Consider the following 230,686-nt stretch of genomic DNA (forward strand, 5'->3'; position numbering starts at 1 on the left):
CAAGCTTGCCTCATATCTTTCGAAATACATGACGAAGGATTTAGCAGAGCATGCGTTAAACGAGAAGCGCTATTGGACGAGCCGGGGAATAGTGGTTCCTGACGTGATGCCGATTGATCATTTGCTTTCTGATAACGCAGGCGAGGCTATCAAAGTTGCGTTTGATGCTGCGTTGAAGGTCGGTTGCGTGCTGGATCGGTGCCAAGTGTTCTGGAGTCAGGGATTGGGATGCTTTTGGTTGTCAACGCGTGAAAACTGAGATTGAGCATGTTTCTTTCGACACAAGAATTAGTAGAACTTACGGGTAGGAAGGTGAAGGCAAAGCAGATCGAGGTATTGCGCCGTATGGGGTTGCCGTTTTTTGTGAACGCACTTGGTCGTCCAGTTGTGGCGCGGGCGGTGGTTGAGGGGAGCCTGCAGTCTTCGAGCGAGCGGGCGGTGCGTGCTTCGTGGCAGCCTCGCGTGGTGACGGGTTGATATGGGGCGGCGTCCTTGGAAGAACGTCAATCTTCCACCGGGTATGCGGGCGAGGAGGCAGCGGAGCGGTGTCATTTACTACTATGCGGATGTAGGTGGTACACCTCGGCGCGAAGTTCCCCTTGGGTCAGATTTCGTTGAGGCCGTTCGGAAGTGGGGCGATTTGGAAGCGCAGGCGCGCAATCGACATGTGGAGCTGGTTACGTTTCGTTACGCTGCAGAACGCTATGTTCGGGAGGTGTTGCCGGCAAAGGCTCGGCGTACGCAGCGGGATAATTTGATAGAGCTTGAGAGTCTTTATAAGTTTTTTGATGATCCGCCGGCACGACTGAGCGAGATCAAGCCGGTGCATGTCAAGCAGTATCTGGCGTGGCGCGGGGAGGTAGCTAGGCAGTGGTACGTGGAGCGAGGTAGAGCGGTCCCGCTGCGGCCGGGACATGTCCGGGCGAACCGGGAGATTGCGCTGTTCTCACATGTCTTTAACTTTGCGCGCGAACACGGGATTACCGATGCGGTTAATCCTTGCGTCGGGGTTAGGCGTAACAAGGAGACGGGCCGCTCAGTTTATGTCGAGGACGAGCTATTTAGGCGAGTGTGGGATGCGGCAGATCAGCCGACGCGTGATGCGATGGACTTGGCTTATTTGACGGGGCAGCGGCCGGCGGACACGTTGAAGTTTGCGGAGAGCCACATTCGGGCCGGAGAGCTTTGGGTGGAGCAGGGAAAGCGTGGCAAGAGGTTGCGCATTTCGATAACCGGCGAGCTGGCGCTAGTTGTCAATCGGATTCGGGAGCGTAAGGAGGCTTGCGGGTCGCGCTCGGATGCGCTCGTGGTCAATGAGGATGGCGAGCGGTTGATGCGGGACGCGCTTCGTTTCCGCTTCGATCGGGCGCGGTTGGCTGCGGGCGTGGGGAAGGATTTGTTTCAGTTTCGCGATCTGCGCGCGAAGGCCGGGACGGATAAGACGGAAGCGACAGGCGATATCCGGGCCGCGCAGAAGCAGTTGGGTCATCGGTCGCTGAAGATGACGGAGCATTACGTTCGTGAGCGTAAAGGCGACAAGGTTGAGCCGACACGTTGAAGGAGCTTTTTTGTTACGGGGAGGGGGCGATGAGAGTTGTGACGATTGGCGTTGGATCGCGGGACGAGTTTGATGCGAGGTTTGTGGCGGCGATGTCGGGGGAGTATCAGGGGGAGTTCATAACGTTTGCATCTGTTCGCGAACTGCTCGAGGTGCTAACGGTAGAACGTTGGGACGTGTTGACGTTACTTGTTGGCCGGGGCGAGATGAAGGCGTGGGATGTCGCGGAAATGCTGGGCCGACCGCTCGACGCTGTCTGTAAAGATATTGAGGTACTGGTTGGGCGAGGGGTGGTCGATGTCAGTCCGGAAGGAGCTCTGTGTTTCCCGTATGACCGAATTGAGCTGCAGGCTGGGTGGGGGAGCTCGGGGTGAATTGGCGAGTGCGGGCAGTTTTTGCGGAGCAAGCCCGTTTTTGCGGAGCATGAAAAAGGGCTTAGCCGAAGCTAAGCCCTTGAATTTCTTGGTAGGCCGTACTGGATTCGAACCAGTGACCAACGGATTAAAAGTCCGCTGCTCTACCAGCTGAGCTAACGACCCGAAAGACGCAAGATTATAGACGCATCACTTGATCTGCGCAAGCTTGCTTTGCGCCGACTGGGCCACGTCCGATCCTGCGTACTGCGAAACGATCTCCTGCAGCGTCTTGCGGGCCGCCGCCTTCTGGCCCTGCTCGAGCTGATTGTTGGCGATCGCGAGCAATGCCTCGGGTGCACGCGGATGCTGCGGGTAGTTCTTCACGACGCTCTGCCAGATCGCCGTCGAACCCTTGTAGTCTCGCAGCGCGTACAGTGCGTTGCCGAGCCAGTACTGCGCCGTCGGCTGATACGGGCTTTGCGGGTACTTGTTGATGAACTCGCGAAACGACGCTGCGGCGCCTTTGAAGTCGCCGCTGCGAAACTGCTGCGACGCCTGATTGAACGCTTCCGTTTCCCCTGGCTGCACCGTGCCCTGCACGCCGTCGATCGTCGCCTGCTGCGGCTCGAGTTTCTTGAGCCGGCCGTCGAGATCGGCGTAGTAGTCCTTCTGCTGCTTTTGCAGAGTGGTCACCTGGTTCGTCAGATCCTCGTTCTGACCGCGCAGCGTCGCAACCTGCTGATTGAGCTGGTCGAGCCGGTTGGATTGATCGAGGATGGTCTGCTTGGCAGCCGAAAGCTGACTCGCGAGATTGTCCGTCTTCGCTCGCAAGTCGAGGATCGCCTGGCGCGCCTGATCGTCATCGAACAGGCCCGCGTGCGCCGGCCCGGCAACGAGTGCCGAAGCGGCCACGCATGCAGCTGCGGCACCGCGCAGCCAGGAAAAACGGGGGTTCATATATGTCGCCTGTTACTGTTTACTGATAGACGAGGTCGGCGCGGCGGTCTTGTGCCCAACCGGCTTCATCCGTACCGCTGGCCTTTTCCTTGCCGAGGCTCACGGCTTCCATTTGGCTGGCATTGACGCCGTCGGTCTTCAGCACATTGAGCACCGCTTGCGCACGCTTCTGGCCCAGCGCGAGGTTGTACTCGCTCGTGCCGCGCGGGTCCGTATTGCCCTGAATCAGGATGTGACGGTCCGGATGCGAGCGCAGGTAGTTCGCATGCGCTTGCAGCGTCGCCATGTCTTGTTCCTTCACGTCGTACTTGTCGAAGTCGAAGTACACGCTGCGCTTGGCGAGCGGGCTGTTCGGGTTGTTCAACTCATCGACGGTGACCGGCGCGACAGCGTTCGGGTTCGGCTGCGTGCCGACGTTGCCCTTGCTTGCGTTCTCGTTGAGCTTCACGCCTTGGTGGCAAGCCGCCAAAACGCCCACGAGCAGAGCCGCGAACACCATACGAAGTTTGGACGTCATTTCTTACTCTCCTTGTGTGTCATTGCATAAATCACTGCATGAATGGACCCCAGGACGGCTCACGCACGCTGCCGCCCGGAACGGACAGGATTTGCCGCGTCCGACCGTCGGTCGAAACAGCGGCCAACACGCCACGGCCGTTCACCTGAGTGGCGTAAAGGATGTACTGACCATTCGCCGCGAAGCTCGGCGATTCGTCATGTCCCGTGTCGGTGAGCGCCGTTGCCACGCCGCTCGCCAAATCCATGACGTACAGCTTGAACTCACCGCCCACTCGCGAGATGTAGGCGAGCTGCTTGCCGTCCGGGCTGATACGCGGACTCGTGTTGTAGCTCCCCGTGAAAGTCACGCGCTGCGCTGAGCCGGCGCTTTCCCCTTGCGCCGGCATTTTATAGATTTGCGGCTGACCGCCGCGGTCGCTCGTGAAGTAAATCCATTGGCCATCGGGCGAATAGCAGGGCTCGGTATCGATCGTCGGGCCTTGTGTGAGGCGCCGCAAGCCGCTGCCGTCGGCGTTGACGGCCCAGATCTGAGTGTTGCCCGTACGCGACAGTGCGACGGCCAGCGTACGCCCGTCGGGCGACCACGCGGGGGCGCTGTTGTTGCCTTTCTGATCTGAAATGATGACGCGGTGACCCGTCGGCAGGTCATGCACGTAGACGATCGGCTTCCTCTTCTCGAACGAGACGTAGGCGACCTTCGTGCCGTCCGGGGACCAGGCCGGCGAGATGATCGGCTCGGGGCTCGACAACGCCACGTGCACGTCCTGGCCGTCGGAATCGGAGACTTGCAGCAGATAGCGGTTGCCGCTCTTCATCACGTACGAAAGGCGCGTCGCGAACACGCCGCGCGTGCCGAGCAGTTTCTCGTAGATGTAGTCGGCCACCTTGTGCGCCGTCATGCGGAGCCCGCTGGCCGGCGTCGTGAGCTCGAGGCCGCCGAGGTTTTGCTGCTTGACGGTGTCGTAGAGCCGGAACCGGATCTGGTATTGCCCGTTGGCGAGCGGCGTCACGCTGCCGTCGACGAACGCGTCGGCACCCTTCGCCTTCCAGGCGCCGAGATCGACGGAATCGGTTTCGGCGACGGGCGTGCTGCCGGCGTCGACATTCGTGAACTTGCCGCTGCGCTTGAGATCGTCACGGACGATCTGGCTGATCTGCTGCGGCGAGCTCGCTTCGTGGGCGAAGTTCGCGGTTGCAATCGGAAATTGCGTGGAACCCACGCCTGTCACGAGAACGTTCAGCTGCGCATGGGCGGCGCTGCCCGCCGCGATCAGGCAAGATGCCAACAATGTCCTCAAGCCTCGCTTCGTCATCAAACTCATGCCGGATTTCCCAAAAGACCAAGAATTGTCACAACTGAAAAGAGACTAGCAAATGCACGTTTCGTTCCTCCGTTGGAGGAAGGCGCTTCGATGCGTCGCCGTCCGGCTATTCATGTCCCCGAGTCCGCACGGCCACTCAGCCGGCCGGCCGCATCGTGATCGTGAAGCTAGCCGGCGTCCGCCCGTTATCGTCGAGCGGCATCGGATCGGACTTCTGGACTGCGCGCAGCGCTGCCTCGTCCCACTGCGGATTGCCGCTGCCGCGCTGAACGCTTGCGGACAGCAGCGTACCCGTCGGCGAGCAACGCACCGCAATCACCGTCTCGAGGCCTTGCGTATCGCCGGCCCAGACGATGTTCGGCCGCACGCGGCGGCGGACTTTGTCCGCATACCCCGGCGACGTGGCCGTCCCGCCCGAGCCCGTGCCGTTGCCGCTCTTCGCGAGGCCGTTGCCGGTCTCGCTCTCGCCGGCCAGCCCCTGCAGCTGCGCAAGCCGGGTCCGCCGTTCCTGATCGAGCTGCTTTTGCTTCGCCAACTGCTCGGCTTTCGCCTTGGCGGCCTTCTCGGCCTCCGCCTTCTTCTGCTCGGCGAGCTGCTGTTGCTTGAGTTGCGCTTGCTTCTGCTGCTCGAGCTTTTGCTCTTCGAGCTTCTTCTGCTGCTCGGCAAGCTGCTGCTGTTTCAGTTTTTCGGCCTGTTGCTGCTGCTTGAGCTTGTCTGCGGCGGCTTTCTGAGCGGCGAGCTCGGCTTGCTGCTGGGCCAGCTGACGTTGGCGCTTGGCCTCCGCTTCCTGTGCGGCGAGCTGCTGCTGGCGCTGCTGCTCGGCGAGCTGAGCGGCGCGCGCCGCCTCCTGCTCCTTACGCTTCTTCTCTTGCAATGCGATGTCGGCCTGCTCCTGATCGACGGGCGGCGCCGGTGCGACGCGCGCAGGCGGTGGAGGAGCGGGGCGCGGAGCGGGCTGTTGCGGCGTTTCGGTCCAGAGCTCCGCCTCGGCCCCGGCCGGCGTGCTGTTTTGCCAGTGAATGCCGTGGTAGAGAAAGAGCCCGAGCAGCACGTGCATCAGCAGCGCGAGCGCGAACGCGCGCCACGTCCCGCGCTCGCGGGGCGGCTGCAACGGATAGTTGGACTTCCTGCGGTTCATTGCGATTTGACGAGCAGCCCCACACGTTTGACGCCGCGCGCCTTCAAATCGGACATCACATTCATCACCGTCTCGTATTGCACGGTTTTATCGGCCGCTATCACGACCGGCTGATCGGGATGCGAGGCCTCCCGGTCGGTCACGAAGCTGTCGAGGTCCAGGCGGGTCATTTCCTCCTGCTGAGTCGCGCCGTCATCATCCTTGTAGCGTACGCTCATCCTGCCGTCCGCGCGGATATTGACGATGACGGGCGGCGTCTGCTGTTGCGGCGCTGCGCCGCCGACGGTCGGCAGGTTCACGATCGACGGTGCGACGAGCGGTGCCGTGACCATGAAGATCACGAGCAGCACCAGCATGACGTCGATATACGGCACGACGTTGATGTCGGCCATCGCGCGGCGGGAACGCCCGCCGCGCATGCTGGATCGATTGATGGAGCCGGCCATCGCGTACCCCTTAATGCGCCTGGCGCTGCAAGATGTTCGAGAACTCTTCGATGAACGTTTCGAAGCGGATCGCGAGGCGATCGATGTCGTGCGCGTAACGGTTATAGGCCACGACAGCCGGAATCGCGGCAAAAAGGCCGATCGCCGTTGCCGTCAGCGCTTCGGCGATCCCGGGCGCCACGTTCGCGAGCGTCGCCTGCTGGACATTGGCGAGACCCCGAAACGCATTCATGATCCCCCAGACGGTGCCGAAAAGACCGATGTAGGGGCTCACCGAGCCCACCGAAGCGAGAAACGCAAGGTTGGCCTCGAGCACGTCCATCTCGCGCTGAAACGCCGCGCGCATCGCCCGGCGCGCGCCATCGAGAATCGCGCCCGCATCGGCGATCCGCTTTTCCTTGGCTTTCAGAAACTCGCGCATGCCCGATTCGAAGATCCGCTCGAGCGCGCCGATCGTGTGCCGATTGTTCGCCGCGCTTTGATAGAGCGCGTGCAAATCCCCGCCCGACCAGAAGTCGCGCTCGAACCGCTCCGTCTGTCCTCGTGCGCGCCGGATCGCGAACCACTTGCGGAAGATGAAAGTCCACGACATCAGCGACAGCAGCAGCAGGAGCCCCATGACCGCCTGTGCAAGCACGCTGGCATTCAGAACGAGTGAAACGATCGATAAATCTTGTGCGTTGTTCATAAATGTTTTGCTGGTGCGTCCTCGCGGACGCGTTTCGCTGCAAGGGCTATGAGAGTCGTAGTCGGGGAGTTGAAAGGATCGGCGCGCGGGCGCCGAACCGTCTTTTGTCCTGACGTGGGCAATACAAGTTCATTCATCGACGTAGGCTCAACGGAATTTATGCATTTGCCGTTGACAAGTCCGTATCGGTAGCGGCCGGGCCGCGGCGCAGCGCGTCCAGCACGGCGGGGGGAAAAGCGGCCGGCTTGAACGCCGCGCGCGCGACGCAGGCCACGCGGATCGACCCCGTTGCCAGCAGGTCGACGCCGCGCCACGCTTCCTGCATGAAATCCACGCTCGCGCGGCCGATTCGCTCGATCCGGCTTACGATCGTCAGCAGGTCGTCGTGCCGCGCCGGCGCCATGTATTCGACAGCCGTGCGCCGAACCACGAAGATGAGGCCCGCGTCTTCGTCGAGACGGCGTATGTCGATGCCACAAGCCCGCAGCCATTCGGTGCGGGCGCGTTCGAAGTATTTCAAGTAATTCGCGTAGAAGACGATGCCGCCCGCATCGGTATCTTCGTAGTAAACGCGAACCGGCCAGCTGAAGCCGAGTTCCGCCTTCGGGCGGCTGGTAGGCATGTTCATGCGTGCATTTTACCGGAACCTGCGCGGCATTCCGAAAAAACGACTTGCGGAAAATGCACGACCCGGCTTCAGCCCCGATGGATCGAGAGTGCCGCAAAGGACTGGGCGACCGGCATCAGCTCGATCGTATTGACGTTGACGTGCGCGGGGCGCGTGGCGATCCAGTAGATCGAGTCGGCGATGTCCTCGGGCGTCAGCGGCTGCATGTCTCGATAGACGCCGGCAGCCTTTTCGTCATCACCCTTGAAGCGCACGTTCGAGAACTCGGTGCCGCCGCACAAGCCGGGCTCGACGTCGGTGACGCGCAGCGCCGTGCCGGCGAGGTCGGCTCGCAAGTTGAGGCTGAACTGGCGCACGAACGCCTTGGTCGCGCCGTAGACGTTGCCGCCCGCGTACGGGTAGGTGCCGGCCACCGAGCCGAGGTTGAAGATGTGGCCTCGCTTTCGCTCGATCATGCCCGGCAGCAGCGTGCGCGTGACGGTGACGAGGCCCGCGCAGTTCGTCTCGATCATCTGGTACCAGTCGTCGAGATTCGCGCGTTGCGCCGGCTCGAGCCCCAGTGCGAGACCCGCGTTGTTGACGAGCACGTCGATGCCGGCGAACTCGGGCGGCAGGCGGCCCGGTATCGCTTCGACCGCGGCGCGATCGCGCACGTCGAGCTCGAACGGCAAAAGGTTCGGACCGAGTTCGCCCGCGAGCGCTTCGAGGCGCTCGAGCCGACGGGCCGTGGCGATCACGCGGTGGCCGCCCTTGACGAACGCGCGGGCGATGGCCGCGCCGAACCCGGCTGATGCCCCCGTAACGAATACGATCATTGCTGCTCCTTTGGGTGGAACGCCCGGCATGCAGGGGCGGTGTTGCAATCCGCAGTGACACGCCGACTCGCGGTTGGAAAACTGCCGATGATAACCGTGCCTGGGTTTTCGCGAGGCGAGCGGCTCGAAACGCCGTCGGCCGGCTGTGCGAATCCCGCGCCGCGCGGGCCGCGCGCGGCTGAATTGCCTATTGACTGCGGTTCCAATAAACTAACGTGCTCAACCCTTGCGTGACTGGCGATAACACCCTTCGGGGTCAAGGTGGAGCGACCCACCGTGAAGCGCAAGGTGCCGTTTTGCCGTTCGCCTGGGCAGCCGAGTGTCGCGCGCGATCGTTCGCGCCGCCGGCGGTTGCCTCGCCCGGGTAACGGACCTTCCGCCATGCCAGGACTGGCACCGCCGTCGCGGCAGCGCAATGGGCGCAGCCGTGCATGCGCCCGGAGCAGGCCTCGAAAGCCTGGCCCCGGCCGACAGCGAACGACGGCGCCGCAATTTCCGCGCGCGATCCGGCCAACCTGTAAACCCTTAACGGAATCCGTATGTTTGACAGAGCCCAAAGCACCATCGCCGCCATCGATCCCGAAGTCTGGCAAGCGATCGAACAGGAAAACCGGCGTCAGGAAGACCACATCGAACTGATCGCCTCGGAAAACTACACGAGCCCGGCCGTCATGGCGGCGCAGGGTTCGCAGCTGACGAACAAGTACGCCGAAGGCTATCCCGGCAAGCGCTATTACGGCGGCTGCGAATATGTGGACGTGGTGGAACAGCTCGCCATCGACCGCGTGAAGGCGATCTTCGGGGCAGAGGCGGCGAACGTGCAGCCGAACTCAGGATCGCAGGCCAATCAGGGCGTGTTCTTTGCGATGCTCAAGCCTGGCGACACGATCATGGGCATGAGCCTCGCGCACGGCGGGCACCTGACGCACGGCTCGCCCGTCAACATGTCGGGCAAGTGGTTCAACGTCGTCAGCTACGGTCTCAACGAGGCAGAGGACATCGACTACGAAGCCGCCGCGAAGCTTGCCGAAGAGCAAAAGCCGAAGCTCATCATCGCGGGCGCCTCGGCGTTTTCGCTGCGCATCGACTTCGAGCGTCTCGCCGCGATCGCGAAATCCGTCGGCGCCTATTTGATGGTCGACATGGCCCACTATGCCGGGCTCATCGCGGCGGGCGTCTATCCGAATCCCGTCCCGCACGCGGACTTCGTCACCACGACGACGCACAAGAGCCTGCGCGGCCCGCGCGGCGGCGTGATCCTGATGAAGGGCGAGTACGAAAAGGCGATCAACTCGGCGATTTTCCCGGGCATTCAGGGTGGTCCCCTCATGCATGTGATCGCGGCAAAGGCTGTTGCCTTCAAGGAGGCGATGTCGCCCGAGTTCAAGGCCTACCAGCAGCAGGTGGTCGAGAATGCGCGCGTGCTCGCGGAAACGCTCGTGAAGCGCGGCTTGCGGATCGTTTCGGGACGCACGGAAAGCCATGTGATGCTCGTCGATCTGCGCGCGAAGCGAATCACGGGCAAGGCGGCCGAGGCGGCGCTCGGCGCGGCTCACATCACGGTCAACAAGAACGCGATTCCGAACGATCCGGAAAAGCCGTTCGTGACGAGCGGCATTCGCCTCGGCTCGCCGGCGATGACGACGCGCGGATTCGGTACGAACGAGGCCGCCGAGGTGGGCAACCTGATCGCCGATGTGCTCGAAAGCCCGGAAGACGCAGCGACGATCGAGCGCGTGCGCGCTCAAGTCGCCGAGTTGACCAGGCGTTTTCCCGTCTATCGCTGAGCCGCGATGCGCTGCCCTTTCTGCCGGCACGAAGACACGCACGTCGTCGATTCGCGCGTGGCCGAGGACGGCGCGGCCATTCGCCGCCGGCGGCGTTGCCCGGCGTGCGACAAGCGCTTTACGACGTACGAGCGCGTCGAGCTCATGTTGCCGGCGGTCGTGAAAAAGGACGGCAGCCGCACTGAGTTCGACCGCCGCAAGATCGCCGCAAGCATGCAGCTGGCGCTCAGAAAGCGCCCGGTGGCTGCCGAGGCGATCGATGCGGCGGTGGCCCGCGTTGAATATCAATTGCTCGGAAGCGGAGAGCGCGAAGTGCGCAGCGAGCGGCTCGGCGAGCTCGTGATGGAGGAATTGCGCCAGCTCGACACGATCGCTTATGTCCGCTTCGCTTCTGTCTACCGGCGCTTCGAAGACGTGTCCGAATTCGAGGACGTCATCGAGGAATTTCGCCGCGCCGCCCCTGCCAAGCCTCCGCGCAAGCGCTGAGTTTCCGCATCCTCTCATTACGTCCCCTCCGTACCGATAGCAGTCGACCGTCGATCTGACGCGGCATTGTCGCGATCGTCTCGCGTGTCCGCCAGTCGGCCGAACGGCCAATGGCGGACGCTTCTTGCGCCCGTTAGATTGCTCGCATCGAATCACGGGGGATCGTTATGCGGTCGAAATCGAGGCACCGAATTGCGCAAGGCCGATACGCCAGGCGATGCGCCGGCTTCACGCTATTTGAATTGGCCGTCGCGGGTGGGATCGTTGCGGTTCTGACGACGATGGCGACGCCGTCGTTCGTTGCCTGGCGCGTGCGAGACCGTGTCGATGCGGGAGTGCAAGCGCTGCTGTCGAGCCTCGCTTATGCGAGGAGCGAATCCGTTCGTCGCGGCCTGCCGGTGGCCGTCTGCCTCGTCGACTCCCGAAGCCGATGCATCGCCGCGCCCGGCGTTCATGAAGCAGTGGCGGTCGATTGGTCGGCAGGGTGGGCGGTCGTCGCCGATGGCCCTGCCGGTCCGATTCCCGCGCGCAGACAGTTGCCGGCCGATGGCATCGTCATCCGAGGCGGCGCGACGGACATACGGTTCACGCCGCCGGCTGGCCAGGTCATCGGTGGCTTTCGCAGTTTCGAGATCGCGCCTGCGAGCGTCGCCCCGGTTGCGGGCGGGCGCGATCGGCGCCGGTGCGTTGTCATTGCGGCCGGTGGGCGGGCCCGCGTGGCCGACGGTGCTTGCAAGGAGAACGCATGAGCCATCGCGCGTTGCCAGCCCGCCGATTCAGCGAGTGGGCTCCGGTCCGCCGCGGCGATTTCTTCCTGGCGCATCGGCACGGGCGCGCTTCCCGGTGCGCACCGGAAGAAGGCGGATCGTTGCTCGAAGTGCTCGTTGCGCTCGCGCTTGCCGCGATTACCATCGCGGCCGCGGTGGCGAGCCAATTGCGCGTCGGTCAAGCGGAGCGGGCGGCAGCCCGGCGCGAAGAGGCGACGATGATTGCTGCGTCGATCGCTGCGGCGATGCGCGATCCGCCGTCCGGCTCGCATGCATTGCCGCATTGGCAGGCGGTGGCCGCGTCCGCTTTGCCGCAAGCGCAGGTTTCGATCGTCGATCACGCGCCCGGCATAGCGCTCGCGGTCGTGGAATGGGCGGAACCGCTCGATTCGCCTTCGAGCCGGGCGCCATCGGCTCGAATCGATTGCGCGAACGGAAGCGGACGTGGGCGACCGAGCGCGGCTTGTTCTGCCATTCCGTTCGTCAGGTAGACCTGACATGCGCAGATTGCGAACGTGCAGCGCTTCGCCTACGCGCCGTTGCGGCCATACGCTTCTCGAACTGTTGATCGCGACGGCGCTCGGGACACTCCTCGTCGGCGTCGCGGCGTTGCTTTATCGGACGCAACGCGAAGCCTCGATGCTCGCGGAGGACATGGCCTCGATGCGCGACGCGGGAATGACCGCCCTGGTCCTGCTGGGCCAACAGATCGAAATGGCCGGCTTTGCGCCCCTCGCTTCGAGCGACGGTGGCACCGCCGATCACGGTCATTCTCGCGGTCCGCTGCTCGGCGTTTTTGGCTGCGATTCCGGCGTTCCATCGGCCGACGCAGGTCCGATCGGTTGCGACCGGCTTCGGGGCGTATCGGACTCGATCGTCGTCAGGTATATCGACGATGGTGTCTCGACCTGGAAAACCGCGACATCGCGGGCAACCGACTGTCTGGGGCACGGTATCGGTGCGGCCCGCGCGCAGGCTTTCGTCGTCAATACGTTCTACGCGAGCCGGGACGATCGCGGGGAGCCGCAGCTTTACTGTCGCGGCAACGGAGGCGGGCGACCGTCGGCCGTCGTCACTCCTCGCGCTCACACCAGCAAACAGCCGGTCGTGGCCGGCATCGAACGCTTGAGCATGCGCTACTGGTTGCGCGGCGCGAGTGCGTCGGTGAGGGCCTGGTCGATCGCCGCGCATCAATGGCCCGACGTCGTTGCCGTCGACCTATGCGTGGTAGTCCGAGGCGCGCGAACGGTGGCGCGGCGTGACTACATCGACTGCGAAGGCCTTTCGGTGCCGACTCGCGACCGGCGCGCACGGGCGGTGTTCTCACGACGCGTCGCCGTCCGCAACAACGAACGTTGACGGAGGACCGCCATGATCGAGAGGACATCCAAGGCTGGATGCTTGCGGAAAGATCGCCGCTCGCCACGGCGTCCCCGCGCAAGGCGGCGCGAATATCGTGGTGCGGCGCTGCCCGCCGTGCTGTTGCTGGCTTCCGCGATGCTCGCGTTGTCGGTTGCGTCGTTCAACGCCTCGATAGCCGCCGTGCGGCGCGCCGCCAACTTCGAGGATCACCTGCGCGCGGCCAATGCCGCGGACGCCGCGCTCTCGCTATGCTTGCGAGCGCTCGACGCAGGCTTGGCTCCGGTGTTGCCGCACGTCGCGGGCGAACCCTTGAGGTGGCGGCAGAGCGGCGTATTCGAGAGCTCCGCCGCATTCGCGCCGGTGTCGCAATGGCCGGGTTCCGCGCGGCCGCCGCAATGCGTGATCGAAAGCGGGCAGGTGCCGCGACGGCCGCAGGCGCGGGCGCACTGGGTGACGGCCAGAGGATTCGGCGCCGACCCGATCGCCGAGGCGTGGTTGCAGCTCATCGTCGTGCGCGAGCGCGGTACCGAGGAGCGGCGCTGGCGGCGAATCGTCGAGAGGCCCTGATCGTGTGCGCACGTGCAGAGCTTGCTGCGGACCCAGCCGTCGCGAGGCGGCGCACGTCAGCGTTTTCGTTGCTGGAACTCGTCGTCGCGCTCGCAATCGTGGCGCTGATGGCGGCCTATGCCGTGCCCACTTACGTCCGCCATACCGCTCGCGGGCACCGGATAGCCGTCGTGACGTCGATCTACCAGGCCGCGCAGTTTCTCGAAGCGAATGGCGGGCGCCGCGCCGGGAAAAGAGAGGAATCGCTGCCGGCTGGTCTTGATCAATCACCCTCGCAGGGGCGCGTCGTCTATCGCTTGCACGTGCTGCCCGGCGGCGGCCTCTTGAGCGGCGGCTATGTCATCGAGGCGGAGCCCGTCCCATCCGGACCCATGGGCGACGACGCGTGCGGTGTTTTCGTGCTCGACTCGACGGGCAGGCGGTCGAACCGCACGACGGCGATGCAGGCGCCGCGCGATGCCGATTGTTGGTCGGCGAGGTAGCACGGCTGCCAACCTTGGAGCCCGTTGCTGAACGAAGCCAAGACCGTGAGCTCGAGACGACGAGCTCGGATCGATGAGCCGCTGTCGGTCAACTGCTGGCTTGTTCGCCTTCGGCTTCAGCTTTGTCGGCCCTTTGCCGGATGGTCCGGCTGAGCATCCGATACCCGGTCCATGCCGCCGCGCCGAGCGCTCCCCACTTGAGCAACGGCTTCGTGCCCGCGGAGAGTTTCGACCGAAGCGGCTTGGCTACGAGCATCGAGACGAGCGTTCCAACGAGCGGATGGCTCACCAGGTCACTGAGCGTGGCACTGAAACCTTTGCCCGGCGCATTCGTTTTGGTGCTCGTGAAACGCGGCAACAGCAGCTTAAGCCAGCCGAAGCGCTCGAACTTCGCGTGCAACTCGGCGCGAGCGCGGACGAATTCGCTGCGTTCCACCTCGGAGCGCAAGAGCAGCAACTCCTTGCGCACGGTCCGCAATTGCGGCGTGCTCGAATCCCGAACCGGCGAGTGCCGGCGGTGTTCCGCATTGGGCGAGGTGATTTGGCTCATGGCGTGCGCGTGGTGGTTTCGGCAAGGGCAGCGGGTTCGCCCGCGTCAGGGCTCGCGAAACATATCGCGGTCCTTCTCGAATTCGTTCAGCGTGGTCTGGAACACGATCGTCGCGCCGTGCAGTCCACTGCGCACCTTGAGCGCGCAGATGAGCGCGCCGATCCCGTACACGACCGTGATGGCGCCCAGCACCTGCAAGCGATAGGTATCCCAGAACGCGACCGCGATCAGCGCGGTCAGACTGATCAACGCCATCATGGCGAAAATGGCTGCGGCCAGTCCGAGAAAGAGGACGGCGATGAGCTTGTCGCGCTCCTCGGCGAGCTCGATCCCGATCAGCTCCAGTCTCGTGTGCATCAGCGAGACGATGGAACTCAGCATGCGGCGCAATGGCCCATGCTCATGAGAAGCATGCGTCGATGGATTGTCGTTTGGCATGGGGGTAGGGGATCAGCGCTTGACGGTCAGCGAGTGCCGATGCCCGCCCGGCCGGCCCGGCGGCCGTCCGCGGGACGATCGGGCGCGCGCGACGCGGGAACGAAGCCGGGCGAGCCCCGCCTCGCAGCTTTCGCAAGCACGAGCAAGCACGATTTACTTGCGATTGATCAAAAGCCCGACGAACACGCCGATACCCGCGGCGATGCCGACCGCTGCCCAGGGGTGTTCGTGGACGTAGTCGTCTGTCGCGCGGACCGCCTTTTTCCCTTTCTCGACCACGACGACCTGCACGTCGGCGGCTTTCTCCCTGGCCTGTTTGAGCCGGCTCAGCGCCGTTTCGCGCAACTCGGACGCCCGTTCGCCGGTGGCGCTCGCGGCCTGCTTCAAGAGATCCTCGGCATCGGCGAGGACGTTTCTGATATCGGACATTAATCTCTCCTTGTTGACTTCTGACATTAGAGCCCCCTAGTTTTCGTCCACGCGAGCATGCTACCAAAGATAGGACAGCCGGCGAGCATCCGCCATAGCCGACATTGATGGCGGATGCAGAAACCGTTCCTGAGCTTGCCGGCGCGGCGCATGTCGGCCATGCCCCGTCAGGCGCCGCAAACCTCGGAGGGCGGCGAACGCTCGCTTGCCTCGGGCGAAATTACAATGTCCGTACAAACCCCACGGGGGGCGGGGCTCAGAAGAACGCTTGAATGCCTGTTTGCGCCCGCCCGAGAATCAGCGCGTGAATGTCGTGGGTACCTTCGTAGGTATTGACGACTTCGAGGTTGACGAGATGCCTGGCGACGCCGAATTCATCGGAAATGCCGTTGCCGCCGAGCATGTCGCGGGCGAGACGCGCGATATCGAGCGCCTTGCCGCAGGAGTTGCGCTTCATGATCGACGTGATGTCGGTCGCGGCGGTGCCTTCGTCCTTCATGCGCCCGAGCCGCAGCACGCCTTGCAGGCCGAGCGTGATTTCGGTCTGCATGTCGGCCAGCTTTTTCTGGATCAACTGGTTCGCGGCGAGCGGGCGGCCGAATTGCTTGCGGTCGAGCACGTATTGACGCGCCGTATGCCAGCACGATTCCGCCGCGCCGAGCGCACCCCAGGCGATTCCGTAGCGCGCCGAATTCAGGCAGGTGAACGGGCCCCTCAGTCCGCTCACGTTCGGCAGCATGTTCTCTTGCGGAACGAAGACGTCGTCGAGGACGATCTCGCCCGTGATCGAAGCCCGCAGGCCGATCTTGCCGTGGATAGCCGGCGCGCTGAGGCCTTTCCATCCCTTTTCGAGAATGAAGCCGCGAATCGTGTCTTCGCCGTTCTCTTCCGCCTTCGCCCATACGACGAAGACGTCGGCGATGGGCGAGTTCGTGATCCACATCTTCGCGCCCGAAAGCGCATAGCCCCCTTCGACCTTGCGCGCGCGTGTCACCATGCTGCCCGGATCGGAGCCGTGATTCGGTTCCGTGAGGCCGAAGCAGCCGATCCATTCACCTGTCGCGAGCTTGGGCAGGTACTTGCGCTTTTGGGCCTCTGAGCCGAACTCGACGATCGGCACCATGACGAGCGACGACTGCACCGACATCATCGATCGATAGCCGGAATCGACTCGCTCGACTTCGCGCGCGATCAGGCCATAGCTGACATAGTTCAGGCCCGCTCCGCCATATTCCGCCGGGATCGTCGGACCAAGCAGTCCGAGCTCGCCCATCTCCCGGAAAATCGCCGGGTCGGTGCGCTCGTGGCGGAATGCTTCGGTCACGCGCGGCTGCAGTTTGTCGTTGGCATAAGCATGCGCGGCATCGCGCACCATGCGTTCCTCTTCGGTCAGCTGCTCGTTGAGGAGCAGCGGATCGTCCCAATGAAACCGGGCGACGTCGGCCATCGTTTCCTCCTGATTCGCGTGCGCGCCTGGCGATGCGACGCTGTATCGCGCTCGTATGGATGGGCAATGTTCGAGTGTAGCAGTCGCGGCTCGCCCGGTCGGCGCGCGCTTGAACGAATGCACCGCTGCGGCACGCCCGGTGCCGGCTAGTCGACGCGGTCGCGGGGCATGGCCGGGCCGTGCGGCTCGAACAGCGGTCCTTGCACGAAACGCGCGCCGAACTGCTGCAGCGAGTCGAACTGCGCCTCGGTCGCCACACGGTCGAAGATCAGCGGAATGTGAAGGCGGTTCGCATAGGCGATGAGCGGCTTGGCCATCGAATCCCTCAACACGGCGGCGCCGTCGATCTTCAGGAAATCGAGCCGCGCCATGTCCGACACCGTCATGATGTGACCCGCGTTCGGCAAGTTGCCCGCCACCTTGAAGCCATGGCGCTGATAGCTCTTCGCCAGATAGCCGGCGAACGTCCGGTGCGCGACGGCGGCGCTCGGCAACTCGATCACGATGCGCGATGGATTGAGGCCGAGCGAAATCAGCACCGACGAAAAATGCTGGCCATGGTCATACTTCACGCTCTTCAGCAGACGCTCGTGCACGCGCAGGAACAACAGGCCGTGTTGCTGCGCGCCGAAGAAGTTGATCGCGTGCAACGTACGTGCGAGACGGTCCAGCGCAACGAGTTCCTGGCTGTCCGCGATCGATTCGAACCGATCGAACGGCATGCCGCCCGGGGAGAGCGTGAGCGCCTGGAACCCGAGCTCATCGCCGAAGCGGTCGGCGCTTTCGGGCGCGGACCATAGCGTCTGAATCCCACTCATGCTGACATCGAAGATCGGCTGATAGCCGCTTTCAATCCGCATGCCGTGGAAGTGCGCGTGCGCGAGGGCCGATGGAGCGCCCGCATCGAGTGCCAGGTGCTCGTGCAGGAAAGGGTGGGCGGTGGCGTGCTCGAGCAGCGAAGGAATCGTCGGCGGGATCATGGAGGGGTCGGATGGCTGCATAGGGTGATGGTAGCAGCCTGGGCGTTGTCGGCTTCGACCCGATACTTATATCGATATTGGCTGCCGCGCCCTATCAGGGTTTACGTTGGGGCTGCCTTGCCGACCGCCGGGAGCGCCCCGGCGCGGCCTCGCAGCTTCATCGAGTCTTCATTATGGCTTCATTGAGGCTTCCCGCCATCGGTCGCCGCGCCGTGACGTCCCGCGCCGTCGGCGAAGCGCGCGGCGCCCGCAAGCCCTTCCTCGATGAGCGCCCGGTAACCGCCCGCGCCTTCGCGGCGCAGCGCTTCGGCGAGGTCGTCGAGCGCGCTGTTTTCCCATGCCGAGTGGCGATCGGCCAGGAGCGCTTGCTGGGGAAACGCGGCAAGCTGCGCCGCCAGTGATTGCGCCGCCTGGCGCGAGGCGCCGCGCGGCACCACACGGTTGGCGAGGCCGATGGCGAGCGCTTCGTTGGCATCGACGGCGCGCCCCGTCAAGATCAGATCGAGCGCGCGCGACAAGCCGATAAGCCGCGGCAGACGAATCGTGCCGCCGTCGATGAGCGGCACGCCGAAGCGGCGGCAAAAGACGCCAAGGACGGCGTCTTCCTCGACGACGCGCAAATCGCAGAGCGCCGCGAGCTCGAGCCCGCCCGCCACCGCAAAACCCGCGATCGCGGCAATCGCGGGCTTCGTGAACATCATCCGAGTCGGGCCCATCGGCCCGGGGCCGCCGCCGTCGGCTCGCACGGCATTGCGGCGCGCTTCGTCATGCATCGCGCCCAAGTCGGCACCCGCGCAAAAAGTACCGCCCGCGCCGAAAAGAACGGCCACGCGCCAAGCCGGCTCGCTCTCGAAGCGTTCGAAGGCGGCGGCGAGCGCCGCGGCCGTCGGCCCGTCGACGGCATTGCGGCAATGTCGTCGATCGAGCACGATTGTTGCAATAGGGCCGTCAGGCTCGATGCGGACGTGCTCGCCGAATGATTCGACATTCTGGAATTGCTCGGCATTCACGGGAGTCTCCTTGATTTGCCCCGGCGCACTCGCTCGTCGTCGAGGACAAGCATGTCACGATCGTGTCATGATGGCTCGGCACGCTGTCGCGCTTCGCTTGCGCCTCGAGCCCGGTGGGTCGCCGGTCGCGCGGCGCTTGGTGCGCGGCTCTTACGATAAAAAACTCGCCATGACCACGTCTACGTTTCCCTCTGCGGTCGCTCAGGCGTCCGCGGCCGGCGTCGAGCCGGTATGGATCGTTCCCCTGCGCGAACATCGCGACTACGATTACGTCCGTCTGAAACGCGTGTTCGGCGACGAAGACGACACGCGCCATTGCGTCGTTCTCGTCGATGCTGCGAAGCTGCTGCAATGCGCCGATCGCGACGATACGGACTATGTGCTGCCGCCCGTCGGCGATTGGCACGCCGGGAAGAAGCGGGGCATCCGCGAATTCCTCGATCCGCAGAACGAGCGGATACCGACGATGCCATACGTCACGATCGTTTCTCGTCGCGCCCCCGGTCTGCTCGGCTGGCTGCGAATCGAGCACGAGGGCGTCGTGACGTTCCGCAATGGTCAGCACCGTGCGCGCTATCTGGCCTATGCGGGCGCCGAGGCCTTCCCGGTCGAAGTTCACGAGCGCGAGGCGGCGCTGCTGAAGGCGATGTGCGGAGCGTCGCCCGAGCAGGCCGGGCTCGGCGATGCGTCCTGAGCCGCCGTCCCGCCTCAGCCGAATCCGACGAGCAATGTACCGGCCGCGACGAGCGCGCCGGACCAGAGCCAGTCGAAATTGATCCAGCCGCGCCGGAGGATGCCGAGCCCGACGTACTCATAGGCAGCGTACGCGATGGCCGCGCTCGTCGCCGACGCGACGGCCGTGTGGATCAGCGTCACCGCGAGCAGCGGTCCCATCGCGCCGAGCGGACCGACGGTTCCGCCCAGCACGGCCGATCCGCTCGCGATGCAAAGCGGCATCAGCGCCGGAATCAGCATGAGGCCGGCGCCGTGCAGCGTGGCGGTCGCCGCGGACCAAAGGGCAAGGCCGATGAAGCCCGCCGTCATGCCGACCCGCACGCGATGGCGGTGGCCGCAGACGTAGTGATAGACGCCCCAGGCGATCAGCAGCGCGCCGAGCGCCATGGAGAGATGGGCCACCTTCGATAGGGTTTCGAAGGCGAGCGCGGACGAAGTCACGACGAATACCGATGCCGCGTGCCCGAGCGCGAGCGGCGGCAGGGCGGCGAAGAGCGCCGCGCGGCTGCCGCGCTGGAGGCCCAGCGCGGTCGCGAAAAGCCAACCCATCGCCGGATTGACGCCATGAAAAATGCCGCTGCCGACGACGGTGGCCCAGCTCGTCGCGACGGGAGCGATCTCGGGCGGCAGGCTCATGGCATGACTCGCTGCGCGCGATGCCGGATTCGCCGGTGCTTCACGGATAGCAATACGAATCGGACGACGCGTCGCCGCCTTCCAGGCGGATCTGATGCGGACGATGCGTGCGGGGCCAGGCAAGATAGAAATCGTTGTCGAACTCCAGTCCGCCGCCGGGCGCCGCATCGAGTTTCACCATCCATCCTTCGATGCCGTCGGGATAAAACTGCTCGTCGATCGCGCCGTAGAGCGAATTCGTGAAGTAGACGCGATGGCCGTCGCGGCTGACTTCCACCATTTGCGGACCGCCGTTGAGCGGCCGGCCGTCGGCGCGCGGATGCGTCGCGCGCGCGGCGATGCCGCCGATGCGCACGCTGCCGACCAGCTCGGGCCGCTGCGGGTCCGAGACGTCGTAGCGGCGCATGTCGCCCGTGCCCCAGCATGCGACGTAAAGATGGCGATCGTCGAGCGAGAGGGCGATATCGGTGACGAGCGGCGGTACCGCGCCGAAGCCCTTCAACATCGGCGGCAACAGCGCGGGATCGGCGGGCTCGGCCGGGATCTCGATGATCTTGCGCGCGGCCCACTTGCCGCCGTCGCGGTACCAGGTCCAGATCGACGCCGACAAATCCTTGAGACTGATGACGGAGTTGACGAAGCCATAGGCCTTGGTCGGATCGTGCGCGGGCCGCAGCTCGAAGACGAGCTGGTTTTCCGCGCCGAAATCGAGCACTTGCCGGTGCTTGCGCGTGTTCAAATCCCAGAAATGGAGCCGGTGCCCGTACTTGCCGCCGAGCAGCACTTCGAGTACGAGACCGTTCTCGAACGTCGCGGGCAGCCCCCACTCGCTCGAGACGAGCGTATCGAAGCCGAGGTGCCACCAGGCGTCGTACGCGAGCTCCTGCGGTCCGCGCTCGATTTCCCAGCGGCCGCGAATGTCGAAGCTTTCGTGATCCATCAGCAACACGCCGCCGGGCGCTTCCCCCTCGGCATTCGCGAGCGCCGTGACATAGATGCCCTGCGGCCCGCAGTGGACGGTGTGCGGACGGGTGTAGCCGCTCTTTCTGGCCAGCTCCGCCGGCTCGATGACACGGACGATGGTGGGGTTGCGCGGGTCCGGCTTGGTATCGAGGATATGGATGCGCGATGAGCGCAGGCCCGGCACGACCAGATAGCGACGCTCGGTATGCGGATGCGGGGCGTTCGGGCAAAGGCACGAGCTGCAGGCGTTCCAGCCGAAATGGTGAAGCTCGTCGCCGACATTCGGCATCGGCACACGGCTCACGATGCTGCCGTAATACTGGGAGCCGGGATCGACGTCGACCACGGCCAGCTCGTCGGGCTGCTTGCGCGTCGGGTCGAAGCTGGCGACGTAGGCGATCTTTTCCTTGGGGGCATCCGCAGCGAGGCGAGCGGACGGATAGAACGTGGGATCGGGTGTCCAGGACGACATGAGTCTCTTCCTTGAGAAGCCGTCTGAGGCGTTAATCGTAGGTCCCTCGGAGGCGGTAACGCAAGGAAGAGAACGGAATTAGGTCATAACGTCTAGCGGTTATGCATACCTAATGGATGAGCGATGCATGAGCGATGCATGAGCGATGCATGAGTGGTGCATGAGTGGTGCATCGGGTACGGTCGCCACGTTCGATGCATCGCGCGGCGACCGTCGGCACTTGGACGATTCTCAGCGAAGATCGGTGATCGTCGTGTTGTAGGTCGTGCCGGCAATGACGGTATTCGACAGCGTCATCGCATTGACGTTGAACGCATAGATCGGTCCTGGCGAAGTCGACGTCGGCGTGCCCGATGCGACAGGCGTACCGAAATCGCAATCGCTGATCGTGACGCCCGAGATCGGCTGGACCGTGGGTGTCGGCGGCGCGCCGTTGTAGTCGAATGCGACCGGACCCTGCGCGACGATCGCCTGAAAACAGGATGCCGTCACGCCGTTCAACGTCACATTGCTCGCCTTGAGGTCCGTGATCGTGACGTTCTGCACGAGGGGCGGGCGCGTGCGCACGGCATCGTTCGCGGGCTGATAGTCGCAATCGAACGTGACGATGCCTCCTTGGGAGGCCGAGGGGTTGCCCGCCGCCGCCGTCAGCACGCCGAGCGGCACCGTCGAGTTGACCGGGCTGCCGGCGAGCATCGCGCTGCCATAGCCGCCGCCCTTCAGGTTGACACCGTTCGGCAGCGTGACCCCCTTCACGTGGAAATCCTTCACATAGCCGCCGCGATTCATGTTCGTTTTCACGCGGATTGCGATGTTGAGCGGATTCGTCTGCCAGTTCTGGTTCAGCATCTGGAGATTCGTCGCATAGATCTGCTCCACGCCACCGCCCATTTCGCTGCCGAGCGTGATGCCGCCGTGGCCGCTGTTCATCGTGCAGTTGCGGATCAGGTGGCGCCGCGCCGGGCCGTACTCCGTGTCGCGATCCTTGCCCGACTTGATGGCGATGCAATCGTCGCCCGTATTGAACGTGCAGTCTTCGACGAGGACGTTCGTGCATGCGTCGGGATCGAAGCCGTCGTTGTTCGGACCGATGCTGTTCGTCGTCACGCCACGGAACACGACGTTCTTGCTCGCCGTCGGATGGTGTTGCCAGAACGGCGTGTTCTGCGTCTGGTAGTCGGCCATCAGCACGTTGTGGCAATTGATGAACTCGACCATGCAGGGGCGCAGATAGTGGCCGAGGCCGAAGATGCGCCGCTCGACGGGCACGCCTGCCTCGGAAAGCGCCGGCAGGTAGTTCTGGTCTTGCTGCCACGGCGTCGTCGGCGAAGTCAGCAATGCGTAGAGGGCGTCGGAGATGCCGGGCGCGACGATGCGCAAATCGACGTTGTTCGGGTTTGCAAAGGCCTGGCTCGGCACCGACGCGCTGGCCCCATATGCGCCCGACGATCCCTTGTAGGTCCACCAGCAAACGCTGTTGTTGCCGCTGCCCGCGAACGGCGTCATGGCCTGGCCGTTCAGAATCGACGTCGGTCCTTCGCCCGTCAGCGCGATGTTGATCGCGTCACGCGCGTAGACGGGCGAGCCAAAGTTGAGGCAGTCGTTCGCCTGCCATCGGCTGTAGTAGAGATTGCCGTTGGCGCCGCACGGGACGGGGCCGTCCTTCGCATAGTCCGCCGGATTGGGGCTGAAATAGATCGTGCAGTTGGCGCTCAGATGGAACCGGACGTTGCTTTGCAGGACGATCGGTCCCGCGCAGTACCAGGTGCCGGCCGGCACGACGACGCGGCCGCCGCCTTCGCGGTGGCAGGCCTCGATCGCGGCGAGAAACGCGGGCCGCGAATCGAACGAATTCGGTGCGTTCGTCAGCTCGGAGCCCGGGCTGACGGGCGATTTCGCCGTATTGGTGTAAGGCGACGTTGCCGCGACTGTCGTGCACGGGCGGGCGCCGTACGCGGTGACGTCGTAGTCGCGCCCATGGAACAGTGAGTGCGCGACATGGGCGACGGAAGCGGCGATCTGGGCCGCGGCGCCGCGTTCGCCCCAGATGAGGTCCATCGCGTGCGCCGCCGCGGGGCTCTGGGCGGCGAATGCCCGCGTCGCGCCGATCGGACCGGTAAGCATGGCGCCGCCCACCAGCGTGCTCGTCATGCCGATGAATTGGCGGCGCGTTATGGCGCCGGGCTTGAGGGAAGGGGCAGCCGAACGACGGCTGCCGGTTTTTTGGGCCATTTGATGCTCCTCCGATGGTCGGCGCAGCAAGGAGACGTCCTTGATTCGCCGTGGGTTCTTATGCGTCGTCGTACCACTGCACAAAGAGTCTAGCGTGTGGCCCATCGGCGGAAATTAGGCGTTTACCCGTGCCGGACGGGTATCTCGATGTTTTCTTATAAGACGTCGTATGACAGAAGTTTACGGCGGGGGAACCGACGTCAAAGGGCCGGGGCTGCCGAGTCCCCGCGCGAGGCGCGCAGGTAGAGGCTCGTCGAGAGCACCGCCGCCGCGCCCGCGGCCAGCGCCGCGACGAAGAAGACCGACGCGTAGCCGAACTCGCCGGCAATGTAGCCTGCCAGCGGGCCCATCACCCCGAGCGAAAGATCGAAGAACACGGAATAGGCCGCGAGCGCCGCGCCGCGGCTCGCCGCGGGCACGAGGTCCACGGCTTCGACGCCGAGCGAGGGGAAGACGAGCGCGAAGCCGAAGCCGGTGAGTCCGGCGCCCACGAGCGCCGCATGAGGCGCCGGCGCGAGCCAAAGCAGCACTAGGCCCACGCACTCGACCACAAGCGACGCGACCGCCACGCGAAAGCCGCCATAGGTTTTGATCGAATTGGCGAAGAGCAGCCGCGAGCCGATGAAGAGCGTCCCGAAGAGCGTCAGCGCGAGCGCCGCGTGTGGCCAGCCGCGCGCCGCAAAGTAGAGGGCGATGAAGGTGGCGATGACGCCGAAGCCTGCCGCGCCGAGCGCGAGCCCGATGCCGTGCGGCAAGACGCGCACGAAGACGCTCGCGTAGCTCATGCGCTCTCCATGCACGAGCGGCACCGGCGCGACCTTGCGCGCGAGCGCGTAGCCGATGCCCGCGAGCGCGATGGTCACGGTCCCGAGCGTCCATGGCCCGAACGCATGGGCGAGCGTCGCGCCAGCCGGCGCGCCGATCGCGACCCCGGCATAGGTGGCAATGCCGTTCCATGAGATCACGCGCGCGTTGTGCTCGTGACCGACGCGCCCGATGCCCCAAAGAATCGCGCCGGTGCCGACGAAGCTCTCGCCGAAGCCGAGCACGAGGCGCGAGGACGCAAGAATCGCGAGACTCACGTGCGGCCATCGCGCCGATGCGATCGAGGCGAGCAGCAGCACGCCGCTCGCGCCGCAGGCCGCAAGGCCCGTGAGAACGGTCCGCTTCGCACCGCGTGTATCGGCGCTGCGGCCTGCTTGCGCGCGAGAGAGGAGGGTCGCGGCGTACTGCAGGCTGATCGCCGCCCCCGCGAGGACCGAACCGAACCCAAGCTCGCCGTTGACGAAGCCGGGCAGCACCGGCATTGGAATGCCGATGATCAGGTAGCAGACGAATGTCGAGAAGACGACGGCAACGATGCGGCCGGTCGTGCCGGCGCCGGAAGGAACAGAATCAGGGGCGGAGGGGGCGGACATCGCGTATCGGAAGCAAAGCGGCGCCGGGGCGGCGCGGCAAAGGGGCCATTTTCTCATGGAACCGGTTTTTGCTGCACTGCGGCGAGCGCGAATCCGGTTTTTCACCGTTCGGGCATGGCAAGCGCGGCGCGATGGACGGCGAATGCGGAGGCCGATTCGGCGATTCGGGTGCGCGACGTGCGGGCAAGCCTTGTACGGATGCGCTATGGTGACGGCTCACTCGTCTTGCCAGGAACCTTCGCAATGAGCCGCCTTTTCGAGTCGCTGGCGATCGGCCAGCTCGAGCTGTCGAATCGCATCGTCATCGCCCCGATGTGCCAATACTCCGCCGAGGCCGGCTCGGCGAGCGACTGGCACATGATTCATCTCGGGCATCTCGCGCTCTCGGGTGCGGGACTACTCATCATCGAGGCGACCGCCGTATCGCCCGAAGGCAGAATCACGCCGTCTGACCTCGGTCTTTATTCGGACGACAACGAAGCCGCGCTCGCCCGCGTGCTGAAGGCGGTGCGCGCGCATTCGCCGATCAAGGTCGCCATCCAGCTCGCGCACGCGGGCCGCAAGGCGTCGAGCCGGGCTCCGTGGGAGGGCGGCGCGCAGATTCCGTCGCAAGCGCCCGACGGCTGGAAGACCGTGGCGCCTTCGCCCGTGCCCCATGCGAAGGAAGAAGAGCCGCCGATCGCGCTCGATCGCGCGGGACTCGACAAGGTGCGCGACGATTTCGTCGCCGCGGCGGCGCGAGCGGCCCGCCTCGGAATCGACGGCATCGAGATCCATGCCGCGCATGGCTATCTGCTTCACCAATTCCTGTCGCCGATCGCCAATCACCGCACCGACGAGTACGGCGGCAGCCTCGAGAACCGCATGCGTTTCCCGATCGAAGTGTTCGAAGCCGTGCGCGCCGCCTTCCCTGCCGATAAGCCGGTCTGGGCGCGCATCTCCGCGACGGACTGGGTGCCGGGCGGCTGGGACATCGATGGCACTATCGCGTTGTCGAACGCGTTGAAGGCGCGCGGGTGCGCGGCGATTCATGTGACGACGGGCGGCGTATCGCCCGAGCAGGCCATCAAGCTCGGCCCTGGCTATCAGGTCCCGTACGCGCAGCGTGTCAAGGCGGAAGTGGGGCTGCCGACGATCGCCGTCGGCCTCATCACGGAGCCCGAGCAGGCCGAGGCGATCATCGCGAACCATGAGGCGGATGCCGTGTCGCTCGCTCGCGCGATGCTCTACGATCCGCGCTGGCCATGGCATGCCGCGGCCAAGCTCGGCGCGCGGGTACATGCGCCGAAGCAATACTGGCGTTCGCAGCCGCGCGAGTTCAAGGATCTGTTCGTCGGAGCCAGCACCGGTCAGCGCTAGAATCGCAGACCGACACGACCCTCCGACGACGACCCGATGAAGCGACCGAAACGAGAACTTCCACGCCGTACTCCGCGCCTCGTTGCCCGTTTCGTCGCGATCTCCTGGCGCGACCTCGCAGTCTCGTTCGGGCCGATCCTCGCCATTTCGGCGGCCGCCATCTGGATTGCGATTCGTCTTATCCAGCCCGCGCCGCCGAGCACGCTGACGATCACCTCGGGGCCGCCGGGCAGCTCGTTCTGGAATGCCGCGCAGCGGTATAAGCAGATCCTCGCGCGCAACGGCATCACGCTCGTCGTGCTGCCTTCCGAAGGCTCGTTGCAGAATCTGCGGCGGCTCGCCGATCCTTCGAGTCATGTCGATGTCGGCTTCGTCCAAAGCGGTCTGCTCTCCGCCGTATCCGCGAGCGGGGCCTCGCCGGGCCAGGCCGCGTCGAGCACGGCGGCTTCCGGGACAACGGCGACGGCGGCGGCGCCGGGCGGCGGCTCGACGGCTTCGGACGACGCGGCAACCCCCTCGTCGGCCGCAGGCGCATCGTCGTCCGTGGCCGCCGCGGCGTCGTCATCGGGTAAAGCTTCATCGGCGCCGGCGCTGGCCGCGTCGGCCCACCCCGCGGTACCGGCCACGCCGGTCGCCGCGTCCGGTCCGCCCGCGCCGCCCGAGGGACTCGTTTCGCTCGGCAGCGTTGCTTACGTGCCGCTCGTCGTCTTCTACAACGGCCCGCGACGCATCTTCCTCTCGGAGTTTGCCGGCAAGCGGCTGGCGATCGGCCCCGAGGGCAGTGGCGCTCGCGCGCTCGCGCTCGTGCTTCTGAAGGCGAACGGCATCACGCCCGGCGGGGCGACGACGCTCATGCCGATGACGGGCGAGGAAGCGGCGCGCGCACTGACGGCCGGCACCATCGACGCGGCCTTCTTCGCGGGCGATTCGGTGCAGCTTCCCGTGATGGCACGGCTCACGCGCACGCCGCACGTCCGCTTCTTTTCGTTCGTGCAGGCCGAAGCCTACGCGCGCCGCTTCCCCTATCTGAACAACATCGCATTGCCGATGGGCGCATTCGACCTCGGCAAGAACCTGCCGCCCGCGACCGTGCACACGCTCTCGCCGACGGTGGACTTGATTGCGCGAGACTCGCTGCATCCGGCGCTCTCGGATCTGCTCGTCGAGGCGGCACGTGAGGTGAATGGCGGTGCCACGCTGTTGCAGCGGGCCGGCGAATTCCCCGCGCCGCTCGTGCACGACTTTCCGCTCTCCGACGATGCGGCGCGTTACTACAAATCGGGCAAGAGCTTCCTTTACCGCGTACTGCCGTTCTGGCTCGCAAGCCTCGCCGATCGTCTCATCGTGCTCGTCGTGCCGATCGTCGTCGTCCTGATTCCGGGCCTGAGGCTCGTGCCTTCGCTCTACGCGTGGCGAGTCAAGTCGCGGCTCTATCGCTGGTACGGCGCGCTGATCGCGCTGGAGCGAGCGGCGTTCAACGAGACGACGGAAAGCGAGCGCGCGGAGCTCGTCGAAAGGCTCGATCGGATCGAGGAGTCCGTCAACAGGCTCAAGATCCCGCTCGCCTATGCCGATCAGTTCTACGTTCTGCGCGAGCATATCGGCTTCGTGCGCGCGCGCCTTGCGAAAAGAAGCATGAGCGCCGCCTAGGGCCGGGCCAGCAGATGGAGGCGCAAACATCGAAGGCACACCGCCCGCGACGGCTACGGGCTACGACTACGGTTCTGTAACGAACGTAAGCGAGGGCGACGCCTAGGTCCGCGCCGCGGCGCCGACGCGTAAGATGGTGGCGACGGCGAGCCGCGGCACCGGCGCGGCGCCGTCGCGACGGGCATCAGGAGAGCCAAATGAGCCAAACCATCGATGCGGCCGCGCCGCTATGGTTCTACGATTTCGTCTCGCCGTTTTCGTACCTGCTGCTCGAGCAACACGACAAGTGGCCCCGCATGCCGTTCCGGCTCGTGCCCGTGTCGCTTTACGCGCTCTACCGGCACTGGGGGCAACGCCCGGCGAACGAAGTTGCGCCGAAGCGCGTATTCGTCTACCGGCACGCGCTCTTTCGCGCCGAGCAGCTCGGCATCCCGTTCAAGATGCCGCCCGTGCATCCGTTCGATTCGACGAAGCCGCTCCTGTTGGCCGCCGCGCTCGAGGCCGATGTCCCGACCGTCTGCGCGATGTTCCGCTTCATCTGGCGCGATGGGCGCGATCCGTCGACGCCCGACGGTTTCGCCGATCTGTGCAGGCAGCTGGGGGTGCCGCAGGGCGAGCGGCTGATCGAGCAGGAAGAGACGAAGGCCCGCCTGCGACGCAATTTCGAGGACGCGGTCGCGCTCGGCGTCTTCGGCGTGCCGATGTTTCGCCTCAACGGGCAGATCTTTTGGGGTGAGGACGCCTTGCCGATGATGCTCTATTGCGCGCGTTCGCCGAGCTGGCTCGAATCGCCCGAAGTCCGGCGCGTCAGCGCGCTGCCGAGCGGGCTCGAGTCGCAGTGTTGATGGCCGGATTCACGGTGAGCGAAGAGCTGAGTCGGTGAGCGTGCGAGGGGATGCGGGCGTTTGCGGTCGGTTCAGCGCTGATTCGCGCGCCGTCGCTCGGCAATGCGGTATTCGGTCGGCGAGATGGACAGGCGCTTGCGGAAGATCTTCGCGAGACCGTCGCCGCTGCTGACGCCGCAGCGGCGCGCGATCTTGTCGACGGGCAGATCGGTCGCGACGAGCAGCAGGCAGCTCGCATCGAGCCGCGCCCTCAGCAGATATTCGGAGGGCGTGAGTCCCATTTGCGACTTGAAGCGGCGCAAGAAGCTGCGCTCGCTCATCGCGGCGACCTGCGCCGCCTTCGCGACCGAAATCGGTCGCCCGTAGTTCTCCCGCATCCAGCGCGCGGCTGCGTTGATCTTCTCGCGCGCGCCGCCTTCGTCGAGTTCGCCGAGCACGGCGCCAAGGCGCCGCCAGGCGCCCGGCATCGAGCGCTCGGAGATTTCGCGCGCTGCATTGGCGCCGCGGTCGCGCTTGACGATCGACAGCGCCGCCGCGATCGGGCCGAGCGGATCGTCGAGCGCGACGGCCTGCTCGACGAGTGGTGCGGTACGCGCGGCCACGCCGAGCGCGATCGGCACGTTCGGTTGAGCGCCCGCCTCGGTGCCTTGCGTCGCGTTGGCGGCCGCGAGGATGCCGAACCCTTCGCCGATCGGCTTGACCACGCGCGTATGCTGAAGCGCTTCGCGCAGATGGTGCATGAACGATTCGTCTTCCTTCGCGCGCGCGGCACCGGGACCGCCGGCGATGAACAGGACATCGAATCCGCCCGACGCGTACGTGTCGAGCCGGTCGGACCACACGCGCATCGCGCCGCTGCTCGCGACGCTGCCGCCCGCGTCCGATACGACGATGAGCTCGTAGGGCTCGTGCGGCTCCGTGGATTCGAAATGTTCGAGGGATTCCGGCAACGGCGGGGGCTCGGAAGGCGACGAATGAGCAGTGGCCGTCGGGGCGTCCGACTCCTTCAGCGCCGTCTCGTGCTCGAGCTCGATCTCGTCGGCGAGCCGGAAGACCTCCGCCACCGAACTCACTTCGACGAGAGAGAACGCGTCAAAGATCAGGATAGCGATCCGTTTGGCCATGTGAGCAAAGTCGCGCGAAGGGAGCGTTCGGTGAACGGGCGTCGCTTCGTGGCATTCGCCTCGCAGCGTGGTTCGTGATGCATCGGCGCCTCGGCGCCTCGGCGCGCGAGGCGACGCCATTCGCTCAAGCAGGGTAGCGAAGGCAGGAGCCGGCCGTCGCATCATAGGCGTCGCGCCGGCAACCGCTGCGACCATCGTCGGAAAAGCGCGAGATGTTGGCAGATCATTTCGATACTTCGCGCACGCTTCGTCCGTTCGCGCCGGCCCGCGTGCCCATCGATTTGAGTAACGGCTCTGACGGTCGTTTCGTCAGGTCAAATGAGCATTGCGGGCCTCTCGTCGCCGACGTTGAATCGCGTGTCAGCGAGCGGTTCCCCGATGCTCTGTGCCCTGCGGGACAGGGCACCCAGTGCTCAACGGCCGAGGTAGCCCGCGGGCGCGGTGACGTGCGACTTCATCGCGGATGCGTTCGTCGAGACGACGTAGATCGGCGACTCCGAGAGCCTGAGCGAGACGCGGCCGTCGTGGTAGGGCATCGTCGCTGCGTTGCCCATCGTATCGAGCACGGTCACGTTGCCCGACGCGCCATCGTTGTCGACCTTCAGCGAGTAAGGCACGCTATACGTTTCGCTGAACCCGGATGACGTATTCCAGTCGGCGTTGTTGTGCGTCCAGAGTGCCGTCACGACTTTGCCGCCGTTCAAGCGCTGAAACGCGTAGCCATAGACGCCCGTCGGCACGTCGTCGAGATAGCCGAGCGTGGTCGTGCCGTCGACGATGCGCGTCATCGCGGCAACGGCCATCGCGGCCGGCTTCGGGCTGATATGGCTCGCGCCGTAGCCGCCCTTGGTTTCGGCGAGGTTGAAGAAGAGCCCATAACCGGGCGGGGGATCGGGCGGATCGGACGAATAGAAGATGAACGTCGTATCCGCGCCCTCGCCGAGCATGATGAGATGCGTGCGCGCCACGACGGCACCGTGCGCGAAGAGCACGTCTTGCGTCGGATAGTCGGGGCCGTACGACGTCCCCACGTCGTAGCTGACGCCTGTTTCCGTGGCGAAGAGCTTTGCGCCGGGCTTCAGATACTGGGCCATCGTGCGCCGCAGCTCGCGCATCGCGGCGGGCAGCGCATCGGCCGCTTTGGCGGGATCGGAGTCGGTCGTGAGACGCTCGGGCGGATGAGAGGGCGAGCAGCCAATATCGTAGTAGCCGTGGATGGCGACGCCGTCCAGATAGCGCGCGAGCCCGAGCGGGGCGAGCCGTTTCAGCCAGCGCGTGTTCTCGCGTACGGAGGCATTCGTCGGACCCATGACGACGGCATGCGGATCGGTCGCGTGTATCGCTTCGTAGGTGGCACGATAGAGCGCGACGAAGTGAGCGTCCGAATCGCGCCAGGGCAGTCCGCTGTCCGGGTCGGGCTCCCACGTCACCTGGTAGTAGTTGTTCGCCTGGCGCGGAAAGTACTCGTTACGGATCAGCGACGAATCCGTGCCGACGCGCCGCATGTAGCTGCCGTATGCCGTTTCCGAAGCGGGAAGGTAGCTATGCGTGGCTTTGCCCGTCGCACTCGCCCAGCCCGGTATGCCGTCGAGCTGGATGAGGCGCATGATGTCGCCCTTCCTGAAGTAAGGGGCGAGCGTGTCGACGCCGGGCTTGAAGGTATCGGCCCGCTCGGGCTCCTTCATGTACCAGTTGCGGTTGTCGTTGGCCCATGAGAGGCCGAGATCGGTGTAGAGCGGCCGATAGCCGTCGCCGTCGCAGCAGGCCTGACCCGGCGCGAGATAGTTGGTGCCCTGGCCGCCGAAGCGATGCTGATCTTCGCGAGCATAGACGACGGGCGGAAGCACTGACGAAACGTCGGGCAGCACGCCGAACGTCGCGATGCCGGCGGGACGCGTGCCGCGCTCGGGCAACGCATCGCCCGTGCGCGCGAGCTTCGCCGAAAGCGCGAAGTAGCCGGCCAGTGTCGAGCGGCACTGCAACGTCGTCGTCCGCGCTCCACTGGCCACCTTCGTTCGCCCGCTTGCGCGCACGGCGTTGCGATCGTCGCGCAGTTGCCAGACGATCGTATCGTCCGCGCTCGTGCGCGTCGTGAATGCGATCGTGAAGGGACTGTCGAGCTCGAACATGCGCGTGCCGTCGCTGCCTGGCGTGTCGGCTTCGATCGGGGCGCCCTTTGCGGAAGGAGCAGGTGCGGCCGAGGGCGATGCGGCCTGCGGCTCGCATGCGATCGAGCCCGTTGCGATTCGCATCGGTGCCGACGATGCGGCCTTCGTTGGAGGTGTGGAAGGGGAACCGGCCGTGCCGCTCGCGTCGTCGCCCGCCTGAGTCCGATTGCAGGCGGCGACCATGAGCCATACGAGGCAGGCCAATAGCGGCCGCATGCTCCGTGCGGGTATCGAGGAAACGGAACGCCGGCTCGAGAAAACGAAAGTCCGGGCAGGGATGCCGCGGAAATACTTGAACGCAGCGATCATATGCGGGAACGCCTTCAAGAAGCCGACTTTGGACTACATCACATCGTTCTTGCGGCGACTGTGGGTTCCCGAACATTGACCGACGGGCGGCTCGCGATGAGCCGCCCGTCGTGGTACTGCCGCTTGCTCGCTTATTGCGTCACGTAGCCGGCCGGCGCGGTGACGTGCGACTTCATCGCGGATGCGTTCGTCGAGACGACGTAGATCGGCGATTCGGAGAGCGTCAGCGCGATATGGCCGTTGGTGTACGGCACCGTCGCCGCGTTGCCCATGGCGTCGAGCACGGTGACGTTGCCGGACGTGCCGTCGTCATCGACCTTGAGCGAGTAAGGCACGCTGTACGTCTCGCTGAACCCGGACGACGTGTTCCAGGCGGCGTTGTTGTGCGTCCAGAGCGCCGTCACGATCTTGCCGCCGTTCAAGCGCTGAAACGCGTAGCCGTAGACGCCCGTCGGCACGTCGTTGAGATATCCCATCGTCGTCGTGCCGTCGATGAGGCGCGTCATCGCGGCAACGGCCATCGCGGCCGGCTTCGGGCTGATGTTGCTCGAACCGAAGCTGCCCTGCGCGTTCGACAGATCGAAGAAGATGCCGTACCCGGGGGTGTCGGCGGACGAATCGGACGAATAGAACACGTAGCTCATGTCGGCGCCTTCCCCGAGCAGGATCAGCTGCGAGCGCGCCACGACGGCGCCGTGCGCAAACAGCACGTTCTGCGACGGATAGTTCGGACCATACGACGCGCCCGTGTCGTAGCTGATGCCCGTTTCGGTGGAGAACAGCTTCGCACCGGGCTTCAGGTACTTGGCCATCGCGGCGCGCAGCTCACGCATCGAGGCGGGCAGCGCGTTGGCGGCCGTGGCCGGATCAGGATCCGTGGCGAGGCGCTCGGGCGGATGCGAGGGCGAGGTGCCCGCATCGTAGTAGCCGTGAACCGACAGACCGTCGAGGTACTGCGCGATGCCGAGCGGCGCGAGCCGCGCGAGCCACTGCGTGTTCGTGCGCAAGAGCGCATCCGTGACGCCCATCACGACGGCGTGCGGATCGGTCGAATGCAGCCCCGTGTAGGCGGCGCGATACATCGCGACCAAGTTCGCGTCGGAATCGTGCCATTGCGTCGATCCTCCGCCGTCCGGCTCCCACGTGATCTGATAGTAGTTGGCCGACTGGTTCGGGAAGAATGCCGCGCGGATCGCGGCCGAATCGGCCCCGACGCGGCTCGTGTAGTCCTGGAACGCCGCTTCGTTGACGGGCGCATAGCCCTCGGTCTGCGCGCCCGTCGGGCTCGCCCAGCCCGGAATGCCGTCAAGCTGGATCAGACGCATGATGTCGCCCTTGCGGAAGAAGGGCGCCAACGTGTTGGTGCTCGGCACGAACGTGTTCGGCCCGTTCGGCTCCTCCGCGTACCAGTTGCGGTTGTCGTTGACCCACGAGAGGCCGAGATCGGTATAGAGCGGCCGATAGCCGTCCCCGCTGCAGCACGTTTGTCCGGCCACGAGATAGTTGGCGCCCTGGCCGCCGAAGCGATGCTGATCCTCACGGGCGAACGAGACCGCGGGCAGCGTCGCCGATACGTCAGGCAACACGCCGAATGTCGCGATGCCCGTCGGACGCGTGCCCTGCGAGGGCAATTGGCCGCCCTCTTTCGCGAGCGTCGCCGATACGGCGAAGTAACCGGCCAGCGTCGATGAGCAACTGAGCGTGACGGTTTGCGCGCCGCTCTTCACGGGAACGCTTCCGCTTGCGCGCACGACGTTCCAGTCGTCCGTCACCTTCCACGTGAGTGTGTCGTCGCTCGCCGCGCGCGTCGTCAACGCAATCGTGAACGGCTTGCCGAGCGCAAACATGCGCGAGCCGTCGCTGCCCGGCGTGTCGGCTTCGATGAGATTGCCGCCCGACCCGGCGGCGCTTGCCGCCGAGGGCGAGCCGCAGCTCAGCGCTTCGCCGCCCGCGGCGACGATCGCGGTGGGCGAGTTCACGGCACTCGCTTGGCCCGAGGGACTAGCCGCCGCGGCAGCGGCCGTCGGGCCGCTGCCCCCGCCACCGCCGCCGCATGCGGCGAGCGTGAAGGTGAAGGCAGCGAGCGCTGCGAGGCGGGTGGGGATGGGTCGGTTGGTTAGGGGACGGTTGGAAATCCTGGAAGTGCTCTGAGTGTTGAGATAAAAGTCGTTCATTCTGTCGTTGTTGGCTACAAGAAGCACCCTGCGTCGGCCTATGCAAGCGCAAAGGCAAGCGTAGGGCGTCGCACATCGCCGCCACGACGATGCACGGTGCCGCCTGTCGGCGGCTGTCAACGGGAATTGGCGCACGGGCCCGGTTCGGCAAAAAGGGAGGTATCCCCGGCCGGTGGGTTCGGCCGTGCCTGAAACGGATCGCCGATGGGCGACTGAATCGCGCGCCGCGAAGTCTGCGAGCAGGAAAGGCTTGAGAAGCAGCCTCGAGACGAAATGATGTGCAGGTCTTGGGGACCGACGAAATTCCGATTGGGGGGGACGACTCGCAGCCGAGAGACTAACGGCTTTCGGCAATTTTCGGCACTGAAACATCTAGCGCATTTACGCAGATCACGTGGCGGAAATTTGCGGATGAGTTGGCGGAAGCTTACTGGGCAAGGCGTTCGGCGTGACGGAAACGGGCGGGCGCGGCCCTGTCGTCGATGGCGGATGGCTACTGTGCGGCGGCAATTCTTGCTGACGCGCGCACGGATGGCGCTGCGTGAACACACGAGTGAACCCGCGAGCGCAGAGGGCCTGACACCGGGCCGAGAGCGCCGGCTCGCATGTTGCAGCGCAAGGTAGATGGGCTCTGCACGGGGGCAGAAGCCGCCGCGCGCTGGCTATTCATCAGACGATTCGGTGAAGCGATGACAGGATCGATAAAGACAAATAATTGCGCGTACACATAAATGTCAAAAGAATCAAAAATGAATCAGTTTTGAAACATGCCGCCCCGGGGAGTGATGTGGTTAGATAATAGGAAATAGGAAATTAAGGAATAAGTGCCGATGTGCGGCGCAATTCATCGCATCCACGGTGTGTGCGAATGTGGCCTGCGCAACACACTACTTTTCTGCCAACGTCTATCTTCGGTTGCGTGCGGTCGTTCGGGGGGAACCCTAATGTCCCGACCGAAACGCCCCAGGAGTGCGGCAAGTGCAGGCGCCCACGCGTCGTCCGGTTCAGGCCCGGGTCTTGCCGTATTCGGTCATATCGGCTCGCACGAAGCCGAATCTCTTTCGCAAGCCGTCAAGTAACGGGTGGCTAGGCGTTTATTGCCAGGGGAAGACCAAGGCGCCGGCATCGTCTCTGCCGCTGCGCGCTGGCGCTTTTTTACTAAAAGGTATGTGAAAGGTTCGGTAATTAATTGGATGGTCCGATTGGTCCAGGGGAATCGCGCAAGGTGGAAAAAATGGTCGTTGGATTCAGACGACATTCGCCGGAAGAATTCCGCCAACATGTCGCTGAATTGCGTCACGGCATCCGCAACGCGCTATTCGTCTGTTTATGATGCACTGCAAATTGACCAGGGGGATGGCCGATATGCAGGCAATGACTTTTGAGGGAAATGCCATGCCTTACGCGAGTAACGCGAGTATCGAACCTGCCATGTTGGGTTGGTTGCATGTTTCGGAGAAGAGCAACCGGTGCGCAACGCGCCGCATCGCAATCGTCCTGTTCGACGGGTTTTCGCTGCTCGGTGCAGGACTTGTCGCTGAAGTCTTCCATGTGGCCAACGAGCTCGTCGCGACGCGCTCGAGCGACGATTGGGTCTACGACGTTTCCTTCCTTTCAGCCGGCGGCGGGAACGTGACCTGCTCCTCTTCGGTGAGGGTCTGGACCGACGGGCTCGACGCCCGCCATTTCAACGGTTTCGACGCGCTCTTCGTCGCCGGTGGCAAGGGCGCTCAAGCGGCGGCGAGCGACGAGCGATTGATCGGCTGGCTGCGTCGGGTCCATGTGAAGACAGCGAACGTCCGCTCGATCGACGAGGGTCGCGCGCTGCTGGAGGCGGCTGGCATCGCCAATCGCGACAGCGAACATCAGTTCAATAGCTATTTGCGGCAGAACGGGCGTGAGACGCCGCCCGTCGATACGAGCGATCGGCTCGCGCCGATGAAGGGTGCGCTGACGATGGTCAAGCGCGACCTCGGCCTCGACATTGCGCGCAGCGTCGCTGAGCGGCTGATGCCGGGGTCCAGCGCGCGGTTCGTGCCGCTGCTCGGCGATGCGGGTGCCGCGAGTGCCGGCGACAAGATTCGTGCGGCGGCGCGCTGGCTGCAAGACAACTGTGAGCGGCCGATTTCGATCGCGGACGCGGCTCAAGTGGCCGCGATGAGCGAGCGCAACTTCCTGCGCCGCTTCAAGCTCGAGCTCGGGATGACGCCTTCGGACTACCTGCTGCAGGCGCGTCTGGCGATTACCTGCAGCCTGCTCATCGATTCGGAACTGCCGGTGGACAAGATCGCGCGGCGCAGCGGGATGGGCAATGGCGATCGTCTCGCGAAGATTTTCCGCAAGCGGATGATGATTTCGCCGACCGAGTTCCGCATGCAAAGTCGCCGCGAAGCGGGCGGCTGAGAGGAGTGATGGCATGAGGTCTCAGGAACAACGATACGTCAATGGAGCCGCGGCGGCCTCGGCGAGGTCGGACACGGTCGCCGCGCGGGCGCGTGTGGCGACGACGCCGTGCAAGCGGCTCGTCCCCGTCGTGCTGGCCGGCGGCTCCGGAACGCGCTTGTGGCCGATGTCGCGCGAGCACTATCCGAAGCAGCTCATCGACGTGGTGGGCTCCGATACTCTGCTGCAGGCGACGGTGCGCCGTCTCGACGGATTTTCCGACTGCTGGGAGATGGCCGACTCGCCGATCGTCGTCTGCGGCGGCGAGCATTGCTTCATCATCGACGAACAGTTGCGTCAAAGCGGCGTCGTCCCGCGGCTCATCGTCGAGCCGGCGCGCCGCGATACCGCGCCCGCGCTGACGCTTGCGGCGGCGCGCGCATGCGCCGACGAGGGCGACGATGCAATTCTCGTCGTCATGCCCGCCGATCATTCGATCAGCGACATCCCCGCGCTGCAAGCCGCGATCGAGCTTGCCGCGCAATACGCGGAACGCGGCGCGATCGCGACGCTCGGCGTGCCGCCGACGCGGCCCGATACAGGCTTCGGCTACATCCGCGTCGGCGAGGCGCTCGACGACGGCGCGCACGAAATCGACCGCTTCGTGGAGAAGCCGGCCGCGGAGCTCGCCGCGCAGTATCTGGCCGCGGGCACCTACTGGTGGAACAGCGGCATCTTCATCATGCGCGCCTCGGTGTGGCTCGACGCATTGCGGGCATTCAGGCCCGAGATGCACGAGGCCTGTCTTGCCGCGGTCGCTGGCGGCACGACGCGCGGCGAGCGTTTCGATCCCGCGCCCGAGGCATTCGAGCGCGCGCCGGCGGACTCGATCGACTACGCGGTCATGGAGCGGCTCGGCTCGGGCGACTCGACGTTCCGTGGCGTGGTGATACCGCTCGATGCCGGCTGGTCCGATCTCGGCTCGTGGGACGCGGTTTGGGACGCGCTCGACAAGGATCAGGACGGCAACGTCGCACGTGGACGCGTCGTCTTCGAAGGCGCTACCTCAACGTACGCGCATTCGGCGGGCAGGCTCGTCGCGTGCGTGGGGACGTCCAATGTCGTCGTCGTCGAAACACCCGATGCGGTGCTCGTTGCCGATCGCTCCCATGTGCAACGCGTGAAGGGGCTCGTTGCGCGCATCAAGGCCGACCATGCGCCCGAGGCGGACGCTCATCGCAAGGTGCACCGCCCTTGGGGCTTTTACGACTCGATCGACCACGGAGATCGATTCCAGGTGAAGCGCATCGTCGTCTCACCGGGGGCTCGCCTATCGCTGCAGATGCACCACCATCGTGCCGAGCACTGGGTAGTCGTGCGTGGGACGGCGCTCGTGACACGCGGCGACGAGCAGTTCCTGTTGAGCGAAAACGAGTCGACGTACATCCCGCTCGGCGTCCGTCATCGGCTCGAGAACCCGGGGAAGGTGCCGCTCGAAATCATCGAGGTGCAGTCGGGCGCCTATCTCGGTGAAGACGACATTGTCCGTTTCGACGATCAATACGGGCGATGCGCGGCGCAAGCCGTCCAGGAAGGCAACAACGGCAAGCAAGACGGCAACGGCTCGAAGGCGCATTGATGCGTCCCGGGTCCCCGGAGTACCGATATGCGTGACCTACAAGGCTTATGTGCGCGGCTCATCGATGTCGTGCTCATCATCGCGACGGCAGTGCTGGCTTCGGAAATGCGCTTTTCGGGCTGGGCCCATCGCGGCTTTACCGATGCGTTCGCGCTCTTCACCGCCGCGTTCGCGCTCGTGCTGTTCCCCGTGTTCGGGGTCTACGAGTCGTGGCGCGGCCGCTCGAAGCGCGTGCTGGCGGGGCAGGTGGCGCTCGCGTGGCTCGTCGTGCAGGCATGTGCGCTAATGGTGATGTTCTCGCTGCGCCAGATCGATTTCGTCTCCCGGCTCTGGTTTGCGTATTGGACGGCGCTCGCGGGCGGCCTGCTGATCGCCTACCGGCTCGCTTCGCATGCGGTGCTGGCACGCCTGCGCCACGCGGGCATGAACCTGCATCAGGTGGCGCTCGTCGGTTCAGGCCACCATTGCAACGCGATCCTGCGCCGCATTCAAGCGGCGCCGGCGACGGGTTTTCGCGCTTCCGCCATCTACGTGCCGAAGACGGCGAGCGGCGAAGCGCAAGTGCTCGACGCGGCTTCGGCCGATGCATCCGCCGCGCCTTCGCCGCTCGGATTGCCGCTCGCGCTGCGCGCGACCCATGCCTACGCGCGGCTCGACGCCTCGGCGCGCGCCGCAAGAACCGCGGCCGCGTCCGCGGCCGAGTCGAGCGGGTCCGATGCGCGCATGCAGCGCTTCGACGATATCGAGTCGTTCGCGCAGTATGTCCGCACGAGCGATGTGCACGAGCTATGGCTCGCGCTGCCGCTCTCTGAGGAGCGCACGATTCTGTCGATCATTGGGGAGTTTCGCAACGACCTCGTGAACATCCGCTTCATGCCCGACGTGCGCTCGCTCGCGCTGTTCGATACGAGCGGCATCATCGATTTGCTGGGCGTGCCCGCGATCAATCTCATCGCCTCGCCGCTTTCGCCGAGCGCGATGATGAAAAAGGATCTCTTCGACCGTGTCTTCGCAGCCTGCGCTTTGATCGGACTTGCGCCGCTGATGATCGCGATCGCGATCGCCGTCAAGCTTTCGTCGCCGGGCCCGGTCTTCTTCAAGCAAAAGCGCAAAGGGGCCGATGGACGCGTCTTCACGATTTACAAGTTCCGCTCGATGCGGCTGCATGTGGAGGAGCCTGGGGTCGTCAAGCAGGCCGTGCGGCAAGACCCGCGCGTGACGAAGATCGGTGCGTTCCTGCGCCGCACGAGCCTCGACGAGCTGCCGCAGTTCATCAACGTGCTGAAGGGCGACATGTCGGTGGTGGGGCCGCGCCCGCACGCGCTCGAGCACGATGATCTCTATCAAAAGGTCGTCGCCGGCTACATCCACCGCTATCGCATCAAGCCAGGCATCACGGGCTGGGCTCAGATCAACGGGTATCGAGGCGAAACAGACCGTATCGAGAAGATGGAGCGGCGCGTCGCGCACGATCTGTATTACCTCGGTAACTGGTCCTTCGGGCTCGATATGCGGATCATCGCCGCCACCGTCGTCAAGGGACTGATTCATAGCAACGCTTACTGACTTGACTGATGGTAGGCCAAATGGCGCCGCTTTCCCGGTAGGCGCGCGCTGAAGTCAATAACCGGCACGGAGGACAAAAATCATGTGCTATTGGGAGTTGCGCAACCGCGCATTCATGACATTCGTTTTCGTCGCGCTGGCGGGCCTCGTCTCGGCCTGCTCGATCGTGCCCGGCCAGCGCATGGAGCAGCCGCCGACAGTCACGGAGACGGGCGGTCAATACAGCAAGGAACCGGAGCAGAAGGTACAGATTCCCATCACGGACATCAATCTCGCACTGATTCGCCAGATGAACGGGCAAGCAGGCGCGCAGCCGCTTTCGCCGCAGCTGACGAGCCTGTTCGGCAAGCCGAGCGCCTATACGGTCGGCCCTGGCGACGTGCTGCAGATCACTGTCTGGGATCACCCAGAGCTCGCGGCGGCGCTCGGCCAGGGAGCGCAGAACACGCGTGAGTCCGACGCCGCGCCGGGCTTTCTCGTCGACGAGGCAGGCAACATTCAGTTCCCGTATGCGGGGACCGTTCACGTTGCCGGAGAAAGCGTCGAGCAAGTCCAGCGCAAGATCGTTTCGCGGATCAGCAAAGTCTACAAAAGCCCCGAGGTGACGGTGCGCGTTGCTTCATTCCGTTCCTCGCAAGTCTACATCGACGGCGAGGTCGGCAAGCCCGGCTCGCAGCAGATCAACGACATCCCGATGACGCTGACACAGGCGATCGGGCGCGCCGGCGGGTTCACGGCCAACGCGGACCAAAGTCAGGTATCGCTCGTGCGTGACGGAGTGACGTATCCAATCAACTTCAACGCGATCGTGAAAGCGGGGCGCAACCCTAATGACATTGTGCTGAAGCCCGGCGACATGGTGCGGGTTGGTTCGCGTGACGAGAACGGCGTCTACATGATGGGCGAGCTCAACAAGCCCGCGACGGTCATGCCGTTGCGCAACGGCAAGCTGACGCTGGCCCAGGCGATCTCCGAGGCGGGTAGCTTCAACGAAAACACCGCCAAGGCCAAGTCGCTGTTCGTCATTCGCGACGGTGACGGCGTCCAGCCGCAGATCTACCACCTGGACGCGACGTCGCCTGTCTCGATGGTGCTCGCGAATCAGTTTCAGCTGCAAGCGAGAGACGTCGTCTACGTCGATAACGGTGGCCTCGTCAAGTTCAACCGTGTGCTGAACCTGCTGCTGCCGGCGGTCAATGCGGCGCTCACAGGAGCCCTCGTGTCGAAGTACTGACATCGATTGCAAACATTCGTCCCGTCACGCGCGGCGAGGCATGACGGGACATCTCGCAAGAGAGAGCAACTGACATGGCTATGAATTTCGACAACCGCTACACCGACGTTTCGGCCGCCGACGAATTGCGTCTGACCGATTATCTTCAGGCGATATTCAGCAATTGGCGGCTCATCGCAATGGTCACGGCCGTCGTGACGCTGCTTGGCTTGGCCTACGCATTCCTTGCCAAGCCGGTCTACAAGGCCGACGCGGTGATCCAGGTCGAAGACGTGCAGAACGGCGACAACGGCGGCGGTGGCAACAACCAACAGCAGCAGATCGAGCCGCTTTCGCGAATGTTCACGAGAAAGGCGACCACGGCCGCGGAAATCGAGCTGCTGAAATCGCGCCTCGTCACGGAAGCGACGGTGCGCGATCTGCACCTCGATATTTCGGCGGAGCCGCGGGAGGTGCCCGTGATCGGGCCGCTGCTCGCGGCGTTGACGACGGGCAAGTGGGGCTTCAAGGTCCAGCCGTTCATGGATCTCGGCGGTTTCGCGTGGGGCAACGAGAAGATCTCGGTGGCCCGCTTCGATACGCCTAAAACGCTCTATGGCAAGTCGTTCACGCTGACGGCCGGTCCGAACGGCACCTTTACCCTCAACGACCCGGAAGGCATCGCGATCGCGAACGGCCATGTCGGCGAGGATGTGAGCGGTGTCTCGGCGGCAGGCCCGGTAACCGTTCACGTCGATCAACTCACGGGCCGTCCCGGCACGCAGTTCCAACTCACGCGCTCGTCGACGCTCGATACCGTCGAGCGGCTGCAAAAGGCGCTGCGCGTCACGGAAACGGCGCTGCAGTCCGGCATCATCAGCGTCACGCTGCAAGGGCAGAATCCGGTGTTGACGGCCAACGTCGTCAACGGCATCGCGCGGCAGTTCATCAAGCAGGACGCCGATCGCCGCATGGCCGAAGCCGAACGCACCCTCTCGTTCCTCGACGAGCAACTGCCGCAGTTGCGCCACGAGCTTGATACAGCCGAACAGCGCTACAACAACTTCCGTAATCAGCACGGTACCGTCGATCTGAGCGAAGAGAGTCGCCTACTGCTGCAACAGATGGTCGACAACAAGACGAAGCTTGCCGACCTGCAACGTCAGCGCGCCGATCTTTCGCAGCGCTTCACGGCGAATCACCCGGCGGTCCAGGCGCTCGACGCTCAAATTGCGCAATTGCAGGGTTCGCAGGGGCAAATGTCGAAAAGCGTGGAAGCGCTGCCCGACACGGAGCAGACCGCCTTGCGCTTGTTGCGCGACGTACGCGTCGACACGGAGCTCTACACGAATCTGCTGAACAGCGCGCAGCAACTGCGCGTCGTGAAGGCGGGACAGATCGGCAACGTGCGCGTCGTCGACTTCGCCGAGACACCCGACGAGCCCGTCTGGCCGAAACGCTTCATCGTGATCCTCATCGGTTTCGGCGGCGGTCTCTTCGTCGGAATCGTCTGCGCGTTCGTGAAGAAGGCGCTGTACGGTGGCGTGGAGCGCGCCGACGAGATCGAGAGCGCGATCGGGGTGCCGGTGTTCGCGGTCGTGCCGCGCAGCGGGCTGCAGCTTCGCCTACAGCAGAACGTCATGATGCGCCGGCAGGGCTTGCACGTGCTTGCGGCGCAATCGCCGCAGGACATCGCCGTGGAAGGCGTGCGGAGCCTGCGCACGACGCTGCAGCTCTCGCTCGATCAGGCGCCCAACAACATCGTCATGCTGACGGGCTCTCGTCCCGATGCGGGCAAATCGTTCCTGTCGGTCAACCTGGCCGCGCTCGTCGCCTCGGCGGGCAAGCGCGTGCTCGTCGTCGATGGCGACATGCGGCGCGGCGAGGTGCATTCGCACTTCGGCGTGCGGCACCAGCCGGGGCTTTCCGATGTGCTGCGAGGCGCCGATCCGTCGAGCGTGATCCAGCGCGAAGTGCTGCCCGGGCTGGACGTGCTGACGAAGGGCACGCTGCCCACGCATCCGTCCGAGCTTCTGATGAGCGAGCGTTTCCGCGACCTGCTCGAAGCGATTTCGCGGCGCTACGACCTCGTCATCATCGATACCCCGCCGGTGCTCGCGGTGACCGATTCGACCGTCATCGGCAAGTACGCGGGCACGACGCTGCTCGTCGTGCGTTATGGACGCCATCCGATCGCCGAGATCAGCGAGACGGCGAAGCGCCTGGAGACGGGCGGCGTCAATCTGAAAGGTGTCCTGCTGACCGACGTGCCGCCCGCCGTGCCGATGCTCGGCGGTTCGTACAACGGCGGTTATTACGGCTATGAAAGCATCTCGGAGTGATGGGCTTTCGGTGCCCAATCTTTTGGCCGCGCCGGCCGCCCGGTGGGCGGCGCGGCGTCAACAGCAAGGGGGTTGAATATGAAGAAAAAGGTCGCGTTGATCACCGGCATCACGGGACAAGACGGCTCGTACCTCGCCGAGCTTCTGCTCGAGAAGGGGTACGTCGTTCACGGCTTGAAGCGCCGCACGTCGCTCTTCAACACGGACCGTATCGATCACTTGTATCGCGATCCTCATGACGAGGACGGTGCAAGGTTCTTTCTCCATCATGGCGACCTGACCGATTCGGCGAGCCTCTTGCGTGTGATTCAGCACGCCGAACCCGACGAGATCTACAACCTGGCCGCGCAGAGCCACGTCGCCGTGTCGTTCGACGAGCCCGAATATACGGCGAACGCCGACGGTCTCGGCGCGCTGCGTATTCTCGAGGCAATTCGCATTCTCGGCATGGAGAAGAAGACGCGCTTTTATCAGGCCTCGACCTCAGAACTGTATGGCCTGGTGCGCGAAGTGCCGCAACGCGAGACGACGCCGTTCTATCCGCGCAGCCCCTACGCCGTGGCAAAGCTCTTCGCCTACTGGACGACGGTCAACTATCGCGAAGCGTACGGGATCTATGCCTGCAACGGCATTCTCTTCAACCACGAGTCGCCCGTGCGCGGCGAGACGTTCGTCACGCGCAAGATCACGCGTGCGCTCGCGCGTATCGCCGTGGGCCTGCAAAGGGAGCTGTACCTGGGCAATCTCTCGGCGCTGCGCGACTGGGGGCACGCCCGCGATTACGTCGAAATGCAGTGGATGATGCTGCAACAGGACGAGCCGGAAGACTTCGTCATCGCGACGGGCGAGCAGTACAGCGTGCGCGAGTTCGTTCAGCGTGCGGCCGCCGAGCTTGGCGTCACCGTTCGCTTCGAGGGCAAGGGCGTCGACGAGGTCGGCATTGTCGAGCACGTCGCGTCTCGTGACATGCGCATGGCGCCGGGCGACGTCATTGTCCGCGTCGATCCGCGCTACTTCCGTCCTACCGAGGTGGAGACGCTGCTCGGCGATGCGTCGAAGGCGCACGAGAAGCTCGGCTGGAAACCGCGCATTTCCTTCGATGCGCTCGTGAGGGAAATGGTCCGCGCCGATCATCAGCTCGCGCGTCGAGATGCGCTCGTGACGCTCGCGGGCTTCAAGGCGCTCGAACACCACGAATGAGGAACTGCGATGGACAAGGACGCCCGCATCTACGTCGCCGGTCATCGCGGCATGGTCGGCTCGGCGCTCGTGCGCGAGCTCGACGCGAACGGTTACCGTAACCTCGTCGTGCGCACACATGCCGATCTCGACCTGACCGATCAGCACGCGGTCAATCGCTTCCTCGACGACGTTCGGCCCGATGTCGTGCTGCTCGCCGCCGCGCGCGTCGGCGGCATTCTCGCCAATGCCTCACAGCCGGCGCGCTTCATCTACGAAAACCTCGCGATCGAATCGAACGTGATCCACGGGGCTTATCGCGCCAATGTCGATCGGCTCGTGTTTTTCGGCTCGTCGTGCATTTATCCGAAGCTTTGTCCGCAGCCTATTCGCGAGGAGTATTTGCTGAGCTCGGCGCTCGAGCCGACCAACGACGCTTACGCGATCGCGAAGATCGCCGGTCTCAAGATGTGCAGCGCCTACAACAGTCAGTACGGCACGCACTATGTCTCGTTGATGCCCACGAACCTCTACGGTCCCAACGACAACTACGACCCGCAGGGCAGCCACGTCTTGCCGGCGCTGATCCGCAAGGCGCATGAAGCGAAGATGGCCGGAGCGCCGACGCTGACTGTCTGGGGCACGGGCAAGCCGCGGCGCGAGTTTCTGCATGTCGACGATTTGGCGAATGCCACGCGTTTCCTGCTGGAGCGCGACGTGGGAGAGGGTGTCTACAACGTCGGTGTCGGCGAGGACCTCTCCATCCGTGAGCTCGCGCAGTGCATCACGCGCATCGTCGGCTACGAAGGCGAGCTCGTCTTCGATTCGTCGAAGCCCGACGGCACTCCGCAAAAGTTGCTCGACGTATCGCGGCTCGCCGAGATGGGATGGCGCGCCCGCATCGGCCTCGAGGAGGGGATCGCCCGGACCTACGAGGATTTCCTTTCACGTTATGGCGTGCTTGAAGCTGCCTCGCACGGATGATCAAAAATGATGGCAACAGTGACAATCTTTCATAACGTGGTTTGGTCGCGCCACAAGGGGGCAGTTTTCACGGCGCTGCACAACTTGTCGACGGCGGGCTCGATCCGCTACTCGATGGTGCAGATCGCCGATACCGAAACGGACCGGATCGGCTTTTCGGATGTCGATTACTCTTTTCATCGCTATCCGATGCAAAAGCTCTTCGATGGCTGTTACGAAGACGTCCCGTTGTGGAAAATGATGGGCCGCCTCACCTGGGAGGTGATGAAGGCCAAGGCGGACCTCATTGTGCTGCCGGGCTACCATCGGCCCGAATACTGGGCGATGCTCTTCGCGTGCGTGCTCATGCGCAAGCGTCGCGCCGTATTCTGCGATTCCACCGCGCGCGATCGGCCGCGGCGTCTGCTGACCTCGGTGCCTAAGCGCATCTTCTTTGCGTTGTGCGACGGTTACTTCGGCTTCGGTGAGCGCAGCCGCGAATATCTGGTGTCGCTCGGCGCGAAGCGGGACAGAATCTTCGTGCCGTGCCAGGCTGCCGCGCTGCCGCGCTCGTTCTTGACCGAGCGCGCGTTCGAGGAGCGTTTGGCGCGCCGCGAGGGCAACGCACCCGTGTTCCTTTATGTCGGCCGCCTCTCCGCCGAGAAGGGCATCGATACGCTGCTCGAGGCATTCGCGCAGGTCCGTGAGACGGTGCCGAATGCGACGCTGCGCATCGTCGGCACCGGGCCGATGCACGACACGCTGCAGGCGTCGGTCGATGCACTCGGCGTGCGCGAAGCCGTGCATTTCACGGGCAGTCTGCAAGACGAGCCGCTCTCGAACGAGTATTTCGGCGCGGCCTGCTTGGTTTTGCCAAGTTACAGCGAGCCGTGGGGGCTCGTCGTTAACGAGGCGCTGAGCCATGGCTGCCCTGCCGTCGTCAGCGAGCGTTGCGGGTGTGTGCCCGAGCTCGTTGTCGAGGGCGAGACCGGGTTCGCTTTCGATGCGGGGAACGTTCCCGCCTTGCGCGACACCTTGCTCGCGGCGCTGCGCCAGTTCGCCGACAGCGCGCAGACGGCACGGGCGTGCATGCGCACAATCGCGCGCTTCGATCCGCGTGCGGCGGCTTCCCATATCGCGCGTGGCTGCGCGACGATGCTCGTCGGCACGAGCGACGGCGAGGCCGCTTCCAGCGCACAGCGGTTAGAACAATGAGGCTGCTAGTCTATGGCATCAATTACGCGCCCGAGCTGACCGGCACCGGCAAATACACGGCGGAGATGGCGGAGGCGCTGGCGGCGCGCGGCCACGACGTGCGCGTCGTCACCGCGCCGCCGTATTACCCGGAATGGCGCGTGGCCGACGGGTGGTCCGCATGGGCGTACCGGCGGGAGGCGCGGCGTGGCGTGAAGATCTGGCGCGCGCCGCTCTGGGTGCCGGCGCGGCCGAGCGGGGCCAAGCGTCTCGTGCATCTCACCTCGTTCGCGCTCACTTCGGCGATTCCGATGGCGTTGCAGTTGCGCTGGTGGCCCGATGTCGTCATGGTCGTCGCGCCGACGCTGTTGTGCGCGCCCGCGGCGCTCGCCGTCGCGCGCATCACCGGCGCGCGGACTTGGCTGCACATTCAGGACTTCGAGGTAGACGCCGCCTTCGGTCTCGGGCTGCTCGACAATGCGCGCGCGGCGCACTTCGCGCGTGCCGTGGAGCGTTCGCTGCTCAGGCGTTTCAATGTCGTTTCTTCGATCTCCACGAAGATGGTCGAGCGCTTGCGCACGCTCGGCATCGATGCCAACAACGTGCTCTGCGCGCCGAACTGGGTCGATACCGAGACGATTCGCCCGCTCAATCGCCCGAGTGCCTATCGGCGCGAGCTGTCGATTCCCGATGACGCGAAAGTTGTTCTATACGCGGGCAACATGGGTAAGAAGCAGGGCATCGAGTATCTTGCCGAGGCGGCGCAACGGCTTGCCAGTCGTGCCGACATCCGGTTCGTGTTCTGTGGGGAAGGCGCGACGAAGGCTGAACTCGCGCAGCGCTGCGCCAATTTGCCGAACTGCCGGGTCATCGCGCTGCAGCCCGCCGAACGCTTGAACGAGCTCTTGAACCTTGCCGATATTCACGCGCTGCCGCAGCGCGCGGATGCGGCCGATCTCGTGATGCCGTCGAAGCTGACGGGGATGATGGCGAGCGGACGCGCCATCGTCGCGATGGCGCAGGCGGACACGGAGCTTTACGACGTCGTCAGTGGGCGAGGCTTGGTGGTGGCGCCGGACGATGCCGCGGCGTTCGCGTCGGCGATCGCGGCGCTGGCTGACGATGCGCCGCGGCGCACGGTGCTTGGGGCCGCGGCGCGGCAGTATGCGCTCGAGGCGCTTTCGCCGGCATCGGTGTTCGGCACGATCGAGGCGAAGCTCGTCGAGTGCGCGCATGCGGCGAGGGGGCCTGCCGACGCCCATGAAGGCTTCGTGATTCGACATATTCGGCGTTTACGGCCGGGGCGTGGAGAATAGGAGCCGTTAGCAGTACTAGCCGGAAGCTTTCAGTATTTGCGTGGCGATGCGCCAATACGGTGCTTGCGGTTCGATGGTTTGCATCAAGCCGGTGCGCGAGTGGCGTGCACTGGTATTCGCTCGGCGGCTGAGCGGCCTGTGCCATGGGGGTTTTTCGGCATAGGCACGCGACTTGCGTTTGCCCGCCCAACCGCTCGTCAGGGCGGCGACAGGCTCTACCAGGGGCCGCGGCCGGGCTCATCGGCCCGTGGCTGGTCCAGATAAATCCAATGGATAGCGGCCATGACGCAAGCTTTCTTCAGCGAGATGTTCGAGCGCAGTGCCGCCGGCACCGCGGGCGTTTCGCCGGCGACCTTTCTCGAAGTGGGCGATCCGCGCACGCATTACCGTGAGTTCATCGCCTGGATGCGCGCGCAAAGCGAGCAGCAGATCAGCAACAAGCGCGCGGAGGCGGACCTCAACTTCCGCCGGGTCGGCATCACATTCGCCGTCTATGGCGCCAAGGACGAAACCGGCATCGGCACGGAGCGCACGATCCCGTTCGACGTCATCCCGCGCATCTTCCCCGCGCAAGAATGGGCCGCACTGGAGCGCGGCCTGCGTCAACGAGTGAACGCGCTGAACCGTTTCATCCACGACATCTATCACGACAAGACGATCGTGCGCGCCGGCATCATCCCGGCCGAGCAGATCGTCGGCAACGGGCAGTATCGGCCGCAGATGGAAGGCGTGGACGTGACGCGCGGCGTCTACGCGCATGTCGCCGGCATCGACATCGTGCGCGCGGGCGTCGGCGAGTTCTACGTATTGGAGGACAACCTGCGCGTGCCGTCGGGCGTCTCCTATATGCTCGAGAACCGCAAGATGATGATGCGGCTCTTCCCCGATCTCTTCGCGCGCAATCGCGTCGCCCCCGTCGCGCACTATCCCGACCTGCTGCTCGATACGCTGCGCGCCGCGGCGCCCGAGGGCGTCGACGATCCGACGATCGTCGTGCTCACGCCCGGCATGTATAACTCGGCCTATTTCGAGCACGCCTTTCTTGCGCAGCAGATGGGCGTCGAGCTCGTCGAGGGCAAAGATCTCTTCGTCGAGGACGGCTTTGTCTATATGCGCACCACGCAGGGCCCGCAGCGCATCGATGTCGTTTATCGACGCGTAGACGACGATTTTCTCGACCCCGAAGTGTTCCGGACAGATTCGGTGCTCGGCGCGGCGGGACTGCTCGCCGCCTATCGCGCCGGCAACGTGACGCTCGCGAACGCGGTCGGCACGGGTGTCGCCGACGACAAGTCGATCTACCCGTACGTCCCCGACATGGTCCGCTTCTACCTCGGCGAGGAGCCGATCCTCAACAACGTGCCGACATGGATGTGCCGCAAGCCGCAGGATCTGAGCTACGTGCTCGATCATCTGTCCGAGCTCGTGGTGAAGGAAACGCATGGCGCGGGCGGCTACGGGATGCTGATCGGGCCGGCATCGACAAAGGCCGAAATCGAAGCGTTCCGCTCGGTGCTGATCGCCCACCCCGACAAGTACATCGCGCAGCCGACGCTCGCGCTTTCGACCTGCCCGACCTACGTCGAAGCGGGCATCGCCCCGCGCCATATCGATTTGCGCCCGTTCGTGCTGTCGGGCAGCGAGGTGCGCATGGTGCCGGGGGGCTTGACGCGCGTCGCGCTGCGCGAAGGCTCGCTCGTCGTCAATTCGTCGCAAGGAGGCGGTACAAAGGATACCTGGGTGCTCGAGCAATAAAACCTGCGTGGCCGCCGGATTCGCCCCGCATCGGGTTCGGGGCGCCCGCGGAAGCTCATCGATCAACGCCGTTCTGGAGAAATCATGCTCAGCCGCACCGCCGACCATCTCTTCTGGATGGCTCGCTATACCGAGCGCGCCGAGAATACGGCTCGCATGCTCGATGCCAACTATCAGATGTCACTGCTGCCGCAGTCGGAGGAGTACGCGGCGCTCGGCTGGCGCGCCATGCTGTCGATCTCCGAGCTTGCCGGCATCTACTGCGCCGCGCATCCTACACTCGCAAGCCTCGAAGTCATCGAGTTCATGACGAGCGACCGCGACAACCTGTCGTCGATCATCAACTGCCTGCGCGCCGCCCGCGAAAATGCGCGCGCCGTGCGCGGCTCGATCACGACGGAGCTCTGGGAGACGCTCAACACCACCTGGCTCGATGCGCAGCGGATGCTCGCCGACGGCGTGCTCGCGCGCGATCCGTGCGAGTTCCTCGAATGGGTGAAGTTCCGCTCGCATCTCTCGCGCGGCGTACAGCTTGGCACGATGGTGAAAGACGAAGCGTTCTACTTCATGCGCCTCGGCACGTTCCTCGAGCGCGCCGACAATACGGCGCGCATTCTCGACGTCAAGTTCGAAATGATCGAGCAGCACGGCGGCGGCAACGCGCAGCCGCTCGCGCAGTCGCTCGATTATTACCATTGGGCGGCGCTGCTGCGCTCAGTCTCGGGCTTCGAGGTCTACCGTAAGGTCTATCGCGACGTCATCACGCCCGAGCGCATCGCGGACCTCCTGATCCTCTTTGCCGACTGGCCGCGCTCGCTCGCCGCCAGCCTCGAGGAAGTGCGGCAGATTCTCGCGCGCGTACGAAATGTGCGCAGCGCGCAGGCCGAAGCGATGGCGATCAAGCTGCACGAGCATGTGTGCGCCTCTCGCATCGGCGACATTTTGCGCGGCGGCCTTCATGCGTGGCTGACGAACTTTCTCGCGCGCGTGAACGAGCTCGCGAGTTGCGTGAGCGGCGACCTGCTCGTACCGCTCGCGCCCGAGCCCGAGCCCGAGCCCGATGCCGCGCCCGCATCGATGCATCAAGCGTAACCGCCCCGTTAGTGTCCTGAGCGCATTTCCCTTTCCTCACCGCACCGAGGTTCCTTCGTGTCGATCCGCGTCGCGTTAAACCATGTTACGCAGTACCGCTATGACCGGCTCGTGGGCCTCGGCCCGCAAATCGTCCGCCTGCGTCCGGCGCCGCACTGCCGCACGCCGATCCTCTCCTACTCGATGCGCGTCGAGCCGGCCGATCACTTCGTCAACTGGCAGCAAGACGCCTTCGCGAACTATCAGGCGCGGCTGGTCTTTCCCGAACCGACGCGCGAATTCAGTGTGACCGTCGACCTCGTCGCCGAGATGTCGGTCTACAACCCGTTCGACTTCTTTCTGGAGCCCTACGCGGAGCGGTTTCCGTTTGCCTATCCGCCGGAGCTCGAGGGCGAGCTCGCGCCGTATCTCGCGCGCACGGCGGAGGCGACGCCGCGCTTCGCCGCGTTCATCGATAGCATCGAACGCACGCCGCGCAAGACGATCGATTTTCTCGTCGAGCTCAACCAACGCCTCGCGCACGAGGTCGGCTATCTGATCCGCATGGAGCCCGGCGTGCAGACGCCCGAGGAAACACTCGAGAAGGCCTCGGGCTCGTGCCGCGACACGGGCTGGCTTCTCGTTCAGACACTGCGGCAGCTCGGCTTTGCGGCCCGCTTCGTGTCGGGCTATCTGCTGCAGCTTGCGCCCGATGAGAAAGCGATCGACGGTCCGAGCGGCGCCGAAGCGGACTTCACGGACCTGCACGCCTGGTGCGAGGTCTACTTGCCGGGCGCCGGCTGGATCGGGCTCGATCCGACATCGGGGCTGCTGGCCGGCGAGGGGCATATTCCCGTCGCCTGCACGCCGCAGCCCGGCAGCGCCGCGCCGATCTCGGGCGCGCTCGACGAGTGCGAGGTCGAATTCACGCATTCGATGTCGATCGAGCGCATGCTCGAAACGCCGCGCGTCACCAAGCCTTATACCGACGCCCAGTGGGCCGCTGTCGAGCTCATGGGCTGGCAGGTCGATGCCGATCTCTCGGCGATGGATGTCCGGCTCACGATGGGCGGCGAGCCGACCTTCGTGTGCGTGCGCGATCGCGACGCGCCCGAATGGAACACCGACGCCCTCGGTCCGACGAAGCGCGGCTACGCGGTCGCGCTCATGGACAAGCTGCGCGCGCGCTACGGCGCGAACGGCTTCTTGCACGTCGGGCAGGGCAAGTGGTATCCGGGCGAGCAGTTGCCGCGCTGGGCGCTCTCGCTTTTCTGGCGCGCCGACGGCGAGCCGTGCTGGCACGATCCGGCTCGCTTCGCGGACGAGCGCGAGCCGATGGAATACACGTCCGAGCACGCCGAGCGCTTCATCCGCCACCTCGCGGGGAAGCTCGCGCTCGACGAGAAACACATCCAGGCCGGTTACGAGGACGTCTGGTACTACCTCTGGCGCGAACGGCGTCTGCCCGTCAACGTCGATCCGTTCGATTCGCGGCTCGACGACGAGCTCGAAAGAGTGCGGCTGCGCCGCGTCTTCGATGCGGGGTTGCCGGCCGTGACGGGCTATGCGCTGCCGCTGGCGCGCGAGCGTGACACGCCGGGCACGGCGCCGCCCTTCGGCGGCCCGCGATGGGTGACCGGCCCCTGGTTTTTCCGCGACGAGCGGATGTATCTGATTCCCGGCGATTCGCCGATGGGCTACCGCCTGCCGCTCGACTCGCTGCCCTGGGTCTCCGAAGCCGACTATCCGTGGCAGCACGAACATGATCCATTCGCACCGCCGGCTCCGTTGCGCCGCGCCGCGCAGTTGCGCACGCAGTATGCACCGCAGGCAGGGATCGACGATGCGGGTGGCCAAGGCGGGGTAGACGGCAAAGCAGGCGTCGCAGAAAGCGATGCGCAATCGCGCCGCGCGATGAACACCGGCGCGGCGGGCACCGAGAGCCGCGCCGCCGAAGGCCGCATGCCGCTGCGCGGCGAATCGGCTTCATGGATCCGGCGCACGGCGCTCGTTGTCGAAGCGCGCGCGACGGCGCGCGCGGCCGGCCCGCAGGTGGAGGCAGCGGAGGACGGCAAAGGCAGCCGCGCGCTATACGTCTTCATGCCGCCGCTCGCCGTGCTCGACGATTACCTCGATCTGCTCGCCGCCGTGGAGGCGACGGCCGCCGACTTGCGGATGCAAATCGTCGTCGAAGGCTATCCGCCGCCGCGCGACGCACGACTCCAAATGCTGCAGGTTACGCCCGATCCCGGCGTCGTTGAAGTCAACATCCATCCGGCTTCGAGCTGGGGCCAACTCGTCGATCACACGGAGTTTCTGTACGAAGCCGCGCGCGAGTCCTATCTCGGGCCCGAGAAATTCATGCTCGATGGCCGCCACACGGGCACGGGCGGCGGTAACCACATGGTCCTCGGCGCGGCGACGCCGGCCGACAGCCCGTTTTTGCGCCGCCCGGATCTGCTTGCGAGCCTCATTGCCTATTGGCACAACCACCCGTCGCTGTCATACCTGTTTTCAGGGCTTTTCATCGGCCCGACGAGCCAGGCGCCGCGCGTCGACGAGGCGCGCAACGACCAGGTATACGAGCTCGAGGTCGCCTTTCGAGAAATCCAGCGCCAGGTTGACCTGCTTGCATCGAACGGGGGCTTTCCGCGCGAGGAAGCCGGACGGGTGCCGCCATGGCTCATCGACCGGACGCTGCGCAACATTCTGATCGACGTGACGGGCAACACGCACCGCGCGGAGTTCTGCATCGACAAGCTCTACTCGCCCGACGGCCCTGCCGGCCGGCTCGGTCTGCTCGAGTTGCGCGGCTTCGAGATGCCGCCGCACGCGCGCATGAGTCTCGTCCAGCAATTGCTGTTGCGCGCGCTCGTCGCGCGGTTCTGGCGCGCGCCCTACACGACGCGGCTCACGCGCTGGGGCACGGAGCTGCACGATCGATTCATGCTCGGCACGTTCCTGCGAATGGACTTCGACGATGTGCTCGCCGATATGAACGCCGCAGGCTATGCGTTCGATCCCGCCTGGTTCGAGCCGCACTTCGAGTTCCGCTTTCCGCTCGTCGGCGAGCTTCAGGCGGACGGCATCGCGCTGACGTTGCGACATGGGCTCGAGCCGTGGCACGTGATGGGCGAAGAAGGGGCCATCGGCGGCACCGTCCGCTACGTCGATTCGTCGCTCGAGCGCATCGAGGTGCGCGCGCTCGGCTTGAACGACAATCGCCACGTTGTGACGGTCAACGGCGTGCCGCTGCCCATGCAGCCGACCGGCCGAGCGAGCGAGTATGTCGCCGGCGTGCGGTTTCGCGCATGGGAGCAGGCATCTTCGTTGCATCCTACGATCGGTGCGCATGCGCCGCTGACGTTCGACATCGTCGACACCTGGTCTTGCCGCGCCGTGGCCGGATGCCAGTATCATGTCGCCCATCCGGGCGGTCGCAATTACCAGACGTTTCCCGTCAACGCTTACGAAGCGCAGAGCCGGCGGCGCGCACGCTTTTTCACGATCGGCCACACGCCCGGGCCGGTGGTCGTGAGGGTGCGCGAGCGCAGCCTCGAGTTGCCGTTCACGCTCGATCTGCGGCGCGCAAGTGCTGATGACGGAGTGGCGTCCCCATAAAGAACGACCTTGCCTTTTCAATCGACTTTGCCGTTCGATGCCGCAGCCGAGACGAGCGATTCAGCCGAAGTGCTCGCCTCGTTGCGCGACGCGCCCGCGCGCGGGGGCCACTGGGACGAGCTGCGCGACGCGACGGGTTCGATTCGCGAGCCGTGGCGGCGCTTCTTCGGCCTGCTCGGCGAGGAAGGTGCCGCGGGCCTCGAGCAGGCGGCCGCGTCGATCGACGGGCAAATCCGCGATAACGACATTACTTACAACGTCTATGTCGACAACGGCGAGCCGCGTCCCTGGGCGCTCGATATGCTCCCGCTCATCGTCGACGAGGCCGAGTGGGCGACGATCGAGCGGGGCGTGGCGCAGCGCGCGCGGCTTCTCGAAGCGCTCGTGGCGGACGCCTACGGTGGCCAGACGCTGCTCGCGCGCGGCCTGATCCCGCCCGCGCTCGTCTTCGGTCATCCCGGCTATCTGCGGCCACTCAGAGGCTATGTGCCGCCCGGCGGGCGCTATCTGCAGATCGTCGCCGTCGATCTCGCGCGGGCCCCGAACGGCGAATGGACCGTCATCGGACATCGGACGCAGGCGCCATCGGGCCTCGGCTATGCGCTCGAGAACCGGCTCATCGTCGCAGGGCTTTTCGCCGAGCCGTTCCGCTCCTTGAGCGTAAGGCGGCTGGCACCGTCGTACTCGCAGCTGATCGCGACGCTCGCGAAATCGGCGCGGGCCACGATGACGCTCGACGAGCGCCGCGAGCGCGGCGATTCGCCTCATATCGCGCTGCTGAGCCCCGGCCCCTTCAGCGAGACCTATTTCGAGCATGTCTTTCTCGCGCGATACCTCGGGCTTACGCTCGTCGAAGGCACCGACCTCACCGTGCGCGGCGACAAGCTCTATCTGAAGACGCTCGCCGGGCTCGAGCGCGTGCACGGGATGCTGCGCCGGCTCGACGACAGTTTTTGCGATCCGGTCGAGCTGCGGGCCGATTCGACGATCGGCGTGCCGGGCCTGCTGCAGGTCATGCGTGCCGGCAATGTGGTCGTGTCGAACTCGCCGGGCGCGGGTTTTCTCGAATCGGCGGGGCTGCATGGCTTTCTGCCCGGCATCGCCGACGCGCTCTTCGGCGAAACCCTCGTGCTGCCCGGTATCGCGACATGGTGGTGCGGCGAAGAAACCGTGCGCGAGCAAGCCTTCGCGCAACTCTCCGAGGCGTGGCTCGCACCCGCATGGACGGGCATGCCGCATCCCTCGTCGTCCGACATGCCGCCCGGGCTCGCCGCGGGGCCGCAGCGCCTCGACGAATGGCGCGAGCGCATTGAAGAGCGGCCCGACGCGTTCGCGATCCAGGCGCCATTGCCTTATTCATGCGCGCCGCGCTATCAGGACGGCACGCTTACGCGTCGTCCCTGCACGCTGCGCGCCTATGCAATCGCCGGCGAGGACGGCGGCTGGCACGTGTTCCCCGGCGGCTTCACGCGCCTTGCCGACGAGCGGCAGTTGAGCGTCTCGATGCAGTCGGGTGGCAGCAGCGTCGACACATGGGTGCTTTCCAGTCAGCCCGGTTCGTCGTTTTCGCTGTTGCCTTCGCCGATGAGCCCGCGCGATCTCGCGCGCGGCCACCGCCATCGCACCGTCTCGAGCCGCGCCGCGGAGAACCTCTTCTGGGCCGGCCGCTATAGTGAGCGCGCCGAGAACAGCGTGCGCCTCGCGCGGCTCATTCTGGGCTCGCTCGAAAGCCACGACTCCGACGAGATGCTGCCGACGCTCGCCGAGCTCGCACGCCGCTTCGAGCTCATCGCGAGCGGCGACGGCGATGCTTGCAAGACGCGCCATGCATTCGAGCGCGCGCTCGTCGCGAGCTTGCACGAGCATTCGGGCATCGCGAGCGTCGGAAACGTGCTGGCGAGCCAGGCGCGCGCGAGCGGTGAAATTCGTGCGCGTCTGTCGAACGATCACTGGCGGGCGATCCTCGCCGCGCGCAACGATTTCCGCGATGCGCTCGTCGCACTGTCGCTCGTGCCCGCCGCCGTGCAGGGCGCCGTGCACGGCGCGCCGTCGCCGCAGGCCCGAGGCGATTCGCCACGGCATGATCGCTACGATCGTTACGATCGCGTCGCACTAATGAACGCGCTCGAGGTGCTTGCGATGCAGCTCTCGGCGATCAGCGGCGCGCAGGGCGATCGCATGGTACGCGACGAGGCATGGCGGCTGCTATTTGCGGGGCGTCACATCGAGCGCGTCATCGCGATGACGGCGTTTCTGCACGTCGTGACTGATGCGGGAACGCTTGCGACGCCCGCCGGCTTCGATCTGTTGCTGCAACTCTTCGACAGCACGCTCACCTATCGCTCGCTTTATCCGGGGCGGCTCGAGGTGCCCGCGCTCGTCGATCTCATCGTCGTCGATCCGACCAATCCGCGCGGCCTATACGGTGTCTACGAGCGATTGCGCAAAAAGCTCGACGAGATCGCCGCGGCCGCGGGTGCTGCGAATCGGCGGCCCTTCGGAGAGTCGATGCCGCCTGTCGAATCCCTGCCGTCGCTCGAAGCGCTCTGCACGCTCGATGAGGCGGGGCACTACGCTGCGCTGCTCGCGCTATGCGATCAATTGGCCGCACATGTTGCCGCGGCTTCCAACGAGGTCAGCGCGCGCTACTTCATCCATGCCGAAGGCGCGCTTGCTTCACAGGTGTCGTCATGAGCGATCGAGTCACACTTTCTGTTTCGCACGCGACGACCTATCGCTATTCGACGCCCGTCGAAACGGCCCGGCATCTTGCGACGATCAGGCCGCTCGATTGCCCCTGGCAGCGCGTTGTGACGCACGAGGAGACGATCGAGCCGGCTCCCGCCTATAGCACCTCACGCGTCGATGCATTCGGCAATGAACTGCTCTACTTCACATTCGATACACCGCATGAGAGTCTGCGCTTGACGAGCGAGACGACCGTCGTGCTCACGCCGCGCTGGCGTGATCTCGATCCCGATGCAACGCCCGCCTGGGAAGACGTCGTCGACGCGTTGCGGTTTCGCGCGGGTGGCGCTTATGTGCCCGAGACCGAATTTCGCTTCGCGTCGCCCAACATTGCGCTCCAGCCTGAATTGCGCGCCTACGCGCTTCCGAGTTTCGCGAACGGCACGCCGCTCGCCGCGGCGGCAATCGACCTGATGCACAGGATTCATGCCGATTTCGAGTACAAGCCACAGGCCACCACATTCGATACGCCCGCGATGCGTGCATTCGATCTGCGGCATGGCGTCTGTCAAGACTTCGCGCAGGTGATGATCGGTTGCTTGCGTTCGCTCGGATTGAGCGCGCGTTATGTGAGCGGATACCTGCGCACGTTGCCGCCGTCAGACGAGCCGCGACTGGTGGGTGCGGATGCGTCGCATGCGTGGGTGTCGATATTTTGCCCGGGCACGGGCTGGATCGACCTCGATCCGACCAACGACGTGCTCGCCGATCTCAATCATGTGACGCTCGCGCGAGGCCGCGACTATAGCGACGTGTCGTTGCTGCGCGGAATCATCCTGGGCGGAGGCGAGCACAGCGTCGACGTCGCCGTGAGCGTCGCCGCGGGTTGAAACCCAACGAGGGCCACGGCGCGTCGCCTTACCAGGGCGTGTGATAGACCTTCTGTGCCGCGCCCTTCGCGCCGCCGAACGGGTCACTGTAGAGCGACTTCGCGGCCTGTTGCGCCGTATCGGGCGGTGCGGCGCCGGGCGCGCCGTTGCCACCCGCGACAGCCACATTGCCCGCGCCGGCGCCGCCACCGGCGCCCACTCCACCCGCATCGGCCGCCGGGCCTGCCGCGCGTCCAAGCTGTCGCCGTCCGCCCGGCGGCAGCGGGTCGTAACCCTTCGCACCTTGATCGGTGGCGCCGTTCGGCACGCGCTCGGCTTTCATCAGATCTGATTCGCCGGTTTCCCCCGCGTCGTATTGCGAGCGATAGGGGTCGCGATAGGCGCCGGGGCCTCCGAGCAGTGCATCTTCCTTGCTAACACCACGTAAAGGCTCGTTTTCGCCGCGCGCCGCCGCGCGATCGTTCCCCGCGGCCGCATTCGCGCCCGCGCCTTGCTGCTGGGCTTGCTGGGCGGCGACGGGCGCGGCCGCGGCAAGTGCGAGCGCAATGCAGGCGGCGCGCGCGACACGCGTCAGCGCAACGGCTTTGCGAGGCTCATGCCCGCGGGCACGCCTCGTCGGGAATGACCCGATCGGGAATGACCGGATGGGCACTGACTCAATGTCGAATGACGATCGTGCACATAGTAGTAATGACACAGATGGACTCCTTGAGCGGCTCAATGTCGTTCGTTCATCGTCGCGCGCGTCCCACGCCCGGCGCCGCCAAAACACCGCCCGAAGCCGCCATTGGTGCGGACGCCTACAAAGCTCGATAGACGGCCCAGCCAATAATGAGTTTCGTCGGTGATAAGAAAAAACATCGCAAACATACGAGGATATTCGAGGGCAATTGGCGATGGAAAGCCATATCGAGCAGGAAAGCGTAGTTGGCGCGCAAGCGCGAGAAGATGATTTCGAGCGGCGTCAGTGGTCGGGACGAAAGACGGGCCGCGTCGTCGATCTGTCGCGGGCCGGCAAGGGCAATTACGTCGCGAGGCGCGGCGTATTGATCGAGGCGATCTGGTTCCTCGTCGAAGCTTGCATCATCAACAACAAGCTCGTGCCCAGCTCGGCGCTGCGTGTGGCGCTGTTGCGCCTGTTCGGCGCGCGGATCGGCACGGGTTGCCGCTTCGTGCATCCGCTGCGTGTCAAAGCACCTTGGAATCTGGAAGTGGGGGATCACTGCTGGTTCGGAGTCGACGTATGGATATATAACCAAGCGCCCATCCGCATTGGGTCGCATGTATGCATCTCGCAAGGCACGTTCCTTACTGCCGGCTCGCACGACATGAGCACGACGATGGATCTGCGCGTAGCGCCGATCGTCATTGAAGACGGGGTGTGGATCACCTCCAAATGCGTCGTACAAATGGGCGTCACCATCGGCCGTTCGGCCGTCGTCACGCCGCTCTCTGTCGTGCATCGATCGCTCGCGCCGGAAGGCGTTTACGGCGGCAATCCCTGCCGATTCCTGCGCAAGCGCTTCAACTCCTGATGTTTCGCAGCATGCGAAGCGGAAAGCTCTTTGCTCAGATCGTATGCGTAGCTCGCTGCGCGCGGTGCGCGTTGGCAGCAAGCTGCGCCATGTTGGCCGATGCCCACGGCTCACGCGAACGAAGATCACAAGAAACAAGGGGAATACCATGTTTATCGACACACGTACCGTCGATGAGGGGTACCAGGTAGAGACGACGGTTTGTATCATCGGCGCTGGCGTAGCGGGGATCACGCTCGCGCTCGAATTGAACCGCATGGGCATCGACACCTGCCTGCTCGAAAGCGGCGGGTACAAACCCGATGACGAAACCCGAGACCTTTATCGCGGAGAGAATGTCGGGCTGCCATACACGTTCGCCGACGGCAGCCGCAGCCGCTATCTGGGCGGTAGCAGCAACTGCTGGGGCGGCTGGTGCCGTCCGCTCGACCCATGGGACTTCGAGAAGCGCGACTGGGTGCCTCACAGCGGCTGGCCCTTCGGGCTCGACGAGCTCGCGCCATACTATGCGCGCACGCATGCGCTGCTCAAGCTCGGCCCGAATACCTTCGACCCGGCGTTCTGGGAAGGGGCGATCAACCGCCCCGACGTGCGTCGCATCCCCTTCGTGACCGGCAACGTGCGCGATACAGTCGCGCAGTTCAGCCCGCCCGCGCGTTTCGGCAAGCTCTATCGCAAGGATCTCGAGCGATCGCCATTCGTGCGTGTGTTTCTCCATGCGAATGCGGTCAACATCGAGACGAATCTCGATGGCGCACGTGTCGCGCGCATCGATGCGGCGACCCTCACGGGTCGCCGCCTCACTTTCGTCGCCAAGCACTACGTGTTGGCCGCGGGCGGCATCGAAAACGCACGGCTTCTTCTGGCCTCGAATCGCACGCAGCCGGCCGGGCTCGGCAACGGACACGATATCGTCGGCCGCTTTTTCATGGATCACCCGCGCATCATGTCGGCGAGCGTGCGCTTCTCCGACGAGTGGGCGCGCAATAAGCTCTACGACATCAAGTTCCACTATCAGAACGCCGCTGTTTCCGCGCACGGCACGCCGATTTCCTCGCAGTTCGCGCTCACGCCCGAGGTACTGACGCGCGAGCGGCTGCTCAACGCGCGCGTCTGGTTCTTCTCGCTCTTTTACGGCGAGGGCAGCGCTGGTGCCGAGGCGCTGATCCGCTGCAAGCAGGCGCTGCTGAAGAAGGAGCAACCGGGCTGGAGGCTGGCCGACGATCTCGAGACGATGGCCGCGCATCCGATCGATACGGCCGGCTTTCTGCTCACGCGACTATTGCAGCCGCGCTCGCTCATCACCGACGTCAGACTGCAAGCGATCGTCGAGGCGGCACCCAACCCCGACAGCCGCGTGACGCTCGGCACCGACCGCGATGCGCTCGGGATGCCGCGCGTGAGAGTCGCCTGGCTGCTCGACGAACTCGTGCAGCGCACGTTCGACCGCACGTTCGAGCTCGTTGCCGAAGAGCTGCGTGCCGGGGGCGTGGCCGAGGTCAAACTCGACGAGCCGCTCCAGGGGCGCGAATGGCCGTCGGGGCTCGAAGGCACCTGGCATCACATGGGCACGACGCGCATGCACGATTCGCCGCGCGAAGGCGTAGTCGACAGGCACTGCGCCGTGCACGGCGTGACCAACCTCCATATCGCGGGAAGCTCGGTGTTTCCGAGCGTCGGCGCGAACTTTCCGACAATCACGATCACCGCGCTCGCGCTTCGTTTGGCCGAGCGCCTCGCGAGCCTGCTCGGCAAGCCCGATGCCGTCGCGGCGAACGATGCGCGGATCGGCATGGGGGCGGGGGTGTCTTCGTCTGTCGATTCGCTGCCGTTTGCCGCGGCGACGCTTTCGCATGTCGCGAAGGAGTGAGACGTCTCGACGGTCTTTGACGATTTGAGCAAAGGCGTGGAGCCGAGACGCATGTAGTGCCGTGAGGGTATCGATCTCTCGGCACGTGTCCGATCGCGAAAGCTAAGGGTAGTGGGCAGTGACGCCCTACGCCTTGGCCCGCATGCGTACCGCTCTCATTGCACGTGAATCGGCTTCACGCGTGATCGCATCGTCGAAGATGCCCGTCTCTTCAGTTGACGCCAAGGCGTCCATTTTTCGGATCAGCTCGTCGGAGGTTCGCGCGACGCGGTCGCTGAGGTAGCGATCGATGGCAGGATTCCGATGAGACCACTCGTTCGGCTCGAGGATGATGACGGGAATCGCGGCGAATGCCGCTTCAATCATTACCGACGTCGGCAAGCCGATTGCTATATCGACGTCTTTGAGAATTTGTTTGGTCGGCAGGCTATCCGCTATGCAGACCTCCATTGCCGGGTGGATTGGGTGCGCATGTACGCTTGCAATCCATTCCTTCCATGGCTCGATGCGCTCGCGCGGATGAGGCTTGATCAACAGCTTGATTCCCGGGCGAGCGGCTAGCTGACGAACCAAATCATTGGCCGCGGCAATGCCGTGAGTCGATTCACTATCTACCAATGGCGTCGAGAAAAATCCGATCGTGGAGCAAGATTGGATCGCTCGTGCACGCCTTTCGCGGCGAAGATCGGCCGTGATCGCCTGCAAGTGCGGATGGCCGACCACGTCGATTCTCGACGGGGATACCTTGCATGTTCGAACGACGGTCCGCTTGATGTGAAGGTCCACTACGCCGAAACGCTCGGGCACTGCTCGGCGTCGATCCTCGCCAAGAAAGCGATCGCGAATCTTTACCCAGCCGTCTATGATCGCGAGCGTCGGAATGCGGGCGCGCTTTGCCTCGCTCCAAACGATGTGCTCGAATCGCGAGCCGATGCTTGTTCCCGTGACGATCACGTCCGGTCGATGCTTGTCGATAAGCGCGTGAATTTTTATGCGAAATGTCTTTGGATTTGCTTTGAATGGATTGAGCCCGCTTGTCTTCCATAGGTCAAAAGACGGCCCCATCGCAACCAGAAAGCATCGATTCACACTTGTTCCGGCTTTGCCTATGAGTGGCAATAGTGCGTTGCCGCCGCCAAGATCGTTAGCAAAAAAGAGAATTCGCATGGGTTTTCTATTCGATTGCAAAAACGTTCGCTTGGTTACCGGAACTTTATACTTTTTGTCGTGCGAGGAGGCCGGCGACGGACCAACATGCCTCTCGCTGATCGCAAGCGACCTCGAAGCGAACCGCCCCAGAGCGTGCGTCAGTCCTATTTTTTCGCGCGATGGCCGACCGAGACTTCGGACGAACTAATGTAGCGACTCGCGCTGGCAATGCAGCTCAAACGGCGCCTTCAGGCGTCAATCAGTCAGCGAGCCGGGCCTGTCGAGGCTTGCCGCAACCACTACCTATCCCTATTCGATGATCGACGACGACCAGCTGCTGCACTACTACGAACGCGAGCTCGCGCTACTCCGCCGCAGCTTAGAGAGCTTCGCCGAACAGTACCCGAGAGCCGCGGCCCGCCTGTCGATCAGCGGCGGACAGTCGGAGGATCCCCACGTCGAGCGGATGATGCAGTCGTTCGCGTTCCTGGCGGCGCGTATCAGCGCAAGGATCGACGACGACTACCCCGAGCTCGCGGAGCTGCTGTTGAGCATCATTTATCCGCAGTACCTGCGGCCGTTTCCCTCGTGCTCGATTGCGCAGTTCGACATTGCCGGCATGTTCGAGAACCGGGCGCGGCCGGTCACCGTCCCGCGCGGGACCGAACTATTGACGAAGGCGGGCAAATGTTATTTCAGCACGGTCTGTGACGTCGTACTCGCACCGCTAAGTATTGAGAATGCGCGGTACTTGCCGATGCCGAGCGCACCGTCCGGCGTAACGCTGCCTCCGGATACGAGCGGCATGCTGTCGATCGCATTCAGCGCGGCCGTGCGCGCCGGGCAACCCAATATGACGTTGCCGTCCACCGTCCGCATGCTTCTTGCGGGCTCGCGCGAAGTCGTGACGTCCGTCATGGACACCATGTTGCTGCGCACGGCTGCGGCCTATGTGGAGGACAGTGCCGGGCGTTGGAGACGGCTCGAGACCGTGCCTGTCGCGGCTGCGGGGTTTGGCACGCACGAGGGGCTGGTTCCTGCTGATCACGCGAGTACTTCGTTTCAATTGCTGAGCGAGTATTTCGCGTTTCCGGAGCGCTTCGACTTCATTGATATCGACTTCGCGGCGCTGCTTCGCGCCGCCGGCGACGGACGCAACGTCACGCTGCATCTTGCAGTACGGGACGTTCACCCGGACTCTTGGAATGCGCATCGCCTGATGCAGGTGTCCCCGAGCCATTTCAAGCTGTTCTGCACGCCCGTCGTGAATTTGTTCGCCGAGGCGAACGTGCCCCTTACGCGGGAGCGGCAGACAGGCGTATGGCCGATCAATGTCGAGCGCAAGGGTAGTGCGCCAACTGAGGCTTGGTCCGTCGACGCAGTGCGCGTTGCCGATGGAAAGGAGATCCGTCCGTTGACGTCGTTGATCGGCGGCTCGGCTGGGCTGAACGACCCACGGTGGATATTCATTCCGCGTAATGCCGATCGGTGGCTTCGCGGTGCGAGCCCGGCCGCGCTCAGCCTCGCCGGAGCCGATGGCAAGTCGATGGCAACGGACGTCGGCCAATTGACCGTCGATGTGACGTGTTCGAACGGCGATCTGCCGCATTCCCTGCCAGTGGGCGCGCCAGAGGGCGACCTGGCGATGGAGCGCGATGCCGTCGCGGAAAAGATCACGCTGCTGCATACGCCCACGCCCGTGGGCAGCCTGCCTCGGACCGATGGCTCGCTTTGGCGCCTCATTTCAATGCAAGTACCGCAGCCGGTGAGACTCAACCCGAAAGGACTCGACGAACTGAAGGAGATGTTCCGTCAGTTCGCGGGCCTTTCGCGAATGCCTGCCAACCAGATCGATGGCGTCACGCATCTTGCCCGGCGATCCGTGATGCAGTGGTTGGTGATGCAGCCACAGCCGGGGTTCGTTCGCGGGATCGAAATCACGCTGACGATCAGCGACCAAGCGTTCGCAGCGCATAGCATTGCCGTTTTCGCCGGTGTAATGGAGCGGTTCTTCACGCCCTATGCGCCGGAATACAGCTTTGTACAGTTGGTCATGATTTCCGGGAAATACGGGATCGAACTTTGGCGCGGCAAGCCGCTGATGGGAGCGACACCGATTCTTTGAATATTTAACGCTGCGGAGCGAAACGTTTACCTTTGCGGTTTTAAGAATTTTCCGAATTGGGCCGACTGACACTTCTAATAGGTTTCGCTTATGCAATTTCCTCAGTAGAATCCCGCGATCGCACCTGTCAGCACTACGATGGATACACGTCTTTCCGCGCAAGACCTGCGGACTCTTGCCTCCGGGCTTCAGCACAATCGGTTGCTCAAGCTGAAATTTCCGAAAGGCGACGCGCCCTACGACGTTTTGCTCGTCAATCGCTTGGAGGGAAATGAGTACTTATCCCGCGATTTCGAATTTGCCGTCGAGATACTGTCCGATAACGCGCATCTCGACGTTAACGATTTCACGGGAAGATTGATTTATGTCCAATTGCTACGCAATGACGGCAGCGTGCGGTATTTCAGCGGGTACATATTCGCGTTCCGGCATCTCAAAACCGATGGCGGCATTGCGTTCTACGAGGCGCAAGTCGCGCCATGGCTGCGCTACCTGAAATACCGCAAGAACAACCGCGTGTTGCGCGACATGAGTTTGCGCGGTCAAGCGGCCACCTTGTTCCAGGATTACGGCGCGCTGCCCATGTGGGATTGGCGGGTGCGCGAGGCGGATCCGCCCATGACGATGGCGTGCCAGTTCGATGAGGACGATCACAACTACTTGCATCGGCGGTGGGAGCACGCGGGCCTGACGTACTGGTACGAGCATGCGGCCGACTCTCATCAACTCATCGTGGCGGACCCGACGCGAGTCGTGCCCGCGATCGATGGCGAGACGCCCGATATCGAGTTTCAGAACGAGGCCGGATCGCTCGAGGCGGACGGCATTGCGTCGTGGTCGCCGATTCAGCAGGTGACGTCCACGCATACGGCGCTGACGCGGGCCGACTTCAAGAACCCGGGGATCAACCCGGGCACGGTTTCGGGCGTAGCCGATGCGCAGATCGACGGCTGGAACGGCCGGGGGCCGAAGCTCGAGTGGTACGAGTACGCGGGGGCGTACGGCTATTGCGATTCGCGCGACGGCGCGCGGCAGGCTGCGCGCCGGATCGACGCGATTGCCGCTGGCGCCCGGCAGTTCGCCGGGGCCGGCAACTGCCGCTTCATCATGCCGGGCCGCTGGTTTCGGCTGACCGATCACTATGGCTCGTCACTGAACGGCGCGCGGCAAGACAGTGAGTTTCTAATTGTGTCGACTCGCCACGTTGCGACGAACAACTACTTGCAGGGGACGGGCGCCGCGGCGACGTATCGCAACGAATTCACCTGCGTCAGCCGGAGCACGCCGTGGCGGCCGCCTCGCGGTTATAGCAGCGTCGACACGCGGATTCTCGCGCCGCAGACGGCAACTGTCGTGGGGCCGCCCGGCGAGAGCCTCTATACGGATGAGCACGGGCGCTGCCTGGTGCGCTTCCATTGGGATCGGGAAGGGGCGAACACCACGTGGGTGCGCGTGTCGAGTGCGTGGGCCGGCGGTAGCCAAGGGATGGTTGCGCTGCCTCGCATTGGCTCGGAAGTCATCGTGCAATGGCTCGACGGCAATCCCGACCGTCCCGTGATCACGGGACGCGTGATGAACGCGAAGAACCTCGCTGCTTGGCAACTGCCGCAGCAGCGCGCGCTCACGGGTATCCGCAGCCGCGAGCTGAACGGCGATGCGGGTAATGCCGCGTCGGGTCGCAGCAATCACTTGCTCTTCGACGATACGGCGAATGCCATCCAGACGCAGCTACGCAGCGATCATGCGGCCAGTCAGCTCTCGCTGGGCAGCATCACGCGTATCGAGAACTGGTGGGGGCGTCAGGATGCGCGGGGTGAGGGTTTTGAGTTGCGTACCGATGCCGTCGGCGCGATCCGCTCGGGCAAGGGCATGCTCGTGAGCACCGAAGTACGGCCGCACGGGACGGCGCATATCTCGGACGTGAGCGAGCCTGCATCTCGGCTTGCGAAGGCCGGCAGGCTGCAAGGACAGCTCGGCAAGCTTGCGCAACAGCATCAGGCGCAAGACAGTGGGGCCGACCAGACGAGTGTCGCCGATGCGTTGCAGTCGCAGGTCGACGGAATCAAGGGCATTAGCGGCGCGACTGGCGACGGCTCATTTCCCGAGCTCGACGAAGCACATTTGCTCCTCGCGGGCGCTGCGGGGACGGCAGTCACTACGCCGGCGACGGCGCACCTCACCGGTGGACAACACGTCGCCATCACTTCTGGCGAGAACGTCTCGATTGCCACGGGCAAGTCGCTGCTTGCCAGCGTCTCTGAGAAGTTCTCAGTCTTCGCGCATCGAATGGGTATGAAGCTCATCGCCGCGAGCGGCAAGGTCCAGGTACAGGCGCAAAACGATGACCTCGAACTGTTGGCGAAGAAGGTCGTGTCGATCATCAGCACGACGGACTGGATCAACCTCACGGCGAAGCAGGGCATCCGCCTGCACGCGGGTAACAGCGAACTCGTGATCAGCGCGGAAGGCATCAAGGGCTTCACGCCGGGCGAGAACATCGTGCATGCGGGCAATCACGCCACGATGGGGCCCCAGAGCATACCCGCGACTTTTCCGGGCGCGGACCTGTGCTCCTCGCTGTCGAGCGGAGCGGCACAGAGTGGCGCAGCGTCCGTTGCTCTTACGTAACTTCGGCACGGTCGCGTACATATGAGCAAACTCCCACCGATGCAAGTTATACCCGAGCCGTCGCTGCCGCTCACGCACGGCTTTTTGCTGATCGAACCGGCGACGATAAGCTATGAGCCCATCTTGCAGCCACTTGCTATGCATCCGTGCACGCCGCGCGCGCTGACGCATCGCGAAGAGCTGATGCCGCGGCTTGTCGATTTGGCATCGCTCGAGCGTGATCAGCAGGAAAGGGTGAGCGATATCTGGCGCGATGAGGCCGCAGCGCACCGCCCCCCTCTGATCTGCGCGTGGCTCGACAGCGAAGGAGACGTCGACGAACTGGCTCGCCATATCGCACGCTACCTCGTCGGACCAGGTGAAGACGGCAGGCCCGTCTTCTGGCGCTACTACGATCCGCGGGTACTGAGCCTGGCGCTCGCCGTTCTTGATCCAATTCAGCGCACGGCGATGCTTGGTCCAGTGAAGGATTGGCAGTTTGCATGGGCGGGACATCAGTGGCGGGTTAGTGGTCCCGGGACGCTCGCGGACGAAATGGACGGGCATGTGCCGGCGTGGCCGAGGCCGGATCAGTGGCCGCGCATCAACTGCAGTGAGATTGCGGCGAGCGTAGTGGAGCGATTATCGGCGATGTCCGTGGAAGAAGCGGTGCGCCTGCCAGCGGAACTGGATCGCATTTTTTCTGAAGTGGTCCGGCGCGGCTGGCTGCGCAATGCAGACGCACTTATCGACTACGCATGGCATTGCCTGCGATACGGCCAAGCGCTCGAACAGCATCCCGCGGTAGTGGAGGTCTGGCCAGCACTTGTTAGAGGCAAAGTGGCCTGGCGCGACGTCAAGGCGCAGCTCACTCTCGACGATTTCCGAGGAGCGGGAACAACGGCCCGTGTCGCGTAAAACCTGAAGGAATAACAACTGTGTCTGCAAGCTGCTCCCTTTGTGATCGGAAGTCGTTGTTACTGTACCCCGTACGGTATGCAGTTGCATGTCCACGCGGTGCTGCAAAAGCGCCTGCCTTGTCGGGGAACTTCAAGATCGACAGTCGCGCTCCCGGGTCGGTCGCCACTGCCAAATACACATTACGTGCGCTGCGCGCAGGCTACCTGTACACGTACGACGAGAAGCGCGAGCGCTTGCGCGCCTACATGGTGCTTCCCAATGGGCTGATGTGGAGCTTTGTCCCGGGCATGCGGCCGCCTCCGGAAGAATTGGTGGCGCAAGCCGCCAACGGCTGCGTGTTCGCAGGCGATCTGAAGTTCATGTCGCTGGGCCGCTGCATGGACGTCGAACACACGCCGGGCGTCGATGAAGCGACCAACCTGTGGATTGGCTGGTCGAATGTCGCTTGGACGAAGACGCTCGTCGAAAACGCCAGCAGCGCGGAGCGTGGCCCGCAATGGCGCAAACTGCACATGCAATGCATCGACATCAAGGCGATGCTCAAGGGCGGCGCCGAGCATACAGGCGAATTCCAGGCTCATCGGCGCAATGTGGCGCACTTTTCGATGGACGATCGTGGTCTACAGGAGGCGTTCGAATTCAGCAACACGCCGACGCAGGAGGAAAGCCGGCAGCGCAATGTCGCTGATCGTATCGGCCGGGCAATGGCGCAAACGCCGAATGAGAAGGGCTTCATCGTTGCAGTTAACGATCCGGTGGGTCTAACCAACGACCTGGCAGAGCTCACCGTGCCGAGCACGTACAACGGATTCGATGAGCAAACATTTTGGAAGGCGACGAGCCTCCAACTGCTGAAGCGAGCAGAGGCAGGCATTCGCGCGCGTGCGCGCGAAACCACTGGGCTATCGTACGCTCTTTCCAAGACCATCGCGGACGCCAACGTTGCGAACGCCGCTGCGGGTGTCGGCGAGCCTATGCCCGACATGCTGGGCTTTTTCAGGGTCATCGCGGGTGCGTTTAAGAGCGGTAGTCTCGAGCAGGCGGTAAAGGAGGAAGAGAAGAAGATGAACCACATCGCCGCTACGCGAGATGCGGCAGCGGAAAAAGCGTGGCAAGACGCTTCGACGAAGATTGATGCGCAGGGCCGCCGAGTCAGTGTGCTCGACGAGAACGCAATCAAGAACTTCCCAACCGAATATCAGAAAAAGCTCGACGAGTTCCGGCCGACTTGGGAGCCACTCGTGCATGCACACGTGGCTTGGCTGAATTCGGATTTGCTGAAAGACTGGCTGACTGGTGTCACTGACCGCAAAGACATTCGTAGCGGCTACGCATACAGCGAATCGGTGGCGCAGGCGATCGGCGCAGGCGCGGGCACCGACGCTTGCATGAAATTGCTGAACGACTGGCTGGCATTGCCGCGTCTATCGGATACTCGGAACTTGTTTGCGCGCGCATTGCTGTTCAGCCAGGATGACCTGATGAGAGCCGCCGACGCGCAGATACACGGATCGGACGTTCAGTACGAAGCATTCATGAACATCTACAAGGGGGCGATCAAAAGATTCGAGGACTCTCACGGCGATGTCCCGCTGCGCGACCGGTTGATGCTGACCACGGCAAACGTCATTGTATCGACGCTGGCGAAGGCGGCACACGGCGCTGGCTGGAGCCTCTTGATGATCCGTCTGCATTTGCAAGCTGGTGTGACGATCAAGCCGTCGGCGGTTAGCAAGCTCCAGGTCCGTGACTGGATACTGGATGAGACGCGGTCGCGGGGTATCGACCTCGAAGCAACCCGTGGCGAACAGCGGCAAGCGGCGACACAGGTAGCCAAGCAAGCGCTGAAGACGGCGGGTGCGGACGCCGACATGGTGCTACTGCAACTCGATACCGACACGTTGCAGCGGACTGGCAAGATTGAAGAGGGTGCGATCAGGGGCGTCAAAGTGCCTGGGGTCGAGACGATGAAAAAGTGGCTTGGCTCCGCGGCATCGACGGACTTCAACCTCGGCGTCGCGACTGCGGTTATTCAGATGTTCACGCTTACTTTTGCGACGAAGGACTGGCTGGGTAGTGATCAGTTCAGTAACGACGAGAACCGGAAGAAGTTGTTTGCGTGCGTTGCTTCGATCTTCGGAAATGTCGTTGAGACGGCATTTTCCACTGTGGAAGCGGCCAACAAGCATCCGCACCCCCTTTCGTCGTTTATCCTCAGGCAGTGGGCAGGCGCAGAGCGATTTGCGCAGGTAGGAATTTATGGTGGGCGCGCAATTGGTGCCTTTGCAGGGGCAGCGCTCGCATGGACGGATTTGTTCAAGAATGCCCCAGAGGCGAAACAGGCTGGCGACAAGTGGCTAGAGCGGCTCTATTACGTAAGCGGTGCGCTGGGCGCATATGCAGCGATCGTCTCTGTTACTGGCGTAGTCCCGGGATTCTGGCCGGTTTTCGTACTTTCAATTATCGTGAGCACCGGTATTGCCGAGTTGAAAGCATCACAAATGAAAGATTGGATCTCACGCTGCAAATTTAGCACGGCTGAGCATTACACTTCGCTTGATGCCGAACTCAACGCATTCAACTCAGCCGCAGGAGATTTAGCACGTGGATGAACGCTTAATGAAGAACTGTGTCGGCAAGCTAGTGCCTGAGTGGGACATTGCGCATCGCCTGCCGATTGATCGACCGGTAGGACCCGACATCCAGGAGACAGGAGCGACCTTCCGGATGAATTCCGTCTACATGGATGTGATCGAGCCTTCTTTTCTAGAGAAGCAATGGTTTATTGCGGCCGCAGCGATGGCTTTTGCGGCCATAGGCATCGGGCCATACATGTACGACCCGGGCGACGTCATAACGAACTGCATGTCGTTCATTATTGCTGCTGGGTTTGCGGGGTTAACATGGAAATTGGGTCGTGGCCTTTTTTTTGGTTTGCGCCGTCGCCCGATCCGCTTCCATCGCGGCGAGCGCAAACTATATGCGATCCGCAAACGTCGCTTCTTTGCCAAGCCCGGCGAAGGCGATGTCGTGTGGGAGGTGCCCTGGACTGAAGACTCCATCTTCTGCCTGCACCGGGAAATCACCACGTTCGGCAAGGTGTTTCACATCCGGCACTACACGCTCGACGAGCGTCACAACGTCGCACGCGTATTCTCGATCGGTCGCGAATGGATGAGCGAGGCCGAGGTGAAGCTGCTGCTCGCGCAGTGGAATTACTGGTGTCAGTATATGAATAGTGGGCCGGCCGGCTTGCCGGAGCCGATGTTGTTCCATACGGAAAAAGAGACCCCGCGCGAATCATTTCTCTTCTCGTTGTACGGCGTCGGCCTACGGGCGCCGGTCCTCTACCGCATCATCATGATGCCGTTCATCCTCGTGTTCACGGTGATGCGCATCATCGCGAACGCGACTTGCCGCGATCCGATCTGGCCGGACGCAATCAAACGTATTTGCACCATCGCGCGTGACGATCCCTACGCGGAACCGCGCGAAGGCACACCGGTGGGTTGGGGGCAAACAGTTCTCGCTCAGCGTCGTGGCGAATATCCGGATGATCCGAAGGGCAAGGTCGACAACTGGCAAGGGGAGCCAGACGGCGCTGCCAATGCCGACTTATGGCTGCAAGATCGACCGCCGCGAGGTTTCGCTGAAGCGTGAGCGCGGTAGCTTATCGGCTTCTTGTGGAGCTAGCTACTAAATACATGGATGAATCAATGATCCCGCGTCAGGTGGGAAAACCGATCCCGGAGTGGGCTCTGCGACGCCGCCTGCCTATCGATGGCCAGCTGGGCGCTGACCTAGCGACGGTGGTACGAACTTTTCGATGTACACGTTCGGCTTACAGCAAGCCGCGCGCGAAACTCTGGGCCATGGACGATCCGCCGAAGGACCTTGTCGACAAGTGAAGGGGATCGATCGATGAAAGACGAAAACGGCCGCGGCGTAGTCCGTCTCCATGACAAGACAACGCACGGCGGGGAAGTGATCACGGCGTGCCTTGACATCAAGGCAATGGGTATCCCCGTGGCACTGCAGGACGACATGACGTGGTGCCCGAAGTGTCAGGGCAAATTCAGAATCCTGCCGGAGAACAGCACACGGACTCACGATGGACGAGCCGTTGCTTACGATAACGACCCAACCGAATGTGGCGCGCGACTGATTTCATCGTTGCAGTCAGGCGTCTAAGCGAAACCCGTAACGCTCGAAACTGCCGGCTTGCAAGGAATACCAATGAGAACGATGCGCTTCGCCATGGCGCTTTGCGCCAGTCTGCTTACCCCGATCTCTTATGCGAAAGAGCCTGCAATGAGTGATACCAAGACCTACTGTGTCGGACGTTTCCTGGTAGATGTACCCGCAGAGGCAGAAATCAACGGGCAGGCATATGAGTACATGTTTGGACGAATCGACTCCACAGCATCGACCGAGAGTGAAGAATACTTCGTGCAGGAGATGATCCAGCGCGGAGCGGAACTTCGCGCGGGGAAGCACAAAAAGCAATATGCGTTAACGGGCGTAAAAAGTCCTTCTACGAGTATTCGAATCTTCGAGATTTCACGGACGCTACTGACCGGGCCATCAGTGGGTGTCGAGGCGTATAAATGGGATAACGGGTACGTGTTTTCGATGAAGGAAACAGGCTTCGATCTATCCCGATACTCGAGCGTGCTGTCTACTCTTGAAACCGAGCTGCTCCCCAATCTCCGGGCGCGCGCCGCCGATGAGATTCCGTCGCAGCCAGGCTTCTGCCTCAAGAACGGCTTCATGGCGAATGACGGTAAGACCTCTCAGTACGAGGAAGCCGGAATGAGCTTCAGGTTCCCTCGCTGGCCAGGCGTGGTCGTCACAGTCAATGCCAGCACTACAGTGAAAGCGGGCGAGAAGACTTTGCTACAGAGAATTGATAGCACCCCGGTGCCGGCTGTCCTACAGGGCGTAATCGTCCAAATGAAGACGCTCCGAAAAGGGAAACGTGAGGTAAATGGGCGCGAGGGCGAGGAAGTGTTGTGGACGTTTCCGACGGAGGAGGGGTTCCGCACGCATCAGTTCCAGTGGGAAGCGCAAGGCACATTGAATCAGCCGCTGAGGCCGGATCTTACCGTCGAGTTCGAAACCGGACAGCGGGGCGCCAATGGCGCGCCACAACGCCCGCGCCTGTCCGATGAGGAGGCGATTCGCGTCTTCGACGCTATCGTAAATTCCGTCCGGTTACGCCCAGCAGATGGCGGCAATGTCAGCGAGAGTCGGCCGCCGACAAGATCGCCGCTTGGCACGCTTGCGCAAACCGGCACCCCATTGTCCGCAGACGGGTTGGCGAAAATCGTACAACGGGCGACGCCTGTCGCCGAGCTTCCGCAGTAAGGAGTGATATGCCGGTTGCCAAGACAATGATGATGCTGTGCGCCAGCCTAGTAACCTTGACTTGCTGCGCGAATGAGCCGCCGATGAGCAATACGAAAACCTACTGCATTGGCCGATATCTGGTAGACCTTCCGGCCGACGCACAGATCAACGGGCAGGCATACGATTACAAGTACGGTCGGATCGACTCCAGTAAGAGCAGCGAGAGCGAAGGCGTTCGTTAAGGAGATGGTCGAGCGCGAAACGCAACTGAAGGCCGGGAAACATGAAAAGGGGTACGCCTTGATCAGTGTGCGGAGGCCCAGTCAATCGATCGCGATCTTTCAGCTTTCCCGACAACTGCTCATGGGACCCTCTCTTGGTTTTGAAGCACATCGATGGAACAAGGGGCGCGCGTTCATGCTCCAGCAAACAGGTACTATTCCGGCACAATACGAGTCCATATTGACGGACGTGCAAACCAATGTGTTGCCGAACTTGTACGCTCGGGAGCGAGACGATATTCCCTCCGAGCCGGGTTTTTGCCTGAAAGATGGTTTCATTGCAAACGACGGCATGAGCTCGCAATTCGAAGATGCGGTGATCAGTTTCAAATTTGCTCAGTGGCCTGGTGTCCTGGTGTCCATCGAAACGATGACGGTCACCAAACTTGGGCAACCTTCCTTGCTCCAGCGGGTCGATGGCGTCGGCCTGCCAGGCGCTTTGATGAACCTAGTGAGTCAAATTCGGATATTGCGGCGCGGACAACGCACGATTAATGGCCGCGCGGGCGAAGAAATCCTGTCGACCCTTCCCACGGACGGTGGCTATCGCCTGCATCAATTCCACTGGGAGGCCGATGGTACGGAAGTTAGCAACGCGCTCAAGCCCACCATTACGGTCGAGCTGGAAAGCGGAGTGACGCGAGAGAACGGCGTTCCGACGCGCCCGCTGCTTACGAATGAGGAAGCTATTGCGCTGTTTGACGCTGTAGCTAACTCCGTTCGGTTGAGGCCGGTGAGAGGGACTCATTGACGTCCGTCTCTGCCGCCATGCTGTCCACCGCGCAGGTCGTCTCGCACACGAAGCTAGTAGCTTCGACGGTTACTCTCGGCGAAACGAAGGCCACGTTCGAGCGACCGAACCACGAGCCAGCATCGGAAAAAGACAAGTCCAATACGGGGGGACGGCACCGTGCCGCTGCCGTCGGGAGAATTGATTGCCCAAATCTTCATCGCGGCTCAATGCCTTCAGATTGCTCAGTGCAAGGAATGAAATGCACGTTGCCAAGACATTGACGGTGCTTTGCGCCAGTTTCATTACCCTGACTTGCCACGCGAAAGCGCCTCACATGAGCGACATAAGGACCTACTGCATCGGCCGGTATGTGGTTGACGTTCCTGCCGATGCGCAGATCAACGGTGAAGACTACCGGTACATGTTCGGCCGCATCGAATCGCAAGCCACACCATTCGATATAGAGTCGTTTAACAAAATGGTGGACCGGCGTGCGGATGAGCTACGCGCGATCAATGAGGACAAGGGGAGGACGCTGAAAGGGACCATCTCCGCTACACCGACAGCAAGGGCTTTGATTACGTCGGAAAACGTGTTCGGTTCAAAAAACTATGGCTTCGAGGCGTACTGGCTCGCCCAACACACCCTCTTTACGCTGAAAGCCATGGACATGGACGAGGTCGTGTTCGAAACAAGGGTATTGCCGAAGCTCCAAAACCAGCTCTTGCCCCATCTACAAGCGCGCTCGCAGGAAGAAACGCCGACCCAGCCCGGCTTCTGCCTGAAAGACGGTTTCATTGCAAACGATGGCACGACCTCCCAATTCGAGAACGCCGCAATCAGTTTCAAGTTTGCACAATGGCCTGGCGTGCTCGTTTCCGTCCAGACGATGACTGTCACCAAACTTGGGCAACCTTCCTTGTTCCAGCGGGTCGATGGCGTCGGCCTGCCAGACGCTTTCAAGAACCTAGTGAGCCAGATCAGGATATTGAGGCGCGGACAACGCACGATTAATGGCCGCGCGGGCGAAGAGATTTTGTCGACCCTTCCTACGGACGCTGGCTATCGCCTGCATCAGTTCCAATGGGAGGCCGATGGTATGGAAGTTAGCAACGGGCTCAAGCCGACCATTACGGTCGAGCTGGAAAGCGGAATGACGCAAGAGAACGGCGTTCCGACGCGCCCGCTGCTTACGGATGAGCAAGCGATTGCACTCTTCGATGCCGTAGCCAACTCGGTCCGGTTGAGGCCAGTGATTACCGCTGAGACCCCGAAATTCAGGCCTCACCCATAAACCACTAAATCATCGACGGATGCCCGACGGAATAGGGGTTATGCACCGCATCGCCTTCGAGCACGGCGAGCAGCTGCTGCGTGTGCGCATCCACAGTAAACCGCGTCCGATACGTCGCCTCGGCTCTTGCGCGCATCTTCGCGCGCTCGGCTTCATCGAGCGCGAACCATCGCCGCAAATTGCGCGTAGCACCCTCCACGGTATCAGGCGCAACCAACCCAGCGCCATCCGCGGCCACCTCACGCCAGATATTGACCTTATCCGAGATCAACACAGGCAGACCGCAAGCCAGCGCCTCCACGACGGCAATCCCGAAGTTCTCCTGATGCGACGGCAGTGCAAACGCATCGCTTGCACGGAAGGCTCCCCACTTGAGATCGCCTTCGAGCATCCCCGTCCACGTGACCCGTGCATCGACACCTTCGCGCGCCGCGACAGCGCGCAACTCAGCCATGACCTGGTCCTCGCCCGGACCGGCAAAAACGAGATGCGCCTCAGGCACATCGCGCGCGATCGCCGCAAACGCCTGAACCAGCAGATCACAACCCTTTTTCGGATGAATGCGCCCGAGGAACAGCAGGATGCGCTTGCCCACCAACTCAGGGTACGCCGCGCGAAACGCCTCAAGATGCCGCGCCATATCCGCAGGCGGCTTCCCTGTGCCATACGAGACCACCTGCTCGCGTGCGCGATAGAGCCAGAACGACCGCCGCGCGAGAACGCGCTCTTCCTCGGTCGTGAATAGAACGGCCTGCGCGTCGCGCAGCACGCGGTATTCGGCCCACGGCCAATAAAGCCATTTCTTCAGATGCTTGAGCGGATACGTGCGCTTGAACCACGGATCGAGCATGCCGTGCGGAAACACGTAATAACGCACACCGAGCCCGCGCAACGCCTGCCACGCGGAAAAGCTGTGATATTGCCAAAGGCCGTTGACGATGACGGCATCGAAGCGCGGTCCGTGCTCGCGCAACCATGGCACCGCATGCGGCGTGCGCCCATACTTTCCTTGCCCAGGCCCCAGCGCCGCAACGGGCAGCGGAAAATCCGCGCGAAACGCGGCGAGGAATGGCGCATCGGGCGCATCGAGCGAAGCCGTCTCGACGCGGTGTCCAAGCGCCGCGAGCGCTAGCGCGCTTTGCCGTACGCCCTCGGCGGGGCCGCCCGCTCGAGGGTCCAGCGTGGCTGTCAGGTGCAGGATTCTCATTTCAGTACGCGTGGGTAGCCCCGAGCGTGCTGAGCGCCCCGTCGGGGGCAGTAAACGCAGGGAGCGTAGGGGTAGTTTTCAATCAATCGGCTCAACTCGGCTCAACTCGGCTCGATACGCTCGTCGTCACCGGCAACCGCATCCGCGGGCGGACGCGCGGCACCAGGCGCCGGCGCGGGACGCATGCGCGGCGGCGCAACGAGGCGCGGCTCGAGCCGCGGCGCATAGTCGCCGGGCACGGAGGGACCGACTCCACCCGGGCCGTCGTCGCTGCCGCCGCCGATGGGCTGCGGCGGTACCGGCGCAGGGCGCATCCGCGCGCCGAGTCGCCGAAGCTGAACGTGCATGGCGACCATCAGCCCAAGCGACAAGCCGAAGATAAGACCGGAAAAGCGCGGACCGAGCGGATTGCCGCCGATCGATGTGGCCGGCAACGCGGCCGTGAGCAGAATCGCGCGGCCGAGCACGGGCAGATAGGGCGCATTGGGGACGGCCGCGCGCCATCGCCGGTACGTGATCAATGCGCGCATCAGGGCATAAAGAATGGCGAACGGCATCGCGATGCCGAACAACAGCCCGCCCGCGAAGAATTGATACACCCAGAAGTTGTGCCCCGCGGCCCAGTCATGCTGCGCGTAGAAGTCCGTCTTGCTCATCTGGCCTTTGAGGTCCGGCAGGTAGGCGGGCGAATAGCGATATTCGTGACCATAGCCCTCGCCGATCAGCTTCGATAGCGTCGTCGACGTCACCTCGTCGTACTGGTACTTCATCTCGGCGAGACGGGTGATCGTCGTCGGGTCCTTGCCCGTCGTCGTGTCCTTCTCGGCATAGAAAAGGCGCTCGGTCCAGTGCTGGGCGACGTTCGGGAAGAACGACATCGCGCCGATTGCCATGGCCCCGAGCAGGATCGATGCAAAGGTGGCGCGCAACATCGCGCGCACGACATATTGGATCGAGGGCGCGCTCATCCAGATGGCGAGCACGAAGAGCAGCGCCGTGCCGACGAGCAGGCTGCGCGTCACGCTCAAGAGCTCAATGACGACGGTCATCATGAAAATGCCGAGCGTCAACACAGTGAACCGCTTGGCGATGACGAACTCATGCAGCAGCACGCCTTGCAACCCGAGGAACGTGGCGGACACGATCCGATAACGCACATCGGCGAGCGGGCCGCCCGTCGCCAAGCCATAGACGAACGTGAAAGCGAGGCTGATGACGTTGGCCCAGAAGATCGCCTTTTCGAACTGCTCGATGCGCGCTTCGTGCCACGGCCGGCAGGCGACGATGAAGCCGAGCTGGAAAAGCACGAACGGCAGCAACACGCGCAGGTATTGGCCGAAGTCGTTCCCTTTCACCAGTTGCGTGATGATGCTCGCCGGCACGGCAAGCACGAGCGCGAACGAGACGAACGCCCGCAGGCGCGAGTGCTCGGCGAAACGGGGCGCGATGAGCATGAGCATCGCGCCCGCAAAGAGTGTCGGCACGGCGAGCAGGATCTGCGCGAGGTGGCTCGACGTGTCGCTGACCGCTTTGTAGTCCATCGCGAGCGGGCAGATGAAGAGCCAAATCCACAGACTGGCGTACAAGTTGTTGCGCGTTGCACGATTGCCGGCAAGCGTCGGGTGATAAGGCACGGCTGCCATCGGATCGGTTCCCTTTCGTTGCATGGGCGAGACGGTCCGTGGTGGGTTTCCTCGGAGCTGCAAGGACCGGTTTTTCCAGCCGACTATAGCGCCGTACACCACCCGGAAATCGCCTGATGGCGGACGCGCACTATCGTTCGGCGGACCGGGACAGACAGAATGCTGCGCCGCGGCACGCTCGCCCTCTGAGGGTCACGCAAATACCGAGCAAGGTTGTTGCGTTGTCCGCGTTCGCAGCGAAATTGGCGGACGCATGCGGGCGGCTCATCGGAAGATCGCAGCAACGACGAGGCGTGCTTTACGCGTGCCGCCCACGGGCGGTGAGCGGCATCGCAAGGAGCACTGGAGACTCCGTCTCTACTCGCTTGCTCACAGACCCTGGGCATTTGCTCGTAACAAGAAGGGGCCAGATACCATGAATAATCTGTTCGGGGGAGCCAAGGCGATCGTGCGAAATCGGACGATCGAACTGGACTTCCTACGTGGCATCGCAATCATCGCGGTAATGGGATATCACTTCCATTACGTGGATACCGGCATTCGGCTAGTCCCGATCATCGAATATCCGTTTACGCATTTCGGTCGTGAGGGCGTCAACCTGTTCTTCACGTTGAGCGGCTTTCTCGTCGGCGGGCTGCTGCTGCGGCAATATGCCGATACGGGCAGGGTCGACGCGTGGACCTTCATCGTGCGCCGGATCTTCAAGATCTGGCCCGCCTACTACGTTCTGATCGCGTTTCACGTCATCGCGCACCACCATCCGACGAGCACGTTTCTCTGGCAGAACTCCCTGCATTTGCAGAACTATCTCGGCACGTCGATCAAGCAGACCTGGAGCCTTTCGGTCGAAGAGCATTTCTATCTGTTGCTGCCGGCCCTGCTGTTCTTGTTCGCACGCTGGCGTCTGCGCGCCAACGCGATCCTGGGGGTGCTCGGCTTCATCTGCGTCCTGGTGCTCATCGCCCGCTCGATCGAGGTGGCCGGCGGCGGGATCGACCAGGCATTCTTCTATACGCAGTACCGCATCGACAGCCTGCTCGCCGGCGTGATGCTCGCGGCCGTCTATTGGATGAAGCCCGATCTCTATCGGAAGCTCGCGAGCCGCAAGGGCTGGCTGCTCGCGATCGTCACTTTCCTGATGGGATGGCTGGCCTTCGCGACGAAGCACATTCCGCTCGACGAGAGTATCGGCTATACGATTCAGGCGTTCGGCTATGTGGCGCTCATCGTCCTGATGCTCGAGCATTCGGGCACGCTCGCGCGCAACTGGCTTTTCCGCGCGGTGGCGTGGGTCGGCGTCTACTCGTACGGCATCTATCTTTGGCACTCCATCGCCTTCACGCCAGCCGACATCCTGATCGCGAAGGCGACTGCGCTGGGCTTGCCGAAGCTCGTCATCTGGGCCGCCGCGCTGACCCTGCAGACGACGATTGCAATCGGGACGGGTTGGGCGACGACACGTCTCATCGAATTCCCATTCCTGAAGATCCGCAACGCACTGTTCCCGGCGCCTCGCGCACTCGTGGGCAACGATGGCGTGACGACAGCGCCTGTGCCGATCGTGCCGAAACCCGCCGAGGACGAAGCGACTGCTTCGGGGGCTGCCGGCGAGAACGCGCGTCCTCCTATCGTCGGTGGGCAGACGTTGTGAACGCGTTGTGAATGAACAAGAGGTCGAGAAGGAAGAGATAGCCCCTGCGTTCCGCCAGGGGCAAGCGAGCGGCGCGGCCCCAACCTAACTTGTGGCCGCCGCCATGTTCACGTCTTTATTCCATTGCTTCCCGCAGCGTTTGCTTGAACTGCTCGAGCGTATTGCGTTCGAGCAATTGCTCGTGCGACGGGCCACCGAGTGCGGTACTAGCGGCAGTAGCGGCGCTCGACGGATCGTCGGAGCGCTTGTCGTCGAATACGTTCTCGACGGCGCTGACGATCGCCTCGGGTGAGAGATCGTCGATCACGGGGCCCATCTCGCCGCTGCGGCAAAACCAGCCGATGAGCCCGTCTGCCGTTGCAATGACGGGTTTTTTGAATCGATACGCCTGCACGAGCACGCCGCTCATTCCGTAATGACCTTTGTACCCGAGCCAGACCGCATCGCACGCGGAAAAGAGATCGAGCTCCATCTCGTTCGTCACGAAGAGATCGAGCAGTACGGGTGCCGGCTTGAGGCGCTGCGCATGAAACGCGAGGAATTCGCGCGTCGCGGCGTCCTGCTCGCCCGCAACGACGAGCGTGGGGGCTTGCGCGGCGCGCTGTTCGTCGCGACTCATCTGCTCCAGCGCCATGACGAGCTCGCGGATGCCCTTGCGCTCGGTGATCGATCCGTAGACGAGCAGATGCGGGCCGCTCGACAATCTGAGCCGCTCGCGGGCGCGCGCGGGATCGTCCGCGCGTGCGTCGGGAAACGGATCGGCCAGGTACCGGATCGCTGCGCCGCGCGAGCCGAGCGCGCGCGCACTCCATTCCGGCAGCGTCGGGTCGATCGACAGCAGCGCGCGAATGCCCGGCGCGCGCATGGCCCGGCGAAAGAGAAGCGACTTGACGGTATTGGCCACCTTTTGGTCGGGCGCCTTCACGCCGACTTTCCTATGGTGGAACGTGGCGCGCATCGTAATGCCGATCCAAGGTGTTTCGCCGAACGGAGAGCCGAGGAACGGCAGCGCATAAAGAAAGTAGTCGACGTACGGCACGACGACGAGCGCCACCGGTTGAAAGTCGCTCAGAAGCCCGTATGCATAGCGGAAATAACGGTGATAGCGAACATACTGAATGCGCTCCAGCCGCGACAGCGCGTTGCGCCACGGCTCGGGAGGATCGACGAAAGCGATCTCGAGATCGTTGCGGCCAGCCGCCACGATCTTGCGCGCGAGCCGATGATCCTCGTTGCGCGATTCCGTCACGATGAGGCAGCGATAGCCGGCTTCCGTATAGGCTTCGGCGGCCCATTGCGCATAGCGCCACCGGTGTCCGGTGAAGTTGGGCTCGATGATGAGCACGCTTTCCCGCATGTGTTTGGCCTGCGCCGGTGGCTGCAACGTCTGGGGGACTGCCTCGGGAATGGCATGTGCTGCTGGGGGGGAGATTGCATTGGTCATCGCGTATTCGATTGTCGCGCTGGCGCGTCTCGTAGTACCGATGGCGAAACACTAGCACCGGCGCAAAGCTGGGGGACGCCAATTTGCTGGTGCGTTGGCGGAAAAAGACAGGGGATGCGCGAAGGCTGGCGTGGAATGCCTATTTGATGGCGCTTCTTGCTGCCGTCTACACGCTACTTTGTCCTCCACCAATCTTTCAATTAAGTAGGTTTTGCCATCGTGAGGCCACGTGAGTGATTTGTGGGGCAGGGAAGTGAGAGCAGGCAGGGTCGCGGCTTTGTCGGTGCGCGCGAGCCTCGGTGCGAGCGCCGCTACATGGGTGCTGCTTCAGCAGGTGGCGGTGCGCGGGCTCGTCGCAATCAAGTTTCTTGCGATCGGCCGCATCCTGGGGCCGGCCGCGATCGGCAGCGTCAGCGTGGCGCTGCTGGCCGTGGCGATTGCCGAGTCGCTCTCCGACACAGGTTTGGCGCAGGCGGTGATCCAGGGCCGCGAAGCGCCCACGCGTGACGAGCTTTCGGCCGTCTGGACGACGCTCGTCGCGCGCGGCATCTTCGTGGGGCTGTTGCTCGTCGCGCTCGCGCCACTGATGGAGAGTCAGTTTCATATGACGGGCGAGCTGTTGCTGCTGCAACTCGCCGCTTTGCTGCCGCTCATTCGCGGTATCGCGTCGCCGACTTACTTCGTCATTCAGCGGGAACGCCGGTTTCAGCACATCGCGTTCGTCGAGATCGCCGCGGCGATGGCCGACTGCTCGGTCGGCCTTCTGCTCGCGCTCGGGGGCGCCGGCGCCTACTCGGTGCTGATCGGCATGGCGCTCGGCGAGGCGTTGAAGAGCACGCTCACGTGGGCAACGATGACGCCGCGGCCGCCGCTGCGCGTGCGCTGGCACGGCATCGGCCATTACGTCGCGTTCTCGCGCTGGATCTGGGCGAGCAGCGTCGTCAATCTCGTGCTCAACCAGTTCGACAAGATCGTCGTCGGCAAGATGCTCGGGCCGGCGCAACTCGGCGCCTATCAAATGTCTTCGCGACTTGCGCAGATGCTGCTCGCCGATGCGGCAATCGCGATGTCGCAGTACCTCTTCCCGACTTTCTCGGCGCATCACCGCAGCGATGCCAAAAAGGCGGCGCGTATTTTCAAGCTCTATCTCGCGGCCGCCGTCGTCGGTCTTGCCGTCGTCGTGCTCCTGCTTCGCTGGCTCGCCGCGCCGCTCTTCTCGCTCGTGCTCGGCGCACAGTGGATGTCGGCCGTGCCGCTCTTTCGCATATTCGTCATCAACATGTCGCTCGGTGCGCTCATCGCCGTGCTCGTCGCCTATCTGCGCGCCGTCGGCGATGCGAAGGCGGCGACGCACGCGTCTGTGATGCAGGTGATCGTGTTGTTCTCCGTCGTGCCGCCCGCGACGCATTATTGGGGCGTAACTGGTATCGCCTGGGGCATGACGGCAGGACTCGGAACCGCTGTTGCGTGGATGCTTTATCGAACGGTAAAGGCTCGCTGATGTTGCGCATTTTGCATCTTGTCCTGGCGCCGCGGCTGTCGGGCGCCGAGGTGCTCGCCAAGGAACTCGCGGTGCACCAGCGGCGCGAAGGCAACGTCGTGTGCGTGACTTCGCTCCTTCCCGAGCACGGCGACTTCGCGTCGCTGCGGGGGGAACTCGCCCATAACGACGTGGCCTGTCGCTTTCCGCGCAAGCGCCATTCGATCGCGGGCAAGCTCTGGCATCTCTTTCAGGTCGTCCGCTCGATGCGGCCCGACGTCATCTTCGCGCACGCGACGATTCCGGCCTTTTATGTGCGCGCGTTGCCGATCGCGGCGCCGATCGTCTATGTCATGCACTCGGCGACGAACGATTTCGAGCGCCAGCTCTTTCGGCGCGTCGAGCGCATTCTCTCGGCGCGCGCGCGGGCCGTCGTCGGCGTGTCGAGGACGAATGTCGAGGACTACCTCGCCAATGTCGGGCCGCACCCGCTGATGATCGTGATTCCGAACGGCGTCGACACCGCTCGCTTTCTCAACCACGTACCGCCCGAGGACGTGGTGCGTCGGCCGCAGATCGTGCAGATCGGGCGCTACACGGAAGTCAAGAACCAGATACAGACCGTGCACGCCTTCGCGGAGGTCTTGCGTGAGGCGCCCGACGCTCACCTGCTGCTATGCGGCGTCATAGAAGACCCCGACTACTACGCCGCCGTGGTCGAACTCGTCCACAAGCTCGGGCTCGCGGAGTCGGTCGTCGTCGAAGGCCCGCGCACCGACGTCGAGAAAATGCTCGCCGAAGCGAGCGTCTTCGCGATGCCGTCCTATTCGGAAGGTCACAGCATCGCGTTTCTCGAAGCCCTCGCGTCGGGCATTCCCATCGTCGCGAGCGCCATTGGGCCGTTCACGTTCGCTCAGGATTTTCCGGGCGTGCAGCTTCTCGATACGGACGATACGGCCGCTTATGCACGCGCGCTGCTTAGAGCGCTTCGGCAACAGCGCGCGGCGCGCGAGCTCAAAGGCCTCACGCTGCAGGACTCGGCTGAGCAATATCTGGCCGTGGCGCGGCGCGTGGCGCGGCATCGGGATGCGGAACTTCGGGTCTGAATCGGGGCGCGTTTGCGGCTCGCAGGTCGTCCGATCGGTTTCGCGTGATTCGATTCGATCGCGGCGTCAAAGCATCAGATCATGGCGAGCCGCAATCCGACGAGCACGAGCACCGCGGCGAGCAGATTGCGCAGCAGCGCTTCGGGCGAGCGCGAGGACAGGTGACTGCCGACGGCGATGCCGGGCAGTGAGCCGATCAGTAGCGAGAGCAACATTGCACCATCGACCGATCCCAGCAGCCAGTGACCGATGCCCGCGACCAGCGTGAGCGGCACCGCGTGCGCAATGTCTGAGCCGACGATGCGTGACGTCGGCAGCCTCGGGTACAGCAGCAGCAGTACGGTCACGCCGATCGCGCCGGCACCGACCGATGTCAGGGAGACGAGCACGCCGAGCACGGCGCCCGTCACGATCGTCCAGAAGGCCGTGCGAGCGGGCGATTCCTGACGCTGTCCGGCGTTCAGGCGGCTGGCGAGGGCGGTCAGTTGCGGACGCAGCACGAGCGCGAGTGACGTGATCAGCAAGGCCACCCCGAGCACGACTTGGAGAAAGGCGGTCGACGCAGGCGAATGCGTGCTGTAACGATGAAGCAGCCACAACGTCACGGCAGCGGCCGGCACGCTGCCTGCCGCGAGGCGGCCGGTCACGCGCCAGTCCACTGACCCTTTGAAGCCGTGCACGAGCGTACCGGTGGCTTTGGTCACCGCGGCGTAGAGCAGATCGGTGCCGACGGCGGTGGCCGGATGCACGCCGAAGAGCAGCACGAGCAGCGGCGTCATGAGCGAGCCTCCGCCGACGCCCGTCAGCCCGACGAGGAAGCCCACCGCAAGGCCGGACAGCGAATAGAGCGGATCGATATGGGGCAAAACCATGTTTTCGATAAGGAGAGCCGCGCGTTGCGGCGCAGGTGGTGATTGAACGATCGGCCGTCGCGGGCGTCGCGACGCAAAATTTCAGCGTCAAAGACCGCCATTGTCGCAAAACCTGCGAGCGGGCGCTTGTTTTGCTGCGGGGAAAAAAGGTTTTGTCCAGCCGCCGCTGTGGCGAGCGGACCGACTGAAAGGTACTACAAGTTGGCGGATGGGCCAGAGAGGCGCGCGATAATTTCGTGCAGGCGCAAAGGCGACTGTTCGGCGCATATGAATGATGATTGCCGAAGCCTCGCGGGGGGGCGAAGCGGTGGGGAATAGGGGACGAGAAAGACACTATGCGCATACTTCAGCTGATCCTTGCGCCTCGGCTTTCGGGCGCTGAGATGCTGGTCAAAGGCATCGCGATCGATCATCAACAAAGCGGACACACAGTCTGCATCGCTTCGCTGTTGCCTGCGCACGGCGACTTCGCGCTCGCCGCCCGCGAGCTCGCAGCCCATCGCGTCACGTGCGTTTTTCCGTCGCGGCGCTACGAGAAGCTTGGCCGCCTGCTTTTTCTCTATCGTGCCATCCGGCGTTTCAAGCCCGACGTCATCTTCGCGCATGCGACGATACCGGCGCTCTACGTGCGGGCCTTGCCCGTTCGAGTGCCGATCGTCTGGGTCATGCACTCGGGCGTCAACGACTTCCTCGAAAACAATCTGATCCAGCGCGCGGAGCGCCTGCTGTCGTTGCGCGCGAAGGCTGTCATCGGCGTGTCGCAGAAAAACGTCGATGAATATCTGAAGGCGATCGGCCGCCATCCGGCGCTCGTCGTCGTGCCGAACGGCGTCGATGCCGCGCGCTTTCGCAAGGCGCTCAACGACGAACGTATCGCGGCCGGCGACGAGCAGGAGGGCACGAGCGCGCCGGCCCCTTCGAAGCGGGTCGTGCAGGTGGGGCGTTATATTGCGGAGAAGGGGCAGCTCCAGACGGTGCGCGCGTTCAAGCGCATGCTCGACTTCGAGCCCGACGCGTGCCTCCTGCTGTGCGGCGTGATCGAGGATCGCGCCTATCACGATGCTGTCTCCGCGCTCGCCGACGAGCTCGGCATCGCTTCGCGCGTCGAGATCAGAGGGCCGCAGGGAAACGTGGACGAGATCCTCGGCACCTCGAGCGTGTTCGCCATGCCATCTCGTTTCGAGGCGCACAGCATTGGCTTTCTCGAAGCGCTGGCATCGGGGATACCGATCGTCGCGAACGCGATTCCCTCGTTCAACTTCGCGCGCGGCTGGCCCGGCGTGCAGCTCATCGATACATCGGATACCGAGCGTTACGGGCGCGCGCTTGCCGCGGCGCTCGGCGAGCCGCGAACGGAGCGGCCGCTCGAAGGAATGACGCTCGAGGACACCGCCGAGCGTTATCTCGCGATTGCACGCCAAGTGATCGGATAAGCCCGGTCAGGCTCTGCTCCGCTGAGTGGGGCGGGCGAAATGCGCGTCTATTGCAGTCGATCGAGGCGCAGCGTTTCCGTATAGCGGCCCGGCAACTGCGAGTAGCGCTCGAGCGAGCCAATCCGCTTGCCTTGCGGGTCGAGCGGATAGACGGCTAACGCGGGCGCGCCACCCGTGAAGTGGAATTCATCGAGCGGTGCATTCGTGCGCTCGAAGAGCGCGATGAGCGGTGCGCGGCCACCTGTCGCGTCGCGGCGCGTCACGAGGGCGGGCAGCATATCGGCCCACGAGATCTGGGCGATCGTTCCCGCATGAGTGGGGACCGCGAATCGACGACCCGGCACAATCGTCCAGACGTCGATGTTCGCGTGGTCCGCGCTGTCCGGTTGGCGTGCGCTGAATACGACGAGGCCATCAAGTTCGCCCTTGTTCTGGTTTGCCTCATCGAGCGGGCCCACCGCGATCTTCGCGCGCTCGAACGGCAAACCGGCGAAACGCTGCCTATTCGATGGCGCGGCGAATGCCCGGCCCGAACTTGCAATCGACGAAACGGCCAGTGCGCCGTCGCCGTCCTCCACCGCGATGAGCCCGGTGCGCGACGATCCATGGACGCGTGCCGCGAAGAATTGTGTCGCGGGTGCGAGCGGCGCTGCCGCGCGCCATAACGATGGGGCATTGCCCGTGTCGCCTCGGCTCGTCAGCACCCATAAGTCGTCGCCACGGCCGTCTGGCCTGACCTGGGCCGCCATCACGTCGGCACGTCCTTCTCCGTCGAAGTCGCCCGCCACGTATTGCTGCGCGCGTTCGGGCGCGAGTGTGGGCGTGGTCTTGTACCAGAGTCGCGGCGCGCCGAACGCGCCGCCTTCGTTCGGCAATAGCCAGAACGCGGTGCCGCCGTCCTCCGCCGGCGCGATGACCATCAGATCGGCTCGGCCCTTTCCTTCGAAGTCGGCGAGCAGAAACCGCGTTGAGTCGAAGCAAAGCGTATCGCCGCGACAGGTCGGCGCGATGGCCTTGCTGTCGAACGGCACGACGTTGCCGTACCAGCGGGTCGCGTGCGCCTCCGGTGCAAGCGGCGCGACCATGACGTCGAAGCCGGGGCCGTCGCCGCGGCGCTCGACATAGACGGCGCTCGGCTGACCGTCGCCCGTCACATCGCCATACATCGCGGCCGACAAGCGCAAGTCCGTCCAGCGCGAGTGCGGCGTCATCGTCCAGCGATAGTCGGCGGTTCGCGCGTTGCAGGCGGCGAGGGCGGGCACGCCGTCCTTCGCGCCGAGACAGTGGTTGAGCGGCGTGCGCACAATGCCGAAGTCCCAAGGCGTGAAACGTTGTGCGATATCGCTCGCGTCGCACGGTTCCTCGACGAGCGTGGCGCGGCGTTCGGCCACGCAGCGCGACGATGCGACGCTCACGAGCGCCGCATCATGCGAACTGCCTGGATAACTCGGCAGCGGGCGCCAGCTCCATTGCTGCGCCAGGCTGCCATCGCAGGTCGCCAGCCGCGGCGATGCAGGGCCGCCCGTCGCATTCGGACCCGGCTCGGCGAGGCACTCGCTCGTTCGCTCGTTGACGAGGCTGACGGCGGGCATGCCGCCGCCCGCCTTGCCGTCGAAGAAATAACGGCGCGCGACCCAGTTGCCGTTCCATTCGTATTCGCCGAATACCTGCTCCGTGCTGCCGCCATCGCTATCGATCGCGAAGTAGCTCGCCACTTCGTCGCGCTTTCGCTGCGTCTTCACGCCCGGCACGTTCGCCGGCAGCGCGCTCGTCACATAGGTGAGGTGATAGACGATCGGGGCTTTGGTGCCGATCTCTCGCGCGGCTTCACGCGTGATTCGCGCTGCGTAGATGTGGTCCGGGTGTTCGAGGAAGGGCAGGGTATCGGGATTGAGCGTATAGATCTCGCTGGCGCTCGAGAGGATGTCGCCTAGCGTGGCGATGATGTGGGCACGATCGTAATGCCCGGCGATGCGGCTGCCGCTCGCGTGGTTGTCGGCTGTGTTGCTCGTACCACGGGCATTCCCTTCGGTCATCCCACCGGGATTCCTTTCAGTCATCCCACGGGGATTCCCCCCGGTCATCCCACCGGGATTCCTTTCAGTCATCCCACCGGGATTCCCTCCGGTCATCGGGTAAGTGGCGATCGTTTCGCCTTCGTCCCACAGCAAGCCGAGCGGCACGCGCCCGCCGCGCACCTGGCCGCCGGGCAAGCGCACCTCGAGGAGCACGATATGCGGTGCCGCGTTCAGCACCATCCTGTGCACGGGCTCGCCCGCGATCCAAACGGTAGATTCCGTCCATTGGTCGGGCACGCCGGCCATTCGCGCATAGGCCTGGCGGACGCCGCGCTCGCGCGTCAGCACGTAGCCGAAACTCGCATTGTTCGCGCCGCCGATGAGATGAACGGTGACGATGCACCAGCCCGCGCGCAGTCGATCGGTGATGCCGGGATTGACGAAGAGGAGGTCGTCGTCGAGGTGGGCGACGACGGTGACGAGCGTGCCGGCGCCGCAATCCGCCGGCAGCCGGAACGGCGTGGCGGCCTGCGCTGCCGGCGGCGACTGGAAGTACCGCAACGCGATCAGATCGGAAAACCCCAGTGTGCCGATGACGAGCGCAAGCACGGCGAACCAGAGCGAAGCTGGCAGCGGCTTCTTCGATGGCATGAACATTCCCCCCGGAAGGCGGCGAGCTCCCGCCGCCGCCAAGGCAAGGAGCTTACCGTGTCGTGCCGGCGCCGCGTGTGTCCGCCTGTGCGCTAGCCCTCATATGCTGACTACGTGTGCGCATGCGATTGCTCCGCCGCGCGCGGCTGCGTGAGCGCGCTGACGATGAGCAGCACGATGATGTTCAGCGACAACGCGACAAGCCCGATGTTGAGATCCTTGAGCTTGTCGGGCAGGAACGGGAACCACGAGCCGATGCTCGCATGCGTCAGTGTCGTGATGGCGACGATGGCGACGCCCGCGACGATGCCGGCGAATGCGCCTTGTTTCGTGACCCAGCGCCGCGCCGCGAGGCTCGCGATGACGGCCGGGAACAATTGCGTCACGAAGCTGTAGCCCATGAGCAGGAGCGCGACGATCGTTTCGCCGCCATGGAGCGTAAAGCCGACGGCCACGAGCGCGATGATCGGCACGAGAATGCGCGCGACCTGACCGACGCGCGCCTCGGGCGCGGCGCGGTCGATCGCGCCGCGATAGATGTCGTTGGCAATCAGCGTGGCGGCGGCATTGAGGATCATCGAGCCCGGCACGAGGGCGGTCAGCACGCCCGCGGCGCCGATCACGCCGACGAACCAGGGATCGAACGTCTGCAGCGAGATCTTGAAGAGCGACAGGTCGATATCGCTGCCTTTGAGTCCCGGGACTTTAAGAACCGCCGAAAAGCCGACGATGAAGACGAACAGCAGGATCAATTGGTAGATCGGCAGAATGGCGGCGTTGCGCCGGAAGACGCGCTCGTCGCGCGCCGTGAAGCACGAGGCGAACGTATGCGGCCACATGAAGAAGCCGAGCGCCGTCAGCAGCACCGTGGACTGGAACCACGACACGCTCGAGCCTTTCTCGGGGAACGAGAGGAAGCCGGGCTTGGCCGCGTCGATTGCATGGAACATCGATCCGATGCCACCGTAGTAGTGGATCGGCAGATAGATGCCGAGGAAGAGAACGACGCCGAGGATCATCAGATCCTTGATGACCGAATTCCAGGCCGAGCCGCGCACGCCCGATATCGTGACGTAGGCGGTCACGACGATCGCCCCGATCCAGATCGCGGCGGCCGGGGGAATCGCGCCGTAGGAGGTCGTTTCGACGATGATCCCGAGACCCTTGAACTGCAGGACGAGATAGGGGACGAGCGCGACCACGTCGACGACCGCCACGAGCACGCCGAGCGCGTGGCTCGAATACTTGCTCGACAGAAAGTGCGGCTGCGACACGAGCCGGTTCGCCTTGGCATAGCGCCAGATCGGCGGCAGCAGCCAGTACGAGATGATGTAGGCGAGCGTTGCGTAAGGGAGGATATAGAAAACGGCTGCGCCCTTGCCGTAGGCGAAGCCGCTGCCGCCGAGGAACGTAAACGTCGTGTAGATTTCGCCCGCCATCAGCAAAAAGACGAAGGCGGTGCCGAAGCTGCGGCCGCCGACGGACCACTGCTCGAGATTCATGTCGTGCCCGTGCCGGGCGCGCACCCCGAGCACGAGGGCGAGCACCGTAAAGGCGGCGATGATGAGAAGCGCGCTGCTCATGGGCGGACCTCCTCGGCACCTTTGCCCGATACGCGGTTGGCCGGGTCGAGCCAGTAGACGACGCCCATGATGATGGCCGTCAGCACGACCCAGGCGACGATCCAGGCCAGCACGAGCGGCAAGCCAAGCACGAGCGGTTCGACGCGATTGACGAAAGGGACGCCGACGAGCACGCCGATGAACGGCAGCGCGGCGAGCAACCGAAGAAACATGGTGGTTTCACTCCTGGAAGGCCAGTTGGACGACGAAGAGCGCACTTGCGTCACGACTCTATGCCCGATACCTTCGCCGCGTAAAGGATTTCAAAAAGCGGGCCAGGGTGCGCGCAGGCGGTAAATTCGCCGAGAGCCAAGGCGCGGCGGCCGATTGTCTTTCACCAGGCCAGCGGCAAAGTTAGGGAATCTCCTTACCATTGACGTAGCGACGGATTTTTCCGCGTCGTGCGTTTAAACGAGAAGACACCGCCGTCCGGCGCCACCGGCGGCCACCGCGCCGGTGCTTTCACCGGGCCGAAAAAACGCTGAAAGATCGAAGGGAAGGAGCGGAAACAGTGACACGCAAGACCGAGTCCCTGCATGGCGCGGTGGCCGGCGGCACGGCGCCCGGCGCCTGGCCGTGGAGCGGCGCGCGTTGAGCGAGCAGGACCCGGACGCCGAGCTCGTCGCGCGCGTGGGCCGCTCCGATCCCGCGGCCGCGCGGGAGCTGATCGCGCTCAAGCTGCCGCGAGTCATCGCGCTCGCTCAGCGCATGCTCGGCGATCGCATGGAGGCCGAGGACGTGGCGCAGGAGACATTCGTGCGAGCCTGGAAGCAAGCGCCGCATTGGCGCGAGGGCGAAGCGCGCTTCGATACGTGGCTGCATCGCGTCGCGCTTAACCTCTGCTACGACCGATTGCGCGCGCGTCGCGAACTGCCGTCCGCGGACGATGCCGAAAGCGCGACCGGATTCGCCGGTGCGATCGAAGAGGCCAACGAGCCGGCGCTCGAGGCGACGCTCGAGGCGCGCGAGGAGGGGGCGCGCGTGCGTGCGGCGCTGGCGGCGTTGCCCGTGCGGCAGCGCGAGGCACTCGTTCTCGGCTATTACCAGGAGCTTTCGAACATCGAGGCGGCCGGGCTCATGGGCATCACCGTCGAGGCGCTCGAAAGCCTGTTGTCGCGGGCGCGCCGCAACATGCGGGCGCTGCTTTTCGAGGGCGCCCACGGCAACCCGAAGGAAAAGGCAAATCGACGATGACGATGACACCCGAACGTTTTGGCGAGATCGTGCAGGCTTACGGCGGCGATGCGCGTCGATGGCCCGCGCAAGAACGTGCATCGGCCGAAAGCTGGGCCGCTCAGCATCGCGATGCCGCGCGCGCCCTGCTCGACGAGGCCGAGCGGCTCGACGCGTACTTGGCGCGCGACCTGATTGCGGACCCGAGTCGCGCGCTGGAGCGCCGCATTCTCGCGGATGCCGGCGCGCGGCGGCCGGACCGGAAAGTTGGCCGCCGATTGCGCCGTTGGCTCGGGCATTGGTGGCCCGGCGCCGCGCTCGCGGGCGTAGGGCTGGCCGGCGGCGTGATGGGCGCGCTCGCGGTGTCGCTGCTGATGCTGACGGGCAACCCACAGCCCGCCGGCCCGCAAGAGCCCGGCTATCTGACGACGGCGTTCGGTCCCACCGCTGCGGACGGGAGTGCGGAATGACGGCCCGCGGTTGGAAGCTGGCCATCATCGGCTCGCTCGCGCTGAATGTCTTCCTGATGGGCGGGATTGCCGGCGCGGCTTATCAATGGTTCACGACGCGCCATGCCTCCGCGGCAGCCGTGGCTGCGCGAGCCGACCCGCATGCACTGCGTTTTGCGGCGGCGGATCTGTCGCCCGAGCGGCGCAAGCAGTTCGCCGACGCGTTGCGCGAGGCGCGCCGCGCAGGCCGGCCATTCGCAGAGGCGGCGCGCGCGGGTCGACGAGAGGTACTGCACGCGATCGGCGCGCAGCCGTTCGACCGCGCCGCCCTCGATGCGGCGCTCGCGAGGACGCGCGATGCCGATCTTGCCGTGCGTACGCGCGTCGAGACAGGCGTCGCGGACTTTGTCGCGACGCTGACGCCCGACGAGCGTGCGACGTTCGCGCAGAGCCTCAGGTCGCGCGGGCAATGGCGCGAGCCCGAGCGAGCCGCGTCGGGCACGGCTGTATCGCCAGGCGCGGGTGCGGCGGCTTCGGCGAACCGCTAGTCCGCCTGAGCCCGCGGTTCAGTCAAATTGACGTGCTCTGATTGCGATGGGCGAACCGTACGCGTTCCGCGTTCCCCATGAGCGCGAGAAATTGGTCGACGTCCATATGGACGAGGGCTTCGTGGTCGCCGGCTTCGAAGTAGACGTCGGGTTGCCGCGTGAGCGCTTCGTCGAGATAGGTCTGCATGCCATAGGCCGTGCCGACCGGCGGTAACGCGCCCAGATCGCAATCCTTGAACAACTCGCGCGTATCGGTTTCCTTGGCGAGGGTCAAATGGCGCCCCGTCTTGGCCCAAAGCTCGGATAGCCGCACCGAATGCGTCGACGGCAGCACCGCCGCAACGTAGCCGTGCTCGTCTTCGAGAACGACGGTCTTCGCGAGGCGGTCGCCGGGCACGTGCGCGGCCACGGCTGTCTCGACGCTCGAATGGCTGTACGGGTGACGGACAATGTCGTAGCGGGCGCCCGTGGTGCGCAGGCACTCCTCGAGGGTGGTAGACATGGACATGGCGCACCTCCTTCGATAGGACGAGTGAACCCCTCCGCAACACGGAAGCGGCCCGATGAGGGAGCGCGCCGGATTCGCGGAAGGTTCTCATAGCATAGGCGGCTTTGGGGACGGGCGCGGCAAGGCCCCCGATTCCGAAACGGAGTTTCCGGGTTTTTTAAAAAAGTGCGACGGAAAAATCGGACGATCCCCGTTTAATGCAGGTATCCATCGCACGGACGAGGGGAGCATGGCCGACAAACTTCATTTGACCGCCGCCGGCATCGCGCTCAACCGGTTCGGCCTCGGCGCGCGCCCCGACGACGCGGCCCCCGCCGATCCGAGAGCGTGGCTGCTCGAGCAGCTCGATGCCTATGAGCCGTGGCCGGCAGCCTGGGCGGGCGAGCCCGGCGCGAACGTCGCGTTCGAGCGGTATGCCGAGGCGCGCCGCGAGGCCGCGGCGAAAGCGGCGAGCGAAGCGGCCGCGAGCCGGGCGGCGAGCCAGGGAGGCGATGCGATGGCGAATCGCACCTTGAATTCGGCGCCGAATCGCCATCCCGAGCGAGCGCGCGGCCAGCCGGCCAATGCGGCTATCGCCAGCCAGGCCGCCGGTCAGACTCCCAAGCAAGCGGCGAGGCAGGCCGTGCGTAGGGAAGTGCGCGACGCCTATCTGTCGGCGGTGGACGCGCGTGTCAACAGCGCGCTGGCGACCAACACGCCCTTCGTCGAGCGCCTCGTGCACTTCTGGGCCAATCACTTCGCGATCTCGACCGAGAAGCCCGAAGTAGCGGCACTGGCGGGCGCATTCGAAGCGGAGGCGATCCGTCCCTATGTGCTCGGCACGTTCGAGGAACTGGTGGTCGCCGTCGAGCGCCATCCCGCGATGCAGATTTTCCTCGATCAAGTTCGCTCGGTCGGTCCCGACAGCGTCGCGGCGTTACGCGCGAGCGCGCGCGATCCGGCACACCCGCGCGGGTTGAACGAGAACCTCGCGCGCGAAATCATGGAACTGCATACGCTCGGCGTGCGCACGGGCTACACGCAGGCCGACGTCACCGAGTTCGCGCGTGCACTGACGGGTTGGAGCGTCGTCGGTCCGCAAGGGGGCCGCGCGGGCGGCATGACCAAGACGATGGCGGGAATGGGGAAGTCTCCGGCGTCTCGGTCCGCAGCGCCTCAGCCGGTAGCACCTCAGCCGGTAGCACCTCAGCCGGCCGCACCTCAGCCGGCAGCGCCTCAGCCGGTAGCAGGCAATTTCATCTTCCGCCCCGAGCTGCACGAACCCGGCGAGCGCACGATCATGGGGCGCCGCTATGCCGAGGAAGGCGAGGCGCAGGCGGTTGCCGTGCTCCACAATCTTGCCGCCTCACGAGCCACGGCGCGCCATATCGCCTTCAAGCTCGCGCGCCATTTCGTCTCGGACAATCCGAGCCCGTCGACGATCGAGCGGCTCGCGAGCGCATTCGAGACGAGCGGCGGCGATCTGCCGACCGTCTACCGCGCCTTGATCGCATCGCCCGAAGCCTGGGCGTCGCTTCCGGTGAAGTTCAAGACGCCATGGGACTGGACGATCTCCGCGCTGCGTGGCATCGGCGTGCCGCGGCTCGACGATCGGCAACACGCGGCGCCCATGCTGACCCAGCTCGGCCAGCCCGTTTGGCGTCCCGGCTCGCCGGCCGGCTATGACGACGTGGCGGCGAGCTGGGCGGCACCCGATGCGCTGATGCGGCGCGTCGAGCTCGCGCAGCGTCTCGCGGCGCGCGTGGGCGACGGCGTCGATGCGCGCGAGCTCGGTCCGCGGCTCATGGGCGGGCCGCTAGAGCCGGCCACCGCGCTTGAAATCTCGCGCGCGGAAAGCGCCCCGACGGCGCTTGCGCTGCTGCTCGTCTCGCCCGATTTTCAAAGGAGGTAGGCCATGGTTTCGCGTCGCAGGTTTTTGACGGTTTCGGCGGCGGGGGCGGGCGCGATGCTCGTGGCTCCGTATTTCGCGTTCGCGCGCGCCGCGACGACGCGTCGCTTCGTCTTCATCATTCAGCGCGGCGCCGCCGACGGCCTCCATATCGTCGTGCCCTATGCCGAGCCCGCCTATGCCGCCTTGCGGCGCGAACTCACGGTCGACGTCTCGGCGGCCAGGAAGCTCGACGGCACGTTCGCGCTGCACCCGTCGCTGCAACGGACGGCGGAGCTCTATGCGGCCGGGCAGGCGCTCTTCGTCCACGCCGTTGCCACGCCTTATCGCGACCGCTCGCATTTCGACGGCCAGAACGTGCTCGAGACGGGCGGCACCTCGCCGTATCAGTTTCGCGACGGCTGGCTGAACCGACTCGTCGGCATGCTGCCGACGAATCGCGCGCAGGCGATCGCCATTGCGCCGACGGTGCCGACGGCGCTGCGCGGCAAGTCCGAAGTGACTTCCTATGCCCCGTCGGGCTTGCCCGGCCCGTCCGACGATCTCTTGCTGCGCGTCGGCCAGCTCTACGAGCGCGACCCTCAGCTGGGGCCGCTCTGGAACGCCGCGATGGCGACGCGCGAGATGGGCGGGCCGACCGGGGCGAAGCAGGATCCGTTTGGCATCGGCAAGCTGGCCGCCGGCTTTCTCGCGCGCGACGACGGTCCGCGCATCGCGATGATCGAGACGGGCGGATGGGATACGCACAGCGCGCAGAACGGGCGGCTGGCGGCGCAACTGAAGGCGCTCGACACGATGATCGCCTCGCTGCGCGATGGCCTCGGTCCTGTCTGGGCCGACACGACCGTTCTCGTCGCGACGGAGTTCGGCAGAACGGCGGCGGCGAACGGGACGGGTGGAACCGATCACGGCACGGGCTCCGTGGCGATGCTGCTCGGCGGCGCCGTGGCCGGCGGGCGCGTCGTGGCGGACTGGCCTGGCTTGCGCAACGCCGACCTCTACGAGGGACGCGATTTGAAGCCGACGGCTTCGCTCGATGCCGTGATTGCCGGCGCGGCGGCAGAAACGTTCGGGCTCGACGGGCAGCGCACAGCGGCGGCACTGTTCTTGCAGAAAAGCGAACGTAAGCCGTTCGAGGGGCTCGTTAAGGCTTGAGCAGGGGCAGGGGCATCTGACGTAGGTGGCTCGCCGCGCGTCTGGAACGAAGCTTGCACGACGGCTTGAATCGCAGGCTCGTCGAAAGCGAGGTGACATGACGATCGGCTGCCCCGAATGCGGTGCGCTCGAGGACATTCCGCCGCTCACGCGGCGCATGATGGCGCGCTGCCGTGTCTGCCACTTTCCGCTCGAGCGCAGGAGCGGTCGCAGTATCGGCGCGGCGCTGGCGTGCTCGCTGACAACGTTCGTGCTGCTGTTCCCCGCGAACCTGGCGCCGCTCATGAGCGTTCACTTGCTGAACGGCGAGCGCACGTCGGTGCTGGGTTCGGGCATTGTTCAGATGTGGGGAAGCGGCTACCCGATCCTCGCGGCGCTGCTCGGCATGTTCGGCATCGTGCTGCCGTTCTTTCGCTTCGGCGGCCTCACGCTCGCGCTCGGTGCGGTGTTGCTCGGCTGGCGCTTCAAGGGGCTCGGCTCACTCTACCGCTGGACGCTTTCACTCGACCTGTGGGCCATGCCCGACGTCTTCCTCGTCGGCTGCTTCATCGGCTACTCGCGCGTGACGCAGAACCTGACGGGCACCGTTGGCCCCGGCGGATACTGCTTCGTGGTTGCCGCGCTGATGTCGATGCTGACTCGGGCGACGCTCGACAGCCGCACGGTCTGGCGCGCCCTTGAGCCTGAGCACTGGCCTCATAAGGGTGAGCCGGCGCTCTCGTGCACCGCCTGCGACCTCATCTCACCGATGGAGCTCGAAGGGTATCCGTGCCCGCGCTGCGGACTGACGCTGCGCACGCGCAAGAAAGATGCGGTCATCCGCGCCGCCGCGCTCTCGCTTGCCGCGCTTCCTCTCACCGTGCCCGCGAACCTTTACCCGATGACGATCTCGACAGAGATGGGACAGGACATCTCGGCACGCATCATCGACGGCGTCGGCGACTTGTTCAAGGTCGGCCTGTGGCCGCTCGGCGTTCTCATCTTCTGCACGAGCATCGTGATCCCGGTCGCGAAGATCGTCGGCATGGCATGGTTCATCACCTCGGTCCTGCGCCGCTCGCGCCGGCATTTGCGTGTCAAAGCGCATCTTTATCGATGGATCGACGAGCTCGGACGCTGGTCGAACGTCGACGTCTTCACGATCGCCGCGTTCGTGCCGCTGATCAGCTTCGGCAACATGGCCTCCGCGCGGCCGGCGCCGGGCGCGACGGCCTTCGCGCTCGTCGTCTTCTTCACGATGTTGGCTTCGCGAGCCTTCGATCCGCGCCTCATGTGGGATGTGCATACGAGGAAAAGGCGAGCGAACGAGCCGCGCCGCTCGCCGCCCGCGAGCTTGCCCACGCCCCCCGGAACGCTGCCATGACCGAAACGCGCGAAGCCCGATTGCGGCGCACGCAGGCCGAGGTGCGCCGCAGCGCCTGGCCCGGCTGGATCTGGGCCGTCCCGATCGCGGCGTTCGGCGTCGCGGGATGGCTCGGCATCCGCGCGCTCACGCATAGCGGGGAGACTGTCACCGTCACTTTCGACAACGCCTACGGCATGAAGGCCGGCGATACGATGGTGACGCTGCGCGGCGTGAAGGTCGGCGACGTCTCCGACGTCGAGCTCGCGCCCGATGGACAGCATGTCGACGTCAAGCTCGAAATCGATCGCAAGCAGGATCGCTACCTGCGCAGCGGGACTCGATTCTTTTTGAAAGGCGCTGAGCTCGATATCAGCGACCCGTCTTCGCTCAAAGACTTGCTGTCGGGGCCCGAAATCGCCATGGAGCCTGGTCCGGGCAAGCCGGCCCGGCACTTCACGGGCAGCACGAAGCGTCCCGTGCTGACGGCGTCCGGGGGACCGGCGATCGCCTATGACTTGCGGTTCGACGGCGCCGTCGGCAAGCTCGAGGACGGTGCGCCGGTCGAGCTCCGCGGCTTCGAGGTCGGCGCCGTCACGAGCGTGCACCTCGCTTACGATCCGGCGACCGGCACGCTGAGCACGCCCGTGCGGATCGCGATCGAACCCTCGCGGCTCGGCATCGGTGCAGTGGCGCGGCCCGCGAACGGGGACTGGCGCCCCGTCGTCGACGACATGATGAAGCGGCTCGTTGGCGAGGGGCTGCGCGCGAGCCTCGCGCAAGATCCGCCGCTCGTCGGCCCGCGCAAGGTGAAGCTCGAATTCGTGTCGGGCGCGCCGCCGGCGTCTTTGGTAGCCGGTGCCGATGCGCCCGTGATCCCTAGCATCGCCCAGCCCGATATCGATTCGATCACATCGAAGGCGGACCAGGTGATGAACAAGGCCAATCATGTGATGACGAAGATCGACGCGCTGCCGATCACGGAAACGGGCAACGACGTTCGCCGCGTGGCGGCTCGCGTCGGCGCGCTTGCTTCATCGCCGCAAGTGGCCGACAGCATCGCGCATATCGACCGTGCCGTGACCGAGATCGATCGCACGATGCGGGAGGTATCGCCGCAGATCGGCCCCCTCGTTGCTCAACTGCGCGAAACGGCGAGCGCCGCCGACAATGCCGTGTCCGCCGCGAACCGCACGATCGGCGGCGATGCGACGAGCCAGAACGATCTGCCGGCCGCGTTGCGCGAGATGACCGATATGGCGCGCTCCGTCCGCGCGCTGGCCGACTACCTCGATCGCCATCCGGAGGCGCTCGTGCGCGGCAGACAAGGGGGCGGACAATGAGGGGAAGAATTAAGCGAACGCGGGCATGGCGGAAGGCGACGATGCGATTCGCGGCAGTGGCGATGCTGTGGGCGACGATGCTCGCGGCCGGATGCGGCCATAGCCCGCCTACTCACTATTTCGCGCTCGATGCCGTCCCCGCGTCGGCGCCCATTGCGTCCGGACCGCTGCCGCCCGTCCAGCTCACCGCCGTCCACATTCCGGCGATGGTCGATCGCCCCGAAGTCGTGACGCGTGTTGCCCCGAACCGTCTAACCGTCGGCGACAGCGACCGCTGGGGCGCGCCGCTCGGCCAGATGATGCGCGGCGTGCTGGCGCAGGATCTCTATAGCCGCCTGCCGGCCGGAGCGTTCGTGTTTCCGGACGCGCCGGCTCCCGCCGATACGCGCAAGCTCGTGGTGACCGTCCTCGATCTGGACGCCGACGCGAATGGCGCGCTGACGTTGCAGGCGGCGTGGACCTTGATGGCGGGGCGCGGAGCCCAGCCCGTGCTGACGCGGGAGACGACTCTCGCGACGCACGGTTCGGGCAGCGGGGCCGCGGCGCAGGCGGCCGCGCTGAGCCGTGCGATGGGCGAACTCGCGGATCGGATCTCGGAGTCGATCGGCGGCCATTGATGGGACAGCACACTGGCAGGCATGCCAAGTGCTCGCCCTGTTTTTCCAAAGATAAGCATGGAGACCCTATGGAGCCCGCCGGCCGCGCGCTGATTCGGCCAGACCATGCCACCGGACACTTCGTCCGCTTTTACCACTCGGATGGGCAACTGATCGACGAGGTCGTCGAATTTGCAAGCGATGCGCTGCGTCGCCGAGGCGGCGTGATCGTGATCGCCACGCGCGCGCATCTTTCCCTTCTCGTCCCGCGCATCGCTGCATTTCGCGCCACGGACGAAGATACATCGCCCGCGATCGAGGGGCGCTTCGAGGCCGTCGATGCGGAGGCGGCACTCGCCGAATTCATGGTGGACGGCTGGCCGGACGAGGGGCGCTTCTTTGCGACGATCGGTGGTCTGCTGGCAAAAGTGGTGAGCATGACGGCCGCGAGCGCGCCCGTCCACGCATACGGCGAGATGGTCGCCGTGCTTTGCGCGTCGGGGCAATACGAAGCCGCCGTGCGTCTCGAGCAACTCTGGAACGAGCTCGCCAGGCGCTATTCGTTCACGCTTTTTTGCGCGTACCCGGATGACTTGTTCCGGGACGCGGAGCAAAGCGGCATCTTCGATCGCATTTGCCGGGCTCACACGCATGTGCTGCCGAGCGAGGTGCTCGAGCAAGCCACGGAATCCGATGCCTTTCGGCTCATCGCGCAGTGGCAGCAGAAAGCTGCCGCGCTCGAGGCGGAGGTCGAGCGCCGCCGCCGAGCCGAGGCGGTGAAGGACGAATTCCTCGCGATGCTGGGCCACGAGCTGCGCAACCCGCTTTCGCCGATCGTGACGGCGCTGCAGCTCATGCGGATGCATCCGGACCCTCGTACTTCGCATGAACTCGCGATCATTCAGCGCCAGGTCGACTATCTGGTGGGCCTCGTTGACGATCTGCTCGACGTCTCGCGCGTGATACGCGGCAAGATCAAACTCAAGAAGCGGACCGTGCGCGTTGCCGACGTGCTGGCGAATGCGGTTGAGGTTGCGAGTCTGCTGCTCGAGCAGCGCGGACACGAGCTGCTCGTCGACGTCGAGGCCGATTTGAAGTGGAACGTCGACGCGGCGCGGATCGCGCAAGTCGTCTCCAACCTGCTGACGAATGCCGCGCGCTATACGGCCGAGCGAGGAAAGATCACGCTGTCGGCGTCGCGCGAAAGCGACGATACGATCGCCGTTAGCGTGCGCGACAACGGCTCAGGCATCCCTAAGGAGATGCTGCCGCACGTCTTCGAGCTGTTTTTCCAGGGCAAGCGCAGTGTCGATCGCGCCGAGGGCGGCCTGGGTCTCGGCCTCGCGCTCGTCAAAAGCCTGGTGGAATTGCATGGCGGAGCCGTGAGCGCGAGGAGCGACGGCCCCGGTTCGGGCAGCGAGTTCACGATTCGCCTGCCGGGCCAGCCGTCGCGGCGCGATGCGTCGCGCGAGGCGGGCGAGCCTCGTGCGCACGAGGCGGTGGTCGTAAAAAGACGCGCGCCGCGGCCGCGACGCGTGCTGCTCGTCGACGACAACGTCGATGGCGTCGAAGCGCTCGCGCTGCTGATTTCGGAGTGCGGCCACGAAGTGCGGGCCGTCTACGATCCGGCGTCCGCGCTGCAGGTCATCCATCAGTTCGTGCCCGATATCGCCATCGTGGACATCGGGCTCCCCGTCATGGATGGCTATCAATTGATCGGCCGATTGCGCGCCGCGCTCGGTCCTGACCGGTGCCGTTTCGCCGCGCTCACGGGTTACGGTCAGGAAGCGGACCGCAACCGCAGCCGCGAAGTGGGATTCGACAATCATTTCGTGAAGCCGGTCGATCCTTCGAGCCTGTTGCGGTTCATCGACGAATCGCCCGTGCCGGAGGCCTAGTTCGGTCAGGGCTCTTTCGCATCAGCCTCCCGCGGCGAGCCTCGCGTGCATCGCGTCTTCGAACCGGTGCAGCACGTCGGGGGCGGCATCGGTGACGGCCCACCAGACCATGCCATGCTCGCGCCAGCGGACGAGCGCATACCCGTCGCGTACGAGCGCCGGCGCGCCGGCTTCGGCCTCGGCGGCCGCCCCCGATTCCGCATCGGGGAACACATAGGCGTCGACGACATGCTTGCGATAGCGATAGACGAGGACGGCGACGCGGCGATGCCCGACGTAGTCGAGGCGCCCGCCGACCAGCGCGAATCCGCTCGATGCGAGGTCTTCCACGGGCGGGGCATAGTCGAGCCGGCCGTTGAACCACGGCTTCACCGTGTGCTGATCGGTCGAGACGACGTCGATGTCGCGTCCCGACAACTGCGCGCGAACGTGGCTCGAAACAAGTTCGTCGACGAAGGCGCCCGAGGCCGTCTGCCGCGGATGGAACGCGATCGTGACGGCGACGACGGCCGCCGCCGCGAAGAGCGCGAAGCCCATGGCGCCTACGGTGCCCAGCGTGCCGAAGCGGGGCGCGGTGCCGACTCCCGCACGCGCGCCCGCCGCGCTGCCGCCCACGAAGCGTGGCAGGCGCCATCCATCGAGCCATGACCTGTTGCGTGCGGGGCGGCGCGGTTCCGGAGCCGGCCCGGGTTCGGTCTTCGCTTCGGGCTCGGCTTCGGGCGCCGCCTGCGGCAGCGCTGCCACGATGCGCGAACGCAGCGGCTCCGGCGCTCGATGATAGACGGCCTGGCGTACGATGCGGCTGACGCCGAGTACGGCTTCGCTCTCGCGGCGGCATTTCGGGCATTGTTCGAGATGCGCTTCGACGTGCCGGGCTTCGGACGAGGAAAGCTCGCGATCGACGTACGCGTCGATGAGCGGCCGCACTTCTTTGCACTCCATCAGGCGTCTCCCTCGCAAATTGGGCCGGGCTCGGGCGGTTGCCGACTCATCGGCGCTGCCGCTTGCGAGCCGCCGGCGCTGCCCGCCGCGAGCCGCGCTTTCAACAATGTCGCGAGCTTGCGCCGCGCGCGCGTCAGGCGCGACATGACCGTTCCGATCGGAAGATCCGCGATGGCCGCGATGTCGCGATAGCTCATGTCCTCCAGCTCCCGCAGGATGAGGACTTCGCGGAACTCGACCGGCAGTTGGGCGAGCGCCTCGTGCACGAGGCGCGTATTCTCCTCGCGAATCAGCAATGCCTGCGGATCGCTCGGCGCGGTGCTCCAGCCGTCGATTGCCGTATCGTCGGCCTGGTCGATCTCGTCGTCGAACGCGGCCACCTCGTGGGAGGAGCTGCGCCGTTGCCACTCCGTGTACCAGGTGCGGCGCACGATCGCGAGCAGCCACGGCCGCGCGTTCTCGCCGTGGAACGAATCGAAGAAGCGGAACGCGCGCATGAACGCCTCCTGGACGATGTCTTCCGCGTCGCTCGTGTTGCCGGCCAGCCAGCGCGCAAGGTTGTACGCCGCATCGAGATGCGGCAGCGCCATCTGCTGAAAGCGTCGGCTGCGCTCGGCGTCGTCGCGCGAGCGTTGACCCTTGCTGTCGATCTCGGCCACCGTGGCCCCTCCGGGTTTTACGGCTCTATACCGGCCGCGCGCCCAGTTTATTCCCGTGTCACCGCTCGCGGTAGTCGATCGCATGAGCGCTCAACGGACGACGATCCGTCCGACCATCATCGGATGAATCCCGCAGTAGTACTGATAGGTGCCGGGCTTCGCGAGCACGGTCGCGAACGAATCGTTCGTGTCCAGCGCCTGCGAGGGTTTGAACGCCCCGCCGACGCTGACGACGAGATGCGGTTCCTCGTCGCGGTTGACCCAGACGATGCGCGCGCCGGCCGGCACGGTGATCTCCTTCGGCTCGAACGCGAAGTTGCGGATTTCGACGTTGTAGGTGGTCGCCGTGCCGCCCGAGGGCGATGGCGCAGCGGTGTCGCCGGCGCGCGCCGCGGGCGTGAGAAAGACGAGCGGGGCGAGTGCCCCGGCCGCCAGGCAGACGCTTACAACGCGACGCCGCGCAAGTTGTCGGTTCATGCGAGTCATGCCAAGGTCTCCTCGGTCAATGCGAGCGTCCCGCCGGTCTGTACGCGGCGCACCGAGCGCACACCGATATAGTCGGCCAGCTTGCCGGCCGGCAGGTCCTTGAGCGGGCCCGGCCCCGGGCCGACGCCGGGCGCCGGCTGGGGGTAGGCCGTCGAGCGCGCCGTATAAAACGTGACATGGCCTTCCACCTTTTGCTGGATCTGGTGAATGTGCCCGTTCAAGACCGTGACCGAGCCGAAGCGGTTCAGCAGCGCAAGGGCTTCGCCCGAATCGTCGGTGCCCCATCCCCACGACGGGTAAAGCGCCCAAAGCGGCATGTGCGCGAAGACGACGATCGGCGTCTCGGCCGAGCGGCCCGCAAGATCGTTCTTGAGCCACGCGAGCTGATCGGGGCCGAGCCAGCCTAGGCCGCCCGCCTTGAGATTCAGCACGTTGATGAGCGCGATGAAGTGCACGCCGCGATGATCGAAGCTGTACCATCCCCCTGGGCTGGCCTCCTCGTGGCCGAAGCGGCGAAAGAACTCGGCGCCGTTGTCGCCGATGACGTCATGCTCGCCGGGCACATAGCACTGCTGTTGCGTGCGCGAGGCGCGCATGAGTTGCGCGACCGTATCGAACTCGTCGGGCTTCGACAGATGCGTGAGGTCCCCGGTGTGCACGATGAAATCGGGGCGTACGGGTTGCGCGTCGATGCGCTCGAGCGCGGCTTTCAGTGTCGAGGTGACGTCCGGATTCGGCGCCTTCGTGAACCCGATATGGGAATCGCTGATCTGCATGAAGCTGAACGTCGCGTTGCGGCTTGCATCGGCCGTGTCCGCGTCGCCGAGCGTGCGCGCCTGCAGCACGCCGCCTTGCATGAGCCATAGCGTCCCCGCGCCCGCCCATGCCATGCATTTGAGGAAGTCGCGCCGGCCGCTTTCGATACGGCCTTTATCGTTGTCATCCATGTCCTTCTCTCCCGGTAATCGAATGTCGAGATACGTGGCAGGCCTGGCAGGCCCGATCGCATGACGTTTCGGACGTCGATGCAAATCGAGGCGTCCTTGCCACGTATTACCGGGGATGGGGCGGGAATATTCCCGCTTTGAGATTGAGCGGCGTAAGGGGGACTAGACGGAGGTCATCGTTATCGATACTGTCGGCGCCGCACGCCGCATCTCGAAGAGGCGCGCGGCTCCCTGCGATCGCTTAGCGCTGATCGCTTATCGGTTCAGCGAGTGGCGATGTACATCGTCACTTCGAAGCCGAAGCGCAAATCGGTGTAGGCGGGTGGGGTCCACTGCATGATTGTCTCCTCGAAGAAATTCGATACGGTTGCGCCGGGCGAGCTGCGCGGCGTGACAGTCCAAGCAAGCGCTATGCCGAATATCCATCTGAAGCGATGGGGACCCCGGCGACCTCGTAATCGTTCGTAGTCCTGATGGATTGCGAGGTGTCGGCGGGCGAGGGAACTGATGGAACGGCTGACAAGGCCGGCGATGGCGTCGATTCATTGCCACATGTGTTGCATCTGGGCACAGGGACTGTCGCATCCTGAGACAGCGGTGGACACAGTGTACTGTCGAATGCGCGACGCGCTTAGTCGTCGCCGTTCGCCCTCTTCGCAGTGGATGCCACCGGCATTTTGCGGTAGATCGTGGCGCGCGAGACGCCGAGCGCGCGGGCGGCCGCGGACACATTGCCGCCGTGGCGCGCGATAGCCGCTGCGATCGCGGACAGCGTGAGATCGTGAAGTCGCGTGCCTTCTGTGCCCGCGAGCGGCTCGCGAGCCGGCGCGGCGGCGTCGGGCGCAGCGCCTGCGCTCATGTCAGTGTTCGCGTTCATGTTCTGCGAGCCACAGCCGCTGGCCGCGCGCATCTCGAGATCCTCGAAGAAATCGTCGGGAAGGTGTTCGCGCCGTATCTCGCCGTCGTCGTCGACCATCGCGGCGGCCGTGCGTAGCAGATTGCCGAGCTGTCGGAAGTTCCCCGGCCATGCGCATTGCTCGAAGAGCGCCATGACCTCCGGCGCGATGGCGAGTCGCCGGCCGTCCGTCGCGCAAGCCGTCTCGTCGTCGAGCATTTTTTCGATGACGACTGCGAGGTCCGTCCGCTCACGTAGAGGCGGCAGCTTGACGACGAGCCCGTTGAGCCGATAGTACAGGTCTTCCCGAAAGCGGTTTTGCGCGATCATCTCGCGGAGGCTGCGATGCGTCGCACAGACGACTGCGATGTCCACGGGGATCGACTTCGTCGATCCGAGCGGGTTGACGACACGCTCCTGCAGCACGCGCAAGAGCCGCACTTGCAGCGGGTACGGCATGTCGCCGATCTCATCGAGAAAGAGCGTTCCTCCGTTCGCCTGCAGCACCTTGCCGAGCGCGCCTTTGCGCCGCGCGCCGGTGAAGGCGCCTTCCTCGTACCCGAAAAGCTCCGATTCGATCAGCGTCTCGGGAATCGACGCGCAGTTGACGGCCACGAACGGTCCTTCGCGGCGCGGCGAATCGTTATGGATGGCCTGCGCCAACAGCTCCTTGCCGGTGCCCGTCTCCCCAGTGATCAGAACGGGGATATCCTTGCCGATGACCTTGCGCACCTTGGCGATGACGGACGCGACTTGAGCATCGCCTGTATCGAGATGTGCGAGCCGCACCGCGTTCGTCGCGGCACCCGCTTGTGCAGGACGCGACTCGGCACCGCGCTGCGTCCGATCGGCCTCGCGCGGCCAACCGCTGTCCGTCATCGTGGCCCGCCGGTAATCGACATGCGCGCATACGACGGCGCCGTTGTGCAGGTTCAGCGCGACGATCGAATCGCGACTCGTGCGCGACTTGTCGATGAGCTCGCCGCTCGTCAGGCCGAAGAGCGACGCCAGCGTATGCGCGCGTAGCGCCGTGAGCGACAGGCCGAGCTGGAACTGTGCGCTGCGATTGGCCGACAGGAAGCGCCCGTCGAACGTGAAAGCCGCGATCCCTTCCATCAGCGTGCCGAGAAACTCGGGGCGGCTATGAAACGAGATCTGCAGCGCATCGCGGAATTTGCTTGCGAAGAGATGATTCTCGATCATTTGCACCGACATCTTCGCGAGCGCCATCGTGTGCTGATGATAGCTGCGGTAGTCTCCCGTCACGTCGAGCACGCCCGTGAGATCGCCGTACGGATCGAGGATCGGCACGCTCGAGCAGGTGAGAAACCGATTGGCCGCGAGGTAGTGCTGGTCGCCATGCACGACAGTCGCGCTGCGCTCGGCGAGCGCGGTGCCGATCGCATTCGTGCCTTGACGGTCCTCGGCCCAATTCGCGCCGGGCCGCAGCGCGACCTTCTCGGCGCGTCGCAGAAAATCGTCGTCGCCAATCGAATGGAGGATGAGGCCCTGAGCATCCGTCAGCACGATCATGCTTTGCGTATTGACGATCTGCTCGCGCAGCGTCTCCATGACAGGCAGCGCATGCGCCGTCAGCACGCGATTCTGCTCGCGCTTGACCGTGAGATCGGGGGCCGGCAGCACGTCATAGTCGGGCTGTGTCGACGATTTGAGGCCGAAGCTTTCCGAGCGCTCGTGCGCTTTCTGAATGCACGGGGTCAGCCAGCCCTCGGTGGCCGAGAGCGGATTCGCGGCCTGGCCCGGGTCGTTGCGCATTGTCTCCTCCTTTCGGGCGGCGGCACGTGGCCGACGCGCTTCATGACGCCGCTTGCTGCAAGTTCCGCGCCAGAATGAGCTTCCCGACCGAGGCGATGTTCGGCGTCCGCGCATGCGACGAGTGCGATGGCGGCGGCATCGCGCGCATCGGTTTACGATGGGGCCCATCGCCGGACAGCGATATCCGGATTATCCGCAGTTTCCGGCCTTACCCGAGCCGAGCGTTGATGACGGTCAAAACCCGAGTCCTTTTATGCGTACTCCTCATTTCAACGACGAATCCTCGAAGGCCGCCCTCGTCAAGCGTCACTTGATCCGCGACCGGCACCGCATCGCGTTCACCGTTGCCGGCGCGGCCGATGGCATCGCGGTCGCGGTCCTTCATGGCGGGCCCGGTAGCGGAAGCCAGCCGAGCGTGCGGCGGCTTTTCGACCTCGCTCGCTTCAGAGTCGTTCAAATCGACCAGCGCGGAGCGGGCGCGTCACGGCCGCACGGGAGTGTGCGCCACAATCGCACGGACAGGCTGATCGGCGACATGGAGGCGATCCGCCGCGAATTGGGCATCGAGCGATGGGGCGTGCTCGGCGGCTCGTGGGGCGCCTCGCTAGCGCTCGCCTATGCCGGAATGCATTCACGGCATGTGACGGGCGTCGTCGTGCGCGGTGTCTTCCTCGCGTCGCGCGCCGAGGTGCGCAAGCTTTTCGTCACGTCGCGCGAGCGCGCGCCGCGTGAGTGGGCGCGCTTGTCCAAGGCCGCTTCGACGAACCGTCCAGGATCGTTGCTGCTCCGCTGCGAACGAGCGCTGCAAACGCGTGGCGACCCATCGCGACAGCGGGCCGTTGCGCTGGCATGGCAAGCCTACGAAGAAGCCGTCCTCGCATCGGCGAATTCGCGCCGCGTGCTCCGTCGAAGAGCACGCACGCGCGTGGCCGAGCGCCGCTCGATCGGCAAGTATCGAATTCAAGCCCACTACCTGATGCATGATTGCTGGCTCGGCGAACATCGCCTGCTGTCGCTCGCTCGTCGGGCCGCGCAGGCCGGCGTACCCATCGCCGCGATACACGGCTCGCGCGATCCCGTTTGCCCGATCGACAATCTGCGCCGCCTCGCGGGCGCGATTCCGCAGCTGCAAACGACGCGTGTGCGCGCGGGTCATCTCGGCAGCGAGCCCGCGCTCGCTCGCGGTGTCGCGCAGGCGATCGAAACGATGTTCGGCACATCGTCGGGCTCACGATCGCCACATCGGGCAGCGTAAGCCCGCGCTTTCCCTCCTGCCTCATCGCGCGCCTGCTCGCGGCGCGCCTTCCCCTCAGCTCCTCAGTCGCTGAGCCCTGCCTCGTTCGAGTCCCCGCCGACTCGTCATTCGATCGGGGCTATCACGCCGCATCGCTGTCTCGCCGATGAACAGATCCGTCCCAACTGTTCCATGTTGAGACAGCGATGCGTCGCAACGACGCTGTCGATCGACGCATGAAAAAGTGAGCCCATGTGCCGCGAGGCCAACGCGCATCAAGCGTTGCGGGCCAATGGCATATGAGTTGCGTAGAGCGCCGCACCGCGATCCAACCAACGCACAGCAACCGCGGAGCGACAGTGCATTGCCGATGACGTCGTTATGGACGACGCAGCTACGGCAACACGAATCGATACATCCATCAGGAGACAGACATGAGTAGAGGTCCGGCCTCAGCCATTACGGCGATGGCACTTGCGAGCGCACTCGCCGGCGTTCTGAGTCTCGGCGCGCAGCGCGCAGCAGCAGCCGACGAATATCCGCCGGTGACGTACGAGCGTCTCGCACACGCTCAGGACGATCCAGGCTGGCTCACCTATTACCGCGCCTACGACGGCCGCTCGCATTCGCCGGCCAAGCAGATCGATACCTCCAACGTCGCCGGGCTCAAGCAAGTCTGGAGCTACAAGTTCCCGGCGGAACTCCAGCAGGGCTTCGAGGCGACGCCGATCGTGAACGGTCGCTACCTGTTCGTGACGGGGCCGAAGGACAACGTCTACGCGTTCGATGCGATCACCGGCAAGTCGCTGTGGCACTACGATCCGAAGCTCGGTCCCGAGGCCTTCAAGAACGCGTGCTGCGACGTCGTCAATCGTGGCGTCGCGCTCTACGGCAAGAACGTCTATGTCGCGATGCTGAACGGCGACATCGTCGCGCTCGACGCGCAGACCGGAGAAGTGAAATGGAAGAAGCAGATGTTCGACCCTGGCACGGGCTACGCGTTTTCGCTTGCGCCGCTCGCCCTCGACGGCGCCATCGTCGTGGGCAACTCGGGCGGGGAATACGGTGCGCGCGGCTTCATCGTTGCCGTCAGCGCCGATGACGGCTCCGTTCTCTGGAAGCGCAACACGATCCCCGCGCCGCAAGAGAAGGGCGGCGATACCTGGCCGAAGGGGATGTACGAGCACGGCGGAGGCGCGGCCTGGATGACGGGCACCTTCGATCCCGAATCGAAGACGCTCTACTGGGGCGTCGGCAATCCGGGGCCGTGGCTGGCCTCGACGCGCCCCGGCGACAACCTCTATTCGGATTCGATGCTCGCGATGGATGCGAAGACGGGGGACATCAAATGGCACTTCCAGTACACGCGCAACGACACGTGGGATTACGACGGCGTCAATCCGGGCATGTTCGCGAAGATCCAGTATGAGGGCAAGGATTACGACGCGTTGCTGCACTTCGATCGCAATGGGTTCTTCGATGCGATCGATCGCCAGACGGGCAAGCTCATCTATGCGAAGCCGTTCGTGAAAGTCACGTCCGTGACGGGCTATAAGGCCGACGGCACGCCGATCCAGGATTCGGCGATGTACCCGAAAGTCGGCACGACGATCGACACCTGCCCGAGCTTCCTCGGCGGCACGAACTGGTGGTCGAAGTCCTACGATCCCGCCACGCATCTCGCGTTCGTTCCCGCGCTGCATGGCTGCATGCAGCTATCGGGCAAGGACATCGACTACATGGAAGGGCTGCCTTACCTCGGCGAGGGTTTCACTATCCATCCCGAACCGGGGAGCAAAGGCTTTGGCGAGCTCGTGGCGATCGATGCCAACACCGGCAAGAAGGTCTGGAGTCACTGGAGCAAGATGCCCTGGAACGGCGGCATCGTGACGACGGCGGGCGGCCTGCTTTTCTCCGGCGCGCTGGACGGCCACCTCTACGCCTTCGACGAGAAGACCGGCAAGGTGCTCTGGAAGAGCTCCCAACTCGCAAGCGGCATCGTCGCTCAGCCGTCCGTGTTCGAAGCCGGCGGCAAGGAATACGTCGCGGTTCTCGCCGGCTACGGCGGCGCAAACCCGATCTGGGGAGGCCCGATGGCGAAAGTCGCCGACAAGGTTCCGCGCGGCGGCACGCTCTACGTGTTCGCGCTTGGCAAACGCTGATTGTTTTTTTCAAGCTGGAGCGCAACACCATGAAGATTCGATTGAACTCGTTCGCCCTTGCAGGGGTACTGCTCGCAGGCACCATGGGGGCGGCGTCCGGCGCACCGGCCGATGCGACGACGACGGCATCCGCGAACGTGCCGTCCTTCGATAACGCTCAGGTCGCCCATGGCAAGAGCCTCTATTCGAGCGCCTGCGCGAAATGCCACGGCGCGAGCCTGCAGGGCATGGCGGGGCCGGCCCTGAGCGGCCCGGCGTTCGCGCCCGCCGGCCACTCCCACCTGACGATCGGCGGCATCTACAAGTACATGTCGTCGAACATGCCGGCCGATCGCCCCGGCCAGATGAAGGATCAGGAGTACGCCGACATCATGGCCTTCCTGCTGTATTCGAACGGATATCGCGCGAAAGCGACGAAGCTCACCGCCGATATGGCGCGCACGTCGTCGACGCCGCTCGTCGCCGGCCCGGGGCAATGAAGCGGCTGGCCGTTGCCGTCAAGCGAATGAACGCTGCAAGCGCGTAAGCGCCAACAATCTGTGACTCAAAGGAGACACGCGATGGACATGTTCGACCTGAAGAAGCTTGGCCTCGATATCGAGTACCCGTACGCGAAGCAATACGAGAACTACATCGATGGCAAGTGGGTGCCGCCCGTTGGCGGCGAATACTTCGACAACCTCTCGCCGATCAACGGCAAGCCGTTTTGCCGCGTGCCGCGCTCCGGTGCGGCCGATATCGACCTCGCGCTCGACGCCGCGCACAAGGCTCGCCGCAAGTGGGGCAAGACGTCGGCGACCGAGCGCTCCAATCTTCTGCTCGCCGCGGCCGAACGCATGGAGAAGAACCTGAAGCTGCTCGCCGTGGCGGAGACGATCGACAACGGCAAGCCGCTGCGCGAGACGATGGCCGCCGACCTGCCGCTCGCCGTCGACCACTTCCGTTACTTCGCGGGTTGCGTCCGGGCGCAGGAGGGCGGGATCTCCGAGCTCGACGACAACACGGTCGCCTACCATTTCCATGAGCCGATCGGCGTGGTCGGCCAGATCATTCCGTGGAATTTCCCGCTGCTCATGGCGGCCTGGAAGCTGGCGCCGGCGCTCGCGGCCGGCTGCTGCATCGTCATGAAGCCCGCCGAGCAGACGCCGGCCTCCGTGCTCGTGCTGATGCAGCTCATCGGCGACCTGTTCCCGCCGGGCGTGATCAACATCGTCAACGGCTTCGGCAAAGAGGCCGGCGAAGCGCTCGCGACGAGCAAGCGTGTCGCGAAGATCGCGTTCACCGGCTCGACCCCGGTCGGCAAGCATATTTTGCGTGCCGCGGCCGAGAATCTGATTCCGTCGACGGTCGAGCTCGGCGGCAAGAGCCCGAACATCTTTTTCGCCGACGTGCTCGATCGCGACGATGCGTTCCTCGACAAGGCGCTCGAAGGCCTCGCGATGTTCGCGCTGAACCAGGGCGAGGTCTGCACGTGTCCGTCGCGCGTCATGATTCAGGAGTCGATCTACGAGCGTTTCATCGAGAAGGCCATCGCGCGCGTGCAGGCGATCAAAGCCGGCCATCCGCTCGATCCCGGCACGATGATCGGCGCACAGGCATCGCAGCAGCAACTCGACAAGATCCTCTCGTACATCGATATCGGCCGGGGCGAGGGCGCGACTTGCCTGACGGGTGGCGAGCGCAGGAGCCCGGCCGAGGGTCTCGCAAGCGGCTATTACGTCATGCCGACGATGCTGCTTGGAAACAACAAAATGCGCGTGTTCCAGGAGGAGATCTTCGGCCCCGTCGCATCGGTGATGACGTTCAAGGACGAAGCCGAAGCGATCGAGCTCGCGAACGACACCTACTACGGACTCGGCGCCGGCGTGTGGACGCGTGACGGCACGCGCGCGTATCGCATGGGCCGGGAAATAGAAGCCGGTCGCGTATGGACCAACTGCTACCACCTTTATCCGGCGCATGCCGCGTTCGGCGGGTACAAGCAGTCGGGCATCGGACGCGAGACGCACAAGATGGCGCTCTCGAACTACCAGCAGACGAAGTGTCTGCTCGTCAGCTACGACGCGAAGCCGCTCGGCTTCTTCTGATCGGAAGCAGGGTATCGCAGCCGGCGGGAGGGGCGGCGGTCGTCATGCGGATGGCAGCCGATGGGGGCCTGCCGATCGCTGAACGGCGCCGACCAAAAAGAAAACGCCGGGTGTCTCGGAACCCGGCGTGAATTGCACGTACAGAGCGGAGCGGTTGACGCTCCGCGGACCCACAGGTCCCCGAGGGGACTTCCTCGGGGAGCCCCGTAACGATGCTCCCTGAGGCGCGCAAGAGCAACGCGACGCCCGAAGGCGACCGCGCGCGTTGGTGTTGCTTAGAACTTGTGGATGATGCCGGCGCCGACGGCGATTTGATTCTTCGTCGTCGATGCGCCGATGCCGTCGCCGATGTTCGCCGTTGCATTCACGACAGAGATGGTGGTCGCACCGGTCGTCGTGCTGCTCGTCGCGCTAAGCGTTTGACCCGACGCGTGCTGATACGCTTCGAGCACGTAGATGCCGGTGCGCTTCGACAGCGAGTAGAACTGCGACAGGTTGAACTGGTTGTACGTCGCGCTACCCGCGCCGTCAGCCGCGGCCTTACGCGTGTAGCTGTAACCAGCGGCCAGGTCGAGCGTCGGCATGGCCTTCCAGTGCACCACGGCGCCAGCCGTGTTGAAGACGGCTTCGTTCGTAAAGCCCGAACCGGCACCCGGGAGGTACTGGACGTTCGTGTACGAGAACGAAATGTCGAAGTTCGGGGTGAACTGCCAGCCGCCCGTCACGCCGATACGTTGCTGCGCGCGTGCGAACTTGTAGCCGTTGTTGATGCCCGACACGGCCGGTTCGTTGCTCGTGTCCGCGATGCCGGTGCCGCTGCCGTTGGCGGTGGCCGAATTCCAGGCGGCGCTGCTCGTGCGCGTGTTGTTGATATGCTGGTAACCGACGCCGAGGCCGAACGGACCCGCCTTGTATTGCGCGGCCAAGCTCCATACGGAATCGGTCGCTTCGCTGCCGGCGACGCCGCCGAGCGCGTACATACCGCTCACCGTCAAGCCGTAGAGCGTCGGCGAGGTATAGACGACGGCGTTATTGGTGCGGTAGCTCGTGTCGAGCGAGTCGATATCACCCGGGTGTGCGCCGAACGCGCCCGTCAGCCACGTCGTCGGGCTCCACGGCGAGAGCAGGGTGTAATAAGGCGTGTACTGACGGCCGAGCGTCAACGTACCGTAGGCGTCGTTCGTCACACCGACGTAAGCTTGGCGGTTGAACGCGAGGTTGGTGACAGCCTGGGCGCCCGTCGCGCTGTTGAAGCCTTCTTCCAATTGGAAGATCGCCTTAGTACCGCCGCCGAGGTCTTCCGCACCCTTCAGGCCGAAACGGCTGCCCGCCCAGACGCCGTTGAGCATCTTGAACACGTGGGCGCCGCCGGTCTTCGCGCCGGTCGACGACGAATTGTTGATATAGCCAAGGCCTGCATCGACGATACCGTACAGCGTCACGCTGCTCTGGGCGTTAGCGGCGCCAGCGGCGAGCCCGGTGACAGCCATCGCGACCATCGTGGTAAGTACACGCTTCTTCATCAGATCTCCAAGCTTTCGAGACTTTACGTTTTGATTTGCGACCTACAGCGACTTTTGTGACGCTTATAAGTCATCGTACAACAGCGAACCGACAGCATTTTCGGCGGGTCGGATCGTTTGGAGGCATTAGGGAAAATCTCTATGTAATCATTTGTTGGCTGATAGTAGTCGGACAACATATGATGGGCGCCCGGCCGCTGATCGCACGCCACCGGGGGGCGTGCCACTGCGTTCAGCGGCCGATGCAAGCCGGCGTCAGGCGGATGTCAGCGCGTGAGCGGCTCTGGACCTAGAACAGAAAGACAGGAGAAGAAATGCGCAATTGGACCGTGCGAGGCAGCCTGCTGGTGGCCCTGGTGTTGTTTGCGGCAATGATGGTGATCGGCGGCTTCGTCAGTGTGGGGGCGCTCGAACGCGCCAACGCCAGCGCCACGCACGAGCGTGACATGGCGCGGCAGGTCATCCTCGTCAATGACGGCTACAAAGACACGACGCGGACCCGCTCGGCGCTGACGAGGGCTTATGCGGCGCTCAAGGAGAACGGCGACAAGAGCACGCGCGATGAGGCGCTGAAGAGCGCGCAGGTCACCATCGATCGTGCCGCCGAGGAGACCGAGGCCTTTCGCCGGGCGGCGGGCTTCGAGGGGCTCGATGATGCGCTGAAACAACAGTTGCTCGATGCATCGGATCGGCTCGCCGTCCATCTGAAAGCCGCCTTCCAAGCGTTGCAAAACGACGACACCGCCGCCTACGTCGTGATCAACGACCGCGACATCCGCAACGACGGGATCGCTTACTCCCAAGCCGTCGAAAAGTTTCAGAAGCTTTCCCATGCGCTCGCCGACGATTTGGCCGCGCAATCCGAGCGCGAGTATCGCTGGGTCTTCACCATGGTGGTGGTGGGCGTTGCGCTCGCGCTGGCGGTGATCGTCGCGACGCATTTTGCCCTGCGGCGTATCGTCATCGCGCCGCTGCGGCAGGCGGCGGCCGTGCTCGACCGGATCGCCGCGAACGACCTGACCGTCGACGTGCCGCAAGCCGGCGCGAACGAGATCGGGCAGCTTTTCTCGGCGATGCGGCGCATGCGGCAAGGCCTCTGGCAGGCAGTCTCCGGCGTGCGGGAGAATTGCGACGCGATCCATACCGCCGCCCGCGAAATCGCCGCGGGCAACCTCGATCTGTCGAGCCGGACGGAGCAGCAATCGGCATCGCTCGAGGAAACGGCGGCGAGCATGGAAGAGCTCACGTCGACCGTCAAGCGCAATGCCGACAACGCGCGCGAGGCGAGCGGCCTCGCATCGAGCGCGGCCGAAGTCGCGGCGCGCGGCGGCGACGTCGTCGAGCGAGCCGTCAAGACGATGAATGCCGTATCGGCCAGCTCGCAAAAGATCGCGGACATCACCGGCATCATCGACAGCATCGCATTCCAGACCAACATACTCGCGCTGAATGCGGCCGTCGAATCGGCGCGCGCGGGCGAGCTCGGGCGCGGTTTTGCCGTCGTCGCGGGCGAAGTGCGATCGCTCGCGCAGCGCAGCGCCGCGGCCGCCCAAGAGATCAAGACCTTGATCGGCGCATCAGTCGAAGACGTGAAGAACGGCAACGCGCTCGTCGCCGAAGCCGGGCGTACGATGAGCGAAATCGTCGCGGCGGTCGGCGAGGTCGCGACGATCATGGCCGAGATCACATCGGCAACTGCCGAGCAAAGCATCGGCATCGAGCAGGTCGGCCAGGCCGTGAGCCAGATGGATCAGGTCACGCAGCAGAACGCCGCGCTCGTCGAACAATCGGCGGCCGCGGCGAGCGCGCTCGAGCAGCAGGCGAGTGCGACGGCGCAGGCAGTTGCCGCGTTCCGCCTGAGTGCAGCCTGAAGAAAGAAAGGGCGACGAGCCTCGCCCGCTTAATCCGAGCCGTCGGTCCGCCTGCTCGCGTGGCGAAGTCTCTCGCGGCTGTTGGACAGGTGCATCCGCATCGCCGCGCGGGCGCTCTCCGCATCGTGCCGGGCGATCGCATCGAGGATCGCCTCGTGCTCACGGTTCACGATGGACAGATAGACTTCAGGATCTTCGTGCGCGATGCTCGCCGAGTCGACGCGCTCGCGCGGGATCAACGCCGTCCCAAGCTGCGTGAGGATATCGACGAAATAACGGTTGCCCGTGGCGCGTGCGATTGAAATATGAAACTGCAAGTCGGGCTGGACGCTTTCCGGGCCGCCTTTGCGCGAGGCCGTCAGCGCATCGAGCGCCGCGCGAATGCGCGCGATGTCGTCGGGCTGCGCGCGCTGGGCGGCGAGCCCCGCGCATTCGGTTTCGAGGCTGATGCGCAGCTCCAGGATCGCCAGTACGTCGCGCAGCGTCGTGCCCGGCGCGACGTCCAGGCCGAGCCCTTTGCCCGTCGTTTCGAGTACGAAGCTGCCGATGCCATGCCGCGTTTCGATCATCTTGGCCGCTTGCAGCCTCGAGATCGCTTCGCGGATGACGGTACGGCTGACGTTCATCGTTTCCATCAGCTGCGATTCGGTCGGCAGCTTGTCGCCTGGCTTCAGCGCGCTCGATTCGATCTGCTCGGTCAGTCGATTGACGACGAACTCGGCCAGATTGCGGGCGCGACGGGGTGCGGCGGCGGCGGAAGACGGCGCTGACATCGGTGGACCTCTTCGGAACAGCTTATAGGGAAAACGTCGTCCATTATAACGAGGGGGGCGAATGTCGTCTGACAACCGCCCCCCGCGCCTACGCTTTTATTTTGCTATTCGAAATTTACCGACTCAACCCAGTTAGGGTTCTTCCCAGTCGCCACGCGGGTAACGGCCGTCAGCGCTCCCGTCTTGGCGTCGATGCGGTAGACCGTGAGGTGGTCTGACAACTGACCGACGGCGAACAGATAGCGCCCCGAGGGATCGATGCCGAACCCGCGCGGTTGCTTCTCGGTCGGCCACGTGCCGAAGCGCGTGAGCTTGCCGGTCGAGGCATCGACGCGATATCCGCCGAGCGTGCTCGAGGTGCGCTCCGAGATGTACACGAATTTGCCGTCCGGCGTCTGGTGAACATCGGCGCCCCACGGCTTCGCCTGCTTGTCGAAGTCGGACGGCAGAATCGAGATCGTCTGAATGGGCTTCGCCTTGTCCATCGACGGATTGAAGGCGAGCACGTGCAGCTTGCCGTCGAGTTCGTCGATCAAATAGACGAAGCGGCCGTTGTTCGAGAACACGAAGTGGCGCGGGCCCGATTTCGCCGGCAGCGAATAGGCGGGTGCCGCGTCTTCGACGAGCATGCCGCGCTCGGTGTCGAGCTTGAGCCGAAGCCATGCGTCGGCGCCGAGCACGGAAGCGAACGCATACTGATTGTCGGGCGCCGTGCGAATCGAGTGGGCCATCGGTCCGGTCGGCACTGTCTGCTGGGCGGCTTGCGCGATGCCGTTGGCGTCGATGCGGCTCAACGAAAGCATGTTCCCACCGTAAGAGGCCGCGAGCAGGTAGCGGCCCGTCGCGTCCGTCGAGATGTAGGCCATGCTTTCCGGCAGCGATGCGTCGCCGAGCGGCAGCAGGTGGCCGTCGAGCGGATTGATGGCGAGCGTGGCGGCGCGATACGGCTTGGAGCGCAGGCCGACATAAAGGCGATGATGGTTCGGCGAGAGCGCGAGCGGCATGGCGGTGCCGCCGACGTTCAGCGTCTGGATCGGCGAAAGCGCGCCGCTGGCATCGTCGAGGCTGTACGCCGAAATGTCCTGACTATCGGCGTTCGAGACATAGACGTAGGTGCGCGAGGCGTGCGCGGCCGAGAACAACGTCGAGGCGGCGAGGCCGACTAGCGCGGTGCGGAGGATGCGGGTTGCCGCGGAGCGGCGGGTCGGGCGTCGGCCGAGCGGATGGCGGTTCACGAGGTCTCCTTTGTTAGTGGGGTGGGCCGCTTGACTATCAAGTCGTCCTACCTCAGTTGTTTCCGGAAGCTGGCGCTCGTGATAATACATCGTATGACTCGTCGCAAGTTATTCCGTTTCGCTCTCTACGCCGCATGCGGTGCTGTCAGCGAATTTACAGGGAAAAGGCTGTATTTTCTAAATACAATGGATCGCCTGTAAGCACTGCGCGGATAGTGCGCTCTACAGGGTTTACCTTGTACTGACGAATTACAAAAGATAGACTGTTATATCAATTAACAGGGAACAGCCTGTGCTCGGCTGCCGAGGTAATCGCCATGGACTTTCCCATCACCACGCTGGCTCAGCTACGTCCGATTCTTCTAGGGTTCCGCAAGTCAGCGGGATTGACGCAGGCTAAGATGGCCAGCCGCCTTGGCGTGACGCAGCAAACCTACGCGCAACTCGAAGCCAATCCAGCGTCGGCCAGCTTCGAGCGCTTGTTCCGCGTCTTGCGCGTGCTGAACGTCGACCTGGTGCTCAGCCCTAGAGCGGCTCGCTCTGGCGAGCCGACCGCCCATCAACCGCGCACCCCTGAGCCGGGTGGGCTCGAAAACGATCGGGAGAATTGGTAGCAATGGCACGCCGCACGCGCGCAAATCGTCTTGACTTATGGATTAACGGCCTGCCGGTCGGCCACTGGGAAAGCACGTACGGCGGTGAACGGTTCCGATATCGGCCCGACTGGATCGAGAATCCGCAAGGGCGCCCCCTTTCCTTGTCCTTGCCGTTCACGCCCGGCAACCAGCCGTATCACGGGGCGATCGTTCAGAGCTATTTCGACAATCTTCTTCCGGACAGCGAGCAGATCCGTCGCCGTATCGCCACGCGATACAAGGCCGACGGCACGTCGGCATTTCAACTGTTGGCCAAACTGGGCCGCGACTGCGTGGGAGCGATCCAGATGCTGCCTTCCGAGGAGGTGCCGGAAGATGTGCGGACGATCCAAGGGCGTGCGCTGACCGAGAGCGACATCGCGCATCTGTTGCGCGATACCACTGCGGCTCCTATTCCGGGCGCGCACGAGTTCGTCGACGATCTCCGCCTCTCGATCGCCGGCGCGCAGGAGAAAACGGCACTACTTTGGCATCAAGGTCGTTGGCTCCTTCCTGTCGGTAGCACCCCGACGACGCACATTTTGAAACTGCCGCTCGGCCTCGTCGGCAACATGCAGGCCGACATGCGGACGTCGGTCGAGAACGAATGGCTTTGCTCCAAGATCGTTGCCGCGTATGGCTTGCCCATTGCCCGGTGCGAGATTCAACGATTCGAAGACCAGAAAGTGCTCGTCGTCGAACGGTTTGATCGCAGGCTCTCGAACGATAAAACGTGGTTTCTTCGGCTGCCGCAAGAAGACATGTGTCAGGCGACGGGTACGTCCGCGAATCGCAAGTACGAATCGGAAGGCGGCCCCGGCATCGACAAGATAATGGCCGTGCTTTCCGGCTCCGATCGTGCCGACGTGGACACGCGAAATTTCTTTCAGGCCCAACTGGTTTTCTGGCTGCTTGCTGCCATCGACGGGCACGCGAAGAACTTCAGCATTGCCTTGCTTGCCGGCGATCGCTACTACCGGGCGACCCCGCTCTATGACGTGCTGTCGGCCCATCCGATCATCGGCAAAGGGAAGAACCAATTGTCCCCGCAGAGGGCCAGACTGGCAATGGCCGTTCGCAGCAAGAACAGCCACTATGCGATCGAACAGATTCAGCGCCGCCACTGGCTCGCCCAGGGCGAGCGCGTCGGTTTCGCCGCCAAGGAAGTCGAGGACATGATGGCTATGCTGCACGCCCGAACAGAGTCCGTCATCGACGAGGTCGCCGCTCTCTTGCCGCGCGAGTTTCCGATGGACGTCGCCGACACGATTTTCGCCGGCATGCGCCGTCAGTGCCAGATGTTTGTCGCCGCGTGAGTCCCACGGGCTCAAACGTGCATCATGGGGCGACGGAGCATCGGTCCGGTGTCGTTCAACTCGATTGGGACCACGGGGCCGCCGGTACGACGAAGTGGAATACCGCCCCGCGGTGCTCGCCGGCCGTCGCCCACAAACGTCCGTCGTGGGCCTCGATGATCGAACGGCAGATCGATAGCCCCATCCCGAGCCCGCCCGGCTTCGTCGAGTAGAACGGCGCGAAGATGCGGTCCATCAGCGAGGGGGGCAGGCCAGGCCCCGAGTCCTGCACCGAGACCCGCACCCCGCTCGGCTCCGCGTGAGCGGTCGTGATCCGCAACTCTCGCGGCTCCGGCGGCTCGTCCGGCCCTTGCACCTCGCCGGCCATCGCCTGCAGCGCATTGACGATCAGGTTCAGCAGCACCTGCTGGAGTTGTACGCGATCGGCCTGGACGAGCGGCAAGTCCTCGGCGAGCGACATCCGCAAGGTGGCACCGGAGCTCGAAATCTCGCCGCGCGTCAACGCCAGCACCTCCCGGACCGCTTCGTTGATGTCCACCGCAACCTTGGTCATCGGCGCTTTCTTGACGAGATCGCGGATCCGACCGATGACGTCGGCTGCCCGGCTGCCTTGCTTACCGATCCGGTAGAGCGCCTGCCGGACTTCCTCCAGCTCGGGCGGCTCGTGAGCCAGCCAATTGAGCGCCGCTCGCGCATCGGTGACGATCGCCGCGATCGGCTGGTTCACTTCATGGGCAATTGCGGCGCTCAGCTCGCCGAGCGCCGTCACGCGCGTGACATGCGCGAGCTCGGCTCGAGCGTTATGCAGTTCCTGGGCCGCCTTTCGCAAGTCGGTGACGTCCATTACGGCGCCGATGAATTCGAGACCCCCTTCGTCGTCTCGCACCGCATGCGCCACGGCTCGAACGTCCTTCACGCGGCCGTCCGGCATGAGCAGCCGATGGTCGACTTCCCAATCCTTGCTCTCACGCGCGACGCCTTTCAGGAACTGCCGCAGAAAGTTTCGATCGTCGGGATGCGTGCGCTCGAGGGCGAGCTCGACGCTGGGCTTCAGCGTCGGATCGCATTCGAAGATCCTGAACGTTTCCGCGGACCAGACGAGCTCCCCTTTAGTCGCTCGCCAGCCGAAGCTCCCGGTGCGGCTCAGCCGTTGCGCTTCGGCCAGATACATCTCGCTTTGCCGCAGCGCATCTTCCGTCCGTCTTCGCTCGGTGATGTCTTCGCAAGCGACCAGCACGAGAAAGCCGTTCGCCCGCTTCACGGCCTTGGCGTTTTCACGCACCCAGAGCACGGTGCCGTTCTTTCGAATTTTGCGGACTTCCCAACTGTGCGGCCGCCCCGGATTCTCGAGGCAGACAGCCATGTTCCGCAGCACGAAGGGGCGATCTTCGTCGAGGAAGACGCCGAGGACGGGCTTGCCGACGAGTTCGCTCACTTCATAGCCGAGCTGCGCGGCGCCGAACGCATTGACGGAAATGACGACGCCCTTGTCGTCGACCATGAAATACATGACCGGGTTGTGCTCGAACACCTCCCGCCAATGGGCCTCGCTCTCGCGCAACGCATCTTCGGCGCGCTTGCGATCGTCCACTTTTTGTCCCTCCCCCACGGGGCCCGAGGCAAGGCGAGCGCCAGCGCGACGCGCCGCGGCAGGCCTCGCTCTTTTCAAAGCCCTATACGGGCAATCCTAACGCCATACGTCAGTATGATGTGCGCCGGGCCGCTCGGGGATTACGCTTAGGCTTCAAAGACTTCCGACGCGCGAGGCGACCCCCGCCGTCCGTCAACCGAACTCGTTTATGCACTCCGTCCGAACTATCTCGATTGTCGACGACGACGAGGCCTCGCGGTACGCGATCGCGAGCCTCGTGCGCTCGCTCGGCTGGTCGGCGACGGTCTTCGAATCCGCCGAGCAGTACCTGCGGTCGGTGTCCCAACAAGCTGACGCCGCCGAGTCGACATGTCTTATTTCGGACATCAAGATGCCGGGGATGTCGGGGATCGAGATGCACGACCGTTTAACGGCTAGCGGGCAGGCGCCGCCGACGATTTTCGTGACCGCATTCGCCACTGATTCGCTGCGCGAGCAGATCGCGGCGCGCGGCGCATTGGCGCTGCTGGAAAAACCCGTCGACGCCGAAGCGCTCGCGCACTATCTGACCCTTGCCACGGGTGCCGCCACGGGAGATCGCTGAGTGTTGGCGCCGATGCAGCCGCGCGAAGCGGCCTGAGCGGCCGAGAGCGGCAGCTTGCGCCACCGTTTCGCGCGCAAGCTAAGACGTCCGCGTCCGATGGGGTTCGACGCCGAGTGCTTCCGCCTTTCGGACCAAATCGGGCACTGAGCGCGCCGCCATCTTTTTCATGACCTGTCCGCGGTGAATCTTGACGGTGATCTCGCTGAGGTTCATCTGCGCGGCGATTTGCTTGTTCATCAGACCGGCGATGACGAACTCCATGACTTCGCGTTCCCGCGGAGTCAACGACTCGTAGGCAGTGCGCAGCGATGCGACGGACCGCTCGGCCGCTATCCGTTCGCCGTCGCGCGCGAGCGCTTCCGTGACGGCGTCGAGCATGTCCTGATCGCGAAACGGCTTCGGAAAGAAATTGAGGGCGCCAGCGCGCATCGCCTTGACGGACATTTCGATGTCGCCGTAGCCCGTCATGAACAGCACGGGAATGTGCAGTCCGGCGCGGGCCATATCCTGCTGAAACGCAAGCCCGCTCTCGCCGCGAAGCCTGACGTCGAGGATGAGACAGCTCGGCACGTTCGCTTTCGGAAAAGAGAGGAACTCGCGCACCGATCCGAACGCTTCGACCGAAAGGCCCACCGAGCGCAGCAGATTGCTCAACGCCAGTCGCATCGATTCCTCGTCGTCCACGATATAGACGACGGGTGTTTCGGTACCGGTCTTCATCGAAGAAGGGGACTGAGCGGAAACCATGCACGCTCCTCGTAAACCCCCGCAAGGCGTGCAGCGCTTCGCCGCGAGGGGGAAACCCATTATAGGCCTGCTGCGGCGCCGCAAGAATTGGGCGAAGCCCCAGGCGCCGCGCGAAGAGAACCGGGCCTACGCGCTGTGGGGTGACGGACTGGCAATCATACTTGTGTATGACCCGTTCAAACCAGTGTGGGTAAGCGGCGTCTTCTTGCATGTTTGTCGTGGCGCGCGTGCGAGCGTACTTTTCAGTCTATGGCGCGACGGCGCTTTGAAGCCCACTGCGGACGAACGATGTTTCGATTCGGACGTGCGCGGTAGGTATGGTTCCCTCAACGCATTCCCGGTGATCCACTATGTCACTCAGGCCAGATCGATCTCGTGCGCGGCATCGGCTGATCGGACGGCCGTCCTTGCGCGCATCGCTCCCATGGCGGCGGCCTTCGCGGCAGCACGCCATGCGTTTGGCCTCATGGCCCGGTCACTGCATGTTGCGCACGGGACGCGACGCAGCTCGCGTGTTCAAACTCTCCAGCGAGCAGGGCGGTTGAGGTAAGCACGCTCGTTCGCCGGTCTTCAGCACCTCGATACCCCATTCCCTCGCGGCTGTGCGAGCTTGCCCTCGCGCGGCCGCGCGCGCGTCGGCGATCCATACGTTGCGTTCCGTTCGTTGCCAGCACGCAGGCTCTCCCCTGCGGGTCTCTTCGCTCAAACCGAGTGCCGACGATGGCGCTTAACTAGCTTCATTAGCGAGTTGCGCAAAAAAGAAAGGCCGCGCTCAACTGGAGAAAGCGCAGCCAAAAGGGGAATAGCAGGTGAGTGAAGCGGGGAATATGCGTTCAGGCGCTGTCTGGTGTTCTCCCTCGCGTTCGTTTGCTTCGATCGATCACAGCAACGTGATCGCCCTCAAATCCACGGTACGACGATAGACGTTCTTACCGAGCCACGGCACGTATGTGTATTCGTCGTAGGCGTTGCTGCCGATGAAAATCCAATTGCTCAGCCGGAACATCTCGTCTCTCTCCAATGTGTTGTCGCCTAGGTCGCAATTGCCTTCGACGTGGATACAAGATTAGTGGCTGAGCGGCGCCGGCACTATCGTACATGTGGACGCACAGAAGGCTCATAAGCATGACGGAGTCATACGACTGTATGGTGGGCGGTGCGATCGCAGCTCGCTCGTTCCGTGATGCTCAATGCTCGAGCACCCGCTCCACGCGCTTGTCGGGCACGAGCCAGATGGCCGCGGTGAGCGCATAGAGCGAGACGGACGCGGCAGGCAGATAGAAGGCGGATGCAATGCCGAGCAGATACAGGACGACGGAAATCGCCCCTTTCACGTCGCGTCCGACCGCACGCGCGAGGGGCGACTCGGGACCGTGAATCCGCAGCAGTGCGCGAGTCAGCATGAAGTAGGCGATGGCCGACATCACGAGGATGGCCCCGTATAGCGCCGTCGGCCACGGCGCGAGATGGCTGTTGCCGATCCAATGGGTGACCGCGGGCAGCAGCGACAGCCAGAACAGCAAATGGAGGTTGGCCCACATGACGAGGCCGTCGACACGCTGGACGAGATGGAACATGTGGTGGTGATTGTTCCAATAGATGCCGACATAGATGAAGCTGAGCACGTAGGCGAAGAACACCGGGGCGACAGGCTTCAACGCATCGAGATCGAATCCATGGGGCACATGAATCTCGAGCACCATGATCGTGATGATGATCGCGATGACCCCGTCGCTGAATGCTTCAATGCGTCCCTTTCCCATCGTTCGGCTCCTGATCAAACGCTCAATCGCCGCTGGCTGCATCGACGATTGCGATCAGCAATCCGATCAGCAACGCGGCGGCGGATGCAAGGAACCATCGCACCGTCTTCCGGTACTCGGGAACCTCATCGTCCTCGACGCGCAGCGAGCGGAACAACGCGAAGATCTGCAAGCAGACGGCGATGACCAATGGCAGCGCCGCCAATATTGAACGCAGTGTCCAGCGGCCGCTGGTTTCAAAGCCCCAGAATCGCCAGAACGCCAGCGAAAAGCCCAGCAAAACCGTGATGGCGGTGATGATGCCCTGGCGGTATCCGGGTGGCACGATCCTGGGCGCAGGCCGTGTCTTCGGCGTGACGGGCGTTGGTTCAGCGTCGTTGTGCGCGTCGGTCATCGGGCGGTCCCTCCTGCTTCCTTGCTCGGCAGCATGTCGGATAAGAAGCGATTGTATGTTCTCCGCCGTGTCGGGCGATGCAGAATCGAACGGTCATCGAACGGTCTGCTCGTCACGCCGAAGGAATGGCGTTGGCCGAAGGGCGATACCGATCAAACGAAGCCTAACGAAGCCGAGCGGCTAGCGGTAGTAAAACGGTAATACTGCGAGCCTATAAAGGTTCTCCAACTCTCGTCGTGCAAGGAGTTGAGCGCTGCGCGGCTGCGCGGCTTCCACGTACTTGGAGAAGGAGGAACTAACGATGCCCATCGAGCCATTGTTTCTGGTCGGCGCCGACAATAACGCCAAGCCCGAAGATCAAAAGAACTTGAAAGACACCGCGGACAAGTTCTGCGAGTTCGTCAAGGCAACGAAGAGCACCCTGCATATCGCGGCGTATCACTTCAAGTTCTTCGGCGATGTCGCAGAGCAGATTCGAGAAGCGCTGACAGCAGTCGCCGCACACGCCGAAGTCAAGATCGCGTACTTCGACGAGCCCAAGCGCACCAACTCCGCTCATCGTCGACTCTATGGGGGCGACCAGAGCGGTCCGTCCGTCTTCGAGGGCTACGAACGCACGCACGTGCAATTGAAAGCCATTCAGTCCATCGACATCCACGATCTACCGGAAGGCGTCGAGCCGGCGCCCATCGAAGGCGATGGCGCGCTCATGCACAGCAAGTACATGATTCGCGACGACAAGGACGTCTGGATGGGCACGGCCAACTTCACCGAAGACGGTTGGGGCTTGCAAGACAACAATGTCTTGATCTTCACCGGCGCGAGTGAACTGGCGCACTACTACACGACCGATTTCGACGAGCTTTGGCAATACGGCCGCATTGCCGGCACGGGCAAGAACGATCACGGACAGTTGACGATATCGGGCGATAGCCTCGAGGTCGATTTCTCGCCGGGCGACGGCCCTTCGATCGACGAGCGCATTGCCGAATTGATCGGTACGGCGAAACAAAGCGTTTCGGTTGCCTCGATGGACATTTCGTCGGCCCTCGTCCTGCAGGCGCTCGTCGATGCGATCGGCAAGGGCATTGCAGTCAGCGGCGTCTATGACGGGCCGCAGATGGCAGGCGTCGAGAAAGCGTGGGCGCACGGCAATGGCTCGTCGCAAAAGGCCCAATTGTGGCAGCAGGTGAAAGCGAAACTCGTCGCGAAGAACTCACGCAAGTTCAATCCGAGCGCCGCCAATGCTTTTTACAACTTCATGCATAACAAGACCTTGGTCGTCGACAAGAAAGTAATTCACACCGGCAGCTTCAACTTCTCGAGCAACGCGCGCCGTAATGCGGAAAACGTCGTCAATCTGACCGATCCGAAGCTCGGTGCCGAGTTCGATCAGTACATCGCGGGGCTCGTCGAGCGGTATCGTGCTCATTGATGGGGCATCGGGCCCGCCGTCGCCACAGGCCTTGTAGTCCCTCGGCACGGGCGGGCCCGCGGGCCCCGGTAGCTCGCCCGTTTGCTACTTCGCATTGGCCGCACTGGCAGGCGGTGGGCGGGCGATAGGATCGTTCGTCGGCTGTTTCGGTCGGTGGACCGGCATATTGTCGGGATTATGCGCATTCGCACCGCTTGCTGGCGGCTGCGGCGGCTTGACCATCGATGCGCTATCGTCCCCGGGCGCCTGTTCGGCCACGGCGGTCACGACGGCCGCCGCGCACATCCCGGCGAGCACCGCGGCGGGTCCAATGTGTCTGAGGCTGATCGATTTCATCGCGTTGTGCTCCCTGGCGGCAACCCCGCCGTTGCGTTCGCATGCGAGAGATGATTCGATCAAGAGCAAGCAACCCGCGCGCCGGGCTTCAGGGCGCCGGCGCGCACGGTGCTTACATCACTGGCCGCCGCCGTACATATCGAGCAGCATTAGTGTGACGCCGTTCGTCCATCCGAAGCCGTCCTGCAGCGGATATTCGCCTCCGCCACCACCGCCAACGCCTGCGCCTTCCACCACGTATTTCTCGACGAGTTTTTGCTGCGTCGAGTAGACATTTTCGATGTCGGCGAGAAAGCGTGTGCCAATGAGCCGCGCAAGGTCGCTGCGCCCGTATTTCGTCAGGCCCTTGACCGCGATCCAGTGCAGCGGCGCCCAGCCGTTCGGGGCATCCCATTGCTGTCCCGTGTTGTAGAGCGATGTCACAAGACCACCTGGCCGCAACAGCAAGTTCTGGACGCTTTGCGCGGTTTTAGCCGCACGCTCCGGGTAAGCCACCCCCGCCATCAGCGGGTACAGCATGGCTGGTGTCTGGTTGTCGCGCGGTGTGCCGAGCCGCCAGTCGTAGTCCCCGTAATACCCCTTGCTGTTCCAGAGATACCGGTTGATGCCGATCGCGCGCTTCGCCGCGTGCTCGATGAACCGCGCCACACACCCGAAGTCGCGCGCGACCGTGCAGCCGTGCGCGATCGTCGTTTCGAGGTGGAACAACAGGCTGTTCAGATCGACCGGGATGATCGACGTCGTACGCACCGTGTACAGATGCTGGTTGTCGCCGAACCACCGCGAGCTGAAATCCCAGCCGCTCTCGGCCGTCGCGCGCAGATCGCGGTAGACCTCGTTGGCCGGCCGGTCCGTTACCTGCTGCGCCGTCTGGACGTCTTCGAGATACGACTCGTCGCGCGGCGTGTCGAGCTCGTCCCAGTATCGGTTCAGGACCGTTCCGTCCTTCAGCACGACGACGTTGCGCGTCGCGCTGCCGCGCGGCGTGCTGCTCTCGCCCTGCATCCAGTACGCGTATTCCTTACGCAGCGCCGGAAGATACTTCTGGTAGACGCTCTTGCCTTCCTTCTGGGCGGCGAGCTCGACCATGTACGAGAAGAACGGAGGCTGCGAGCGGCTCAGGTAGTAGGTGCGATTGCCGTTCGGAATGTGGCCGAACGTGTTGATCAGGTAGGCGAAGTTGTCGAGCATGTCGTCGACGAGATCCTCGTGCCCTGACTCCTGCAGGCCGAGCATCGTGAAGTAGGTGTCCCAATAGTAGCCTTCGCGGAACCGCCCTCCCGGCACGACGTAGGGCTTCGGCAACGGGATGAGCGAGCTGTAATCGGGCGCGGTCGTCGTCGTGCGCGTGAGGCCGGTCCATAGCCAATCGATGTGCTCGCGCAGCGTCTGGCCCGCGGGCGGCGTGATGCTCTGATCGGGCGGCGGCGTGAAGTATTGGTTCACGAACGCCTGCAGCGAGAAGCCGGGCTGATTCTTTTGCGACTCGTAGAGCTCGACGATCGTCGCGGGATCGGTATTCGGCGTCGAATCGACGAACGTCTTCTGATCGGGGAATATCTGCGCGGTCTGAACGGCGACGAAGAGATCGCCATAGAGAACGTCCGGCGGCGGCGGCAACGTGCCGCCGACCTGCGTGTCGGCGAAGCAGGTCGCGGAGGCGAACGCAAGCGCCGTGACGCAGGCGACGCCGGCCGTCGCTAAGGTGCGGCGCGTCGAGGGATATCGGTGACGTGCCGACGAAAACGGCGAAAACGACGACAAGCGAACGGCGGGGAAGGGCGCTGCGCAATTGACCGGCTGGGGTTCGTGGAATTCGATTGCCGGCACAGCATCGGGACGAGATTGTGATGGGATGCTCATGTTTCCTCCGTTGGAAGACTGAACACTTCACAGGTCTCGTTCGCGCCGGGTCATAGGGCTGCGGTCTCGCTGGGAGCCGGCATTTAGTGGGGCACTATCCGCGTGCGGAAAACTTTCGTCTCCTTACGAGACGAGAGTATGCATTGTTGCGATCAGAAGAGGAATGGATGCCGTCTGATGACGGCGGCGGGCAGCATGCTCGAAGGTTGCTTAGCAGAGTTTGCCCGCGGTCGAAATGCGAAGTGAATCGTGTACCGGCTGCCTACCCGCGGCGCTGGCCGCGCGCTGCGCGCCGGCGCTGCACAACTGGAGGGCCACGATGGAGAAGTTATTCCCGCCTGAGGGATCCGCCGAACGCTACGAGCACAATGGTTACTTGATTGTCGCCGAGGCAACGCAAGTCGAGCGCGGGCAGTGGCTCCCGCGCATTAGTGTGACGCGCGACGGCGAGCCCGTGCCGCTCGAGGCGCCGGAGACAGTGGAACCTTATTGGGCTACCCGCGAAGAAGCGATTCGAGATGGGCTCGAACGTGCGCGGCATCTGCTGGACCTTCGCGATCGCGTGCCGCTCGACGCGCGCAATCCGGCCAGGGGACATTGAGGGCGGCGCCGACGAATACGGCCAAGAGGCTGCGATGGGTCGAGCGGTTGAGCCGTTCGTCGTTGAGGATCGGGAAGCTGTGCGGCGATTACGTGCGTGCGGCTACGGCATCGGGCGATCCCGGCGCCGCGCCGTGCCGAGATCGCTCGTTAGATTTGAGCACTACGACGAAGGATTAATGCATCTGCCTCTTGAAGTCGGAAAGCTCGTCGTGTATCGAGGTCACCGCTTGCCTGACGCTGCCGTCCAGGCTACCAGCCTGCTGGCACGCTTGCTCGGCGCGATCGCCTAGCAGCTCCATATCGTCGACGCATTGGCGAATGCGATCCTCATCCTGAGAGCTCATCGCTCCCTGGGCTGACTGGCATTCCCTGTCCAGTTCGTCCATACAATCCATCAGGTCCTGGGGAACCGACTGATTTGAATGAAGGGTCCGCGACGCCTCGCTGATCGTTTGCTGCAAATGGCTGAAGCGCTTTTGGATTTCATTGGTCTGCAACATGATGAACGCCTCCTTGAACCTATTCAGTCGACGCCATCCGCTGACATCAGACGCGAACCGGCACCGGCCTTGGACAGGCGTCGAAACGGCCGTCAACGGATGGTCTCTTTCAGTCTAGGTGACGTCGGCCGGCAGGGCGGGGCGTAATTGTTTCGTTTGGTATCCGTGGTTGTTGAAACGTCTGCGGGATGGTTGCTGCCATCGATGTCGAAGTTCGCTTGGCGGCGAATCGATACGAAACTTTACAAATTGCCTGCCACGCGGCGCTCGGAGGATTGTCGTAGTGTTATGAGCGTGAGAGTCTTTACCCGTCGATTCCCTTTGCGTGCATTGGCTGTTGCTTCTGTCGCAGGCCTGTTGAGCGCCTGTGCGGCGTATTCCGGTGACTACGCAGGCTATGAACAACCTGGCTACGGGTATGGCTATGGCTATGGGCCGCCTCCGCCTTATTACGAGCCGTACACGTATTTTGGTTTCGGCGGCTTTGGTGGTTCCGGCGATTGGGATCGTGGCGAGGAACGGCATCGCTGGCATGACCACGACCATTGGCGCGACAGGGATGGGGATGGACACCGCCCCGGCGGACAGGGAGGCCGCGGCCCGGTGACTGCCGGCCCGCCAGCCGCAGCGCCCCCGCACATGCCTCCGCGCCCCGCGCCAATCGCGCCTGCGCCAAGCCCTCGGGGCGCACCGCCGGAAGCGCCGAGGGAACGCGGCAGCAATCATTGACCGGACGGTACGCCCGATAGACTGTTACTAGCCGTGCGCAAGTTGCCAGCGACGGAGCAGTCGGTTCAGGGCCCAAACCAGCACAGCAGCGACGATGAAGGATGCAACGATGATGACGAGTAGCCCGATCGTCTCTACATCATCGGCGTTCTTTACGGTATCGATGCCCAGCTTGCGCATGACGAACGCAATGGACGCCGGTAGCGGGGGAAATTCGTAGGGCAGGCCGCTGACGTACCGCGAAAGGACGCCGCCGATCACAATGGTTACCAGCACGTTGGCGCTGTAGCGGACGAGCTTCATTTGGACGTGCGGGCCAGATGCATTGTCGGGGCTTGGAAGGAGCGACCCGCAATGGTGGCACCTGGGCCGCTCCGCCGGCAATAATCCGACCTGTCTGCCTGTCAGCCTTGACAGGCGTCGAACGTGCGACGTTTCTTCGTCTCTTACCCGAAGGACGACCCGCACAAGGCGGCCGACTACCGCGACCCGCCGCCGTGACCGCCTCCGCCCCCGGCTCCGCCGTTGCCGCCTCCGCCCGAACCGCCGCCGCCGTGACCGCCTGCGCCGCCGGAACTGCCTCCGCCGTGACCGCCAGCGCCCGCACCGCCGGCACCGCCAGCGCCGGCACCACCAGCGGCACCGCCAGCGGCACCACCGGCGGCACCACCGGCGGCACCAGCGGCACCGCCAGCGGCACCACCGGCGGCACCACCGGCACCACCAGCGGCACCACCAGCGGCACCACCAGCGGCACCACCAGCGGCACCACCAGCGCCCGCACCGCCGGCGCCCGCACCGCCAGCGCCCGCACCGCCAGCGCCGGCACCACCAGCGGCACCACCAGCGCCCGCACCGCCAGCACCGGCACCGCCAGCACCCGCACCGCCAGCACCCGCACCGCCAGCACCCGCACCGCCGCTTGAGCCGTGGCCGCCTGCACCCGCGCCCGACGAACCGCCGCCTGCTCCAGAACTGCCTGCTCCGGAACTACCTGCGCTCGAACCGCCAGCGCTCGAACCGCCAGCGCTCGAACCGCCAGCGCTCGAACCGCCAGCGCTCGAACCGCCAGCGCTCGAACCGCCAGCGCTCGAACCGCCAGCGCTCGAACCGCCAGCGCTCGAACCGCCCGAGCTAGAACCGCCCGAGCTAGAACCGCCCGAGCTAGAACCGCCCGAGCTAGAACCGCCAGCGCCGGAATTGCCAGCGCCGGAACTGCCAGCGCCGGAACTGCCAGCGCCGGAACTGCCAGCGCCGGAACTGCCAGCGCCGGAACTGCCAGCGCCAGAACTGCCAGCGCCGGAACCGCCTGCGCCGGAACTCCCAGCGCCGTGACCGCCTGTGCCCGCGCTCGGACCAGCGGCGCTCGGACCGGCGGCGCTCGGACCGGCGGCGCTCGGACCGGCCGCACTCGGACCAGCCGCGCTCGGACCAGCTGCGCTCGGACCAGCTGCGCTCGGACCAGCTGCGCTCGGACCAGCTGCGCTCGGACCAGCCGCGCTCGGACCAGCTGCGCTCGGACCAGCTGCGCTCGGACCAGCTGCGCTCGGACCAGCCGCGCTCGGACCAGCGGCACTCGGACCAGCTGCACTCGGACCAGCTGCACTCGGACCACCCGAAGTTGGACCGGCTGCGCCCGAACCTCCCTCGCCTAAAGCAGCTCCGCTATAACCGGCTGAAGGCCGTCCTTCATTCAGCTGCGGTGAAGGAGGACTTTGAGATGGTGCGCTCGGGTGATTGAGCGAAGCGGACACGCGCGGGGCGAGGTTAGGTCTGCCAATTGCATTTCCCTGCGTTGGAGGCGACGGTGATCTCGCCAGATCGTCGGGCGAAGACGCTTGCTGCCTTGGCAGCGCGGGCCGCGTGATCTCGGGCGCATGCCGCACGATCGTTTTCGCGTGCGGCGCCGGATGACGGCGATTCTGTGTGGCTGTGGCGGTAGAGGGTGCTCGCTCAGGCGCTCGCGTAACGGACTGCGGCGCAGCAGAATCCGGAGCAGGTTCAGCGCGATGAACGGGCGGGGCGGAAGACACAGGCGGCGGGGCGACCTCGGCACTTTCAACCGCGGTTCCGCGAGCGGGAGGCGCTGGTGGTTGCGCGATCTGACCGGACCACGTATGTGGCGCTGACGACCTGAGTCCGATGATGCCGAGCGCCTGGTCACTGCCGAACCGATCGCCATACGCGATGACACCCATCACCCCGACAACCAGTGCGCTTGCTGCCGCAACCTGAAGCCCAAGACGTTTGCGCCGCACAGGCGGCCCAGCCTTGACGTCTGCATCCGAGCTATCTGGACTGTAATCGTAGTGCGCAAACTCGTTGTGCCTGAACGGTACAAAACGCTTTGTATCGTTTCGTCTGATCCTTTCATTCGCTACATTCATCTGCCGTCTCCTTGCGGAGTGCTCATTGGAATGAGCCGCGGGACCGCCCTGCGAGCTCGAGCCCCTGGTCCGCCCACGGCAATGGAGAGCGGTTATGAGCCTATGCTAAGCCTCAGCTGGGAAAACGCTCGCCATCTTCGTGGCCGATGTGGACGGGTGGCCTGAGTCGCCGTCCGGCGTGCTTTTGCGGGAGGGTCCACACTTGGCGACGACACGATGCAGGTGACGCATTCGCCATGCCTGCCGGGCCCGTGCAAGCGAATGCTCGAGCTGACAAATTGAGAGTGGTTGGAAGCCCCGACGCCGGAAAAACTTCTGATCGAACCCTTCTTGAATTCCCCGGATCCCGTCCATATAATTAGCACTCGCTGCACGTGAGTGCTAACAAGTTCCGCCCGGTTCGCTGGGCGGGTCTACCTCAGCGTCCTTCAGTCTCAATCAGAGAGGAGTATGTATGAACCTTCGTCCTTTGCACGATCGCGTCATCGTGAAGCGTTTGGATCAGGAAACCAAGACCGCCTCGGGCATCGTGATTCCTGACGCCGCGGCCGAGAAGCCGGATCAAGGCGAAGTGCTCGCGATCGGGCCGGGCAAGCGCAACGACAAAGGCGACCAAATCGCGCTCGACGTCAAGGTTGGCGATCGTGTGCTCTTCGGCAAGTACGCTGGCCAGACCGTGAAGGTCGAGGGCCAGGAACTGCTCGTGATGCGCGAAGAAGACATCATGGCGGTCGTCCAGAAGTAATTCAGGTTCGTATTCCACAAAGATTTCAAGGAGTTAGAAGATGGCAGCTAAAGACGTCGTATTCGGCGACAGCGCTCGTGCCAAGATGGTCGAAGGCGTGAACATTCTGGCCAACGCAGTGAAGGTCACGCTGGGCCCGAAGGGCCGCAATGTCGTCCTCGAGCGCAGCTTCGGCGGCCCGACCGTCACGAAGGATGGCGTGTCGGTCGCGAAGGAAATCGAACTCGAAGACAAGCTCCAGAACATGGGCGCGCAGATGGTGAAGGAAGTCGCGTCCAAGACGAGCGATAACGCCGGTGACGGCACGACGACGGCGACGGTGCTCGCGCAGTCGATCGTCCGCGAAGGCATGAAGTACGTCGCGTCGGGCATGAACCCGATGGACCTGAAGCGCGGTATCGACAAGGCCGTGACGGCCGCTGTCGAAGAGCTCCGCAAGATCAGCAAGCCCTGCACGACGAGCAAGGAAATCGCGCAAGTCGGCGCAATCTCGGCGAACAGCGACGAATCGATTGGTTCGCGCATCGCTGAAGCGATGGACAAGGTCGGCAAGGAAGGCGTGATCACGGTCGAAGACGGCAAGTCGCTCGCGGACGAGCTCGAAGTCGTCGAAGGCATGCAGTTCGATCGCGGCTACCTCTCGCCGTACTTCATCAACAACCCGGACAAGCAAGTCGCCGTTCTCGAGAACCCGTTCGTGCTGCTGCACGACAAGAAGGTCTCGAACATCCGCGATCTGCTGCCGGTGCTCGAGCAAGTCGCGAAGGCCGGCCGCCCGCTCCTCATCATCGCTGAGGACGTCGAAGGCGAAGCGCTCGCAACGCTCGTCGTCAACAACATCCGCGGCATCCTGAAGACCGTTGCGGTCAAGGCGCCTGGCTTCGGCGATCGTCGCAAGGCGATGCTCGAAGACATCGCGATCCTGACGGGCGGCCAAGTGATCGCCGAAGAAACGGGCCTGACGCTCGAAAAGGCGACGCTGCAAGAGCTCGGTCAAGCGAAGCGCATCGAAGTGGCGAAGGAAAACACCACGATCATCGACGGTGCGGGCGACGCGAAGAACATCGAAGCGCGCGTGAAGCAAATTCGCACGCAAATCGAAGAAGCGACGTCGGACTACGACCGCGAAAAGCTCCAAGAGCGTGTCGCGAAGCTGGCTGGCGGCGTGGCCGTCATCAAGGTCGGTGCGGCAACCGAAGTCGAAATGAAGGAAAAGAAGGCACGTGTCGAAGACGCGCTGCACGCTACGCGTGCCGCCGTTGAAGAAGGCATCGTTCCTGGCGGCGGCGTTGCGCTGATCCGCGCTCGCACGGCGATCGACGGCCTGAAGGGCGCGAACGCAGACCAAGACGCCGGCATCAAGATCGTGCTGCGCGCGATGGAAGAGCCGCTGCGTCAGATCGTGACGAACGGCGGCCTGGAGCCGGGTGTCGTCGTGGCGGCCGTTGCCGACGGCAAGGGCAACTACGGCTTCAATGCCGCAACGGAAGAGTACGGCGACCTCGTCGAGGCCGGCGTGGTCGACCCGACGAAGGTCACCCGCACGGCGCTGCAAAACGCGGCTTCGGTGGCGGGTCTGCTGCTCACGACCGACGCCGCTGTCGCCGAGCTGCCGAAGAAGGAAGCCGCTGGTCCCGCTGGTATGCCCGGCGGCATGGGCGGCATGGGCATGGACATGTAATCGGCGTAGCCGACTACCCATGCCGGGGTGCGCCGCAAGGCGCATCCCTCAAAACGACCCCGCAGCGATGCGGGGTTTTTTTTCGCCTCTCGTTAGCCAAAACGTTGGCCGTTCGGTCGATTGAGGCGTTCCCGCCAGCCCGGCAGCATCTCCGTGTCGAAGTTCGATGGAGGATGTCGTGGCTCAATGTCTCGCAGCATTAAGGAATCTCGGCCCGGATGGGACCGGATTTCACATGCATAGCATTGGTTGTCGATTGACAACTCGTGATTTTTTCACTATCCTGGTGCGCACATGACCCGGCCTACCCACCCGAAAAAGGAGGTTGAGGAAGCGCTGAAGCACGCCGAGGCGAATGGCTGGACGGTGAAATTGGGCGGCGGGCATGCGTGGGGAAGGATCTATTGCCCCTATGAGGATGATGAGTGCCGCTGTGGCGACTTTTGCATCACGGGCGTCTGGAGCACGCCCAAGAACCCGGGCAATCACGCTCGGGCGTTGAGGCGGGTCGTCGATAACTGCACATCGGAAAAACAGCCGAAGAGCAACGTTCGGCGAATGCCAGGCAGGAATTAGAGATGGAATACACCTTTACCCTGAAGTACCAGTTGCAGGACGGGCACGGCGACCTCGACGATTTGATGGAGCGTCTCGGAGCGGCTGGATGCGAAGATGCGCTCGTTGGTATGGGGCAATCGGGGCGTGTTGCGCTCGAGTTCGCGCGTGAGGCCGCGTCGGCCGAGGCCGCTTTCGTCAGCGCGCTCGCCGATGTCAGGCGCGCGCTTCCGGGCGCCCGCCTCATCGAGGCCGTGCCCGACTTCGTCGGCTTGACCGACGCTGCCGAGGTGATTGGTGTGACGCGGCAGAACATGCGCAAGCTCATGATTTCCCACGCCAGGAATTTCCCGGCGCCGGTGCACTGCGGCACGACGGCAATATGGCATCTCGCGGACATCCTGAGCTGGCTGCAAACCCGTGGCACTTACGAGCTGAAGGCGGGGCTTGTCGAGGTCGCGGCGACCGCCATGCAGATCAATCTCGCAAAGGCGGTCCGTCAGGCTATTCCCGGCGTGCAGCGGCAGGTGGGTGAACTCGTCGCGTGAAGGCCTGCTCAGGCGGGTGGCGGCTTCGGGTGAGAGGCGTCGCCTGGCGCCGGCGGGCGAGGCTCGTCGCCCTCGTCGTCGCGTGCCCAAAAGAACCGATCGGGCAGGTAGGCGCCCATGCCTGGGCGAAATGCGTGCAGCGCGGTCTGAAAGAGGTATTCCTGCGCCTCGCGGGCCGCTTCGGCCGGTTCCTGGCCGTTCGCAAGCAGGGCGGCAATCGCGGTGCCGAGCGTGTCGGTCATCCCCATCACCCGATAGGACGGGCGGTCCCACAAGTCCTGCCGCAACTGACCGTCTTCGCTGAAGAGCGTATTGACGAGCCGGTGCGTGCCGGCTTGCATCGACAAAATGTACTCCGTGCCCTGTGAGAGCAAATGCGCGATGGCCGCGTCGAGGCTCGGAGATTCTGCATCGCCGTCAGGTTGAGCGAGGGCGGCCAGCGTCGCCTGGTCCGCGACGAGCAAAGTAGTTTGGGGTGCAAGCAACTCGGCGATCGATTCCCGCAGCTCGTCGGCCGCGAGCACATGCTCATCGTCGAGCGTGAAATCGGGCGCCAGGATCAGCGGCACATCGTCATAGTCAGCGACGACTTCCGCGATCGCGCTCACCACCTCGGCCTTGGTCGCGGCACCGACCTTGAAGGCCGCGATGGGCATGTCTTCGAGCAGCATGCGGGCTTGCGTGGCAACGACATCGGGGTCGAGACCCGTCACTTCGTCGCAATTGGCCGAATCACGCACGGTGTAGCCCGTCAGCACGGATACGCCATGGCAGCCCATGCTGGCGAGCGTCAGCAAATCGGCTTGCAGGCCGAAACCGCCGGTTGGGTCGGATAGACCGAAAGTGAGAACGATGGGCGGGGCGGTGCTGGGCATGGAAGGAACGTGGGTGAAGTCGCAAGCTTTGAAAACGGGCGGCGCGTTGATGCCGCAATGGGCTCAATTATGCGGCCGAATCCGCCTCGGTGGCTTGCTGCATTGCGCAAAGAGGCTATCCAGCGCGGCGGCAAAGACGGTACCATCATGGCTCTTCGATCAACGGACCTGTCGACGCGGCAAAAGAATGGAATTCAAAAGCTACATGTGCCTCATTTGCGGCTGGATTTACGATGAGGAAGCGGGATTGCCAGATGAGGGGATCGCTCCCGGTACGAAATGGGAAGACGTGCCGGTGAACTGGACTTGTCCGGAATGCGGGGCACGCAAGGAAGACTTCGAAATGGTCCAGATCTGACCGCACGAGCATAGCGACGGCAAGCGGCAAGCATGCCGTTTCCGTGCCGCGATGCGATTCCCATGACACCTTCCGCCTCGCCCGCCCTCGAAGCCTTGCCGAATCCTCGCGGAGCAGCCGTTCGCGCGGCCGAAAGCGCGCTGGCGGAAGCGCGGACGGCGTTCGAATCGCATGCGGCGGTCGGTGCACCGCTTCTTCGGGCCGCGAGCGCGCTGAAGCAGGCAGGATGGCTGCCGGCGCAGCGCTTTGCGGACACATTGGTTCTCGCGTCACCGTTCGCGGACGGTGAGGTCGCGCAGCGGTTCGGTGCGGCGCTCGGCGATTTCCGCGCTGCGCTGACACGCCGCAATCTGCGCGAGCTCGCCTGCTCGCCGACGCTTTTCGGCCACTACCGCGCACTCAATGCGCATATCGTCAGCCACCAGGCGAATGCGTCCGAAGTTGCCTATGAGGACCTCGCGCTAGCGGGCCGGCCGATCGCTCCCGCAGTGATGCGTTCGCTGCCAGCGCAGCCGCTTGCCCGCTTGCGGGCGGTCTACGAGGACGCTTTGCTCGCCTTGTTGCGCTCGCGCGAATCGACGGCTTCCGCGCTCGACGAGCTCGATCGATGCCTCGCGGAACTTGCCGGCAATGATCCCTACGACGTTTGGCGCCTTGCGGCACATTGCGCACGCGCTTTGCGCCTCGCAGGCCGGGCGACGTCCGGCAACGACGATGCGAAGCGTTTTTATGCGCGCTGCAATCTGCTGCTTGCCGACGAGGCGCGCGGCCTCACGGTGGCGCCGCGCTCGTTCGTGCGCGCGGCGCTTGCGTTGCTTTGGCGCGACTACGCGCTCTATGGGGCGGCGGCCGAAGATGCCGACGATGTCACGCTGCTGAGCGACTATGGGCTCACGGTCGACTGGCATGTCGCCGGCTCGTTGGCGTCCGAAGTGGCCTGGGAGGCCGGCGCGGCCGAGGCGGAGCAGAAAGCGGTCAAGGACGATGCGGCCGTGCGCGAGATCGGTGCATTGTCGATCAACGCAAGCGCATACGAGGATTTCTTGCAGACTGCCGACGGCGCAATGGCCAAGCTCGCGACACGCGCGGGTAAGCCCGATGGCAGCGTCGTGCCCGGCTCGGCGATCGAGGCGACGGAATCGGCCGAAGCGGCTTACCGGCTGGGCGCCGCGGCCTGCGCGTTGGGGCTTGGCCACATTGCGGCGCTGGCCGAGGCATTGGGGCTCGCTTGGCGGCTGACGGCGCACGCGCGCGAAAGCGCCGCACCCGCGAGGGCGCCCGAGCCCGCCGCAATCGACGGCGCCACCGAGGCGTTGCGCGCGATGCTGCTGCGCGTGGCGGCCGGTGTGGCACCTCCGGACGCCAACGCGGCTTTCAAGAGGATCGCCCAGGCGATCGAGCGAACGCAGCCGATGCCGGCCGGGCGCGCCTCCTAGCCGTCGCCGTCTTCCCCCGTCTTCGCTTGGCCAGTCTGATATCGCCGCGCTCCGGCGGGGCCGGACATCGACCGTGATAGAGTGTCTTCAGTGTCTCCGATGAACGGCATGCCGTCCGTCCGCCGCGCGGCGTATTTCGCATATTGGTGCATTGGCGCGCTTCGTGCGTTGTCGCGCCCGCCCCCCTAAGTCAGGGGGGCGATTCCGCACTGTCTTTGCTAAAATTCGTACCATGCCTAAGAGTAACGATCGCATCAACCTGACGAACCAGTTCCTGATCGCCATGCCGAACATGGCTGACCCGACGTTTTCAGGAACGGTGGTCTACCTTTGCGATCACAGCGATCGCGGAGCGCTCGGCCTCGTCATCAACCGGCCGACCGACATCGACCTCGAGTCGCTCTTCAGTCGCATCGATCTCAAGCTCGAAATCGAGCCGCTGCTGCATGTTCCCGTCTATTTCGGCGGCCCCGTTCAGACCGAACGCGGCTTCGTGCTGCACGAGCCGGTCGAGGGCAGTTCGTACACGTCGTCGATGGCGGTCACGGGCGGCCTCGAGATGACGACGTCGAAAGACGTGCTCGAGGCCGTGGCGAGCGGCAAGGGTCCGCAACGTTTCCTGCTCACGCTCGGCCATGCCGGTTGGGGCGCGGGTCAGCTCGAAGAAGAAATCTCGAAGAACGGCTGGCTCACGGTCGAAGCCGATCCGCGCATCGTCTTCGAGGTGCCCGCCGAAGAGCGCTTCGAAGCGGCGCTTGCGCTGCTCGGCGTGTCGCCGTCGATGCTGTCGGGCGACGCGGGACACGCATGAGCAAGCCCGTCGGGCGTGAGGCGACGCTGCTTGCGTTCGATTATGGCGAAAAGCGCATCGGCGTTGCGATCGGCAATGCGCTGACCGGACAGGCTCGCGCACTCGCCGTCGTTCCGAATCCCAATCGTGAAGCGCGCTTCGCGGCCGTCGGCAAGCTGATCGGCGAATGGAAGCCCGACGCGCTCGTCGTGGGCCTGCCGAGCCATCCCGACGGCACGCCGCATGAGATGACGCGGCTCGCGAAACGTTTCGGCAATCAGTTGAACGGCCGTTTCAATCTTCCGGTGAGTTGGGTCGACGAACGATATTCGTCTGTCGAAGCCGAAGCGGGCCTGCGCGCCAGCGGTGGGCGTGCCGAGATGCTCGATGCTGAAGCGGCGCGCATCATCCTTCAACAATATCTGGACGGTCTCTCCCATGAATGGCATTGACGCCGAAGCGTTCTATCGCGCGTTGCTCGCGCAGGTTCGCGACGCCTACGGCAACGCGTTCGGGCAGCCCGACGGTCCCGCGCTCGCCGGCATTCATAGCGGCGGCGCATGGTTGGCTGAGCGGCTTGCGCATGACCTGGGAATCGAGGGCTTCGGCGTCGTGAACGTCGCGCTCCATCGCGACGATTATGCGAAAAAAGGCCTGCACAGCCAGGCCAGTCCGACGTCGTTGCCGTTCGACGTCGACGGCCGCAGGATCGTGCTCGTCGACGATGTGCTCTACACGGGCCGCACCGTGCGAGCGGCGATCAACGAGCTTTACGACTACGGCCGCCCCGCCGCGGTCGAGCTCGCGGTGCTGGCCGAGCGCGGTGGCCGCGAATTGCCGATTGCGGCGCGCTTCGTCGGTGGCCGGGTCGATCTCGCCAGCGATACGACGCTCGTGCTCGTACGCGAAGCCGACACGCGCTTTTCGTTCCGCACGGAGCCGCGCAGCGACTGAGGCTTTGTCGCCACCACTCCTCGATTCGTAGCGGCTGAGCGATCGCATCGTCCGATAGCGGCTAGCGAAACGGCCGGCAAACAGTCAACTCAAGTTCGAAACAGGCAATAGACACAGAGATGAACATCGTCAACGCGGGCCAAGCCGACAACGGTGACCGAGCCGGCACGAACCCATCGCCAGAACGTTTTCGCTACGGTTTCCTCAAGGGCAACCCGCAGCTCACGAAGAACGGCGAATTGAAGCACCTTTTGACGATCGAGGGACTGCCGCGTGCGATCGTCAATCACATTCTCGATACGGCCGAGCAGTTCGTCAGCGTCACCGATCGCGAGGTGAAGAAGGTGCCGCTGCTGCGTGGCAAATCGGTCTTCAATCTGTTCTTCGAGAATTCGACACGCACGCGCACGACGTTTGAAATCGCCGCGAAGCGCTTGTCGGCGGACGTGCTGAACCTCAACATCAACGCCTCGTCGACGAGCAAGGGCGAGTCGCTGCTCGACACGATCAACAATCTTTCCGCGATGCATGCGGACATGTTCGTCGTGCGGCATGCGTCGAGCGGCGCGCCTTATCTGATCGCCGAGCATTGCGCGCCGCACGTGCATGTCATCAACGCGGGCGATGGCCGCCATGCGCACCCGACGCAGGGCCTGCTCGACATGTACACGATTCGCCACTACAAGCGTGACTTCACGAACCTGCGCGTGGCGATCGTCGGCGACATTCTGCATTCGCGCGTGGCGCGCTCCGACATCCACGGATTGACCACGCTCGGCGTGCCCGAGGTGCGGGCGGTCGGGCCGCGCACGCTGTTGCCGGGCGGCCTCGAGCAGATGGGCGTGCGCGTGTTCCACAATCTCGACGAAGGGCTGGCGGATGTCGACGTCATCATCATGCTTCGACTCCAGAACGAACGCATGAGCGGCGCGTTGCTGCCTTCGGCGCAGGAGTACTTCAAGAGCTGGGGCTTGACGCCCGAGCGCCTTGCGCGCGCGAAGCCCGATGCGATCGTGATGCATCCGGGGCCGATGAATCGCGGCGTTGAAATCGATTCGCAGGTGGCCGACGGCCCGCAATCGGTGATCCTCAATCAGGTGACGTTCGGCATCGCCGTGCGCATGGCTGTGATGAGCATCGTGGCCGGCAACAACGATTGACGCCAAAATCGGCAGACCGAGAGAGATAGAAGAAGGGCAGAGCAGCGCATGAAGATTCATATCCAAGGCGGCACCGTGATCGATCCGGCGGCCGGCACCGAGCGACGAGCGGATGTGTTCATCGCGGACGGCAAGATCGTCGGGAACGGTCTCGCGCCGGCCGATTTCGAAGCGACCAAGACGATCGATGCAGATGGGCTTTACGTGGGGCCCGGTCTCGTCGACCTTTCGGCGCGGCTTCGCGAGCCAGGCTACGAACACAAGGCGACGCTCGAATCTGAAACGGCCGCGGCGCTCGCGGGCGGCGTGACGAGCCTCGTTTGCCCGCCCGATACCGATCCGATCCTCGACGAGCCGGGCCTCGTGGAGATGCTCAAGTTTCGCGCGCGCAACCTCGATCGCGCGCACGTGTACCCGCTCGGCGCGCTCACCGTCGGGCTCAAGGGGCAGGTCATCACCGAGATGGTCGCGCTGACCGAGGCCGGCTGCGTGGGGTTTTCTCAAGCGGAGCTGCCGATCGTCGATACGCAGGTGCTCCTGCGCGCGCTTCAGTATGCGAGCACGTACGGCTACACCGCGTGGCTGCGCCCACTCGATGCCTATCTTGCCAAAGGCGGCGTGGCCGCGAGCGGCGCCGTGGCGTCGCGCCTCGGCTTGCCTGGGGTGCCCGTTGCGGCGGAGACCATCGCCCTGCATACGATTTTCGAGCTGATGCGCGTCACCGGGGCGCGCGTTCACCTGCCGCATCTCTCGTCGGCCGCGGGAATTGCTCTCGTGCGCGAAGCCAAGGCCGAGGGCTTGCCCGTGACATGTGATGTGTCGGCAAACCACATTCATCTGATCGATGTGGACATCGGCTACTTCGACGCGCAGTTCCGCCTCGATCCGCCGTTGCGCGCGCAACGCGACCGCGAAGCGATCCGCGCCGGGCTGGCCGACGGCACGATCGACGCGATCTGCTCCGACCACACGCCCGTCGACGACGACGAGAAACTGCTGCCGTTCGCCGAAGCAACACCGGGAGCGACGGGGCTCGAGTTACTGCTATCGTTGACCGTGAAATGGGCCGAGGAAGCCCGCGTGCCGCTTGCCAAGGCGTTGAACCGCGTCACTGTGGCGCCGGCCGACGTGCTCAAGCTGCCGGCCGGGCGAATCGACGTCGGCGCGACGGCCGACATTTGCCTCTTCGATGCGGGCGCCCACTGGCGAGTCGAGCCTCGCTCGCTGAAGAGCCAGGGGCATAACACACCGTTCCTCGGCTACGAACTGCCCGCGCGCGTGCGCGCGACGATCGTTGCGGGACGGGTCGCATTCGAGCGGAATTGAGCTCGTCGCATCGATGGCGACGGGACGAGACGAATAAGAGAAAGAGGGTGGACGCGATGAAGGTAGGGCTCGCCAAGATTCGGCTCGTGGTGCATCTGCTGCATGGCATGTGGGTCGTCGCCACGCGCTTTTCCCGCGCGTCTGAGGCGTACAAGAACGCGCGGATCCGTGCCTGGTCGCTGAAGCTGCTGCGCTTGTCGGGCATGCGGCTCGTCGTGCATGGCGACGAGCGCAGGCTCGATCAGGGAGTGCTCGTCGTCGGCAATCATATTTCGTGGATCGACATCTACGTCATCAATGCGTGGCGGCCGACGCCGTTCGTATCGAAGGCCGAAGTGCGCGATTGGCCGATCGTCGGCTGGCTCGCGTACCGGCTCGGCACCGTGTTTGTTCAACGCGAGAAGCGCAAGGACGCGCTGCGGACGATGCACGAGATGGCCGCGCGACTGCAGGCGGGGGAGGTGATGTGCGTGTTCCCCGAGGGCACGACATCGGACGGCGTGTCGCTGCTGCCGTTTCACGCGAACCTGTTTCAAGCGGCCGTTTCGGCCGGATGTCCGGTGCAGCCGATTTGCTTGCTCTACGAGGATGCGCAAGGACGGCAGACCACGGCGCCCGCCTATATCGGCGAGATGTCGCTCGGCGAATCGCTCGATGCGACGTTGCGCGGTGGGCCGATTACGGCGCATGTTTTCGTGGGCGAACCGATCGTGCCCACGAGCGACCGACGCGCATTCGCCGCTCAAGCAAGAGATGCTGTGGCGTCCGCGCTTACGTGGATGCAGGCAAAGTGGCCGCCGCCCGTGGGCGCCGAGGTGCAGTTCGAGCAGATGCCCGATGACGGGCGGCCTGCGGAAGCCGGCGGGGCGGGCGGCGCATGACGAAGAAGCGCCGTTGGGAGGCGAACGATTGCCTTCCTTCGGGACCTTGCGCTTCCCAAGGCGACAACGTTTGCTAGCGCTCGAAGCGACGCTCTTCGATATGTGTGCCGATGAACTCGACCAGCTTCGCAACGGAACCGGCGATCGTCGAGCGTGAGGTATCGACGACCAAGTCCGGCGAAACGGGTGGCTCGTACGGCGACGACAAGCCCGTGAATTGGCTGAGCTCTCCGCTGCGCGCTTTCGCGTAGAGCCCTTTCGGGTCGCGCGATTCGCAAACGTCGAGACTGCTGTCGACGTGAATTTCGAAGAACTGATTTCCGATGATCTTTCTCGCCAGCGCTCGATGTTCCGCCGCGGGGGAAATCAGCGCGGCAATGACGATGAAGCCCGCTCGCTTGAACATTGCCGCGACTTCCGCGGCGCGCCGGATGTTTTCGCGGCGATCGCTGTCGCTGAAGCCCAATCCTGCGTTGAGACCCGTCCTTAGGACGTCGCCGTCAAGCACCGTTACGAGGTAGCGGTCCGCTTCGAGTTGCTCCTTGAGCGCGTTGGCCAGCGTTGACTTGCCCGCGCCGGAAAGTCCCGTCATCCAGAGCACGCCGCCGTAGCTTTCGGCGGCAAGTTTCGTGCGGCGGGACGGCAACTGCCACGCTCGCGATGCGTCGCGTCTGCCTTGTATCGAGCCGTTTTCCGGGCCCAAGCCGTCGAGGGTTCGCAAGATTGCTCCGCAGTTCGTATTCAAATGCCATTCTAGAAAAGATGACGATTCTCAAGAACCCGTTAATCGTTACCGAATTTTTCACGGATACGTGTGCGGATTCACACAATGACCGTCGATGCGCGTCGACGCTACGTATTTGATTGCGTCCGCTCGCGTTCATCCGCCACTCGACCGCATCCGCCGCAGTCCACCTGCATGAGCGTCCGCTCGGCTGGGTTCGCCGCGAGCCGCACCGCCGACAGGCGATTGCCCCAGACGCACCCCGAATCGAGGCCGATGACGTTGTCGCGCATCATGAGGCCGAGCGCGGCCCAATGGCCGAAGACGACGGTGATATCGGCCGTGCGGCGGTTCGGCGCGTCGAACCAGGGCATATGCCCCGGGGGCGCGGAGGCAGGGCCGCCGTTTGCGGCGAAATCCATCTTTCCGTCAGCGGAGCAGAAACGAATGCGCGTCAGTGCGTTGAATGCCACACGCATGCGCTCCTTTCGTCGCAGATCGGGGCTCCAGGTGCGCGGCTCATTGCCGTAGAGGTCGGCGAGCGTCTCGGCCCAAGCGGGGCCACGCAAGGCGCGCTCCAGCTCCTCGGCCAGTTCGAGCGTCAATGCCGCATCCCATTGCGGCAGCACGCCCGCATGGACGAGAAGCATCCCCCGCTCGAAGTGAGCGAGAGGGCGGTGACGCAACCAGTCGAGCAGATCGGGGGCATCGGGCGCGGCGAGGATATCGCTCAACGTGTCGCCCGATTTGGTGCGCCTCACGCCGGCCGAGACGGCCAGAAGGTGGAGATCGTGATTGCCGAGCACGACGGTGGCACGCGCGCCCAGGCCCGCGACTTCCCGCAGCGTGGCGAGTGAGTCCGGGCCGCGGTTGATCAAGTCGCCGGCGAACCAGAGTGGGGTGTCTGCGCTTGCGGGCAGTTGGCCGAGCAGACGCATGAAGGGCTCGTGGCAGCCTTGGAGGTCGCCGAAGGCGAAAGGCGTTCCGTCGTAGACAGGGTTGTTCATGGGGAGAGGCGGCAGAAGGCTATGTGTAGTTTGTAATGTGTTCGAGCACACCTGCAATGGGCGAGCCTGGCACTTTTTCCGATCGAACTGTACCGCAGCAGACGATTTTTTTCAGATTTGCTCGCTAATTTCAATGCATAGAATGAGGCGGCCCAAGACATGAACGAGCGGTTGCCTATTGGCGAACCGTAGCGTTGAACGAGCAAAGCCAATGCCGATTAAGAATCAGGACTATGCCACGCGGCGAACGATTCGGCGCGCGTTGATCACGGGCGTTCGAGGCTTTACGGGCGAATACGTGCGCGACGAACTGCTGCAAGCTGGCTACGAAGTGCACGGCACGTTGACTCTGTCCGATATCGAGCGAGAGCCACCCGCCGAGCACGAGCACGTGCTCGATATTACGTCGGTGCATGAGTGCCGGCGCATTATCGGCACCGTTAAGCCGACGCATATCGTTCACCTCGCCGCCATCAGCTACGTGGCGCACGATATCGCGCTCGATATGTATCGCGTCAACGTACTTGGCGCACTCAATGTGCTCCAAGCCTGTATCGACGTAGGGTGCCATCCGGGGAAGGTGTTGATCGCGAGCAGCGCGAACGTTTATGGAAACGCCGCGGGCGTGATCGACGAAAATGTGCCGCCGGCGCCGGTCAATCACTATGCCGCGAGTAAGCTTGCGATGGAGCATCTCGCGCGGACCTGGAGCGACAAGCTGCCGATCGTCATTACCAGGCCCTTCAACTATACGGGTCGCGGTCAGTCTGGTCGCTTTCTCGTGCCCAAGATCGTGTCGCATTTCACGCAACGCCGGCCGTTCGTCGAACTCGGCAACCTCGACGTCGCGCGGGATTTTTCCGATGTGCGCATGGTCGCTAAAGCCTATCGAGCGCTGCTCGAGTCGTTTGCCGTCGGCGAGACCGTCAACGTCTGTAGCGAACGGCCACGCACCTTGCGCGAGGTCATCGCTATCGTCCGCGAGGTGACGGGGCACGACCCCGAGATCCGAACCAATCGTGCGTTCGTGCGCGACAACGAAGTAAAAGTGCTCGTGGGATCGGCGGCCAAGCTGCGTCGGTTGGCGCCTGCGGTTACGCCAATTGATTTTGGGGACACGATCCGGTGGATGTGCGGTGCCGGCATCGCCGTCGAGAGTCCGCTGACCCTCGAACCGTCTCCTTGATGCGACACTTTTTTGGCCGGCCGGCTGTATCCAGTTGTTAGAACTGAGGGTTTCCGGGCGCGGGGCCTTTATAATTGCAAAGTTTGACGTCTCGTCCCCATCCTTCGTAAGGAAACTCCATGATCCTGGTTACGGGTGGCGCCGGCTTCATCGGCGCCAATTTCGTGCTTGATTGGCTAACGCAGTCCGATGAGGCTGTGCTGAACGTCGACAAGCTGACCTATGCGGGCAATCTCGGCACGCTGAAGTCGCTGCGGGGCAACCCGAAGCACGTATTCGCCAGGGTCGATATTTGCGATGGCCCCGCCCTTGAGGCGCTCTTCGCCGAGCATAAGCCGCGGGCGGTCGTCCATTTCGCGGCCGAGAGCCACGTCGATCGGTCGATTCATGGGCCGGCGGATTTCGTTCGTACCAACGTGGTGGGCACTTTTACGCTGCTCGAAGCCGCGCGGAGCTATTGGAACGGCCTCTCAGAGGCTGACAAAGCCGCCTTCCGCTTCCTGCACGTGTCGACGGACGAGGTATTCGGCTCTCTGTCCGCGAGCGACCCTCAGTTCTCCGAAACAACGTCGTATGCGCCGAACAGTCCTTATTCGGCGACGAAGGCGGGCTCCGATCATCTCGTTCGTGCGTACCACCACACGTATGGTTTGCCAACGTTGACGACGAACTGCTCGAACAACTATGGTCCCTATCAGTTCCCCGAGAAGCTCATTCCGCTGATGATCGCCAACGCGCTCGGAGGCAAGCCGCTGCCGGTGTACGGCGACGGTCAAAACGTGCGCGACTGGCTTTACGTCGGCGATCATTGCGCGGCGATTCGCGAAGTTCTTGCGCGCGGAAAGCCTGGCGAGACGTATAACATCGGCGGCTGGAACGAGAAGAAGAACCTCGATGTGGTTCACACGCTTTGCGATTTGCTCGATAACGCGCGTCCCAAGGCTGCGGGTTCGTACCGCGACCAGATCACGTATGTGAAGGACAGGCCCGGACACGACCGCCGCTATGCGATCGATGCGCGCAAGCTCGAGCGCGAACTCGGTTGGACGCCGGCCGAGACGTTCGAGACGGGCTTGGCCAAGACCGTGCAGTGGTATCTGGACAACTCCGAGTGGGTCGATGAAGTCGCTTCCGGCGAATACCGGAAGTGGGTGGAGACGAACTACGCGCAACGCGCGTAAAGGCGGTTTCATGACACGCAAGGGCATTATTCTCGCGGGTGGCTCGGGCACGCGCCTTTACCCGATTACGCACGTCGTCTCGAAGCAACTGCTGCCTGTGTACGACAAGCCGATGATCTACTACCCACTATCGACACTGATGGTGGCCGGTATTCGCGATGTACTCATCATCTCGACGCCCCAAGATACGCCTCGGTTCGAAGCAATGCTCGGCGATGGAAGTCAGTGGGGGATGAATATTCAGTACGCAGTGCAGCCGTCGCCCGACGGTCTCGCTCAAGCGTTCATCATCGGTAAGCAGTTCATCGGCAACGATCCGTCGACGCTGATTCTCGGCGATAACATTTTTTACGGACACGATCTGGCGAAGCAGTTGGAGCGCGCGGCCGGCAACGATGCAGGCGCAACCGTGTTTGCGTACCACGTGCTCGACCCTGAGCGCTACGGCGTGGTCGAGTTCGACCGGCAATTCCGTGCTTTATCGATCGAGGAAAAGCCGAAGCAGCCGCGTTCGAACTACGCGGTGACGGGCCTCTATTTCTACGATAACCGCGTCTGCGACATTGCCGCGGAGATCAAGCCGTCCGCACGCGGTGAACTCGAGATCACTGACGTCAACTCCCAATATTTGGCCGATGGCTCACTCAACGTCGAGATCATGGGGCGCGGTTATGCATGGCTCGATACGGGCACGCACGATTCGCTGATTGAGGCTGCTACATTCATCGCGACACTGCAAAAACGGCAGGGGCTCGTTGTGGCCTGCCCGGAAGAGATCGCTTACCGCCGTGGTTGGATCCAGGCGGAGCAGTTGCTTAAGCTTTCGGAGCCGCTCGCGAAGAACGGCTACGGACAGTACCTGAAGAACATTCTTAGGGATCAAGTGGCATGGCCATCCAAGTAACCGCTACGGCATTGCCGGAAGTCAAAATCATCGAGCCGAAGGTCTTCGGCGATGCACGTGGGTTTTTCCTCGAAAGCTTCAATGCTCGCGAGTTTGCCGATAAAGTTCAGGCGAACGTCGAGTTCGTTCAGGACAATCACTCGCGCTCAGGAAAGGGTGTGCTGCGTGGCCTCCATTACCAGATCCAACATCCTCAGGGCAAGCTCGTGCGTGTGGTGGAGGGCGCGGTCTTCGACGTCGCCGTCGACATTCGCCGGAGTTCTCCCAACTTCGGTAAGTGGGAGGGCATTGTGTTGTCGGCTGAGAACCACAAGCAGCTTTGGATACCCCCGGGATTCGCTCACGGGTTTGTCGTCTTGTCGGAAGCGGCGCAGTTTCTTTATAAGACCACGGATTACTGGTATCCCGAGTTTGAACGGAGCATCGCGTGGAACGATCCGACCGTTGGGATTGAATGGCCGATAGACTTCGAGCCTCTGCTCGCCTCGAAGGACGCCGCGGGAAAACGCCTCGCTGACGCTGACGTTTTTGAGTGAGGGGTTGAGATGAATGTAGCGCAGGCGGAACGCACAATTCTAGTGACGGGTACAAACGGGCAAGTCGGATTTGAACTTGCTCGAACGCTGCAGGGCTTGGGGCGAATTGTTGCCTTGGATCGGTCAGGGCTGGATTTGTCGAAACTCGATCAAGTTCGGTCCGTTGTGCGAGAAGTCAGGCCAGCATTAATCGTCAACCCGGCCGCCTATACGGCTGTGGATAAGGCGGAAACAGAGTTCGATCTCGCCATGCGGATCAACGGGGAGGCGCCGGGCGTACTTGCGGAAGAGGCGAAGAGACTCGACGCTGCGTTGATCCATTACTCGACTGACTATGTGTTCGATGGGCAGAAGCCAAGTCCATACCTAGAGGAAGATCCGACGGATCCGCAGAACGCGTATGGCAAGAGCAAACTTGCAGGGGAAACGGCGATAGAAGCTGTCGGGGGCAAGTACTTGGTATTCCGAACAAGTTGGGTATATGGTGCGCGCGGCAAGAACTTCCTGCTCACAATGCTTCGATTGGGCAGGGAACGACCTGAACTGAAGGTAGTAGCCGACCAGTTTGGCGCGCCGACCTGGAGCAACACGATTGCTGCGCTGACGGCACATATTCTTGCGCAGTCCCAGATCGCAAACGACGAAAGGCAATGGTGGGGCGAGCGCTCGGGCGTCTACCACATGACTGCAAGCGATTCGACTTCATGGCATGGCTTTGCGTCTTCTATTTTCGCTTTGGCGAAACTGCAGTCGCGCCCGAATGTCTTGCCGATTCCTGCGTCGGATTATCCAACGCCCGCGAAGCGACCGGTGAACTCTCGTATGTCGAATGATAAGCTGGTCAACGTATTCGGGCTGCGGCCGCCGCGCTGGGACGATGCGCTGAAGCTGTGCCTCGAGCAGTGTTGAGCGGTGGCAATGGCGCATCGAAGACCGGATGCGTCGTAGTTTTTTATAGGCCTGACAGCGCATGTGTAGAGCGCGCTAATCGACTCGCGCGCATCCATCCGGTCGTCGTCGTCGATAACACTGAACAGCGAACGACGCCGGATTTCCTGGGGTTGTCGCCCGACATCATGTACCTGCCCATCGGGGAAAACGTGGGTATAGCAGCGGCGTTGAACCGGGGGATTGAGTATCTGATCAAGCAAGGCATGTCCAATGCGCTGCTATTTGATCAGGACAGTGAACCATCTAAAACGTTGTTGACCGAGCTTCCCGAGCTGATGACCGGGCGGACTGCGGGCGGCGAGCGCGTGGCGGTTATTGGGCCGGCGTATGACGACGTTCGGCTCGGCGGCGTCGCTCCATTCGTGCGGTTCCGTTATTTGAAGCTCGAACGCGTTCCGCCTGAGGGCAAGCAACTCATCGACACCGACTTTCTCATCACCTCCGGTTCGTGTATCAATCTTCAGTGCTGGCGGGAAGTCGGCCCGATGGACGAATCGCTGTTCATCGACTTCGTCGATCTTGAATGGTGCGTCAGGGCTCGCAACAAGGGGTTTCGCGTTCTTGGGGTGCCTTGGCTGACGCTCGCGCACGAGTTGGGCGAGGCCCCCGTCAAGGTGCTTGGGCGCACTTATCCAATGCACAGCGCGATCCGTCATTACTATCTTTTTCGCAACGCGGTGGCACTGATGCTGCGTCGCGAGATCCCCTGCACCTGGAAGTCGACGGAATTAGTCAAGATGCCCGGGCGCCTCCTGATCTACGCACTCCTCCCTGAGAATGGCGGTTCTCACTTGAGGATGGCGATTAAGGGGCTTTACCACGCGATTGTTGGCCGCATGGGGCGCTTATAGCCAGGGGGAAAGGCGACGCGCTATGCCAAGGGCGATTACTCGAGCATCCCGATTCGCGGCGGGAAGCTGAGGGCAAATGACCCCCGTGTGCTGTCGAGCGTGAGGTTCGGGTTATACGCCGGATCGCGCGCTATCAGATCCGGCCACCGGGCTTGCATTCGCTCCACCTCCCCAACGAAGCGCTGATATTTGCCCGGATCCATATCGGACCCACGCGAAGCGGACTCGTGGTGATAGAGTTCCGCGAATGGCGTCCATGCGTTGCGATAGCCAGCCCGCAGAACCTTTATGCAGAAATCGACGTCGTTGAAAGCGACCGCCAGTTCTTCATCGAGTCCGCCTACTTCTTCGTAGATGGTCTTGCGGATAACGAGACAGGCGGCGGTCACGGCCGACAAGTTTTGCGTCGAAATTGCACGCGCGAAGTAACCGGTTTGCCAGCGGTGCGAGCCATGATGAATGTGTCCTGCGACACCACCGAGACCGAGGACGACCCCGCCGTGTTGAAGCTTCTCGTCAGGATACCAAAGGCGCGCCCCGACTGCACCCGTACCCGGTTGAGACGCCAGGCTGACGAGCTCTTCGAGCCAGTCCGGCGTAATGACCTCAATGTCGTTGTTCAGTAGGCAGATGAACTCGCCGGCCGCATGCTCGACGGCTCGGTTGTTGAGCACCGAAAAGTTGAAAGGGGAGTCGTCTCGCAATATCCGAACGCCTTCGTCCGCGACGGCTGAGAAATAATCGAGCGTCGGCTGCTCGGTGCTGCCGTTGTCAACGACGATGATTTCATAGTTCGGGTAGGTACTCTTGCTGCGCACGCTTTCGATGCACTGTCGAAGCAGCTCGACTCTGTCTCTTGTTGGAATGATGATCGATACCTCTGGCGCGGGAGCGGGCACTGCAAAGCGCACACGCAAATGGCCACTATCGTCTTCAGCTGTGGCCCGAACCCCCGTGCGCGAGAGGTGCTCCTGAACCGCCCGCAGCCGCGCCTGCCGTGCATAAGGCTTCTCACTACCACTTTGGGCTGTGCTGCCGGCCATGATGCGCCAGTGATACAACACGTGAGGAATGTGGACGACGCTTTGGTCGCTAGCGATTTCCACACATCGAAAGATCAGGTCGTGGTCCTGACTTCCTTCAAACCCCTTCCGGAACCCACCGACTTGACGCAATAGGGCGGTATCAAAGACGCCCAGATGTGAAAACATGTTCTGCGACAGGGAGAGGAGCGGATTCCAATCGGGCTTGAAATACGGGTCGGTGCGTTGCCCGTCGAGCGTGATTTTGTCCTCGTCGCTATAAAAGAGCCGTCCGCGGGGGTGCCTGTTGATGTAAGCCGCCACCACAAAAAGCGCGTGTTCCGGCAAGACGTCGTCGTGATCCAGCAGCGCAACGTATTCGCCGCGAGCAAGTTCGAGTGCCGTGTTGCTGGCTTCCGAGATGTGCCCGTTCGTCGTTCGCACCACGAATCGGATCCGCGGATCCGCGGCTGCAGCCTCAGCGAGCACTTCGGCGACCCGTGGGTCCGGCGATGCGTCATCGGCAATGCAGAGTTCCCAGTTCGTGTAAAGCTGGGCGCGAACAGATGCGATCATCTCGCGCAACAGCCGCTCGTCGCTGTTGTAAGTCGGTACGACAATCGAGATCAGCGGTTTACGCGCAAAGGCCGCGATTTGCTGGCGAATTTCTGCTCGTTTGCCGTCGTCTAAAGAATCATATTGTTCTATCCAATTCTGGTATTGCTTGACTGACGGCAGTCCGTCTGCACGAAGCAGCCGGCCCTTGATGCCGCTCATACCCTCGCTGCGTACTATTGCGACAAAGTGTCTGACGAGACCGCGCACTCCGCCTCGCGTACGGACTCCACGATCGACGGCGCCTGCAATGCGGGCGGCGAGATGCGATGCTTTCTGGGCGCGGCCCGCAACCGCGCGCAGGGGGGCAGTAACGCGCCAGCATGTCGAGTTGCGCAGAGACTCCAGTTCATGGAGCAAGTGGTCGTTTTGACGCTTCAGCGTTGATGCTTGCTCGACTATTCGGCGGGCGTTGGCAAGTTCATCTTCCAAGGCCGCGATGCGCTCTTGCGCGCGTTCGAGCTCTTCGTTGGGTTCCTGGCTGGGTGCGTCCAAATTGTCAAAGTCTCACGGTGAAGATGATGGCGAGGCTGGTAGTCAGGCCCTTGAGTTGCGGTGTCGTCCAGTCCGACCTAACCGCGATGTCTTTTGAGGTCGCGTCCCGACCCGGTACAATAGCGCGCCGTCCACCCTCCTGCGTGGGGCTGACCATACTGGATGCCGCTTGGCCCAGCCTTGCTCGACCCGATATTTTCCCATATTTTCGAACGTTGCCGAGATCATGCATTCGTTAGGGTTTCTTCATGCAAGTTAGCGTTTACCAACAAGTCAGTGGCAATACGAGGGCTGCAAGGGCAGCGAAGGACATCATCGAAGGTGTCAGCAACTACCCGATCTGGAGCACCTTTGCATGGCAGGACATTCGACAGCGCTACCGGCGCTCTGTCCTGGGCCCCTTCTGGATCACGATTACCATGCTGGTCACCATCGCTGGGATGGGGCCGCTCTACGGTGCTTTGTTCAAGATCGACTTGAACGAGTTCTTGCCCCATCTGGCACTGGGCATCATCGCTTGGGGGTTGGTATCGTCACTCATCCTCGATGGGTGCGCTTGCTTTACATCTGCTGAAGCAATAGTCCGCTCGATTCGTCTGCCGCTTACGTTGCATGTAATGCGCGGCCTGTGGCGTAATGTCGTCATGTTCGGCCATAACATCCTGGCGTACGTACCGATCATGCTGTTTCTGCGGATCGCCCCGCATTGGAGCTGGCTGCTGGCAATCCCTGGACTGCTGCTTGTGGCGCTTGCCGCGTTTCCAATGACGATTATCCTCGGGATTTTTTGCACGCGTTTTCGCGATATGCAACCCATCGTCGGTAGTATTGTCCAGTTGGCCTTCTTTCTGACGCCGATCATCTGGCAACCGGGCGCGCTTGGACGGCGGGCTTATCTGTTGAACCTGAACCCGCTATACCCGTTCGTCGAAATACTGCGCGGACCTATCCACGGAGGGGTGCCGCCGGCAAGCATTTATTTGACTGCCATCGGGATTACTGTCGCTTTGTACCTGATCGCCGCGCCGCTCTTCGTGCGGTTTCGCGCCCGCATCCCGTTCTGGATTTGATAGATGGCTTACTTATCACTGGACAAGTGCACATTGCACTTGCCTGTCTACGGCACAGGCAATAGATCCCTGAAACAAATGGTCCTGTCCGCTGCGACGGGCGGGCGTCTCGCTGCCGGCAGCCGCAATATCACCGTTGTTGAGGCCCTGCGCGATATCACCCTCGACATTCGTCCCGGCGATCGCGTCGGCCTCGTCGGGCATAACGGCGCGGGGAAAACGACATTGTTGCGTTTGCTGGCTGGCATCTATGAGCCGACGTTTGGAACGTTTAAATCCGAGGGCCGCGTTACGAGTCTGCTGGACGTTACGCTCGGTCTCGACTTCGAGGCGACCGGCTATGAAAACATCGTATTGCGGGGGCTGATCCTCGGCGCATCAAAAGCCCAATTGCGCGATCTCACGCCGTCGATCGCGGAGTTTTCGGAGCTTGGGGAATACCTGCACATGCCGGTTCGCACGTATTCGAGCGGCATGGTGCTGCGGCTTGCATTCTCCATTGCGACCAGCATCGAGACCGATATCCTCTTGATGGACGAATGGTTGAGCGTTGGTGACGCTTCGTTCGTCGAGAAGGCGGAGGCGCGGATGCAAGCGTTCGTTGGGCGCGCGAGCATCATGGTCGTAGCATCACACAATCCGAAAGTCATCGACGATCTGTGCAACGTCAAGCTGACGATGGAGCACGGGTCTATTTGTCAATTGGAGCGTTCAGAGAGACCCGCGGGAGCTGTGCAGGAAGGTGACATGATCCGATAGTTTGCTTTCTTGCATCCGCCTCATTCCACACTTTCACAAACCACAGCCTCGAGAACGAAATGACAGCGCAATTGCCGACGACGGGTGAACGCTTTCTACCGGAAGCGATGGCGGGAGAAATTGCGGTCGAACACCTTCACCGCTACCACGTCGCCGCCAAATTGGCTGCGGATCTCGACGTGCTTGATATCGCGTCGGGCGAGGGCTATGGGGCCGCGTTGCTCGCGAGCGTCGCGCGCTCGGTCATAGGTGTCGATATTGACGCAAACGCCGTTGAATTCGCGACTGAAAAGTACGCTGCGAGCGTCAACAATCTTCGTTTCGTCGTGGGCGAGTGCAGCCTGCTGCCTCTTTCAGATGCCAGTGTCGACCTCGTCGTCAGCTTCGAAACGATCGAGCATCATGATCAGCACGACGAGATGTTCGCAGAGATAAAACGAGTGTTGCGCCCTGGTGGTGTACTGGTGATGTCATCGCCAGATCGACATGAATACTCGGACGTACCTGGTTACGCCAACCCCTACCATGTGAAGGAGTTGTATCGGAAAGAGTTCGAAGCCCTCCTATCGCGAGCCTTCCGTTTTCATCGGCTATATGGTCAACGTGCACGCTACGCATCCACGCTATTTCCTATTGTTGGTGCGGAAGCCGGGCCGGTAATCATGACGAACTACTTGGTACGCGAAGAAGCAGCCGGCGAGCCGATAGTCGAAAGCCCCGGAGCGATTGCGGCGCGGTATTTGGTCGCTGTCGCCTCCGATCGCGATAACTTGCCTTCGCTTGCCGTTGGGACCTTTGCTTCGCTGTCCGAAGAACACCGAATTGCCCACGTCGATGCTGAACTACAGTCTGCGCGGACCGACGCTGCACTGCTGCGCCAGCAGGCGACTGGCTGGCAGAATCGAAACCGACAGGCTGCTGAAGAAGCATCTCGGTTGCGCAACGAATTACAAGAATGGCGTAAGCACGCGCAGGCGCTCGAAGACCGCGTCGCCGGTCAAGAAATGGCCCTTCGCGAATTGGCGGAACGTCACGTCCGACAGTTAAAGGATGCTCACGCACTCGGCGTCAAGCAGCTTGCGGATAGCGAAAGTGACGAGTTGGCCCGCCTGCGCGCGACGCTTGTTGAGCGAGATGCCCAGTTGCAGACAATCGTACGTTCGTTGTCATGGCGCGTTACCCGCCCCTTGCGTGTTGGGCGACGAATCGCAGCGAAGCTCAAGGGACATCGCGGTTTGGGCGAAAGAAGTCGCAAGCCTGGGCCGCAGGAGCCGCGTGTCACGGACGATTTCGACGAGCAGTACTACCTGAAGCGGTACACGGACGTTGCGGATTCAGGGATCGATCCCTACCATCATTTCGTGACATTTGGTCGACCGGAGGGGAGATCCGGCAAACCGCCGAAGTTGCTTCTGCGCCAGACAACCGGTACCCAGCATGAAGCCAAACAGAAATCGGTGCTCGTCGTTTGTCATGAGGCGACGCGAACCGGTGCACCGATCCTAGCTTGGAACATTTGTCGCGAATTGCGCGGCCAATACCAGGTGGTGGCTTTGTTGCTGGGCGGCGGGCCGCTAGTCCGCATGTTCGACGAGGTCTGCGATGCTGTCGCAGGGCCTTATTCGCCTATGGACCGGAGCGCGTTAGCCCTGGCGGGTGTTGTTGGCGAACTCTGTCAACGATTTAAGTTCGAATTTGCCATCGTCAATAGTATAGTTTCGAGGGCGGTCCTCCAGCCGTTGGCTGAGCAATCGGTTCCGTCGGTGCTGCTCATACACGAGTTTTTCAAATTTCATTGCTCTCGCGACGAACTTGTCGACGCGCTGGCGTGGGCCGGGCAGACAGTGTTTTCTGCGCAGATCGTGCGACAAGGCGCCAACATAGAGCGCACGCGCCCCGCCGCGGCGCGTGCGTATATTTTGCCCCAAGGGAAGTCGCTCATACCCGCCGATTCGACGCTTGAGTCTGATAAACGAGGCAGCAATCGCTCTACGGCGACTGTCGACGTAATCGAACGCAAGTTGATGAACGGCCGATCAGTTAAGCCTTTTGTGGTACTTGGAGCCGGCACAATCGAGTACCGTAAGGGGGTCGATCTATTTATCGCCGCTGCGGCCGAAATCCGACGCATAGCCCCCAAAGCCGATATCCTGATGATTTGGGTAGGGCGGATCGTCGAGGGGTACAGGCAGTACGCAGACTTTGTCGCAACGCAAGTCGAGCAGATCGAACTTGGCGATCGCATCTTGTTCATTGACGAGACACCCGACCTGGAGGCGCTCTATCGTCTCGCAGACGTCTGTTTCATTTCCTCAAGGTTGGATCCGCTCCCGAACATCGCGCTCGATGCTATGACCGCGGGCCTTCCAGTGCTGTCGTTCGAGCGCGCGACTGGCGTTGCGGAAAACCTGAAAGGAGATCCGTTGCTCGAGCAATGCATTCTTCCCTTCATGAACGTGGAAGAGGCAGCGCGTCGAATTGTTGCACTCTATAACGAGCCGGGTCGCCGACAAGAACTATCGAACCGAACATTGGCGCTCGCCAATGAGCGATTTGAAATGTCACACTATGCCGCCAGTCTGGCGAATCTCGCGGCCCTTGGGCAGAGGCTCGTCAAGCGGGCGCGCAAGGATGAAGAGCGACTGATCAATGGGGACGAATTCGCAGAGTGGTTTTTCCTCCCTCCGGGCTCGCGCAAGAGCCGCCAAGAAGCGATTCGTGAATTTGTGAAGGCTGCCCAGAGCGGCATCTATGTGCGTAAACCAGCGCCGGGTTTTTATCCGCATCTGTACGCTGTCAGTCACGATCTAGGGGCTGACGTCGCTAATCCGTTCGTCCAGTTCATCGAGGCAGGGCGACCGAGTGGCGTTTGGCAAGAGCCGCTTCTCGACGTTTCGCAGCCGGCGGGCGCGCTATCAAGTGGCTTGCGAATCGGCGTACATATCCATGCCTTTTATCCGGATCTGCTCGCCGACATCGTGCGGCGACTGTCTATGAACCAACTGCAGGCGGATTTGCTCGTCAGCGCACCTTCGTCCGCCACCGCTGAAGATTGCCGTCGTCTGCTGGACCCTTACTCCTTGGGTTCAGCAACGATTCATGTAGTTCCGAACAAAGGACGCGATATCGGTCCGTTTGTGACCGAGTTTGGCGACGCGTTACAGCAGTACGACATAGTTGGACACTTCCACACTAAAAAGAGCGTACACGTCGATCCTAACTCGCGACTGGTTGCCGACTGGGTTAACCATCTCATGGAGACGTTACTTGGCGGAGAACATTGCGCTGGCCGTTCAATTGTGTCGGCATTCGCCGATGATCCGGGACTCGGTCTCGTCTTTGCGGACGATCCTCATCTTATTGGTTGGGACCTGAATTTGCCATTCGCTGAGCCGATGGGCGAACGGCTCGGCTTGTCCGCGCTCCCTAACCAGTTCTTTCCGTTCCCGGTCGGTACGATGTTCTGGGCAAGGCCGGCCGCGCTGAAGCCGTTATTCGAATTGGGCCTGGCGTGGGAGGATTATCCGGTTGAACCCCTTCCAATTGACGGTTCTATGCTACACGCTCTTGAGCGGTTGTTACCGAGCATCGTTGAGCAAACAGGCTACGGCAGGCGATTGACGTTTGCACCGGGCATTTCACGTTGAAGAGCGCAACCATGAGCAATACATCAATCGTCGATGTCGGCGCGCGAAAGGTGGTGGTCCTCGGCGGACGAGGGTTTCTCGGCACCCACTTAGTCAACGCACTCGCTCAGAGCGGTGCGGCGATCACCGTTTTTGATCGTCCTGTCGCGCGCCACGATGCAGCCGAGCGCGACGACACATTCAGTTTGCAAGATATCCATCCGCTGAGCAATGTCGAGATTGTCAGCGGAGACTTCTCGACGGGCGAGGGACTGGCGCGAGCGCTGCGCGGCGCGGAACTCGTGTATCACCTGATTAGCACAACGGTGCCGAGCACTTCCAATGCCGATCCGATTGGGGATGTCGAAGGCAACCTGATCGGTACACTGCGGCTGCTGGAGTTGATGAAGGCGGCGGAAGTGCACCGCATCGTCTACGTCTCGTCAGGCGGTACCGTGTACGGTAACCCCACTGTACTGCCAGTGCCGGAAACTCACCCGCTTGCTCCTTTATGTTCCTACGGTGTCGTCAAGATCGCGGTGGAACATTACCTACAGATGCACGCATCGCTCTTTGGGCTTGTAGCGAACATATTGCGGGTTTCGAATCCATTCGGCACGTTTCAGCATCACATAGGCGTGCAAGGTGTCATTCCGACCTTCTTTCGGAGAATGCTGGATGAAAATCCTATCGAGATATGGGGCGATGGCTCAGTGGTACGGGATTACATTCATGTCAGCGACGTTGTGGCAGCGCTGCTTCGAGCCGGTGCGCGCCAAGAGTCGGGCACATTCAATATCGGCAGCGGTGTCGGGCACAGTCTGAACGCCATACTCGACGTGGTACAGCGACTCGTTGGACGCACCCCCGATGTCCGGTATCTGCCGCATCGAAGCTTCGATGTCCAGAAGATATACCTGGACATCTCCAAGGCACGGAGGGAATTGAGCTGGCAACCATCATTGTCGCTAGAGGCGGGCTGCACTCTCTATTGGGATGAAGTCAAACGGTCAGCGGCGTCGTCGAAAAAAGCAACCACGGGGTCTCGCCGATGAGCGACATGGCGCCGATCGAAGGCCGCTCCTTCTATCCGTCGATAGAGGCCCTGTCGGCCGAAATCGCTCAGTTGTTCGATCGAAGGGATATCGACGCCGCGTTGCTATGTATTCAGGCATTCGTCCAGGCTGTGATTCTCGATAGGCGGGCATCTGCCCGAGTATTTGCTAGCTCAGAGCTAGATACTTGGTGCCAACGGATCGGTGCGTATGTTCTCGCGCGCGGTGACTTGCGATCGACCGCGAATGATTCTGAGCGCGCAGACTGCGTGATACTTGCGACTGAAGCGTATCGCACGGGGGGGCATACCGCGGTAATCGAAGACCTCCTCGGGACGGGCCGGCTTGGGGCGCGCGTGGTGGTAATGCTCACTGACGCGCTCCATCAAGCAGATAGGTCGGTTATCGAAGAACGTTTCGGAACCGCGGCGAAGGGCGAAATCAGTCCCCGCGGAGGACTTGCAGACAAGCTCTCTTGGACGATTACGCGGTTGCAAGCTTTGCGTCCTCGCCGAATACTCTTGCTGAACCATCACCATGATCCCGTCGCGATCGCAGCCGCATTGCCTGGTCTTGCAGAAGAGATCGTTTTCTATCATCACGCAGATCATCAACTTTGCCTAGGCGTTACGCTTAAGCATACGCTGCATGTCGATCCGCATCCAATGGGTTTCCACAACTGCCGAGATGCATTGGGGATCGACGAAAACGTCTATTGGCCTTTGGTTGTCGGCGATCAGGGCTGGGTACCCGCTCGAGATCGCGAAAGCAATCCTGATGGTCTACGAACGTGCTCTTCCGGTTCCGGCAACAAGTTCGAATATCCGTACAAGTACCAGTACGCAGAATTATTGCCGCGCGTCCTGTCGATTACTGGTGGGACGCATTTCCATATCGGACAGCTTTCCGATGATGCAATCGAACGTATCCATACGGGACTCGATTCCATTGGAGTTGATCGAAGTCGCTTTGTCTACGTTCCCTGGGTGCGTAGTGTCTGGACCACGCTACGAGATTTGAATATCGATTTGTACATTGCTTCGTTCCCACTTGGCGGAGGGCGGGCAGCGATAGAAGCCATGGGTGCAGGAGTGCCGATTGTCATCCACGATTCCTACATTTCTCCGTTCTTTGGTGGGAAGGCTCTGTTTTATCCTGGGGCATTTGCATGGCGGCATCCAGAGGAGTTGTTCGCGCATCTTTTCGGCATGAGCCGCGAGGATCTATTTCGGGAAAGCGAAGCTGCGCGGAGGCACTATGACGCGTACCACACGCCTGCCATGCTCGCTAGCTATATTGATGCAGGCCGTTTGGCACAACGTGTTCCTGCCGTGACCAAGCATATCGGCGATCCGATGCAGGAATTTCTGGATGATGTCCACTACGCGTCGAATGACCACATCACCGCGCAGCAACTTGCGCCTATTTTTGATAGTAAGCGCCGCTTGGCCGAGGACATCGTCCGAGAGAAAAGGGTGCGTGACTCCTGCATTGATGCTCTTCAGTTGGCGCTTGAAGCGGAGCTCTTTGCGATGATGGGAACAGACCGAAGATAACTGATGTCCGCGAGCGCCGGCGTATCCTTATGGGGTCAATCGCATCGGCTATTAGGAGGCTGGCGTTGCCGTTCCGGAAGGTCGCATCGATGCTAGGGCTGGGCTAGGGGAGACTTACCATGAAGTGGCAGAAATTGGGCCTTGTCTATACACCGTCGGGTTTGGGTGAGTGGGCCGTCCACACCGCGACACTGCCGACGCCTGTGCTGCACGCCTCGGGCGCAATCCGAGTGTTCGTTTCGTTCTGCGACGCAAATGGCATTGCACGCCCAGGCTACGTCGACGTCGACCCGGATCGACCAACGCGAGTCCTGCGAGTATCGCCTCGACCACTCCTTGATATCGGGCAGCCGGGCACCTTTGATGACAACGGCGCCGTCGTCTGCAGCGTCGTACACCTCGGGGGTGACACTTACTACATGTACTATGTCGGCTTCGAACAGTGCGTAAAGGTGCGATACCGGCTCTTTACAGGCCTCGCGATCAGTACAGACGGTGGAGAGACATTTCGGAAGTACAAGTCCACGCCGATTCTTGATCGAACACCTTGGGAACTCTATTTCCGATGCGGACCGTTTGTCCTCTACGACAACTCGACGTTTCGTATGTGGTACATCGCTGGCTCGCAATGGACGCCGATCGATGGAAAAAGCGTGCCTGTCTACACGCTCAAGTACCTGGAATCCGCTGATGGGTTGAGGTGGGGTGATCAAGGCATTGCTAGCATGGATATCGCCGATGAGGATGAGCACGGATTCGGGCGCCCGTGGGTAAAGCTGGGCCGCGATGGCGCTTATGAACTGTTTTATTCCATTCGACGTCGATCTGTGGGCGCATACAGGCTGGGTTACGCTCGATCGCGAGACGGACTGCGCTGGGAGCGCGATGACGCTCATATGGGACTCGACGTTAGCCCGGATTCGTTCGATTCGGAAGCGATCGAGTATTCTGCCGTTATAGACATTCGCGGTCGCACATACTGCTTCTACAACGGGAACGCGTTCGGGCGTGATGGCTTTGCGGTTGCCGAACTCGCGGACAGCTGATCGATCAAGAGATTCAGATGGCTAATGACAACGACAAGTACGCGCGCTTTGCGCGTCTCGGGTTCGACGATTTTCGTGCGCTCGCAACAGATGCTTCACTTACCCCCAATGAGCGCGTAGGTTTTCCCGAAAGTTATCGGGCGAACAAGGAAGGAGCGATTCTGGCGGATCTGCTAGGGAAGTTGCCGGCGCTTCGTGAAAAAGGGCGAACTATCATCGACATCGGCCCAGGTTGTGGCGACTTGGCGCGGCTTATGCTCTCTCACTGCGAAAGTCTTGCGCATCATCTGGTACTGATCGATTCGGAAGAAATGTTGGCGCAACTCCCCGATGCGGCGCACGCGCGAAAGGTAGCCGCGTATTACCCGCAGTGCCCGGAGATTTTTGAAGACTATCGGGCCGCTGCGGATGCGATTGTTGTCTACTCTGTTTATCAATACGTGTTTGCCGAAGGCAATGCTTGGAACTTTCTCGATCGTTCATTGACATTGCTTGCTCCCGGCGGTCGATTACTCATTGGTGATATTCCGAACATCAGCCGCCGCAAGCGCTTCTTTGCCAGCGACACGGGCGTACGCTTCCATCAGGCGTTCACCGGTACGGACGAAATTCCGGAGGTCCGCTTTAATGAGCTCGAGCCATCGCAAATAGACGATTCGGTGGTCCTTGCTATCGTTGCGCGTGCGCGTGCCGCAGGCTTTGACGCATATATCGTGCCGCAGGCGGACGATTTGCCTATGGCAAATCGTCGCGAAGATGTGCTCATCGTTCGGCCCTGAGGAAATCATGGAAAAGACACGTAAGCTGATCATCATCGGCGATTCGGCGTTTGCGGAGATCGCCTACGAATACTTTACGTACGATTCGGTGTATGAGGTCGTAGGATTCTCCGTTGAGAAGGCTTTCCTTAAACGGGATCATTGCTGCGGGCTTCCAATCATTCCGTTTGAGGAGTTAGAAGCTTACTTTTCTCCGTCAGAGCACGAGTTTTTTGCCGCAATCACCTACGCTCAACTGAACCGACTGCGTGCGCGCCTTTACCGCGCAGCAAAAGCCCGTGGCTACAAACCCGCCTCATATGTGAGCAGCCGTGCGTTTGTGTGGCGGAATGCGGAGATTGGTGAACACTGCTTCATCTTCGAGAGCAACGTCGTTCAGCCATTCGTCAAGATAGGCGACAATGTGGTCCTATGGAGCGGTAACCACATCGGTCACCATTCTAACATCGGGGACAACTGCTTTATTTCGTCGCATGTTGTTGTCTCTGGTTTTGTGAATATGGGTGCAAACTGCTTTGTCGGCGTCAACACGACCTTCGCGAATAACATTTCGATCGGGCAGGATTGCTTATTCGGAGCAGGCTCGCTGGTAGCGCGAGACGTGCCTGAAGACAAGGTGATGAAAGCCGAAGCGGGGGAGCCATCGGGTAGCGCGCGTAGATTCAACCGGATCAGGGAATAACGTTGAGTATTGTTGAACTTCGTCGATACGAGGGTATTTGCAGATGCATGTGACTCGCTACGCAGTTGAGCATCGCGATCGGTGGGATGCGTTCGTGCGCGAATCAAAAAACGGGACATTCTTGCTCAATCGCGGATACATGGATTATCACAGTGATCGATTTGTCGATCATTCTCTGTTGTTCCAGAACGAAAAAGGTCGGCTTGTTGCCATTCTGCCGGCCAACGAGCGAGATGGCGTATTGCAGAGCCATGGCGGGCTTACTTACGGAGGGGTAATTAGCGATCAGTCGATGACAACCCCCGCGATGCTGCAGGTGTTCGGAGCGCTGGTTTCTTACCTGCATGCAAATCGGATCAAGTCATTGCTCTACAAGACGATCCCGTATGTCTATCATCATTTCCCGGCGGACGAGGATCGCTATGCACTTTTCCGCATCGGGGCCCGCCTTCGCCGGCGCGATGTCCTTTCGGTCGTTTGTACGTCTGCACGATTGCCAATGCAGAAGCGGCGTTTGCGGAAAGTTGCCCTAGGGCAAAAGCTCGGTCTTGCCATAGAGGAATCGCAAGAGTTTGCGGCCTTCTGGACGGTACTGGAGGCGAACTTGTTGGCTACTCATGGGGTCACGCCTGTGCATTCGCTTTCGGAGATCACTCTACTAAAGAGTCGCTTTCCCGAGTCGATCCGCTTGCACGTATGCAAGGAAAACGGCCAAGTGGTGGCCGGGGTTGTGATGTTTAATTCGTCGCATGTCGCACATGTTCAGTACATATCGTCGAGTGAGCGAGGCCGCGAAATAGGGGCGCTCGACTTGTTGTTCTCCACTCTCATGGACAACGACTACGCGGTGCTGCCGTACTTTGACTTCGGGATCTCGAACGAAGACGAGGGCAGAAGACTGAACGTCGGCTTGGTCGAGCAGAAAGAAGGTTTTGGAGCTCGGGCCGTGGTGCATGATCACTATGAGCTGGACGTCCCTTTGTGATCTTGCACGCACGTGCATTGGAAGCATTAGCCTGCTGCTGGAAGGACCTCTAGAAGCACATCGCAGACACGATCGACTTGCTGCAACGTGAGATGCGGTCCCATCGGCAAGCTCATCACCTCATCGCTTAGCTTTTCGGCCACCGGGCACTCCCTGCGCGCAGCCATTGCATTTTGATATGCGCCCGTTCGCGCCGGGGGAGTCGGGTAATGAATTTGCGCGCCAATGGCCGCCTTCGCAAGGGCGTCCATGATTCGGACGCGTTGTTTCACTCTCACCACGAAAAGATGCCAGACAGGTTCTGCGCAGGCGATCACCTCAGGCAGTACAAGCCGAGCGTCGGTCAGGCGAGAGAGGTATCGCTCCGCCACTGTCGCGCGTCGAGTATTCCACTCATCGAGCATCGGTAGCTTAGCTCTGAGGAAGGCTGCTTGCAGTTCGTCCAGGCGCGTGTTGAACCCCTGACGCTCATGAACATACTTACGCTTAGAGCCGTAATTGGATAGTTCGCGCACGCGCTCTGCTACTGCATCGTCATTCGTGACGATGGCGCCACCATCACCCAGAGCGCCAAGGTTCTTTCCCGGATAAAAGCTAAAAGCAGCGGCGTCGCCGAGCGTTCCCGTGCGCGATCCCGCGTATCGGGCACCGTGGGCTTGCGCTGCGTCTTCGATCACTTTGAGGCCGTATCGCTTGGCCACCGCAATTATCGGCTCCATGTCTGCGGGCTGGCCGTACAAATGGACCGGAATGATCGCCTTGGTCCTCGACGTCACGGCGGCGCCAATAAGCTCTGGATTGAGGTTATGAGTCCGCTCTAGCGGCTCCACCGGGACAGGGGTCGCTCCCGCATGAGTCACGGCGAGCCATGTGGCAATAAATGTGTTCGACGGCACCAGCACCTCATCGCCGGGGCCAATCTCTAGCGCACGAAGGATCAAGTGAAGTGCGTCGAGACCGTTACCGACGCCGATGCAATGCGTGGCGCCACAATACGCTGCGAACTCCCGCTCGAATGATGAAAGCTCATTCCCTAGGATGAACCAACCGGACTGCATTACTCGAGCGTATGCCGCGTCGAGCGAATTTTTTAATTCGCTGTTCGCTGCAACAATGTCTAGGAAAGGGACGGGTATCGTCATGTGCCCCTCCTGGTCGCATCGAGAAAGTCGTCGTAGCTCCTGTAGTAATCGCCTTCCTCGTAAGGCATCGATGCCAGGGCAATGCAGACAGCATTCGACGAAAACGCATCGATTTCGCGCCAGATCATGCGCGGCACATAGAGCCCCTCAGACGGATCGCTTAGGTGGAATGTACGACGTTCGGTTCCGTCGTCGACGTGCACGTCAAAGCTGCCAGAGACTGCGATCAGGACCTGTTGCAATTCTTTATGGCTATGGCCGGCTCTCGATGCCCCTTCCGCGATTTGATAGAGATAGTAGACTCTCTTGATTTCAAAGGGGATATCGCGATTGTTCTCGATCGGGGTAAGCGCCCCGCGAGGGTCTTCAATCTTGCGGAACTGCAGTAAGACACATTGGGCTATGCTGGTCATTGGCATTGACTCGTTGCGGGTACCGGTTCAGTAGTTTTGACGGTTTCACGGCTAGGAATACGAAAGGCTAATTGCCTCTCGGCACCGCGTAAAGCATCAAGTCTTCTCCGCCGCTGCCATGGCAGCGTAGAAAGAGATCGTATCCGGCGTCTAGGCTGGAAATGATCGATGCTGCTTCGAGCAAATCATCGGGCCGGTGGTAAACGCTGATTCCGAGGAAGACTCTTTTATGTCCCAGATATTCGCTGCACGCATCTAGCGCCGGTATCTCAGCTCCCTCGATATCGAGCTTGAAGTAGGCGGGTCCAGGAATGTCAAGATCGGATAGTAGGACAGTTTGCACCTTAGTTGCCGCGTGGGCATCCAATGAAGATCCGACTGACCCGAGCGCATTAAAGCCCATCGTGCCGCGCGTGGAGGAGATAGCGCTCTGGTGGACGATCGTTCTGCCGGAAAGTCCGAGCGCCTCGAGACGTTGTTTTGCCCGGGCGGCATTGGCAGGGTCTGGTTCGATCAATACTATCTGCTTAAAACGCCCATTGGACATGTGAGCGAATTCTTCCGCCGTGTCACCGTCAAACGCGCCTGCGTCCACGTATGTCACATCATCTGGTAGACGCTGAATCAAAAAATGCACATCGTGACGAGGCGTAACGATCAGCTTTTCAAAGTCGCCGGACATGCGAAAGTCAAGATGTGCTTCGAGAGTTTGACGAGACAAATCGTCGGCAAACTGAGCGCTGAGCCGGTCGTATCTCTCCCGCTTTCGTTCCAAGACATCTCGCCGCTCCAAGAACAGAAAGGGCAGCGCTTCTACCGCTTCATTCAGGATGAGATCAGTGAACGGCCGGCAGTCCAACTGGTGAAAAGACGCCACGATTTCCGACTTCTTCCGCGCAAACGAAAAGCCGGGTTGATAGATGGTCACATGTAGGCGCGCAACTTCGCGGCTCGCCCGCTCGGCGAATTCTTTTAAGGTGACGACCTGGTGCCCGTCAATCAGTGCGCCTTGCTTTTCTGGGGTATCGTCCACAAACACAAAGGGCAATTTCAAACATTGTCCGATCCGCCGGCCTAGCGTGCCTGCCCCATATAAACCGATAAGCATGGTGGTCGCTTCCTCGCTGTTAGCATTAAAAAATTTGCTGCGCAGCCGGCAGATCAACCCTTGCGACGATTGCGCCAATCGTTGACGTCGCGCGCAGGGGACCATCGATATCCCAAGTATTTGCGGGTTAACGGATCTTCAGGCGGCGCGTAGTCTCGGTTAGCGAGCGCGGAGGGCAGGTCGATCTGTTGGGCCATGAACGGCAGTCCGATGACATGGTTAACGGCACGTCGCACAGTATTTGTGGTATTGATTCCCGCTCGGTGATAGAGCATTGCGTCAAGGATAAGGTATGAGCCCGCAGGAACGGTGACTTGCTTTTCGAACTTAGACACAAACGACGCCGGCGGATACGCTTCGACGTGCTGAGTCGCCGGCAGCACGAAGGTCGCGCCGTTGTCATTGGTAAATGGATCTATACAGAGGAGAGCGTTGACCGCAAGAGTCTTTGAGCTTGTCCAGTGCTGGTAGTTTAGGTCGCGGTGCCACTTCGCTTGATAATTTTCGCGCTCGGGCCGGTTAATGATACCGTTTTGCATTAGCAGTACGAACTCCGGTCCGAGTGCTCGCTTCGCAAAATCCATCAACGGTGCCGCGGTTGCTACCGAGAGGAAGTCCTGATCGTATGCTAACAAACAGCGGGCGATGTCGGCATCGTTCATTGCCCTGAGTATCTCTTCGCCCCCGGCCTCACGGACTTGTACTTCGTACACATGGTCCAGCTTCGACTTGAGCCGATCTAGAAAATCGACGGGGAGCTTACTATCAAGGACGGTGTACCCATTGATCCGTAGCTCGGCGACGGCCTCGTCAATCGCGTCTGCAGCCGCCATTCGGTCGATGACTCCATATGTCTGCGCTTCTGAGGGATACATAAAAGGGGCGTTGTTTTCTTTTTGCACGGTGGTACTCGACAGTAGGAATTCCGATGAAAGTGGCACCGAGCTACGGCGCTATAAAACGTGCGCAAAACACAAGTCGACGTCGCGCTCCGATACTTCGAAATCCCAAATAGTCCAGAGCCAATGAGGCCGAGGGCGCGGATAACTGGACCCGGTTATCATCCAGGACTCTTGACCAAGTGCGGCGGAGATACTCGTAAAGGTGTGGCATGTTATGCTCGCCGAAGATAGTGAGATGATCTTCGCCGCGCGTGGCGCAAAAAGGGCGTTCGTCAGCGCTGCTCCGCCTGGGCCTGCAATGATTTCGGCATCTGAAAACAATTCTACTTGCTGTTCAATAGACATATTGCCGGTGTCAACAATGGCAAAACCGGCTTTTTTGAACTTCGCCATGATCGAGCGCTCGTTGAGGATCGACCGTTCAACAGCCTTGCGCCGCGCTAAGTAAATGCGTTTGCCCCGACGAGGACTTGCGTTGTCACTCTGCGGTGCCAGTCGGTTACGCATAAATCGGACGGCTTCGGGATGTGCAACCATGTCTCGCGATAGGCAGGAGGGAACAATGAGCTTGTCAAAGGCCAAGGGCTCTGAGAAATCGACTGCGCGCAGCCGAGAGTGGTCGATGCCAAGCCTGTGGAGCAACGGAATCTGCCAGGTTGCGATTTGCGTATCGATCAAAATCGGCGCGTTTTCATATTGCTTATCTGCAAGGAGAAGGCTCAATCGCGGCAGATCGTCCAGCAGCCAGTGATAATAGTTTTTGTTATGCCCGATGTAGATGCAGCCGGGCTCGTCATATTTTAATGCCTTTCGACACGCTATCAGAGCGCGGTCGTCGCGTATCGCGCGAACGGCCGGAATAAATAACGGAATATGACATGGTTTCATGTGAACGGAGTCTGTCACCAAATACTGCTTGTTGGCTAGAATCAATCCATGAAGCGGGAAAATCTCGGCGTGCTCATATTCGGTGATATAGCAGGGCGAGAATTGCAATTTGCTTTCTACGGGAGTAATTTCGCCGTTGCGGACTACATTTGCGTGGATGTGGGCGGTCGAAGGGGGCGTCTTCTCTTCATAGCGCACGCCCGGATTCCCTCGAAGGTCGCATGCTTTTCGCAATGCGACATCGGCTACTCGCCACCAACCGTGCCATGCTTCCAGTGCAGCCGAATACAGCGTGACTCCTTCGGTCGGATTGATCAGATACTTCTTTATCGCACGGCTGAACCGCTCTTCGTAAGTCGTCGGGCTTCGCAGGAAGCATTCTTGATCGGCGTCGGCCGCCTGGCGCCATCGTTCTGCTCGCATGTTGGTATAAGCAAGGAGCCACCAACCGTCTGGGTTTTCCGCATCGACCCGGACCGCGCACTCGAGCACTGCGATAGCTTCCGCAAACGTCCGGCCTTGCCATAGCCCGCCCTCTCGGGGTTTGTTCAGTGCCCTGATGCCGACGACCATACCTTCGGAATCGTACCTACCGAATTCATATGCCCAAACCGACTGGAGCGCGAGGAGGTCGCCAAGGCCGCGCAGAGCTATAGCACGCACCGATACGTTCTCGGCTAGCCAGCGATACAGGAATTCCGCGTCGTGCAAGAATCCTTGCAGCTTCAGCACATTCGCCAAATATAACCATGAGCAGAGGAAAGGCGACCCCGCCACCGCTGCTCTGTGCGGTACCGTCTGCTGAGCACGTCGGTAGTGCTGACACACGTGTACTTGCCGATCTATCTCGACGCTCGACCCAATACCAGCCTTGAATCGTCGAAGCGACACCAGGAAGAACTTGCCGACCGCTAGTCGGTGCTCCGACTGGCATAAGTTCGGCACTCGCGAGCGGCGTATCGCGTGCGCTGCTAGGAGAGATGCAAACAACAGCAGTCGGAAAGAAGGGTCGTTGCAGACGCGTTTTGCTAACGCTCTCAGTCGCAGCGGAATCGCGGGCCAACGGACGGTCGACGCGTGACTACTTTTCGGTATCGAGTGCATGATCTCGCTTGAACGGTCCTCGTGGTGCGCTGACATTGTACCGGGAGTGTTTTACGAAGTCTTACGGGGCGCTATCCGCTTGAAGACATAGGCGGACGCGACCGTCGCTCGCCGGCGGACTGCTGAGCGCTTTACGCTGCGCTAGCGCAAAATCAGGGGCGGAAGTGAGTACGGGGGGTTGCAGCGGGGGCAACGCCCAATGCTGCGATGGAGGCGCGGCCGAACGCTTGGCCGCTTTTCGGGACAGGCGTCGGCACGTCACTGGAAGCGCGGATGATGGGTAATGACCGTAATGACCGACGATTCGCTCCGCAATTCCGTCCGGATATTCCTTGTTATTTCCGAAAAAGGATGCCCGTTGGAGGCCGCATCCGCCAGTCCATGGCAATTTCGACCGAGAGACCGGAGCCCAACCGGCGGGCGGGGCACCACGGCCGGGAATTCGATCATTCGCCGTGGCGCAGTAGCTGATACCGTGTCAGAATATGCGATTCGTTCTGCAGAGAGCAGTAAGTTCTTATGTTTTCGATCGTTTCGGTGTAACTGCGCATGCGCGGGTCTGAGTCTCAACCAACAAATGGCGTCCGGCGACCAGTTTTGATAACGGTAGCGCTATATTAACTTGACATTTGGATAAAAAGGGTATGCTTTTATACAAGCGACGAGCGGATCGTAGTAATGCGTTGCTGCAACACTCGCCATTTGTGCCTCTTTTTGTAGGCGGTGCCCCTAGGTCGGGGACGACAATTCTTCATGCACTGATTTGCACTAGTGAGAAAACGAATGATTTTATTGCCGAGTGCAGCTACTTTACCGCGTTCCTGCAACCCCTGGCGACGGGCCTGAACGTTTTCGATGTCCACACAAGACACTACTTCTCGAGCCGGGAAGAACTGATAGCCCATCACGGCGATGTCCTTCGAAACGAGCTGAAGCGTATTTGGGACCGCACCGGGAAGCCGGAGGTGCTGGCGCTGAAAGATCCGATGCTGACTCAGTTCTTTGCCATCGCTGCTAATGCCCTTCCTGAAGCTCGCTTCGTCCTATCGGTCCGCGATCCGCGTGACACGATTTTGTCTCGAATTGAGGTTGCGCAACGACAGACTCCAGGCCGGCAGATCGAGCGAACAATGGTTGCAGAGTTTTGCTCGGAGTACGTGCGGTTGTACCGATCCGTGGTCGACAACCGAGCATGCTTCGGCGACCGACTTTGCATCGTTAAATATGAAGACCTGGTGGTCGGCAAAGCCGACGGATTGCTACGAGATTTCGGATGCGGAACGATCCGGGACGACAAGGTTCGAACCAAGGAGAGTACTCCGCAAATGTTTATAGCAGACGAATGGTCCACTGACCTCCACGGCAAGCGGCCATCGGCGAGCTCAGTGGCTCGATTTAAGACGAGTCTGCAGCCCGAGGTGCAGGAACTGATCTTACGCGAATGTGGTGACGTCGCCCGGCAGCTCGGCATCGACTGTTAGCATTTGCCTTGTGCTGATCCGCTGCGGGGCTAGAGCGATTTCTTGCATGACCAGCGGGGAGGTCGAATACCTTTGACTGGCACTGAAGTTTGGCGGTAGTCGAAGACCTGGAGTCGCCACATCAAGCAGCCCGCTCTGCAATGAAGCCGACACGTTACATCTCCTCTATACTTCACTGCTAGTCCGGGCCCGGTGACGCATCGATTGCGGCGGCGTCTCCTTCGCGCCCGGCTCGGCTCATGGAGCCGGCCGCACCGATCACACTGTGCTGGAACCGATCAGAAACTATGTCAGAAGCTGATAAATCCTGCGAGCTTTCGATTGTCGTCCCTGTGTATCGCAGCGCCACCATTCTGCCGCTACTGGTACAAAAGATCGACGAGGAAATGGTCAAGGCAGGTCTTGTGGGTCGTGTTGAACTGTTGCTAGTCAATGATTCGAGCCCGGACAACAGTTGGCAGGTGATCTCAAGTCTCGCCAGGGAGTTCAACTTTGTGAAGGGAATTTCACTGCGCCGAAATTTCGGCCAGCACAACGCGACCATGGCAGGCTTGAATCACGCAATCGGCGAGATCGTTGTAGTGATGGACGACGACCTGCAACACCCTCCTGAAGCGATCGGAGAGATGATTGCAGCTTTACGCGCAGGTTACGACGTCTGCTACACCAACTATCGGAATAGGCAACACGCTGCATGGAAGAAGGCAGGTAGCAAATTCAATGATTGGGTAGCAACCCGCCTGCTCGACAAACCCAAAGGTTTGTATCTTTCTTCGTTCAAGGCGTTGCGCAAGGAAGTGGTTGATGAGGTCGTCAAATACGATGGACCTTACGCCTATCTGGATGGTTTGATCCTGGACGTTACCCGATCGATAACGACTGTGGCCATCCATCACCAGGCGCGTCATGACGGCAAAGGAAACTACAACCTGTCGCGCTCGCTTTCGCTGTGGTTGAAGATGGCCACCAGCTTTTCGGTCTTTCCACTACGACTTGCCTCGATTGCGGGCTTCTCGCTAGCCTTGTTCAGTATGGTGATGATTTTGATAGTCATAGCGGCAAAGGTCCTCCATCCTGGCATCCAAGCCGGCTGGTCTTCACTCATTGCGACAATATTGTTTATAGGCGGGATCCAAACGACGTGCATCGGCCTGGTAGGGGAATATCTTGGCCGCACATATCTGAAGCTGAATCACAAGCCGCAATTTGTGGTCGCCCAACGAACCTGGGCCGATTAGCCGTGGCAGATTCCGAATTCGATCAGTTCGCGCGCGATTATGATCGTGTGCTTGGCGACTCGATCCCGGAGGGGCTCAATGAAGATGGATACTTCGCGGAGTACAAAGTTGCGCTGATGTCGAAGCTTCTCAAATGTCGCCAACCGAGGCGGATACTTGACTTTGGCTGCGGCGCAGGACGCAGTCTCCCATACCTCGAGCGATATTTTCCAAACGCCGAACTGTGGGGCTTTGACGTCTCCACAGATTCTTTGATGGTCGCGCGCGAGCGCGTGCCCGCGGCACATCTCTTCTCTGATTGGCCGCAGGCTGCGAGCGTTCGATTTGACGCGATAATAGCGGCCAATGTGTTTCACCACATTCCGCGTGAATGCCGAGAGTCGGCGCTCCTGCAATGCTATCACGCTCTGCAAACGAAGGGGACGATGTTCCTCTTTGAGCATAATCCATTAAACCCTGCGACGCGCTGGATATTTGAGCGATGTCCCTTCGACGTGGGCGCTGAGATGCTGAGCTTGAGGAGCGCACTACAGCTAACGAAGCATGCGGGCTTCCAGTCTGAGGAACATGGCTACACACTATTTTTCCCGCGTCCACTGGCTTTTCTCCGCAGCCTCGAGCCATGGCTAAAATCACTGCCGTTAGGTGCGCAATATTATGTCCAGATGGAGAAATGAATCCGCGATCCTGATTCGTTACGCAGGAAGCGGTGCGGTGAATACCATTGCCGGTATCGGGTTGATTTTCTTTTTCATGAAATGCGGGGTGTCTCCCATTCTTGCCAATGTGGCAGGGTACACTGTTGGGCTCGCCCTTAGTTTTTTTCTCTCGAAAAAAATTGTTTTTTGCAGTGACGGACACGTAGCCGCGGAGAGCCTACGCTTTCTTGTCGCGTTCGCGCTGTGCTTTTTTGCAAACATAGCTGTCTTGCACGTTTTTGTGAATTTGATTGGTTTCGGCGCTGGGGTATCGCAATTGATCGCCGCTGCAACGTATACGGGGTCAATGTATTTCGCGGCGCGATGGTACGTGTTCAAAGTAGCCTCCAAGCCATCAAATCCGTGCTAGAAACGTATTGTCGATGAGTTTTACCGCAAATTTTCAATCCGTATAACGGCAAGAGTGAATCAATGAGCGAATTGATCGATCGGTTTCGTCTCGATCGTGCGCATGGCGCACACGTCGTGATGACCTTTCTAGTCTTAGCCTACGGGTTGGTCAATCTGTTCTTCGGTGAAGTGGTACCCGCTGGCGGAGGGCTTGGCTGGGACGGTGTGGTCTACGCAAGCATCGTGCGAAACCTTTGGACGATGATTTCACATGGGCAAATGACTGGCTACTATGCGCAGCGACTTCTTCCATCCGTGATCGTTAGGGGAATGCTCATTGTTTCCGGCGCAGAGTTTACAAACGGCAACATCATCCGCGCCTTCGACCTCTATAACCTGACATTACTGCTTTTCGCGACGATCATATGGAAACGTATAGCTGACAGTCTCGAATTGTCCATCGCCTCAAGATGGGTCGGATTTGGGGGGATCTTTGTCAATTTCCTGATTGCCAAGCAAGTAATGTATGCCCCCGTCTCGACAGACGTTACGGCCATGGTCATCAGCATGTTGCTTCTTCTGTTCTATCTGCAGCGCCGCCCGTTTGCGTTGCTATTCACAATGGTGGCAGGTTCCTTCGTCTGGCAAATTACGGGTCTTTGTGGCGCATTGCTAATGGTGTTCATGCATGCGCGATTCTCTGAGTCAGAAATCAGTGGCAGCAACGTGAGGTCAAGCGCCAAGCGCAAGTTTAAACGAGCGGCCTTATTTTTATGGATGGTCCTTATAACTATTTGCGTTTTTGCATATATAGCGTTGCCGCACATGCTGTCGCCGGAACAATTGGAATCCGAAGGAGGCCATAAGTTGGAGCGGCTAATCGCTGGGTTGCCGTCGCTCATCGCCGTGGTAGTCGCTGTTGCTGTCTTACTGGGCTCAATACGTCTAATCGGCTCCGTCGCTTCAAAACTGGCGGAGATCCCTCCGGGAGCCCTTGCCCTCGCAGTCGCGGGTGTCCTCATTCCGCATATCATTGTGAGATCTATTTCAAACCCCGGTCTCCCCAATGCAAACAGCTTTTCGCAAGTTCTGGAGTGGGTTGTTTTTCCGCTCAACGGGGAAGGCAAATTCCTGATGCCGCTGGTCACGCTTTCCGTCTTTTGGGGACCAGCATTGCTGCTGATGATCATCGTGTGGGATCAGGTCTGTGTTGAGCTGCGGCGACTTGGTCCCGGTGCAATGGCTATCGTGGGGCTCAATATGCCGCTAGCCCTCGTGACGGAGCCACGATACGTGATCGGTGCTTGGCCGTTCGTTATTACAGCCTTAGTGTTAGCTCTCCAAAAGAGAAAGCGCCGCAATTCTTTCCCGTACGCTTTCCTGGCTCTGAGCGTGGCGTCTGCTCAGTTTTGGCTGCCAATGAATCTACGACCGTGGACCGGCGCCGATGTAGATGGCCTCTTGGAATTTCCAAAGCAACTTCTTTTCATGCATTACGGCCCTTGGATGAGTTGGTCGTCATACCTGATTCAGCTAGCTGTCGTGCTTTTAAGCGCTGCTTGGCTTCGAGGGACCTTGCTGATCGATGAAAAATCATAGCTGCCGGATCATCTGTCGGGTAACCTAGTTGTACACACCGGCGGCTGGACGGCCCACAATGCCGCAGTATCTGGCTTGCAGGGAGGTGGACTTTCAAGGGAAGCTCCCTTTGCAGAAGATCGAATAATTGTGAACATCGGCTTTGACGGCATACCCCTGAAACCCGGAATGCCGTGCTTTCGAGTCAATCGACTGCTGAACGTCCGGCCGGTCGATGCCGGTAAGAACGGACCCCACCACCATTCCATTCGAAACGATGTAGGCAGACTTCGGCACTTGCTTCGTCGCCTCATCGAACACCCAGCCGCTCAGCCTAACATGACCTGTATCGCTTACAACCGGCGCTTCGGCGTCGATGTTGCCGCGGCACTCTTTGAGGCCTACAGGCGGCTTTCCAAGTAGTGCGCGCGCCGTCTTCAACTCGGATGATCCAAACACCGACAGGTTGTAGCGCACGGCATTAGCGACCACGCGCCATATTTGCGCGCGTTGTTCAGCGGTGTGCTGAGGGTACACACTGCCGATGGTGTCTCGGTCATCGACCCCAAGATCCAACGCAAGCGCGGCCTGCATCCGCTCGCGCGCGATCTCCGGACCGGATTGATCCATCGTCCCGAGTTGCGCCGCGAACAGCATGAGCGGCACAAATACGGAAATTGCCCCAACGACCGCGAGCGTTGCCACTCGCTCGCGGTACAGATGTACAAACAATAAGAGCAGCGCGCTATACAGAAGCATCAGAGACGTTTCGTATCGGCCCGCGAGCGCGGCACCGAGCCCGAAATTTGACCGGCTGATCGTGGCTGCGGCACCGGCCGCACCTATGTACACCACGAACAGGGCAAGCGCGAGATATGACGGATCGCGTGTTACGCGGCGCCCCCACTGCAGAGCCAACCAGATGCTAGCGCTGATTACGGTAGCTCCCACGAGCATCGTAACGATCTCGTTGTGGAAAAGCCAGCCGAACGGGGCGCCGAAGAACATCAGCAGAAATTTCACCATTATCCGGAATGGTGCGCCGGCGTGCGGCATTGTGTGGTAGTGATACGTCCAAGCTGCCAGCGTCAGTACGGTCACCAGCAGCAGCGTGGCAGTGCGCCAACGGGTGGATTCTCCGCTCAACGCAAGCATAAGCACCAGTAGGGGCAGTGCCAGCAGTCCGTTTGCCATCGTGACCGTCGAAAGCACGCCGCATACAGTCGCTGCTACGAACCAGACGTTGCGCCGGTCGTGAATCCACCGCGCCATCATCAGCAGTGCGACCAGCGGCAGAAGATACGCCAAATAGAACGGACTCTGGTAGCCCCAGTTAATGTTCTCGGATTGCAGCCAGGAGAAACAGGGGACCGCTACCAAAGCGCAACATAAATATGCAAGCCGACGGTGAGCGCCCATGAGCGCGCGGGCTGCAAGGCAGAGGCTCATCCACAGGCAGAACATCAGCACGATGTTCAGGAAGATCAGGAGATACGACAAACCGCCAAAAAATCGGTAGTCTGCCCAAAACAATACTTTGGAAAGGACGATTCGGTGCTCGTTCGCCTGCTCAAAGAATGGAGACCAGTGGGCACCCTGCAACCTCGCGACGTAGAACTGAAGCGTTCCGTCCCACATATCCCAGAACGGGACCGGCGAGAACCATCGCACCGCGCCGACTATTGTAGTAACGATGAAAAACGCCGGCGCTGTAGCGGGTAGCAGCGCTCGCACGACCGTTGCGCGTACCACTCTCTTAGACCTGCGCTGCGATTCGGTAAAGTTTGCCTCGGCCAACTCATTCCCCTATTCTGGTACGAGAATGTAGATGAACCCGTTGGAAGTCAATCCACAGGCCCGCGGATCGTTCTCAGCATTATGGCGCCCTCTACTGGACGGCTTCTACGTGATAGCCGTTGCGCGCTTTACCAAGGCGTGCTATCCATGGATATTCAACGAACCGGAAAGTAAAGGCTGAAAGCCCCACAGTTATCAATGCGGCTAGGCAACCGACGCACCAGTATTGCGCTGCTGACAAATCACTGACCGGCGTGAAGTGATTCACTAGCCTCGAAACAAGATATAGCACCCAGTTATGCAATAAATAGAAACTGTAGCTTAGCGTTCCGAGAACTCTGGCTGCAGGAAACGTTAGCAGACCATAGAACGAATTGCCGGCGGCGAGCACCACGAACGGCACAAATAGCAGCAACGCTCCGATTGGCGTGTATGTCATTGGTTGAAGTAATACTGCCGCAACGGTGCTGACCAGTGCGGCAGGTGTGCCGATCGCCCTCTGTGCGGCGTCGCGCAGCGCCTGAATGCGCACAGCGTAGGCAGCGATGCATCCGCTAAGGAAAAACCATTCGACTTGGGCGGTGGAAAACAGCGTGATCCAAAGAGCTACTCCTGCAGCGACGACAAACGCCCACCCGCGCGCCAACGCAGCAAATAGCGGGAGTAAGAGGTAGAATTTCCATTCATACGTAAGAGACCAATAGACAGTGTTGATCAACGTTGATTGACCAAAGCTGTTGATTTCTGGTGCGCCAGGGATTGTGAACAACAGCCATGAGACGACCTGCCTCGTCAAATCGTGAGCGGGCACCAAAATGCGAAAATGCGTCAAGGCCAGCGCAGTCAATATAACAAGTGATGCGCTTGTCACATACATTGGGACTAGCCGGCGAAGTCGGGAAGTAAAGAACTTAACCGATTCGAACGTGCTGTTGCAGTCGAGCACTCGGCCCCAGAACAGGAAGGCGGTTATCATAAAGAAGAATGCAACGGATCCCCGGCCCAAGAAGGTGTCGATCCTTGACGGCGTCAGCTGCCATACTCCGGTGCGGTAAAGCTGCTGGTTGATGGATAAGTGGTGCATCAGGACACCGACAGCAAGGTATCCACGCAATCCATCGATAGCATGAAATCTGGCCGAGGACGCTTCACGGCTCAACAACGCGCGGTAGAAGGTAGACCGCGCTATCCAAGCCGCGAATCCACCGGTTGTGGCCAGGACGAGAGTTGTCCCTAGTAGAAGGTTGCCGGTATAGCTTTGCATGAATCGTAGTCGAGAGTTGCCAGTACTGTCCTCTAAGTAGCCAGTAATCCATTATGGTCTCGGCGCGCCAATGAGTGGCACAACATCCACACTTCAAGGCTTTGTCGCAGTTTTACAGGCAACAACGAGAAATTGCTTCCCGAGGCAGCGCCACGCAAATGGAACTTTAAGGAACAGCGAAACCAACGCGGGGTGCTGTGGTAGCCGAGACCTCGTGGTATACGGCAAAAATTTGGGAATATTGCGCTCGATTGAAAACCCGGCGAGCGCGAGGGCCTCGGCAAGCGATAGATGCGATAGCGGAAGATGATGGTCGTAAAAATCCCAATACTCTCCAGGCAAATATCGAATATTGGGACCCATAATGATGAGTCGTCCGCCCGGGCGCAAGACACGGAATGCTTCAGCCAGAACGCTGTCGCAGACAGTTTTTGACGGAAGATGCTCGAGAAAATTCGAAGTAAAGGCCACATCGACCGAATTGCTGTCAATGTCCGACATTCGCTCGGCGCTTGACAGAAAAAATTCGATGTCATTGCCCAAAAAGCGACGTGCATCTTGGTTAAGGTCGACGGCGATCTTTCTTTTGGCGCGAATATTGTTAATAAATTCACCATATCCGCAGGCAATATCTAGGACCGTTGCGTTGTTGCCTACGAATTTTTGGAAGAAATCGCGGCACAAGACCTGCCAAACCTTCATTTTTGCCGGCAAATCTGCTTCGCGGAACCGAATTCGATACAAGGAGGTTAGGTCCGTCATGATAATCTATCGAAAAGTGATGCGTTTATGGGCATAGTAGCTCAGGAGAACTGGGGCAATTATCCCAATCAGATGCCCAACCGCCTCGTTCAGCTGCGGCGTAAGAGGAAATGCAAGCTGGAAGAGCTTGCGGGCAAAATCGCTTACGATGACCGTGATGCCTAAACCTACGAGATTCACTAATGCGAAGTAAGAAAGCTGCTGTTCCGTGCGCTGCGTGCTATTCGCAAAGACAAACGTTCGCATAAGAATGAACGCAGTGAGCATTCCGCAGACAAAGGCCGCCGCAACCGCCGCTTCGAACGGCAAAAATCGGCTAAATGCGAATCTCGAAATGAAGTTCACGCCCGCTGCCAAGCCCCCTGAGAGCAGGAACTTACCGAATTGGAGAGTTGTCAGTTTGCGTAGCACTGGTAAGCTAAAAGGCATCTTTCGACGTTCACTTGGAATTTGTCAATCATACACCAAAGCGCGGACGTATGTACCAAGGCCCGCGGTAGCTCCAAACGAGGGAATCACAAGATGTACGGACACTGCGCATAACCGGTCTAGGCGAAGAAGACAGGTCTACTGGCAGCGTCCGAGACTTTATGGCTGCCCTCAATTACGAGCTATATCATTCTGGCCATATTGCGAGCTAGTCCGATGCTCTCCGAAATACCACGGTCCTCGGGGTAATAATACGATGTATCTGCAACCAACAAACCCTGTATTGGCAATTTGATGGGTGGCAATCGGTCCAAGTATCCAGGTTCGCAGATAGGCTGCGCGAAGCGGTACCGGCTCGCTCGTACATCCAGGAAGTCTGCATCCGTTAATGAAGGATTTATCTTCTTCAAATATCGTTTTACCTTTTCGATGAATATGGAATCAGGCTCCCGATACTTGGGGTGTTCTCCGGGTACGTAAAATGGCACATAGACAATGTGCTCGGACAGCGGACGGAGGTTGGTATATTCGACGACGCCCGGAATATCCATTTCCGGATCATTCGTATTTAGCCAAAAGTTCTCTGTCACCGCCTTTCGTAGTTTGACTATGATGCATACGACAGCAACGTTCTTTGCGCTCTTGAAAGCGTTTAAGATATCCACGGGCAGGTCGGGTATGACGCGTGGCACATAGGGAAGCGGTATGGTACTGACGACTTTATCGAAGTCCAGTCTCTGTCCGCCCGCCAACAACCCTGCGACTTTCCCGCCCTCAATGATCACTTTCTCCACTGGGGTGCCCAGCCTGAATTCTCCGCCGTTTGCTTCTATGTAGTCGCGCATGGCCTGCAGCAACGTATCCGAGCCGCCTTCGAGATAGCCGAGCTTCTCCCGAAAAATGTCGTAACGGGATCGGCCTATCCGTCGAATGCGGCTCCAAATCCAGGCTGCGGAGAGGTTATACGCATAGTCGTAGAACTTGTAGTCGAAAAGCCGGCGCCACAGCACCTCCCAAGCCTCCTCGCCGATCCATCGGCGGATCCAACCGGTGGCTTCCATGCGATCGAGTGGCTTCCAGTCATTGCGCTTCGTCGATAGGAAAGCGTGAAGTCCGTACCGCACTTTCGCCGGCAGGCTAAGCCCCTTGAATTTCAAGAGCGCCACTGGATTTCCCCAAGGCTGAACACGTCCTTGGTAGAAATAGCCCATCTTCGTTTCGCGCCACTGCATCTTGTCTTCGATGCCAAGCTCCCGCAGCACCTCGAAGAAAGCGTGATCCGAAATTGCGTGAAAGTGATAGTAGCGCTCGATAGACAGCCCGCCGAAATCGAAGCACGCTGCCATGCCTCCCACGCGGTCGTCGGCTTCGAAAACGATCGGTTTACGGCCGTCTTTCACAAGTTGATACGCTGCGCCGAGGCCCATCGGCCCCGCGCCGAGTACTGCAATACGGTCTGCGCTCGTTGCCATGTGCGATCAAAACTCCAGTGCGATTTCGCTATATGTCGGATCGTTGAACGTTTCGTCCATCGCTTTGGCGAACGGGGTGGCGCGCACCGAGAAGATCCGTTCCCAATCGATGACCTCGAATTCGTCGCCTGCGGTCAGCGCTTTCAATTGATCAGCCGTGAACGGTGGGTTCTTGCTGAAGAGCGCGTAGATCTTCAAGAGCACGTAGAAAAGGCCATAGGGAATCTTCAAGATCGCGCAGCGCGCGCGGGTCGCGCGCTTGATCTGCCGGATGATGTCGATGTAATTGACTCTCTCGAGCCCGGTGATGTTGAAGGCATCGCCACTGATCCGCGACTCAATGCAGCTAATGATCACGTTGCAGAAATCACCGACGTACAGGGGCTGCCGCATGTAGCGTCCGTGGCCGGGAATCGGGAATACAGGTACGCGATGCATGAACCGCGATAGCCAGCCAAGATGCTTGCGATCGAACCACCCGAACATCAGCGTTGGTCGCAGCACGACGCAATCGATGCCCGAGGCGACGACCATTTCCTCTTGTACGCGCTTTGTTTCGGTATACCAGTCATCGGCAACAGAATTGACGACTGACGAACTTATATGCACGGTATAGGGAATTCGGCAGCGCTTGATGACGTCGATGACGTTGCGCGTCGAATCGATGTTGTTCCGCACGAACGGCTCGCGCGTCGGAGCACCGATCTGCGCTTGCAGCATGACAACAACGTCGGCACCCTCGAAATGCGTTGACCAATCGCCCGGATCTGCAAGATCGGCGTAAATCGCAGTCACGTCAGGATGAACCGACCGCAAGACATCGAGATTTGCCTTATGTTTGTCCAGCACGACAAGATTGGTGTAACCGCGCGCTTTCAGCCGCGCAACCAGGTTTTGGCCGACGAGGCCTGCACCACCAGGCAGGAGAATGCGACTCTGATTCATGCGTTTGCTCGTTTGGATCCCATGTTTCGTAGGTACAAGGTCGAGACAATAAGAAGCATTGCCTTCGATCTGTTCAGCTCCTAGTGTGCGGATGTCGCAGGGCGGGCCGATGCGGATACTGCGGACTTGATTTTGCAGAACGTACCGCCTGGTGCTCTCGCCGCGACTTGTATGTCGCCCTCGGCACGCGCGCGGAAAAAGGCGGTCCATCCGCTATATGTGGCGCGCCGCCCCACCGCGTCTTTGCCTTCGCTGCTAGTGCCGCCAGTGACTCCGCTGCCGATTGTGGCACCATCGATGTCGGTTACGATGACATGGCGTGGGACACGCTTGTCGTTTTCGTCATAGATCCATCCGCTTGCGCGATAAACGCCCGGCGTAGTCGTTGGCGACACAGCGTCGACTGCGCCCTCGCACGATGACGCTGCGCGAACCTGGGCGGGCGGCACGAGGTAGTCCGGACTAGCTGGCGCGAATATCGACAGTCCTGCCTTTTCCGCTGCGCTTGCCTTTGCGATCAACTGATCTGGAAACGGGTAGACCGCGCGAGTAATTTCAGGATCATAGACATGGGCACGCAGTGCGAGGCCGGCGACCAGACGCGGATAGACCTCGTCCCGCGGGCTATCCAGCGCAGAGCGCTGGGCGGAAAGAACGAGTACGACGGCAATGCCACCGATTGCTGATATCCATCTGTACTCTTTTGCAGATCTTGCGTTTACCGCGGCAAAGGCGATCAGTGCTGTCCAAACTGCCAACGCGGCCGTCGTATATCGCGACGACAGCGCAAACTCGAGGCCGAGCCATAACCGGCCGCCTGCGGTGATGGCGGCGTTACCGACGATAAATAGGCTGAAAGCGAGCAACGACGTTGCTCGCACTTCAAATGAGTCTGAAGTGGCTGCTTTGACGACGAACACCGCAAGCGACACGAGGACAAGTGCGCCGATGGTGTAGGCGCTGGCGACGCCCAGGTGTGCACTAATGGCTCCCAAGCGAGCGCTTCGCGCGGGCGCGCCGAGATAGAGGAGCACGTATCGGAATGCGTCCAAGGGATGTTGAAGCCAAGCAGCCATGACCGTGCCGTTGCTAGTTGGTGAATGCCAGTCGTTGAAATAAGCGACCCATACAAGCACACCAACAAGAAAGATGAACCCAAGCGCGGCAGGCCTGAAGCGCGAGTACATGGCCTGGACGAGGAGTACAGGGAATACGAGTACGCCGCTAGACATCGAATAAGCGGACACCGTCGCACTCAGTAGTGCTGCAATCAGCCACCAGAACGACTCGCGCGCTTGGCCCTTTGCGCGCGCTCGCGATGCTAGCTCCAGAGAGTAAAAGGCCGTTAGTGCAAACAAATATACTGCGAACCACTGACCTTGAAAGCCCCACGTAAAATTCTCTTGCTGTATCCACGAGTAGCCGAATATGAGAGCAGCCCCGGCTATCGAGAGCTGTGCCCGCCGCTCGATTTTCCTATCTTGGCCGACTGCAATGCGGACGAAAGTGAGCGCGAGCAAGCCGGCCAGCACGAGATTCACCGTGAGCAGCATTACGTTCCTGCCGCCGAAGTAGCGCAAGTCGGCAAAGAACAGCAGTCGCGGTACGGCCAGGCGATGCTCGTTATGCTGCGCGAAAAGGGCGTGCCACGGGTTTTGCGATGCTTGCAGATACGCCCCGATGGCACCGTCCCATTGATCGTTGAAAGGCAGTGGCGAATAGTGTCGCCACACGCTGTAAGCCGTCGTGGCTAGCGTGAGTAATCCAAGTGTCAGGACGAGGTGTCCGTAGTTTAACGGGGCCTTCTTCATGGAATCGTTCAGAGTGAGGCGCGCTTGAAAACGAACACGGGTAGCAACCGAATGACGAGCATGATGCCCGCCCAGAACCCCGGCGTATAGAGAACATCCTTCCGTCTCTCGATTGCGCGAACGATCTGCGTTGCCACTTTTTCTGGCGTCGCGACGAGCGGTCCCGGCAACGGCAACCCCTGAGTCATCGGCGTAGCAACGAATCCCGGCTTGATGGTCAATACGTGGACGCCGGATTTGAAAAGCCGTGCATTGAGTCCTGCACAGAAAGCGGTGAGCGCTGCCTTGGCGCTGCCGTAAAGGTAGTTGGACGGCCTGCCGCGGTCCCCTGCGACTGAAGAGATGACAGCGAGCACCCCCTTGCGCTGCGCTTCGAGCATGTTGGCGACTGGTGTGAGCAACGCGATGACCGAGGTTGCATTCGTGGTGAACTCGTTCACCGCGACAGCGACGTCTGCTTGGCAGGCTGCTTGATCAGGCAGTGTTCCCGGTGCGACGAGCACGATGTCAGGCGCTCCGAGCACTTGCGTGCATCGGTCCAACATTTCGCCGTGGCGTTTCAAATCGTTGATATCGAGTGCATAGCAGGATGCGAGTTGCGCACCTCGCGCAGTGAGATCTTGCGCAACTTGCTCAAGACGTTCGCCGTTGCGTGCGACAAGAAGGAAGCGAGCGCCCTTAGCTGCCCATTGACGGGCACAAGCGCCGGCAATGGCAGACGTCGCGCCTACGATCAGAATATTTGTCATGTTCTTGTGGTCCGTTCCCAAAACCGCGAGAGTATGGCAGGGTCTCGCAACGCTTCGACTTGCTCCCATCGGGGGTAGGCTGCGCGGAAATCCGAGCCCGACATATGAGCGTCCTTAGCGGGGTACATTCGCCCGCCGGCTTCGCGCACTATTGAGTCCATCGTCGCGAACAGCTGTTTGTTGAGCTCTTCGCGTTGCGGAAAATCCAGCGCGAGGGACGTACCTTCCATCGGAAACGAAAGCAATCCCGGCGAAGGAAGATCGCCACACCGTTTCAGCACCGACAGGAAAGAGCCTGTACCGCTCTTCGCGATGGCGTCGAGGATGGCCCGTATCGCATCGCGAGCTGCGCTCGGCGGTACGATGCACTGGTACTGCTGAAACCCGGCTCGCCCATAAATGCGATTCCATTCGAGCAAGCTGTCGAGCGGGTAGAAGTAGGTGTCGTAGCTGACTTGCGAGCGCAATTCGTCGCGACGTTGGCGCCGATAGTAGAGCTCGTTGCAGATGCCCAATGTTGCCCGGTTGAACAGCGGGATGGGCAGCGTGAACGGCACGGTACGCTTCTTTCGTTGCTCAACCACGAGCGGTCCTTCTGCGGCATGGTCGCCTACCATGAATATGCCGCGACCGAGCGCGCTGCCTTTGCTGTGGCAGTCTACCCAGGCAACGCTGTACTCGTGCAACGGGTCGAAACGTTCGGACAGCGAAAAAAACTCGTCGAGATTCGAAAAGCGAATGCTCGTAACGTCGATGAGCCCCGAGCGCACCGGCATGAGCTGTAGTTCCACCCATGTGACCAGCCCGGTCAACCCCAATCCGCCGATGGTCGCAGCGAACAGCTCGGGATTTTCTTCCGGCGCACATTCGTATTGACTGCCGTCACTGCGCACGAGCGAAAAGCGTCGCACACATCTGCCGAACGTGCCTCTTACATGGTGATTCTTTCCGTGTACGTCGTTCGCGACGGCTCCGCCCAGTGTCGCGTACTTCGTGCCCGGCGTAACGGGCAACATCCAGCCGTGCGGCACGGCGAGCTCCAGCACTTCGCCCAACGTGACGCCCACTTCGGCGCGAAGTATTCCTGTTTGCCAGTCCGCGGCGATCAGGCGGTCGAGAGGGCGAGTATGGACAACATGACCGGACGCCGCGAGACAACTGTCGCCGTAACTGCGGCCGTTTCCGTAAGCGAGCGTTGTGCCGTGCCCTTGGCGCGCCGACTGCCACGTGGCATGCAGCGCATCGCGCCATGCGACTGCATGCGGATCTTGCGGTAAGTACGGATAGCGCCCCCAGGACTGTAGCTTGGTCATTGGCTAAGTGGCGGCCCAGAATACGGCTCCGCAAAGCGCGAAGACGACCAGACTGACGCGATCGCGTGCGGCAAACACGATCGGGTCGTCATGCATCAATCCACGATGCGTGATGATCCACGTCCGGCTGACCCAGTAAAGCAAGAGGGGACAGGCCAGCCAAATCAGTTGCGGGTGGCGGTAAAGGCTCGTCGTTTTCCCATCCTGAATGTAAAGGGCGAGGACGAGTACCGCCAAATATCCGGAAGCGGTGCCGAGAGAGCAGAGCAGAGGCAGATCACTCGCTACATACCCGCGGCCGCGCGTCTTGCCGAGGCCGCGAGCCATCATGGCATGCAGTTCGGCATAGCGCTTGACGAGGGCGAGGCTAAGAAATATGAACATCGAAAACGCAAGCAGCCAGAACGTCAAGTGCCCGCCTATCGCTGCTGTGCCAGCGATGATGCGAGTGGTGTAGAGCATCGCCAGCGAGATGACGTCTACCATCACCCTGCGCTTCAAAAGCATGGAATAGGCGAGCGTCAGCACGTAGTAACTAAGCAATACTGCCGCGAAGCGCCAGGGGAGCATTACGGCCGCAACGGCAAATGAACTTACGAGGAGTACGGGAAAGAGCACGACGCCCCATGTGAGCGGCATTGCTCCTGAAGCTAATGGGCGTCGACGTTTAACGGGATGGTGCCGGTCGTCCTCGAGGTCGAGCAGATCGTTCAACAGATAGACGCTGGACGCGCAAAGTCCGAAGGCGACAAATGCCAGCAGCGCCGCGAATGCGTGTTGCGACGAATTGAGCCAATGCGCTGCGAGCAGCGGCACGAAAATGAGAAGATTCTTCAGCCACTGATGCAACCGCAGTGATTTGCTCAGCGTCTTAGCGAGCGTCGGGCGCGATTCGATCACACGCTCGACTCGACAAACCTTGCGCGCCGCGTGCTCGACACCGTTATGAGGGTTGACGACGTAAGCGCAATCGGCCGATCGCCACACGGGAAGGTCGTCGTGCGAGTTGCCCACGTAGTCGAAGCCTTTCTCGCCGAATTCTGCAACGAGCCTTTCACGCTTGTTTTCCGCCGACAGATTCGTCAAGCCGTCGGTGGCGAGCGTCATCTCGAAGAGCCCGAGATGGTTCGCAATCGCCTTTGCGTATCGTTCGTGGCTTGCCGTGGCGAGCACGAGCCGGCGGCCGGCTTCTCGCTCGGCCGCCAGCCATTCGATGACTGCCGCGTCATAGGGCAAGACCGCGACATCGATATTCGTGAGGTCAGCCAGCCGCGCTTTGAGCGCAGCCTTGCCTCCGCGAGCGAGCCAGAGCAGTGGTTCGTAGAAGCGATGCGGCGCGGCCTTCAGAAAGGCGAATCCTGATTCCATCAGGATGTCGGAACGAATTAATGTGCCGTCGAGATCGACGACGAGTGGTTTGCTGCACATTCAATCGACCTCGGGAGCGAGCGGCAACGATCGCGATAGTTCATGCACGCGACGCGGACAATCGGCCCGTCGCGCGGGATATAGGTGCGACCCGGTACGCAATAAAGATGCGGTAACAGCCGCCAAGGCGGCGTTACTTTACTATTTCCTTGTTTCTTGCACAACCTTACCCACAAACGCCGTCGCGAGCCTTGCGTTTTCCGCAATAATCCACAACCAGACGTTGCCGTGAGGCGCGAACTTGAGCACACTTGCGTCTTGCGAAGGTTTGGCCGGCCTGCTGTTAATGACTAGAACTTACTGCTCCTCTCAAACGGAAGCTTCGGAGTCGCTTTGTGCCGACAATCGGGGCCTTACCGTCTCCCTTGTCGTTTATCGACCCGACGTCCAGTTGCTGGAAACAACGCTTTCCAGCCTTGGAAAGGCATATGACCGCCTGAGGGATACCCGCGATGAAGTCCCGGCGCAACTGTATATCGTCGACAACGGCGGTCTTCAGGGCGTCGATATCGGCAGCTCGCTTGAGTTGCTGGCGAAGCAGGGCATCGCTCACCAGGTCCTGAGCGGGCACGGCAATATCGGCTATGGTCGCGGGCATAACTTGGCCATCGAACGCGCGACGAGCGGCTATCACGTGGTCCTGAACCCTGACATCGATATGGACGCTGATGCCTTGGTGAACGCACTGGACTTCCTCGACGCTCACTGCGAGGTCGGCCTCGTGACTCCGCGGATTCAGGACGACCAGCAAGCCATTCAGTACCTGTGCCGCCGCTACCCGACCGTGCTAGATCTGTTCGTACGAGGCTTCCTGCCCGGCGCCATCCGCCGTTGGTTCGCGGGACGGCTTGGCCGCTACGAGATGCGAGACGTGATCAATGACCGTGACGTCGTCTGGGATCCGCCGATCGCAAGCGGTTGCTTCATGATCTTTCGGACCAATGTGCTAAAGCGCCTTTCCGGCTTCGACCCGCGCTATTTCCTTTACTTCGAGGATTACGACCTAAGCCTGCGCGCGCATGAACTGGCGCGCGTCGCCTACGTTCCCGCGGTACGCGCCGTCCATCACGGTGGCGGCGCCGCCCGTAAGGGTTCCGCCCATATCCGCATGTTCGTCTCATCGGCATTCAAGTTCTACAACCGGTTCGGATGGAAGTGGGTATGAGCCATATCGTTGTCACCGGTGCGAACGGTTTCGTTGGCCGTGCGGTTTGCCGAGCGTTAATCGCCGCTGGCCACAGCGTAACGGGGGCCGTACGGCAGTCGAGCGCGTGCACCGCTGGGATCACTGAATGGGTGCTGGCGGCCCCCGATTTCGACGGCATGGAGCAAGCTTGGCCGGCGGCGCTGAAGGCAGACTGCATCATCCACTTGGCAGCACGCGTTCATGTAACGTCGGACACATCCTCGGATCCGTTTGCCGCCTTTCGTTCGACGAATGTGGACGGCACGCTGCGCGTAGCAAGAGCGGCACAGGCGAATGGCGTTCGCCGTTTCGTGTTCGCGAGTAGCATCAAGGCTGTCGCAGAAACGGATCCGGGCCGCCCATTGCGCGAGGACGATCCGCCAGCCCCGCAAGACGCCTATGGGCGCTCGAAGCTCGACGCAGAAGTTGCGCTGCGGCGGTTCGGCGAGCAAACGGGAATGGAGGTGGTCATCGTTCGCCCCCCGCTTGTCTATGGCCCGGGCGTGCGAGCCAATTTTTTTTCGCTGATGCAATCGATTGCCCGAGGAATTCCGCTCCCGCTAGGCGGTATCGAGGCGCGCCGCAGTATTGTCTACGTCGAGAACCTCGCCGACGCGCTTGTGCGCTGCGCGGTCGATCCGCGTGCGGCGGGCAAATGTTTTCATGTGGCCGATGACGAGAGCCTTACCGTGGCCGAGTTGGCTTACAAAATCGGCGACCACCTGCAAAAACCGGCGCGCCTGTTGGCGGTGCCGCCTGCTTGCCTTCGTTTCGCGGGGCGCTTGACTGGGCGCCTGCCGCAAGTGGAGAGGCTGACTGGCAACTTGCGTGTCGACAGCTCCTACATTCGTACGGTCTTGAGCTGGCGGCCAGTCAGTACGCTTGAAGACGGACTAGCGGAAACGGTCCGCTGGTACCGATCGATGCATTGAGGCGGCGACAGTGATCGAGCAACTCATTACCGCTTCGTTGTCCTTAACATTGGCGATTGCTGTCGCGGCATCGGTCGGCTGCGCAGCCATTCTTGCATTCTTGCTGAAGACGGGGCTTGCCTGGCGCCTTGCCACGGATATCCCTAACGACCGCTCTCTGCATGATCGTCCGACGCCGCGCGTCGGCGGTTGGGGCTTGGTGCCGATCGTCGTTATTTGCATGCTCGTCGGGGCGCCCCATATGTGGCCCTTCGCGGTTTGCACGTTGTTCCTCGCCGCTGTTTCGCAGATCGATGACCGCCGGGGCTTGCCGGCGCGCGTACGGTTTGCGGCGCATCTTGCCGCCGTCGTCGCGATCGTCGCCATTTATCCGGCCGCGGCGCCATGGTGGGCGCTCGCCGCGTTGGCGTTTTTGATGATCTGGCTAATCAATCTTTACAACTTCATGGATGGAGCCGACGGCCTTGCTGGCGGCATGGCATTGATCGGCTTCGGCGGCTATGCGCTGGCTGCGTTGACAACGCCACATTCAGAGCCCGAGCTAGCGCTTGTTTCGGTCGCCACAGCCGGCGCCGCAGCGGGTTTCCTTGTCTTCAACTTCCATCCGGCTCGGGTATTCCTCGGCGATGCCGGCTCGATCCCACTCGGATTTCTTGCGGGAGCCCTCGGTTACTGGGGCTGGCGCACGGGTGCCTGGCCGATCTGGTTTCCCCCGATGGCTTTTTCGCCTTTCATCGCCGACGCGTCGGTGACGTTGCTGCGGCGCCTCGCGCGCGGCGAAAAATTTTGGCAGGCGCATCGTGAACACTATTATCAACGGATGGTCCGCCTGGGGCTCGGGCACGCACGCACCGCCGTCTGCTGGTATCTCCTTATGCTAACTGGCATAATGCTTGCTCTTTGGGTCCTGGATCGGTCGGCCGTAATGCAATGGGCTGTCGTTATCGTCTGGGCTTTAGTGCTTGTGCTGGTAGGCGCGGCGATCGACCTTCGCTGGCGCCGTTTCTGTACGACGAGACAAGCTGAAGGGTGATATTAATGCACAGACAAAGCAAAGCCTGGTGGCTCTCGTTCTGCGCCTTTCTGTTCGACTTGTGCGCGGTCGCCGGCGCGTGGAGCGCGGCGTATTTCATCCGTTTCAACGGTTCAGTCCCGCACGATTTCCTCGCGGGATGCTTGAAGTCGTTCGTCTGGGTGCTCCCGATCTACGGCGCAATGTTCCGCGTCTTCGGTCTTTACCGAGGCATGTGGGTGTTCGCCAGCCTGCCCGATCTTATGCGGATCTCGAAGGCCGTCGCGGCGGGTGCTCTTATGACTATGGTTGCATCTGTCATGGTGCAACCGGTGCCGATCACACCGCGCTCGGTGCTGGCGGTCTCGCCGCTTTTGTTGTTTCTCGCGATGGGTGGCGCCAGGGCGGCCTATCGGGCGACGAAAGAATTCTATTTATACGGTGCACTGGTTGCGCAGGGCAAACCAGTGCTGGTCCTGGGCGCGGGCGGCGCGGGGGCGAACCTCGCTCGAGAGTTGGCGCGCTCGAAAGAGTGGCGTCTCGTCGGGTTGCTCGACGACGATCCGATGAAGCACGGGCGAGAGGTGTACGGCCATAAAGTCCTCGGCGCACTGACCGATCTTCCAAAATTTGCCGCGATGCTCAAGACCGAGCACGCGATTATTGCGATTCCTTCAGCGTCCGTCGAGGCTCAGCGCCGTGCCGCAACGCTTTGTGTTCGAGCGGGTGTTCGAGCCATGGTGTTACCTTCGTTGACGGCGCTGATGCCGGGCCAAGGCATTCTTTCGCAAGTCCGCCAGATCGATCTCGAAGACTTGCTTGGCCGCGAGCCGGTCAGCATCGATACTGCACACGTCGAATCGCTGTTGCACGGTCGCGTCGTCATGGTGACGGGAGCGGGGGGCTCCATCGGATCGGAGCTATGCCGGCAAATTCTTCGATTCGCACCGGCGCAACTCGTGGCACTGGATTCGTCCGAGTATGCAATGTACCGGCTCGTCGAAGAGTTGCGAGAACGCTTCCCGGAGTTGTCGGTTGTGCCAATCATTGGCGACGCAAAAGATTCGTTGCTGCTCGATCAGATCATGTCGCGGTACGTTCCGCATATCGTCTATCACGCGGCGGCGTATAAGCATGTGCCGTTGATGGAGGAACTCAATAGTTGGCAAGCGATTCGAAACAACGTGCTTGGCACGTACCGTGTGGCGCGCGCGGCAATTCGTAACGGCGTCAAGCGCTTCGTGCTCATATCGACAGACAAGGCAGTCAACCCGACAAACGTAATGGGCGCGAGTAAGCGTCTGGCGGAAATGGCGTGCCAGGCGCTGCAGCAAACGAGCGACACAACTCAGTTCGAAACGGTGCGTTTTGGCAACGTGCTCGGCAGCGCCGGCAGCGTAATCCCCAAGTTCCAGCAGCAGATTGCGAAGGGCGGGCCGGTTACGGTGACTCACCCTGAGATTACGCGTTTCTTCATGACCATCCCTGAGGCATCACAGTTAGTGCTTCAGGCATCGAGTATGGGTCACGGCGGTGAGATTTTTATTCTCGACATGGGGCAGCCGGTGCGCATTGTCGACCTTGCGCGAGATCTCGTCCGCCTCTATGGATACACAGAAGAGCAGATTCGTATCGAATTCACGGGGTTGCGTCCCGGTGAGAAGCTTTACGAGGAATTGCTTGCCGATGACGAAACCACCACGCGCACACCGCATCCGAAATTGCGGATCGCGCGGGCGAGAGAGGTACCCGATCATCTGCTCGACCACTTGCTGCCATGGCTGATGCAACATCGCGTGCCCCCTGACGATGAAGTGCGCCGCGACCTGAGGCGCTGGGTGCCGGAGTATCAGCCGGCCGTACCGCCGGTGTTACAGACCGTCGGATCGCGCGCGGCAGCGAACTTTTCATAGCCCATAGGTCGGCCCGGTTTGCACCAGCAAGCTGCTGATCGAGCGTGAGGGCGGCCGGGGCTACTGACTTCTTGCGCGTCTGAAAACCCACCACTTTGCCGTCGCAAAGTTGACGACGAGTCCTGCGACTGACCCTACGGCGACAGCGAGCACCGGTAGCCACGGCGCCGGACGAAGCAGCGATACCGCGCCGCTGTATGCGGCGTAGTTGACGCCCCCGCCCGCTGACATGGCGGCGAGGTAGCGCCACCATTCAGCCCAGATCGACTGATGACGAGAAGGAGCGAAAGTGTATCGGCGGTTGAATTGCCAGGTCGTCCATACCGCGCAAAGGAAGGAAATCGCGCGGCCGGCGAAGTACCCGAGTCCGAGCCACAGCATCAGATAAAGCACGCCGGTATCGACCAGGAAGCCCATCACACCGGCGACGAGAAAACGCGTCAACTGGTGCCTCATGCCGAATCCGCGTTTATCGCCGTGCATCATTGCCGACGACTCCCCCGCCGAAATACCAGCCAGCGCGGTGATTTGAACCGCACAATGCTGACATAGAGCCAGACGTAAGTCGCCGCAAAGAGAACGACGAACGCGAATAAATGCACTGTGTGCTGCCAAAACAAAGTAGCAGGGATCACCCCGATCAAACAAAGCAGCCACAGATACGGCGACGTGAGCGAATTCCTTCGCGTGATCTCATGCGCCGTCTTGGCCCCCACGGCCCAACGCATGAGCCGCTTATAGACGAGCATATGCAAATGCACGCCATCGGGGATCCCTGGCGACATGCCGCGCACGAACTTCTTGCGATAGATGGAAAAGCAGGTCTCGAAGATCGGATAAACGAAAAGCAGCACGGGGTACCAAGCCGACACTTCGCGATGCCGCATGACGAGCAAGATCGCGAGCTCAGCGAGCATGAAGCCGATGAAGTAAGCGCCGCCGTCGCCGAGAAAGATGAGCCCCGCCGGAAAATTCCAGATGAAAAAGCCGAGCACGGCGCCCATCATGATCAGCGATGCGGAAAGAACGATTGGGTCCGAGAGGCGGAACGCCACATAGGCCAGCGACGCGAACATCATCATGGCGACCATCGAAGCGAGGCCGTTGAAGCCGTCGATGATGTTGACTGCGTTGGCGAGTGCCGCGACCGCGAGCACGGTCACGATGCACGAAATCGCCGCGTATGAAAGTAGGAAATCGAGTGGCGGGACGCTTATGCGGATGACGGCGATATGCAACGTGAAGTACGCGAGAGCCGCGGCACCCATCGTCGCGACGAGCCGTACTGTCGGCGAAACGCGCTTGGTGATGTCTTCGATGAGCCCTGAAGCGAATGCGGGAATGCCGCAGGCGATCAACTCAAGAATGCCGCGCGAAACGGCGGGATACGGGCCGAGCAGCTCCAGCGTCGAAGCGACGAGCCCAATCACGATGCCGACACCGCCGACTCGAGGCACCGGCCGCACGTGGAATTTCTGAACGCCGGCCAGATCGCTGTCGGTCGAGAACCGCTCATGAAGATGCGCGTAGCGCACGATCAACAACGTGACGAAGAGCGAGACGAGAAAACCGAGCGCGAAACTAAGCATGACGCGGGGCGTGAGAGGTGAGTGGCGAATTATACAGACTGGGCTCGCCCGACTCCGTGCCGCGTCCTGCGCGCGCTGTACCCGTTCTTGCCGAGTTCTCAGGCCCGCAATCCAATGCAGGCAGGCGCTCGTATCGAATGGAAACTTGGCCCTGCCCGCCGGCAATGGCCTTACCGTGGTTGATGGCTCGGTGAATTGTCGCGCAGCAGCTTATCTATGCAGTGCCGGTTCGTGTGCGCTTTGATCCCGGAATGGCCCCGCGTGGTCTGCATCGACATGCAGCGCAGCTGCCGGGCACTTGTCCGTTTGCTACAGCTCTGCCCAGGGCAGCGTACATCATTATCAATAACGAAGGCGGCACGGAGACCGTCACCGCGTCCTCGACAAGAATGAAGGCCAGCAACTAAGAGAAACCCGCTGTTTTGGTATGATGCACCGCCAAGGGGGGTGTGATGTCGACAATAATTTCAGATACAAGCGCAGCAAAAAAAAGCTCGATCAGCATTGAAAGATGGTCGACTGTTGCTGCGCTCGTCGTTGGAACGTTCGTCGTCTTGACGACGCTTTACGGCGTTCATCGATTCTATTCTCCCGTCCCCTGGTGGGATGAGTGGGATGGCTATGTCGGGTTCTATATGGCGGCAACTAACGGCATGGGGTTCCATGCTTGGTGGTGGCCGCATATGGAACACCGCATCGTCACGTCGAGACTTCTTTTCTGGCTAGATCTGCGTTATTTCGGAGGTAGCCATATCTTGCTATTTGCGGCTCAGCAGGCGATGTTAGCCGGCATCGTAGCGCTCATCGTGAATACGGCGCGACGCGCAGGCGCAAGTTTCGCATGGACGATCGGAGTGGTGGCCGCGCTCATGTTTGCGTGGGTGCAGTCAGAGGTGCTGACATGGGGCTTTGAGACTGGAGTAATCGCGGTCTACTTTTTCTTGGCGTGGGCGCTCGTTGAATTCACGTGCGCGGAATCAAGCGCCGTTCGGCGCTTCGTCGCCGGTTTCCTGCTGGCAGCATGCGCCGAGTTCTCGATGGGCAACGGCATTGCCGCGCCGTTTGCGCTGATGATCGCGGCGATTGTCGGGCGCAGGCCGCTTCGCGAGATTGCCATGTCTGCAGTGCTTTCGGTTGCATTAGCGTCGATCTACTTTATCGGCTACGTGAAGCCGCAGGTAGACGAGCCTCATATTGTTGGGTCACCACTGCTGCATCATCTAGGATTTTTCGCGGCATTTCTGGGGAACCCATTGGCGATGCTTGGTGCGTCTGAGAGTGCATGCGCGGCGGCCGGCCTAGTCGTCGCCATTGCGATTGTCTTCCTCGCGTGCAGGTTGTACTTATCGCGCTCGGTGACGCCGTACCGGGCACTCCTGATAGGCATCTGCGCCTTTGTTATAGCATCCGATCTGGCCGCGGACTATGGGCGTGGTGCCGCAACGGCGGGCGCAGCGCTTGCAAGCCGATACACGACGGGCACGTTGCTCGCCTGGGTTGCTGTACTCTTGCTTGCTATCGATTCGCTTCCCAAGGCTCGCCATCAGGTGATGATGCTTGGGGTGCTGGTTGCCGCGAGCATGGCGACAAGTCAGGCGCGGGTACTCGACAGCAATGCATATCTTTACGGTTGGAAGCTCGGCGTGCTTAGCACAAAAATCGGGCTTGAGCACACTGAATATTCGGGAATGATCTTCCCCGCGAAACCCGAGTCCGTACATGAGAGGTTTGAGCGTTATGCAGCGTATAGCGCGCAACATGATCTCGGCATCTATCAGCGCGAGTGGTTGCGTGATGCTGGCACAGTGAAATTCGACGCATCGAAAGTTGGCGGATCCTGCCAAGGCTTTTTCGACCGACTAAAGCAAGATAACGTTGGGCTAGAGGCTAGCGGCTGGGCGAGTTCCCCGTATCTGCGCGATACGCTAATCGTGCTTACGGACGGCAACGGAGACACAATCGGATACGGGGTAACTGGACAACAGCGCTTGGACGTCAGGCAGGCAGTCCCCGGCGCTGGCGATAGTGCTGGATGGGTTGGGTTCGCCCAGCGAACGGCCGGCCCAGTGCGCGCTTATGCGTACACCGGCGGCAGGTTCTGCCCGTTGAAGGATTCGTCGACGCTGGCCGCTCAGCCCTGATTGGCAATGATGGACGTCATCAAAGGCGCAATAGCGGCTTGCTCCTGCTGCGCTTTCAATCCATCCAGAGAGCTATCGGGGTAGAGGCATCCTGCCGTATGGCTCTGCCAGTTCTGAATCGATTCGATGTCGCTGTAATGCTTAATGATTGCGGCGCATCGCTATGAGATACTCGATTACCGATGTCAGCTTGGCCTTTGCGCGCTTGGGCGGTTTCCTCCGCGCGAGTTCATCGAGGTAGCGCTGGGCGCTCGCGACGGCCGCATCCATCGTGCCGCCGCCCGGATGCAGGACCCGCCCTCAGGCTGTCTCGTTGATCTTGATGTAAAGAAAAACGAAACGTGCCTGCCGATCCTAGACGAAGGCCCGTTGAAGCGTCGCCGAAATGGCCCAATTATTCGAAGAGTTGAGGGCGCCCTGTGCCGGTGCCGGTGCCGGTGCCGGTGCCGGTGCCGGTGCCGGTTTCGCGGAGTAACTTAGGCTGCGTTTTTCAATGCGCCCGCAGCCAAGTCCAGCGCTTTTTCTTTGGGAGCCATCCGCCCGGCAGTACTCCCAGCCTTTGCCCGCTCGGTGAGCACCTGGCCCGCGAGGCCGGCGATCAGCAGACCATTGAACGTCGCCGTATATTTCAGCGTGAACGTTTCGAACGCAATGCTCGCGAACATCAGGCAGATCACGAATGCGAGTCCCATATCGGCTGCCATGCGTGCGCTCGGGCTATAACGGCGCGCACGCCAAAACGTTACGATCGGCGCCGCGAAAAGCGCCACGATGGCGATGCCGCCCGCGATGCCTGAGCGCAGCATGTTCGCAAGCAGTTCGTTATGCGGGCCGTCATAAATGGTCTGCCGTGCAGCTTCGCTCGCGAAAGAGGTAATCCACGGTTCATCGAGAAAAGCGCGAAACCCGGTATCCCCATACCCAGACCAAGGGCTATGCCGAAACAGCTCCCACGCCATGTGCCACATTGTGAGCCGCAGCCCGCCGGACGTATCGCGGTTGGAGCCGTTCAGCCACATTTCGGTTTCGCGGTAGACACTGACGAGCCGTACCGACAGGACGTCATGCCAGATCAGGGTGACTGCGAGCAGGGCGATGCCAAGCGCGATGAGCGCGACGAAATGCTTGCGGCGAATCGACGGACGCTTCAGCCATAGCCACAGTGCCGCGGCGAGCGGGACCAGCAGGTACGCGGTGCGGGTTTGCGAGCCAGCGACGAGATACAGGCCCGCCAAAATGCCCGCGATCGACAGCGCGCGTGCGAGCCGCGACTGGTCCGGCCCAATGCCGAACAGGCTCAGCATTGCCAGGAGCAACGCATAGACGCCGAACATATCCGTGTCGGCGAAGTAAGTCGCGAAACGACCTCCCCAGAGCGCGGTCGGCTCAGGATCGAGCTTTATCTCTGCGACGAGGACCAGCAGCGAGAGAGGAGCCGCGACGCGGATAAGACCGACGAAGTCGATTCGCTTGTAGCGGAAGTACAACAGCACGCCGATCGAGATCAGTATGCGCGACGGTGCGTCGTATGCCTTCGGAATCCACTCGCCCCGCATCACTTGCCCGATCAGCACCGAGACGATCGGGAGCGCGAGCGCGATGCACATCCACCGCAGCGTCGGATCCGGGCCACGCTCACGCGCGTCGCGCCACATCTTGCCCGTTGCCGCGAGAGCCGGCACTAGCAGCAGGAATAGGCACGTGTTGGTCGTAGCGCGCAGCGACAGGAGGCCGACGATGCTCATTGCCGTGACCGCGAGAACATACGCGTCGAGCCAAGGGGCGCCGGTCTGCCCGACGTAGCGTGCAATGCACTTTTTCATCATGTGGGATATCGGCCCGGAGAATTTTTGTCTGGCGGTATTCTAAGGGCATGTTCGGGGCGGTGGCACCGCTTTCAGGTCTCGACAGGATCGAGCAGCCATGTCGAGTACTTGTCGCGAGCGGCAGCGATCTGCGGCGGGAACTGAGGTTCTTCTATAGGCTGCGGCGCGTAACGCAGCGGCCGATCGAGCACGTCGAAACCCGAGCGGATCCTGCTTTCGATGAAGGCGATGTCGTGGAACTCAGGCTTCATGAACTTTTGGTCCGCGACGCTCTTCATCTTCAGGACCATCTTGTCGGGGCTGGTCACCCAGGAGAAATGCCAGCCTGCGTCGAGCACATGCTGCACGCCGAACCGGCGAAACCACGCGCGCTTGAGCGAACGCAAGAGCCCGGACGACTTGTACGAGCGAACGGCATTGACGTTGCCGAAGAATTGCTTGAGGTGACGGAAGGTCGTGATCCGCGTGCCGATCCAGTCCGCGTACCCACCGCCATCGAGCAGCCGGTTGTTGAGGAAGTAGGCGTAGCAATACTGGTGGAAGTCGCCGCGCAGGTAGCGGCGCGGATCGTAGAGGCGAATACACTCGGGGCGCGGAATCTCGTCGAGATCGGACACGAGGATCAGATCGTCGGGGGCCGCGTCGTGGAGTCCGTTGATCAGGTAGCTGCGCTGGTAGTTCTCATTCTTCCAGTGATCGGGCGGGCCGGGCGGCAGGTGATCGACCTCGAGGTAGCGAATCTTGTCCTTGAAGCGCTCGAATCGCTTCATGTCGAAATTTAGCGGCTTCGGGGCCCCGACCTGCGTGTAGCGAGATTCCGCGATGACGAAGTAATCGACGTGATCCCACAGCATCTCCATCCTGAGTTCCAACAACATGTCTTCGTTGAAATAACAGAAGCAGTCGTAGACCTTGGGCAGCGTCTTTTTAGTCATTTTTTAAAAACACTCTAGAACACAGATTCGAGCGGGCGAATCGAGGACGCACAGGCGGATGCCAGCGCTCGTCGCGGGCGCAGCAGTGCAGGTAAGGGAATCGTGCGGCAGGCGCACATCGAATTCGCGCTGACCGAGGGTGACGCGCACGCCTCAGTTCATCGAGCGCGAACTCCGCGGAGCGCTAATGCCGACTACAGTGGGTCTTGCGGATTAACTGGCTCTGATTGAGCAGTTGGTCGGTAGTCGAATATTTGTTTTTGTCCATATGGACTTCCCCGTTTGCCGGACGTATATGGTGCAAGGCACTCATTCTTACTATTAGTATACAGCACGCCTTTGCCCGCATTTGGCAGCGTAGCGAAATTGCGACAGGGGATCTATTCCGTACGGCGCTGGCCTGCGGCTGGGGATGGCCACTGACGGGTCCGCTTGGCGATGCCGTATATGGCGTACGCTGCTATGGAGGGTCCGGGCGGGCGCGCATCGAGCGCCAGGACGACCGCGAGTCGCCAGCCAATGAGCCACCGGCGATGGCCTTCTGACGGTTGTGTGTTGCGCTACTCGGCGCCCGCTAAGCCGCGTGCAAAAGCTCGGGGAAAGTGTCGATCTTGCGATGCGGTTTTTGCTTGGCTTGCCACAGGTCGTAGCGCGCTTGCATGATCGCCCACATTTCCGCTGACGTGCCTAGCGCTTCGCCCAGCAAGACGGCCATCTCCGATGAAATGCCGGCGTGCCCGTTCAAAATTCGCGATAGCGCAGCGCGCGTGACGCCGAGACGCTCGGCAACCGTTGTGACGCTCAGATCACCGAGGTATTCGCGTAACACCAAACCGGGGTGCGCGGGGTTGTGCATTGATGTCATAAAAACTCCCTAGTGGTAGTCCAGGTAATCGACCAGGATGACATCCGTACCATCAAAGAAGAATGTCACCCGCCAATTTCCCGTTACCCATATCGACCAATGGCCATCGACGTCTTGGCGCTTCGGATTCTTGCCGCTCAGCTGGTGTAGTTTCCAAGACGGCGCATGCAGGTCATCCGGTCCGGTGGCAGCATCAAGCGCCGTCAAACGAATTCGGAGCTTCTCCGCGTGGGAGGCCACAATGCCCCTCTTCGAGCCAGTCAGGAAAAACTGCTCCAGTCCTTTGTGTCGGAAGCCTTTGATCATCCGTATAGTGTATACGAACACTATACGACAGGCAATCATCTGCAAGCACGCTGGCTCGATCGGACGCACCCGCCACGCGAGCCACTCAAGCAAACCCATCCGGATTCATCGACTGCCACCGCCAGTGATCGACGCACATGCGTTCGATCCCATGTTCCGCGCGCCAGCCCAACAGCTTTTCCGCTTCCGTCGTGCTCGCGAAACAAGACGCGACATCCCCGGGCCGTCGTGCGACGAGCTCATAAGGCACGGGGCGCCCCGAGGCCGCCTCGAACGCGCGCACGATCTCGAGCACGGAATATCCACGGCCCGTACCGAGGTTGACTGTGAGGCTCGCATCGCGCTTCTTCAGCGCATCGAGGGCCGCGGTATGCCCACGCGCGAGGTCCACGACATGGATATAGTCGCGCACGCCGGTGCCGTCGGGCGTTTCGTAGTCGCTGCCGAACACGCGCAGCTTTTCGAGCTTGCCGACCGCTACCTGCGCGACATAAGGCATCAGATTATTGGGGATACCGGCCGGATCTTCGCCGATGAGTCCACTCTCATGCGCCCCCACCGGATTGAAGTACCGCAAGACGGCAATGCGCCATGACGGATCGGCACGCTCAACATCGCGCAGAATCTGCTCCGACATCAGCTTCGTTTGCCCATACGGATTCGTGGCCGACAGCGGGAACGACTCGTCGATCGGCGAGCGCTCAGGCACGCCGTACACGGTTGCCGACGAGCTGAACACAAAACGCTTCACGTCGTGCGCACGCATCGCGTCGAGCAGCACGAGCAAGCCATCCAGATTGTTCCGATAATAGTCGACCGGCTTCGCAACAGATTCGCCGACGGCTTTCAACGCCGCGAAATGGATAGCCGCCTCGATCGGATGCGCGCTGAAAACGCGTTCGAGCGCAACGGTATCGCGCACATCCGCTTCATAGAAAGCGACGCTGCGCCCCGCGATCTTCTCGATCCGGCGAACGGCCTCGCGCTTGCTGTTGACGAGATTGTCGACGATCACCACGTCGTACCCGCTGTCGAGCAATTCCACCGCGGTATGCGAGCCGATGAACCCCGCGCCGCCCGTGACCAGAATCGTGCCATTGTTCGCCATCGCCGTGCTCCCTCGAAATCAAAGTGATACGCCGGTGAGTTCGTTCAACGTCTTCAAGTATCGCGCCACGACAGCCGCTTCGTCGAATTCCGCGGCGACTTTCACGCGACCTCGCTCGCCCATCGCGCTCCGATCATCGTGGCTCATCGCCATCATTCGCTCGAGCTTCTCCGCAAGACTCGCGGCATTGCGCGCCTCGCAGAGCAGCCCGGTCTCGCCGTCATCGACGACATCGCGACAACCCGGTACGTCTGTCGCGACGATGGGCCGGCCCATCGACGACGCCTCCATCAACGTCCTAGGCACGCCCTCGCGGTACGAGGGCAGGACGACGCAATCCGCATTCGCGATGTGCTCGCGAACATCGTGCGCCTCGCCAAGGTATTCGACAATGCCTTCGCGCTCCCACGCGCGGACTTCTTCGAGCGTGATGGCGCTGGGATTGTCGACGCCCGTCGGCCCGAGCAACTGGAAGCGAGCCTGCGGGTGTCGGGCGCGCAGCGCGCGCGCCGCGTCGACATATTCGCCGACCCCTTTATCCCAGAGCAAGCGCCCGATAAGGATAAATGTAAAGTTCTGTTTCCGCGGCAGCGGCGTGAAGGCGAAATGATCGAGATCGACGCCTTCGCCGTTCAATAGTCGCGCGCGCTCGGGGTGCGCGAGCAGCCGCGCGTGGAGGAACGCGGCCTCGTCGTCACGATTGAGGAACCAGACTTCGCGCGGGAACCGGAATGCGAATCGGTAAAGCGCTTTCGCCACGACAGCCGCGCGGCTCTTCTGAATGAAGACGTACCCGAGGCCCGTCGTCACCGCGATCGACGGCACGCGTGCGAGCCATGCCGCAACCGATCCATAGATGTTCGGCTTGATCGTGTAGTGAAAGACGACGTCAGGGGCGACTTTTCTGTAATGCCGATAGAGCTCGAACAGCGTGCGCAAGTCGTCGCGCGGATTCGTGCCCTTCGATGCGACGAAGAGGTCGATGCAGTGGCAGCCCATTTCTTCGAGCAGCGTAAACGTCCTGTCGCGCGGTGCGATGACGGTGACCGTCGCGCCTTTGCCGACGAGGGTTCGAATCAAGCCATGCCGATAGGTGTAAATGGCCCACGCCGTGTTGCAGACGAGGCAGACCGAAAGAGGGCGCTTCGATGCATTCATCGGTTCAGGCTCGTTTCGCGAAGAGTGCCGCCTTCATTCGTTGCAGCAGCGTGTAGGGTGTCACGAGGTGCAGAAGATTCTTCAGGAGTCCTAGCCAGTCGTAGACGTTGAGCGCGTTGAAGTAGCGCAGTTGCAGCCGCAGCGTCGAGACGACCTGACGGCGGCGCTTCGTCGCGCTGATGCCGCCTTCGTTGATCTCGTAGTAAAGGCCGAGCTCAGGCAGATTCGCGCAGTCATAACGCTCCATGAGCCGCACGAAGAGGTCGAGGTCTTCGGCGGCCCGGTAGGTCGCGCGATAGCTTCCGACTGCGCGCACGGCATCGACGCGCAGCATCATCGCGGGATGCACGAGCTGCGTTCGAAAAAATCTCAGACGACGTACGTCCTCGGGGGCCGCCGCCGGTTTCAACAGGAAAAGCGGCTTGCCTTCGAGCGATACGACCTGAGTCCACATGCCGACGCCGGCTACGTTCGGGTGTGCTTCGAGGTAGCCCCGCTGCTTGAAGAGGCGTCCCGGCGCCGCGAGATCGCCTGCATCGATGCGCGCCGCGTATTTGCATCCGCGCGCGGCAAGTGCCTCAATGCCCGCTTCAAGCGCGCGTTCGATGCCGCCGTTCTTCGGCATGCGCAGGATATCGACGGCAACGTTCGGCAGCTCCGGTGCGACGATGGGCGGCACACTACCGTCGTCGACGATGAGGACGCGCACGGTCGCGGGCTCGTCGAACGACGCGAGCGTGCGCTCGACATCGGCCTGAGCGTTGTACGCAGGCATGAGCACGGTCACGTCGGCGAGCGAATTATGCGGGGTGGCGCGGGCCTCGAGCGTCGTCATGATCGCAACTGCAACTTCAAGCGGATGTAGTAAAGGTTCACGGCCGCGGCCGCGAGATAGCCCGCGGCGAGGCCCGCCAACGCACCGTACGAGCCGATGCGAGGAATGGCGACGAGATTGACGGCAAACGCTACGGCGAGCGCGAGCACCCACTTCGCGAGGAGTACGTACTTCGCTTGATACTTGAGCACGACGAGGTTGCCGATGGCCTCGACCCCGGCCGGCACCGAGAGCCACACGCACCAGCGGAAGATCGATATCGCGCCTTCGTAGTCGGGGCCGAACACGCGCGTAATGATAAAGCTCGCCAAAAGGTCGAGCACGCAGGCGCCAACGGCCATCAACGCCGCCGCCAAAACGATGAGCCGGCGTACGTTGCGCAGCAGATGCCGCAGGTCCTGCACGCGATAGACGAAGGCCGGCGCGATTGTCTGGGCCAGCATGAGCCCGAGTGCGATCCAGTTCTCGTTGATCTGCTGGGCGGCCGAGTAGCGGCCGAGATCGGCGAACGAGATCGCCCGCTCGAGCATGAGCCTGTCGAGCTTCAGAAACAGGTACATACAGATGAGGCCGGCCCAGAACACAGTGCCGGCGCTCGCGAAGTGGCGCAAGAGCGGGCGTTCGACACGCCATCCGAGCGTGCCGCCGTGGCGGCGCATGTAGTAAAGCACGAGCACACCGCCGATCACGGCGGCTTCCGCCGCCCAGAGCCAGCCGAAGCCTGCCGGTGCGATGGCGACGCGGACGAACAGATACACGAGCCCGGCCTTCACGAGCGCGGTTGCAATGCTCGTCATGAGCTGTGGCTTGCTGTAGGTCATGCTTTGCAGCCACGAGTTGATGACGCCGATGAACGGCTCGCGGAACAGCATCGTGACGGCGAGGCCGGCCAGCATCGCGCCGACGAGCGGATCGGTGGCGCCCGCGGCGATGCCGATCCACGTGGCGGCGAGCGCGAGCGCGGAGACGGTCATTCGCAGCACGAACGCGCTGCCGAGCACGACGCCGAGTTCAGAGGGCGGGCGGTGTACGATCGTCGGGACGAGAATTTCGGCTCCGCAGACCCATGTGATGGGGGCGAGCACGAGTAGCAGCGTGTTGGCGTATTGCCATTTGCCGAAGACGTCGGGGCCGAAGTAGCGGGCCAGCAGGCCGCTGATGGCGATCGCGACGGCAATCTGCGTGAGCCGTTCGAGCCCGAGCCAGACGATGTTCGCGGCGGCTTTGGCGACGTCCGGATTGGCAAGGCGTTTCAGCATGCGGCGCGCGGCAGGAATTTTGCTCGCCGCTTCGACGTGGCGCCCGCTCCGTCGAACCCGGCCCGCACGGCGGATGGAGCCGGAAAGACGGCGTCGGCTAACGAATGTCCGGCGGGGAAACGTCTTGGCATTAAAATGGGCGCGTCGTGCGTCAGTCGAAAAACGGCAATTATATGTGGGAAATCCCTGCGCACTCACGTGCGGCGGCGGTGCGGCCGAAGCCGGTGGCCGGTGCGTCGGCCGCCGTACAGTACTTGGCTTGGGCGTCTTTTACGTTTCTTTTTTCTGAAGGACGCTACGCTTGCCGCAGGTCGATCCGAGTTTTTATTGAGTAGCCAAGAGAGCCCTATCTATGATTTCGCAATCTATCTTCAAGGCGTATGACATTCGAGGCGTGGTCGGCAAGACGCTCGATATCGATGGTGCCCGTCTGATCGGCCGCGCGTTCGGCAGCGAGATTCGCGCTCAGGGCGGCGATGCCGTCGTCATCGGGCGCGATGGGCGTCTGTCCGGCCCGTCGTTGTCGGCGGCGCTGGCCGACGGGTTGCGCTCGGCGGGCGTCGATGTTGTCGACATCGGCATGGTGCCGACGCCGGTCGGTTACTTCGCCGCAAGCGTGCCGCTCGCGCTTCCCGGCGGTGAGCGCTCGGTCGATTCTTGCATCGTCGTGACAGGCAGCCACAACCCGCCGGACTACAACGGGTTCAAGATGGTGCTGCGCGGTGCGGCAATCTATGGCGAGCAGATTCAGGCGCTCCATAAGCGCATCGTCGATGGCGACTTCAGCGCCGGCGACGGCGGCTTTTTCGAATATGACATCGCCGATAAGTACATCGAACGCATCGTCGGCGACGTGAAACTCGCGAGGCCGATGAAGCTCGTCGTCGATACGGGCAACGGCGTGGCGGGCGGCTTGGCGCCGCGTCTTTTCAAGGCGCTCGGCTGCGAGCTCGTCGAACTCTTCACGGAGATCGACGGCACGTTTCCGAACCATCACCCGGACCCGGCACATCCCGAGAATCTGCAAGACGTCATTCGGGCGCTGAAGGAAACGGATGCCGAGATCGGCTTCGCGTTCGACGGCGACGGCGATCGTCTCGGCGTCGTCACGAAAGACGGGGAGATCATCTACCCCGATCGTCAGCTCATGCTCTTCGCGAGCGAGATTCTCTCGCGCAATCCCGGCGCGAAGGTCATTTACGACGTGAAGTGCACGCGCAATCTCGCGAAATGGGTCCGTGATAATGGCGGCGAGCCGCTGATGTGGAAGACGGGGCACTCGCTCGTCAAGGCGAAGCTGCGCGAAACGGGCGCGCCGATCGCCGGCGAAATGAGCGGCCATGTCTTCTTCAAAGACCGCTGGTACGGCTTCGACGACGGTCTTTATACGGGCGCCCGGCTGCTCGAGCTGCTTTCGCGTGAGAAGGACCCGAGCAAGACGCTCAACGATCTGCCGAATTCGCTCTCGACGCCCGAGCTGCAATTGAAGCTCGAGGAAGGCGAGAACTTCGCACTGATCGCCAAGATGCAGAAAGAAGCGCGCTTTACGGGCGCGGACGACGTCATCACGATCGACGGCCTGCGCGTCGAGTATCCGGACGGCTTTGGTCTTGCCCGCTCGTCCAATACGACGCCGGTCGTGGTGATGCGCTTCGAGGCCGATAGCGCGGACGCGCTCAAGCGGATCCAGGAAGACTTCCGCCGCGTGATTCTCGCGGCGAAGCCTGACGCGAAGCTGCCCTTCTGAGGGCGGTCGCCGGTTACGGCGTGGTCGTGGCCGGCGCGGCGGCGGAGGCTGGCTGAGGTGCCGCAGCCGGGTTTGCCGCCGGCTGCGCCGGGTCGGACAGCTTGGTCGAGCTGACCGGCTGAGCCGTAAGCGTGGGCAACGCGGGAGCCGTGGCCGCCGCTGTCGTCACGGTAGCGGCCGCCACAGCCGTTGCGGGCGGCGTTGTCGGCGTCGATAGCGGCGCGGGTGCCGCTACGGCTGCCGCTGCTGTGCTTGCAGACGCCATCGTCGCTTGCTGCGCGGTTGCCGGTGGAGCGGCCTTCGTCTCCGGCGCTGTTGCCGTTGGCTGCGTTGCGGGTGGCGCCGTGACTGCCGAATGCGTCGCGGGCGCGGCGACCGCCGGCTGCGAGGCTGCCGCAGCTACCGCGGGTGCGACGGGGGCCGCCGCAGGGGCTGCCGCAGGCGGACCGCCAGGCAATTGTGCCTCCTTGATCGGCGTAGGCGCGACGCGCAACGCCTTCGGCGCCGCGTGCAAGTAGTGGTCGACGTACTCGAAGAATTGCTTGTAGAACGTGCCCGCCTTGATCGTCTCGCTCGACACTTTCACCATCGAATCGCTGCTCGAACGGATCGGGAGCGATACCGAGCCGAGCAGGCTGAAGCCGACGCTCGCCGACGTGTCGCTTTTCTTTAGCGCGTAGCCGCTTTGCACCGCGTTTGCGTAGACGATGCTCGTGCTCTCCGGGTCGTCGCCGGGCGTGCAGACCACATGAAACTCGACGGTGATGTGTTTGTCGCCGCTCGGTTGGAAATCACGCGTGGCGTCGATCGTGTCGGGGCGCGTCGCCGTGGCGAGATAGCCCTGATTCAACAGCGCGCGGCGCGCGGCCTCGCAAGTCTGCGTGCTGTTCGAGTTGAACGTGCGCGAGAACGGGCTCGAGCCCGTCTCGAAGAATTCCTGCTGGGGCGACGGCGGCTTAGTACTCGAGCACGCGGCGAGCGCCCCCAGCGCAACAGCTGCCGCAAGCGGCAGCGTCACGCGCAAAACGGAGGATCGATAGATTTTCTGCATATTTCGTTAGACGTTTCTGATGCACTCGCGTCTTGGACGCGATGACGGCGACGAGCATTGTAAAGGGATTGGCCGGCGAACATTGAGGCGTTCGCATCGACACAAAAAGGGGTGCGTTTGCGTGTGATGCAGCCCTGAAGCGCGGAAAAACGCCTCAAGCAGGGTAGAATCGCGCGCTTGGACGGATTCCCCCGCGTTCTTGCGAATTTTCGCGCAGCGGTTGGACTTTCTCCGCTCTCGGCGGTTCTGCCGCCGCGTTGCGTACCTTTCTTTTTTCTTTCGTTGTGCAAAAGATACTGATCGTCCGAGTGTCGTCGCTGGGCGACGTCGTCCATAACATGCCGGCCGTCGCGGATATCCGGCGGCGTTATCCGGGCGTGCAAATCGATTGGCTCGTCGAAGAGAGCTTTGCCGATCTCGTGCAGCTCGTCACGGGCGTCCATCGCGCGATTCCGTTTTCGCTGCGGCGCTGGCGCAAGCGGCTGCCGTCGCCCGCGACATGGCGCGAGGTTGCGACGTTTCGCCGCGATCTCGCGGGCGAGCATTACGACCTCGTGATCGATTGCCAGGGCCTCATCAAGACCGCCTGGGTCGCGAGCTGGGCGCGTGGGCCGCTCGTCGGTCTCGGCAATCGGACCGATGGCGCCGGCTATGAATGGCCCGTGCGCTTCTTTTACGATCGGCGAGTGCCCATTGCCCCGCGCACGCATGTCGTCGAGCGGACGCGTCAACTCGTCGCGGCGGCGCTCGATTTGCCACCGCCCACGCCCGAAGACGATATCGACTTCGGCTTCAATACCTCGCGGGCGGCGCTTGCCATCTCCGAGCTCGGCTTGAACCTTCCGTTGCCTTACGTCGCGTTCGTGCATGCGACTTCGCGCGCCGACAAGCAATGGCCCGAATCCGCGTGGATCGAGCTCGGTCGCGCGCTCGTCGCGCGCGGCGCTTCGCTCGTGCTGCCATGGGGCAACGAGGCCGAGCGAGCGACGAGCGAACGGCTCGCCAAGGAATTCGGCGCGGCCGCCATCGTGCCGCCGCGGCTCTCTTTGCCGGCCGTCGTCGGTTTGCTCGATGGGGCGGCGGCCACCGTCGGCGTCGATACGGGGCTCGTCCACATCGCCGCGGCGCTCAAACGTCCGACGATCGAGTTGTACAATTTCGCGACCGCGTGGCGCACGGGTGGCTATTGGTCGCCTAACGTAATCAATCTCGGCGAGGGGGGCGCGTCGCCCACTCTGCAACAGGTGAAGTCCGCGCTCGCCGGATTCGGCCTGCTCTAGGACGGCGCTCAAACGGACATGAACGAATCGCAAATCATCGAAGTTGCCGCGGGCGATTGGCAAGGGCAAGCGCTCTCGGTACGTCGCGAGACGCTGCTTGCGGCGCTGGAGCGCGGCAAGGTCCTTTATTTTCCGAACCTGCGGTTTGCCATCGAAGGCGGCGAGGCGGCACTCCTCGATCCGGCGCTCGCGGATCCGGAGCGCAAGAACATCAGCCTCGAGCCGAAGGGCGGCGCGTTGCGCGGCGTGATCGGCGATGCGGACAGGCAATCGGCTGTGCGCGCGCTCGTCACGCGCTACCAGAACAACGCACTTTCGCTCGTCGATGGTCTCTTTCCCGAGTATGGTGGCAAGCTGCGAGCCGCGCCGACGAGCCTGCGTCTCATGCAGGTCGAGACGCGCCACACCTCCTGGCGCAAGGATGACAGCCGCCTGCATGTCGATGCTTTTCCGTCGCGGCCGAATCGCGGCGAGCGGATCTTGCGCGTGTTCGCGAACGTCAATCCGCATGGCACGCCGCGCGTGTGGCGCGTCGGCGAGCCGTTCGAGCAGATGGCCAAGCGTTTCTTGCCGCGCATCAAGCCGCAGCTCCCGGGCACGGCGTGGCTGCTCGAACAGCTTCACATCACGAAGTCGCGCCGCAGCGAGTATGACCATCTGATGCTTCATCTGCACGATTCCATGAAGGCCGACCTCGACTACCAAGAGTCGAGCCCGCAGCAAACGATGCCGTTTCCGCCGGGCAGCGTCTGGATCTGTTTCTCGGACCAGACTTCACATGCGGCGATGTCGGGTCAATTCATGCTCGAGCAGACCTTTTTTCTGCCGGTGCGTGCGATGGCCGAGCCCGAGTGTGCGCCGCTTGGCATCCTCGAGCGGCTCACGGGACGGGCGCTGGTTTGAGGGTCGTTTATCGCCTGCTCTGGTGGATCGTGGCGCCGCTCGCGGTGCTGCGATTGTTGATCCGTTCACGGCGCGAACGCGGCTATCGCGAGCATATCGGCGAGCGATTCGGCCATACACGCGGGCGTTCGCCTGATGACGATGCGCCGCTCATCTGGGTCCACGCGGTATCCGTTGGCGAAACGCGCGCGGCGCAGCCTCTCATCGAAGCACTGATGAAAGCGCGACCCGATGCGCGCGTGCTTCTGACCCATATGACGCCGAGCGGCCGGGCGACGGGCGAGCAGCTTTTCGGGGACCGCGTTGCGCGCGCCTATCTGCCCTATGACATGCCGCGCGCGGTGCGCCGCTTCTTGCGGGCCTGGCGGCCCTCGCTCGGCATCGTGATGGAGACGGAAGTCTGGCCTACGCTCATCGACGAATGTCGGCGTGCCGATATGCCGCTCGTGCTCACGAATGCGCGAATGTCGGCGCGATCGTTCAAGCGCGCCGCGCGTTTCGGCAAATCGACGCGTGAGGTGTTCGGCGGCTTTGCGCGCGTGCTCGCGCAAAGTCCGTCCGATGCGGAACGGTTGACGGCGCTTGGGGCGCGGCAGGTGGCCGTGCTCGGCAACCTGAAGTTCGATATGGCGACGCCGACGGAGCTCCTCGCGCGCGGGCGAGCTTGGCGCGGGGCGATCGGTTCGCGGCCGGTCTGGGTGGCGGCGAGTACGCGCGAAGGCGAGGAGCCGCTCGTCCTCGATGCATTCGAAGCACTCGCGACCAAAGGTTCGTTGTTGGTTCTCGTGCCGCGGCATCCTCAGCGGTTTGACGAGGTTGCCGATCTGGTTCAGCGACGCGGTCTGCGCTGCGTGCGGCGTTCGGCGTGGGGCGGGGAGGCTGTCGCGGCCGCGGCGGCCGAGCGCGTTGCCGATGCGCCTTTGGCTGCCGATATCGACGTCCTGCTCGGCGATTCGATGGGTGAGCTGGGCGCTTACTATGCCGCGTCGGATCTCGCGTTCATCGGGGGAAGCCTGCTGCCGCTTGGCGGGCAGAACCTGATCGAGGCGTGCGGCGTGGGTGTGCCCGTGTTGATCGGGCCGCACGTCTTCAATTTTTCTCAGGCCACGGCCGATGCGGTCGCGGCTGGTGCGGCGGTACAGGTCGCGGATCCCGCAGCGCTCGCGCGGGCGCTCGATCAGCTCTTTGCCGATCGGCCGCGACGCGTGGCGATGGGGGCGGCCGCGTCGGCTTTTGCCGCGCGGCATCGCGGGGCCACCGCGCGGACGGTGGAAGTGTTGTTGGCGCTGTTGGGAGACGGGGCAGCCGCTGAGGAGTAGGGCCTGCGGCCGAGCTCAGCCTCTTGCTGGGTCAATCCTAGACAACGCACGGCACGAGCGATTTCGATAACGAGACCCGATTTGATCTGAAGCTTTTCGGCGTCCGCCAGCCCGAGATCCGCAAAGACGTTGCCCGAGCTCGCTTCAACGTCGATTCCTTTCACGCTATGTTTTTTCATTTCTCAGACCTTCAGCAGCCCCTTCGTCTCAATGAAGGACACCACATCCGCTAGGCCGTCCTGCGCTTTCAGATTACACATGACGAATGGCCGCTCGCCGCGCATCTTTCGCGTATCCGATGCCATGACGTCGAGATTGGCGCCAACGAGCGGTGCCAGGTCAGTCTTGTTGATGACGAGCAGATCCGACTTCGTGATGCCCGGGCCGCCTTTGCGCGGAATCTTCTCGCCGCCCGCCACATCAATCACGTAGATCGTCAGATCGGAAAGTTCAGGGCTGAACGTGGCCGCCAAATTGTCGCCGCCCGATTCGATGAAGACGATATCTGCATCGGGAAAACGCGTGAGCATCCTGTCGACGGCTTCGAGGTTGATCGAGGCATCCTCACGAATCGCAGTATGCGGGCAGCCACCCGTCTCGACGCCCATGATGCGCTCAGCCGGCAAGGCGCCCGCGATCGTCAGCAGACGTTGGTCTTCCTTCGTATAGATGTCGTTCGTGATCGCGACGAGGTCGTACTGATCGCGCATCGCCTTGCACAGCATTTCGAGCAGCGTCGTTTTGCCGGAGCCGACGGGCCCGCCCACACCGACGCGAAGCGGCGGCAATTTCTTCGTTCTCATGACAGCGATACCTCTATTCCAAAACTAAGACCGGAAAAGCCGCGAGTATTGCGACTCATGCCGCGCCGACAGCACGCCAAGCATCGGCGCAAATGTATTGATCCGATCGGGCGGCGTTTCGAGTGCGCGGGCCACGGCTCTATCGATCGGGTCGCGCAACGCGACGATGATGCGCTGTCCCGCCATCTGACCCAACGGCACAGCCTTCAGCGCGGCGGCAGCTTGATTTTCCACCCAACTGAACGCATAGGCGGCGAGGGCGGCTGGTGCTTCGATAGCGTGCGCGGCGACAGCGAACGCAAAAGCAGTTGGCTGAGCGACGGGCGACAACGCAGCGAGCGTTTCCCTGCGCTCGGCATTGCCCCACTCGAGCGATAGGCAAAGCTGCTTCATCGACCATCCCATTTGCTCCGTTTCGCGCCTCAGCTCCGCAGATTCGCGGCTGGCAAGAAACGCAGCATCGGCAGAAGCGATTGCGCCTGCTTCGAGTCGATTCCAGCGTTCGATCTGATGTGCGAGAAACGGCAACTCACAGCGCGCGAGCACGTTCGTCAAGCCGCTTTCGATCCATGCGCGCGCGCTGTCGGTGTCGGTGACCCATTGTGCATCGATCGCCGATTCGAGGCCCTGCGAGTAGCTGAAGGCGCCGACCGGCAGCGCGGGCGACGCAAGATGCAGCAGGGCAGTCAGTTCAGCGATGCGCATGACCGTCGTCGTGCTCGCCGTGATCGTGCGTGCAGCCGTGATCGTGATCATGGCAATGATCGTCACCATGATGATGGTGATGCCCATGTCCGTGATCGTGGGCATGGCCGTGATCGTGCGCATGACCGTGCTCATGCCCGTGGTGTTCTTCGAACACCTGCTGCGCGATCGCATAGTCTTCGTGGAACGTCGCATCGTGACCATGCCGATGCCCGCCGCCGTATGCGCCTGATTCAGGCTGGAATGGCAACGACGCGGTTTCCACCCGTGCCCCGAGCCGCTTCAGCATTTCTTCAAGTACGGGATCCGCCTCGAGCTTCAGGTAGTCCGCGCCGAGTTCGACCGGTGTATGACGGTTGCCGAGATGGTAGGCGGCGCGCGTGAGCGTCAACGCATCGGGCGCGCGGACGAGAAGCACCGATTCGTTGGCGGCGACGACGCGCACGAGCCCGCCATCGTCGGCGACGAGCACGTCGCCGTCGGCGAGCACGGTGCCGCGCGGCAACACGAGCGCGACTTCCTCGCCGTTGTCGAGCGAGGCGGCGAGGCGGCTCTTGCAGCGCGCGTCGTAGGCGAGCGTTAGCGTCGGGGCGCGCGCGACGAGCGAACGGGCGATGACGTTGGGGGCGAGGCGTTTATCGATCGTGCGCATGACTGAAACGAAGCTTAGGACTCAGAACAAAAAGTAGCGCTGCGCCATCGGCAGCACCTTGGCCGGCTCACAGGTGAGCAACTGACCGTCCGCCACCACCTGGTACGTTTCGGGATCGACGCTGATCGACGGCTGCCACGAGTTGTGAATCATGTCCGCCTTCGAGATGTCGCGACAGCCGCGCACAGGCACGACGACTTTGTTGAGACCGTACCGTTCGGCAATGCCGGCATCGGCCGCCATCTGCGAAACGAACGTCAGCGAAGTCCGCGCGAGCGCGCCACCGCGTGTCGCGAACATCTCGCGATAGTGAACGGGCTGCGGCGTAGGAATCGAAGCGTTGGGGTCGCCCATCTGCGCGAGTGCGATCATCCCGCCCTTCAGGACGAGCGTCGGCTTGATCCCGAAGAACGCCGGCTCCCAGAACACGAGGTCGGCCCATTTGCCGGCCTCGATCGAACCCACTTCATGCGCGATGCCGTGCGTGAGCGCCGGATTGATCGTGTACTTGGCCACATAGCGCTTCGCACGAAAGTTATCGTTGCGCGAGCTGTCTTCGGGCAGCGCTCCGCGTTGCACCTTCATCTTGTGCGCGGTTTGCCAGGTGCGGATGATGACCTCGCCGACGCGTCCCATCGCCTGCGAATCCGACGAAAGCATTGACAGTGCGCCGAGGTCATGCAGGATGTCCTCGGCCGCGATCGTTTCACGGCGAATCCGCGATTCGGCGAACGCGAGATCCTCGGCGATCGAAGGATCGAGATGGTGGCAGACCATCAGCATGTCGAGGTGCTCGTCGAGCGTGTTGATGGTGTAGGGGCGCGTTGGATTCGTCGACGACGGCAGCACGTTCGCCTCGCCGCAGACCTTGATGATGTCGGGCGCGTGGCCGCCGCCGGCGCCTTCGGTGTGATAGGTGTGAATCGTGCGACCCTTGAAGGCGGCCACCGTCGCTTCGACGAAGCCGGCCTCGTTGAGCGTGTCGGTGTGGATGGCGACTTGCGTGTCGGTCGAGTCGGCTACGGAGAGGCAATTGTCGATCGCGGCCGGCGTCGTGCCCCAGTCTTCGTGCAGCTTGAGGCCGATGGCGCCGGCCTTGATTTGCTCGACGAGCGGATCGGGCAGGCTCGCGTTGCCCTTGCCGAGAAAGCCGAGGTTCATCGGCCAACCGTCAGCCGCCTGCAGCATGCGCTCGAGGTGCCAGGGGCCGGGCGTGCAGGTCGTGGCGTTTGTGCCCGTGGCGGGCCCCGTGCCGCCGCCGAGCATCGTCGTCACGCCCGATGCGAGCGCTTCGTCGATCTGCTGGGGACTGATGAAGTGAATATGCGTATCGACGCCGCCCGCCGTCACGATCAACCCTTCGCCGGCGATCACCTCCGTCGCCGCCCCGATCGCGATCGTGACGCCAGACTGAATGTCGGGATTGCCGGCCTTGCCGATCGCGGCGATGCGGCCGTTCTTGATCGCAATGTCGGCCTTGACGATGCCCCAATGATCGAGAATCACCGCATTCGTTACGACGGTGTCGGCCACTTCGGCCGCGACGCGCTGCGATTGCCCCATGCCGTCGCGGATGACCTTACCGCCGCCGAACTTCACTTCCTCGCCGTAGACGGTGAAATCGCGCTCGATTTCGATCAGCAGCTCGGTATCGGCAAGCCGGATCCGGTCGCCCGTGGTGGGGCCGAACATTTCCGCGTAGGCGCGGCGATCGATGCGAAGAGTCATGATGTTTCGGTGTCCGAAAGAATAAGCGTCGGGCTTACAGCGCGTGTGTCGGCAGGGCGGTGCGGTGCGGTGCGGCGGCGATCGGTCGCGGGTGCGAGAACGCCTCAGAGCGGGCCCATCACCTTGCCGTTGAAGCCATAGACAGTACGGTCGCCGGCTAATGCGACGAGTTCGACCGTGCGCTCCTGGCCCGGCTCAAAGCGCACGGCGGTGCCGGCCGCGATATTGAGCCTGAAGCCGCGCGCCCGCTCGCGATCGAACGAGAGAGCGGCGTTCGCTTCATAGAAATGGAAATGCGAGCCGACTTGCACGGGGCGGTCGCCCGTATTTGCAACGACCAGCACGACCGTCTCGCGGCCGGCATTGAGCTCGATTTCGCCGGGCTCGGTCAGGATTTCGCCAGGGATCATGGGACCTTGCCTCGCACGCTTACGGAATCGGATGGTGGACGGTCACGAGTTTTGTGCCGTCGGGGAACGTTGCTTCGATTTGAATATCGGGGATCATTTCGGGCACGCCTTCCATGACGTCGTCGCGCGTGAGCAGCGTCGTGCCGTAATGCATGAGCTCGGCGACAGTCTGGCCGTCGCGCGCCGCTTCCATCAGCGCCGCCGTGATGAACGCGACGGCCTCCGGGTAATTGAGCTTGAGCCCGCGGGCCTTGCGGCGCTCGGCCAGCAGCGCCGCCGTGAAGATGAGCAGCTTGTCTTTTTCGCGTGGTGTGAGCTTCATCGTTTTGCCTGCTTGCCGAGCGGTGCTCGAGCGCGGTTGCCGTTCCGTTACTGGACGAATTTCTGCAATTCTATGCTCTGCGGCGATCCGAACATTTGCTCGGGCGGGCCGCTCTCCCAGACGCGCCCTTGATGCATGAAGACGACGGTATCGCTCACGCGGCGCGCGAAGCGCATTTCGTGGGTGACCATGATAAGCGTCATTCCCTCGCTCGCCAATTGCTCGACCACGCCGAGCACTTCGCCGACGAGTTCCGGATCGAGCGCCGACGTGATTTCGTCGCACAGTAGCAATGACGGCTCCATGGCAAGCGCGCGTGCAATGGCGACGCGCTGCTGCTGGCCACCCGAGAGCTGGCTCGGGTAGGCGTCGAACTTGTCGCCGAGGCCCACGCGCTGAAGCATTTGCTCCGCGCAAGCGTGGGCTTTCGCGCGCGGCGCTTTCTTGACGACGGTTTGCGCGAGCATGACGTTCTCGCCGGCCGTCAGGTGGGGGAACAGATTGTATTGCTGGAACACCATGCCGACCTTGAGCCGCAAGCGCCGCAGGTCCGCATGGCGGGCATCGATGCGTTCGCCGTCGATATCGATCGATCCCGAATCGATGCTTTCGAGCCCGTTCAGCGTGCGCAGGAGCGTGCTCTTGCCCGAGCCGCTGCGGCCGATGATCGTGACCACTTGGCCTTTTTCGACGTTCAGGTCGATGCCCTTCAGGACATGGGCCGAGCCGAACTGCTTATGGAGCGCGGTGACTTCAACGAGCGACATTGAGTTTTCTCTCCAGCGCACGGGCGGTGCGCGACAGCGGATAGCAGAGTGCGAAGTAAATGAGCGCGACGCAGCCGTAGACGAGGAACGGGCGGAACGTCGCGTTCGAGATCACCGTTCCCGCCTTCGTGAGCTCGGTGAAGCCGATGATCGAGACGAGCGCCGTGTCCTTCACCGCTTGCACGGAAAAGCCGACCGTCGGTGCGATGGCGATTCGAAAGGCCTGCGGAAGGATCACATGCCTCAATTGCTCGAAGTAGTTCATCGCGAGGCTTGCGGACGCTTCCCATTGCCCGCGCGGGATCGCTTCGACGCAACCGCGCCAGATTTCGGCGAGGTAAGCGCTCGTAAAGAACGTGAGACCGAGCGTTGCGGCCACCCATGGGTCGACGTCGAGTCCGATGAGCGGCAGTCCGAAGAACACGACGAAAAGCTGCATCAAAAGCGGCGTGCCCTGGAAGATTTCGATGTAAATCTTCGCGGCACTGCGCAGCGCGAACGACGGGGATACGCGTGCGAGCAGCAGCAGAAAGCCCGCGATGCCGCCCGAGGCGAAGGAGACGAGCGAGAGCAGGACCGTCCAGCGCGCGGCGAGCAGCAGATTCTCGAGGATTTGCGTGAGGCTGAACTCGATCATCGTGTACCTCGCAGGAAGAGCCGCCGGCCTGCGATATTGAGCAGGGCACGCACGACGACGGCAAGCCCGAGATAGGCCACGGTAATCGCGAGATACGTTTCGAACGCCCGGAAATTGCGCGACTGGATGTAGCTCGCCGCGTAGGTCAGATCGGGTACCGAGATCTGCGAGACGACGGCCGAGCCGAGCATGACAATGACGATCTGGCTCGACAGCGCCGGGAACACCTTTGCGAGGGCCTGGGGCAGCACGACATGCCGATAGGTTTGCGCGGGTGTCATGGCGAGCGAGGCCGCGGCTTCGAGATGTCCGCGCGGCACCGCGGCCACGCCTGCGCGAATGATCTCCGTGGCATAGGCGCCGAGGTTCAGCGTCATCGCAATGACCGATGCGGAGATCTCATCGAGCCGTAGACCGAGGGCCGGAAGGCCGAAGAAGACGAAGAACAATTGGATGATGAACGGCGTGTTGCGAATCGCTTCGACATAGGCTGACGCGATCGCGCGCAACGGGGCAGAGCGCGCGTCGCGCGCGGCGGCCCCGCCGATGCCGATCGCGACGCCGAGCACTGTCGAGGCCGCCGTCAGCCCGAGCGTGAACGCCGCCCCGCGCGCAAACATGCCCGCGTATTGCGCGAGGTCGCCGAATTGCAGCGCGTAGCTCATTACAGCGAAGCCGGCAGCGGCTGGCCGAGCCACTTCTTCGAGATCGCGTCGAGCGTGCCGTCATGCCTTGCGTTGGCGATCGCGGCGTTAACCTTTTCGAGCAGACGCGTTTCGTTCTTGTTGAGACCCACGTAGCAGGGCGAGCTCTTGATGACGAACTTCGGCTCGGGCAGGCGCGGCGGCTTCTTCGCGATGATGGCGGCGGCCACGACGTTGCCGGCGGCGATCAGCTCGACCTGTCCCGAGAGGAACGCTGCGATCGTGGCGTTGTTGTCGTCGAAGCGCTTGATAGTCGCATTGGGGGCCATCTGAGTCAGCGCGACTTCTTCGAGCGCGCCGCGCGTCGCGCCTACCGTTTTGCCCGTCAAATCGGCCGGGCTCGCGACCTTGACGTCGGCCGGGCCGAAGACGCCCTGGTAGTAGGGTGCGTAGGCTTGCGAGAAGTCGATGACCTTCTCGCGCTCGGGCGTCTTGCCGAGCGAGGAGATGACGAGATCGACCTTGTTGGTCGTCAGGTAGGGAATCCGGTTCGCGCTGTTGACGGGCACCAGCTCGAGCTTCGCGTTCAGCGACTTCGCGAGCACGCCGGCCATGTCGATGTCGTAGCCCTGCGGCTTCATATCGGTGCCGACCGATCCGAACGGTGGATAGTCCTCGGGTACGGCGACACGCAGCACGCCGCTCTTCGCGATGGTGTCGAGCGCATCGGCTTGGGCGTTCTGACTCGATGTCGCGGCGACCACGGCGACGGCGGCGACGAGCGCGGCAAAGGCGCGCCCGATGAAACGTTGCTTCATGGAATGGTCTCCTACGCGGCCACTCGCGCCGCGGGAAATGCGACACCGTCCGTAGCCGATTTGAGCGCCGGATTGAGCAAGGCTTATGCCAACGACACCTGCAACTGGTCTGGCCTGTCAGGCCCTTCCTGTATCAGTGGGCGGGAGGGTTGGATGCACCGAATTAGCACGTGTGTACCGATATTCGCTTCATTGTGGTGCTTCCATGCCCCGTTGCATGGCGTTTCGAGCCGGCTCACGTCGCCCAAAGGCGCAGCGGGCGAGCGGCGACACCATGAACGATGGGCCGCAGCGTGGTCCAGCATTGGTGCATGAGCTGCTGCAACGGCTCCATCGACGAGGCGAGCACGCGCACGAGCAGCACCCCGCCGGGCAGCGCTGTCGCGCCTGCGCGCAGCGTTGATTCGAACGGCAACTGCTCGGCTAACGTTTCCGCGAGCTCCGGCGTGCAGGCCGCGCCGACTGCCCATAGCGTGCCGAAGGCAGCGAACCCGGCCAGGCCTTGGGGTGCATCGCGCAGCGAATCACGTGCGTCCAACTGGGCCCGTTCATGCCATAGGAGCGAGCTGTGGCCGTCGTCTTGTAGTGCGAGGGAGGTGAGGGAAGTCAGCTCGCCGTTCGCCCACCGTTCTCCGGCCGCTTGCCGGCCGAGCTGCATCGCATCCCAGCCGATGGCCGTTGCCCCCGGTGCGATGGTGAGGGCGAATTCGAGGTCGGCTCGCGCATCGTCGAAGACGATGTTGTTCTGCGGCAGCCAATCGAGCTTTCCATTTGCGGCTACGTCGATTTGGATTTTTTGCGCGGCCCGTTGCGCGTTGGCCTTGTACCACTTCGTCGCGCCCGGTGTCGTCAAGACCGCGTGTGCGGCTTCGCTCACACCGATGTCGATGACGAGCCGGTCGCCGCCGGCCACGCCGCCGGGCGGATGGACGATCACCGCATGGCAGATCCCATCGCCTTCGGGGTAGAGCGGCCGCTGCACGAGTAGCGGGCCGCGATGGAGGCGCTTCGATAACGTCGTGCGATCGACATTACGCGTGAAGCGGAGCTCGAGGCTGGCGTCCCAGCTGTTCGCGGGTATCGATTGCGCGCTGGAAGGCTGCGGTGAGGCAGCCGGGGAGGGCGCGCTGACAAATGATTTCTGTTGGGGTGAAAGCATCGACGGGAAAAGCGGCAACGGGGGCTGTGCCGCGAATCTACACGAACGGCGCAGTCGAGGCCAGTTCTCTCACCCAATCCGCATCGCCCCTGTTGATGCGGGCCCGAGTCGTCCCTCCCGTTATTTCGTCCTAGTTTGATCGCACTAGAAGATCGCGATAGCTTTCGCGGCGCATCGTTCGCCTCGTTCACATGCGATCGCTTCATGCGTATCGCATATGCGCAATTGGAGCGATTCGATACGAACAGAGGCAATAACAAAGCAAGAGAGTAGGCGATGCAGAACCGAGTTAAAGAACGGGCTAACAAGGACACGACCGAATCGGATCAAAGCACTGTTGCATCGCCGGACGAGGCCGGAAAAAGGATGCCGCCGCGGATCCTGGTCGGCACTGCGGAGGGCGTCACGCTCTTCGACATGGACAGTGAACTGATCTGTGTCAAACAGATGCCGCTGCCGGGCGTCGTTATTTTCGTACACGGCGTGAACTCTGAAGGCGAGTGGTACACCGCCGCCGAGGAGGGGCTCTGCAAAGGGCTGAACCGGCGGTTGGGACGCTTGGACGATCAGCTGGCTTATACGGGGGTCAAGGCCGGGCAGATGGCGCCGGTCAGCTATATCGAGAGTTTGACACCCGACGGCTATGTCAATCCAAAGATGTGGGCTGAGACTTATATCAAGCCGGATCCGTCGTTCTCGCCGGTCATCCATTTCCGTTGGGGCTACAAGGCGAACAAGCAGGACTTGAAGGACTACGGCGCAAACTTGTTTCTAAACGAGCACAACTATTGGGGCGGCGGCCCGTTTGCGAATGGCTGTTCGAGCCTCGCGGATCTATGGAGTCCGGGGCTCGATGACCGAATCTTCGGCTGGCTCACGGTGCAGGCGTTGAATTCCACGCCGCGCCTGGTCTATCAGACGCCGCCGCGCGCCTACATGGTGATGGCCGCGCTGCGGCTCGCGAAGCTGATCAAATCGATACGCGAGAAGCAAGCCGATGTGCCGATCACCGTCGTCTGTCACAGCCAGGGCAACATGATCGGGCTGGCGGCCGCGTTTCTCGGTGACCGGATGTCCGATGTGACTGACCCGTGGGGCAAGCCCGGTAGCTGTGTGGCGGACGCCTACGTGTTGGCCAATGCGCCGTACAGCCTCGTCGAAAAGCTGGGCATGGAGAATTGGGCGCAACGCACGGTGCGCGACGCCGATGGCAATCGTGGCCGCGCGACGTTCAACGCGCGGGCTGAGACGTTGAAAGCCTTCTTCGAGATTTTGGGCAAGCGCGCCGCACTGGAGCCCGATGCGCGTGAACTCGATGAGGACATGGGCAACAAGCGACTATCTGCGAAAGGTAAGCCGTATAGCGCCGGGCAGGACCGCACGAGTCACGGCCTGAACGGCCACACGCTAGGCCGCGTGACGCTCTATTGCTGCCCGCACGATCAGGTGATTTCGGCGACGACCGTGCAAGGCATCGGCTGGCGCGGCATGAGCGCCGAGGAGATCGAGCGGACGGGCGGTCATGGCGTCCTCACGCAGCGTGTCTTCGCATCGGGATGGGTAGTCGGAAAGGATCCAGCTGACAGCCCTACGTATCGCTATTGGGAAGACGACTGGCGGGCGACGGTGAACCGGAGCAAGGGATTTTGGTATCCGCCGTCGCCGAGTGCCGAATTCGGGCTCTACCGCGCATTGAACGCGAACGAGAATCCGCTTGCCGCGCTGGGTACGTTGGCATCGGCGCCGCTTCTCTATTTCGCGCGGCTCATCGTGAAGCCGCGCATCAATGCAGATCCGCCGGAGAACTGGACCATCCCTGTAACCGCTCCGAAGCTGGACGAGCCGTTCGAGCCCGAGGCGATGCGTTATGGGAGGGTGTCGGAGATTGTCGTTGATGGCTTGAAGAGCCGGTTCAACGAAACCTACGACCCGCCTTCGGCAGCACGCAACGCGCAAAAGAGCGAGGCGGAGAAGGAAGCAGATGACGCCTATGACACTTTCAGCTCGCGCAAACCTGAGATGCACGCGCAGGGCACGCAGGAAAGCGAGGCGGCGCAACGCTACGAGGACCATGCGCTGATGCGGCAGGAGGCTCGCCGAAATGAGCGGCACGGCCGCACCAAAGGGTGGGTGAACGACGACGGCAAGGTGGTCGGCGAGGACAATCTGGCCAAGGCGACGGTCGAATACAAAGCATGGCGTAACGGGCAGATCGGCAAGATTCTGAAGGAGGGCAGCAACAACAATCCGACGAACCACTCGACGACATTGACGAATCCGATGCATGCGGAGAAAGCACTCGCTTACGACATTGCGATTGGCCTTTGCTACCTCTCGGAGCGCGACTGGAAGTGGCTTCGCGTCGAGGCCGACTGGCGGTTCGGATATGGTTTGAGCGACACCAATCCGGCCAAGACGTACTGGGAATACTTTGACATGGGGACTCAAAACGGCGTGCCCCTACATGATTGGGTGCGCGCCGATCCCGAGGCCGTCAGACCGGTGACGATTCAGGACCAGCGCGAGGGCGACCTGTTTCTGAATGCGGGGGGCATTGTATGAACGCGCTCATCGGAACGTGGCTTCGCCGGCTATCGCTTGCGGCCGGTGTGGCGTTGTTGACTTCCGCCGTGACGCTTGCCTGGATGATCTTTACGAACGTTGAGCCACAATCAGTAAGCGACGAGGATCTCATGAAGCGATTGGTGCATTTGCCTGTTTGGATGGGGATATGTGTGCTCGCAGTGAGCACGTTTTTCGCCCTCTGCGTGTTTGATACGGCGACCGCGCAAATTGTCACGACGAAGCCCGCGCCAGTGGAGTCCCCTAAGCGATTCGTTGCACAGGTAGTGGGGCTCGAGTGGCTGAACCCGCTGCAGCGTCGCGATTATCCGACCGAGTGGCAAACTTTATGGACGCTTGGTCTCGTCAAGCCGAACAAGAACGACGACATGGTGAGGACGGATCCCGCAAGCTTTACAACGCTTCAGCCTATTGCAGGAATCGCCTCGGGAAATGACGGCGAGGAAACGTTTAAGGGCTTCTACCACAAGTACATCGACAGGCTGCTCGGGCTTTTCGACGAGAGATATGTGATGAACGGGAAGTATTTCTATACCGTCAAGCCAGATGATAGAAGGAAGTGGCGTGAATTGGCCGGCATCCACGTCGAACTTGCGATCCCTTCCGACCGTCTGGATCCGGCCGAAGCGCAAATGTATCTAACTAGAAGGATCATGAGGTACTTCGAAATCGGTAACAAGTCATTTCCCGACCTCTGGAGTAAAGATGCGCCGCCCGACGTACATATTACGCAGGGTGGCCCTAACTCAGGCTTCACCTCGCTGAACGCCGCACTCGACCACCTGCAGGTGCACCCGCAGGAAAGCGTCTGGGTAATGAACTGGGACGCGCCGAGCTTCCCACCGAAAGATAGTCAGCTCAACGAAAACATTGTGCTGCTGATTCTCGCCGGGTCGGAGATGAAAACTGAACGCGCACCGCTCGCCTGGATCGGCAAGGCGGCGACTGGCAACGTCAAAGACTACGAGAAAACGGCCGGCACGACGCGAGCAATCCAGGCATGGAAAGCGGCGATTGCGGCTGCGGCAAACAACGCGAACGTATCGGTGAGTGATATCGACTACGTCGTTCACGACGCAGGCAAGGGCAGCGACGAGGCGTCGCAGCGTATCGGCACGCTAGGCCGTACCCTCACGGAAACCTTGCCGGAATTCGAGTTCCAGAAGCAGACCTTCAATACAGCGGCGCTGCTTGGCTACATGGGCGCTGGGACGGCACTCACCAACGTCGTCCTTGCGATCGGGCGCGCCAACCATTTAGGCGGCAATGTCCTCGTGGCGGGCACGACGAATTTAGACGAGCCGGTTGCCGTCGTGATCAAACCTCCCGAAAAGCTGAACCCGATCGATCCCGACGCGGACTGGTTCAGAGCACGAGGCGAGAGCGACGCCTACCTACCGTGGTGGGGGCGCCGCTACGACTCGACCTATAACGACTGGCAGGGTTGGTCCTGGTGAGAAAGAGGAGCGACGGAATGCGAGGCATCATCCGAGTCGGAGACGCAACGAGTCACGGTGGCAGGGTCGAAACAGGGAGCGACATGAGCGACGTGATGGGTCGCGCGGTCGCCAGACTCCGCGATCGCTGTTCGTGTCCGATCGCCGGACACGGATCCTGCGTGATCACAGAAGGCGATCCGGACTTCATCGTCGACGGCAAGCCTGCAGCTTTCGACGGCCACAAGACGACGTGCGGTGCGACGCTCATCTCCAGCCTATCATCGTCAGGGCGCGTATGAGCGCGAGTCGCTTGCACGATGGAGGGCCGCTTGAGCAGAACAAGCAGATGTTGACCGATCACGACAGCTGTCGGCGCCACGACGCCTTTTCCCACTAGTCCACCTTCGATATATGTGGAACGTAGCAAGGGGAATTCCCCTGTACTGGCATCTGGCGCTCGACACGACGATTACGCACTTCTTCACCATATATCTCGCTCACGGCGGCCACTTCGCGCTTGCTGCAGCCGTGTCGACCGGGGATTCGCTGCTGAAACTCGTCTTAGCGGTGCCGGGTTCCGCGGTGGCCTCGCGAACCGGGTTGCCGACGCGAGTCGCCTGGTGTCGCTACCTACGTCCGGTTTTGGCAGTGACCTGGCTCGTCGCGATTTCATTGCTGTACAGCGAAGGCAGTGGTCTCCTTGCTATCACAGCCCTTATCGCCTTCAAGGTTGTCCTGTTGGTCGACGGCGCGTTCAGTGCGGATTTCCCGTTTATCGCGCAGCAAGCATTCGCGCTCGATCTGAGCCAGAGCGCTAGCATACAAAACATGATTTCGCGCGGATCTCTCGCTCTTGCGCCGGCATTCGCTCTAAGCATCGTCAATCGCAACGTGGACATCTTTTATTTCGTGCCGGTGATAGTTGTTTTGCTGAATCTGAGCCTGCTCGCGCTCCAGTCTGTCGACGAGACAGTGCTCGCCTCGGGCTCTGCGGAGAAGTCTGAAAGCGACGATGCCCGTTACAAGCGCCCATTCAGTTCGATCATGGCGAACGGATTGATGCGATGGGGGCTGCTCTATCAGCTTGTCGTTAACTTTGCTTTTGGAGGGGTAACCTACCTGCTCATCGTTGAGCTGAAGCCGACGTCGAACATCGCTTTGAATGGCATCAGTGCGTTGTATTTTCTATTTTTTCTCTATCAGATCGCCATCATGCTGATGGGTGACGGCGCCGTTCCGGCAACGAGGCTGGGCGGCATTGTCCGTATCGTTGCCCTGACGGCAGGACTGGCCATAGCGATCGGGTCATGTACGGACTTCTGGCTCGATATCACGCTCTGTTCTGCGATGGGCCTGCTGTATGCATTCGAGCTCGGCGCTGTTCAGAAAGTACTGATCTCGAAGCTGAAGGGCCCTCAATACCTGAGCTACTCGGCGTTATCGAAGGTTTGCGCTCGACTAGCATCGGCGGCAAGCGTGGCCATGCTCGGTTTCGGCGTAGCAATGGGCATATCGCCATCTTCATTGCTGATCATGTGCGGGGTAGCTGGCCTCTTCGGCGCGCTGCTCCTCAAACTCTGCGTTCCTCAATCGAGTGGCCGTGTTGCTAGTGCGCAGATGAGTAACGAGGGAGGCGCTTAAACAGCAATCAACTCACGAACCCCCTTCTCACCCACCCGGGCTCCCGCTCCGCCCGCGACGATCTCGCCACGCCGCATGACCCAATACCGGTCAGCCAGCGCTCTTGCGAAGTCGTAATACTGCTCGACGAGGCAGTCGAGCCAGTGCTCTTACCCAATCCTCATGGCCCGTGTTGACGCGGACCCGAGTCGTCTCTCCCGTTATTTCGTCCTAGTTTGATCGCACTAGAAGATCGCGATAGCGTTCGCGGCGCATCGTTCACCTCGTTCACATGCGATCGCTTCATGCGTATCGCATATGCGCAATTGGAGCGATTCGATACGAACAGAGGCAATAACAAAGCAAGAGAGTAGGCGATGCAGAACCGAGTGCTAGTACAAGTTGGGTACGGGCCTTTGCCGTCCCAGGCGAATCGCGCCTTTCGATTGAAGTGGCGCGATACAGAGAAAGAATTCGATGGTCTCATCCTGCCGCAGCGCATCGATATTCGCGAGGAGCTTTGCGGCGGTATCGAGGGCAGGCTGTCTTGCGTGACCGGTATCGACGGCATATCGCTTACTGCTTTGCTCGGTGTGCCGGTCGCCGTCCAGCTCGTGACGGACCGCGGCGACCTGCATTCGATTTGCGGCATGGTGACGGACGCGTGGAAGGGTGCATCCGATTTGGGGCTGATCGCCTATCAGCTCGTCATTCGGGATGCATTGAGCATTCTCGAGCGGCGCGTCAACACGCGGATTTTTCGCAACGAGACGGTGCCGGGGATCGTCGCTACGCTCGTCGCGGAGTGGCGCCGCAAGAGTTCGACGCTGGCAAGTTCGTTCGATCTCGACATCTCCCGGCTGCAGCTCGACCGATATCGGAGCCACGATCAGACGATCCAATTCGAGGAGTCCGACGCCGATTTCATTCGCCGGCTGTGCCGGCGCGAAGGTATCGCCTGGTTCATCAAAGCAGGCACGCGCAATCACCGAAGCGGGTACGACCTTAACGCGGTCGCACATACGCTCGTCCTCTTCGAGCGGTCGCATAGTCTCGACGATTCTTCAGCAAGGTGGGTTCACTATCGATCGCATAGTGCGCACGATCAGCGCGACACGATCACTCGGCTTTCTTCGGGGCGCCGGATCGTACCGGGCTCGACACGGAACGTGGGCTGGAATCGGGACCAGGCGCGAGTCGATCACATTGGAATGCGGACGTCAGTCGATCAGGGGAAGATCGGAAACGACCTCGCGAGCTTGCTGAAGGATACTCGCATCGATCCGCCCGATACGGCCGATTCTTGGGACGAGTACGACCAACGCGGCACGTGGCGCGCGGATGCCCATCACGCGCGGAGCATGTGCATCGAAGGTGCGAGCAATGTGCGCGACCTTGCCGTGGGCCATAGGATCGGCATCGCCGGGCACCCCGACTTCGACCGGCTACACGAGTGGAATCGATGGGTTATCGTGACGTCCCTTCATCATCGCGGTGAAAACAATCTTCCCAGAGATTTGACTGAGCGCGCGCAGGCGCTCTTCGCTGCGAGCCAGTGGCTGTTCGATTCTCCGCTGCCGCCCTCCGTCAGCACGCCTGCGCGACCAAGCGCGTGGACCGGCACGCCGGAAAGCCGCTATGAGAACACGTTCAGTTGCGTATCGCGCGATACGCCGTTGACGCCGCTGTACGATCCGCGGGTTCATTTGCCGCGCGTGCATCCGATCACGGGTGTCGTGGTGTGTCCTGAAGGCGATGAAGTCTATTGCGACGAGCTGGGGCGAATTCGCGTGCAGATCGAGGGGCTTAGCGCCGAAGATCACGCGCATGCGAAAGGGGCAGGCACGAGTGGGACCCCTGCGGATAGTGCGGCAGTTCCGGTGAGCACGCGGTGGGCGGGCTCGCGCTTCGGTGAGAGCCTGCTGCCGCGCAGGGGCATGGAAGTCATCCTCGACTTCATGAACGGCGATCCCGACAAGATGTTCGTCGCCGGGGTGCTCTACAACGGCGCGAAAACGCCGGCTGCTTTCAGCAACAAGGGATCGCTGCCTGCGAACCGCCATTTGTCCGGGATCAAGACCGAGGAAATCAAAGGCACTCGCTATAACCAATTGCGGTTCGACGACACTACAGGGCAGATAAGCGGCCAGCTCGCCAGCGCACATGCGAGCAGCGAGCTCAATTTGGGTTATCTCACCCATCCGCGCGAAGAAGGGTGGGCGGAGGCGCGCGGCGAAGGGGCGGAGTTGCGTAGCGATGCCAACGTGGCAATTCGCAGTGGCAAAGCGTTGCTGATTTCCGCTTGGCAGCGACTGAATGCAGCCGGCGGTCAATTGTCGCGCGATGAATATCTTCGGCTGATGCACGAATGCATGGCGCTTTCGCGCGGCCTCGGCGAATACGCGGCGGCGCATCGTGGCGTCGATTTCGATATGCAGCCGCAAGACGAACTTGCTTCAACGGTGAAGAGTTGGCCGGATGCTGATGGAGACGGTTCGACCGAACAAGCTGCGATCGGCATTACCGCGCCGGCCGGAATCAGCGCCGCGACATCCAAGACCATCGCGATGCATGCGGGCGGCAATGTCGACTCTGTTGCGCAGGGTCATATTCAATTCGCGAGCGCTCATCGGGTCAATCTACAAGCCGGACATGGCGTGGCGATGTTCGCGCATCGAGAGGGCGTCTCGGCCATCGCCAATCAAGGCAAGGTGATGCTTCAGAGCCAGGCCGACGATACGCAGATCGAATCGGCGAAGAACATCAGGCTCATGGCTGCGGAAGGGAAGATCACTGGGACGGCGAGCGACGAGGTCGTCTTCATGACGAAGGGCGGAGCGTACCTCAGGCTTCGGGGAGCGGATATCGAACTCGGGTGCCCTGGCCGCTTCACCGTCAAATCAGCGGGACACACATGGGCCGGACCGGCGAGCGCGAGCGCCGATACGCCGGCGTTCGAGGACGCTTCACTTGCGCGCGTGCCGAAGCTTGTTCGCGCGACGGACGGAGACGGCGTCCCTGGCTTCGACGCCGAAGTGCTGAGCTCGGGAGGTCAACCCGTCAACAGCGAGACCGACGCGGCAGGCCGCTTGAACCGGATCGTCAGCGATCGATTCAAGCGTCTGACCACCCGGTTCTTCAAGAAGAAAGACTGATTGACGATGGGATAACAAGAACATGAACGAGTCGAATCAAAGCGCTGTTGCATCGCCGGACGAGGCCGGAAAAAGGACGCCGCCGCGAATCCTGGTCGGCACTGCGGAAGGCGTCACGCTCTTCGACATGGACAGTGAACTGATCTGCGTCAAACAGATGCCGCTGCCGGGCGTTGTGATCTTCGTGCACGGTGTGAACTCGGAAGGCGAGTGGTACACCGCTGCCGAGGAGGGGCTGTGCAAAGGGCTAAACCGGCGGTTGGGCCGCTTGGACGATCAGCTGGCTTATACGGGCGTCAAGGCCGGGCAGATGGCGCCGGTCAGTTACATAGAGAGTTTGACGCCTGACGGTTACGTCAATCCGAAGATGTGGGCTGAGACTTATATCAAGCCGGATCCGTCGTTCTCTCCGGTCATCCATTTCCGTTGGGGCTACAAGGCGAACAAGCAGGATCTCAAGGACTACGGCGCGAACCTGTTTCTCAACGAGCACAATTACTGGGGCGGCGGCCCGTTTGCGAATGGCTGTTCGAGCCTCGCGGATTTATGGAGCCGGGGGCTCGACGATCGAATCTTCGGCTGGCTCACGGTGCAGGCGTTGAATTCGACACCGCGCCTGGTCTATCAGACGCCGCCGCGCGCCTACA

At 62.3% G+C, this 230,686-nt stretch carries 201 protein-coding genes, 1 tRNA gene, 5 pseudogenes and 1 riboswitch (2 of these 208 running past the window's edge); of the genes and pseudogenes, 113 read left to right on the forward strand and 94 right to left on the reverse strand.

All coding sequences use genetic code 11. The annotated features are described in order from the left end of the window. The 4 genes from AB4Y31_RS01805 to AB4Y31_RS01820 form a co-directional block, all read left to right on the forward strand. Window positions 1–259, forward strand: partial view of a hypothetical protein gene (locus AB4Y31_RS01805; RefSeq protein WP_368672448.1) — the final stretch only. 518 nt of this gene lie to the left of the window's left edge; 259 of the gene's 777 nt are visible here — the last part of the coding sequence; its start codon lies beyond the left edge, outside the window; it ends in the stop codon at window positions 257–259. 8 nt (window positions 260–267) lie between these two features. Beyond that, entirely contained in the window at window positions 268–477 is a 210-nt protein-coding gene (locus AB4Y31_RS01810; protein ID WP_368672449.1) for a DUF4224 domain-containing protein, read from the forward strand. 163 nt (window positions 478–640) lie between these two features. Next, a complete protein-coding gene (locus tag AB4Y31_RS01815; RefSeq protein ID WP_368672450.1) occupies window positions 641–1,558 on the forward strand; it encodes a tyrosine-type recombinase/integrase in 918 nt (305 codons plus the stop codon). A gap of 29 nt (window positions 1,559–1,587) precedes the next feature. Beyond that, window positions 1,588–1,932, forward strand: a complete 345-nt coding sequence (locus tag AB4Y31_RS01820) for a transcriptional regulator (RefSeq protein WP_368672451.1) — start codon at window positions 1,588–1,590, stop codon at window positions 1,930–1,932. A gap of 89 nt (window positions 1,933–2,021) precedes the next feature. Here the strand turns inward: AB4Y31_RS01820 and AB4Y31_RS01825 are convergent. The 9 genes from AB4Y31_RS01825 to AB4Y31_RS01865 form a co-directional block, all read right to left on the reverse strand. Continuing rightward, window positions 2,022–2,097 (reverse strand) — tRNA-Lys (locus tag AB4Y31_RS01825). A gap of 24 nt (window positions 2,098–2,121) precedes the next feature. Next, window positions 2,122–2,871, reverse strand: a complete 750-nt coding sequence (gene ybgF / locus AB4Y31_RS01830) for a tol-pal system protein YbgF (RefSeq protein WP_368672452.1) — start codon at window positions 2,869–2,871, stop codon at window positions 2,122–2,124. A 19-nt stretch (window positions 2,872–2,890) separates the two neighbouring features. Beyond that, window positions 2,891–3,388: an OmpA family protein gene (locus AB4Y31_RS01835; RefSeq protein WP_026230010.1), complete on the reverse strand. Its 498-nt coding sequence runs from the start codon at window positions 3,386–3,388 to the stop codon at window positions 2,891–2,893. Between the two features lie 31 nt (window positions 3,389–3,419). After that, window positions 3,420–4,712, reverse strand: a complete 1,293-nt coding sequence (gene tolB, locus AB4Y31_RS01840; protein WP_020566410.1) for a Tol-Pal system beta propeller repeat protein TolB — start codon at window positions 4,710–4,712, stop codon at window positions 3,420–3,422. Window positions 4,713–4,848: 136 nt separating this feature from the next. Next, the gene (gene tolA / locus AB4Y31_RS01845; protein WP_368672453.1) at window positions 4,849–5,850 is read right to left on the reverse strand and encodes a cell envelope integrity protein TolA; all 1,002 of its coding nucleotides are present in this window, start codon (window positions 5,848–5,850) and stop codon (window positions 4,849–4,851) included. After that, window positions 5,847–6,296 carry a protein TolR gene (gene tolR / locus AB4Y31_RS01850; protein ID WP_026230009.1) on the reverse strand — a complete coding sequence of 150 codons (450 nt, stop codon included), beginning with the start codon at window positions 6,294–6,296 and terminating at the stop codon, window positions 5,847–5,849. The genes tolA and tolR overlap by 4 nt, the downstream gene beginning before the upstream one ends. Window positions 6,297–6,306: 10 nt before the next feature. Continuing rightward, window positions 6,307–6,984, reverse strand: coding sequence for a protein TolQ (gene tolQ / locus AB4Y31_RS01855; RefSeq protein ID WP_018442492.1), 678 nt, complete (start codon window positions 6,982–6,984; stop codon window positions 6,307–6,309). A 157-nt stretch (window positions 6,985–7,141) separates the two neighbouring features. Next, a complete protein-coding gene (gene ybgC / locus AB4Y31_RS01860) occupies window positions 7,142–7,612 on the reverse strand; it encodes a tol-pal system-associated acyl-CoA thioesterase (RefSeq protein WP_368672454.1) in 471 nt (156 codons plus the stop codon). A gap of 68 nt (window positions 7,613–7,680) precedes the next feature. Then, the gene (locus tag AB4Y31_RS01865; RefSeq protein ID WP_368672455.1) at window positions 7,681–8,427 is read right to left on the reverse strand and encodes an SDR family NAD(P)-dependent oxidoreductase; all 747 of its coding nucleotides are present in this window, start codon (window positions 8,425–8,427) and stop codon (window positions 7,681–7,683) included. A 220-nt stretch (window positions 8,428–8,647) separates the two neighbouring features. Continuing rightward, window positions 8,648–8,747: riboswitch (ZMP/ZTP riboswitch) on the forward strand. A gap of 219 nt (window positions 8,748–8,966) precedes the next feature. On the opposite strand from AB4Y31_RS01865, the gene glyA reads away from it, so the two are divergent. From glyA to AB4Y31_RS01900, 7 genes are all read left to right on the forward strand, one after another. Next, entirely contained in the window at window positions 8,967–10,214 is a 1,248-nt protein-coding gene (gene glyA, locus AB4Y31_RS01870; RefSeq protein ID WP_368672456.1) for a serine hydroxymethyltransferase, read from the forward strand. Window positions 10,215–10,220: 6 nt separating this feature from the next. After that, a complete protein-coding gene (gene nrdR, locus AB4Y31_RS01875; RefSeq protein WP_018442487.1) occupies window positions 10,221–10,700 on the forward strand; it encodes a transcriptional regulator NrdR in 480 nt (159 codons plus the stop codon). A 167-nt stretch (window positions 10,701–10,867) separates the two neighbouring features. Beyond that, window positions 10,868–11,449 (forward strand): GspH/FimT family pseudopilin, encoded by a 582-nt coding sequence (locus AB4Y31_RS01880; RefSeq protein ID WP_368672457.1) that lies wholly within the window; start codon window positions 10,868–10,870, stop codon window positions 11,447–11,449. Further along, complete coding sequence (locus tag AB4Y31_RS01885) at window positions 11,446–11,958, forward strand: hypothetical protein (RefSeq protein WP_368672458.1); 513 nt, start codon at window positions 11,446–11,448, stop codon at window positions 11,956–11,958. Before AB4Y31_RS01880 ends, AB4Y31_RS01885 begins: the two co-directional genes overlap by 4 nt. Before the next feature lie 7 nt (window positions 11,959–11,965). Continuing rightward, window positions 11,966–12,826, forward strand: coding sequence for a PilW family protein (locus tag AB4Y31_RS01890; RefSeq protein ID WP_368672459.1), 861 nt, complete (start codon window positions 11,966–11,968; stop codon window positions 12,824–12,826). A 12-nt stretch (window positions 12,827–12,838) separates the two neighbouring features. Further along, window positions 12,839–13,396, forward strand: a complete 558-nt coding sequence (locus AB4Y31_RS01895) for a hypothetical protein (RefSeq protein WP_368672460.1) — start codon at window positions 12,839–12,841, stop codon at window positions 13,394–13,396. A 2-nt stretch (window positions 13,397–13,398) separates the two neighbouring features. Further along, entirely contained in the window at window positions 13,399–13,878 is a 480-nt protein-coding gene (locus tag AB4Y31_RS01900) for a type IV pilin protein (protein ID WP_368672461.1), read from the forward strand. 88 nt (window positions 13,879–13,966) lie between these two features. Here the strand turns inward: AB4Y31_RS01900 and AB4Y31_RS01905 are convergent, their stop codons facing one another. The 6 genes from AB4Y31_RS01905 to AB4Y31_RS01930 form a co-directional block, all read right to left on the reverse strand. Next, window positions 13,967–14,428: a hypothetical protein gene (locus tag AB4Y31_RS01905; RefSeq protein WP_368672462.1), complete on the reverse strand. Its 462-nt coding sequence runs from the start codon at window positions 14,426–14,428 to the stop codon at window positions 13,967–13,969. Between the two features lie 45 nt (window positions 14,429–14,473). Further along, on the reverse strand, window positions 14,474–14,809 hold the full coding sequence (locus AB4Y31_RS01910; RefSeq protein WP_020566405.1) for a phage holin family protein: 336 nt from the start codon (window positions 14,807–14,809) through the stop codon (window positions 14,474–14,476). Window positions 14,810–15,019: 210 nt separating this feature from the next. Next, window positions 15,020–15,322 carry a YqjD family protein gene (locus tag AB4Y31_RS01915; RefSeq protein ID WP_026230004.1) on the reverse strand — a complete coding sequence of 101 codons (303 nt, stop codon included), beginning with the start codon at window positions 15,320–15,322 and terminating at the stop codon, window positions 15,020–15,022. Between the two features lie 229 nt (window positions 15,323–15,551). After that, window positions 15,552–16,742, reverse strand: a complete 1,191-nt coding sequence (locus AB4Y31_RS01920; RefSeq protein WP_368672463.1) for an acyl-CoA dehydrogenase — start codon at window positions 16,740–16,742, stop codon at window positions 15,552–15,554. A gap of 146 nt (window positions 16,743–16,888) precedes the next feature. Further along, a complete protein-coding gene (locus AB4Y31_RS01925) occupies window positions 16,889–17,722 on the reverse strand; it encodes an EAL domain-containing protein (protein ID WP_018442477.1) in 834 nt (277 codons plus the stop codon). Window positions 17,723–17,901: 179 nt separating this feature from the next. Then, on the reverse strand, window positions 17,902–18,732 hold the full coding sequence (locus tag AB4Y31_RS01930) for a crotonase/enoyl-CoA hydratase family protein (protein WP_368672464.1): 831 nt from the start codon (window positions 18,730–18,732) through the stop codon (window positions 17,902–17,904). A gap of 169 nt (window positions 18,733–18,901) precedes the next feature. Here AB4Y31_RS01930 and AB4Y31_RS01935 point away from each other — a divergent pair, with 169 nt between their 5' ends. Beyond that, on the forward strand, window positions 18,902–19,426 hold the full coding sequence (locus AB4Y31_RS01935) for a hypothetical protein (protein WP_368672465.1): 525 nt from the start codon (window positions 18,902–18,904) through the stop codon (window positions 19,424–19,426). Window positions 19,427–19,440: 14 nt separating this feature from the next. On the opposite strand, the gene AB4Y31_RS01940 is transcribed toward AB4Y31_RS01935, so the two are convergent. From AB4Y31_RS01940 to AB4Y31_RS01955, 4 genes are all read right to left on the reverse strand, one after another. Beyond that, window positions 19,441–20,103: a hypothetical protein gene (locus tag AB4Y31_RS01940; protein WP_368672466.1), complete on the reverse strand. Its 663-nt coding sequence runs from the start codon at window positions 20,101–20,103 to the stop codon at window positions 19,441–19,443. Between the two features lie 40 nt (window positions 20,104–20,143). Continuing rightward, window positions 20,144–21,538, reverse strand: a complete 1,395-nt coding sequence (locus AB4Y31_RS01945) for a selenium-binding family protein (protein WP_368672467.1) — start codon at window positions 21,536–21,538, stop codon at window positions 20,144–20,146. 231 nt (window positions 21,539–21,769) lie between these two features. Continuing rightward, entirely contained in the window at window positions 21,770–23,770 is a 2,001-nt protein-coding gene (locus AB4Y31_RS01950) for a glycoside hydrolase family 28 protein (protein ID WP_368672468.1), read from the reverse strand. Between the two features lie 200 nt (window positions 23,771–23,970). Next, window positions 23,971–25,188, reverse strand: a complete 1,218-nt coding sequence (locus AB4Y31_RS01955) for an MFS transporter (protein WP_368672469.1) — start codon at window positions 25,186–25,188, stop codon at window positions 23,971–23,973. Between the two features lie 243 nt (window positions 25,189–25,431). Between AB4Y31_RS01955 and AB4Y31_RS01960 the strand changes: the two genes are divergently transcribed. From AB4Y31_RS01960 to AB4Y31_RS01970, 3 genes are all read left to right on the forward strand, one after another. After that, the gene (locus AB4Y31_RS01960; RefSeq protein WP_368672470.1) at window positions 25,432–26,547 is read left to right on the forward strand and encodes an NADH:flavin oxidoreductase/NADH oxidase; all 1,116 of its coding nucleotides are present in this window, start codon (window positions 25,432–25,434) and stop codon (window positions 26,545–26,547) included. A 36-nt stretch (window positions 26,548–26,583) separates the two neighbouring features. After that, window positions 26,584–28,197: a TAXI family TRAP transporter solute-binding subunit gene (locus tag AB4Y31_RS01965; protein WP_368672471.1), complete on the forward strand. Its 1,614-nt coding sequence runs from the start codon at window positions 26,584–26,586 to the stop codon at window positions 28,195–28,197. Window positions 28,198–28,394: 197 nt separating this feature from the next. Next, entirely contained in the window at window positions 28,395–29,042 is a 648-nt protein-coding gene (locus tag AB4Y31_RS01970) for a DsbA family protein (protein ID WP_368672472.1), read from the forward strand. Window positions 29,043–29,113: 71 nt separating this feature from the next. Here AB4Y31_RS01970 and AB4Y31_RS01975 read toward each other — a convergent pair whose 3' ends face one another. Further along, window positions 29,114–30,166, reverse strand: coding sequence for a helix-turn-helix domain-containing protein (locus AB4Y31_RS01975; protein WP_368672473.1), 1,053 nt, complete (start codon window positions 30,164–30,166; stop codon window positions 29,114–29,116). A 413-nt stretch (window positions 30,167–30,579) separates the two neighbouring features. Beyond that, entirely contained in the window at window positions 30,580–32,295 is a 1,716-nt protein-coding gene (locus AB4Y31_RS01980; RefSeq protein ID WP_368672474.1) for a hypothetical protein, read from the reverse strand. Here AB4Y31_RS01980 and AB4Y31_RS01985 point away from each other — a divergent pair. Next, window positions 32,294–32,494: a hypothetical protein gene (locus AB4Y31_RS01985; protein WP_368672475.1), complete on the forward strand. Its 201-nt coding sequence runs from the start codon at window positions 32,294–32,296 to the stop codon at window positions 32,492–32,494. The genes AB4Y31_RS01980 and AB4Y31_RS01985 overlap by 2 nt on opposite strands. A gap of 280 nt (window positions 32,495–32,774) precedes the next feature. On the opposite strand, the gene AB4Y31_RS01990 is transcribed toward AB4Y31_RS01985, so the two are convergent. Then, window positions 32,775–34,817 (reverse strand): hypothetical protein, encoded by a 2,043-nt coding sequence (locus AB4Y31_RS01990; RefSeq protein WP_368672476.1) that lies wholly within the window; start codon window positions 34,815–34,817, stop codon window positions 32,775–32,777. Between the two features lie 1,431 nt (window positions 34,818–36,248). On the opposite strand from AB4Y31_RS01990, the gene AB4Y31_RS01995 reads away from it, so the two are divergent. From AB4Y31_RS01995 to AB4Y31_RS02060, 14 genes are all read left to right on the forward strand, one after another. Further along, window positions 36,249–37,220 (forward strand): GlxA family transcriptional regulator, encoded by a 972-nt coding sequence (locus AB4Y31_RS01995; RefSeq protein WP_368672477.1) that lies wholly within the window; start codon window positions 36,249–36,251, stop codon window positions 37,218–37,220. A gap of 13 nt (window positions 37,221–37,233) precedes the next feature. Next, complete coding sequence (locus tag AB4Y31_RS02000; protein WP_368672478.1) at window positions 37,234–38,838, forward strand: mannose-1-phosphate guanylyltransferase/mannose-6-phosphate isomerase; 1,605 nt, start codon at window positions 37,234–37,236, stop codon at window positions 38,836–38,838. 27 nt (window positions 38,839–38,865) lie between these two features. After that, window positions 38,866–40,404, forward strand: a complete 1,539-nt coding sequence (locus AB4Y31_RS02005; RefSeq protein ID WP_368672479.1) for an undecaprenyl-phosphate glucose phosphotransferase — start codon at window positions 38,866–38,868, stop codon at window positions 40,402–40,404. Window positions 40,405–40,519: 115 nt separating this feature from the next. Then, a complete protein-coding gene (locus tag AB4Y31_RS02010) occupies window positions 40,520–41,638 on the forward strand; it encodes a polysaccharide biosynthesis/export family protein (protein WP_368672480.1) in 1,119 nt (372 codons plus the stop codon). Between the two features lie 74 nt (window positions 41,639–41,712). Further along, a complete protein-coding gene (locus tag AB4Y31_RS02015) occupies window positions 41,713–43,959 on the forward strand; it encodes a polysaccharide biosynthesis tyrosine autokinase (protein ID WP_026229998.1) in 2,247 nt (748 codons plus the stop codon). A 78-nt stretch (window positions 43,960–44,037) separates the two neighbouring features. Continuing rightward, the gene (gene gmd, locus AB4Y31_RS02020; RefSeq protein ID WP_368672481.1) at window positions 44,038–45,159 is read left to right on the forward strand and encodes a GDP-mannose 4,6-dehydratase; all 1,122 of its coding nucleotides are present in this window, start codon (window positions 44,038–44,040) and stop codon (window positions 45,157–45,159) included. 9 nt (window positions 45,160–45,168) lie between these two features. Then, complete coding sequence (locus tag AB4Y31_RS02025; protein WP_368672482.1) at window positions 45,169–46,122, forward strand: GDP-L-fucose synthase family protein; 954 nt, start codon at window positions 45,169–45,171, stop codon at window positions 46,120–46,122. A gap of 6 nt (window positions 46,123–46,128) precedes the next feature. Then, window positions 46,129–47,316 (forward strand): glycosyltransferase family 4 protein, encoded by a 1,188-nt coding sequence (locus AB4Y31_RS02030; protein WP_368672483.1) that lies wholly within the window; start codon window positions 46,129–46,131, stop codon window positions 47,314–47,316. Next, window positions 47,313–48,611: a glycosyltransferase WbuB gene (locus tag AB4Y31_RS02035; protein ID WP_368672484.1), complete on the forward strand. Its 1,299-nt coding sequence runs from the start codon at window positions 47,313–47,315 to the stop codon at window positions 48,609–48,611. Before AB4Y31_RS02030 ends, AB4Y31_RS02035 begins: the two co-directional genes overlap by 4 nt. A 282-nt stretch (window positions 48,612–48,893) precedes the next feature. Beyond that, on the forward strand, window positions 48,894–50,366 hold the full coding sequence (locus AB4Y31_RS02040; protein ID WP_368672485.1) for a circularly permuted type 2 ATP-grasp protein: 1,473 nt from the start codon (window positions 48,894–48,896) through the stop codon (window positions 50,364–50,366). A gap of 84 nt (window positions 50,367–50,450) precedes the next feature. After that, window positions 50,451–51,458, forward strand: a complete 1,008-nt coding sequence (locus AB4Y31_RS02045; protein WP_368672486.1) for an alpha-E domain-containing protein — start codon at window positions 50,451–50,453, stop codon at window positions 51,456–51,458. 57 nt (window positions 51,459–51,515) lie between these two features. After that, window positions 51,516–55,058 (forward strand): DUF2126 domain-containing protein, encoded by a 3,543-nt coding sequence (locus AB4Y31_RS02050; protein ID WP_368672487.1) that lies wholly within the window; start codon window positions 51,516–51,518, stop codon window positions 55,056–55,058. Between the two features lie 9 nt (window positions 55,059–55,067). After that, entirely contained in the window at window positions 55,068–57,752 is a 2,685-nt protein-coding gene (locus AB4Y31_RS02055) for a circularly permuted type 2 ATP-grasp protein (RefSeq protein WP_368672488.1), read from the forward strand. Continuing rightward, the gene (locus AB4Y31_RS02060; RefSeq protein ID WP_368672489.1) at window positions 57,749–58,636 is read left to right on the forward strand and encodes a transglutaminase N-terminal domain-containing protein; all 888 of its coding nucleotides are present in this window, start codon (window positions 57,749–57,751) and stop codon (window positions 58,634–58,636) included. The genes AB4Y31_RS02055 and AB4Y31_RS02060 overlap by 4 nt, the downstream gene beginning before the upstream one ends. A gap of 28 nt (window positions 58,637–58,664) precedes the next feature. On the opposite strand, the gene AB4Y31_RS02065 is transcribed toward AB4Y31_RS02060, so the two are convergent. Next, a complete protein-coding gene (locus AB4Y31_RS02065; protein ID WP_368672490.1) occupies window positions 58,665–59,288 on the reverse strand; it encodes a hypothetical protein in 624 nt (207 codons plus the stop codon). Window positions 59,289–59,532: 244 nt separating this feature from the next. On the opposite strand from AB4Y31_RS02065, the gene AB4Y31_RS02070 reads away from it, so the two are divergent. Together AB4Y31_RS02070 and AB4Y31_RS02075 are read left to right on the forward strand one after the other, a co-directional pair. Continuing rightward, window positions 59,533–60,171, forward strand: a complete 639-nt coding sequence (locus AB4Y31_RS02070; protein ID WP_368672491.1) for a DapH/DapD/GlmU-related protein — start codon at window positions 59,533–59,535, stop codon at window positions 60,169–60,171. Window positions 60,172–60,319: 148 nt separating this feature from the next. Continuing rightward, window positions 60,320–62,041 (forward strand): FAD-dependent oxidoreductase, encoded by a 1,722-nt coding sequence (locus AB4Y31_RS02075; protein WP_368672492.1) that lies wholly within the window; start codon window positions 60,320–60,322, stop codon window positions 62,039–62,041. Between the two features lie 126 nt (window positions 62,042–62,167). Here AB4Y31_RS02075 and AB4Y31_RS02080 read toward each other — a convergent pair whose 3' ends face one another. Then, window positions 62,168–62,995: a hypothetical protein gene (locus AB4Y31_RS02080; protein WP_368672493.1), complete on the reverse strand. Its 828-nt coding sequence runs from the start codon at window positions 62,993–62,995 to the stop codon at window positions 62,168–62,170. Between the two features lie 511 nt (window positions 62,996–63,506). Here AB4Y31_RS02080 and tssF point away from each other — a divergent pair. From tssF to AB4Y31_RS02130, 10 genes are all read left to right on the forward strand, one after another. Next, a complete protein-coding gene (tssF, locus tag AB4Y31_RS02085) occupies window positions 63,507–65,315 on the forward strand; it encodes a type VI secretion system baseplate subunit TssF (protein ID WP_368672494.1) in 1,809 nt (602 codons plus the stop codon). Between the two features lie 138 nt (window positions 65,316–65,453). Further along, complete coding sequence (locus AB4Y31_RS02090; protein WP_368672495.1) at window positions 65,454–67,943, forward strand: type VI secretion system Vgr family protein; 2,490 nt, start codon at window positions 65,454–65,456, stop codon at window positions 67,941–67,943. Between the two features lie 138 nt (window positions 67,944–68,081). After that, window positions 68,082–68,840, forward strand: coding sequence for a DUF4123 domain-containing protein (locus tag AB4Y31_RS02095; protein WP_368673424.1), 759 nt, complete (start codon window positions 68,082–68,084; stop codon window positions 68,838–68,840). 20 nt (window positions 68,841–68,860) lie between these two features. Continuing rightward, window positions 68,861–71,455 carry a T6SS effector BTH_I2691 family protein gene (locus tag AB4Y31_RS02100; protein ID WP_368672496.1) on the forward strand — a complete coding sequence of 865 codons (2,595 nt, stop codon included), beginning with the start codon at window positions 68,861–68,863 and terminating at the stop codon, window positions 71,453–71,455. Then, a complete protein-coding gene (locus tag AB4Y31_RS02105) occupies window positions 71,448–72,503 on the forward strand; it encodes a DUF6708 domain-containing protein (protein WP_368672497.1) in 1,056 nt (351 codons plus the stop codon). Before AB4Y31_RS02100 ends, AB4Y31_RS02105 begins: the two co-directional genes overlap by 8 nt. 261 nt (window positions 72,504–72,764) lie before the next feature. After that, window positions 72,765–73,034, forward strand: a complete 270-nt coding sequence (locus AB4Y31_RS02110) for a PAAR domain-containing protein (RefSeq protein WP_368672498.1) — start codon at window positions 72,765–72,767, stop codon at window positions 73,032–73,034. A 45-nt stretch (window positions 73,035–73,079) separates the two neighbouring features. Continuing rightward, complete coding sequence (locus tag AB4Y31_RS02115; RefSeq protein WP_368672499.1) at window positions 73,080–74,210, forward strand: T6SS immunity protein Tli4 family protein; 1,131 nt, start codon at window positions 73,080–73,082, stop codon at window positions 74,208–74,210. Window positions 74,211–74,293: 83 nt separating this feature from the next. Further along, window positions 74,294–74,434 carry a hypothetical protein gene (locus AB4Y31_RS02120; protein WP_368672500.1) on the forward strand — a complete coding sequence of 47 codons (141 nt, stop codon included), beginning with the start codon at window positions 74,294–74,296 and terminating at the stop codon, window positions 74,432–74,434. 4 nt (window positions 74,435–74,438) lie between these two features. Then, the gene (locus AB4Y31_RS02125; RefSeq protein WP_368672501.1) at window positions 74,439–75,224 is read left to right on the forward strand and encodes a T6SS immunity protein Tli4 family protein; all 786 of its coding nucleotides are present in this window, start codon (window positions 74,439–74,441) and stop codon (window positions 75,222–75,224) included. Window positions 75,225–75,465: 241 nt separating this feature from the next. Then, a complete protein-coding gene (locus tag AB4Y31_RS02130; RefSeq protein WP_368672502.1) occupies window positions 75,466–76,500 on the forward strand; it encodes a T6SS immunity protein Tli4 family protein in 1,035 nt (344 codons plus the stop codon). Between the two features lie 4 nt (window positions 76,501–76,504). On the opposite strand, the gene AB4Y31_RS02135 is transcribed toward AB4Y31_RS02130, so the two are convergent. Further along, window positions 76,505–77,707 (reverse strand): glycosyltransferase, encoded by a 1,203-nt coding sequence (locus tag AB4Y31_RS02135; protein ID WP_368672503.1) that lies wholly within the window; start codon window positions 77,705–77,707, stop codon window positions 76,505–76,507. Window positions 77,708–77,808: 101 nt separating this feature from the next. Continuing rightward, window positions 77,809–79,350 (reverse strand): hypothetical protein, encoded by a 1,542-nt coding sequence (locus AB4Y31_RS02140; protein WP_368673425.1) that lies wholly within the window; start codon window positions 79,348–79,350, stop codon window positions 77,809–77,811. Between the two features lie 415 nt (window positions 79,351–79,765). Here AB4Y31_RS02140 and AB4Y31_RS02145 point away from each other — a divergent pair, with 415 nt between their 5' ends. Then, entirely contained in the window at window positions 79,766–81,001 is a 1,236-nt protein-coding gene (locus AB4Y31_RS02145; protein ID WP_368672504.1) for an acyltransferase family protein, read from the forward strand. 115 nt (window positions 81,002–81,116) lie between these two features. On the opposite strand, the gene AB4Y31_RS02150 is transcribed toward AB4Y31_RS02145, so the two are convergent. Next, complete coding sequence (locus AB4Y31_RS02150) at window positions 81,117–82,358, reverse strand: glycosyltransferase (RefSeq protein ID WP_368673426.1); 1,242 nt, start codon at window positions 82,356–82,358, stop codon at window positions 81,117–81,119. Between the two features lie 340 nt (window positions 82,359–82,698). On the opposite strand from AB4Y31_RS02150, the gene AB4Y31_RS02155 reads away from it, so the two are divergent. Beyond that, window positions 82,699–83,946 (forward strand): oligosaccharide flippase family protein, encoded by a 1,248-nt coding sequence (locus tag AB4Y31_RS02155; RefSeq protein ID WP_026229995.1) that lies wholly within the window; start codon window positions 82,699–82,701, stop codon window positions 83,944–83,946. Beyond that, entirely contained in the window at window positions 83,946–85,031 is a 1,086-nt protein-coding gene (locus tag AB4Y31_RS02160; protein WP_368672505.1) for a glycosyltransferase family 4 protein, read from the forward strand. The genes AB4Y31_RS02155 and AB4Y31_RS02160 overlap by 1 nt, the downstream gene beginning before the upstream one ends. A gap of 74 nt (window positions 85,032–85,105) precedes the next feature. On the opposite strand, the gene AB4Y31_RS02165 is transcribed toward AB4Y31_RS02160, so the two are convergent. Next, entirely contained in the window at window positions 85,106–85,903 is a 798-nt protein-coding gene (locus AB4Y31_RS02165; protein WP_368672506.1) for a sulfite exporter TauE/SafE family protein, read from the reverse strand. A 335-nt stretch (window positions 85,904–86,238) separates the two neighbouring features. Between AB4Y31_RS02165 and AB4Y31_RS02170 the strand changes: the two genes are divergently transcribed. Next, window positions 86,239–87,336 (forward strand): glycosyltransferase family 4 protein, encoded by a 1,098-nt coding sequence (locus tag AB4Y31_RS02170; RefSeq protein ID WP_368672507.1) that lies wholly within the window; start codon window positions 86,239–86,241, stop codon window positions 87,334–87,336. A gap of 47 nt (window positions 87,337–87,383) precedes the next feature. Here the strand turns inward: AB4Y31_RS02170 and AB4Y31_RS02175 are convergent, their stop codons facing one another. From AB4Y31_RS02175 to AB4Y31_RS02185, 3 genes are all read right to left on the reverse strand, one after another. After that, on the reverse strand, window positions 87,384–90,005 hold the full coding sequence (locus AB4Y31_RS02175; RefSeq protein WP_368672508.1) for a hypothetical protein: 2,622 nt from the start codon (window positions 90,003–90,005) through the stop codon (window positions 87,384–87,386). Between the two features lie 110 nt (window positions 90,006–90,115). Next, window positions 90,116–91,588, reverse strand: coding sequence for a sodium:solute symporter (locus AB4Y31_RS02180; RefSeq protein WP_368672509.1), 1,473 nt, complete (start codon window positions 91,586–91,588; stop codon window positions 90,116–90,118). After that, entirely contained in the window at window positions 91,585–91,800 is a 216-nt protein-coding gene (locus AB4Y31_RS02185) for a DUF3311 domain-containing protein (RefSeq protein WP_368672510.1), read from the reverse strand. The genes AB4Y31_RS02180 and AB4Y31_RS02185 overlap by 4 nt, the downstream gene beginning before the upstream one ends. Before the next feature lie 403 nt (window positions 91,801–92,203). Here AB4Y31_RS02185 and AB4Y31_RS02190 point away from each other — a divergent pair, with 403 nt between their 5' ends. The 3 genes from AB4Y31_RS02190 to AB4Y31_RS02200 are packed head-to-tail and all read left to right on the forward strand — an operon-like array spanning window position 92,204 to window position 93,797. Continuing rightward, window positions 92,204–92,821, forward strand: a complete 618-nt coding sequence (locus AB4Y31_RS02190) for an RNA polymerase sigma factor (protein ID WP_368672511.1) — start codon at window positions 92,204–92,206, stop codon at window positions 92,819–92,821. 2 nt (window positions 92,822–92,823) lie between these two features. Further along, complete coding sequence (locus tag AB4Y31_RS02195) at window positions 92,824–93,270, forward strand: hypothetical protein (protein WP_368673427.1); 447 nt, start codon at window positions 92,824–92,826, stop codon at window positions 93,268–93,270. After that, complete coding sequence (locus tag AB4Y31_RS02200) at window positions 93,267–93,797, forward strand: periplasmic heavy metal sensor (RefSeq protein WP_368672512.1); 531 nt, start codon at window positions 93,267–93,269, stop codon at window positions 93,795–93,797. Before AB4Y31_RS02195 ends, AB4Y31_RS02200 begins: the two co-directional genes overlap by 4 nt. A 22-nt stretch (window positions 93,798–93,819) precedes the next feature. Here the strand turns inward: AB4Y31_RS02200 and AB4Y31_RS02205 are convergent, their stop codons facing one another. After that, window positions 93,820–94,305 (reverse strand): aminoacyl-tRNA deacylase, encoded by a 486-nt coding sequence (locus AB4Y31_RS02205; RefSeq protein ID WP_368672513.1) that lies wholly within the window; start codon window positions 94,303–94,305, stop codon window positions 93,820–93,822. 229 nt (window positions 94,306–94,534) lie between these two features. Between AB4Y31_RS02205 and AB4Y31_RS02210 the strand changes: the two genes are divergently transcribed. The 6 genes from AB4Y31_RS02210 (at window position 94,535) to AB4Y31_RS02235 (ending at window position 102,527) form a co-directional block, all read left to right on the forward strand. Continuing rightward, the gene (locus AB4Y31_RS02210; protein WP_368672514.1) at window positions 94,535–96,196 is read left to right on the forward strand and encodes a DUF1800 family protein; all 1,662 of its coding nucleotides are present in this window, start codon (window positions 94,535–94,537) and stop codon (window positions 96,194–96,196) included. Window positions 96,197–96,199: 3 nt separating this feature from the next. Then, entirely contained in the window at window positions 96,200–97,348 is a 1,149-nt protein-coding gene (locus tag AB4Y31_RS02215; protein WP_368672515.1) for a DUF1501 domain-containing protein, read from the forward strand. A gap of 97 nt (window positions 97,349–97,445) precedes the next feature. After that, a complete protein-coding gene (locus tag AB4Y31_RS02220; RefSeq protein WP_368672516.1) occupies window positions 97,446–98,711 on the forward strand; it encodes a paraquat-inducible protein A in 1,266 nt (421 codons plus the stop codon). Next, window positions 98,708–100,033, forward strand: coding sequence for an MlaD family protein (locus AB4Y31_RS02225; protein ID WP_368672517.1), 1,326 nt, complete (start codon window positions 98,708–98,710; stop codon window positions 100,031–100,033). Before AB4Y31_RS02220 ends, AB4Y31_RS02225 begins: the two co-directional genes overlap by 4 nt. A 41-nt stretch (window positions 100,034–100,074) precedes the next feature. Further along, a complete protein-coding gene (locus AB4Y31_RS02230; RefSeq protein ID WP_368672518.1) occupies window positions 100,075–100,650 on the forward strand; it encodes a membrane integrity-associated transporter subunit PqiC in 576 nt (191 codons plus the stop codon). A 68-nt stretch (window positions 100,651–100,718) separates the two neighbouring features. Beyond that, complete coding sequence (locus AB4Y31_RS02235; protein ID WP_368672519.1) at window positions 100,719–102,527, forward strand: ATP-binding protein; 1,809 nt, start codon at window positions 100,719–100,721, stop codon at window positions 102,525–102,527. Window positions 102,528–102,548: 21 nt separating this feature from the next. Here the strand turns inward: AB4Y31_RS02235 and AB4Y31_RS02240 are convergent, their stop codons facing one another. The 6 genes from AB4Y31_RS02240 to AB4Y31_RS02265 all read right to left on the reverse strand — a co-directional run bounded on the left by AB4Y31_RS02240 (window position 102,549) and on the right by AB4Y31_RS02265 (window position 108,232). Then, a complete protein-coding gene (locus AB4Y31_RS02240) occupies window positions 102,549–103,469 on the reverse strand; it encodes an anti-sigma factor (protein WP_368672520.1) in 921 nt (306 codons plus the stop codon). After that, window positions 103,469–104,128 carry an RNA polymerase sigma factor gene (locus AB4Y31_RS02245; RefSeq protein ID WP_368672521.1) on the reverse strand — a complete coding sequence of 220 codons (660 nt, stop codon included), beginning with the start codon at window positions 104,126–104,128 and terminating at the stop codon, window positions 103,469–103,471. Before AB4Y31_RS02245 ends, AB4Y31_RS02240 begins: the two co-directional genes overlap by 1 nt. A 90-nt stretch (window positions 104,129–104,218) precedes the next feature. After that, window positions 104,219–104,614 carry a cupredoxin family copper-binding protein gene (locus AB4Y31_RS02250; RefSeq protein WP_368672522.1) on the reverse strand — a complete coding sequence of 132 codons (396 nt, stop codon included), beginning with the start codon at window positions 104,612–104,614 and terminating at the stop codon, window positions 104,219–104,221. Then, a complete protein-coding gene (locus tag AB4Y31_RS02255) occupies window positions 104,611–105,561 on the reverse strand; it encodes a metallophosphoesterase (RefSeq protein WP_368672523.1) in 951 nt (316 codons plus the stop codon). Before AB4Y31_RS02255 ends, AB4Y31_RS02250 begins: the two co-directional genes overlap by 4 nt. 263 nt (window positions 105,562–105,824) lie before the next feature. After that, window positions 105,825–105,899: a pyrroloquinoline quinone precursor peptide PqqA gene (pqqA, locus tag AB4Y31_RS02260; RefSeq protein WP_102607172.1), complete on the reverse strand. Its 75-nt coding sequence runs from the start codon at window positions 105,897–105,899 to the stop codon at window positions 105,825–105,827. A gap of 293 nt (window positions 105,900–106,192) precedes the next feature. Next, window positions 106,193–108,232 (reverse strand): sigma-54-dependent Fis family transcriptional regulator, encoded by a 2,040-nt coding sequence (locus tag AB4Y31_RS02265; RefSeq protein WP_368672524.1) that lies wholly within the window; start codon window positions 108,230–108,232, stop codon window positions 106,193–106,195. A gap of 253 nt (window positions 108,233–108,485) precedes the next feature. On the opposite strand from AB4Y31_RS02265, the gene AB4Y31_RS02270 reads away from it, so the two are divergent. From AB4Y31_RS02270 to AB4Y31_RS02285, 4 genes and pseudogenes are all read left to right on the forward strand, one after another. After that, window positions 108,486–109,487 (forward strand): alpha/beta fold hydrolase, encoded by a 1,002-nt coding sequence (locus tag AB4Y31_RS02270; RefSeq protein WP_368672525.1) that lies wholly within the window; start codon window positions 108,486–108,488, stop codon window positions 109,485–109,487. A gap of 446 nt (window positions 109,488–109,933) precedes the next feature. Next, window positions 109,934–111,628 (forward strand): PQQ-dependent dehydrogenase, methanol/ethanol family, encoded by a 1,695-nt coding sequence (locus AB4Y31_RS02275; RefSeq protein ID WP_368673428.1) that lies wholly within the window; start codon window positions 109,934–109,936, stop codon window positions 111,626–111,628. Between the two features lie 125 nt (window positions 111,629–111,753). Continuing rightward, a pseudogene (locus AB4Y31_RS02280) lies at window positions 111,754–112,107 on the forward strand (c-type cytochrome); the annotation flags it as partial. Window positions 112,108–112,188: 81 nt separating this feature from the next. Then, entirely contained in the window at window positions 112,189–113,715 is a 1,527-nt protein-coding gene (locus AB4Y31_RS02285; RefSeq protein WP_368672526.1) for an aldehyde dehydrogenase family protein, read from the forward strand. Between the two features lie 275 nt (window positions 113,716–113,990). Here the strand turns inward: AB4Y31_RS02285 and AB4Y31_RS02290 are convergent, their stop codons facing one another. Next, complete coding sequence (locus tag AB4Y31_RS02290; protein ID WP_368672527.1) at window positions 113,991–115,238, reverse strand: porin; 1,248 nt, start codon at window positions 115,236–115,238, stop codon at window positions 113,991–113,993. 314 nt (window positions 115,239–115,552) lie between these two features. Between AB4Y31_RS02290 and AB4Y31_RS02295 the strand changes: the two genes are divergently transcribed. Beyond that, window positions 115,553–117,109, forward strand: a complete 1,557-nt coding sequence (locus AB4Y31_RS02295; RefSeq protein ID WP_368672528.1) for a methyl-accepting chemotaxis protein — start codon at window positions 115,553–115,555, stop codon at window positions 117,107–117,109. Window positions 117,110–117,138: 29 nt separating this feature from the next. On the opposite strand, the gene AB4Y31_RS02300 is transcribed toward AB4Y31_RS02295, so the two are convergent. Together AB4Y31_RS02300 and AB4Y31_RS02305 are read right to left on the reverse strand one after the other, a co-directional pair. Next, the gene (locus tag AB4Y31_RS02300; RefSeq protein WP_368672529.1) at window positions 117,139–117,882 is read right to left on the reverse strand and encodes a FadR/GntR family transcriptional regulator; all 744 of its coding nucleotides are present in this window, start codon (window positions 117,880–117,882) and stop codon (window positions 117,139–117,141) included. Between the two features lie 104 nt (window positions 117,883–117,986). After that, complete coding sequence (locus tag AB4Y31_RS02305) at window positions 117,987–119,117, reverse strand: lactonase family protein (RefSeq protein WP_368672530.1); 1,131 nt, start codon at window positions 119,115–119,117, stop codon at window positions 117,987–117,989. 317 nt (window positions 119,118–119,434) lie between these two features. Between AB4Y31_RS02305 and AB4Y31_RS02310 the strand changes: the two are divergent. Further along, window positions 119,435–119,641, forward strand: a pseudogene (locus AB4Y31_RS02310) (helix-turn-helix transcriptional regulator); the annotation flags it as partial. Between the two features lie 92 nt (window positions 119,642–119,733). Beyond that, complete coding sequence (locus tag AB4Y31_RS02315; RefSeq protein ID WP_368672531.1) at window positions 119,734–121,068, forward strand: type II toxin-antitoxin system HipA family toxin; 1,335 nt, start codon at window positions 119,734–119,736, stop codon at window positions 121,066–121,068. Between the two features lie 55 nt (window positions 121,069–121,123). On the opposite strand, the gene AB4Y31_RS02320 is transcribed toward AB4Y31_RS02315, so the two are convergent. After that, window positions 121,124–122,659, reverse strand: coding sequence for a PAS domain S-box protein (locus AB4Y31_RS02320; RefSeq protein ID WP_368672532.1), 1,536 nt, complete (start codon window positions 122,657–122,659; stop codon window positions 121,124–121,126). A gap of 208 nt (window positions 122,660–122,867) precedes the next feature. On the opposite strand from AB4Y31_RS02320, the gene AB4Y31_RS02325 reads away from it, so the two are divergent. Next, window positions 122,868–123,263 (forward strand): response regulator transcription factor, encoded by a 396-nt coding sequence (locus AB4Y31_RS02325; RefSeq protein WP_018442397.1) that lies wholly within the window; start codon window positions 122,868–122,870, stop codon window positions 123,261–123,263. A 78-nt stretch (window positions 123,264–123,341) separates the two neighbouring features. On the opposite strand, the gene AB4Y31_RS02330 is transcribed toward AB4Y31_RS02325, so the two are convergent. From AB4Y31_RS02330 to AB4Y31_RS02345, 4 genes are all read right to left on the reverse strand, one after another. Further along, window positions 123,342–124,010, reverse strand: coding sequence for a response regulator transcription factor (locus AB4Y31_RS02330; RefSeq protein WP_020566397.1), 669 nt, complete (start codon window positions 124,008–124,010; stop codon window positions 123,342–123,344). Between the two features lie 880 nt (window positions 124,011–124,890). Continuing rightward, entirely contained in the window at window positions 124,891–125,016 is a 126-nt protein-coding gene (locus AB4Y31_RS02335) for a hypothetical protein (RefSeq protein WP_018442394.1), read from the reverse strand. Between the two features lie 181 nt (window positions 125,017–125,197). Then, entirely contained in the window at window positions 125,198–125,773 is a 576-nt protein-coding gene (locus AB4Y31_RS02340) for a TMEM175 family protein (RefSeq protein WP_018442393.1), read from the reverse strand. Between the two features lie 22 nt (window positions 125,774–125,795). Continuing rightward, on the reverse strand, window positions 125,796–126,167 hold the full coding sequence (locus AB4Y31_RS02345) for a hypothetical protein (RefSeq protein WP_368672533.1): 372 nt from the start codon (window positions 126,165–126,167) through the stop codon (window positions 125,796–125,798). Window positions 126,168–126,468: 301 nt separating this feature from the next. On the opposite strand from AB4Y31_RS02345, the gene AB4Y31_RS02350 reads away from it, so the two are divergent. Continuing rightward, complete coding sequence (locus tag AB4Y31_RS02350; protein WP_368672534.1) at window positions 126,469–127,602, forward strand: phospholipase D-like domain-containing protein; 1,134 nt, start codon at window positions 126,469–126,471, stop codon at window positions 127,600–127,602. Window positions 127,603–127,686: 84 nt separating this feature from the next. Here AB4Y31_RS02350 and AB4Y31_RS02355 read toward each other — a convergent pair whose 3' ends face one another. Beyond that, a complete protein-coding gene (locus AB4Y31_RS02355) occupies window positions 127,687–127,938 on the reverse strand; it encodes a hypothetical protein (protein WP_368672535.1) in 252 nt (83 codons plus the stop codon). Window positions 127,939–128,055: 117 nt separating this feature from the next. After that, window positions 128,056–129,801 carry an alpha,alpha-trehalase TreA gene (gene treA, locus AB4Y31_RS02360; RefSeq protein ID WP_368672536.1) on the reverse strand — a complete coding sequence of 582 codons (1,746 nt, stop codon included), beginning with the start codon at window positions 129,799–129,801 and terminating at the stop codon, window positions 128,056–128,058. A gap of 319 nt (window positions 129,802–130,120) precedes the next feature. Here treA and AB4Y31_RS02365 point away from each other — a divergent pair, with 319 nt between their 5' ends. Beyond that, a complete protein-coding gene (locus AB4Y31_RS02365) occupies window positions 130,121–130,402 on the forward strand; it encodes a DUF6566 family protein (protein WP_368672537.1) in 282 nt (93 codons plus the stop codon). A 175-nt stretch (window positions 130,403–130,577) separates the two neighbouring features. Here the strand turns inward: AB4Y31_RS02365 and AB4Y31_RS02370 are convergent, their stop codons facing one another. Together AB4Y31_RS02370 and AB4Y31_RS02375 are read right to left on the reverse strand one after the other, a co-directional pair. After that, window positions 130,578–130,904, reverse strand: a complete 327-nt coding sequence (locus AB4Y31_RS02370; protein ID WP_026229987.1) for a hypothetical protein — start codon at window positions 130,902–130,904, stop codon at window positions 130,578–130,580. A gap of 756 nt (window positions 130,905–131,660) precedes the next feature. After that, window positions 131,661–131,936 (reverse strand): hypothetical protein, encoded by a 276-nt coding sequence (locus AB4Y31_RS02375; RefSeq protein WP_368673477.1) that lies wholly within the window; start codon window positions 131,934–131,936, stop codon window positions 131,661–131,663. A 284-nt stretch (window positions 131,937–132,220) separates the two neighbouring features. Here AB4Y31_RS02375 and AB4Y31_RS02380 point away from each other — a divergent pair, with 284 nt between their 5' ends. After that, entirely contained in the window at window positions 132,221–132,559 is a 339-nt protein-coding gene (locus AB4Y31_RS02380) for a hypothetical protein (RefSeq protein ID WP_368673478.1), read from the forward strand. Between the two features lie 503 nt (window positions 132,560–133,062). Here AB4Y31_RS02380 and AB4Y31_RS02385 read toward each other — a convergent pair. Beyond that, window positions 133,063–133,248, reverse strand: a pseudogene (locus tag AB4Y31_RS02385) (pentapeptide repeat-containing protein); the annotation flags it as partial. A 1,226-nt stretch (window positions 133,249–134,474) separates the two neighbouring features. Here AB4Y31_RS02385 and groES point away from each other — a divergent pair. The 4 genes from groES to AB4Y31_RS02405 all read left to right on the forward strand — a co-directional run bounded on the left by groES (window position 134,475) and on the right by AB4Y31_RS02405 (window position 137,549). Continuing rightward, a complete protein-coding gene (gene groES, locus AB4Y31_RS02390; protein ID WP_018442381.1) occupies window positions 134,475–134,765 on the forward strand; it encodes a co-chaperone GroES in 291 nt (96 codons plus the stop codon). Window positions 134,766–134,805: 40 nt separating this feature from the next. Next, window positions 134,806–136,446, forward strand: a complete 1,641-nt coding sequence (gene groL, locus AB4Y31_RS02395) for a chaperonin GroEL (protein ID WP_018442380.1) — start codon at window positions 134,806–134,808, stop codon at window positions 136,444–136,446. Between the two features lie 294 nt (window positions 136,447–136,740). Next, window positions 136,741–137,022, forward strand: a complete 282-nt coding sequence (locus AB4Y31_RS02400) for a hypothetical protein (RefSeq protein WP_368672538.1) — start codon at window positions 136,741–136,743, stop codon at window positions 137,020–137,022. A gap of 2 nt (window positions 137,023–137,024) precedes the next feature. Next, the gene (locus tag AB4Y31_RS02405; protein WP_018442379.1) at window positions 137,025–137,549 is read left to right on the forward strand and encodes an AlpA family transcriptional regulator; all 525 of its coding nucleotides are present in this window, start codon (window positions 137,025–137,027) and stop codon (window positions 137,547–137,549) included. An 8-nt stretch (window positions 137,550–137,557) separates the two neighbouring features. On the opposite strand, the gene AB4Y31_RS02410 is transcribed toward AB4Y31_RS02405, so the two are convergent. Continuing rightward, the gene (locus AB4Y31_RS02410; RefSeq protein WP_368672539.1) at window positions 137,558–138,424 is read right to left on the reverse strand and encodes a hydroxymethylpyrimidine/phosphomethylpyrimidine kinase; all 867 of its coding nucleotides are present in this window, start codon (window positions 138,422–138,424) and stop codon (window positions 137,558–137,560) included. Between the two features lie 187 nt (window positions 138,425–138,611). On the opposite strand from AB4Y31_RS02410, the gene AB4Y31_RS02415 reads away from it, so the two are divergent. The 8 genes from AB4Y31_RS02415 (at window position 138,612) to AB4Y31_RS02450 (ending at window position 145,329) form a co-directional block, all read left to right on the forward strand. Further along, window positions 138,612–138,782 (forward strand): rubredoxin, encoded by a 171-nt coding sequence (locus AB4Y31_RS02415; RefSeq protein WP_018442377.1) that lies wholly within the window; start codon window positions 138,612–138,614, stop codon window positions 138,780–138,782. A 62-nt stretch (window positions 138,783–138,844) separates the two neighbouring features. Continuing rightward, complete coding sequence (locus tag AB4Y31_RS02420; protein WP_368672540.1) at window positions 138,845–140,218, forward strand: hypothetical protein; 1,374 nt, start codon at window positions 138,845–138,847, stop codon at window positions 140,216–140,218. A gap of 232 nt (window positions 140,219–140,450) precedes the next feature. After that, complete coding sequence (locus AB4Y31_RS02425; RefSeq protein ID WP_107150562.1) at window positions 140,451–141,029, forward strand: YqgE/AlgH family protein; 579 nt, start codon at window positions 140,451–140,453, stop codon at window positions 141,027–141,029. Then, window positions 141,026–141,460 carry a Holliday junction resolvase RuvX gene (gene ruvX / locus AB4Y31_RS02430; RefSeq protein WP_368672541.1) on the forward strand — a complete coding sequence of 145 codons (435 nt, stop codon included), beginning with the start codon at window positions 141,026–141,028 and terminating at the stop codon, window positions 141,458–141,460. Before AB4Y31_RS02425 ends, ruvX begins: the two co-directional genes overlap by 4 nt. Then, window positions 141,447–141,962, forward strand: a complete 516-nt coding sequence (gene pyrR / locus AB4Y31_RS02435) for a bifunctional pyr operon transcriptional regulator/uracil phosphoribosyltransferase PyrR (protein ID WP_368672542.1) — start codon at window positions 141,447–141,449, stop codon at window positions 141,960–141,962. Before ruvX ends, pyrR begins: the two co-directional genes overlap by 14 nt. Before the next feature lie 119 nt (window positions 141,963–142,081). Further along, complete coding sequence (locus AB4Y31_RS02440) at window positions 142,082–143,122, forward strand: aspartate carbamoyltransferase catalytic subunit (protein WP_368672543.1); 1,041 nt, start codon at window positions 142,082–142,084, stop codon at window positions 143,120–143,122. A 48-nt stretch (window positions 143,123–143,170) separates the two neighbouring features. Next, window positions 143,171–144,448 carry a dihydroorotase gene (locus AB4Y31_RS02445; protein WP_368672544.1) on the forward strand — a complete coding sequence of 426 codons (1,278 nt, stop codon included), beginning with the start codon at window positions 143,171–143,173 and terminating at the stop codon, window positions 144,446–144,448. A gap of 56 nt (window positions 144,449–144,504) precedes the next feature. Continuing rightward, the gene (locus AB4Y31_RS02450; RefSeq protein ID WP_368672545.1) at window positions 144,505–145,329 is read left to right on the forward strand and encodes a lysophospholipid acyltransferase family protein; all 825 of its coding nucleotides are present in this window, start codon (window positions 144,505–144,507) and stop codon (window positions 145,327–145,329) included. A gap of 73 nt (window positions 145,330–145,402) precedes the next feature. Here AB4Y31_RS02450 and cysC read toward each other — a convergent pair whose 3' ends face one another. Both cysC and AB4Y31_RS02460 read right to left on the reverse strand, forming a co-directional pair. Further along, window positions 145,403–146,050: an adenylyl-sulfate kinase gene (gene cysC / locus AB4Y31_RS02455; protein WP_368672546.1), complete on the reverse strand. Its 648-nt coding sequence runs from the start codon at window positions 146,048–146,050 to the stop codon at window positions 145,403–145,405. A 131-nt stretch (window positions 146,051–146,181) separates the two neighbouring features. Further along, a complete protein-coding gene (locus tag AB4Y31_RS02460) occupies window positions 146,182–147,060 on the reverse strand; it encodes a symmetrical bis(5'-nucleosyl)-tetraphosphatase (RefSeq protein ID WP_368672547.1) in 879 nt (292 codons plus the stop codon). A 211-nt stretch (window positions 147,061–147,271) separates the two neighbouring features. On the opposite strand from AB4Y31_RS02460, the gene AB4Y31_RS02465 reads away from it, so the two are divergent. The 6 genes from AB4Y31_RS02465 to AB4Y31_RS02490 all read left to right on the forward strand — a co-directional run bounded on the left by AB4Y31_RS02465 (window position 147,272) and on the right by AB4Y31_RS02490 (window position 152,669). Further along, window positions 147,272–148,246, forward strand: a complete 975-nt coding sequence (locus AB4Y31_RS02465) for a GDP-mannose 4,6-dehydratase (protein WP_368672548.1) — start codon at window positions 147,272–147,274, stop codon at window positions 148,244–148,246. Between the two features lie 119 nt (window positions 148,247–148,365). After that, complete coding sequence (gene rfbB, locus AB4Y31_RS02470; RefSeq protein WP_368672549.1) at window positions 148,366–149,427, forward strand: dTDP-glucose 4,6-dehydratase; 1,062 nt, start codon at window positions 148,366–148,368, stop codon at window positions 149,425–149,427. Between the two features lie 10 nt (window positions 149,428–149,437). After that, window positions 149,438–150,331 (forward strand): glucose-1-phosphate thymidylyltransferase RfbA, encoded by an 894-nt coding sequence (rfbA, locus tag AB4Y31_RS02475; protein ID WP_368672550.1) that lies wholly within the window; start codon window positions 149,438–149,440, stop codon window positions 150,329–150,331. Next, a complete protein-coding gene (gene rfbC / locus AB4Y31_RS02480; protein WP_368672551.1) occupies window positions 150,316–150,867 on the forward strand; it encodes a dTDP-4-dehydrorhamnose 3,5-epimerase in 552 nt (183 codons plus the stop codon). Before rfbA ends, rfbC begins: the two co-directional genes overlap by 16 nt. Before the next feature lie 9 nt (window positions 150,868–150,876). Beyond that, entirely contained in the window at window positions 150,877–151,776 is a 900-nt protein-coding gene (rfbD, locus tag AB4Y31_RS02485; RefSeq protein WP_368672552.1) for a dTDP-4-dehydrorhamnose reductase, read from the forward strand. Then, window positions 151,773–152,669: a glycosyltransferase family 2 protein gene (locus tag AB4Y31_RS02490; protein ID WP_368672553.1), complete on the forward strand. Its 897-nt coding sequence runs from the start codon at window positions 151,773–151,775 to the stop codon at window positions 152,667–152,669. The genes rfbD and AB4Y31_RS02490 overlap by 4 nt, the downstream gene beginning before the upstream one ends. A 35-nt stretch (window positions 152,670–152,704) precedes the next feature. Here AB4Y31_RS02490 and AB4Y31_RS02495 read toward each other — a convergent pair whose 3' ends face one another. Beyond that, window positions 152,705–154,801: a glycosyltransferase gene (locus AB4Y31_RS02495; protein ID WP_368672554.1), complete on the reverse strand. Its 2,097-nt coding sequence runs from the start codon at window positions 154,799–154,801 to the stop codon at window positions 152,705–152,707. 248 nt (window positions 154,802–155,049) lie between these two features. On the opposite strand from AB4Y31_RS02495, the gene AB4Y31_RS02500 reads away from it, so the two are divergent. The 9 genes from AB4Y31_RS02500 to AB4Y31_RS02540 all read left to right on the forward strand — a co-directional run bounded on the left by AB4Y31_RS02500 (window position 155,050) and on the right by AB4Y31_RS02540 (window position 166,359). Then, entirely contained in the window at window positions 155,050–155,871 is an 822-nt protein-coding gene (locus AB4Y31_RS02500; protein ID WP_368672555.1) for an ABC transporter permease, read from the forward strand. Window positions 155,872–155,910: 39 nt separating this feature from the next. Next, window positions 155,911–156,630 carry an ABC transporter ATP-binding protein gene (locus AB4Y31_RS02505; protein ID WP_368672556.1) on the forward strand — a complete coding sequence of 240 codons (720 nt, stop codon included), beginning with the start codon at window positions 155,911–155,913 and terminating at the stop codon, window positions 156,628–156,630. A gap of 59 nt (window positions 156,631–156,689) precedes the next feature. Further along, window positions 156,690–160,277: a rhamnan synthesis F family protein gene (locus AB4Y31_RS02510; protein ID WP_368672557.1), complete on the forward strand. Its 3,588-nt coding sequence runs from the start codon at window positions 156,690–156,692 to the stop codon at window positions 160,275–160,277. 11 nt (window positions 160,278–160,288) lie between these two features. After that, complete coding sequence (locus tag AB4Y31_RS02515) at window positions 160,289–161,311, forward strand: NAD-dependent epimerase/dehydratase family protein (RefSeq protein ID WP_368672558.1); 1,023 nt, start codon at window positions 160,289–160,291, stop codon at window positions 161,309–161,311. Further along, entirely contained in the window at window positions 161,308–162,867 is a 1,560-nt protein-coding gene (locus tag AB4Y31_RS02520; RefSeq protein WP_368672559.1) for a hypothetical protein, read from the forward strand. Before AB4Y31_RS02515 ends, AB4Y31_RS02520 begins: the two co-directional genes overlap by 4 nt. Before the next feature lie 119 nt (window positions 162,868–162,986). After that, window positions 162,987–163,913 (forward strand): hypothetical protein, encoded by a 927-nt coding sequence (locus tag AB4Y31_RS02525; RefSeq protein ID WP_368672560.1) that lies wholly within the window; start codon window positions 162,987–162,989, stop codon window positions 163,911–163,913. Between the two features lie 17 nt (window positions 163,914–163,930). Then, window positions 163,931–164,692 carry a class I SAM-dependent methyltransferase gene (locus tag AB4Y31_RS02530; RefSeq protein WP_368672561.1) on the forward strand — a complete coding sequence of 254 codons (762 nt, stop codon included), beginning with the start codon at window positions 163,931–163,933 and terminating at the stop codon, window positions 164,690–164,692. 7 nt (window positions 164,693–164,699) lie between these two features. Further along, the gene (locus AB4Y31_RS02535) at window positions 164,700–165,374 is read left to right on the forward strand and encodes an acetyltransferase (RefSeq protein ID WP_368672562.1); all 675 of its coding nucleotides are present in this window, start codon (window positions 164,700–164,702) and stop codon (window positions 165,372–165,374) included. A gap of 43 nt (window positions 165,375–165,417) precedes the next feature. Continuing rightward, window positions 165,418–166,359: a GNAT family N-acetyltransferase gene (locus AB4Y31_RS02540; RefSeq protein WP_368672563.1), complete on the forward strand. Its 942-nt coding sequence runs from the start codon at window positions 165,418–165,420 to the stop codon at window positions 166,357–166,359. Window positions 166,360–166,385: 26 nt separating this feature from the next. Here AB4Y31_RS02540 and AB4Y31_RS02545 read toward each other — a convergent pair whose 3' ends face one another. The 5 genes from AB4Y31_RS02545 to AB4Y31_RS02565 form a co-directional block, all read right to left on the reverse strand. Further along, a complete protein-coding gene (locus AB4Y31_RS02545; RefSeq protein WP_368672564.1) occupies window positions 166,386–167,501 on the reverse strand; it encodes a DegT/DnrJ/EryC1/StrS family aminotransferase in 1,116 nt (371 codons plus the stop codon). Beyond that, window positions 167,498–167,914, reverse strand: a complete 417-nt coding sequence (locus AB4Y31_RS02550; RefSeq protein WP_368672565.1) for an FdtA/QdtA family cupin domain-containing protein — start codon at window positions 167,912–167,914, stop codon at window positions 167,498–167,500. The genes AB4Y31_RS02545 and AB4Y31_RS02550 overlap by 4 nt, the downstream gene beginning before the upstream one ends. A gap of 67 nt (window positions 167,915–167,981) precedes the next feature. Further along, window positions 167,982–169,100, reverse strand: a complete 1,119-nt coding sequence (locus tag AB4Y31_RS02555; RefSeq protein ID WP_368672566.1) for an FkbM family methyltransferase — start codon at window positions 169,098–169,100, stop codon at window positions 167,982–167,984. Further along, window positions 169,076–169,924 (reverse strand): phytanoyl-CoA dioxygenase family protein, encoded by an 849-nt coding sequence (locus AB4Y31_RS02560; protein ID WP_368672567.1) that lies wholly within the window; start codon window positions 169,922–169,924, stop codon window positions 169,076–169,078. Before AB4Y31_RS02560 ends, AB4Y31_RS02555 begins: the two co-directional genes overlap by 25 nt. A gap of 51 nt (window positions 169,925–169,975) precedes the next feature. Beyond that, entirely contained in the window at window positions 169,976–171,544 is a 1,569-nt protein-coding gene (locus tag AB4Y31_RS02565; RefSeq protein ID WP_368672568.1) for a glycosyltransferase 61 family protein, read from the reverse strand. A 1,016-nt stretch (window positions 171,545–172,560) separates the two neighbouring features. On the opposite strand from AB4Y31_RS02565, the gene AB4Y31_RS02570 reads away from it, so the two are divergent. The 5 genes from AB4Y31_RS02570 (at window position 172,561) to AB4Y31_RS02590 (ending at window position 177,283) form a co-directional block, all read left to right on the forward strand. Next, window positions 172,561–173,397 (forward strand): sulfotransferase, encoded by an 837-nt coding sequence (locus AB4Y31_RS02570; protein WP_368672569.1) that lies wholly within the window; start codon window positions 172,561–172,563, stop codon window positions 173,395–173,397. Between the two features lie 287 nt (window positions 173,398–173,684). After that, window positions 173,685–174,635 carry a glycosyltransferase family 2 protein gene (locus AB4Y31_RS02575; protein WP_368672570.1) on the forward strand — a complete coding sequence of 317 codons (951 nt, stop codon included), beginning with the start codon at window positions 173,685–173,687 and terminating at the stop codon, window positions 174,633–174,635. A 2-nt stretch (window positions 174,636–174,637) separates the two neighbouring features. Beyond that, on the forward strand, window positions 174,638–175,312 hold the full coding sequence (locus AB4Y31_RS02580; RefSeq protein WP_368672571.1) for a trans-aconitate 2-methyltransferase: 675 nt from the start codon (window positions 174,638–174,640) through the stop codon (window positions 175,310–175,312). Then, window positions 175,293–175,703 carry a GtrA family protein gene (locus AB4Y31_RS02585; RefSeq protein WP_368672572.1) on the forward strand — a complete coding sequence of 137 codons (411 nt, stop codon included), beginning with the start codon at window positions 175,293–175,295 and terminating at the stop codon, window positions 175,701–175,703. Before AB4Y31_RS02580 ends, AB4Y31_RS02585 begins: the two co-directional genes overlap by 20 nt. A gap of 62 nt (window positions 175,704–175,765) precedes the next feature. Continuing rightward, window positions 175,766–177,283 carry a hypothetical protein gene (locus AB4Y31_RS02590; protein ID WP_368672573.1) on the forward strand — a complete coding sequence of 506 codons (1,518 nt, stop codon included), beginning with the start codon at window positions 175,766–175,768 and terminating at the stop codon, window positions 177,281–177,283. Window positions 177,284–177,376: 93 nt separating this feature from the next. Here AB4Y31_RS02590 and AB4Y31_RS02595 read toward each other — a convergent pair whose 3' ends face one another. The 10 genes from AB4Y31_RS02595 to AB4Y31_RS02640 form a co-directional block, all read right to left on the reverse strand. Next, window positions 177,377–179,059 carry a hypothetical protein gene (locus tag AB4Y31_RS02595; protein ID WP_368672574.1) on the reverse strand — a complete coding sequence of 561 codons (1,683 nt, stop codon included), beginning with the start codon at window positions 179,057–179,059 and terminating at the stop codon, window positions 177,377–177,379. Window positions 179,060–179,150: 91 nt separating this feature from the next. Then, entirely contained in the window at window positions 179,151–180,323 is a 1,173-nt protein-coding gene (locus AB4Y31_RS02600) for an acyltransferase family protein (protein ID WP_368672575.1), read from the reverse strand. 93 nt (window positions 180,324–180,416) lie between these two features. After that, window positions 180,417–181,085, reverse strand: a complete 669-nt coding sequence (locus tag AB4Y31_RS02605) for a class I SAM-dependent methyltransferase (protein WP_368672576.1) — start codon at window positions 181,083–181,085, stop codon at window positions 180,417–180,419. A 6-nt stretch (window positions 181,086–181,091) separates the two neighbouring features. Next, window positions 181,092–181,514 carry a GtrA family protein gene (locus AB4Y31_RS02610; protein WP_368672577.1) on the reverse strand — a complete coding sequence of 141 codons (423 nt, stop codon included), beginning with the start codon at window positions 181,512–181,514 and terminating at the stop codon, window positions 181,092–181,094. A gap of 182 nt (window positions 181,515–181,696) precedes the next feature. Beyond that, entirely contained in the window at window positions 181,697–182,986 is a 1,290-nt protein-coding gene (locus AB4Y31_RS02615) for an NAD(P)/FAD-dependent oxidoreductase (RefSeq protein ID WP_368672578.1), read from the reverse strand. Between the two features lie 6 nt (window positions 182,987–182,992). Then, window positions 182,993–183,931, reverse strand: coding sequence for an NAD-dependent epimerase/dehydratase family protein (locus tag AB4Y31_RS02620; RefSeq protein WP_368672579.1), 939 nt, complete (start codon window positions 183,929–183,931; stop codon window positions 182,993–182,995). 80 nt (window positions 183,932–184,011) lie between these two features. Beyond that, complete coding sequence (locus AB4Y31_RS02625) at window positions 184,012–185,742, reverse strand: hypothetical protein (protein ID WP_368672580.1); 1,731 nt, start codon at window positions 185,740–185,742, stop codon at window positions 184,012–184,014. A gap of 8 nt (window positions 185,743–185,750) precedes the next feature. Continuing rightward, window positions 185,751–186,491, reverse strand: coding sequence for an SDR family oxidoreductase (locus AB4Y31_RS02630; protein ID WP_368672581.1), 741 nt, complete (start codon window positions 186,489–186,491; stop codon window positions 185,751–185,753). After that, window positions 186,488–187,804 carry an FAD-dependent oxidoreductase gene (locus tag AB4Y31_RS02635; protein ID WP_368672582.1) on the reverse strand — a complete coding sequence of 439 codons (1,317 nt, stop codon included), beginning with the start codon at window positions 187,802–187,804 and terminating at the stop codon, window positions 186,488–186,490. Before AB4Y31_RS02635 ends, AB4Y31_RS02630 begins: the two co-directional genes overlap by 4 nt. 3 nt (window positions 187,805–187,807) lie before the next feature. Continuing rightward, window positions 187,808–189,232 carry a UbiA family prenyltransferase gene (locus AB4Y31_RS02640; protein WP_368672583.1) on the reverse strand — a complete coding sequence of 475 codons (1,425 nt, stop codon included), beginning with the start codon at window positions 189,230–189,232 and terminating at the stop codon, window positions 187,808–187,810. 286 nt (window positions 189,233–189,518) lie between these two features. On the opposite strand from AB4Y31_RS02640, the gene AB4Y31_RS02645 reads away from it, so the two are divergent. From AB4Y31_RS02645 to AB4Y31_RS02660, 4 genes are read left to right on the forward strand one after another with little or no spacing between them, the layout of a single operon-like run. Further along, window positions 189,519–190,397 (forward strand): glycosyltransferase family 2 protein, encoded by an 879-nt coding sequence (locus AB4Y31_RS02645; protein WP_368673429.1) that lies wholly within the window; start codon window positions 189,519–189,521, stop codon window positions 190,395–190,397. After that, the gene (locus AB4Y31_RS02650) at window positions 190,394–191,350 is read left to right on the forward strand and encodes a UDP-glucose 4-epimerase family protein (protein WP_368672584.1); all 957 of its coding nucleotides are present in this window, start codon (window positions 190,394–190,396) and stop codon (window positions 191,348–191,350) included. Before AB4Y31_RS02645 ends, AB4Y31_RS02650 begins: the two co-directional genes overlap by 4 nt. Before the next feature lie 10 nt (window positions 191,351–191,360). Further along, complete coding sequence (locus AB4Y31_RS02655) at window positions 191,361–192,383, forward strand: glycosyltransferase family 4 protein (RefSeq protein WP_368672585.1); 1,023 nt, start codon at window positions 191,361–191,363, stop codon at window positions 192,381–192,383. A gap of 5 nt (window positions 192,384–192,388) precedes the next feature. Further along, window positions 192,389–194,275, forward strand: coding sequence for a polysaccharide biosynthesis protein (locus AB4Y31_RS02660; RefSeq protein ID WP_368672586.1), 1,887 nt, complete (start codon window positions 192,389–192,391; stop codon window positions 194,273–194,275). A 60-nt stretch (window positions 194,276–194,335) separates the two neighbouring features. Here the strand turns inward: AB4Y31_RS02660 and AB4Y31_RS02665 are convergent, their stop codons facing one another. Beyond that, window positions 194,336–194,731, reverse strand: a complete 396-nt coding sequence (locus AB4Y31_RS02665) for a GtrA family protein (protein ID WP_368672587.1) — start codon at window positions 194,729–194,731, stop codon at window positions 194,336–194,338. Between the two features lie 26 nt (window positions 194,732–194,757). Further along, a complete protein-coding gene (locus tag AB4Y31_RS02670; RefSeq protein ID WP_368672588.1) occupies window positions 194,758–195,864 on the reverse strand; it encodes a glycosyltransferase in 1,107 nt (368 codons plus the stop codon). Window positions 195,865–196,316: 452 nt separating this feature from the next. Here AB4Y31_RS02670 and AB4Y31_RS02675 point away from each other — a divergent pair, with 452 nt between their 5' ends. After that, on the forward strand, window positions 196,317–198,005 hold the full coding sequence (locus AB4Y31_RS02675; RefSeq protein WP_368672589.1) for a hypothetical protein: 1,689 nt from the start codon (window positions 196,317–196,319) through the stop codon (window positions 198,003–198,005). Between the two features lie 476 nt (window positions 198,006–198,481). On the opposite strand, the gene AB4Y31_RS02680 is transcribed toward AB4Y31_RS02675, so the two are convergent. From AB4Y31_RS02680 to AB4Y31_RS02715, 8 genes are all read right to left on the reverse strand, one after another. Next, complete coding sequence (locus AB4Y31_RS02680; RefSeq protein WP_368672590.1) at window positions 198,482–199,831, reverse strand: O-antigen ligase family protein; 1,350 nt, start codon at window positions 199,829–199,831, stop codon at window positions 198,482–198,484. Window positions 199,832–199,902: 71 nt separating this feature from the next. Next, window positions 199,903–200,766, reverse strand: coding sequence for a beta-1,4-mannosyl-glycoprotein beta-1,4-N-acetylglucosaminyltransferase (locus AB4Y31_RS02685; protein WP_018442321.1), 864 nt, complete (start codon window positions 200,764–200,766; stop codon window positions 199,903–199,905). A 574-nt stretch (window positions 200,767–201,340) separates the two neighbouring features. Then, window positions 201,341–201,631, reverse strand: a complete 291-nt coding sequence (locus AB4Y31_RS02690; RefSeq protein ID WP_026229977.1) for a HigA family addiction module antitoxin — start codon at window positions 201,629–201,631, stop codon at window positions 201,341–201,343. Window positions 201,632–201,640: 9 nt separating this feature from the next. Continuing rightward, complete coding sequence (locus AB4Y31_RS02695; protein ID WP_368672591.1) at window positions 201,641–201,937, reverse strand: type II toxin-antitoxin system RelE/ParE family toxin; 297 nt, start codon at window positions 201,935–201,937, stop codon at window positions 201,641–201,643. Window positions 201,938–202,022: 85 nt separating this feature from the next. Then, complete coding sequence (gene galE / locus AB4Y31_RS02700) at window positions 202,023–203,045, reverse strand: UDP-glucose 4-epimerase GalE (protein ID WP_368672592.1); 1,023 nt, start codon at window positions 203,043–203,045, stop codon at window positions 202,023–202,025. Window positions 203,046–203,063: 18 nt separating this feature from the next. Then, the gene (locus AB4Y31_RS02705) at window positions 203,064–204,203 is read right to left on the reverse strand and encodes a glycosyltransferase family 4 protein (protein WP_368672593.1); all 1,140 of its coding nucleotides are present in this window, start codon (window positions 204,201–204,203) and stop codon (window positions 203,064–203,066) included. Between the two features lie 4 nt (window positions 204,204–204,207). Further along, the gene (locus AB4Y31_RS02710; protein ID WP_368672594.1) at window positions 204,208–205,038 is read right to left on the reverse strand and encodes a glycosyltransferase; all 831 of its coding nucleotides are present in this window, start codon (window positions 205,036–205,038) and stop codon (window positions 204,208–204,210) included. Further along, entirely contained in the window at window positions 205,035–206,297 is a 1,263-nt protein-coding gene (locus tag AB4Y31_RS02715; protein ID WP_368672595.1) for an oligosaccharide flippase family protein, read from the reverse strand. Before AB4Y31_RS02715 ends, AB4Y31_RS02710 begins: the two co-directional genes overlap by 4 nt. Window positions 206,298–206,649: 352 nt before the next feature. Between AB4Y31_RS02715 and AB4Y31_RS02720 the strand changes: the two genes are divergently transcribed. Continuing rightward, window positions 206,650–208,044: a phosphomannomutase/phosphoglucomutase gene (locus tag AB4Y31_RS02720; RefSeq protein ID WP_368672596.1), complete on the forward strand. Its 1,395-nt coding sequence runs from the start codon at window positions 206,650–206,652 to the stop codon at window positions 208,042–208,044. Window positions 208,045–208,057: 13 nt separating this feature from the next. On the opposite strand, the gene AB4Y31_RS02725 is transcribed toward AB4Y31_RS02720, so the two are convergent. Then, window positions 208,058–209,095 carry a DUF2242 domain-containing protein gene (locus AB4Y31_RS02725; RefSeq protein ID WP_368672597.1) on the reverse strand — a complete coding sequence of 346 codons (1,038 nt, stop codon included), beginning with the start codon at window positions 209,093–209,095 and terminating at the stop codon, window positions 208,058–208,060. A 284-nt stretch (window positions 209,096–209,379) separates the two neighbouring features. On the opposite strand from AB4Y31_RS02725, the gene waaC reads away from it, so the two are divergent. From waaC to waaA, 3 genes are read left to right on the forward strand one after another with little or no spacing between them, the layout of a single operon-like run. After that, window positions 209,380–210,375: a lipopolysaccharide heptosyltransferase I gene (gene waaC / locus AB4Y31_RS02730; RefSeq protein WP_368672598.1), complete on the forward strand. Its 996-nt coding sequence runs from the start codon at window positions 209,380–209,382 to the stop codon at window positions 210,373–210,375. 18 nt (window positions 210,376–210,393) lie between these two features. After that, entirely contained in the window at window positions 210,394–211,278 is an 885-nt protein-coding gene (locus tag AB4Y31_RS02735) for a Kdo hydroxylase family protein (RefSeq protein WP_368672599.1), read from the forward strand. Next, window positions 211,275–212,597, forward strand: coding sequence for a lipid IV(A) 3-deoxy-D-manno-octulosonic acid transferase (waaA, locus tag AB4Y31_RS02740; protein WP_368672600.1), 1,323 nt, complete (start codon window positions 211,275–211,277; stop codon window positions 212,595–212,597). Before AB4Y31_RS02735 ends, waaA begins: the two co-directional genes overlap by 4 nt. A gap of 17 nt (window positions 212,598–212,614) precedes the next feature. On the opposite strand, the pseudogene AB4Y31_RS02745 reads toward waaA, so the two are convergent. From AB4Y31_RS02745 to AB4Y31_RS02800, 12 genes and pseudogenes are all read right to left on the reverse strand, one after another. Continuing rightward, window positions 212,615–212,776: pseudogene (locus AB4Y31_RS02745) on the reverse strand (XRE family transcriptional regulator); the annotation flags it as partial. A gap of 3 nt (window positions 212,777–212,779) precedes the next feature. Further along, on the reverse strand, window positions 212,780–213,400 hold the full coding sequence (ureG, locus tag AB4Y31_RS02750; RefSeq protein WP_368672601.1) for an urease accessory protein UreG: 621 nt from the start codon (window positions 213,398–213,400) through the stop codon (window positions 212,780–212,782). A 24-nt stretch (window positions 213,401–213,424) separates the two neighbouring features. After that, a complete protein-coding gene (locus tag AB4Y31_RS02755; RefSeq protein ID WP_368673430.1) occupies window positions 213,425–214,105 on the reverse strand; it encodes an urease accessory protein UreF in 681 nt (226 codons plus the stop codon). Next, window positions 214,092–214,757 carry an urease accessory protein UreE gene (ureE, locus tag AB4Y31_RS02760; protein ID WP_368672602.1) on the reverse strand — a complete coding sequence of 222 codons (666 nt, stop codon included), beginning with the start codon at window positions 214,755–214,757 and terminating at the stop codon, window positions 214,092–214,094. Before ureE ends, AB4Y31_RS02755 begins: the two co-directional genes overlap by 14 nt. 21 nt (window positions 214,758–214,778) lie before the next feature. Beyond that, entirely contained in the window at window positions 214,779–216,485 is a 1,707-nt protein-coding gene (gene ureC, locus AB4Y31_RS02765; RefSeq protein WP_368672603.1) for an urease subunit alpha, read from the reverse strand. Between the two features lie 104 nt (window positions 216,486–216,589). Next, window positions 216,590–216,895, reverse strand: a complete 306-nt coding sequence (locus tag AB4Y31_RS02770; RefSeq protein WP_368672604.1) for an urease subunit beta — start codon at window positions 216,893–216,895, stop codon at window positions 216,590–216,592. A gap of 19 nt (window positions 216,896–216,914) precedes the next feature. Continuing rightward, window positions 216,915–217,217 carry an urease subunit gamma gene (gene ureA / locus AB4Y31_RS02775; RefSeq protein ID WP_018442305.1) on the reverse strand — a complete coding sequence of 101 codons (303 nt, stop codon included), beginning with the start codon at window positions 217,215–217,217 and terminating at the stop codon, window positions 216,915–216,917. Window positions 217,218–217,264: 47 nt separating this feature from the next. Next, window positions 217,265–217,984, reverse strand: coding sequence for an amino acid ABC transporter ATP-binding protein (locus AB4Y31_RS02780; protein WP_368672605.1), 720 nt, complete (start codon window positions 217,982–217,984; stop codon window positions 217,265–217,267). After that, window positions 217,971–218,621 carry an amino acid ABC transporter permease gene (locus AB4Y31_RS02785; RefSeq protein WP_018442303.1) on the reverse strand — a complete coding sequence of 217 codons (651 nt, stop codon included), beginning with the start codon at window positions 218,619–218,621 and terminating at the stop codon, window positions 217,971–217,973. Before AB4Y31_RS02785 ends, AB4Y31_RS02780 begins: the two co-directional genes overlap by 14 nt. Next, complete coding sequence (locus AB4Y31_RS02790; RefSeq protein ID WP_368672606.1) at window positions 218,618–219,286, reverse strand: amino acid ABC transporter permease; 669 nt, start codon at window positions 219,284–219,286, stop codon at window positions 218,618–218,620. The genes AB4Y31_RS02785 and AB4Y31_RS02790 overlap by 4 nt, the downstream gene beginning before the upstream one ends. Then, the gene (locus tag AB4Y31_RS02795; protein WP_368672607.1) at window positions 219,286–220,083 is read right to left on the reverse strand and encodes a transporter substrate-binding domain-containing protein; all 798 of its coding nucleotides are present in this window, start codon (window positions 220,081–220,083) and stop codon (window positions 219,286–219,288) included. The genes AB4Y31_RS02790 and AB4Y31_RS02795 overlap by 1 nt, the downstream gene beginning before the upstream one ends. 235 nt (window positions 220,084–220,318) lie before the next feature. After that, window positions 220,319–221,242, reverse strand: a complete 924-nt coding sequence (locus tag AB4Y31_RS02800; protein ID WP_368672608.1) for an urease accessory protein UreD — start codon at window positions 221,240–221,242, stop codon at window positions 220,319–220,321. A 366-nt stretch (window positions 221,243–221,608) separates the two neighbouring features. Here AB4Y31_RS02800 and AB4Y31_RS02805 point away from each other — a divergent pair, with 366 nt between their 5' ends. The 4 genes from AB4Y31_RS02805 (at window position 221,609) to AB4Y31_RS02820 (ending at window position 226,905) form a co-directional block, all read left to right on the forward strand. Further along, window positions 221,609–223,804 (forward strand): hypothetical protein, encoded by a 2,196-nt coding sequence (locus AB4Y31_RS02805; protein WP_368672609.1) that lies wholly within the window; start codon window positions 221,609–221,611, stop codon window positions 223,802–223,804. Next, entirely contained in the window at window positions 223,801–225,282 is a 1,482-nt protein-coding gene (locus tag AB4Y31_RS02810; protein ID WP_368672610.1) for a virulence factor, read from the forward strand. Before AB4Y31_RS02805 ends, AB4Y31_RS02810 begins: the two co-directional genes overlap by 4 nt. A gap of 17 nt (window positions 225,283–225,299) precedes the next feature. Further along, on the forward strand, window positions 225,300–225,563 hold the full coding sequence (locus tag AB4Y31_RS02815; RefSeq protein ID WP_368672611.1) for a PAAR domain-containing protein: 264 nt from the start codon (window positions 225,300–225,302) through the stop codon (window positions 225,561–225,563). A 112-nt stretch (window positions 225,564–225,675) separates the two neighbouring features. Next, window positions 225,676–226,905 (forward strand): hypothetical protein, encoded by a 1,230-nt coding sequence (locus AB4Y31_RS02820; RefSeq protein WP_368672612.1) that lies wholly within the window; start codon window positions 225,676–225,678, stop codon window positions 226,903–226,905. On the opposite strand, the pseudogene AB4Y31_RS02825 reads toward AB4Y31_RS02820, so the two are convergent. Next, a pseudogene (locus tag AB4Y31_RS02825) lies at window positions 226,902–227,036 on the reverse strand (ABC transporter ATP-binding protein); the annotation flags it as partial. The gene AB4Y31_RS02820 and the pseudogene AB4Y31_RS02825 sit on opposite strands and share 4 nt — an antisense overlap. Window positions 227,037–227,330: 294 nt before the next feature. On the opposite strand from AB4Y31_RS02825, the gene AB4Y31_RS02830 reads away from it, so the two are divergent. Together AB4Y31_RS02830 and AB4Y31_RS02835 are read left to right on the forward strand one after the other, a co-directional pair. Next, a complete protein-coding gene (locus tag AB4Y31_RS02830; RefSeq protein WP_368672613.1) occupies window positions 227,331–230,039 on the forward strand; it encodes a type VI secretion system Vgr family protein in 2,709 nt (902 codons plus the stop codon). A gap of 22 nt (window positions 230,040–230,061) precedes the next feature. Further along, on the forward strand, window positions 230,062–230,686 hold the start of the coding sequence (locus AB4Y31_RS02835) for a hypothetical protein (protein WP_368672614.1). 1,625 nt of this gene lie beyond the right edge of the window; 625 of the gene's 2,250 nt are visible here — the first part of the coding sequence; its start codon is at window positions 230,062–230,064; the stop codon falls past the right edge of the window.

The sequence above is a fragment of the Trinickia sp. EG282A genome (assembly GCF_040965455.1).
GTDB lineage: Bacteria > Pseudomonadota > Gammaproteobacteria > Burkholderiales > Burkholderiaceae > Trinickia > Trinickia symbiotica.

Excerpts from the sequence above, each read along its gene's own strand:
- ureA (WP_018442305.1), bottom strand. The coding sequence starts at position 217,217 with ATGAAGCTCACACCACGCGAAAAAGACAAGCTGCTCATCTTCACGGCG.
- AB4Y31_RS02610 (WP_368672577.1), bottom strand. The coding sequence starts at position 181,514 with ATGCCTTTTAGCTTACCAGTGCTACGCAAACTGACAACTCTCCAATTC.
- AB4Y31_RS02545 (WP_368672564.1), bottom strand. The coding sequence starts at position 167,501 with ATGACGATACCCGTCCCTTTCCTAGACATTGTTGCAGCGAACAGCGAA.
- AB4Y31_RS02115 (WP_368672499.1), top strand. The coding sequence starts at position 73,080 with ATGAGAACGATGCGCTTCGCCATGGCGCTTTGCGCCAGTCTGCTTACC.
- AB4Y31_RS02060 (WP_368672489.1), top strand. The coding sequence starts at position 57,749 with ATGAGCGATCGAGTCACACTTTCTGTTTCGCACGCGACGACCTATCGC.
- AB4Y31_RS02630 (WP_368672581.1), bottom strand. The coding sequence starts at position 186,491 with ATGACAAATATTCTGATCGTAGGCGCGACGTCTGCCATTGCCGGCGCT.
- AB4Y31_RS02420 (WP_368672540.1), top strand. The coding sequence starts at position 138,845 with ATGACACCTTCCGCCTCGCCCGCCCTCGAAGCCTTGCCGAATCCTCGC.
- ureC (WP_368672603.1), bottom strand. The coding sequence starts at position 216,485 with ATGACTCTTCGCATCGATCGCCGCGCCTACGCGGAAATGTTCGGCCCC.
- AB4Y31_RS02755 (WP_368673430.1), bottom strand. The coding sequence starts at position 214,105 with ATGCGCATCGCTGAACTGACTGCCCTGCTGCATCTTGCGTCGCCCGCG.
- AB4Y31_RS02205 (WP_368672513.1), bottom strand. The coding sequence starts at position 94,305 with ATGTCCATGTCTACCACCCTCGAGGAGTGCCTGCGCACCACGGGCGCC.
- AB4Y31_RS02275 (WP_368673428.1), top strand. The coding sequence starts at position 109,934 with ATGGCACTTGCGAGCGCACTCGCCGGCGTTCTGAGTCTCGGCGCGCAG.
- AB4Y31_RS02590 (WP_368672573.1), top strand. The coding sequence starts at position 175,766 with ATGAGCGAATTGATCGATCGGTTTCGTCTCGATCGTGCGCATGGCGCA.
- AB4Y31_RS02525 (WP_368672560.1), top strand. The coding sequence starts at position 162,987 with ATGAAGTGGCAGAAATTGGGCCTTGTCTATACACCGTCGGGTTTGGGT.
- AB4Y31_RS02295 (WP_368672528.1), top strand. The coding sequence starts at position 115,553 with ATGCGCAATTGGACCGTGCGAGGCAGCCTGCTGGTGGCCCTGGTGTTG.
- AB4Y31_RS02405 (WP_018442379.1), top strand. The coding sequence starts at position 137,025 with ATGGAATACACCTTTACCCTGAAGTACCAGTTGCAGGACGGGCACGGC.
- AB4Y31_RS02095 (WP_368673424.1), top strand. The coding sequence starts at position 68,082 with ATGCATCCGTGCACGCCGCGCGCGCTGACGCATCGCGAAGAGCTGATG.
- AB4Y31_RS01920 (WP_368672463.1), bottom strand. The coding sequence starts at position 16,742 with ATGGCCGACGTCGCCCGGTTTCATTGGGACGATCCGCTGCTCCTCAAC.
- AB4Y31_RS02535 (WP_368672562.1), top strand. The coding sequence starts at position 164,700 with ATGGAAAAGACACGTAAGCTGATCATCATCGGCGATTCGGCGTTTGCG.
- AB4Y31_RS01970 (WP_368672472.1), top strand. The coding sequence starts at position 28,395 with ATGAGCCAAACCATCGATGCGGCCGCGCCGCTATGGTTCTACGATTTC.
- AB4Y31_RS01925 (WP_018442477.1), bottom strand. The coding sequence starts at position 17,722 with ATGATCCCGCCGACGATTCCTTCGCTGCTCGAGCACGCCACCGCCCAC.
- AB4Y31_RS02600 (WP_368672575.1), bottom strand. The coding sequence starts at position 180,323 with ATGCAAAGCTATACCGGCAACCTTCTACTAGGGACAACTCTCGTCCTG.
- AB4Y31_RS02010 (WP_368672480.1), top strand. The coding sequence starts at position 40,520 with ATGACATTCGTTTTCGTCGCGCTGGCGGGCCTCGTCTCGGCCTGCTCG.
- ybgC (WP_368672454.1), bottom strand. The coding sequence starts at position 7,612 with ATGAACATGCCTACCAGCCGCCCGAAGGCGGAACTCGGCTTCAGCTGG.
- AB4Y31_RS02785 (WP_018442303.1), bottom strand. The coding sequence starts at position 218,621 with ATGATCGAGTTCAGCCTCACGCAAATCCTCGAGAATCTGCTGCTCGCC.
- AB4Y31_RS01955 (WP_368672469.1), bottom strand. The coding sequence starts at position 25,188 with ATGTCCGCCCCCTCCGCCCCTGATTCTGTTCCTTCCGGCGCCGGCACG.
- AB4Y31_RS01865 (WP_368672455.1), bottom strand. The coding sequence starts at position 8,427 with ATGATCGTATTCGTTACGGGGGCATCAGCCGGGTTCGGCGCGGCCATC.
- AB4Y31_RS02355 (WP_368672535.1), bottom strand. The coding sequence starts at position 127,938 with ATGAAATCGATCAGCCTCAGACACATTGGACCCGCCGCGGTGCTCGCC.
- AB4Y31_RS02210 (WP_368672514.1), top strand. The coding sequence starts at position 94,535 with ATGGCCGACAAACTTCATTTGACCGCCGCCGGCATCGCGCTCAACCGG.
- tolQ (WP_018442492.1), bottom strand. The coding sequence starts at position 6,984 with ATGAACAACGCACAAGATTTATCGATCGTTTCACTCGTTCTGAATGCC.
- AB4Y31_RS02350 (WP_368672534.1), top strand. The coding sequence starts at position 126,469 with ATGCCCATCGAGCCATTGTTTCTGGTCGGCGCCGACAATAACGCCAAG.
- AB4Y31_RS02135 (WP_368672503.1), bottom strand. The coding sequence starts at position 77,707 with ATGAGAATCCTGCACCTGACAGCCACGCTGGACCCTCGAGCGGGCGGC.
- AB4Y31_RS02620 (WP_368672579.1), bottom strand. The coding sequence starts at position 183,931 with ATGAATCAGAGTCGCATTCTCCTGCCTGGTGGTGCAGGCCTCGTCGGC.
- AB4Y31_RS02235 (WP_368672519.1), top strand. The coding sequence starts at position 100,719 with ATGGAGCCCGCCGGCCGCGCGCTGATTCGGCCAGACCATGCCACCGGA.
- AB4Y31_RS02680 (WP_368672590.1), bottom strand. The coding sequence starts at position 199,831 with ATGATGAAAAAGTGCATTGCACGCTACGTCGGGCAGACCGGCGCCCCT.
- AB4Y31_RS02520 (WP_368672559.1), top strand. The coding sequence starts at position 161,308 with ATGAGCGACATGGCGCCGATCGAAGGCCGCTCCTTCTATCCGTCGATA.
- AB4Y31_RS02790 (WP_368672606.1), bottom strand. The coding sequence starts at position 219,286 with ATGAGCTACGCGCTGCAATTCGGCGACCTCGCGCAATACGCGGGCATG.
- AB4Y31_RS02070 (WP_368672491.1), top strand. The coding sequence starts at position 59,533 with ATGGAAAGCCATATCGAGCAGGAAAGCGTAGTTGGCGCGCAAGCGCGA.
- AB4Y31_RS02450 (WP_368672545.1), top strand. The coding sequence starts at position 144,505 with ATGAAGGTAGGGCTCGCCAAGATTCGGCTCGTGGTGCATCTGCTGCAT.
- AB4Y31_RS02720 (WP_368672596.1), top strand. The coding sequence starts at position 206,650 with ATGATTTCGCAATCTATCTTCAAGGCGTATGACATTCGAGGCGTGGTC.
- AB4Y31_RS02215 (WP_368672515.1), top strand. The coding sequence starts at position 96,200 with ATGGTTTCGCGTCGCAGGTTTTTGACGGTTTCGGCGGCGGGGGCGGGC.
- AB4Y31_RS02200 (WP_368672512.1), top strand. The coding sequence starts at position 93,267 with ATGACGGCCCGCGGTTGGAAGCTGGCCATCATCGGCTCGCTCGCGCTG.
- AB4Y31_RS02165 (WP_368672506.1), bottom strand. The coding sequence starts at position 85,903 with ATGGTTTTGCCCCATATCGATCCGCTCTATTCGCTGTCCGGCCTTGCG.
- gmd (WP_368672481.1), top strand. The coding sequence starts at position 44,038 with ATGAAGAAAAAGGTCGCGTTGATCACCGGCATCACGGGACAAGACGGC.
- tssF (WP_368672494.1), top strand. The coding sequence starts at position 63,507 with ATGATCGACGACGACCAGCTGCTGCACTACTACGAACGCGAGCTCGCG.
- AB4Y31_RS02570 (WP_368672569.1), top strand. The coding sequence starts at position 172,561 with ATGCTTTTATACAAGCGACGAGCGGATCGTAGTAATGCGTTGCTGCAA.
- treA (WP_368672536.1), bottom strand. The coding sequence starts at position 129,801 with ATGAGCATCCCATCACAATCTCGTCCCGATGCTGTGCCGGCAATCGAA.
- AB4Y31_RS02290 (WP_368672527.1), bottom strand. The coding sequence starts at position 115,238 with ATGAAGAAGCGTGTACTTACCACGATGGTCGCGATGGCTGTCACCGGG.
- nrdR (WP_018442487.1), top strand. The coding sequence starts at position 10,221 with ATGCGCTGCCCTTTCTGCCGGCACGAAGACACGCACGTCGTCGATTCG.
- AB4Y31_RS02265 (WP_368672524.1), bottom strand. The coding sequence starts at position 108,232 with ATGCGCAACGACCCGGGCCAGGCCGCGAATCCGCTCTCGGCCACCGAG.
- AB4Y31_RS02340 (WP_018442393.1), bottom strand. The coding sequence starts at position 125,773 with ATGGGAAAGGGACGCATTGAAGCATTCAGCGACGGGGTCATCGCGATC.
- AB4Y31_RS02145 (WP_368672504.1), top strand. The coding sequence starts at position 79,766 with ATGAATAATCTGTTCGGGGGAGCCAAGGCGATCGTGCGAAATCGGACG.
- AB4Y31_RS02075 (WP_368672492.1), top strand. The coding sequence starts at position 60,320 with ATGTTTATCGACACACGTACCGTCGATGAGGGGTACCAGGTAGAGACG.
- AB4Y31_RS01890 (WP_368672459.1), top strand. The coding sequence starts at position 11,966 with ATGCGCAGATTGCGAACGTGCAGCGCTTCGCCTACGCGCCGTTGCGGC.
- AB4Y31_RS02240 (WP_368672520.1), bottom strand. The coding sequence starts at position 103,469 with ATGGAGTGCAAAGAAGTGCGGCCGCTCATCGACGCGTACGTCGATCGC.
- AB4Y31_RS02185 (WP_368672510.1), bottom strand. The coding sequence starts at position 91,800 with ATGTTTCTTCGGTTGCTCGCCGCGCTGCCGTTCATCGGCGTGCTCGTC.
- AB4Y31_RS02445 (WP_368672544.1), top strand. The coding sequence starts at position 143,171 with ATGAAGATTCATATCCAAGGCGGCACCGTGATCGATCCGGCGGCCGGC.
- AB4Y31_RS02635 (WP_368672582.1), bottom strand. The coding sequence starts at position 187,804 with ATGACCAAGCTACAGTCCTGGGGGCGCTATCCGTACTTACCGCAAGAT.
- AB4Y31_RS01895 (WP_368672460.1), top strand. The coding sequence starts at position 12,839 with ATGATCGAGAGGACATCCAAGGCTGGATGCTTGCGGAAAGATCGCCGC.
- AB4Y31_RS02335 (WP_018442394.1), bottom strand. The coding sequence starts at position 125,016 with ATGTTCCGGCTGAGCAATTGGATTTTCATCGGCAGCAACGCCTACGAC.
- pyrR (WP_368672542.1), top strand. The coding sequence starts at position 141,447 with ATGAATGGCATTGACGCCGAAGCGTTCTATCGCGCGTTGCTCGCGCAG.
- AB4Y31_RS02815 (WP_368672611.1), top strand. The coding sequence starts at position 225,300 with ATGCGAGGCATCATCCGAGTCGGAGACGCAACGAGTCACGGTGGCAGG.
- AB4Y31_RS01965 (WP_368672471.1), top strand. The coding sequence starts at position 26,584 with ATGAAGCGACCGAAACGAGAACTTCCACGCCGTACTCCGCGCCTCGTT.
- AB4Y31_RS02225 (WP_368672517.1), top strand. The coding sequence starts at position 98,708 with ATGACCGAAACGCGCGAAGCCCGATTGCGGCGCACGCAGGCCGAGGTG.
- AB4Y31_RS02175 (WP_368672508.1), bottom strand. The coding sequence starts at position 90,005 with ATGCCATCGAAGAAGCCGCTGCCAGCTTCGCTCTGGTTCGCCGTGCTT.
- AB4Y31_RS02795 (WP_368672607.1), bottom strand. The coding sequence starts at position 220,083 with ATGAAGCAACGTTTCATCGGGCGCGCCTTTGCCGCGCTCGTCGCCGCC.
- AB4Y31_RS02330 (WP_020566397.1), bottom strand. The coding sequence starts at position 124,010 with ATGGTTTCCGCTCAGTCCCCTTCTTCGATGAAGACCGGTACCGAAACA.
- AB4Y31_RS02425 (WP_107150562.1), top strand. The coding sequence starts at position 140,451 with ATGCCTAAGAGTAACGATCGCATCAACCTGACGAACCAGTTCCTGATC.
- AB4Y31_RS02530 (WP_368672561.1), top strand. The coding sequence starts at position 163,931 with ATGGCTAATGACAACGACAAGTACGCGCGCTTTGCGCGTCTCGGGTTC.
- AB4Y31_RS02665 (WP_368672587.1), bottom strand. The coding sequence starts at position 194,731 with ATGAGGCACCAGTTGACGCGTTTTCTCGTCGCCGGTGTGATGGGCTTC.
- AB4Y31_RS02710 (WP_368672594.1), bottom strand. The coding sequence starts at position 205,038 with ATGACGACGCTCGAGGCCCGCGCCACCCCGCATAATTCGCTCGCCGAC.
- AB4Y31_RS02780 (WP_368672605.1), bottom strand. The coding sequence starts at position 217,984 with ATGTCGCTCGTTGAAGTCACCGCGCTCCATAAGCAGTTCGGCTCGGCC.
- tolR (WP_026230009.1), bottom strand. The coding sequence starts at position 6,296 with ATGGCCGGCTCCATCAATCGATCCAGCATGCGCGGCGGGCGTTCCCGC.
- AB4Y31_RS02695 (WP_368672591.1), bottom strand. The coding sequence starts at position 201,937 with ATGATCAAAGGCTTCCGACACAAAGGACTGGAGCAGTTTTTCCTGACT.
- AB4Y31_RS02120 (WP_368672500.1), top strand. The coding sequence starts at position 74,294 with ATGAGCAATACGAAAACCTACTGCATTGGCCGATATCTGGTAGACCTT.
- AB4Y31_RS02365 (WP_368672537.1), top strand. The coding sequence starts at position 130,121 with ATGGAGAAGTTATTCCCGCCTGAGGGATCCGCCGAACGCTACGAGCAC.
- AB4Y31_RS01995 (WP_368672477.1), top strand. The coding sequence starts at position 36,249 with ATGTTGGGTTGGTTGCATGTTTCGGAGAAGAGCAACCGGTGCGCAACG.
- AB4Y31_RS02230 (WP_368672518.1), top strand. The coding sequence starts at position 100,075 with ATGCGATTCGCGGCAGTGGCGATGCTGTGGGCGACGATGCTCGCGGCC.
- AB4Y31_RS02090 (WP_368672495.1), top strand. The coding sequence starts at position 65,454 with ATGGATACACGTCTTTCCGCGCAAGACCTGCGGACTCTTGCCTCCGGG.
- AB4Y31_RS02685 (WP_018442321.1), bottom strand. The coding sequence starts at position 200,766 with ATGACTAAAAAGACGCTGCCCAAGGTCTACGACTGCTTCTGTTATTTC.
- AB4Y31_RS02170 (WP_368672507.1), top strand. The coding sequence starts at position 86,239 with ATGCGCATACTTCAGCTGATCCTTGCGCCTCGGCTTTCGGGCGCTGAG.
- AB4Y31_RS02315 (WP_368672531.1), top strand. The coding sequence starts at position 119,734 with ATGGCACGCCGCACGCGCGCAAATCGTCTTGACTTATGGATTAACGGC.
- AB4Y31_RS01880 (WP_368672457.1), top strand. The coding sequence starts at position 10,868 with ATGCGGTCGAAATCGAGGCACCGAATTGCGCAAGGCCGATACGCCAGG.
- AB4Y31_RS02370 (WP_026229987.1), bottom strand. The coding sequence starts at position 130,904 with ATGTTGCAGACCAATGAAATCCAAAAGCGCTTCAGCCATTTGCAGCAA.
- AB4Y31_RS02220 (WP_368672516.1), top strand. The coding sequence starts at position 97,446 with ATGACGATCGGCTGCCCCGAATGCGGTGCGCTCGAGGACATTCCGCCG.
- ruvX (WP_368672541.1), top strand. The coding sequence starts at position 141,026 with ATGAGCAAGCCCGTCGGGCGTGAGGCGACGCTGCTTGCGTTCGATTAT.
- AB4Y31_RS02040 (WP_368672485.1), top strand. The coding sequence starts at position 48,894 with ATGACGCAAGCTTTCTTCAGCGAGATGTTCGAGCGCAGTGCCGCCGGC.
- rfbC (WP_368672551.1), top strand. The coding sequence starts at position 150,316 with ATGGCCATCCAAGTAACCGCTACGGCATTGCCGGAAGTCAAAATCATC.
- AB4Y31_RS02615 (WP_368672578.1), bottom strand. The coding sequence starts at position 182,986 with ATGGCAACGAGCGCAGACCGTATTGCAGTACTCGGCGCGGGGCCGATG.
- AB4Y31_RS02150 (WP_368673426.1), bottom strand. The coding sequence starts at position 82,358 with ATGCGGGAAAGCGTGCTCATCATCGAGCCCAACTTCACCGGACACCGG.
- AB4Y31_RS02030 (WP_368672483.1), top strand. The coding sequence starts at position 46,129 with ATGATGGCAACAGTGACAATCTTTCATAACGTGGTTTGGTCGCGCCAC.
- rfbD (WP_368672552.1), top strand. The coding sequence starts at position 150,877 with ATGAATGTAGCGCAGGCGGAACGCACAATTCTAGTGACGGGTACAAAC.
- AB4Y31_RS02820 (WP_368672612.1), top strand. The coding sequence starts at position 225,676 with ATGTGGAACGTAGCAAGGGGAATTCCCCTGTACTGGCATCTGGCGCTC.
- AB4Y31_RS01810 (WP_368672449.1), top strand. The coding sequence starts at position 268 with ATGTTTCTTTCGACACAAGAATTAGTAGAACTTACGGGTAGGAAGGTG.
- AB4Y31_RS02285 (WP_368672526.1), top strand. The coding sequence starts at position 112,189 with ATGGACATGTTCGACCTGAAGAAGCTTGGCCTCGATATCGAGTACCCG.
- AB4Y31_RS02460 (WP_368672547.1), bottom strand. The coding sequence starts at position 147,060 with ATGAACAACCCTGTCTACGACGGAACGCCTTTCGCCTTCGGCGACCTC.
- AB4Y31_RS02160 (WP_368672505.1), top strand. The coding sequence starts at position 83,946 with ATGTTGCGCATTTTGCATCTTGTCCTGGCGCCGCGGCTGTCGGGCGCC.
- AB4Y31_RS02465 (WP_368672548.1), top strand. The coding sequence starts at position 147,272 with ATGCCGATTAAGAATCAGGACTATGCCACGCGGCGAACGATTCGGCGC.
- AB4Y31_RS02510 (WP_368672557.1), top strand. The coding sequence starts at position 156,690 with ATGACAGCGCAATTGCCGACGACGGGTGAACGCTTTCTACCGGAAGCG.
- AB4Y31_RS02540 (WP_368672563.1), top strand. The coding sequence starts at position 165,418 with ATGCATGTGACTCGCTACGCAGTTGAGCATCGCGATCGGTGGGATGCG.
- AB4Y31_RS01980 (WP_368672474.1), bottom strand. The coding sequence starts at position 32,295 with ATGTTCGAGCTCGACAGTCCCTTCACGATCGCATTCACGACGCGCACG.
- AB4Y31_RS02270 (WP_368672525.1), top strand. The coding sequence starts at position 108,486 with ATGCGTACTCCTCATTTCAACGACGAATCCTCGAAGGCCGCCCTCGTC.
- AB4Y31_RS02410 (WP_368672539.1), bottom strand. The coding sequence starts at position 138,424 with ATGCCCAGCACCGCCCCGCCCATCGTTCTCACTTTCGGTCTATCCGAC.
- AB4Y31_RS01835 (WP_026230010.1), bottom strand. The coding sequence starts at position 3,388 with ATGACGTCCAAACTTCGTATGGTGTTCGCGGCTCTGCTCGTGGGCGTT.
- AB4Y31_RS01960 (WP_368672470.1), top strand. The coding sequence starts at position 25,432 with ATGAGCCGCCTTTTCGAGTCGCTGGCGATCGGCCAGCTCGAGCTGTCG.
- groES (WP_018442381.1), top strand. The coding sequence starts at position 134,475 with ATGAACCTTCGTCCTTTGCACGATCGCGTCATCGTGAAGCGTTTGGAT.
- AB4Y31_RS02255 (WP_368672523.1), bottom strand. The coding sequence starts at position 105,561 with ATGGATGACAACGATAAAGGCCGTATCGAAAGCGGCCGGCGCGACTTC.
- AB4Y31_RS02110 (WP_368672498.1), top strand. The coding sequence starts at position 72,765 with ATGAAAGACGAAAACGGCCGCGGCGTAGTCCGTCTCCATGACAAGACA.
- AB4Y31_RS02415 (WP_018442377.1), top strand. The coding sequence starts at position 138,612 with ATGGAATTCAAAAGCTACATGTGCCTCATTTGCGGCTGGATTTACGAT.
- AB4Y31_RS02375 (WP_368673477.1), bottom strand. The coding sequence starts at position 131,936 with ATGAAGCTCGTCCGCTACAGCGCCAACGTGCTGGTAACCATTGTGATC.
- AB4Y31_RS02675 (WP_368672589.1), top strand. The coding sequence starts at position 196,317 with ATGTCGACAATAATTTCAGATACAAGCGCAGCAAAAAAAAGCTCGATC.
- AB4Y31_RS02705 (WP_368672593.1), bottom strand. The coding sequence starts at position 204,203 with ATGAATGCATCGAAGCGCCCTCTTTCGGTCTGCCTCGTCTGCAACACG.
- AB4Y31_RS02660 (WP_368672586.1), top strand. The coding sequence starts at position 192,389 with ATGCACAGACAAAGCAAAGCCTGGTGGCTCTCGTTCTGCGCCTTTCTG.
- AB4Y31_RS02000 (WP_368672478.1), top strand. The coding sequence starts at position 37,234 with ATGAGGTCTCAGGAACAACGATACGTCAATGGAGCCGCGGCGGCCTCG.
- AB4Y31_RS01905 (WP_368672462.1), bottom strand. The coding sequence starts at position 14,428 with ATGAGCCAAATCACCTCGCCCAATGCGGAACACCGCCGGCACTCGCCG.
- galE (WP_368672592.1), bottom strand. The coding sequence starts at position 203,045 with ATGGCGAACAATGGCACGATTCTGGTCACGGGCGGCGCGGGGTTCATC.
- AB4Y31_RS02650 (WP_368672584.1), top strand. The coding sequence starts at position 190,394 with ATGAGCCATATCGTTGTCACCGGTGCGAACGGTTTCGTTGGCCGTGCG.
- ureE (WP_368672602.1), bottom strand. The coding sequence starts at position 214,757 with ATGCGCACGATCGATAAACGCCTCGCCCCCAACGTCATCGCCCGTTCG.
- AB4Y31_RS02645 (WP_368673429.1), top strand. The coding sequence starts at position 189,519 with ATGACTAGAACTTACTGCTCCTCTCAAACGGAAGCTTCGGAGTCGCTT.
- rfbB (WP_368672549.1), top strand. The coding sequence starts at position 148,366 with ATGATCCTGGTTACGGGTGGCGCCGGCTTCATCGGCGCCAATTTCGTG.
- AB4Y31_RS02250 (WP_368672522.1), bottom strand. The coding sequence starts at position 104,614 with ATGACTCGCATGAACCGACAACTTGCGCGGCGTCGCGTTGTAAGCGTC.
- AB4Y31_RS02180 (WP_368672509.1), bottom strand. The coding sequence starts at position 91,588 with ATGAGCAGCGCGCTTCTCATCATCGCCGCCTTTACGGTGCTCGCCCTC.
- tolA (WP_368672453.1), bottom strand. The coding sequence starts at position 5,850 with ATGAACCGCAGGAAGTCCAACTATCCGTTGCAGCCGCCCCGCGAGCGC.
- AB4Y31_RS01940 (WP_368672466.1), bottom strand. The coding sequence starts at position 20,103 with ATGAGCCTGCCGCCCGAGATCGCTCCCGTCGCGACGAGCTGGGCCACC.
- AB4Y31_RS01985 (WP_368672475.1), top strand. The coding sequence starts at position 32,294 with ATGCGCGTGCCGTCGCTGCCTGGCGTGTCGGCTTCGATCGGGGCGCCC.
- AB4Y31_RS02400 (WP_368672538.1), top strand. The coding sequence starts at position 136,741 with ATGACCCGGCCTACCCACCCGAAAAAGGAGGTTGAGGAAGCGCTGAAG.
- AB4Y31_RS02130 (WP_368672502.1), top strand. The coding sequence starts at position 75,466 with ATGCACGTTGCCAAGACATTGACGGTGCTTTGCGCCAGTTTCATTACC.
- AB4Y31_RS02440 (WP_368672543.1), top strand. The coding sequence starts at position 142,082 with ATGAACATCGTCAACGCGGGCCAAGCCGACAACGGTGACCGAGCCGGC.
- AB4Y31_RS02550 (WP_368672565.1), bottom strand. The coding sequence starts at position 167,914 with ATGACCAGCATAGCCCAATGTGTCTTACTGCAGTTCCGCAAGATTGAA.
- AB4Y31_RS01990 (WP_368672476.1), bottom strand. The coding sequence starts at position 34,817 with ATGAACGACTTTTATCTCAACACTCAGAGCACTTCCAGGATTTCCAAC.
- AB4Y31_RS01910 (WP_020566405.1), bottom strand. The coding sequence starts at position 14,809 with ATGCTGAGTTCCATCGTCTCGCTGATGCACACGAGACTGGAGCTGATC.
- AB4Y31_RS02605 (WP_368672576.1), bottom strand. The coding sequence starts at position 181,085 with ATGACGGACCTAACCTCCTTGTATCGAATTCGGTTCCGCGAAGCAGAT.
- ybgF (WP_368672452.1), bottom strand. The coding sequence starts at position 2,871 with ATGAACCCCCGTTTTTCCTGGCTGCGCGGTGCCGCAGCTGCATGCGTG.
- AB4Y31_RS02045 (WP_368672486.1), top strand. The coding sequence starts at position 50,451 with ATGCTCAGCCGCACCGCCGACCATCTCTTCTGGATGGCTCGCTATACC.
- AB4Y31_RS02515 (WP_368672558.1), top strand. The coding sequence starts at position 160,289 with ATGAGCAATACATCAATCGTCGATGTCGGCGCGCGAAAGGTGGTGGTC.
- AB4Y31_RS01820 (WP_368672451.1), top strand. The coding sequence starts at position 1,588 with ATGAGAGTTGTGACGATTGGCGTTGGATCGCGGGACGAGTTTGATGCG.
- AB4Y31_RS02810 (WP_368672610.1), top strand. The coding sequence starts at position 223,801 with ATGAACGCGCTCATCGGAACGTGGCTTCGCCGGCTATCGCTTGCGGCC.
- AB4Y31_RS01975 (WP_368672473.1), bottom strand. The coding sequence starts at position 30,166 with ATGGCCAAACGGATCGCTATCCTGATCTTTGACGCGTTCTCTCTCGTC.
- glyA (WP_368672456.1), top strand. The coding sequence starts at position 8,967 with ATGTTTGACAGAGCCCAAAGCACCATCGCCGCCATCGATCCCGAAGTC.
- AB4Y31_RS01935 (WP_368672465.1), top strand. The coding sequence starts at position 18,902 with ATGACCACGTCTACGTTTCCCTCTGCGGTCGCTCAGGCGTCCGCGGCC.
- groL (WP_018442380.1), top strand. The coding sequence starts at position 134,806 with ATGGCAGCTAAAGACGTCGTATTCGGCGACAGCGCTCGTGCCAAGATG.
- AB4Y31_RS01945 (WP_368672467.1), bottom strand. The coding sequence starts at position 21,538 with ATGTCGTCCTGGACACCCGATCCCACGTTCTATCCGTCCGCTCGCCTC.
- AB4Y31_RS02035 (WP_368672484.1), top strand. The coding sequence starts at position 47,313 with ATGAGGCTGCTAGTCTATGGCATCAATTACGCGCCCGAGCTGACCGGC.
- AB4Y31_RS02195 (WP_368673427.1), top strand. The coding sequence starts at position 92,824 with ATGACACCCGAACGTTTTGGCGAGATCGTGCAGGCTTACGGCGGCGAT.
- rfbA (WP_368672550.1), top strand. The coding sequence starts at position 149,438 with ATGACACGCAAGGGCATTATTCTCGCGGGTGGCTCGGGCACGCGCCTT.
- AB4Y31_RS01950 (WP_368672468.1), bottom strand. The coding sequence starts at position 23,770 with ATGGCCCAAAAAACCGGCAGCCGTCGTTCGGCTGCCCCTTCCCTCAAG.
- AB4Y31_RS02140 (WP_368673425.1), bottom strand. The coding sequence starts at position 79,350 with ATGGCAGCCGTGCCTTATCACCCGACGCTTGCCGGCAATCGTGCAACG.
- AB4Y31_RS01885 (WP_368672458.1), top strand. The coding sequence starts at position 11,446 with ATGAGCCATCGCGCGTTGCCAGCCCGCCGATTCAGCGAGTGGGCTCCG.
- AB4Y31_RS02005 (WP_368672479.1), top strand. The coding sequence starts at position 38,866 with ATGCGTGACCTACAAGGCTTATGTGCGCGGCTCATCGATGTCGTGCTC.
- AB4Y31_RS02500 (WP_368672555.1), top strand. The coding sequence starts at position 155,050 with ATGCAAGTTAGCGTTTACCAACAAGTCAGTGGCAATACGAGGGCTGCA.
- AB4Y31_RS02345 (WP_368672533.1), bottom strand. The coding sequence starts at position 126,167 with ATGACCGACGCGCACAACGACGCTGAACCAACGCCCGTCACGCCGAAG.
- AB4Y31_RS02585 (WP_368672572.1), top strand. The coding sequence starts at position 175,293 with ATGTCCAGATGGAGAAATGAATCCGCGATCCTGATTCGTTACGCAGGA.
- AB4Y31_RS02125 (WP_368672501.1), top strand. The coding sequence starts at position 74,439 with ATGGTCGAGCGCGAAACGCAACTGAAGGCCGGGAAACATGAAAAGGGG.
- AB4Y31_RS02800 (WP_368672608.1), bottom strand. The coding sequence starts at position 221,242 with ATGCTTTCACCCCAACAGAAATCATTTGTCAGCGCGCCCTCCCCGGCT.
- AB4Y31_RS02735 (WP_368672599.1), top strand. The coding sequence starts at position 210,394 with ATGAACGAATCGCAAATCATCGAAGTTGCCGCGGGCGATTGGCAAGGG.
- AB4Y31_RS02300 (WP_368672529.1), bottom strand. The coding sequence starts at position 117,882 with ATGTCAGCGCCGTCTTCCGCCGCCGCCGCACCCCGTCGCGCCCGCAAT.
- tolB (WP_020566410.1), bottom strand. The coding sequence starts at position 4,712 with ATGAGTTTGATGACGAAGCGAGGCTTGAGGACATTGTTGGCATCTTGC.
- AB4Y31_RS02670 (WP_368672588.1), bottom strand. The coding sequence starts at position 195,864 with ATGCTTAGTTTCGCGCTCGGTTTTCTCGTCTCGCTCTTCGTCACGTTG.
- AB4Y31_RS02025 (WP_368672482.1), top strand. The coding sequence starts at position 45,169 with ATGGACAAGGACGCCCGCATCTACGTCGCCGGTCATCGCGGCATGGTC.
- AB4Y31_RS02325 (WP_018442397.1), top strand. The coding sequence starts at position 122,868 with ATGCACTCCGTCCGAACTATCTCGATTGTCGACGACGACGAGGCCTCG.
- AB4Y31_RS02575 (WP_368672570.1), top strand. The coding sequence starts at position 173,685 with ATGTCAGAAGCTGATAAATCCTGCGAGCTTTCGATTGTCGTCCCTGTG.
- AB4Y31_RS02725 (WP_368672597.1), bottom strand. The coding sequence starts at position 209,095 with ATGCAGAAAATCTATCGATCCTCCGTTTTGCGCGTGACGCTGCCGCTT.
- AB4Y31_RS02640 (WP_368672583.1), bottom strand. The coding sequence starts at position 189,232 with ATGTGCAGCAAACCACTCGTCGTCGATCTCGACGGCACATTAATTCGT.
- AB4Y31_RS02770 (WP_368672604.1), bottom strand. The coding sequence starts at position 216,895 with ATGATCCCTGGCGAAATCCTGACCGAGCCCGGCGAAATCGAGCTCAAT.
- AB4Y31_RS02715 (WP_368672595.1), bottom strand. The coding sequence starts at position 206,297 with ATGCTGAAACGCCTTGCCAATCCGGACGTCGCCAAAGCCGCCGCGAAC.
- AB4Y31_RS02015 (WP_026229998.1), top strand. The coding sequence starts at position 41,713 with ATGGCTATGAATTTCGACAACCGCTACACCGACGTTTCGGCCGCCGAC.
- AB4Y31_RS02690 (WP_026229977.1), bottom strand. The coding sequence starts at position 201,631 with ATGACATCAATGCACAACCCCGCGCACCCCGGTTTGGTGTTACGCGAA.
- AB4Y31_RS02625 (WP_368672580.1), bottom strand. The coding sequence starts at position 185,742 with ATGAAGAAGGCCCCGTTAAACTACGGACACCTCGTCCTGACACTTGGA.
- AB4Y31_RS02805 (WP_368672609.1), top strand. The coding sequence starts at position 221,609 with ATGCCGCCGCGGATCCTGGTCGGCACTGCGGAGGGCGTCACGCTCTTC.
- ureG (WP_368672601.1), bottom strand. The coding sequence starts at position 213,400 with ATGAGAACGAAGAAATTGCCGCCGCTTCGCGTCGGTGTGGGCGGGCCC.
- AB4Y31_RS01915 (WP_026230004.1), bottom strand. The coding sequence starts at position 15,322 with ATGTCAGAAGTCAACAAGGAGAGATTAATGTCCGATATCAGAAACGTC.